Origin of the sequence: Streptomyces sp. NBC_01260 (assembly GCF_036226405.1) — a bacterium.
Taxonomy (GTDB): domain Bacteria; phylum Actinomycetota; class Actinomycetes; order Streptomycetales; family Streptomycetaceae; genus Streptomyces; species Streptomyces laculatispora.
In genome coordinates, this window is record NZ_CP108464.1 from 1,892,380 (window position 1) to 2,123,065 (window position 230,686).

The 230,686-nt window shown below is 70.6% G+C and carries 187 protein-coding genes, 5 tRNA genes, 2 rRNA genes and 12 pseudogenes (2 of these 206 running past the window's edge); 70 read left to right on the forward strand and 136 right to left on the reverse strand.

What is annotated here, in order from left to right; genetic code table 11:
- The 5 genes from OG322_RS08215 to thyX form a co-directional block, all read right to left on the reverse strand.
- Positions 1 to 645: ribosomal RNA gene (locus OG322_RS08215) — 23S ribosomal RNA — on the reverse strand; it reaches 2,480 nt to the left of the window's first position.
- A gap of 301 nt (positions 646 to 946) precedes the next feature.
- Positions 947 to 2,472: ribosomal RNA gene (locus tag OG322_RS08220) — 16S ribosomal RNA — on the reverse strand.
- Together the 16S and 23S rRNA genes form the textbook arrangement of a ribosomal RNA operon.
- Before the next feature lie 644 nt (positions 2,473 to 3,116).
- Complete coding sequence (locus tag OG322_RS08225; RefSeq protein ID WP_123462684.1) at positions 3,117 to 4,802, reverse strand: ribonuclease J; 1,686 nt, start codon at positions 4,800 to 4,802, stop codon at positions 3,117 to 3,119.
- A gap of 132 nt (positions 4,803 to 4,934) precedes the next feature.
- Positions 4,935 to 5,834, reverse strand: a complete 900-nt coding sequence (dapA, locus tag OG322_RS08230; RefSeq protein WP_123462682.1) for a 4-hydroxy-tetrahydrodipicolinate synthase — start codon at positions 5,832 to 5,834, stop codon at positions 4,935 to 4,937.
- Positions 5,835 to 5,986: 152 nt separating this feature from the next.
- On the reverse strand, positions 5,987 to 6,724 hold the full coding sequence (thyX, locus tag OG322_RS08235; protein WP_123462680.1) for an FAD-dependent thymidylate synthase: 738 nt from the start codon (positions 6,722 to 6,724) through the stop codon (positions 5,987 to 5,989).
- 186 nt (positions 6,725 to 6,910) lie between these two features.
- Between thyX and OG322_RS08240 the strand changes: the two genes are divergently transcribed.
- Together OG322_RS08240 and OG322_RS08245 are read left to right on the forward strand one after the other, a co-directional pair.
- Positions 6,911 to 7,150, forward strand: a complete 240-nt coding sequence (locus OG322_RS08240) for a hypothetical protein (protein ID WP_123462678.1) — start codon at positions 6,911 to 6,913, stop codon at positions 7,148 to 7,150.
- 93 nt (positions 7,151 to 7,243) lie between these two features.
- Complete coding sequence (locus OG322_RS08245) at positions 7,244 to 7,795, forward strand: hypothetical protein (RefSeq protein ID WP_123462676.1); 552 nt, start codon at positions 7,244 to 7,246, stop codon at positions 7,793 to 7,795.
- A gap of 57 nt (positions 7,796 to 7,852) precedes the next feature.
- Here the strand turns inward: OG322_RS08245 and OG322_RS08250 are convergent, their stop codons facing one another.
- From OG322_RS08250 to eccD, 6 genes are all read right to left on the reverse strand, one after another.
- Entirely contained in the window at positions 7,853 to 8,338 is a 486-nt protein-coding gene (locus OG322_RS08250; protein ID WP_123462674.1) for a tetratricopeptide repeat protein, read from the reverse strand.
- A 14-nt stretch (positions 8,339 to 8,352) separates the two neighbouring features.
- Positions 8,353 to 9,105: a 4-hydroxy-tetrahydrodipicolinate reductase gene (gene dapB / locus OG322_RS08255; RefSeq protein ID WP_329306259.1), complete on the reverse strand. Its 753-nt coding sequence runs from the start codon at positions 9,103 to 9,105 to the stop codon at positions 8,353 to 8,355.
- Positions 9,106 to 9,168: 63 nt separating this feature from the next.
- The gene (locus tag OG322_RS08260) at positions 9,169 to 10,548 is read right to left on the reverse strand and encodes a M16 family metallopeptidase (protein WP_329306260.1); all 1,380 of its coding nucleotides are present in this window, start codon (positions 10,546 to 10,548) and stop codon (positions 9,169 to 9,171) included.
- Positions 10,545 to 12,758: a polyribonucleotide nucleotidyltransferase gene (locus OG322_RS08265; protein ID WP_123462669.1), complete on the reverse strand. Its 2,214-nt coding sequence runs from the start codon at positions 12,756 to 12,758 to the stop codon at positions 10,545 to 10,547. Before OG322_RS08265 ends, OG322_RS08260 begins: the two co-directional genes overlap by 4 nt.
- 272 nt (positions 12,759 to 13,030) lie before the next feature.
- Positions 13,031 to 13,321 carry a 30S ribosomal protein S15 gene (gene rpsO, locus OG322_RS08270; RefSeq protein WP_018551846.1) on the reverse strand — a complete coding sequence of 97 codons (291 nt, stop codon included), beginning with the start codon at positions 13,319 to 13,321 and terminating at the stop codon, positions 13,031 to 13,033.
- A gap of 176 nt (positions 13,322 to 13,497) precedes the next feature.
- A complete protein-coding gene (gene eccD, locus OG322_RS08275) occupies positions 13,498 to 14,979 on the reverse strand; it encodes a type VII secretion integral membrane protein EccD (RefSeq protein WP_123462666.1) in 1,482 nt (493 codons plus the stop codon).
- A gap of 188 nt (positions 14,980 to 15,167) precedes the next feature.
- On the opposite strand from eccD, the gene eccCa reads away from it, so the two are divergent.
- Positions 15,168 to 19,118, forward strand: a complete 3,951-nt coding sequence (gene eccCa, locus OG322_RS08280; RefSeq protein WP_329306261.1) for a type VII secretion protein EccCa — start codon at positions 15,168 to 15,170, stop codon at positions 19,116 to 19,118.
- 125 nt (positions 19,119 to 19,243) lie between these two features.
- A complete protein-coding gene (locus tag OG322_RS08285) occupies positions 19,244 to 19,477 on the forward strand; it encodes a DUF397 domain-containing protein (protein WP_123462661.1) in 234 nt (77 codons plus the stop codon).
- Between the two features lie 127 nt (positions 19,478 to 19,604).
- Here the strand turns inward: OG322_RS08285 and OG322_RS08290 are convergent, their stop codons facing one another.
- The 4 genes from OG322_RS08290 to eccB form a co-directional block, all read right to left on the reverse strand.
- Complete coding sequence (locus OG322_RS08290) at positions 19,605 to 19,910, reverse strand: WXG100 family type VII secretion target (protein ID WP_123462658.1); 306 nt, start codon at positions 19,908 to 19,910, stop codon at positions 19,605 to 19,607.
- A 63-nt stretch (positions 19,911 to 19,973) separates the two neighbouring features.
- Positions 19,974 to 20,324: a hypothetical protein gene (locus tag OG322_RS08295; protein ID WP_123462656.1), complete on the reverse strand. Its 351-nt coding sequence runs from the start codon at positions 20,322 to 20,324 to the stop codon at positions 19,974 to 19,976.
- Between the two features lie 160 nt (positions 20,325 to 20,484).
- Complete coding sequence (gene mycP, locus OG322_RS08300) at positions 20,485 to 21,711, reverse strand: type VII secretion-associated serine protease mycosin (RefSeq protein WP_123462654.1); 1,227 nt, start codon at positions 21,709 to 21,711, stop codon at positions 20,485 to 20,487.
- Positions 21,712 to 21,751: 40 nt separating this feature from the next.
- The gene (eccB, locus tag OG322_RS08305) at positions 21,752 to 23,302 is read right to left on the reverse strand and encodes a type VII secretion protein EccB (protein ID WP_123462651.1); all 1,551 of its coding nucleotides are present in this window, start codon (positions 23,300 to 23,302) and stop codon (positions 21,752 to 21,754) included.
- Positions 23,303 to 23,522: 220 nt separating this feature from the next.
- Between eccB and eccE the strand changes: the two genes are divergently transcribed.
- The 8 genes from eccE to OG322_RS08345 all read left to right on the forward strand — a co-directional run bounded on the left by eccE (position 23,523) and on the right by OG322_RS08345 (position 34,938).
- Positions 23,523 to 24,839: a type VII secretion protein EccE gene (eccE, locus tag OG322_RS08310; RefSeq protein ID WP_398911791.1), complete on the forward strand. Its 1,317-nt coding sequence runs from the start codon at positions 23,523 to 23,525 to the stop codon at positions 24,837 to 24,839.
- The gene (locus OG322_RS08315) at positions 24,839 to 25,561 is read left to right on the forward strand and encodes a hypothetical protein (protein WP_123462647.1); all 723 of its coding nucleotides are present in this window, start codon (positions 24,839 to 24,841) and stop codon (positions 25,559 to 25,561) included. The genes eccE and OG322_RS08315 overlap by 1 nt, the downstream gene beginning before the upstream one ends.
- Before the next feature lie 310 nt (positions 25,562 to 25,871).
- On the forward strand, positions 25,872 to 28,676 hold the full coding sequence (locus OG322_RS08320; protein WP_123462645.1) for an SCO5717 family growth-regulating ATPase: 2,805 nt from the start codon (positions 25,872 to 25,874) through the stop codon (positions 28,674 to 28,676).
- Positions 28,677 to 28,873: 197 nt separating this feature from the next.
- Positions 28,874 to 30,754, forward strand: a complete 1,881-nt coding sequence (locus OG322_RS08325) for an ABC transporter substrate-binding protein (RefSeq protein ID WP_329306262.1) — start codon at positions 28,874 to 28,876, stop codon at positions 30,752 to 30,754.
- 119 nt (positions 30,755 to 30,873) lie between these two features.
- Positions 30,874 to 31,956, forward strand: a complete 1,083-nt coding sequence (locus OG322_RS08330) for an ABC transporter permease (RefSeq protein WP_123462641.1) — start codon at positions 30,874 to 30,876, stop codon at positions 31,954 to 31,956.
- A gap of 11 nt (positions 31,957 to 31,967) precedes the next feature.
- A complete protein-coding gene (locus tag OG322_RS08335; RefSeq protein ID WP_123462639.1) occupies positions 31,968 to 32,921 on the forward strand; it encodes an ABC transporter permease in 954 nt (317 codons plus the stop codon).
- Positions 32,918 to 33,946: an ABC transporter ATP-binding protein gene (locus OG322_RS08340; protein WP_123462637.1), complete on the forward strand. Its 1,029-nt coding sequence runs from the start codon at positions 32,918 to 32,920 to the stop codon at positions 33,944 to 33,946. Before OG322_RS08335 ends, OG322_RS08340 begins: the two co-directional genes overlap by 4 nt.
- On the forward strand, positions 33,943 to 34,938 hold the full coding sequence (locus OG322_RS08345; protein ID WP_329306263.1) for an ABC transporter ATP-binding protein: 996 nt from the start codon (positions 33,943 to 33,945) through the stop codon (positions 34,936 to 34,938). The genes OG322_RS08340 and OG322_RS08345 overlap by 4 nt, the downstream gene beginning before the upstream one ends.
- Positions 34,939 to 34,990: 52 nt before the next feature.
- Here the strand turns inward: OG322_RS08345 and OG322_RS08350 are convergent, their stop codons facing one another.
- From OG322_RS08350 to rimP, 10 genes are all read right to left on the reverse strand, one after another.
- Positions 34,991 to 36,094, reverse strand: coding sequence for an XdhC family protein (locus OG322_RS08350; RefSeq protein ID WP_123462632.1), 1,104 nt, complete (start codon positions 36,092 to 36,094; stop codon positions 34,991 to 34,993).
- A 146-nt stretch (positions 36,095 to 36,240) separates the two neighbouring features.
- Entirely contained in the window at positions 36,241 to 37,194 is a 954-nt protein-coding gene (locus OG322_RS08355; RefSeq protein ID WP_123462630.1) for a bifunctional riboflavin kinase/FAD synthetase, read from the reverse strand.
- 43 nt (positions 37,195 to 37,237) lie between these two features.
- Positions 37,238 to 41,050 (reverse strand): serine protease, encoded by a 3,813-nt coding sequence (locus OG322_RS08360; protein WP_329306264.1) that lies wholly within the window; start codon positions 41,048 to 41,050, stop codon positions 37,238 to 37,240.
- A 192-nt stretch (positions 41,051 to 41,242) separates the two neighbouring features.
- Complete coding sequence (gene truB / locus OG322_RS08365) at positions 41,243 to 42,199, reverse strand: tRNA pseudouridine(55) synthase TruB (protein ID WP_123462625.1); 957 nt, start codon at positions 42,197 to 42,199, stop codon at positions 41,243 to 41,245.
- Positions 42,196 to 42,648 (reverse strand): 30S ribosome-binding factor RbfA, encoded by a 453-nt coding sequence (gene rbfA, locus OG322_RS08370; RefSeq protein WP_123462623.1) that lies wholly within the window; start codon positions 42,646 to 42,648, stop codon positions 42,196 to 42,198. The genes truB and rbfA overlap by 4 nt, the downstream gene beginning before the upstream one ends.
- Positions 42,649 to 42,672: 24 nt before the next feature.
- On the reverse strand, positions 42,673 to 42,969 hold the full coding sequence (locus tag OG322_RS08375) for a DUF503 domain-containing protein (RefSeq protein ID WP_073739168.1): 297 nt from the start codon (positions 42,967 to 42,969) through the stop codon (positions 42,673 to 42,675).
- Between the two features lie 137 nt (positions 42,970 to 43,106).
- The gene (gene infB / locus OG322_RS08380; RefSeq protein ID WP_123462621.1) at positions 43,107 to 46,244 is read right to left on the reverse strand and encodes a translation initiation factor IF-2; all 3,138 of its coding nucleotides are present in this window, start codon (positions 46,242 to 46,244) and stop codon (positions 43,107 to 43,109) included.
- A 148-nt stretch (positions 46,245 to 46,392) separates the two neighbouring features.
- Positions 46,393 to 46,671: a YlxR family protein gene (locus OG322_RS08385; RefSeq protein WP_072489326.1), complete on the reverse strand. Its 279-nt coding sequence runs from the start codon at positions 46,669 to 46,671 to the stop codon at positions 46,393 to 46,395.
- Positions 46,672 to 46,831: 160 nt separating this feature from the next.
- Entirely contained in the window at positions 46,832 to 47,872 is a 1,041-nt protein-coding gene (gene nusA, locus OG322_RS08390) for a transcription termination factor NusA (RefSeq protein ID WP_123462619.1), read from the reverse strand.
- Between the two features lie 2 nt (positions 47,873 to 47,874).
- The gene (gene rimP / locus OG322_RS08395; RefSeq protein WP_123462617.1) at positions 47,875 to 48,372 is read right to left on the reverse strand and encodes a ribosome maturation factor RimP; all 498 of its coding nucleotides are present in this window, start codon (positions 48,370 to 48,372) and stop codon (positions 47,875 to 47,877) included.
- Positions 48,373 to 48,550: 178 nt separating this feature from the next.
- Between rimP and OG322_RS08400 the strand changes: the two genes are divergently transcribed.
- Genes OG322_RS08400 through OG322_RS08410 form a run of 3 tightly spaced genes read left to right on the forward strand, consistent with a single transcriptional unit; the run spans position 48,551 to position 50,570 of the window.
- Positions 48,551 to 49,087 carry a hypothetical protein gene (locus tag OG322_RS08400; RefSeq protein WP_329306265.1) on the forward strand — a complete coding sequence of 179 codons (537 nt, stop codon included), beginning with the start codon at positions 48,551 to 48,553 and terminating at the stop codon, positions 49,085 to 49,087.
- On the forward strand, positions 49,084 to 49,608 hold the full coding sequence (locus OG322_RS08405; protein ID WP_241200243.1) for a ferritin-like domain-containing protein: 525 nt from the start codon (positions 49,084 to 49,086) through the stop codon (positions 49,606 to 49,608). Before OG322_RS08400 ends, OG322_RS08405 begins: the two co-directional genes overlap by 4 nt.
- Before the next feature lie 29 nt (positions 49,609 to 49,637).
- Positions 49,638 to 50,570 (forward strand): aminoglycoside phosphotransferase family protein, encoded by a 933-nt coding sequence (locus tag OG322_RS08410; protein ID WP_123462613.1) that lies wholly within the window; start codon positions 49,638 to 49,640, stop codon positions 50,568 to 50,570.
- 75 nt (positions 50,571 to 50,645) lie between these two features.
- Here OG322_RS08410 and OG322_RS08415 read toward each other — a convergent pair whose 3' ends face one another.
- From OG322_RS08415 to OG322_RS08460, 10 genes are all read right to left on the reverse strand, one after another.
- Positions 50,646 to 52,346, reverse strand: a complete 1,701-nt coding sequence (locus OG322_RS08415) for a proline--tRNA ligase (protein WP_123462611.1) — start codon at positions 52,344 to 52,346, stop codon at positions 50,646 to 50,648.
- Positions 52,347 to 52,419: 73 nt separating this feature from the next.
- Positions 52,420 to 52,995 (reverse strand): GNAT family N-acetyltransferase, encoded by a 576-nt coding sequence (locus OG322_RS08420; RefSeq protein WP_123462609.1) that lies wholly within the window; start codon positions 52,993 to 52,995, stop codon positions 52,420 to 52,422.
- Between the two features lie 74 nt (positions 52,996 to 53,069).
- Complete coding sequence (locus OG322_RS08425) at positions 53,070 to 53,912, reverse strand: GNAT family N-acetyltransferase (protein ID WP_123462607.1); 843 nt, start codon at positions 53,910 to 53,912, stop codon at positions 53,070 to 53,072.
- A gap of 171 nt (positions 53,913 to 54,083) precedes the next feature.
- Complete coding sequence (gene ispG / locus OG322_RS08430) at positions 54,084 to 55,238, reverse strand: flavodoxin-dependent (E)-4-hydroxy-3-methylbut-2-enyl-diphosphate synthase (protein WP_123462606.1); 1,155 nt, start codon at positions 55,236 to 55,238, stop codon at positions 54,084 to 54,086.
- A gap of 185 nt (positions 55,239 to 55,423) precedes the next feature.
- Entirely contained in the window at positions 55,424 to 56,734 is a 1,311-nt protein-coding gene (locus OG322_RS08435) for a M50 family metallopeptidase (RefSeq protein WP_123462604.1), read from the reverse strand.
- Positions 56,731 to 57,984, reverse strand: coding sequence for a 1-deoxy-D-xylulose-5-phosphate reductoisomerase (gene dxr, locus OG322_RS08440; RefSeq protein ID WP_123462602.1), 1,254 nt, complete (start codon positions 57,982 to 57,984; stop codon positions 56,731 to 56,733). Before dxr ends, OG322_RS08435 begins: the two co-directional genes overlap by 4 nt.
- Before the next feature lie 119 nt (positions 57,985 to 58,103).
- Entirely contained in the window at positions 58,104 to 58,883 is a 780-nt protein-coding gene (locus OG322_RS08445; protein WP_124285356.1) for a hypothetical protein, read from the reverse strand.
- Between the two features lie 98 nt (positions 58,884 to 58,981).
- Positions 58,982 to 60,277 (reverse strand): 3-phosphoshikimate 1-carboxyvinyltransferase, encoded by a 1,296-nt coding sequence (gene aroA / locus OG322_RS08450; RefSeq protein WP_123462597.1) that lies wholly within the window; start codon positions 60,275 to 60,277, stop codon positions 58,982 to 58,984.
- An 85-nt stretch (positions 60,278 to 60,362) separates the two neighbouring features.
- A complete protein-coding gene (locus OG322_RS08455; RefSeq protein ID WP_123462595.1) occupies positions 60,363 to 62,324 on the reverse strand; it encodes an acyl-CoA dehydrogenase family protein in 1,962 nt (653 codons plus the stop codon).
- A gap of 440 nt (positions 62,325 to 62,764) precedes the next feature.
- Positions 62,765 to 63,886: a PP2C family protein-serine/threonine phosphatase gene (locus tag OG322_RS08460; protein ID WP_241200242.1), complete on the reverse strand. Its 1,122-nt coding sequence runs from the start codon at positions 63,884 to 63,886 to the stop codon at positions 62,765 to 62,767.
- A 307-nt stretch (positions 63,887 to 64,193) separates the two neighbouring features.
- Between OG322_RS08460 and OG322_RS08465 the strand changes: the two genes are divergently transcribed.
- Positions 64,194 to 65,222 carry a helix-turn-helix domain-containing protein gene (locus tag OG322_RS08465; protein WP_123462593.1) on the forward strand — a complete coding sequence of 343 codons (1,029 nt, stop codon included), beginning with the start codon at positions 64,194 to 64,196 and terminating at the stop codon, positions 65,220 to 65,222.
- Between the two features lie 270 nt (positions 65,223 to 65,492).
- Positions 65,493 to 68,879, forward strand: a complete 3,387-nt coding sequence (locus OG322_RS08470; RefSeq protein ID WP_329306266.1) for a S8 family peptidase — start codon at positions 65,493 to 65,495, stop codon at positions 68,877 to 68,879.
- A 208-nt stretch (positions 68,880 to 69,087) separates the two neighbouring features.
- Here OG322_RS08470 and OG322_RS08475 read toward each other — a convergent pair whose 3' ends face one another.
- The 3 genes from OG322_RS08475 to OG322_RS08485 form a co-directional block, all read right to left on the reverse strand.
- Positions 69,088 to 70,533 (reverse strand): aldehyde dehydrogenase family protein, encoded by a 1,446-nt coding sequence (locus OG322_RS08475; RefSeq protein WP_123462589.1) that lies wholly within the window; start codon positions 70,531 to 70,533, stop codon positions 69,088 to 69,090.
- A 172-nt stretch (positions 70,534 to 70,705) separates the two neighbouring features.
- Positions 70,706 to 72,271: a PucR family transcriptional regulator gene (locus tag OG322_RS08480; RefSeq protein ID WP_123462587.1), complete on the reverse strand. Its 1,566-nt coding sequence runs from the start codon at positions 72,269 to 72,271 to the stop codon at positions 70,706 to 70,708.
- Between the two features lie 132 nt (positions 72,272 to 72,403).
- Positions 72,404 to 74,905 (reverse strand): ATP/GTP-binding protein, encoded by a 2,502-nt coding sequence (locus tag OG322_RS08485; RefSeq protein ID WP_124285350.1) that lies wholly within the window; start codon positions 74,903 to 74,905, stop codon positions 72,404 to 72,406.
- A gap of 245 nt (positions 74,906 to 75,150) precedes the next feature.
- Between OG322_RS08485 and gabT the strand changes: the two genes are divergently transcribed.
- A complete protein-coding gene (gene gabT, locus OG322_RS08490) occupies positions 75,151 to 76,491 on the forward strand; it encodes a 4-aminobutyrate--2-oxoglutarate transaminase (protein WP_123462583.1) in 1,341 nt (446 codons plus the stop codon).
- A gap of 159 nt (positions 76,492 to 76,650) precedes the next feature.
- Positions 76,651 to 77,466 (forward strand): phosphatase PAP2 family protein, encoded by an 816-nt coding sequence (locus OG322_RS08495; protein WP_241200241.1) that lies wholly within the window; start codon positions 76,651 to 76,653, stop codon positions 77,464 to 77,466.
- Here the strand turns inward: OG322_RS08495 and OG322_RS08500 are convergent.
- The 8 genes and pseudogenes from OG322_RS08500 to OG322_RS08535 form a co-directional block, all read right to left on the reverse strand.
- Positions 77,417 to 79,246, reverse strand: coding sequence for a chitinase (locus OG322_RS08500; protein ID WP_123462581.1), 1,830 nt, complete (start codon positions 79,244 to 79,246; stop codon positions 77,417 to 77,419). The two genes, OG322_RS08495 and OG322_RS08500, sit on opposite strands and share 50 nt — an antisense overlap.
- A gap of 65 nt (positions 79,247 to 79,311) precedes the next feature.
- Positions 79,312 to 79,633: pseudogene (locus OG322_RS08505) on the reverse strand (hypothetical protein).
- Between the two features lie 156 nt (positions 79,634 to 79,789).
- Complete coding sequence (locus OG322_RS08510) at positions 79,790 to 81,205, reverse strand: NAD(P)/FAD-dependent oxidoreductase (RefSeq protein ID WP_124285349.1); 1,416 nt, start codon at positions 81,203 to 81,205, stop codon at positions 79,790 to 79,792.
- 23 nt (positions 81,206 to 81,228) lie between these two features.
- The gene (locus OG322_RS08515; RefSeq protein ID WP_123462577.1) at positions 81,229 to 82,032 is read right to left on the reverse strand and encodes an ABC transporter permease; all 804 of its coding nucleotides are present in this window, start codon (positions 82,030 to 82,032) and stop codon (positions 81,229 to 81,231) included.
- On the reverse strand, positions 82,032 to 82,958 hold the full coding sequence (locus OG322_RS08520; RefSeq protein WP_123462575.1) for an ABC transporter permease: 927 nt from the start codon (positions 82,956 to 82,958) through the stop codon (positions 82,032 to 82,034). The genes OG322_RS08515 and OG322_RS08520 overlap by 1 nt, the downstream gene beginning before the upstream one ends.
- Positions 82,955 to 84,103 (reverse strand): ABC transporter ATP-binding protein, encoded by a 1,149-nt coding sequence (locus tag OG322_RS08525; RefSeq protein WP_123462573.1) that lies wholly within the window; start codon positions 84,101 to 84,103, stop codon positions 82,955 to 82,957. Before OG322_RS08525 ends, OG322_RS08520 begins: the two co-directional genes overlap by 4 nt.
- Positions 84,104 to 84,151: 48 nt before the next feature.
- Positions 84,152 to 85,402: a polyamine ABC transporter substrate-binding protein gene (locus OG322_RS08530; protein ID WP_123462571.1), complete on the reverse strand. Its 1,251-nt coding sequence runs from the start codon at positions 85,400 to 85,402 to the stop codon at positions 84,152 to 84,154.
- Between the two features lie 43 nt (positions 85,403 to 85,445).
- Entirely contained in the window at positions 85,446 to 86,960 is a 1,515-nt protein-coding gene (locus OG322_RS08535; protein ID WP_124285348.1) for a gamma-aminobutyraldehyde dehydrogenase, read from the reverse strand.
- Positions 86,961 to 87,167: 207 nt separating this feature from the next.
- Here OG322_RS08535 and OG322_RS08540 point away from each other — a divergent pair, with 207 nt between their 5' ends.
- Positions 87,168 to 87,740, forward strand: a complete 573-nt coding sequence (locus OG322_RS08540; RefSeq protein WP_185095451.1) for an NADAR family protein — start codon at positions 87,168 to 87,170, stop codon at positions 87,738 to 87,740.
- Positions 87,741 to 87,795: 55 nt separating this feature from the next.
- Here OG322_RS08540 and OG322_RS08545 read toward each other — a convergent pair whose 3' ends face one another.
- Positions 87,796 to 88,611 carry a DUF4190 domain-containing protein gene (locus OG322_RS08545; protein ID WP_123462564.1) on the reverse strand — a complete coding sequence of 272 codons (816 nt, stop codon included), beginning with the start codon at positions 88,609 to 88,611 and terminating at the stop codon, positions 87,796 to 87,798.
- Between the two features lie 124 nt (positions 88,612 to 88,735).
- Between OG322_RS08545 and OG322_RS08550 the strand changes: the two genes are divergently transcribed.
- The 3 genes from OG322_RS08550 to OG322_RS08560 all read left to right on the forward strand — a co-directional run bounded on the left by OG322_RS08550 (position 88,736) and on the right by OG322_RS08560 (position 91,369).
- Complete coding sequence (locus OG322_RS08550; RefSeq protein ID WP_123462562.1) at positions 88,736 to 89,770, forward strand: adenosine deaminase; 1,035 nt, start codon at positions 88,736 to 88,738, stop codon at positions 89,768 to 89,770.
- A gap of 23 nt (positions 89,771 to 89,793) precedes the next feature.
- Positions 89,794 to 90,498, forward strand: a complete 705-nt coding sequence (locus OG322_RS08555; protein ID WP_329306267.1) for a glycerophosphodiester phosphodiesterase — start codon at positions 89,794 to 89,796, stop codon at positions 90,496 to 90,498.
- 64 nt (positions 90,499 to 90,562) lie between these two features.
- Positions 90,563 to 91,369, forward strand: a complete 807-nt coding sequence (locus OG322_RS08560) for an SAM-dependent methyltransferase (RefSeq protein ID WP_260146854.1) — start codon at positions 90,563 to 90,565, stop codon at positions 91,367 to 91,369.
- A gap of 637 nt (positions 91,370 to 92,006) precedes the next feature.
- Here OG322_RS08560 and OG322_RS08565 read toward each other — a convergent pair.
- Positions 92,007 to 93,170 (reverse strand): ABC transporter substrate-binding protein, encoded by a 1,164-nt coding sequence (locus OG322_RS08565; RefSeq protein WP_123462556.1) that lies wholly within the window; start codon positions 93,168 to 93,170, stop codon positions 92,007 to 92,009.
- Between the two features lie 184 nt (positions 93,171 to 93,354).
- Entirely contained in the window at positions 93,355 to 94,794 is a 1,440-nt protein-coding gene (locus tag OG322_RS08570) for a gamma-aminobutyraldehyde dehydrogenase (protein WP_123462554.1), read from the reverse strand.
- A gap of 163 nt (positions 94,795 to 94,957) precedes the next feature.
- Between OG322_RS08570 and OG322_RS08575 the strand changes: the two genes are divergently transcribed.
- From OG322_RS08575 to OG322_RS08595, 5 genes are all read left to right on the forward strand, one after another.
- Positions 94,958 to 95,464 (forward strand): Lrp/AsnC family transcriptional regulator, encoded by a 507-nt coding sequence (locus OG322_RS08575; RefSeq protein ID WP_123462552.1) that lies wholly within the window; start codon positions 94,958 to 94,960, stop codon positions 95,462 to 95,464.
- A complete protein-coding gene (locus tag OG322_RS08580) occupies positions 95,449 to 96,828 on the forward strand; it encodes an aspartate aminotransferase family protein (RefSeq protein ID WP_123462550.1) in 1,380 nt (459 codons plus the stop codon). Before OG322_RS08575 ends, OG322_RS08580 begins: the two co-directional genes overlap by 16 nt.
- A 267-nt stretch (positions 96,829 to 97,095) precedes the next feature.
- A complete protein-coding gene (locus OG322_RS08585; protein WP_123466108.1) occupies positions 97,096 to 97,833 on the forward strand; it encodes an ABC transporter ATP-binding protein in 738 nt (245 codons plus the stop codon).
- Positions 97,815 to 98,999: a hypothetical protein gene (locus tag OG322_RS08590; RefSeq protein ID WP_206432405.1), complete on the forward strand. Its 1,185-nt coding sequence runs from the start codon at positions 97,815 to 97,817 to the stop codon at positions 98,997 to 98,999. Before OG322_RS08585 ends, OG322_RS08590 begins: the two co-directional genes overlap by 19 nt.
- Positions 99,000 to 99,066: 67 nt before the next feature.
- Complete coding sequence (locus OG322_RS08595; RefSeq protein WP_329306268.1) at positions 99,067 to 100,188, forward strand: LOG family protein; 1,122 nt, start codon at positions 99,067 to 99,069, stop codon at positions 100,186 to 100,188.
- A 42-nt stretch (positions 100,189 to 100,230) separates the two neighbouring features.
- On the opposite strand, the pseudogene OG322_RS08600 reads toward OG322_RS08595, so the two are convergent.
- Positions 100,231 to 100,758 (reverse strand): annotated as a pseudogene (locus tag OG322_RS08600) (glycosyltransferase family 4 protein); the annotation flags it as partial.
- On the opposite strand from OG322_RS08600, the pseudogene OG322_RS08605 reads away from it, so the two are divergent.
- Positions 100,758 to 101,168: pseudogene (locus OG322_RS08605) on the forward strand (LuxR C-terminal-related transcriptional regulator); the annotation flags it as partial. The pseudogenes OG322_RS08600 and OG322_RS08605 sit on opposite strands and share 1 nt — an antisense overlap.
- Positions 101,169 to 101,194: 26 nt before the next feature.
- On the opposite strand, the gene OG322_RS08610 reads toward OG322_RS08605, so the two are convergent.
- From OG322_RS08610 to rlmN, 5 genes and pseudogenes are all read right to left on the reverse strand, one after another.
- A complete protein-coding gene (locus tag OG322_RS08610; RefSeq protein WP_266410857.1) occupies positions 101,195 to 102,220 on the reverse strand; it encodes an ABC transporter ATP-binding protein in 1,026 nt (341 codons plus the stop codon).
- A 2-nt stretch (positions 102,221 to 102,222) separates the two neighbouring features.
- Positions 102,223 to 103,836: an ABC transporter permease gene (locus OG322_RS08615; protein ID WP_123466106.1), complete on the reverse strand. Its 1,614-nt coding sequence runs from the start codon at positions 103,834 to 103,836 to the stop codon at positions 102,223 to 102,225.
- A gap of 86 nt (positions 103,837 to 103,922) precedes the next feature.
- On the reverse strand, positions 103,923 to 105,026 hold the full coding sequence (locus OG322_RS08620; RefSeq protein WP_123461973.1) for a thiamine ABC transporter substrate-binding protein: 1,104 nt from the start codon (positions 105,024 to 105,026) through the stop codon (positions 103,923 to 103,925).
- 324 nt (positions 105,027 to 105,350) lie between these two features.
- Positions 105,351 to 106,342 (reverse strand): annotated as a pseudogene (locus OG322_RS08625) (IS5 family transposase).
- Between the two features lie 73 nt (positions 106,343 to 106,415).
- Positions 106,416 to 107,522 (reverse strand): 23S rRNA (adenine(2503)-C(2))-methyltransferase RlmN, encoded by a 1,107-nt coding sequence (gene rlmN / locus OG322_RS08630; RefSeq protein ID WP_123461972.1) that lies wholly within the window; start codon positions 107,520 to 107,522, stop codon positions 106,416 to 106,418.
- Between the two features lie 332 nt (positions 107,523 to 107,854).
- Here rlmN and OG322_RS08635 point away from each other — a divergent pair, with 332 nt between their 5' ends.
- Entirely contained in the window at positions 107,855 to 108,382 is a 528-nt protein-coding gene (locus OG322_RS08635; protein ID WP_124285340.1) for a hypothetical protein, read from the forward strand.
- Positions 108,383 to 108,509: 127 nt separating this feature from the next.
- Here the strand turns inward: OG322_RS08635 and OG322_RS08640 are convergent, their stop codons facing one another.
- The 5 genes from OG322_RS08640 to rpsB all read right to left on the reverse strand — a co-directional run bounded on the left by OG322_RS08640 (position 108,510) and on the right by rpsB (position 113,147).
- Positions 108,510 to 109,595: a phosphatidate cytidylyltransferase gene (locus OG322_RS08640; RefSeq protein WP_266410860.1), complete on the reverse strand. Its 1,086-nt coding sequence runs from the start codon at positions 109,593 to 109,595 to the stop codon at positions 108,510 to 108,512.
- A complete protein-coding gene (frr, locus tag OG322_RS08645; protein ID WP_024488459.1) occupies positions 109,595 to 110,152 on the reverse strand; it encodes a ribosome recycling factor in 558 nt (185 codons plus the stop codon). Before frr ends, OG322_RS08640 begins: the two co-directional genes overlap by 1 nt.
- A gap of 167 nt (positions 110,153 to 110,319) precedes the next feature.
- A complete protein-coding gene (pyrH, locus tag OG322_RS08650) occupies positions 110,320 to 111,096 on the reverse strand; it encodes a UMP kinase (protein WP_123461966.1) in 777 nt (258 codons plus the stop codon).
- Positions 111,097 to 111,254: 158 nt separating this feature from the next.
- Positions 111,255 to 112,109 carry a translation elongation factor Ts gene (tsf, locus tag OG322_RS08655; protein ID WP_123461964.1) on the reverse strand — a complete coding sequence of 285 codons (855 nt, stop codon included), beginning with the start codon at positions 112,107 to 112,109 and terminating at the stop codon, positions 111,255 to 111,257.
- 99 nt (positions 112,110 to 112,208) lie between these two features.
- Positions 112,209 to 113,147 (reverse strand): 30S ribosomal protein S2, encoded by a 939-nt coding sequence (rpsB, locus tag OG322_RS08660; protein WP_123461962.1) that lies wholly within the window; start codon positions 113,145 to 113,147, stop codon positions 112,209 to 112,211.
- A gap of 318 nt (positions 113,148 to 113,465) precedes the next feature.
- On the opposite strand from rpsB, the pseudogene OG322_RS08665 reads away from it, so the two are divergent.
- Positions 113,466 to 114,080 (forward strand): annotated as a pseudogene (locus OG322_RS08665) (murein hydrolase activator EnvC family protein); the annotation flags it as partial.
- A 92-nt stretch (positions 114,081 to 114,172) separates the two neighbouring features.
- On the opposite strand, the gene OG322_RS08670 reads toward OG322_RS08665, so the two are convergent.
- The 18 genes from OG322_RS08670 to OG322_RS08755 all read right to left on the reverse strand — a co-directional run bounded on the left by OG322_RS08670 (position 114,173) and on the right by OG322_RS08755 (position 128,210).
- Complete coding sequence (locus OG322_RS08670) at positions 114,173 to 114,748, reverse strand: TetR/AcrR family transcriptional regulator (RefSeq protein ID WP_124286075.1); 576 nt, start codon at positions 114,746 to 114,748, stop codon at positions 114,173 to 114,175.
- 129 nt (positions 114,749 to 114,877) lie between these two features.
- Positions 114,878 to 115,714 carry an RNA polymerase sigma factor WhiG gene (gene whiG, locus OG322_RS08675; RefSeq protein ID WP_123461958.1) on the reverse strand — a complete coding sequence of 279 codons (837 nt, stop codon included), beginning with the start codon at positions 115,712 to 115,714 and terminating at the stop codon, positions 114,878 to 114,880.
- Positions 115,715 to 116,004: 290 nt separating this feature from the next.
- Positions 116,005 to 117,207, reverse strand: coding sequence for a DNA-processing protein DprA (gene dprA, locus OG322_RS08680; protein WP_123462536.1), 1,203 nt, complete (start codon positions 117,205 to 117,207; stop codon positions 116,005 to 116,007).
- Positions 117,208 to 117,281: 74 nt separating this feature from the next.
- Positions 117,282 to 118,907, reverse strand: a complete 1,626-nt coding sequence (locus tag OG322_RS08685) for a YifB family Mg chelatase-like AAA ATPase (RefSeq protein ID WP_266410861.1) — start codon at positions 118,905 to 118,907, stop codon at positions 117,282 to 117,284.
- Positions 118,907 to 119,266 carry a YraN family protein gene (locus tag OG322_RS08690; RefSeq protein ID WP_123461953.1) on the reverse strand — a complete coding sequence of 120 codons (360 nt, stop codon included), beginning with the start codon at positions 119,264 to 119,266 and terminating at the stop codon, positions 118,907 to 118,909. Before OG322_RS08690 ends, OG322_RS08685 begins: the two co-directional genes overlap by 1 nt.
- A gap of 84 nt (positions 119,267 to 119,350) precedes the next feature.
- Positions 119,351 to 119,659, reverse strand: a complete 309-nt coding sequence (locus OG322_RS08695; RefSeq protein WP_003965949.1) for a DUF2469 domain-containing protein — start codon at positions 119,657 to 119,659, stop codon at positions 119,351 to 119,353.
- A gap of 63 nt (positions 119,660 to 119,722) precedes the next feature.
- Positions 119,723 to 120,211 carry an NUDIX hydrolase gene (locus OG322_RS08700; protein WP_266410862.1) on the reverse strand — a complete coding sequence of 163 codons (489 nt, stop codon included), beginning with the start codon at positions 120,209 to 120,211 and terminating at the stop codon, positions 119,723 to 119,725.
- Positions 120,201 to 120,941, reverse strand: a complete 741-nt coding sequence (gene lepB / locus OG322_RS08705; protein ID WP_123461949.1) for a signal peptidase I — start codon at positions 120,939 to 120,941, stop codon at positions 120,201 to 120,203. Before lepB (OG322_RS08705) ends, OG322_RS08700 begins: the two co-directional genes overlap by 11 nt.
- Before the next feature lie 49 nt (positions 120,942 to 120,990).
- Positions 120,991 to 121,896: a signal peptidase I gene (lepB, locus tag OG322_RS08710; protein WP_398911763.1), complete on the reverse strand. Its 906-nt coding sequence runs from the start codon at positions 121,894 to 121,896 to the stop codon at positions 120,991 to 120,993.
- A gap of 212 nt (positions 121,897 to 122,108) precedes the next feature.
- Positions 122,109 to 123,008: a signal peptidase I gene (gene lepB, locus OG322_RS08715; RefSeq protein ID WP_123461945.1), complete on the reverse strand. Its 900-nt coding sequence runs from the start codon at positions 123,006 to 123,008 to the stop codon at positions 122,109 to 122,111.
- On the reverse strand, positions 122,905 to 123,981 hold the full coding sequence (gene lepB, locus OG322_RS08720; protein ID WP_123461944.1) for a signal peptidase I: 1,077 nt from the start codon (positions 123,979 to 123,981) through the stop codon (positions 122,905 to 122,907). Before lepB (OG322_RS08720) ends, lepB (OG322_RS08715) begins: the two co-directional genes overlap by 104 nt.
- Positions 123,974 to 124,744 (reverse strand): signal peptidase I, encoded by a 771-nt coding sequence (lepB, locus tag OG322_RS08725; protein WP_329306269.1) that lies wholly within the window; start codon positions 124,742 to 124,744, stop codon positions 123,974 to 123,976. Before lepB (OG322_RS08725) ends, lepB (OG322_RS08720) begins: the two co-directional genes overlap by 8 nt.
- 45 nt (positions 124,745 to 124,789) lie before the next feature.
- Positions 124,790 to 125,140, reverse strand: a complete 351-nt coding sequence (rplS, locus tag OG322_RS08730; RefSeq protein ID WP_329306270.1) for a 50S ribosomal protein L19 — start codon at positions 125,138 to 125,140, stop codon at positions 124,790 to 124,792.
- Positions 125,141 to 125,267: 127 nt separating this feature from the next.
- Positions 125,268 to 126,089, reverse strand: a complete 822-nt coding sequence (gene trmD, locus OG322_RS08735; RefSeq protein WP_266410863.1) for a tRNA (guanosine(37)-N1)-methyltransferase TrmD — start codon at positions 126,087 to 126,089, stop codon at positions 125,268 to 125,270.
- Complete coding sequence (gene rimM, locus OG322_RS08740; protein WP_123461936.1) at positions 126,089 to 126,694, reverse strand: ribosome maturation factor RimM; 606 nt, start codon at positions 126,692 to 126,694, stop codon at positions 126,089 to 126,091. Before rimM ends, trmD begins: the two co-directional genes overlap by 1 nt.
- Before the next feature lie 79 nt (positions 126,695 to 126,773).
- Positions 126,774 to 127,013 (reverse strand): RNA-binding protein, encoded by a 240-nt coding sequence (locus OG322_RS08745; protein WP_017947632.1) that lies wholly within the window; start codon positions 127,011 to 127,013, stop codon positions 126,774 to 126,776.
- Positions 127,014 to 127,015: 2 nt separating this feature from the next.
- Positions 127,016 to 127,459 carry a 30S ribosomal protein S16 gene (rpsP, locus tag OG322_RS08750; RefSeq protein ID WP_073739096.1) on the reverse strand — a complete coding sequence of 148 codons (444 nt, stop codon included), beginning with the start codon at positions 127,457 to 127,459 and terminating at the stop codon, positions 127,016 to 127,018.
- 157 nt (positions 127,460 to 127,616) lie between these two features.
- Complete coding sequence (locus OG322_RS08755) at positions 127,617 to 128,210, reverse strand: hypothetical protein (protein ID WP_073739095.1); 594 nt, start codon at positions 128,208 to 128,210, stop codon at positions 127,617 to 127,619.
- A gap of 527 nt (positions 128,211 to 128,737) precedes the next feature.
- Between OG322_RS08755 and OG322_RS08760 the strand changes: the two genes are divergently transcribed.
- Positions 128,738 to 129,592 (forward strand): class I SAM-dependent methyltransferase, encoded by an 855-nt coding sequence (locus tag OG322_RS08760; RefSeq protein ID WP_123461934.1) that lies wholly within the window; start codon positions 128,738 to 128,740, stop codon positions 129,590 to 129,592.
- Positions 129,593 to 129,666: 74 nt separating this feature from the next.
- Here OG322_RS08760 and ftsH read toward each other — a convergent pair whose 3' ends face one another.
- The 6 genes from ftsH to nsdA all read right to left on the reverse strand — a co-directional run bounded on the left by ftsH (position 129,667) and on the right by nsdA (position 139,493).
- Positions 129,667 to 131,586 (reverse strand): ATP-dependent zinc metalloprotease FtsH, encoded by a 1,920-nt coding sequence (gene ftsH / locus OG322_RS08765; RefSeq protein ID WP_329306271.1) that lies wholly within the window; start codon positions 131,584 to 131,586, stop codon positions 129,667 to 129,669.
- A 173-nt stretch (positions 131,587 to 131,759) separates the two neighbouring features.
- Positions 131,760 to 133,310, reverse strand: a complete 1,551-nt coding sequence (gene ffh / locus OG322_RS08770; RefSeq protein ID WP_123461930.1) for a signal recognition particle protein — start codon at positions 133,308 to 133,310, stop codon at positions 131,760 to 131,762.
- Between the two features lie 132 nt (positions 133,311 to 133,442).
- Positions 133,443 to 135,896, reverse strand: coding sequence for a [protein-PII] uridylyltransferase (locus tag OG322_RS08775; RefSeq protein ID WP_123461927.1), 2,454 nt, complete (start codon positions 135,894 to 135,896; stop codon positions 133,443 to 133,445).
- A gap of 31 nt (positions 135,897 to 135,927) precedes the next feature.
- Positions 135,928 to 136,266: a P-II family nitrogen regulator gene (locus OG322_RS08780; RefSeq protein WP_069170469.1), complete on the reverse strand. Its 339-nt coding sequence runs from the start codon at positions 136,264 to 136,266 to the stop codon at positions 135,928 to 135,930.
- Positions 136,263 to 137,615: an ammonium transporter gene (locus OG322_RS08785; protein ID WP_123461925.1), complete on the reverse strand. Its 1,353-nt coding sequence runs from the start codon at positions 137,613 to 137,615 to the stop codon at positions 136,263 to 136,265. The genes OG322_RS08780 and OG322_RS08785 overlap by 4 nt, the downstream gene beginning before the upstream one ends.
- A 402-nt stretch (positions 137,616 to 138,017) precedes the next feature.
- Positions 138,018 to 139,493: a transcriptional repressor NsdA gene (gene nsdA / locus OG322_RS08790; RefSeq protein WP_123461923.1), complete on the reverse strand. Its 1,476-nt coding sequence runs from the start codon at positions 139,491 to 139,493 to the stop codon at positions 138,018 to 138,020.
- 427 nt (positions 139,494 to 139,920) lie between these two features.
- Between nsdA and OG322_RS08795 the strand changes: the two genes are divergently transcribed.
- On the forward strand, positions 139,921 to 140,580 hold the full coding sequence (locus tag OG322_RS08795) for a bifunctional DNA primase/polymerase (RefSeq protein WP_123461921.1): 660 nt from the start codon (positions 139,921 to 139,923) through the stop codon (positions 140,578 to 140,580).
- Positions 140,581 to 140,702: 122 nt separating this feature from the next.
- Here OG322_RS08795 and ftsY read toward each other — a convergent pair whose 3' ends face one another.
- On the reverse strand, positions 140,703 to 141,899 hold the full coding sequence (gene ftsY / locus OG322_RS08800) for a signal recognition particle-docking protein FtsY (protein WP_123461919.1): 1,197 nt from the start codon (positions 141,897 to 141,899) through the stop codon (positions 140,703 to 140,705).
- 204 nt (positions 141,900 to 142,103) lie between these two features.
- Between ftsY and OG322_RS08805 the strand changes: the two genes are divergently transcribed.
- Positions 142,104 to 143,495: a purine-cytosine permease family protein gene (locus OG322_RS08805; protein ID WP_123461917.1), complete on the forward strand. Its 1,392-nt coding sequence runs from the start codon at positions 142,104 to 142,106 to the stop codon at positions 143,493 to 143,495.
- Positions 143,496 to 143,552: 57 nt separating this feature from the next.
- Complete coding sequence (locus OG322_RS08810; RefSeq protein WP_123461914.1) at positions 143,553 to 144,518, forward strand: LLM class flavin-dependent oxidoreductase; 966 nt, start codon at positions 143,553 to 143,555, stop codon at positions 144,516 to 144,518.
- A 67-nt stretch (positions 144,519 to 144,585) separates the two neighbouring features.
- On the opposite strand, the gene OG322_RS08815 is transcribed toward OG322_RS08810, so the two are convergent.
- The 4 genes from OG322_RS08815 to OG322_RS08830 all read right to left on the reverse strand — a co-directional run bounded on the left by OG322_RS08815 (position 144,586) and on the right by OG322_RS08830 (position 151,410).
- A complete protein-coding gene (locus OG322_RS08815) occupies positions 144,586 to 146,004 on the reverse strand; it encodes a sugar porter family MFS transporter (protein ID WP_266410866.1) in 1,419 nt (472 codons plus the stop codon).
- Positions 146,005 to 146,223: 219 nt separating this feature from the next.
- Positions 146,224 to 150,132 (reverse strand): AAA family ATPase, encoded by a 3,909-nt coding sequence (locus tag OG322_RS08820; RefSeq protein ID WP_329306272.1) that lies wholly within the window; start codon positions 150,130 to 150,132, stop codon positions 146,224 to 146,226.
- Between the two features lie 345 nt (positions 150,133 to 150,477).
- The gene (locus tag OG322_RS08825) at positions 150,478 to 150,690 is read right to left on the reverse strand and encodes a hypothetical protein (RefSeq protein ID WP_024494492.1); all 213 of its coding nucleotides are present in this window, start codon (positions 150,688 to 150,690) and stop codon (positions 150,478 to 150,480) included.
- A gap of 438 nt (positions 150,691 to 151,128) precedes the next feature.
- Positions 151,129 to 151,410: an acylphosphatase gene (locus OG322_RS08830; RefSeq protein ID WP_123461908.1), complete on the reverse strand. Its 282-nt coding sequence runs from the start codon at positions 151,408 to 151,410 to the stop codon at positions 151,129 to 151,131.
- A gap of 145 nt (positions 151,411 to 151,555) precedes the next feature.
- Between OG322_RS08830 and OG322_RS08835 the strand changes: the two genes are divergently transcribed.
- Together OG322_RS08835 and OG322_RS08840 are read left to right on the forward strand one after the other, a co-directional pair.
- Positions 151,556 to 152,503 carry a CAP domain-containing protein gene (locus OG322_RS08835; protein ID WP_329306273.1) on the forward strand — a complete coding sequence of 316 codons (948 nt, stop codon included), beginning with the start codon at positions 151,556 to 151,558 and terminating at the stop codon, positions 152,501 to 152,503.
- A 109-nt stretch (positions 152,504 to 152,612) separates the two neighbouring features.
- Positions 152,613 to 153,032, forward strand: coding sequence for a winged helix-turn-helix transcriptional regulator (locus OG322_RS08840; RefSeq protein WP_123461904.1), 420 nt, complete (start codon positions 152,613 to 152,615; stop codon positions 153,030 to 153,032).
- A 15-nt stretch (positions 153,033 to 153,047) separates the two neighbouring features.
- Here the strand turns inward: OG322_RS08840 and mutM are convergent, their stop codons facing one another.
- The 8 genes from mutM to recG form a co-directional block, all read right to left on the reverse strand.
- Positions 153,048 to 153,908, reverse strand: coding sequence for a bifunctional DNA-formamidopyrimidine glycosylase/DNA-(apurinic or apyrimidinic site) lyase (gene mutM, locus OG322_RS08845; protein WP_123461902.1), 861 nt, complete (start codon positions 153,906 to 153,908; stop codon positions 153,048 to 153,050).
- Between the two features lie 107 nt (positions 153,909 to 154,015).
- Positions 154,016 to 154,843 (reverse strand): ribonuclease III, encoded by an 828-nt coding sequence (rnc, locus tag OG322_RS08850; RefSeq protein WP_123461900.1) that lies wholly within the window; start codon positions 154,841 to 154,843, stop codon positions 154,016 to 154,018.
- 19 nt (positions 154,844 to 154,862) lie between these two features.
- Entirely contained in the window at positions 154,863 to 155,036 is a 174-nt protein-coding gene (gene rpmF, locus OG322_RS08855) for a 50S ribosomal protein L32 (protein WP_003965982.1), read from the reverse strand.
- A 2-nt stretch (positions 155,037 to 155,038) separates the two neighbouring features.
- Positions 155,039 to 155,704, reverse strand: a complete 666-nt coding sequence (locus OG322_RS08860) for a YceD family protein (RefSeq protein WP_123462534.1) — start codon at positions 155,702 to 155,704, stop codon at positions 155,039 to 155,041.
- A 166-nt stretch (positions 155,705 to 155,870) separates the two neighbouring features.
- The gene (locus tag OG322_RS08865) at positions 155,871 to 156,968 is read right to left on the reverse strand and encodes a cell division initiation protein (protein WP_329306274.1); all 1,098 of its coding nucleotides are present in this window, start codon (positions 156,966 to 156,968) and stop codon (positions 155,871 to 155,873) included.
- A gap of 98 nt (positions 156,969 to 157,066) precedes the next feature.
- Positions 157,067 to 157,546 carry a pantetheine-phosphate adenylyltransferase gene (gene coaD / locus OG322_RS08870; RefSeq protein ID WP_185095448.1) on the reverse strand — a complete coding sequence of 160 codons (480 nt, stop codon included), beginning with the start codon at positions 157,544 to 157,546 and terminating at the stop codon, positions 157,067 to 157,069.
- Between the two features lie 26 nt (positions 157,547 to 157,572).
- Positions 157,573 to 158,157, reverse strand: a complete 585-nt coding sequence (rsmD, locus tag OG322_RS08875; protein ID WP_123461894.1) for a 16S rRNA (guanine(966)-N(2))-methyltransferase RsmD — start codon at positions 158,155 to 158,157, stop codon at positions 157,573 to 157,575.
- A 111-nt stretch (positions 158,158 to 158,268) separates the two neighbouring features.
- Positions 158,269 to 160,479 (reverse strand): ATP-dependent DNA helicase RecG, encoded by a 2,211-nt coding sequence (gene recG / locus OG322_RS08880; RefSeq protein WP_329306275.1) that lies wholly within the window; start codon positions 160,477 to 160,479, stop codon positions 158,269 to 158,271.
- A gap of 231 nt (positions 160,480 to 160,710) precedes the next feature.
- On the opposite strand from recG, the gene OG322_RS08885 reads away from it, so the two are divergent.
- Both OG322_RS08885 and OG322_RS08890 read left to right on the forward strand, forming a co-directional pair.
- Entirely contained in the window at positions 160,711 to 162,588 is a 1,878-nt protein-coding gene (locus OG322_RS08885) for an HSP90 family protein (protein ID WP_124285335.1), read from the forward strand.
- Positions 162,585 to 165,515, forward strand: coding sequence for a tetratricopeptide repeat protein (locus OG322_RS08890; RefSeq protein ID WP_266410869.1), 2,931 nt, complete (start codon positions 162,585 to 162,587; stop codon positions 165,513 to 165,515). Before OG322_RS08885 ends, OG322_RS08890 begins: the two co-directional genes overlap by 4 nt.
- An 85-nt stretch (positions 165,516 to 165,600) precedes the next feature.
- On the opposite strand, the gene OG322_RS08895 is transcribed toward OG322_RS08890, so the two are convergent.
- Complete coding sequence (locus tag OG322_RS08895; protein WP_123461890.1) at positions 165,601 to 167,241, reverse strand: DAK2 domain-containing protein; 1,641 nt, start codon at positions 167,239 to 167,241, stop codon at positions 165,601 to 165,603.
- 258 nt (positions 167,242 to 167,499) lie between these two features.
- Here OG322_RS08895 and rpmB point away from each other — a divergent pair, with 258 nt between their 5' ends.
- The gene (gene rpmB / locus OG322_RS08900; RefSeq protein WP_003965989.1) at positions 167,500 to 167,685 is read left to right on the forward strand and encodes a 50S ribosomal protein L28; all 186 of its coding nucleotides are present in this window, start codon (positions 167,500 to 167,502) and stop codon (positions 167,683 to 167,685) included.
- Between the two features lie 92 nt (positions 167,686 to 167,777).
- On the opposite strand, the gene thiD is transcribed toward rpmB, so the two are convergent.
- A complete protein-coding gene (gene thiD / locus OG322_RS08905) occupies positions 167,778 to 168,587 on the reverse strand; it encodes a bifunctional hydroxymethylpyrimidine kinase/phosphomethylpyrimidine kinase (protein WP_329306276.1) in 810 nt (269 codons plus the stop codon).
- A gap of 10 nt (positions 168,588 to 168,597) precedes the next feature.
- Positions 168,598 to 169,569, reverse strand: a complete 972-nt coding sequence (locus OG322_RS08910) for a thiamine-phosphate kinase (protein WP_329306277.1) — start codon at positions 169,567 to 169,569, stop codon at positions 168,598 to 168,600.
- 320 nt (positions 169,570 to 169,889) lie between these two features.
- Here OG322_RS08910 and OG322_RS08915 point away from each other — a divergent pair, with 320 nt between their 5' ends.
- Positions 169,890 to 170,123: an Lrp/AsnC family transcriptional regulator gene (locus tag OG322_RS08915; RefSeq protein WP_123461887.1), complete on the forward strand. Its 234-nt coding sequence runs from the start codon at positions 169,890 to 169,892 to the stop codon at positions 170,121 to 170,123.
- 20 nt (positions 170,124 to 170,143) lie between these two features.
- Complete coding sequence (locus OG322_RS08920; RefSeq protein WP_123462532.1) at positions 170,144 to 170,632, forward strand: DUF3515 domain-containing protein; 489 nt, start codon at positions 170,144 to 170,146, stop codon at positions 170,630 to 170,632.
- A gap of 59 nt (positions 170,633 to 170,691) precedes the next feature.
- Here the strand turns inward: OG322_RS08920 and OG322_RS08925 are convergent, their stop codons facing one another.
- From OG322_RS08925 to OG322_RS08935, 3 genes are all read right to left on the reverse strand, one after another.
- Positions 170,692 to 171,849, reverse strand: a complete 1,158-nt coding sequence (locus tag OG322_RS08925) for a D-alanine--D-alanine ligase family protein (protein ID WP_123461886.1) — start codon at positions 171,847 to 171,849, stop codon at positions 170,692 to 170,694.
- Between the two features lie 94 nt (positions 171,850 to 171,943).
- Positions 171,944 to 172,954: an NAD(P)H-dependent glycerol-3-phosphate dehydrogenase gene (locus OG322_RS08930; RefSeq protein WP_123461885.1), complete on the reverse strand. Its 1,011-nt coding sequence runs from the start codon at positions 172,952 to 172,954 to the stop codon at positions 171,944 to 171,946.
- Complete coding sequence (locus OG322_RS08935; protein ID WP_123461884.1) at positions 172,951 to 173,703, reverse strand: lysophospholipid acyltransferase family protein; 753 nt, start codon at positions 173,701 to 173,703, stop codon at positions 172,951 to 172,953. The genes OG322_RS08930 and OG322_RS08935 overlap by 4 nt, the downstream gene beginning before the upstream one ends.
- A 159-nt stretch (positions 173,704 to 173,862) precedes the next feature.
- Here OG322_RS08935 and cofC point away from each other — a divergent pair, with 159 nt between their 5' ends.
- A complete protein-coding gene (gene cofC, locus OG322_RS08940) occupies positions 173,863 to 174,546 on the forward strand; it encodes a 2-phospho-L-lactate guanylyltransferase (protein ID WP_266410870.1) in 684 nt (227 codons plus the stop codon).
- Between the two features lie 10 nt (positions 174,547 to 174,556).
- Positions 174,557 to 174,760, forward strand: coding sequence for a hypothetical protein (locus tag OG322_RS08945; RefSeq protein WP_123461882.1), 204 nt, complete (start codon positions 174,557 to 174,559; stop codon positions 174,758 to 174,760).
- A gap of 91 nt (positions 174,761 to 174,851) precedes the next feature.
- Here OG322_RS08945 and OG322_RS08950 read toward each other — a convergent pair whose 3' ends face one another.
- From OG322_RS08950 to leuC, 4 genes are all read right to left on the reverse strand, one after another.
- Positions 174,852 to 175,526, reverse strand: coding sequence for an HU family DNA-binding protein (locus OG322_RS08950; RefSeq protein ID WP_123461881.1), 675 nt, complete (start codon positions 175,524 to 175,526; stop codon positions 174,852 to 174,854).
- A gap of 143 nt (positions 175,527 to 175,669) precedes the next feature.
- A complete protein-coding gene (locus OG322_RS08955) occupies positions 175,670 to 175,897 on the reverse strand; it encodes a hypothetical protein (protein WP_123461880.1) in 228 nt (75 codons plus the stop codon).
- 104 nt (positions 175,898 to 176,001) lie between these two features.
- A complete protein-coding gene (gene leuD / locus OG322_RS08960) occupies positions 176,002 to 176,595 on the reverse strand; it encodes a 3-isopropylmalate dehydratase small subunit (protein ID WP_123461879.1) in 594 nt (197 codons plus the stop codon).
- Between the two features lie 5 nt (positions 176,596 to 176,600).
- Positions 176,601 to 178,025, reverse strand: coding sequence for a 3-isopropylmalate dehydratase large subunit (gene leuC, locus OG322_RS08965; RefSeq protein ID WP_123461878.1), 1,425 nt, complete (start codon positions 178,023 to 178,025; stop codon positions 176,601 to 176,603).
- A gap of 174 nt (positions 178,026 to 178,199) precedes the next feature.
- On the opposite strand from leuC, the gene ndgR reads away from it, so the two are divergent.
- Positions 178,200 to 178,916: an IclR family transcriptional regulator NdgR gene (ndgR, locus tag OG322_RS08970; RefSeq protein ID WP_024490257.1), complete on the forward strand. Its 717-nt coding sequence runs from the start codon at positions 178,200 to 178,202 to the stop codon at positions 178,914 to 178,916.
- Between the two features lie 201 nt (positions 178,917 to 179,117).
- Here ndgR and OG322_RS08975 read toward each other — a convergent pair.
- From OG322_RS08975 to OG322_RS09015, 9 genes are all read right to left on the reverse strand, one after another.
- Positions 179,118 to 179,190, reverse strand: a tRNA-Glu gene (locus OG322_RS08975).
- Between the two features lie 27 nt (positions 179,191 to 179,217).
- Positions 179,218 to 179,289 (reverse strand) — tRNA-Gln (locus OG322_RS08980).
- 12 nt (positions 179,290 to 179,301) lie between these two features.
- Positions 179,302 to 179,374, reverse strand: a tRNA-Glu gene (locus tag OG322_RS08985).
- Between the two features lie 60 nt (positions 179,375 to 179,434).
- A tRNA-Glu gene (locus OG322_RS08990) sits at positions 179,435 to 179,507 on the reverse strand.
- A 26-nt stretch (positions 179,508 to 179,533) separates the two neighbouring features.
- Positions 179,534 to 179,605, reverse strand: a tRNA-Gln gene (locus OG322_RS08995).
- Between the two features lie 87 nt (positions 179,606 to 179,692).
- Positions 179,693 to 180,412 carry an HAD family hydrolase gene (locus OG322_RS09000; protein ID WP_123461877.1) on the reverse strand — a complete coding sequence of 240 codons (720 nt, stop codon included), beginning with the start codon at positions 180,410 to 180,412 and terminating at the stop codon, positions 179,693 to 179,695.
- 86 nt (positions 180,413 to 180,498) lie between these two features.
- Complete coding sequence (gltX, locus tag OG322_RS09005; RefSeq protein ID WP_123461876.1) at positions 180,499 to 181,971, reverse strand: glutamate--tRNA ligase; 1,473 nt, start codon at positions 181,969 to 181,971, stop codon at positions 180,499 to 180,501.
- Positions 181,964 to 182,740 (reverse strand): fumarylacetoacetate hydrolase family protein, encoded by a 777-nt coding sequence (locus OG322_RS09010; RefSeq protein ID WP_123461875.1) that lies wholly within the window; start codon positions 182,738 to 182,740, stop codon positions 181,964 to 181,966. Before OG322_RS09010 ends, gltX begins: the two co-directional genes overlap by 8 nt.
- An 83-nt stretch (positions 182,741 to 182,823) precedes the next feature.
- Positions 182,824 to 183,015 carry a hypothetical protein gene (locus tag OG322_RS09015; RefSeq protein ID WP_123461874.1) on the reverse strand — a complete coding sequence of 64 codons (192 nt, stop codon included), beginning with the start codon at positions 183,013 to 183,015 and terminating at the stop codon, positions 182,824 to 182,826.
- Positions 183,016 to 183,600: 585 nt separating this feature from the next.
- On the opposite strand from OG322_RS09015, the gene OG322_RS09020 reads away from it, so the two are divergent.
- The 8 genes from OG322_RS09020 to OG322_RS09055 all read left to right on the forward strand — a co-directional run bounded on the left by OG322_RS09020 (position 183,601) and on the right by OG322_RS09055 (position 194,221).
- On the forward strand, positions 183,601 to 187,395 hold the full coding sequence (locus OG322_RS09020; protein ID WP_329306278.1) for a sensor histidine kinase: 3,795 nt from the start codon (positions 183,601 to 183,603) through the stop codon (positions 187,393 to 187,395).
- A gap of 9 nt (positions 187,396 to 187,404) precedes the next feature.
- Positions 187,405 to 187,818, forward strand: coding sequence for a roadblock/LC7 domain-containing protein (locus OG322_RS09025; RefSeq protein WP_024495006.1), 414 nt, complete (start codon positions 187,405 to 187,407; stop codon positions 187,816 to 187,818).
- 133 nt (positions 187,819 to 187,951) lie between these two features.
- Positions 187,952 to 188,359 (forward strand): DUF742 domain-containing protein, encoded by a 408-nt coding sequence (locus OG322_RS09030; RefSeq protein ID WP_073738726.1) that lies wholly within the window; start codon positions 187,952 to 187,954, stop codon positions 188,357 to 188,359.
- Positions 188,340 to 188,921: a GTP-binding protein gene (locus tag OG322_RS09035; RefSeq protein WP_073738725.1), complete on the forward strand. Its 582-nt coding sequence runs from the start codon at positions 188,340 to 188,342 to the stop codon at positions 188,919 to 188,921. Before OG322_RS09030 ends, OG322_RS09035 begins: the two co-directional genes overlap by 20 nt.
- Before the next feature lie 346 nt (positions 188,922 to 189,267).
- The gene (locus OG322_RS09040; protein ID WP_329306279.1) at positions 189,268 to 192,456 is read left to right on the forward strand and encodes a sensor histidine kinase; all 3,189 of its coding nucleotides are present in this window, start codon (positions 189,268 to 189,270) and stop codon (positions 192,454 to 192,456) included.
- A 10-nt stretch (positions 192,457 to 192,466) separates the two neighbouring features.
- Positions 192,467 to 192,880 carry a roadblock/LC7 domain-containing protein gene (locus OG322_RS09045; RefSeq protein ID WP_037779127.1) on the forward strand — a complete coding sequence of 138 codons (414 nt, stop codon included), beginning with the start codon at positions 192,467 to 192,469 and terminating at the stop codon, positions 192,878 to 192,880.
- An 89-nt stretch (positions 192,881 to 192,969) separates the two neighbouring features.
- On the forward strand, positions 192,970 to 193,659 hold the full coding sequence (locus tag OG322_RS09050; protein ID WP_123461871.1) for a DUF742 domain-containing protein: 690 nt from the start codon (positions 192,970 to 192,972) through the stop codon (positions 193,657 to 193,659).
- Complete coding sequence (locus tag OG322_RS09055; protein ID WP_123461870.1) at positions 193,640 to 194,221, forward strand: GTP-binding protein; 582 nt, start codon at positions 193,640 to 193,642, stop codon at positions 194,219 to 194,221. The genes OG322_RS09050 and OG322_RS09055 overlap by 20 nt, the downstream gene beginning before the upstream one ends.
- 166 nt (positions 194,222 to 194,387) lie before the next feature.
- Here the strand turns inward: OG322_RS09055 and OG322_RS09060 are convergent, their stop codons facing one another.
- From OG322_RS09060 to OG322_RS09075, 4 genes are all read right to left on the reverse strand, one after another.
- Positions 194,388 to 194,594, reverse strand: a complete 207-nt coding sequence (locus OG322_RS09060) for an acyl-CoA carboxylase subunit epsilon (RefSeq protein ID WP_123461869.1) — start codon at positions 194,592 to 194,594, stop codon at positions 194,388 to 194,390.
- 65 nt (positions 194,595 to 194,659) lie between these two features.
- Positions 194,660 to 196,243 carry an acyl-CoA carboxylase subunit beta gene (locus OG322_RS09065; protein WP_123461868.1) on the reverse strand — a complete coding sequence of 528 codons (1,584 nt, stop codon included), beginning with the start codon at positions 196,241 to 196,243 and terminating at the stop codon, positions 194,660 to 194,662.
- A 315-nt stretch (positions 196,244 to 196,558) separates the two neighbouring features.
- Positions 196,559 to 198,895, reverse strand: coding sequence for a polysaccharide lyase 8 family protein (locus OG322_RS09070; protein ID WP_405699440.1), 2,337 nt, complete (start codon positions 198,893 to 198,895; stop codon positions 196,559 to 196,561).
- A 120-nt stretch (positions 198,896 to 199,015) separates the two neighbouring features.
- Positions 199,016 to 202,885 (reverse strand): endo-alpha-N-acetylgalactosaminidase family protein, encoded by a 3,870-nt coding sequence (locus OG322_RS09075; RefSeq protein WP_266410872.1) that lies wholly within the window; start codon positions 202,883 to 202,885, stop codon positions 199,016 to 199,018.
- Positions 202,886 to 203,280: 395 nt separating this feature from the next.
- Between OG322_RS09075 and OG322_RS09080 the strand changes: the two genes are divergently transcribed.
- A complete protein-coding gene (locus OG322_RS09080) occupies positions 203,281 to 204,510 on the forward strand; it encodes a glycoside hydrolase family 64 protein (protein ID WP_329306280.1) in 1,230 nt (409 codons plus the stop codon).
- A gap of 86 nt (positions 204,511 to 204,596) precedes the next feature.
- Here OG322_RS09080 and OG322_RS09085 read toward each other — a convergent pair.
- Positions 204,597 to 204,818, reverse strand: a pseudogene (locus OG322_RS09085) (IS701 family transposase); the annotation flags it as partial.
- Positions 204,819 to 204,946: 128 nt separating this feature from the next.
- On the opposite strand from OG322_RS09085, the pseudogene OG322_RS09090 reads away from it, so the two are divergent.
- The 3 genes and pseudogenes from OG322_RS09090 to OG322_RS09100 all read left to right on the forward strand — a co-directional run.
- Positions 204,947 to 205,552, forward strand: a pseudogene (locus tag OG322_RS09090) (ISAs1 family transposase); the annotation flags it as partial.
- Positions 205,553 to 205,931: 379 nt separating this feature from the next.
- Positions 205,932 to 206,489: an EF-hand domain-containing protein gene (locus OG322_RS09095; RefSeq protein ID WP_164494448.1), complete on the forward strand. Its 558-nt coding sequence runs from the start codon at positions 205,932 to 205,934 to the stop codon at positions 206,487 to 206,489.
- A 140-nt stretch (positions 206,490 to 206,629) separates the two neighbouring features.
- Positions 206,630 to 207,340 (forward strand): TenA family transcriptional regulator, encoded by a 711-nt coding sequence (locus OG322_RS09100; protein ID WP_123461863.1) that lies wholly within the window; start codon positions 206,630 to 206,632, stop codon positions 207,338 to 207,340.
- Between the two features lie 144 nt (positions 207,341 to 207,484).
- Here the strand turns inward: OG322_RS09100 and OG322_RS09105 are convergent.
- A pseudogene (locus OG322_RS09105) lies at positions 207,485 to 207,709 on the reverse strand (transposase family protein); the annotation flags it as partial.
- 186 nt (positions 207,710 to 207,895) lie between these two features.
- Here OG322_RS09105 and OG322_RS09110 point away from each other — a divergent pair.
- A pseudogene (locus tag OG322_RS09110) lies at positions 207,896 to 208,246 on the forward strand (transposase); the annotation flags it as partial.
- 75 nt (positions 208,247 to 208,321) lie between these two features.
- Here OG322_RS09110 and OG322_RS09115 read toward each other — a convergent pair.
- From OG322_RS09115 to OG322_RS09125, 3 genes and pseudogenes are all read right to left on the reverse strand, one after another.
- Positions 208,322 to 208,633, reverse strand: a pseudogene (locus tag OG322_RS09115) (ISAs1 family transposase); the annotation flags it as partial.
- Between the two features lie 734 nt (positions 208,634 to 209,367).
- Positions 209,368 to 209,856: a transglycosylase SLT domain-containing protein gene (locus OG322_RS09120; protein WP_398911671.1), complete on the reverse strand. Its 489-nt coding sequence runs from the start codon at positions 209,854 to 209,856 to the stop codon at positions 209,368 to 209,370.
- Positions 209,857 to 210,339: 483 nt separating this feature from the next.
- Positions 210,340 to 210,861: a hypothetical protein gene (locus OG322_RS09125; protein WP_124285110.1), complete on the reverse strand. Its 522-nt coding sequence runs from the start codon at positions 210,859 to 210,861 to the stop codon at positions 210,340 to 210,342.
- 225 nt (positions 210,862 to 211,086) lie between these two features.
- Here OG322_RS09125 and OG322_RS09130 point away from each other — a divergent pair, with 225 nt between their 5' ends.
- From OG322_RS09130 to OG322_RS09150, 5 genes are all read left to right on the forward strand, one after another.
- On the forward strand, positions 211,087 to 211,704 hold the full coding sequence (locus OG322_RS09130; protein WP_123461861.1) for a YceI family protein: 618 nt from the start codon (positions 211,087 to 211,089) through the stop codon (positions 211,702 to 211,704).
- 249 nt (positions 211,705 to 211,953) lie between these two features.
- Positions 211,954 to 212,199 (forward strand): helix-turn-helix transcriptional regulator, encoded by a 246-nt coding sequence (locus OG322_RS09135; protein ID WP_123461860.1) that lies wholly within the window; start codon positions 211,954 to 211,956, stop codon positions 212,197 to 212,199.
- Positions 212,196 to 212,738, forward strand: coding sequence for a hypothetical protein (locus OG322_RS09140; protein WP_123461859.1), 543 nt, complete (start codon positions 212,196 to 212,198; stop codon positions 212,736 to 212,738). Before OG322_RS09135 ends, OG322_RS09140 begins: the two co-directional genes overlap by 4 nt.
- 264 nt (positions 212,739 to 213,002) lie before the next feature.
- On the forward strand, positions 213,003 to 213,404 hold the full coding sequence (locus OG322_RS09145) for an effector-associated constant component EACC1 (RefSeq protein WP_123461858.1): 402 nt from the start codon (positions 213,003 to 213,005) through the stop codon (positions 213,402 to 213,404).
- Entirely contained in the window at positions 213,391 to 215,340 is a 1,950-nt protein-coding gene (locus tag OG322_RS09150; protein ID WP_329306282.1) for a caspase, EACC1-associated type, read from the forward strand. The genes OG322_RS09145 and OG322_RS09150 overlap by 14 nt, the downstream gene beginning before the upstream one ends.
- 121 nt (positions 215,341 to 215,461) lie before the next feature.
- Here OG322_RS09150 and OG322_RS09155 read toward each other — a convergent pair whose 3' ends face one another.
- The 4 genes from OG322_RS09155 to OG322_RS09170 all read right to left on the reverse strand — a co-directional run bounded on the left by OG322_RS09155 (position 215,462) and on the right by OG322_RS09170 (position 218,324).
- On the reverse strand, positions 215,462 to 215,806 hold the full coding sequence (locus OG322_RS09155; protein ID WP_241200162.1) for a hypothetical protein: 345 nt from the start codon (positions 215,804 to 215,806) through the stop codon (positions 215,462 to 215,464).
- 114 nt (positions 215,807 to 215,920) lie between these two features.
- Positions 215,921 to 216,496: a DinB family protein gene (locus OG322_RS09160; RefSeq protein WP_123461855.1), complete on the reverse strand. Its 576-nt coding sequence runs from the start codon at positions 216,494 to 216,496 to the stop codon at positions 215,921 to 215,923.
- Between the two features lie 155 nt (positions 216,497 to 216,651).
- Positions 216,652 to 217,281, reverse strand: a complete 630-nt coding sequence (locus OG322_RS09165; RefSeq protein WP_123461854.1) for an SAM-dependent methyltransferase — start codon at positions 217,279 to 217,281, stop codon at positions 216,652 to 216,654.
- Entirely contained in the window at positions 217,278 to 218,324 is a 1,047-nt protein-coding gene (locus OG322_RS09170) for an NAD(P)/FAD-dependent oxidoreductase (protein ID WP_123461853.1), read from the reverse strand. Before OG322_RS09170 ends, OG322_RS09165 begins: the two co-directional genes overlap by 4 nt.
- 129 nt (positions 218,325 to 218,453) lie before the next feature.
- Here OG322_RS09170 and OG322_RS09175 point away from each other — a divergent pair, with 129 nt between their 5' ends.
- The 3 genes and pseudogenes from OG322_RS09175 to OG322_RS09185 form a co-directional block, all read left to right on the forward strand.
- Positions 218,454 to 218,774 (forward strand): Scr1 family TA system antitoxin-like transcriptional regulator, encoded by a 321-nt coding sequence (locus tag OG322_RS09175; protein ID WP_241200161.1) that lies wholly within the window; start codon positions 218,454 to 218,456, stop codon positions 218,772 to 218,774.
- Entirely contained in the window at positions 218,771 to 218,962 is a 192-nt protein-coding gene (locus OG322_RS09180) for a DUF397 domain-containing protein (protein WP_123461852.1), read from the forward strand. Before OG322_RS09175 ends, OG322_RS09180 begins: the two co-directional genes overlap by 4 nt.
- A 98-nt stretch (positions 218,963 to 219,060) precedes the next feature.
- A pseudogene (locus tag OG322_RS09185) lies at positions 219,061 to 219,573 on the forward strand (FAD-dependent oxidoreductase); the annotation flags it as partial.
- A gap of 26 nt (positions 219,574 to 219,599) precedes the next feature.
- On the opposite strand, the gene OG322_RS09190 reads toward OG322_RS09185, so the two are convergent.
- The 4 genes from OG322_RS09190 to OG322_RS09205 all read right to left on the reverse strand — a co-directional run bounded on the left by OG322_RS09190 (position 219,600) and on the right by OG322_RS09205 (position 223,378).
- Complete coding sequence (locus OG322_RS09190) at positions 219,600 to 220,853, reverse strand: MFS transporter (protein ID WP_329306283.1); 1,254 nt, start codon at positions 220,851 to 220,853, stop codon at positions 219,600 to 219,602.
- Positions 220,854 to 221,023: 170 nt separating this feature from the next.
- Positions 221,024 to 222,259, reverse strand: a complete 1,236-nt coding sequence (locus tag OG322_RS09195) for an RNA polymerase sigma factor (protein WP_123461850.1) — start codon at positions 222,257 to 222,259, stop codon at positions 221,024 to 221,026.
- Complete coding sequence (locus OG322_RS09200) at positions 222,256 to 222,627, reverse strand: YciI family protein (protein WP_123461849.1); 372 nt, start codon at positions 222,625 to 222,627, stop codon at positions 222,256 to 222,258. The genes OG322_RS09195 and OG322_RS09200 overlap by 4 nt, the downstream gene beginning before the upstream one ends.
- A 151-nt stretch (positions 222,628 to 222,778) precedes the next feature.
- A complete protein-coding gene (locus tag OG322_RS09205) occupies positions 222,779 to 223,378 on the reverse strand; it encodes a dihydrofolate reductase family protein (RefSeq protein ID WP_123461848.1) in 600 nt (199 codons plus the stop codon).
- Between the two features lie 166 nt (positions 223,379 to 223,544).
- Between OG322_RS09205 and OG322_RS09210 the strand changes: the two are divergent.
- Positions 223,545 to 223,757 (forward strand): annotated as a pseudogene (locus OG322_RS09210) (MarR family transcriptional regulator); the annotation flags it as partial.
- A gap of 90 nt (positions 223,758 to 223,847) precedes the next feature.
- Here the strand turns inward: OG322_RS09210 and OG322_RS09215 are convergent.
- Both OG322_RS09215 and OG322_RS09220 read right to left on the reverse strand, forming a co-directional pair.
- Positions 223,848 to 225,239: a hypothetical protein gene (locus tag OG322_RS09215; protein WP_123461847.1), complete on the reverse strand. Its 1,392-nt coding sequence runs from the start codon at positions 225,237 to 225,239 to the stop codon at positions 223,848 to 223,850.
- Between the two features lie 61 nt (positions 225,240 to 225,300).
- A complete protein-coding gene (locus OG322_RS09220) occupies positions 225,301 to 225,756 on the reverse strand; it encodes a hypothetical protein (protein ID WP_329306284.1) in 456 nt (151 codons plus the stop codon).
- A 108-nt stretch (positions 225,757 to 225,864) separates the two neighbouring features.
- Between OG322_RS09220 and OG322_RS09225 the strand changes: the two genes are divergently transcribed.
- From OG322_RS09225 to OG322_RS09235, 3 genes are all read left to right on the forward strand, one after another.
- Positions 225,865 to 227,250, forward strand: coding sequence for an outer membrane protein assembly factor BamB family protein (locus tag OG322_RS09225; RefSeq protein ID WP_329306285.1), 1,386 nt, complete (start codon positions 225,865 to 225,867; stop codon positions 227,248 to 227,250).
- A 185-nt stretch (positions 227,251 to 227,435) separates the two neighbouring features.
- Positions 227,436 to 228,020: a hypothetical protein gene (locus tag OG322_RS09230; protein ID WP_148085532.1), complete on the forward strand. Its 585-nt coding sequence runs from the start codon at positions 227,436 to 227,438 to the stop codon at positions 228,018 to 228,020.
- Between the two features lie 208 nt (positions 228,021 to 228,228).
- A complete protein-coding gene (locus OG322_RS09235) occupies positions 228,229 to 229,857 on the forward strand; it encodes a hypothetical protein (protein WP_124285104.1) in 1,629 nt (542 codons plus the stop codon).
- A gap of 73 nt (positions 229,858 to 229,930) precedes the next feature.
- Here the strand turns inward: OG322_RS09235 and OG322_RS09240 are convergent, their stop codons facing one another.
- Positions 229,931 to 230,686: the final stretch of a glycoside hydrolase family 3 protein gene (locus OG322_RS09240; protein WP_123461842.1), read on the reverse strand. The gene runs 2,325 nt beyond the window's last position; the window shows 756 of its 3,081 coding nt (coding positions 2,326-3,081); the start codon falls outside the window, past its right edge; the stop codon is at positions 229,931 to 229,933.

A 230,686-nucleotide genomic window follows, 5' to 3' on the forward strand; every position in this document is an offset into this window, starting at 1 on the left:
TGCAAGCACACACAGCGACGCTCCCACGGCTTGTAGGCACACGGTTTCAGGTACTATTTCACTCCGCTCCCGCGGTACTTTTCACCATTCCCTCACGGTACTATCCGCTATCGGTCACCAGGGAATATTTAGGCTTAACGGGTGGTCCCGCCAGATTCACACGGGATTTCTCGGGCCCCGTGCTACTTGGGTGTCTCTTAAACGAGCCGTTAATGTTTCAGCTACGGGGGTCTTACCCTCTACGCCGGACCTTTCGCATGTCCTTCGCCTACATCAACGGTTTCTGACTCGTCTCACAGCCGGCAGACCGTGAAAAAGAGATCCCACAACCCCGCATGCGCAACCCCTGCCGGGTATCACACGCATACGGTTTGGCCTGATCCAGTTTCGCTCGCCACTACTCCCGGAATCACGGTTGTTTTCTCTTCCTGAGGGTACTGAGATGTTTCACTTCCCCTCGTTCCCTCCACACTGCCTATGTGTTCAGCAGCGGGTGACAGCCTATGACGACTGCCGGGTTTCCCCATTCGGACACCCCCGGATCAAAGCTTGGTTGACAGCTCCCCGGGGCCTATCGTGGCCTCCCACGTCCTTCATCGGTTCCTGGTGCCAAGGCATCCACCGTGCGCCCTTAAAAACTTGGCCACAGATGCTCGCGTCCACTGTGCAGTTCTCAAACAACGACCAGCCACCCACCACCCCACCCTTACCGGGCGAGTTCACTGGGGCCGGCAACCGAAGGACGACCACGACGGCCGTACCTTCAGATACCCAACAGCGTGCCCGACCCGACCGATCACTCCCCACATTCCACGCCGAAGCAGTACTAGTGAAAAACAACCTGTCGTGCCGAATAGTCAACGTTCCACCCATGAGCAACCAGCACCGAACATTCGCCGGTGTACTGGCCTCTGACCCGGAAAACCGGGTAAGAAATGCTCCTTAGAAAGGAGGTGATCCAGCCGCACCTTCCGGTACGGCTACCTTGTTACGACTTCGTCCCAATCGCCAGTCCCACCTTCGACAGCTCCCTCCCACAAGGGGTTGGGCCACCGGCTTCGGGTGTTACCGACTTTCGTGACGTGACGGGCGGTGTGTACAAGGCCCGGGAACGTATTCACCGCAGCAATGCTGATCTGCGATTACTAGCAACTCCGACTTCATGGGGTCGAGTTGCAGACCCCAATCCGAACTGAGACCGGCTTTTTGAGATTCGCTCCGCCTCGCGGCATCGCAGCTCATTGTACCGGCCATTGTAGCACGTGTGCAGCCCAAGACATAAGGGGCATGATGACTTGACGTCGTCCCCACCTTCCTCCGAGTTGACCCCGGCAGTCTCCTGTGAGTCCCCATCACCCCGAAGGGCATGCTGGCAACACAGAACAAGGGTTGCGCTCGTTGCGGGACTTAACCCAACATCTCACGACACGAGCTGACGACAGCCATGCACCACCTGTACACCGACCACAAGGGGGGCACCATCTCTGATGCTTTCCGGTGTATGTCAAGCCTTGGTAAGGTTCTTCGCGTTGCGTCGAATTAAGCCACATGCTCCGCTGCTTGTGCGGGCCCCCGTCAATTCCTTTGAGTTTTAGCCTTGCGGCCGTACTCCCCAGGCGGGGAACTTAATGCGTTAGCTGCGGCACCGACGACGTGGAATGTCGCCAACACCTAGTTCCCAACGTTTACGGCGTGGACTACCAGGGTATCTAATCCTGTTCGCTCCCCACGCTTTCGCTCCTCAGCGTCAGTAATGGCCCAGAGATCCGCCTTCGCCACCGGTGTTCCTCCTGATATCTGCGCATTTCACCGCTACACCAGGAATTCCGATCTCCCCTACCACACTCTAGCCTGCCCGTATCGACTGCAGACCCGGGGTTAAGCCCCGGGCTTTCACAACCGACGCAACAAGCCGCCTACGAGCTCTTTACGCCCAATAATTCCGGACAACGCTTGCGCCCTACGTATTACCGCGGCTGCTGGCACGTAGTTAGCCGGCGCTTCTTCTGCAGGTACCGTCACTTTCGCTTCTTCCCTGCTGAAAGAGGTTTACAACCCGAAGGCCGTCATCCCTCACGCGGCGTCGCTGCATCAGGCTTTCGCCCATTGTGCAATATTCCCCACTGCTGCCTCCCGTAGGAGTCTGGGCCGTGTCTCAGTCCCAGTGTGGCCGGTCGCCCTCTCAGGCCGGCTACCCGTCGTCGCCTTGGTAGGCCATTACCCCACCAACTAGCTGATAGGCCGCGGGCTCATCCTTCACCGCCGGAGCTTTTAACCTTCCCCCATGAGAGGGAAAGTATTATCCGGTATTAGACCCCGTTTCCAGGGCTTGTCCCAGAGTGAAGGGCAGATTGCCCACGTGTTACTCACCCGTTCGCCACTAATCCACCCCGAAGGGCTTCATCGTTCGACTTGCATGTGTTAAGCACGCCGCCAGCGTTCGTCCTGAGCCAGGATCAAACTCTCCGTGAATGTTTTCCCGTAATCGGGATCACACACACGAGAGCGGAACAATCGAGTCGGAATAAGACCGATCGTTCACTATGTCCTCGCTATGTGCATTGCCTGGTAGAACCACTAGTGTGGTCTGCCAGGACTTTCAAAGGAACCTCGAACCTGCCGAAGCAGGTCGGGGTATCAACGTATCTGGCGTTGACTTTTGGCACGCTGTTGAGTTCTCAAGGAACGGACGCTTCCTTTGTACTCACCACCAGAACATTTTCTGGGGCTTTCCTCCGGGCGCTTCCCTTCGGTCTTGCGTTTCCGACTCTATCAGACTCTTTCGTGTCCGATTCCCGGTCGAAGCGGGCCTCGCATTTTCGCTTTCCAGTTCTTCGCTTTCACGCTTTCCCTTTCCAGCGGTTCCAACCTTACCAGACTCAATTTCGTTCCGTTTCCGGTTCGAATTCGATTTCCAGTGGCCGTTGAAGTGGCCTTGCCTTTCGGCTGAACCGACTTTATCAGAACTTCTGAGTCGGAATTTCCATCCTCTGCGGGAGGCTCACGGCGCACGAGTGCGCGCTGTGCTTCCCGGTGAGGCGGAGCCGTAAACCTACTGGAGCGGGGCTCCCCGATGCAAATCGGGGGCCCCGCTCCGGAGTTCGCGCCTGTCGGGGTCAGACCTCGACGACGACGGGAAGGATCATCGGACGCCGGCGGTAGGTGTCGGAGACCCACTTGCCCACCGTGCGGCGGACCAGCTGCTGGAGCTGGTGCGGCTCCATCACGCCGTCCTGGGCCGACTTGTTGAGTGCGTCCTGGACCTTCGGTACGACCGCGCTGAAGGCCGAGTCGTCGATGCCGGAGCCCCGGGCCTGGATGTGGGGGCCGCCCACGATCTTGCCGGAGGAGCTGTCGACCACGATGAACACGGAGATGATGCCCTCGTCACCGAGGATGCGGCGGTCCTTGAGAGAGGTCTCGGTGACGTCGCCGACCGAGAGGCCGTCCACGTACACATAGCCCGCCTGGACCTTGCCGACGATCTTGGCCTTGCCGTCGATCAGGTCGACGACCACGCCGTCCTCGGCGATGACGATGTGGTCCTTCGGTACGCCGGTGAGGGCGCCCAGTTCGGCATTGGCCCTGAGGTGGCGCCATTCGCCGTGGACCGGCATCAGGTTCTTCGGCTTGCAGATGTTGTAGAAGTACAGCAGCTCGCCGGCCGAGGCGTGGCCGGAGACGTGGACCTTGGCGTTGCCCTTGTGGATGACGTTGGCGCCCCAGCGGGTCAGACCGTTGATCACGCGGTAGACCGCGTTCTCGTTGCCGGGGATCAGCGACGACGCCAGGATGACCGTGTCACCCTGGACGATCCGGATCTGATGGTCGCGGTTGGCCATCCGGGACAGGGCTGCCATGGGCTCGCCCTGCGAACCCGTGCAGACCAGCACGACCTCGTCGTCCGGCAGGTCGTCGAGGGTCTTGACGTCGACGACCAGGCCCGCGGGAACCTTCAGATAGCCCAGATCACGGGCGATGCCCATGTTCCGGACCATCGACCGTCCGACGAAGGCGACCCTGCGGCCGTATTCGTGGGCCGCGTCGAGGATCTGCTGGATGCGGTGCACGTGGCTGGCGAAGCTCGCCACGATGATCCGCTTCTGGGCATTGGCGAAGACCGTGCGCAGGACGTTCGAGATGTCCCGCTCGGGCGGTACGAAGCCGGGGACCTCCGCGTTGGTCGAGTCGGAGAGCAGCAGGTCGATGCCCTCCTCACTCAGCCGCGCGAAGGCGTGCAGGTCGGTGAGGCGGCCGTCCAGCGGCAGCTGGTCCATCTTGAAGTCACCGGTGGCGACGGCCATGCCCGCAGGAGTGCGGATGGCGACCGCGAGAGCGTCCGGGATGGAGTGGTTGACCGCGATGAACTCGCAGTCGAAGACGCCGATGCGCTCGCGCTGGCCCTCCGTGACCTCAAGGGTGTACGGACGGATGCGGTGCTCCTGGAGCTTCGCCTCGATGAGTGCGAGGGTCAGCTTGGAGCCGATCAGCGGGATGTCCGCCTTCAGACGCAGCAGATACGGGACACCACCGATGTGGTCCTCGTGGCCGTGCGTGAGGACGATGCCCTCGATGTCGTCGAGACGGTCCCGGATCGTCGTGAAGTCCGGAAGGATCAGGTCGATTCCGGGCTGCTCCTCCTCCGGGAAGAGCACGCCGCAGTCGACGATGAGCAGGCGGCCGCCGTACTCGAAGACCGTCATGTTGCGGCCGATTTCGCCGAGGCCGCCCAGCGGGGTGACCCGAAGGGCGCCCTTCGGGAGCTTCGGCGGGGTGCCGAGTTCAGGATGCGGATGACTCAAAAGACTCTCCTTACCACACGCGCCACGTACCGCTTGGGCACGTGGCGCGCATGTCATTCGTGCACTTGCTGTTGTCTTGGGGTGTTGCCCTCTTGCGAGTGTTCTTCGCGTATTCAGTTGTGAAGTCTGTGGTTACAGCTGTACCCCACCGGCGGCGAGATCGATCTTGAGCTGCGCCGTTTCGTGTGCGGAGAGTTCCACCAGGGGGAGCCGCAGCGGGCCCGCGGGGAGACCCTGGAGGGTCAGTGCGGCCTTGGTGGTGATCACACCCTGGGTACGGAACATGCCGGTGAAGACGGGCAGCAGCTTCTGGTGGATCTCCGTGGCCTTCTGGACGTCACCGCCCAGGAACGCCTCGACGAGAGCCCGCAGGTCCGGGGTGACGACATGGCCGACGACGGAGACGAGGCCGACCGCGCCGACCGAGAGGAGCGGGAGGTTCAGCATGTCGTCGCCGGAGTACCAGGCGAGGCCCGACTGGGCGATGGCCCAGCTGGCGCGGCCGAGGTCGCCCTTGGCGTCCTTGTTGGCCACGATGCGCGGGTGCTCCGCGAGCCGCACGAGCGTCTCCGTGTCGATCGGCACACCACTGCGGCCGGGGATGTCGTAGAGCATCACCGGCAGGCCGGTGGTGTCCGCGATCGCCGTGAAGTGCCGCAGCAGGCCCTCCTGCGGAGGCTTGTTGTAGTACGGCGTCACCGCGAGGAGGCCGTGAGCGCCGGTTCGCTCGGCCGTGCGGGCGAGCTCGACGCTGTGGCGGGTGTCGTTGGTCCCGATGCCGGCGACCACGTGCGCCCGGTCTCCCACTGCATCCAGCACAGCCCTTACGAGCTGGTCTTTCTCCGCGTCGCTGGTGGTCGGGGACTCGCCGGTGGTGCCGTTGACGATCAGGCCGTCGTTGCCTGCGTCCACCAGATGGGTGGCGAGCCGCTGTGCGCCGTCGAGGTCGAGTGCGCCGTCCGCCGTGAAGGGCGTGACCATAGCGGTGAGGACCCGCCCGAAGGGGGTCTGCGGAGTGGAGATCGGAGCCATGGGTAACACGCTACTCGTTGCTCGGCGCGCGGTGTCCCCTCGGGGGGACAAGCGATAGGAGCCCGGCACTGCCTGCTCGGGGGTTCAAGCAGTGCCGGGTCCGTTTGATCAGCCTAGATGAACTTCACGAAACGCCGCAATACGGACACCGCCTATGGAGCGACGCGTCCATTCTTGTTGAACGCTGCATGGGTCAGCGGCATGAGCCCCGCCCAGTGCGCCTCCATCTGCTCGCCGACCATTTCGATCTCGCGCTGCGGGAAGGACGGGACCTTCGCCAGCTCGTGCTGGGTGCGCAGGCCGAGGAAATGCATCAGCGAGCGGGCGTTGCACGTGGCGTACATCGAGGAGAACAGGCCGACCGGGAGAACCGCGCGGGCCACCTCGCGGGCCACGCCTGCGGCGAGCATCTCCTGGTAGGCCTCGTACGCCTGGAGGTACGAGTCCTCCATGACGCGGCCGGTGAGCTCCTGCTGGGCCTCGGTGCCCTCGACGAACTCGTACTTGCCGGGACGCCCCTGCTGGACGAGCTTGCGGGACTCCCCCGGAACGTAGAAGACCGGCTCCAGCTCCCTGTAGCGGCCCGATTCCTCGTTGTACGACCAGCCGACGCGGTGCCGCATGAACTCGCGGAAGACGAAGATCGGGGCGCTGATGAAGAAGGTCATCGAGTTGTGCTCGAACGGGCTTCCGTGCCGGTCCCGCATCAGGTAATTGATGAGCCCCTTGGAGCGCTCAGGATCCTTGGTGACCTCCTCCAGTGACTGCTCACCGGCCGTGGAGACACGGGCGGCGAAGAGCACATCGGAGTCGCCTGCGGCATGTTTCACCAGGTCAACGGTGACATCGCTGCGGAAGCTGGGCTTTGCGGGCTCGGGGGTCTCGGTCACCGGCGGGGTCCTTCCAATGGCGTCGCTCGGGCGGCGCCCACTCTACGGGCCGCCACTGACAACGCCGTCGGCACCGCCCGTTCGAGGATTCTTTCGACCAATTCGGCGATTCGGGGCACCGATCGGGCTCGCCATACGTCTGACTCATTAGCACCACTCGAACCAGAGTTCAAGGAGAGTTTCCTCATGTTCCGCCGGCGTGAAGCCGTCCCGTTCTCTTTCGTGGCCGAGGCCGACCGATTCCGCAGCAACGTCACACCACCGCCCCGGGAACGCACCACCGTCTCCGAGCTTGCGGCCCGCAGCCTCGTCGGGTTCGCCGTGATCGCCGGACTGGCCGGATCACTGCTGCTCGGCCTTCCCGCCCTGGCACCCGATCAGTCCCCGTCGCACAGCCAGCAGACCGAGGCAGCACCGGGGCACTGACTCGTACGGGCCCCCTGGGTGGTACGGGCGGTCACCCCCTCGGTAGCCTCACCGGGCACAGCAATCGAGCGTGCTTGCGAGTGAGGATCAGTCGTGCCCCTGCCCTTCCTGACGGCCGACCGGGCGTTCGACGCGAGCGCTGAGGATGTCGCGCTGCCGTTCGACGACCACGACAGCTGGCGGCGTCCCTACCGCCCCGGACCGTGGCGGGTCGCTGCTGCGGCCGCCCTGCTGCTGCTCGCCTCGTTCATCCTGTTCGCAGGGATGATCATCGCGTTCGCCGGGGGCCTGCCCGGGGCGGGGGCATGTCTCGCGCTCGCCCTCGCGCTGATCATCTGTGCCCTGCGGATGCTGCGGATCGGCGCGTGGGTGAGCCGGCACGGCGTGCGCCGCGTCGGTTTCTTCCGGACGACGACCGTGCCGTGGAGCCGTGCCACGGCAGTCCGTACGGTGCAGCAGCCGGTGAAGTGGCTCGGGTTCCCCCGGACGGTTCAGGGTCAGGCCCTGATCGTCGTACGCAGGGGTGGCGACGCGGTGCCGCCGCTGCTCACGGACTCCAACGCGGACTTCCTGACGCGGGGCGAGGCGTTCGACCGGGCTGCCGACACGATTGAGGCGTGGGGGGACGAGTACCGGCAGCAGTAGGCATCGCCGTCCGGTGGCTGAGGGTGTCCTCAGCCACCGGACGGCTTTTTTCTGTCCTCAAACGCCGGACGGGCTTGAGGTGCCTGCCTGGCTTGAGCCGCCGGCGGCGCGGCTGCGCAGGGCGATGGCCCGTTGCATGGCCTTGCGGGCCCGCGGAGTGTCCCGGGCGTCCTGATAGGCGACAGCCAGGCGGAACCAGCAGCGCCAGTCGTCCGGCGTGTCCTCCGTCTCCGCCTGCCGGCGGACGAACGCCGCGTCGGCGGAGTCGCGGTCGATGCGGCCGCTCGGGGTGCGGGCCAGGTCGTCGACCGGCAGCCCGCCCTCCGCGTCGAGTTCGGCGGCCAGGGCGTTGGCCCGCCGGACGAACTGGGTGTTCTTCCAGAGGAACCAGATGCCGATCAGCGGCAGGATCAGCACCGCGACCCCGAAGGTCACCGTGAGCAGCGTGCCGTGCCGGATGAGCAGGACGCCACGGCTGCCGGCCAGGAGGAAGTAGAAAACCAGGACGGCAGCGGTGACGGTGTACGTGATCTTTGCGCGCATGGCGGTGGGCTCAGTCAGTTGAGGTCGAGGAAGTTTTCCAGGCCGAACGTGAGGCCCGGCGCGGTCGGCACGCGGCGTGCACCGAGCAGGATGCCCGGCATGAAGCTGCTGTGGTGCAGCGAGTCGTGCCTGATGGTGAGGGTCTCGCCCTCGCTCCCGAGCAGCACCTCCTGGTGGGCGAGCAGACCGCGGAGCCGGACCGAGTGGACCGGGATTCCGTCGACGTCCGCCCCGCGCGCCCCGTCCAGTGCCGTCGTGGTGGCGTCGGGCTGGGGTGCGCTGCCCGCCTCGCGGCGCGCCGCGGCGATGAGCTGGGCGGTGCGGGCCGCGGTGCCGGAGGGGGCGTCGGCCTTGTTCGGGTGGTGGAGCTCGATGACCTCGACCGACTCGAAGTAGCGTGCGGCCTGCTGGGCGAACTTCATCGTGAGGACCGCGCCGATGGAGAAGTTCGGCGCGATGAGCACACCGGTCTCCGGTGAGCCGGAGAGCCAGGTGTTCAGCTGCGCGAGCCGTTCGTCGGTCCAGCCGGTGGTGCCGACCACCGCGTGGATGCCGTGCCGGATACAGAAGTCGAGATTCTCCATCACCGACGCCGGGGTGGTGAGCTCGACGACGACCTGGGCACCGGTGTCCAGGAGGGTCTGCGGCTTGTCGCCGCGGCCGAGTGCGGCCACCAGCTCCAGGTCGTCGGCGGCCTCGACGGCTCGTACCGCCTCGGAGCCGATACGGCCCCTGGCACCGAGAACGGCTACGCGCAGCTTGCTCATGCTTACTTCTTTCGGGTGACGAGGTGGCTAAGGGCTGTCCCGCAATTCCCGGCGGGACAGCCCTTAGGCGACTGACTCGTGCAGACGGTCCGCCTGCTTGTCCTTGAGCGGGCCGATGACCGACAGCGAGGGACGGTGTCCGAGGACCTCGCCCGCCACCGACCGGACGTCGTCCGGCGTGACCTGTGCGATTCGGGCCAGCATGTCGTCAACCGACATCTGCTCGCCCCAGCACAGTTCGCTCTTGCCTATGCGGTTCATCAGCGCGCCGGTGTCCTCCAGGCCGAGGACCGTGGACCCGGAGAGCTGGCCGATGGCGCGGCTGATCTCCTCGTCGTCCAGTCCGTCCGCCGCGACGCGGTCGAGCTCGTCGCGGCAGATCTTGAGGACGTCGTGCACCTGGCTCGGGCGGCAGCCCGCGTACACGCCGAAGAGGCCGCAGTCGGCGAAGCCCGAGGTGTACGAGTACACGCTGTAGGCGAGGCCGCGCTTCTCCCGTACCTCCTGGAAGAGGCGGGAGCTCATTCCGCCGCCGAGGGCGGTGTTGAGTACGCCGAGCGCCCAGCGGCGCTCGTCGGTGCGGGCCAGTCCCGGCATACCGAGGACGACGTGGGCCTGCTCGGTCTTGCGGCCCAGCAGTTCGACCCGGCCCGCGGTGCGCAGCGTGCGGGAGCCCTCGCGCGGTGGCGTGGGGACGGCGTCCGTGCGGGACAGCGCGCCGGCCCGCTCGAAGGCCCTGCGGACCTGGCGGACGACCGTGGCGTGGTCGACGTTGCCCGCTGCCGCGACGACGAGGTGCGTGGGGTCGTAGTGCTTCTTGTAGAAGCGGGCGATCTGGCCGCGGTTCAGCGCGTTGATCGTGTCGACCGTGCCGAGGACCGGGCGTCCCAGCGGGGTGTCGCCGAGCATGGTGTGCGCGAACAGGTCGTGCACGCAGTCGCCCGGGTCGTCCTCCGTCATCGCGATCTCCTCAAGGATGACGCCGCGTTCGGCGTCGACGTCCTCAGGGGCGATCAGCGAGCCGGTCAGCATGTCGCAGACGACATCGATGGCCAGCGGCAGGTCCGTGTCGAGGACCCGCGCGTAGTAGCAGGTGTACTCCTTCGCCGTGAAGGCGTTCATCTCGCCGCCGACCGCGTCGATGGCGGAGGAGATGTCCAGGGCGCTGCGCTTGCCGGTGCCCTTGAAGAGGAGGTGTTCGAGGTAGTGCGTCGCGCCGTTCAGGGTCGGGGTCTCGTCGCGTGATCCGACGTTGGCCCAGATCCCGAAGGTGGCGGAGCGTACGGAGGGCAGGGTCTCGGTGACGATCCGCAGGCCGCCGGGAAGTACCGTGCGGCGGACCGTGCCGATGCCGTTGGTGCCCTTGAGAAGCGTTTGGGTACGGGCGACGGCCCGCGCCTCCGAGGAGGTGCGGGCCGTCGTCACGGAACTACGGGACGTCACTTGGCGGCGTCGTCCTTCTTCTCGTCCTCTTCACCCTCGACGACCGGGATCAGCGAGAGCTTGCCGCGGGAGTCGATCTCGGCGATCTCGACCTGGACCTTGGCACCGACGCCGAGCACGTCCTCGACGTTCTCCACGCGCTTGCCACCGGCGAGCTTGCGGATCTGCGAGATGTGCAGCAGGCCGTCCTTGCCGGGCATCAGGGAGACGAACGCACCAAAGGTGGTGGTCTTGACGACCGTACCCAGGTAGCGCTCGCCGACCTCCGGCATGGTCGGGTTGGCGATCGCGTTGATCGTGGCGCGCGCGGCCTCGGCCTGCGAGCCCTGCTGGGCACCGATGTAGATGGTGCCGTCGTCCTCGATCGTGATGTCGGCGCCGGTGTCCTCCTGGATCTGGTTGATCATCTTGCCCTTGGGGCCGATGACCTCACCGATCTTGTCCACCGGGATCTTGACGGTGATGATCCGCGGGGCGTTCGGGGACATCTCGTCCGGGACGTCGATGGCCTCGTTCATCACATCGAGGATGTGGAGGCGGGCGTCACGGGCCTGCTTCAGCGCGGCGGCCAGGACCGAGGCGGGGATGCCGTCGAGCTTGGTGTCGAGCTGGAGCGCGGTCACGAACTGCTTCGTGCCGGCGACCTTGAAGTCCATGTCACCGAACGCGTCCTCCGCACCGAGGATGTCGGTGAGGGCGACGTAGTGGGTCTTGCCGTCGATCTCCTGCGAGATCAGGCCCATGGCGATACCGGCGACGGCGGCCTTGAGGGGCACACCGGCGTTCAGCAGCGACATGGTGGAGGCGCAGACCGAGCCCATGGACGTCGAGCCGTTGGAGCCCAGCGCCTCGGAGACCTGGCGGATCGCGTAGGGGAACTCCTCGCGCGACGGCAGCACCGGCACGATGGCGCGCTCGGCGAGCGCGCCGTGGCCGATCTCGCGGCGCTTGGGCGAGCCCACGCGGCCGGTCTCACCGACGGAGTACGGCGGGAAGTTGTAGTTGTGCATGTAGCGCTTGCGGGTCACCGGGGAGAGGGTGTCCAGCTGCTGCTCCATACGGAGCATGTTGAGGGTGGTGACGCCCAGGATCTGGGTCTCGCCACGCTCGAAGAGCGCCGAGCCGTGCACGCGCGGGATGGCCTCGACCTCGGCGGCGAGCGTACGGATGTCCGTGACGCCGCGGCCGTCGATGCGGACCTTGTCCTTGATGACGCGCTCGCGGACCAGCTTCTTGGTCAGCGCGCGGTAGGCACCGGAGATCTCCTTCTCGCGGCCCTCGAAGGCCGGGAGGAGCTTCTCGCCCGCGATCTCCTTGATGCGGTCGAGCTCCGCCTCGCGCTCCTGCTTGCCGGCGATGGTGAGCGCCTTGGCGAGCTCGGTGCTGACGGCCTTGCTGAGCGCCTCCAGGACGTCGTCCTGGTAGTCGAGGAAGACCGGGAACTCACCGGTGGGCTTGGCAGCCTTGGCGGCGAGGTCGGACTGGGCCTTGCAGAGCGCCTTGATGAAGGGCTTCGCGGCTTCCAGACCGGCGGCGACGACCTCTTCGGTCGGGGCCTCGGCGCCGTCCTGGACGAGCTGGATGGTCTTCTCGGTGGCCTCGGCCTCGACCATCATGATCGCGACGTCGCCGTCTTCCAGGACGCGACCGGCGACGACCATGTCGAAGACGGCGTCCTCGAGCTCGGTGTGCGTCGGGAAGGCGACCCACTGGCCCTTGATCAGGGCGACGCGGGTGGCGCCGATGGGGCCGGAGAAGGGCAGGCCCGCCAGGATCGTGGAGGCGGAGGCGGCGTTGATCGCGACCACGTCGTACAGGTGGTCGGGGTTGAGCGCCATGATCGTCTCGACGATCTGGATCTCGTTGCGCAGGCCCTTCCTGAAGGAGGGGCGCAGCGGCCGGTCGATCAGGCGGCAGGTGAGGATCGCGTCCTCGGAGGGGCGGCCCTCCCGGCGGAAGAAGGAGCCGGGGATCTTGCCGGCGGCGTACTGCCGCTCCTCGACGTCCACCGTGAGGGGGAAGAAGTCGAGCTGGTCCTTGGGCCGCTTGGAAGCGGTGGTGGCCGACAGCACCATGGTGTCGTCGTCCAGGTACGCGACGGCGGAGCCGGCGGCCTGCTTGGCCAGGCGGCCCGTCTCGAAGCGGATGGTGCGGGTGCCGAAGGTTCCGTTGTCGATAACGGCCTCGGCGTAGTGGGTCTCGTTCTCCACTAGTGATTTCTCCATACTCGTCGTCTTTCGTCCTGTCGCCCGTGTGGCGCAGGACGGTGCGGAGAGGCGCACCGGGTGTGCGGGGCCGGTCTTCGATCGAAGCTCCCGGGCGTTGTCCCGGGGGCCACTACCGAGGACCGGCGGCGGCCGTGGGGCGCGCCTCTCCTCGTCTGGTGTTGTACGTCCAGGTTACTGAGCTTGACCCCAGTCCCGCACGTACGGCAAAGGGAGCGGCCCCCTGGATGTGGGCACCGCTCCCTTTCACAGCGTCTTTACTTGGCGCCGCCGGCCGCGCCACGGCGGATGCCGAGGCGGTCGACGAGCGCACGGAAGCGCTGGATGTCCTTCTTGGCCAGGTACTGCAGAAGGCGGCGACGCTGGCCGACCAGGATCAGCAGACCACGACGGGAGTGGTGGTCGTGCTTGTGCGTCTTGAGGTGCTCCGTCAGGTCCGAGATGCGGCGGGAGAGCATGGCCACCTGAACCTCGGGGGAACCGGTGTCGCCCTCCTTCTGCGCGAACTCGGTCATGATCTGCTTCTTCGTAGCGGCGTCGAGCGGCACGCGGTACTCCTCTAGGTGTTCGATGCGCCCACGAGTGCCCCTGGTCTTGATCTCAGGGGAGCTTGAGTGACTCGGGAGCGAAGGTCCGATGAGCGCAGCTCCCAGAGCGAACCGGGAACGCGTACACAAACGGCCACAGCCAGACTACCAGCCGTTCGGAGCGGCCCCGACGGGCCTCAGCTCGTGAGGGCCCTGGCCCTGGCGAAGACGTCGAGGACGGCCAGGCAGAGCGGGACCAGGGAGAGCAGGAGCGCGCTCTCGGCCAGGTCCAGGAGCCGGCCCCAGAACGGGGAGAGGCCCTTGCGCGGCACGATCAGGGCGACCGCGACGAGCAGGGCGGCGCCGGCGGCGACGGCTGCGCAGAGCCACATCGTACGGAGGTCGAGGGAGCCGCGGTCGCCGTACCGGGTCAGCTCGTCCAGCAGGTCGGCGGGCGGGTTCAGCGCGAGGCCGAGGATGAGCAGGGCGATCGCGCCGACGCCCCCCGCCAGCAGGCAGACGATCTGCGAGGTGTAGCGGAAGAGCCGGGCGCGCAGCAGCAGCGCGAGTCCTGCCGCCAGGGCGAGCAGCCGGCCCCAGGGACTGTCGGAGAAGCCGAGTACGGCGGCGGCCGCGACGACGACGGCCGCGCACCCGCCGGCCAGGCCGAGCAGCAGCTCGTGGCCGCGGCGGGCCCGGTCCGCGATGCCGTCGGCGTCGACGGGCGGGCCCGGGGTGCCGGGCGCGGCGTCCGGGGAGCCGAGATGGTCCCCGTAGCCGCCCGGGGCGGAGCGCGGTGCGTCGTATCCGATGGGCAGCCGGGCGAAGCGGGCGGAGAGGCCGGGGAGAAAGGCGACGAGTCCGAGGCCGACCGGGGCGCAGACGGCGGCGGCCCTGGTGGCGGAGGTCTCGGTGAGTATCGCGGCGAAGGCCGCCAGGGTGCCGGCGGTGGCGAGGAAGGCCGTCGCGACGAACGGGGCGTCGCCGCTGGGGGTCAGGGCGACCAGCACGACGGAGGCGATCAGTACGGCGACGCAGCCGAGCAGGAACTGCAGCCTGCCGGGTCCCTGGCCGGCGTCCGGCCCGATGACGCCGGAGCCGGCGACGAGGACGAGGGGCAGGGCTCCGAGGCCGGCCGCGACGGCGGCGGCGCGGTCCGTGTAGACCCGGGCGCGTACCCCCGCGAAGGCGGTGAGCAGCACTCCCGCGGCGCCGGCGACGATGCCGGGCAGGCCGTGCGTGTCGTGGCGGACCGGGTCGGCGGACCAGAGGACGAAGCCGAGCAGGACGAGGAGCAGGACGGCCCCCGCCAGGCCCGCGCCGCGCAGCAGGTCGTCGCTCCAGAGGTGGCGGTCGCGGCTGACGGCCGAGGCGACGGCGTCGGAGACGTCGTCGAAGACGGCGGGCGGCAGGGAGTGGGCGAAGGGGCGCAGCAGCAGGAGTTCGCCGTCGAGAACCTGCTGGGCGGCAAGGGTCCGGGCGCCGTCGAGGACCGTGCCGTCACGGCGTACGAGGTGGTGTCCGGTGGGGGTGCCGGCCGCCTGGGTCCGGCCCGTGAGGCGGAGGATCTCGGGGTAGACGTCGGCGACGGCGATGTCCTCGGGCAGCGCGACGTCGATCCGGCTGTCGGGCGCCACGACAGTGACACGGCAGAAGCCGGTCGCCGCAGTCGTACTCACGTGTCTGGTCCCCCTGATTCGCGGTTGCGCACCGTGCGCGCGCAACCCTACCGGGAGGGGGAAAGAGGCCTCGGCACGTAGGATCACCGTCGCGCGGAGGACAAGTCCGCGAGCAGAGGCAGCCATTGGGGCGCCGGTGCGGATCCACCCGGCCCTTCGCCCGTCCGCACTGAGGGATTGATGTTCCGGTGAGCCAGATCGTCGTGAAACGACCGCCGCGGTCCCTGCCGCCGGAAGTCCCCGCGGACGAGTTGACGTTGATGGCCCCTCCCGAACTGCCGCGCGGGCAGCGGGAGGGCCTGCTGATGCAGCTTCTGCCGGTGCTGGGCATGGGCTCGTCGGTGGTCTTCTTCTTCTCGCCGCAGGCTCCCCCGTTCATGCGGATCATGGGTGTGCTGATGCTGGTGTCGACCGCCGGCATGGCCATCGCGCAGCTGGTGCGTCACCGGCGGGGTTCGCAGGGGCAGTTGGCGGATGTCCGGCGTGACTACCTCAAGTACCTGGCGAGGACGCGGATGGTGGTGCGCGGGACCGCGCGTGCCCAGCGGGACGCACAGTTGTATCTGCACCCGGCTCCCGAGCAGCTGTGGTCGGTGGTCGCCGAGGGCGGCCGGGTGTGGGAACGGCGGATCGGCGACGAGGACTTCGGCGAAGTGCGGCTCGGGCTCGGGAGGCAGCGGCTGGCGACGCCGCTGTCGGCGCCGGACACCGCTCCGCCGGATGAGCTGGAGCCGCTGTGCGCGGGCGCGATGCGGCGTTTCCTGGCGGTGCACGGCTCGCTGGACGGGCTGCCGGTGGCCGTCTCGATGCGGGCGTCCTACCGTGTGACGGTCTGCGGCCCGGCGGAGTCGGCGCAGTCCGCGGCGCGGGCGATGGTGGCCCAGCTGGTGACGCTGCACTCCCCCGAGGACCTGGTGGTCGCGGTCGTGGCGGGACCCGGTGCGGTGGCGCGCTGGGAGTGGACCAAGTGGCTGCCGCACGTGCAGGTGCCCGGTCAGGTCGACGGGGCCGGCTCGAAGCGGCTGTTCGGGAACGGCCTGGGTGAGCTGGAGCCGTTGCTGGCGAACCGGCTGGAGGGGCGGCCGCGGTTCGGCCGCGAGGCCCGGCCGCTGCTGGACCGGCCGCACGTCGTGGTGGTCCTGGACGGCGCCGCGGTGCCGCCGGACTCGCGGTTCGCCGCGGCCGAGGGGCTGCAGGGCGTGACGATCGTCGAGGTGGCGCCGGACGGGCCCGACAGACCGCGCGACGGTCTGTCCGTGGTGGCGCGGCCCGGCCTGCTGCGGCTGGAGTCCGGTACGGGGCCCGCGCACGAAGGGGTGCCGGACGGCATCTCGCTGCCGGCGGCCGAGGCGCTGGCCCGGCAGCTGGCGCCGCTCAGGACGGGCGGGGGCGAGGACGACGAACCGCTGCTGGCCGATCTGGACTTCACCGATCTGCTGGATCTGGGTGACGCGGGCTCGGTCGATGTGGCGCGCGGCCGGCGGCCGCGGTCGGACTCCGAGCGGCTGCGGGTGCCGATCGGGGTCGGCGAGGACGGTCTGCCGGTGATGCTGGACCTCAAGGAGTCGGCGCGGGACGGCATGGGGCCGCACGGGCTCTGTGTCGGTGCGACGGGTTCCGGGAAGTCGGAGCTGCTGCGGACGCTGGTGCTGGGGCTCGCGGTCACGCACCCCTCCGAGACGCTGAACTTCGTGCTCGCGGACTTCAAGGGCGGTGCGACGTTCGCCGGTATGTCGCACCTGCCGCATGTGGGCGCGGTCATCACCAACCTGGCCGATGACCTGGCGCTGGTCGACCGGATGGGCGACGCGATCCGCGGTGAGCTCCGGCGCCGCCAGGAGCTGCTGCGCTCGGCGGGCAACTACGCGGGCATCCACGACTACGAGAGGGCGCGGGCGGCGGGTGCGGCGCTGGAGCCACTGGCCTCGCTGATCCTGGTCATCGACGAGTTCTCCGAACTGCTCACCGCCAAGCCCGACTTCATCGACATGTTCATCCAGATCGGCCGGATCGGCCGTTCGCTGGGGGTGCACCTGCTGCTGGCCTCGCAGCGGCTGGAGGAGGGAAAGCTGCGGGGTCTGGAGACGTATCTCTCGTACCGGATCGGGCTGCGGACGTTCTCGGCCGCGGAGTCGCGCACGGCGCTGGGGGTGCCGGACGCCTACCACCTGCCGTCCGTGCCCGGCTCCGGCTACCTCAAGACCGGTACGGACGAGATGACGCGGTTCAAGGCGGCGTACGTGTCGGGGGCGTACCGCACCGGCGGTTCCGCTCTGCCCGCGGGACGGCTTCTGGCCGAGCGGCGGGCCGCGGTCTTCAGCGCGCTGCCGGTGCCTGTGGACCACGCGGCGCCGGACCCGGGGCCCGCGCCGGCGGCCGCCGAGGACGACGCGCTCGCCGACACCGTCCTCGATGTGATCGTGCGGCGGCTGGAGGGGCAGGGGCTCCCCGCCCACCAGGTGTGGCTGCCGCCGCTGGACCGGGCGCCGACGCTGGATCAGCTGCTGCCGGGGCTCGCCGCGTCCGACGGCCGCGGGTTCACCGCCACGGGGTACGGCCGGCCCGGCGGGCTGACCGTCCCCCTCGGTCTGGTCGACAAGCCGTTCGAGCAGCGGCGCGAGGTGCTGCACCTGGACTTCTCCGGCGCGGCGGGGCACCTGATGGTGGTCGGCGGTCCGCGGTCCGGCAAGTCGACGCTGCTGCGTACGCTGATCGCGTCGTTCGCGCTCACCCACACCCCGCGCGAAGTGCAGTTCTACGGAGTCGACTTCGGGGGCGGGGGACTCGCCTCGCTGGCGGACCTGCCGCATGTCGGGGCGATGGCCTCGCGGCTGGACCCGGAGCGGGTGCGGCGTACGGTCGCCGAGGTGGCGGGGGCGCTGGCCGGGCGCGAGGAGTTCTTCCGGGCCCACTCCATCGACTCCATCGCGGCCTACCGGCGCAGGCGCGCACTCGGTGAGCTGCCCGGCGAGGCGTGGGGCGACGTCTTCCTGGTCATCGACGGCTGGAGCGGGCTGCGGACCGAGTACGAGGGGCTGGAGCAGGTCGTCACCGACATCGCCGCGCGCGGCCTCGGCTACGGCGTCCATGTCGTGCTGTCGGCCGCCCGCTACCTGGAGGTGCGCGCCGCGCTGAAGGACCAGATCCTCGGGCGGCTCGAACTGCGGCTCGGCGATGTCATGGACTCCGAGTTCGACCGTGGGGTCGCCGCCCGGGTTCCGGCCGGGGTGCCCGGCCGTGGCCAGGTGGCGGAGAAGCTGCACTTCATGGGTGCGCTGCCGCGTATCGACTCGGTGGCGGGCGCGGCGGATCCGGCCGACGGCACGGCCGCGCTGACCGCGGCGGTGCGGGCGGGCTGGACGGGTGCGCCGGCCCCGGCCGTACGGCTGCTGCCGCGCAGGCTGCCCGCGGATCAGCTGCCGAAGGGGTTCGAGTTCCCGGACCGGGGCATCGCGATCGGTATCGACGAGACGGAACTGGAGCCGGTGTTCGTCGACTTCGACACCGATCCCTTCTTCCTGGTCTTCGGCGAGAGCGAGTCGGGGAAGACCAATCTGCTGCGTCTGATCGCGAAGCAGATCGCGGAGCGCTACTCCCCCGACGAGGCCAGGTTCGTCGTCGGCGACTACCGGCGGTCGCTGCTGGGCGCGCTGCCGGAGAGCCATCTGCTGGAGTACGCGCCGACGGCGAGTGCGATGCGGATGCACATGGAGGCACTGGCGGGTGTGTTCGCGCGCAGGCAGCCCCCGGCGGATGTCAGTCCGCAGCAGCTGCGCGACCGCAGCTGGTGGACCGGTCCGCGGATCTTCGTCGTCGTCGACGACTACGACCTGGTGGCGACGGGCGCGGGCAGTGCGCTGGCCCCGCTGACGGAGTACCTGCCCTTCGCCCGGGACACCGGGGTGCGTTTCGTCATCGCGCGCAGTTCGGCGGGGGCCTCGCGCTCCATGTACGAGGCGTTCATGCAGCGGATCAAGGAGCTGGGCGCGCAGGGGGTGGTGCTGTCCGGCGATCCGGCCGAGGGCGATCTGATCGGGTCGGTGCGCGGACGGCCCATGCCGCCGGGACGCGGGTACTTCGCCACCCGGCGCCGGGGGAACCCGCTGGTGCAGACCGGGCGGCTGCCCGGGCGAGGCTGACGCGGCGCGGCGCATGAGAGCACACAACCATGCCGCGCGCTGCGAAATGGCTGACCGGATCCCTCGTCGGCACGGGCCCTGTACGGTGCCGTGCAGAGCCACCGTACGGAGAGGAACCCTTGACGATGGGCACGCAGGCGGAGAAGGACGAGCTGTACGCACTCGACATCTCGGGGGTGGAATGGCTGAGTGCGCCCGGCACCGAAGAGGCGGAGGAGCGGGTCGAGATCGCGCATCTGCCGGGCGGGGCGGTGGCGATGAGGTCCTCGCTGGATCCGGAGACCGTGCTGCGGTACACCGAGGCCGAGTGGCGCGCCTTCGTACTGGGCGCCCGGGACGGCGAGTTCGACCTCACGTAGCGAAGCGGCGGGGCAGCGGGGCAGCGGCGGGCCACGGTCGCGCTCGCACTCGCGGTACGCACAATGGGCACGTTCGGGTGAACGTGCCCATTGCCGTGTGTGTCCGCCGGGTCTGCGCGACCGGTGGTCAGTACGCCTCGGTGAACAGGCGGGAGGACTTGAGGTCCGTGAAGCGGTAGTGGTCCTTGCCGGACTCGACGATCCTCGCCACCTGCTCCAGGCGGCGCTTCATGTCGTCGGCCCTGCCCCGGTACTTGTTCTGGAGCGTCACGTACTCGCTGTGCGCCTCACCGTCCCAGGTGTCGGTGACGACCTTGAGCGCGGTGTCCATCTCTTCGAGGTCGCGGCAGATGTTCTGGGACACCGCACGGATGCGGTTGGCCATCTCCTGGACGCTCTCGTACCTGACCTTGGTGTGCGGGTCGTGGCCCATCCGACTTCTCCTCTGGTCTCGGCTGCCGGCTCGGCTGTGGTTGAAGATGTGCGGCTGTGGGGTTCAGACGCCGTTCAGCCCGGAGGTGTTGGCCGGAGCGGCCGGTTCCTTCACCGAATTGAAGGCCGCGCGGACCTCCTCGTCGTTGGCGTTGCTGAGGTTCTTCGTGGTGCCCACGGCGTGGTGCAGCACATTGAGGAGGCGGCGGATCCCGTCGTGGTCCTCGTTGATCACGAGCTGCGCGGAGGTGAATCCCGAGGCGCCCGCGCCGGTCCATCCCGCACCGGCCGTCGCGAGGATGTCGGCCAGCTCCCTGGACTGTCTGGACACCGCCTCGGCAGTGTTGATGATCTTGTTCTTGGCCTGGACGATCGGATCGTCGGCAAGTCCGAAACCGCCTGCGGGGCTGGTCATCCGGAGGTCCTGTCTCTCGGTTCGCAGACCTGTCCGCCGAGCGCGGCCAGGTGGCCGGTAGTGAAGTCCCGTACCGGCCCGGCCATTTCACCATCTCTCCCCGGCTGCGGCTTTTGCCCGGGGAGCCGCGTTGACGTGCCTTGACGCGTACTGGCGCGCCTCAGCGGGCGCGCGGGCCCCGGCGTCGCCGGATGTCGCGCGCGACCGTCGCGGTGCCGGCTACCACGCCGACGAGTACGGCCGCGGCCGCCAGCGCGTAGGCCGCGTACCGCTTGCTTCGCTCCTGCGGGGTCCGCGACATCGACAGGTGCGCGGGTTCGGGGGCCTGGGCCCTGGCGGGCGGCGGGTCCGGGCGGGGTGCGTCCTGCGGGGCGTCGTCGCCGGACAGGGCGCCCACCGGGTCGACGACGCCCCAGCCGACGAAGTCGTCGTGGCCGTTGACGGAGCGCTCGGCGGTCTGCTCGATCCGGGCGACGATCTGCGCCGCCGTCCAGGCCGGGTACTTGGCGCGCATCAACGCGGCGACGCCGGTGACGTAGGGCGCGGAGAAGCTGGTGCCGTTGTCGGTGCACTGGCCGTTGCCGGGGACGGTGGAGACGATGTCGACGCCGGGTGCGGCGACCCCGACGAACCCCCCGGCCTGGGAGAAGGGGGCGCGTTCGTTGTTGCGGTCGGACGCGGCGACGGCGAGGACGCCGTCGAAGGCGGCGGGATAGGTGCGCTTCGGCCGGCCGTCCATGCCGTCGTTGCCCGCGGAGGCGACCACCACGATGTCCCTGCCGATCGCCCGGGCCACCGCCCGGCCCAGCACGGAGTCCTCGGTCAGCGGCCGGGTGGTGTCCTGGGAGATGTTGATGACCTCGGCACCCTTCGCGATCGCGTGGTCGATCGCGGCGGCCATCGTGGTGTCCTTGCCGCTGTTCTTCTCGTCGTTCTGGCGGATCGGGATGATGGTGGCCTCGGGGGCCAGGCCGACGAATCCGGTGCCGCCGCGGGGGCGGGCGGCGATGATGCCGGCCACCTTGGTGCCGTGGCCGACCTGGTCGACGGTGCCGTCGGTGCCGCCGCCCGGCAGGAGATCGGCGCCCGCGGAGGCGTCCACGGCCGAGGTGAGCTGTGGGTTGGTGTCGTCCACCCCGGTGTCGATGACGGCGACGCGGACACCCTTGCCCCTGGTGTCCTGCCACAGCTCGTCCAGGAGCACGCGCTGGAGCGGCCAGGGGCGGCCCTCGAACTGCTTCTTCATCGGAAAGGTGCACACGCCGCCGCCGTCTATGCGCAGGTCCCCGGCGCCCGGATCGGCGTACGCGGCCCGCGGACCCGCGAGTGCGGCCGCGGCGGCCACCGCGGCGGCCGTCAGCAGGACCGTCTTCCGGTACGGCGTCATCTTCTCCCCCTGCTCTTCGGTTGCCGCCCGCCCGGGACTGTCACGAACCCTGGGGCCGGCGGGCGCTGTTGGTGTCGAGCCGGGGGCCCTTGGACAGGAAGTCCGACCACTCGATCGGGACGAGGGCGGGTGTCACCTTCTCGTATCCGAGCCGGATCTGCGCCTCGCCGGGTTCGGGGCGCCCGTCCGGCCCGTTCGCCGCCCCGGCGGTGCCGATGCCGGAGCGCTCGGCGTCGCTGTCGCCGTTCGCCTGAACCGCGTACCGCAGTCCGGTGTCGGTCACCAGGAAGAGTGATCCGTCCGGGCTGGTCTGCCGGCCCCGGACCTGGGTGTAGAGGAGGCCGCTGCCCGGAGTGACGTACGTGCTGGTGCCGGCCGCCCCGACGGAGGCGGGGTACGAGGTGCCCGCCCAGGTGCTCAGGGTCGTCGCGCCGCCGCCGTCCGCCCTGCGCAGCACATTGCAGACGGTGTCGCGGCCGGAGCTTCCGGCGCCGGTGGCATTGACCCGCTCGGCCCGGTGCGCCGGCCAGTGCGCGGCCTGGCCGGTGAAGGGGACGGGGTCGGGCACGAAGTCCTGGAGGCCGACGGTGCGCGCCTCGCCGTCCAGGTCGAGTGCGGCGGTCTGCGGGGAGTTGATCAGCAGCCAGGCGGTGAACTCGGAGACCGGCCGGACCTTCCCGCCGAGGACGACGTAGTACGCGGTGCCCTCTCCGTTGCGGGTCCGCAGCACCGTGCCGATCCGGTTCTCCTGCGCGGAGAGCCGTCCTTCGACGTGCGCCGGGGCGCCGGCGTTGCCGGGGATCCGGGGGAAGACGATCGGGCTGCCGTCGTGCAGGGTGGCCAGCCAGTCGTCGGTGACGGGCTGCGGCTGTGCGCTGCCGACGAGGGCGCCGGTCAGATGGCCGAGGTCGGCCGCGGTCTCGTCGATGCGGTACTTGGTGCCGCGGGCGTCGACGAGGTAACGGGTCCGGTCCTGGCCCCTGACGTAGAGCGTCTGGCCGCCGGTGAGCCTGTTCGCGCCCTCCGTCAGCCCGTTGTCCCGTTCGGCGAGGACGAAGGCGGCCTTCTGCACGCTGTTGCCTTTGCCGCCCGGCTGCACGCACACGGCCCAGCGCTTCGCCGTACCCGCGTCCTTGGCCTCGGGCAGCCGGTCGGGGGCGTACGGAATGCCGAGGACCGGTCCGCGCGGGGGCTTTCCCGCGTCCAGGATGTCGTCGGCGACCTGCACGACGTCGTAACTCTGCGGGGTGAGCAGCAGCCTGGCCGACGCGAGGTTCAGCACGGGGTGCAGCAGGGTCTTGCTGTTCTTGCCCCGGCCGGTGGTGAGCACCACGTAACGGGTGGTCGACTTCTTGCCGACGATCACGTTGGTGCCGGGCCGGTCCCAGTCCGTGGGGGCGGTCGGCCTGAACATGCCGACGGCGCCGAAGCCCGCGAGGATCAGGGCCCCGGCGACCACGCCCGGCAGGACAGCGCGCAGCGGGCGCGGGGCGCCCTCGTCGGAGCCGGTCGGTGAGGGCCGGAGGAAGGCCGCCACCATGCGTCTCTTCGCGAATGTGTACGCGTTGAGCTCGTCCCGCCGCGATGCCATGAGTCCGTCCGTCCCCCGTGCTCTCCCCGCGCGGCTCCATGAGCGGCCGCGTCCGACGCCCCGCACCGGGCCTCCGCCCCGCCCGACCGGCCCCCTACTATGCCTGTCGCCGGTGGGGGTCCGCGGGCCGGGTAGGGTGATCCAGCCGCCGGAGCCGTCGGCGGAAGAGGCGTGGCACGGGTCGAGTTGGGCCCGGACGAACGGGGGGAATGCCGCGATGATGGCTTCCGTGACGCGGACACCGCCGGCCGGGAACGTACCGCCTCCCCAGACCCCCCGGCCCAGCGGCTCCCCGGGGGATCCGGGCCGTCGGGGGCCGGGCGGCGCACGGCTGAGCGGACGAGCCGGACCGTTCGGATCGTTCCGACTGCAACAGCTCGTGCTGCTCGAGATCGCCGCCGCGCTGCTGTTGTGCGCCTGGGTCGTCGGTCCTCTGCTGCTGGCACCGGCGGTGGTGGCGGCCGCGGCGCTGGTGCTGCTGGCCGTCGTGCGCAGGCGCCGCCGTTCGCTTCCCGCGTGGCTCTGTACGGTTCTCGCGCTGCGCGCCCGTACCCGCAGGGCGGCGTCGACGGCGTTGCCCGCGGGCACCGGGCCGGGGATCGCGCCGGCGGTGGAGTGCGAACCGGGCCTGCGCACCTGCTCGTTCAGCGACCGTGACGGGCGGCAGGTCGGCATGATCGGCGACGGTACGTATCTGACGGCCGTACTCCGGATCGACTCGGACGCCACCGCGCTGCGGCCGGACCGGTCCGCACGGCCGCTGCCGCTGATGCTCGTCAAGGACGCGCTCGACGTCGACGGCATCCGGCTGGAGTCGGCGCAGGTCGTGCAGCACACCCAGCCCGCTCCCGCACCGCATCTGCCGGAGCAGTCGGTCGCGGCACGCAACTACGCGCCCCTCCAGGCGCAGACGGGTTCCCCGGCGGTCCGCATCACCTGGATCGCGCTGAAGCTGGACCCGGAGCTCTGCCCGGAGGCCGTACGGGCGCGGGGCGGCGGGCTCACCGGTGCGCAGAAATGCCTGGTCCGCACGGTCGACCAGTTGTCCAGCAGGCTGATGGGGGCCGGGTTCGGCGCGACGGTGCTGACGGAGCGGGAGCTCCACTCGGCGATCGCCACCTCCGCCTGCGCCGGTCCGTCGGCCGGGGCGCGGGCCGGCCGGTCCGGAGCGCCTGTCCGCCGCACCCTGGAGACCTCGCGGACCTGGCGTTGCGACGACCGGCAGCACACCACGTACTGGGTGCGCCGCTGGCCGCGGTTCGGCGCGGGCGGTGCGCCGATGCCGCAGCTCGTCGCGCTGCTCACCTCGGTCCCGGCGCTGGCCACGACCTTCAGCCTCACGCTGGGACGCGGCGACCGGCAGGAGATCCCGATCGCCGGACACATCCGGATCACCGGCCGCAGCGAGGAGGAACTACGCCGCGCCCGACGTGAGTTGGAGCGCACCGCACGCGGGGTGAAGACCTCTCTCGTGCGGCTCGACCGCGAACAGCTGCCCGGCGTCCTCGCCACGCTTCCGCTCGGGGGTACCCGCTGATGTCCGTGATCGCACGCCGCCGCGGACGGCTCGGCTTCGGACCGGCCGGTCCGCGCCGGACCCGGCACACCGTCCGCCTCGACCAACTGGCCTCACTGGCCCTGCCGGTCGGCGACGACGGCGTGGTGATCGGCGTGGACGGTGAGGGGCGTCCCGCCGTGATCGGCATCAACCGGCCCACCCCGTACGACATCACGCTGATCGGCGGGCTGTGGACGGCGCAGGTGCTCGCGCTGCGGGCGGCGGCGACGGGAGCCCGGATCGTGGTCGAGACGGGGCGGACCCGGGCCTGGACGAAACTGGCGCAGGCCGCGGGCGGCGGTCAGCCGTGCGTCTCGCTGCACGAGGTGGGGCGGGTGCCCGTGCAGGGCGCCTCGGCCGGCTCGCCGGTCGTCGTGGTGCGGGACTGCGGCATGAGACCACCGCGCGGGCGGGTGGTGTCCGGTCCGTGGCAGTCGGCGGTGACGCTGCTGCCGTATCTGAGCCCGGTGGCCGCCGGGTTGATGGAGAAGTCGTCACTGGTCGGCATTCAGCGGGTGTCCCCGGATGAAGCCGCGCAGATCGGGCGACTCATGCGGCTGCCTCCCGACGAGACCCGGACGCTGTCGACCCTCACGGACGGGGTCACCCTCTGGTGCACGCGCCGGGACCGGCGGTTCGTGATGACCGAGGCGACCGATGCCGAATCGGGACTGCTGGGCAGCGCACGCCGGGTGGACTGAGGGCGCGGCGAGACGTGTGCGAAATGTTCAGGTTTCCCTGCGCAGATGTGCACCTTTGACCGCTTTCCTCTTCATTCCCCGCCGCACTCAGTCCACTTGGGGGCAGTACGTGACGTACGGGACAGTGGCCGCAGTGCCGTACGGCCTGCCGTACCCGGCCCGATGACGATTAGGGTGGGTCCGGACGCGGCAGAAGAACCTGCGGGCAGGTAATGCGCGTCCCAGGGGGAGAGCCGGGCGGTTCGCACTACGGGAACGGTCGCCCCCACCCACCACGGCACAAGGGTGCTCGACCACACCAGGAGGCAAAGTGAACGGCGATCGGGACGAGATGCGCGGGAGCTGGGACAAGCCCGTCGACGAGTCGACCGACGCGGAGCCCGCCGAGATGACGGGTGAGTTCACCATCGACTACACCCCGCCCGCCTGGTACACGCAGAATACGCCGGGCGACTCCTCGGGCGGCGCCGGAACACACCTGGCTCCGCCCCCGCCGCCCAACGGCGCACCGCTGTCCGCACCCGGGCTGCCGGCCGCCGGCGGCTTCGAGCCCAACTGGACCCCGGCCCCGCCCGCCCCGGCGCCCGGCCCCCAGGTGCCGCCGGTCCCGCCGGCAGCGGCGGACGCCGGCGGTGCGGCCGATCCGTTCGGGAGCGGCGATGTGGAGAGCGGCGCGACCATGCGGTTCTCGTCCGCCGCGCTGAAGCGGGAGATCGCCGATGAGCGGGAGACGGCCGCCGAGACGGGGAGCGGCAACGGGCGCGCTGATGCGGCAGACGCCGCATCGGCCGCCGGTTCCGCCGGTGCCGGCAGGTCCGACGCCGACGCGGACCCGGCCGACGCCGGTACGGACGCGGACGCGGGTCGGGACCTGACCTCCGGGGAGAGCAACGGGTCCGACTCGGCTCCGGCCGATTCGGTGCCCACCGATTCGGTACCGTCGTCCGACGCCGCATCGGCGGAGTCCGGCGACGTCGCCGACGACGCCTTCCCCGGCAGCTCCTCGGATGGCGAGGCCGCGGCAGACGCGACGAGCGGCGCCGACTCCGGCAGCACCCCGCAGGCCGACGAGCCCGCCGACTCCGTGCCCTCGGACGCCGTCGCGGACGCGGCACCCCACGACGCACCGTCCGCGGGCGCACCCCAGGACGCCGCGCCCGCACCCTGGACACCGGCACCGCCGCAGGGCGGACTGCCGCCGCTGCCGCCCGACTTCCAGCCCGCCGCGCCGCAGCCCACCGCACCTCAGCCGGCGTCGCAGTGGCCGGGACCGCCCCCGGCGAACGGGGCACCGGCCGGCTACGGGTTCCCGCAGGCCCCGGCAGCCCCGGCGCCCCAGAGCCCGCAGCCTCCGGCGTTCCCGCAGCAGCCCCAGCCGGCGGCACCCGCGCCGCAGGCGGGCTACGGCTTCCCCCAGCAACCCGCCCCTCAGGCGCCGCAGCTGCCTCAGGCAGCACAACCATCCCGGGCACCGCAGGCAGCACAACCGCCTCAGGCGCCGCAGGCACCCCAGGCAGCACAGTGGCCCGCGCAGCAGCAGGGCGCCGCGATGCCGCCGCCCGGACCTCAGCCGCAGCAGCAGGGCGGATACGGCTTCCCCCAGGGCGGCCTGCCGCCGGCCCAGGGCACCCCCAATCTGCCCGCGCAGATCGCCCCGCACCAGCCCCAGCAGCCGGGACAGCCGCTGTTGCCGCAAGGACCGCCCGTCGACCCGCGCGCCGGAGCCGCCTGGCCCACTCCCGTCACCCACGACCAGCGCGAGCGATCGGTGCAGGGCGCCCCGCTGGGTTACACGGCTGCCGTGGAGCTCTCGTCCGACCGGCTGGTCCGGGGCAAGCAGAAGGCGAAGAGCAGCCGCGGGCCGTCCGCCGCCTCCCGCTTCAAGCTGGGCGGCAAGAAGGACGAGATCGAGCGTCAGCGCAAGCTCGAACTGATCCGCACCCCGGTCCTCTCCTGCTACCGGATCGCGGTGATCAGTCTGAAGGGCGGCGTGGGCAAGACCACGACGACCACCGCGCTCGGCTCCACCCTGGCCACCGAACGGCAGGACAAGATCCTCGCCATCGACGCCAACCCGGACGCCGGCACGCTGGGCCGCCGGGTCCGGCGGGAGACCGGGGCGACCATCCGCGACCTGGTCCACGCGATCCCGCACCTCAACTCGTACATGGACATCCGGCGGTTCACCTCGCAGGCGCCCTCCGGTCTGGAGATCATCGCCAACGACGTGGACCCGGCCGTCTCGACCACGTTCAACGACGAGGACTACCGGCGCGCGATCGAGGTGCTGGGCAAGCAGTACCCGATCATCCTCACCGACTCCGGAACCGGTCTCCTCTACAGCGCGATGCGCGGTGTGCTGGACCTGGCCGACCAGCTGATCATCATCTCCACCCCGTCGGTCGACGGTGCGTCAAGCGCCTCCACCACGCTGGACTGGCTGTCGGCGCACGGCTACGCCGATCTGGTGCAGCGGTCCCTCACGGTGATCTCCGGGGTCCGCGAGACCGGAAAGATGATCAAGGTCGACGACATCGTGCAGCACTTCGAGACGCGCTGCCGCGGCGTGGTCGTCGTACCGTTCGACGAGCACCTGTCGGCCGGCGCCGAGGTCGACCTCGACATGATGCGTCCGAAGACGCGGGACGCGTACTTCCACCTCTCCGCTCTCGTCGCCGAGGACTTCGCACGGGCCCAGCAGCAACAGGGGCTGTGGACGTCGGACGGCAGCAACCAGCCGCCCCGGTACGCCCCGCCGATGCCCGGTCAGCAGCAGGCGCCTGGGCAGCAGGCGCCCGGCCAACAGGTCCCGGGACAACAGCCCTACCCGCCCCAGCAGCCGGGCCAGATGTACCCGCCCCAGCAGCCGTACGGTGGTCAGCAGTCGCAGCAGCCCTATCCCCCGCAGCCGGGCCCCGGCGCCGGGCAGGGCTGGCAGCAGTCGCCGCCCTCGCAGGCCCAGTCGGCCGCCGACCCGGCCGGCCCGCCGCAGCAGCAGTACGGCGGACAGCCTGGTCAGCCGGGGCAGCCCGCCCCTCCCGAACTGCACGGTCCCGTCCCGCCCGCGGGGTGGCAGCAACAGCCTCCGCAGCCGCCGCCAGCGCCTCAGCAGTAAGGCGTCAGAGGTCTAAACCAATGAGGGTCCGCACCGTGTCCACGGTGCGGACCCTCATTGCATTCCCGCAGCCCACACGCCGTTTCGATGACCGTTGACGCGGCTCGACCCCCGCTGATAAACCTTCGCTTCACCAGCTGGCGATCCACAGATCAACCCGCCTTCTCCGTGCGAGTCATGACGCGAGGTCCCTGACCATGGTCGAAAGAGTTCCACCACACTCCGCCCAGCCACGCTCACGTCTGCGTGTCCTCCTGGCCGCCGGTGCCGCCGCCCTCGGGCTGGCAGCCGCGTCCGTCGTACCGGGCATACCCCTCGGAGCTGCCGCGCCCCAGCAGGCGCAGGCCGCCGACAGCGGCAAGACGACACTGACCGTCGCGGTCGCGCAGAGCGTCGACTCCCTGAGCCCGTTCCTCGCCCAGAAGCTGCTCAGCACCAGCGTCTCCCGGCTCATGTACGACTTCCTGACGAACTATGACGCCAAGGACAACCACGCGATCCCGGGACTCGCCACCAAGTGGGAGCCGTCCGCGGACAAGCTGACGTGGACGTACACCATTCGGTCCGACTCCAAGTGGTCCGACGGTCAGCAGGCCACCGCCGAGGACGCGGCCTGGACGTTCAACAAGATCATGACCGATGAGGCCGCCGCCCAGGCCAACGGCAGCTTCGTCACCAACTTCAGGAAGGTGACGGCTCCGAGCCCCACGAAGCTGGTCATCGAGCTGAAGGAACCGCAGGCCACCATGGCCGCGCTGGACGTTCCGATCGTCCCCGAACACGTCTGGGAGAAGGTCGGGGACTTCTCGAAGTTCAACAACGACACGAAGTTCCCGATCGTGGGCAACGGTCCCTTCATCCTGTCCGACTACAAGGTCGACCAGTATGTGAAGCTCAAGGCCAACAAGGACTTCTGGCGTGGTTCGCCGAAGTTCGACGAGGTGGTCTTCAAGACCTACAAGGACCAGGACGCAGCGGTCGCCGCGCTCCGCAAGGGTGAGGTCTCCTTCGTCGCCGGCTCGCCCGCGCTGACCCCCGCCCAGGCCGCCTCGCTCAAGGGCGAGAAGAACGTCAAGGTCAACGAGGGGCCGGGCCGCCGCTTCTTCTCCCTCGCCACCAACCCGGGTGCGCAGACCAAGGACGGCAAGAAGTTCGGCAACGGCAACAAGGCCCTGCTCGACCAGAAGGTCCGTCAGGCGCTGTTCCTGTCCATCGACCGCAAGACGATCATCGACAAGGTCTTCCAGGGCCACGCCGTCGAGGGCCAGGGCTACATCCCGCCGCGCTTCTCCGCGTACTACTGGCAGCCGTCGGCGAGCCAGAGCCTGGGCTACGACCCCGCCAGGGCGGCCGGACTCCTGGACCAGGCGGGCTACAAGCTCAAGGGCGACCAGCGCGTCGGCAAGGACGGCAAGCCGCTCGACCTGCGCATCCTCTGCCACGCCACGGACCCCAACGACAAGGCGATCGGCAAGTACCTGAAGGAGTGGTGGGGCAAGCTCGGCATCGGCCTCAAGGTGAACTGCCTCGACGACGTCTCCGTGCCCTGGTACGCCGGTGAGTACGACCTCGCCTTCGACGGCTGGTCCGTCAACCCGGACCCGGACTTCGTCCTCGGCATCCACACCTGCGCGGCCCTGCCGGCCAAGGCCAAGGCGAGCGCGGCCACGGACAACTTCATCTGCGACAAGACGTACGACGACCTGTACAAGAAGCAGCTCGCCGAGTACGACCCGGCCAAGCGGGCGGACATCGTCAAGCAGATGCAGTCCTGGATGTACGACTCCGGATACATGAACGTCATCGCGTACCCGAACGCGGTCGAGGCCTACCGCACCGACCAGATCAAGTCCATCACGACCATGCCCGAGGCCGCCGGGAACATCTACGGCCAGGACGGTTACTGGAGCTGGTGGTCGGCCGTACCGGCGGGCAGCGGAACGGACACGGACAGCGGCGGCGGCGGCTCCAGCTCGACCGGCGTCGTCATCGGCATCGTGGCCGTCGTCGTGGTCCTGGCGGGTGGCGGGTTCCTCCTCATGCGGCGCCGCCGCACCACCGCGGACGACCGCGAGTAGTTCCATGGACCGCGGGTACTTCCCGCGGACGGGATGAGAGAGAGCGGCGGCGGGGCCCGGAGCAGTCCGGCCCCGCCGGCCGGTCCCTCTAAGTGCAGCACGAGTAACGAGAGTTCCCCATGACAGCTGACAGCACTCCGGCGCTCGTGAAACAGGCGGATGCGGACACGGACGGTCCGGCTCCGGCCGGTCCGCCGGCCGCCCGCGGCCCACGGGCGCGCAACACCAAGGCCTACCTCACGTACGTGGCCGCCAAGATCGCCGGCGCGGCCGTCTCGCTGTTCGCCGTTCTGGTCACCAGCTTCTTCCTCTTCCGGCTCATCCCCAGCGACCCGGTGAAGCAGATGACGGGCGGCCGCCGCGTCTCCACCGAGCAGCTGGAGTCGCTGCGCCACCAGTTCGGCCTCGACCAGCCGATGTGGCAGCAGTTCACCACCTATGTGGGGGACGCGCTCACCGGCGACTTCGGCACCTCCTTCCAGTTCCACGCCCCGGTCATGGACAAGATCGTCGAGGCGCTGCCGGCGACGCTGCTGCTCACCGGCACGGCGTACGTCCTCTACAGCGCGCTCGGCATCTGGCTGGGTACCCGTACCGCCTGGCGCAACGGCTCCACGAGCGACCGGTTCAACACCGCGCTCGCGCTCACGCTCTACTCGGTGCCCTCGTTCTGGCTCGGCCTGCTCCTGATCATCGTCTTCTCGGTGGGCATCGGCCCGATTCCGGGCATGTTCCCGACCGGCGGTCTGGAGTCGGGCAACGAGACCGGCTTCGCGTACGTCCTCGACGTCGCGCACCACATGGTGCTCCCCGTGATCACCCTGGTCGCGGTCGGCTACGCGCAGACGCTCCTGGTGATGCGCTCCTCGCTGCTCGACGAGATGGGCAGCGACTATCTGACGACGGCCCGCGCGAAGGGGCTGCGCGACGACGCGGTACGCCGCAAGCACGCCGTGCCCAACGCGATGCTGCCGACCTTCACGCTGATGTTCGTCAACCTGGGGCATGTGGTCGCCGGACAGATCCTGGTCGAGACCGTGTTCTCCTGGCCGGGCCTGGGCGGCCTCTTCTACCAGGGGCTCAGCGTCCCTGACCTGCCACTCGTCCAAGGGCTGTTCTTCGTCTTCGCCACCGCGGTGATCCTGGCGAACACCCTCGCCGACGTGCTGTATCCGCTGCTCGATCCCCGGGTGGGCCGATGACTGCCGAATCCATGCCCGCCTCCACCCCCGAGGCCGAGAAGCCCGCGCCCGACGGGCCCGGGGCCGGGGCGGCCAAGAGCCCGCGCGCGCTGGCACGGGCCCGCAAGCGCCGCTCCATGGCCCGCTTCTGGCGCGAGTACCGCAGGCACCCGGGCGGCCTGTGGGGGCTGGCCGGGCTCATCCTGATCGGGCTGACCGCCCTGTTCGCGCCGGCACTGGCCGGCGCCGACTCGCAGAGCGTCACCTCCGCGCCGGGCGGTGCGCTGGAGGCTCCGAGCGGCGAATTCCCGCTCGGCACCGACCAGTTCGGACGCAGTGTGCTCGCCCTGCTGGTCTGGGGAGCACGCGTCTCGCTGACGGTGGGGCTGCTCGCGGCCTTCCTGTGCGTCGCCATCGGTACGGTCGTCGGCATCCTCGCGGGGCACTTCCGCGGCTGGTACTCGACGGTCCTGATGCGGGTCACCGACTGGTTCCTGGTGATGCCGACCCTGGTCCTGGCCATCGCGCTCGCCACCGTGATGGACCGCTCGCTGTGGACGGTCATCATCGCGATCGGCGTCACCACCTGGCCGACGACGGCCCGTCTGGTGCGGGCGCAGACGCTCGCCGTGGAGTCCCGCCCCTACATCGAGCGGGCCCGTGCGCTGGGCGGCGGACACGGCCACATCATGACCCGGCACGTCCTGCCGAACGTGATGCCGCTGGTACTCGCCCAGACCACGCTGGTGATCTCCAGCGCGATCCTGACCGAAGCCACCCTGGCCTTCCTCGGCCTCGGCGACCCGACCATCACCTCCTGGGGCGGCATGCTCCAGGACGCGCGCGAGGCCGGCGCCGTGAGCTCGGGCGACTGGTGGTACCTGGCGCCGCCCGGTATCGCCATCGCCCTGGTGGCACTGGCGTTCACGCTGTGCGGCCGCGCCATCGAGTCCGTCCTCAATCCCAAGCTGGGGGTGGCCCGTTGAGCACGACGAGCATCCACAAGACGCCGCTGCTCCAAGTACGCGATCTCACGGTGACGTACGCCGGCGGGGCCCAGGCGGTCCGCGGGGTGAATCTGGAGGTCGACGCGGGCCAGAAGCTCGGCATCGCCGGGGAGTCGGGCTGCGGGAAGTCGACGCTGGCGCTCGCGCTGCTGCGTCTGCTGCCGACGGGCACGAAGGTCTCCGGCGAGATCCTGCTGAACGGCGAGGACGTCCTCGCCATGAAGTGGGGCCGGGTCCGGGCGGTGCGCTGGGCCGGTGCCTCGATCGTCTTCCAGGGCGCGATGCACTCGCTCAACGCGGTGCACCGCATCGGGGACCAGATCGCCGAGCCGATCGTGCTGCACCGCAGGACGACGCAGGCCGCCGCGCGGAAGCGGGCCGGCGAGCTGCTGGAGCAGGTGGGGCTGCCGGCCGCCCGAGCGGACGCCTATCCGCACGAGCTCTCCGGCGGACAGCGCCAGCGCGTGATGATCGCGATGGCGCTCGCCTGCGATCCGGGGCTGATCATCGCCGACGAGCCGACGACGGCCCTCGACGTGATGATCCAGGCCCAGATCCTGCGCCTGATCGAGCAGTTGGTCTCCGAGCAGGACCTCGGACTGATCATGATCAGCCATGACCTGGCCGTGCTCTCGGACACCTGCGACCGGCTCGCGGTGATGTACGCGGGACGCGTCGTCGAGCAGGGCCCCGCCTCCGAGGTCTACGAGAGCGCGGCCCACCCGTACAGCAAGGCCCTGTCGAGCGCCTTCCCGCGCATCGGGGACCCGGCCTCCCGGTTCGCTCCCCGCGGGCTGCCGGGCGATCCGCCCGACCCGTCGGCGCTGCCGGCCGGCTGCACGTTCCACCCGCGCTGTCCGGTGGCCCTGGACTCCTGCACCACGCAGGACCAGGAACTGCGGGACTCCGGACCCGCACGGCAGGCCGCCTGTGTGCTGGTGGGTCCGCAAGGGGCGGCCGCCCCGGCCCTGCCGGGCGCCGAGGAAGCAAGGAGCACCACATGAGCACCACCACGGACCTGCTCAGCGCGCAGGCGCTGCAGGTCACCTTCCCCGGCCGGCACGGTGCCGGTCCGGCGCGGGCCGTCGACGGGGTCGACCTGGACATCAGGCCGGGCGAGATCGTCGCCCTGGTCGGCGAGTCCGGGAGCGGCAAGACGACGCTGGCCCGTTCGCTGCTGGGCCTGGTCCCGCCGACCTCCGGGCGGATCGCCTTCGGCGGCAGGCCGCTCGACTACGGGAACCGGGCGCTGAAGGCGTACCGCAAGCGGGTCCAGCTGGTGCTCCAGGATCCCAGCGGCTCGCTGAACCCGCGCCACACGGTGTACGACGCGGTGGCCGAGGGGCTGCGGATCCACCGGTACGGCGGCGACGAGCGGGAGGCGGTGACCAACGCCCTGTCCCGGGCGGGGCTGCGGCCCCCGGAGCGGTTCTTCCTGCGCTACCCGCACGAGCTGTCGGGCGGCCAGCGCCAGCGCGTCGTGATCGCGGGCGCCCTGGTCCTGGAACCGGAACTCATCGTGGCCGACGAGCCGGTGGCCTCGCTGGACGCCTCGGTGCGCGGCGAGATCCTGGCGCTGCTGCTGCGGCTGAGGGACGAACTGGGCCTGTCCGCGCTGGTGGTCACGCACGATCTCGGTCTGGCGTGGAACATCGCGGACCGGGTGGCGGTGATGTATCTCGGCCGGATCGTGGAGACCGGTGACGTCGAGCAGATCCTCACGGCTCCGCAGCATCCGTACACCCAGGCGCTGTTGTCGGTGCTGCCGGAGGCGGAGGGCGATCCGGTGGTGCTGACCGGTGAGCCGCCGGACCCGTCGAAGGTGCCGTCCGGCTGCCGTTTCCATGTGCGCTGCCAGGTCCTGGCCTCCGGCGAGGCGGAGCGAGCGGGCGTCGCGGACGCGTGCCGTACGAAGGATCTGCCGGTGCTGGCGGGAGGCGGCGAGACACAGGTGGCGTGCCACTGGGCGAACGCGGCGGTGGCAGCGCGGTCCTAGGGAGTGCGGTGTACGGGCGGGTCCGGGTCTCCGGTCCTGCCCGTACCCGCTGCTACGGGTGGTGGTGGATGGCCCCCGTGAGTTCGCCGAGCGGCCGCCCGGTGCCGCCCCAGCGGTGCTGGATGATCTCCGCGGCGATCGAGACGGCCGTCTCCTCCGGGGTGCGGGCGCCGAGGTCGAGCCCGACCGGCGAGGCGAGCCGGGCGAGGTCCGCCTCGCCGACCCCTTCGGCCCGCAGCCGTGCGATCCGGTCCAGATGGGTGCGCCGGCTCCCCATCACACCGATGTACGCGGCCGGTGTGCGCAACGCGGCGACCAGCAGCGGGACGTCGAACTTCGGATCGTGGGTCAGGACGCAGACGACCGTGTGCCCGTCGATCTCCGTGTCCGACAGATAGGTGTGCGGCCAGGCGCAGACGACCTCGTCGGCGGTGGGAAACCGCTCGCGGGTCGCGAAGGCCGGACGGGCGTCGCACACCGTGACCCGGTACCCGAGGAACGACCCGATGCGCGCGGTCGCGGCGGCGTGGTCGATGGCGCCGAAGACGAGCATGCGGGGCGGTGGCGCGTACGTCTGGACGAAGACGGACACGTCCTGCATCCGGCGCTCCCCGCGCACCCCGTACCACTGCCGGCCGGTCGCCCCTTGCGCGAGCAGGCCCCGGGCGTCATCGGTGACGGCCGCGTCGAGCCCCTCGTCGCCGAGTGAGCCCTGTGTGCCGCCGGCCCGGACCACCAGCCGGGCACCGGCCGCCGCGGCGCCCGGCAGGACGGTGGCCACCGCGACGGGTTCACCGACCGCGATCGAGTCCGTGACTCCCCGGAGCCATGCGCGGTCGGCCGCCGCGGCGAACGGCGCGACCAGGACGTCGATCGTGCCACCGCAGGTCAGCCCGACACCGAACGCCTCGTCGTCGCTGATCCCGTACGACGTCAGCTGCGGGGTGCCCGAGGCGAGCACCTCGCCGGCCACCTCGTACACGGCGCCCTCGACACAGCCGCCGGACACGCTTCCCGCCACCGCTCCGTCGGCGGTCACCGCCATCACCGCGCCGGGGGCACGCGGCGCGCTGCCCCGGACGGAGACGACGGTGGCCAGGGCGAACGGGGTGCCGGCGTCGTCCCAGGCACGCAGTTCAGAGAGCAGTTCACGCACGGTACGGACCTCCTGAGGCCCGGCTCACCCGGCCAGGACGCGCCCCACCATAAGTGAGCCGCGGCGCTGAAATGCCGAGGTCCACCGCTGATGCGCAGGGTCCCGCCGCATGGAGCAGGGCGCTCCCGGCGCCCCGGACCGGTGGATCAGTCCTGGTCGTACGCGGAGATGAGCTCGCTGCACCGCTTCACATCGGCGGCCATCGCCACCAGCAGCTCGTCGATCGAGTCGAACTTCAGCATTCCCCGTACGTAGGCGAGGAAGTCCACGGCGACGTGCAGTCCGTACAGATCGAGGCCGACCCGGTCGATCGCGTACGCCTCCACCGTCCGCTCGGTGCCGTCGAACTGCGGGTTCGTGCCGACCGAGATCGCGGCGGGCATCGCCTCGCCGTTCACGTTCAGCCAGCCCGCGTACACCCCGTCGGCGGGGATCGCGGTGTGCGGCAGGGTCTCCACGTTCGCGGTGGGGAAGCCGAGCTCGCGGCCGCGCTGCGCACCGCGGACGACGACGCCCTCGACACGGTGCGGGCGGCCCAGGATCTCGGCGGCGCCGGTCATATCGCCCTCGGCGACCAGGCGCCGGGTGAGGGTGGAGGAGAACGGCTCACCGCCGCCCGCCTCACCGCGCACCCGCAGATCGATGACCTCGACCCGGTAGTCGTACGTAGCGCCGAACTCGGTGAGCAGCTGCACGTTCCCCGCGGCCTTGTGGCCGAAGCGGAAGTTGGGGCCCTCGATGACCAGCCGCGCGTGGAGCTTGTCGACGAGCACCTTCACGATGAAGTCGGCCGGGGCGAGCTTCGAGAACTCGGTGGTGAACGGCAGGATCAGCAGCGCGTCCACACCGAGCTCGGCCATCAGCTCGGCGCGGCGGTGGTGCGGGGCCAGCAGCGGCGGATGGCTGCCGGGCCGGACGACCTCGCTGGGGTGCGGGTCGAAGGTCACGACGACCGACGGCACCCCCAGCTCGCGGGCCCGCTCGACGGCCCGGCCGATGATCAGCTGGTGTCCGCGGTGCACCCCGTCGTAGGAGCCGATGGTGACGACGCTGCGTCCCCAGTCCTGGGGGATGTCCTCCAAGCCACGCCAGCGCTGCACTCTGACCGCTCCTCGCCCGAACCTGTGTACGTGGGTTTGTCTCTTACGCAGGTCTAAGACTGCCATGCTCACGCCCTGCGGCCTGCATCGGCATCGGCATCGGGGTCCCGAGGGCCTCCACCGTCCGCCGCGCACCGGGGCCGACGACCGCCGCCCACTCCTGGGGGGCGTCCGCCAGCCACCCGGTGACCAGGGCGGCGAATCCGGGCACGTCCCGGGCCAGTTCGACCAGCCGGCGGTCGAACCGTGCGGCGCCTTCGGGGGTCCGGACGAGCAGCATCCCGGTGCGGTGGACCAGGGCCCTGGTGCGGGCCCGGCCGCGCCCGGCACTGCCGGCCGCGGCAGCCCGCAGCAGCGCGTCGAGCACGATCGGGTCCCGGTGCGCGCCGCCCTGCTCGAAGTCCAGCAGCACTTCCAGCAACTCGTCCCGCAGCGGCTGCGAGGCCGGACTTCCGGGCGAGGCCAGCACCCCGGCGAGCGCGCCGCGGACCGGCGCGGTCGCGGGACGGTCCCGGAGCAGTCCGGTCAGCAGGGGAAGCAGCAGGGCGCGGGCGGCGGGCCCGTGCTCCAGCCTGCGGTCGAGGTAGGCCGCGGCGTGCACGGTGTCCTCGGGGTGGCTGTCGACGTAGGCCCGTACGAGCCCGGCGGCGTGCAGGGCGAGCGCGGGGGCGTCGATCGCGGCGAGGGCGCGCAGCACCTCGCCCGCGCCGTCCCCGGACCGCACGAGACGGTCGCGGTACGCGGTCAGCACCGGCTCGGGATGCGTGGGCAGGGCGACGGCGAGCGCGGCCGGGGACAGCCGGGGGCCGCCCGTGGCGAAGGCACGGAGCGCCTGCGGCAGATAGCGGTCCCTGGTCTGCGGATCGGCCACGAGCCGGGTCAGCGCCGGCCCGTGCAGATCGGTGTCCCCGGGGCGGGCCAGCAGGGCGAGGGCGGAGCGGCGCAGCAGCTCCCGGTCGGCGTCGCGGGTGAGCTTCGGTGCGACGACCGCTCCGTACGAGGCGGCCGCGATCCGCCGGGCGCTGCGGTCGTCGTCGCGGGACCACCGCTCGACGGCCCGGCACAGCGCCGAGGGTTCGTCCTCGGCCAGCGCGGCGAGCAGTTCCCCGGCGCGGGGGTGGTCGGTCGAGACGAGCGCGTCGGCCAGATCGTCCACGGCGAGATCGCGGCGGGCGTACAGGAGAGCCTGCGCGGCCGCCGCGACGGTCGGGCGCACCGCCGCTCCCTCCTCGCCCGCCTCGGCGGCGAGCGGCTGCTCGTCGGTGAACCAGGTGCACAGGAGCGGCTGGAGGGTACGCGGATGGGCGGCGAGCCGTCGTGCCACGGCGTCCAGGAAGCGCCCGCCGTCGGCTTCGCCCTCGCCGCGCGGCGGTCCGTCGGCGGGGACGAGCCGCCGGAACAGATCCATCCGGTCCGCCTCGGGCAGCCGCAGCCGCCGCCAGAACCAGGGCCCGAACTCGGCGTACACCCCCTGCGCACCGGCCCCGCCCGCCTCGGCCGAACTGCGGACGACGCGCCCGGTGAGCAGCCGGAGCACCCCGAGGTGCGGTCGGGCGTCTGGCACCCGCAGGAGGGTCTCGGAGAGCAGGTGCGCGGCCCACCAACGGGCGTCCGGGGGCGGACAGCCGCCGTCGGCGGAGGGCAGCGCGGCGCGGGAGCAACCGGGGGGCGGCTCGGTGGCGGCGGCGCGCAAGGCCGCGCGGGGTGCGGCGGGGCCGGTCCCGCCCTCCCCCGTCGCCGGGCCGTCCTGCGGCGGGCCCTCTCCGCCGGACCTCACCGCCGCCTCGTCCCGTCCCGCGGGCAGCCGGTCCAGCGCCTCGATCAGGTCGGCCAGCCGGTGGGCCAACGCGGCGGGGCCCCGGCGGCGGCCCAGGAGCAGCAGCGCCTGGATCACGGGGCCGATCCGATGGCGCGGCACCGGGAGACTGCGCGGCTCCGCTTCCTCGGCTCCCACGACGGGAGCGGGTACGGGCTCGGTGTCGGGCCCTTCCGCCGCACCCGGGCGGCGGGGGTGCGGAACCCGCGCGCCGCTCTCCCCCGCGGCGGCACCGGGGACATGCCAGCGGTGCACCAGCGCCCGCAGCGCGGCGTCCAGGTCCAGATGCGCACCCTGGACCCAGTCCCCCAGCTCCTCGTGTGCGAAGCGGTAGCCCGCTCCCGCCGGGACCAGCAGCCCCTCGGTGAGCACGGCCGGCGCCCAGCCCGTGCGCCACGGGAAGACGTGCTCGAACGAGGCCCGGTCCAGCTCCCCCTGCCCCTGCCCCAGACAGCGCCGGGCCGCCTCGTGGACCTGCCCCGCCACCTGCGCCGCCAGCCGCCGTACCGCCGCGCCCCCCGGCGCCGGACGGCACTCGGCGGCGATCCGGACCGCGATGCGCAGGCACATCAGGTCCAGGTGCGCGCCGAAGACCTCCTCCGTGCCGGGCCGCCCCGGCGTGTCCGGCGGGAGGGCCGCGCGTACCTCCGCCAGCAGCCGCAGGGTGAGCGGGTGCCGGTCGTGGCCGGCGGCGAGCGCGTCGGGCGGGAGGGCGTACCGCTGCCGGGCCGCCTCGGCCTGGCCCACGGTGAGGTCGTCGATGCGCAGGGCGGACGGCAGCCGCCGGGCGGGCCTGGCCGGGCGGTGCAGCGCGCCGGGCGGACAGAGTGCACCGGCGGTCTCCCAGTGCTCGGGGCGGCAGGCGACGACGAGCCGCGCGCCGTTCTCCCGCAGCCAGTCGACCGATCCGGCGCTCCACCGGGCCAGCCGGTGCGCCAGGACGGGCGGCATCTCCTCCGGGCCGTCCAGCAGGACGAGCAGCGGGCTGCCCGAGTCCGCTGCCAGCCGGGCCACCCGCTCCGGGGTGGCGGCCGTCATGTCGCCGAGGGCTCCGGCGGCGGTGACGATGCGTCCCGCCTGCCGGAGCGTGCGGGCGACCGCGTCTGCGAGGGAGGTGTCGTCGGCCAGCAGATCGGCGCCGCGCAGCCACAGGGTGAGTGTGGGCACCGGGCCGCGGGCCCGCCGGGCGGCGAGCGCGGCGAGTTCGGTGGTGCGGCCCGTACCCGGCTCCCCGACGAGGCCCAGAACCACCGCGGGGTCCCCGGTGGCCGTCGCCGGTCCGGCAGCGGTGAACGCGCTGAACTCCGCGGTGGCTTCGGGCCGTTCCACCGGATCGGGCCAGGCGCTCGGTCCGCCCGCCGAGCCGACCGACATGGCGGTCAGCTGGAGGGCTCCGGCCAGGTTCAGATCGCGGCCGTAGCAGGGGACGCTCATGGCGTTGCGCAGCAGCAGGGCACCCAGCGGTCCCCCGTCGCCCGCCCCGGCCAGCGGAACCGCGCATCCGGCGGCGGCGTGTCCGGCCCGCAGGGCGGTGCCGAGTACCGCGATGACCGCGCCGGTGTCCGGGTCGAGGACCGGCCCGCCCACGGCGGCGCCGCCGAGCAGGAGCGCATCGCGGCCGTCCGTACCGAGGGCCAGTTCCAGCGCCCGGCCGATCCGGTGGGTGACGCCGCCGGCGGTGTACGTCACCGGGGCCGGGCCCAGCACGCGTGCCTCGCGCCAGCCGTGCGCGGCGATCGTCACATACGTACCGGCTTCGAACCGCTCCCGCTCCACGATCGGCAGCGGCTGCGCGCCCAGCGCGTCGGGCCCGCCGGTGGGCAGGAGCGCGAGGTCCCGCTCGGGCAGGGCGGTGATGTCACCGGCGTCGACGCGGCAACTGCGCCCGTCCGTGCCGTGCAGGACGAGGTGGGTGATCCCGTCGACCGCCTCGTGACTGGTCACGACCGTGCCCCGGTCGTCCGCGACGAACCCGGTCCCCCTCGGCCGGCCGGCCGGATCGCACAGTCGTACCAGCGTCGCCCGGTTCCCGCATCCCATGATCCGACGTTAGGTCCGCCGTGATCGGTGAGAAGCGATCGGAGTAAAAGCGCCCCCGTTTGCACCCCTGATTCACTCCGAGCGCCTGCCCATTGGGGTGAATCAGGAGCGTTCGGTGGACAGGAAGCGGTGGGGGACCGTGGAGCGGGCACAGGGGTGCTGCCCGCTCCACGGTGCGGACGCCGGAGGCGTTCAGCCGAAGACGGCGAGGCTCTTGGCCTTGCCCTTCTGCTCCTCGACCAGGACCAGGAACCGCCCGTCGGGCCCGAAGACCGCGACCGGCCCCGGCGGGTAGGCGGGCATGTCCAGCCGCATCCCGTTGAGCAGGAGCTTGGCGCGCTTCTCGTCGACGTCCCAGCGCGGGAACGCCGAGGCGGCGGCCTCGGCCACCGGCATCACGACCAGCTCCTCCTGGTGCTGGTCCAGGGTCCTCGCCCCGTCGAGGCCGTACGGGCCGACGCGGGTGCGCCGCAGCGCGGTGAGATGCCCGCCCACGCCGAGTCCGGCGCCGAGGTCGCGGGCGATGGCCCGGATGTACGTACCGGAGGAGCAGACCACCGAGACGACCAGGTCGACCACCGGGGTGCCGTCCTCGGCGACGGCCTCACGGACGTCGTAGACCTTGAAGGACGAGATGGTCACCGGCCGGGCCGGGATCTCGAACTCCTCGCCGCCGCGCACCCGCGCGTAGGACCGCTTGCCGTCGATCTTGATGGCGCTGACCTTGGACGGCACCTGCATGATGGCGCCGGTCAGTTCGGCGACACCCGCGTCGATGCCCTCGCGTGTCACACCGGAGGCGTCGGTCGACGAGGTGATCTCGCCCTCCGCGTCGTCCGTGACGGTGTCCTGGCCGAGCCGGATCGTACCGAGGTACTCCTTCTCGGTCAGCGCGAGATGGCCCAGGAGCTTGGTGGCCCGCTCCACGCCGAGCACGAGCACGCCCGTCGCCATCGGGTCCAGCGTGCCGGCGTGGCCGACGCGGCGGGTCCTGGCGATACCGCGCATCTTGGCGACGACATCGTGCGAAGTGAAGCCGGACGGCTTGTCGACGATGACGAGGCCGCTCTCCCGTCGCCCGCCGCCACCCTTGCCGGAGGCCGCTACGCTCCCGCTCCCTTCCTGGGGCGTCCTGTTCTGCGCTGTCATTCGGAGGCGGTGTCCTCGTCGGTCTCGTCCTCCGGCTTGCGGTACGGGTCGGCGTCGCCCGCGTACGTGGCGCCCGAGGACGCCTCACGCACCTTGGCGTCCGAGGCCCGTGCCCGGTCGAGGAGGTCCTCGATCGCCTTGGCGTTCTCGGGGAGCGCGTCCGCCATGAAGGCGAGCGTGGGGGTGAACTTCGTCCCCGCCGCCGCACCGACCGCCGAGCGCAGGATGCCCTTGGCGCTCTCCAGGCCGGCTGCCGCGCTCGCCCGGTCCTCGTCGTCGCCGTAGACCGTGTAGAAGACCGTGGCCTCCCGCAGGTCGCCGGTGACACGGGTGTCCGTGATGGTCACGTGCGTACCCAGGCGCGGGTCCTTGATTCCGCGCTGCAGTTTCTCGGCGACCACCTCCTGGATGAGGTCCGCCAGCTTCTTAGCCCGCGCGTTGTCGGCCACTGGTCCGTCTCCTTCTCGCCTTGCTCAATCGTCTTCGTCGCTGTGCAGCCGCCGCCGTACGGACAGCAGTTCCACTTCCGGCCGACCGGCGATCAACCGCTCGCACCGGTCCAGCACGTCGGTGAGGTGCCCGGTGTCCCCGGAGACCACGGCGAGGCCGATCTCGGCCCTGCGATGGAGGTCCTGGCCGCCCGTCTCCGCCACGCTCACCGCGTACTTGCGCTGGAGCTCGGCGACGATCGGACGGACCACGGAGCGCTTCTCCTTCAGCGACCGTACGTCGCCGAGAAGCAGATCGAAGGACAGTGTCCCCACATACATGTGTGTCCGGATGTCCCGCCGGTTCGGGTTCGTGCCCTGCCGATGATTGGCAGGGACACAAGAACCGTACACGGAACGGCCGGGGCCGATCGACGGAAATACGACCCGTCGACCGGCCCCGACTGTTGAGGTACGGGTCAGCCTCGCGGCTTCTCGCGCATCTCGTACGTCGCGATGACGTCGTCGATCTTGATGTCGTTGAAGTTTCCGAGGTTGATACCGCCCTCGAAGCCTTCGCGGATCTCGGTGACGTCGTCCTTGAAGCGGCGCAGACCGGAGATGTTGAGGCTCTCCGCGATGACCTTGCCGTCGCGAAGCAGGCGCGCCTTGGTGTTGCGCTTGACCTCGCCGGACCGGACCAGCACACCGGCGATGTTGCCCAGCTTGGACGAGCGGAAGATCTCGCGGATCTCCGCCGTACCGAGCTCGACCTCTTCGTACTCCGGCTTGAGCATGCCCTTGAGGGCCGCTTCGATCTCTTCGATCGCCTGGTAGATGACCGAGTAGTACCGGACGTCCACACCTTCGCGGTCGGCCATCTGCGCGGCACGCCCTGCGGCGCGCACGTTGAAGCCGATCACGATGGCGTCGGAGCCGGTCGCCAGGTTGATGTCCGACTCGGTGACCGCACCCACACCGCGGTGCAGGACCCGGATGTCGACCTCTTCACCGACGTCGAGCTGGAGCAGCGAGGACTCGAGAGCCTCCACCGAACCGGACGCGTCGCCCTTGATGATGAGGTTGAGCTCCTGGACCAGACCGGCCTTGAGCGCCTCGTCCAGGTTCTCCAGGGAGAACCGGACACCCTTGCGGGCGAAGTTGGCGTTGCGCTCACGAGCGGCACGCTTCTCGGCGATCTGACGGGCCGTACGGTCCTCGTCGACCACCAGGAAGTTGTCGCCGGCACCCGGGACGTTGGTGAGACCCAGCACGAGGACGGGGGTCGAGGGACCCGCTTCCTCGACGTTCTCGCCCTTGTCGTCGAGCATCGCGCGGACTCGGCCGTACGCGTCGCCGACCACCACCGTGTCGCCGATACGCAGCGTGCCGCGCTGGACCAGGACGGTCGAGACGGCACCGCGGCCACGGTCGAGGTGGGACTCGATCGCAATACCCTGAGCGTCCTGCTCCGGGTTGGCCCGCAGGTCGAGCGAGGCGTCGGCGGTGAGGACGACGGCCTCCAGAAGAGCCTCGATGTTGAGGCCCTGCTTGGCGGAGATGTCGACGAACATCGTGTCGCCGCCGTACTCCTCGGCCACCAGACCGAACTCGGTGAGCTGACCGCGCACCTTGACCGGGTCGGCACCCTCGACGTCGATCTTGTTGACCGCGACCACGATCGGCACGTCGGCCGCCTTGGCGTGGTTCAGCGCCTCGATCGTCTGGGGCATCACACCGTCGTTCGCCGCCACCACGAGGATCGCGATGTCGGTGGACTTCGCACCACGTGCACGCATGGCGGTGAACGCCTCGTGACCCGGGGTGTCGATGAAGGTGATCCTGCGGTCCTCGCCGTTGACCTCGGCGCCGACCTGGTACGCACCGATGTGCTGCGTGATACCGCCGGCCTCGCCCGCGACGACGTTCGTCTTGCGGATCGCGTCCAGCAGTCGGGTCTTACCGTGGTCGACGTGACCCATGACGGTCACGACCGGCGGACGGGAGACCAGGGCCTCTTCGCCGCCCTCGTCCTCGCCGAACTCGATGTCGAAGGACTCGAGCAGCTCGCGGTCCTCCTCCTCGGGGCTGACGATCTCCAGGACGAAGTTCATCTCGTCCGCGAGCATCTTCAGCGTCTCGTCGGGGACGGACTGCGTGGCAGTGACCATCTCGCCGAGGTTCATCATCACGCCGACGAGCGACGCCGGGTTCGCGTTGATCTTCTCCGCGAAGTCCGTGAGCGAAGCACCGCGAGACAGCCGGACAGCCTGCCCGTTGCCGCGGGGCAGCATGACGCCGCCCACCGACGGGGCCTGCATCGACTCGTACTCCTGGCGCCTCTGCCGCTTCGACTTGCGGCCACGACGCGCGGGACCGCCGGGACGGCCGAAGGCACCCTGCGTGCCACCACGGGCACCGGGGCCACCGGGACGTCCACCGAAGCCGGGACGGCCGCCGAAGCCGCCGCCACCACCCGGACGACCGGGAGCGCCACCGCCGCCACCGGGACGACCGGCGAAACCGCCGCCACCGCCACCGGGACCGGCCGGACGGCCTGCGAAGCCGCCGCCACCGGGACGGCCTGCGCCGCCACCGCCGCCGGGACGACCGCCGCCGCCACCGGGACCGCGGCCACCGCCGGGGCCACCACCGGGACGCGGGCCGGCAGCGGGACGCTGCGGCATCATGCCCGGGTTGGGACGGTTACCGCCGGCGCCGGGGGCGCCGCCGGGACGAGGAGCCTGCGGGCGCGGCATGCCGCCCGGAGACGGACGTGCGCCGCCCTGGCCCTGGGGCCGCGGGGCGCCGCCGGGGCCGCCCTGCGGACGCGGGGCGCCGGGGCGCTCCGAGCCGCCACCGGGACGCGGGGCGCCGCCGGGACGGGGCGACTGCGGACGGGCCATGCCCGTCGAGCCGCCGGAGGTGAACGGGTTGTTGCCCGGACGGGGACCCGCCGGACGTGCACCGGGACGCGGGGCGCCCTGGCCTGCGGGACGTGCCGGACGGTCGCCGCCACGGGCGCCGTCGCGCTCGCCGCCGCGGCCGCCGTCACGCTGACCGCCCTCGCGGCCACCGTCACGCTGACCGCCGGCCGGAGCCGGACGGGCGGGGCGGGGACCCGGGGTGGCACCCGCGGGACGCGGGGCCTGCTGCTGCGGTGCGGCCGGCTGTGCCGGGGCCGGAGCCGAGAACTCGGCTGCGGGCACCGGGGTCACCGGGGCGGGCTTCACGGGTGCGGGCTTGGGGCCCGGACGCGGGCCCGCGGACGGCGCGGAGGCCGCAGCGGGGGCGCTGCTCTCCGGAGCCTCGGCAGCGGCCGGCTTGGCAGCCGGTACGCCGGGCTTCGGGGCAGCGGGACGTGCCGCAGCGGCCGGGGAGGGCGCTGCGGGCTTCACGGGGGCGGCCTTGCGGGGCGCGCCAGGCTTTGCAGCGGACTTGCCGGCGGCGTTGCCACCGGGACCCTGCAGTGCGTCAGTCAACTTGCGTACAACCGGCGCCTCGATCGTCGAGGACGCCGAACGTACGAATTCACCGAGTTCTTGGAGCTTGGCCATGACGACCTTGCTCTCAACCCCGAACTCCTTGGCGAGTTCGTATACCCGGACCTTAGCCACTTCGCTCCTTTTAGGTCCGGGTTACCGCCGGACCGTCGCTACTTCATGGGCGTACTCATCGCGTACTCATCGAGTGCTCATCGCAATCTCGACCTACTTCCAACTCGCGAGGTACCTGACCGCACGGGGACCCGTGCCGTTCAATTTCCTACGGTGTCACCCGTTCGACGAACCGCTGTACCGCGGCGGGGTCGAACGGCCCCTTGGCCTTGAAGGCCCGAGGGAATGCCCGGCGGCGAACCGCCAGGTCGAGACAGACAGATGCGGGGTGTACGTAAGCACCCCGGCCGGGCAGCGTACCGCGAGGGTCGGGGACGCATGCGTCCCCGTCCGCCACGATGCGCAGCAGCTCGCTCTTGGCCGCTCGCTCCCGGCATCCCACACAGGTTCGCTCAGGGCAAGCGCGGGCGTGCGTCCGGCCAGACACGTTTAAGTCTACCTCCCCGCATCGACCTCACCCGTTTGGGGCAACGATCGAACGGATGTTGTCGTGATCTCAGCGGCATGCCGACGAGATCTATTCCTTGTTTCCCGGTCCGGGCGGGGCCGCGACGCGCTCCGAATCCGCGTCCCGGCCCGTCGCCGGATCAGCTCCGCTCGGCGCGCTCCCGGGCCCGCTCGGCCCGCTCGCGGTCGGCCACGTCGCGCTCGGCGTCGGTCTCGGTGTCCGGGCGGATATCGATACGCCAGCCGGTGAGACGGGCGGCGAGACGGGCGTTCTGCCCCTCCTTGCCGATCGCCAGCGACAGCTGGTAGTCCGGCACGGTGACCCGGGCGGAGCGGGCGCCGAGGTCCACGACCTCCACCTCGCTGACCCGGGCGGGCGACAGCGCGTTGGCGACCATCTCGGCCGGGTCGTCCGACCAGTCCACGATGTCGATCTTCTCACCGAGCAGCTCGGCCATGACATTGCGCACACGGCCGCCCATCGGGCCGATGCAGGCGCCCTTGGCGTTGAGACCGGAGCGGGTGGAGCGGACCGCGATCTTGGTACGGTGGCCGGCCTCGCGGGCGATCGCGCAGATCTCGACGGAACCGTCGGCGATCTCCGGGACCTCCAGCGCGAAGAGCTTCTTCACCAGGTTGGGGTGGGTCCGCGACAGCGTCACCGACGGACCGCGCACGCCCTTGGCCACCCGTACGACGTAGGTGCGCAGCCGCAGGCCGTGGGTGTACTCCTCGCCGGGCACCTGTTCCTGCACCGGCAGGATGGCCTCCAGCTTCCCGATGTCGACCAGGACGTTCTTCGGGTCCTTGCCCTGCTGGACGACGCCGGTGACGACATCGCCCTCGTGGCCCGCGTACTCGCCGAACGTCCGGTCGTCCTCGGCGTCGCGCAGCCGCTGGAGGATGACCTGCTTGGCGGTGGTCGCGGCGATCCGGCCGAAGCCCGACGGGGTGTCGTCGAACTCCTTGGGCTCCTGGCCCTCCTCCAGATCGGCCGGGTCCTCCTTCGCCCACACCGTCACATGGCCACGCTCGTCCAGCTCCACGCGCGCCCGGCGGTGGCTGCCGTCCGTGCGGTGGTACGCGATGAGGAGGGCCGACTCGATCGCCTCGACGAGCACGTCGAACGGGATCTCCTTGTCCTGCGCCAAGCCCTTCAGAAGCTTCACATCGATGTCCACGGCTACGCCTCCTCTTCCTTCTTGTCCTTGCGGTTGAATTCCAGCTCCACGCGCGCCTTGGCGATCTCGTCGAAGGCGATCCGGCGGGACGTGGGCTTGCGGCCCTTGACGCCCGGCACCTCGAGATCGAGGCCCTCGTCGTCGACCGCGAGGATGCGGGCCACCAGCTCGCCGCCCTCGCGCAGCTGGAGCCTGGCCAGCCGGCCGGTGGCACGTACGTAGTGGCGGTGTTCCGTCAGCGGGCGGTCCGCACCGGGAGAGCTGACCTCCAGGACGTACTCTTCCTCGCCCATCACATCGGTCTCGTCGAGCTTCGCGGAGATCGCACGGCTCAGTTCCGCGCAGGTGTCGAGCTCCACGCCCTCTTCGGAGTCCACGATGATCCGCAGCACCCGGCGGCGGCCGGCCCGGGACACTTCGATCTCTTCCAGATCCAGCTGCTCGGCGCTGACGAGCGGTTCTACCAGCCCGCGCAGCCTCTCGCTCTGGGTGGTGCTCATCCGGGTGACTCCTCGGCCGCGTGTGCTGTTGTGGGGATCGTCGCGTGTCTGGTCAAAGGGTATCCGGTCCCGAGGGGTGTTGCCGTCCGCCTGCCCCGCGAGCGCGGGTACGCTCGCCTGCGGTGATCACTTCCGGACACATCCGGTCAAGACAGGTCCAGGCCCGAAGGAGAACAAAGTGCGGCGCACGGGGACGACGCGCAGGGGCGCGCTCACCGCGACGGGAGCGATCGCCATGGGGGCGGTACTGGCCGGCTGCGGAAGCGATGACGAGGGCGGCGGCCGGACCGGTTCCGCACGCGCCGACGCGCGGACCGCGGCCGACAGCTCGTCAACGCGGCAGGCGGAGGCATCGCTGCGGAAGAAGGCCGTCGGCGTGACCGCGTCCCTGCTGGGTCAGTACGAGAACGTGCTCGCCGCCCACCCGGCGACCGCGGCCGGGCTCACCCCGCTGCGCGATGCCGTCCGCGCCCACGTCAAGGCCCTCTCCCCGGCCAAGGGGGCCTCGCTCGAATTCGTCCGGACGCGGCCCGCCGGCGGCCCCCGGGAGGCCGTCAGGGCACTGGCCGCCGCCGAGCGCCGCGCCGCGGCCTCGCACACGGCGGCCCTGCTGGAGGCGCCCCCGGAGCTGGCGCGGCTGCTCGCCTCGGTCGCGGCGGCCGCTTCGGCACACTCCTACCTGCTGACCGAACTGGCCAAGGAGACGAAGGCGTGAGCGACGGGACACTGAAGGCCGCACAGGCGGCGCTGGCCGCCGAACACGCCGCGGTGTACGGGTACGGGGTGGCGGGCGGCCGGGTCGCCGCGGGCCGCCGGGCCGAGGCCACCGCCGCCCACCACGCCCACCGGGCCCGCCGCGACGCGCTGGTGCGGACGGTGCGCGGCCTGGGCGGTGAACCGGTGGCGGCGGACCCCGCGTACGCTCTGCCGTTCGCGGTGCCCGGCCCGGCCGCGGCGGTGCGGCTCGCCGCCGTGCTGGAGGACCGGGTCGCGGACGTCTATTCCGACCTCGTACGGGCCGCCGAGGGGCCGCTGCGGCGGGAGGCCGCGGACGCGTTGCGGGAGGCCGCGGTGCGGGCGGTGCGCTGGCGGGGCAGCGGCGTACCCTTTCCCGGGCTCGCCGAGCGGGCCGCCGACGGGTCCCTCAAGGACGGTGCCGGTGAGAAGGACGGGACGACGGGTGCCGACGCCAAGATCGGCTCCGATGCGGACGCCCGGACCGGCACGACGCACTGAAGCAGGCTCTGAAAGGGAACACAGCACGTATGGGTTTTGAACCGCCGCAGCGTCTGGTGCGAGCGCTCGGCGAGTCGTACGGGGATACGGCCGCCGGGAAATGGCTCGCGGGGCTTCCCGCACTGACCGGTCAGGCGCTGGCCGGGGCCGGAGAGGAACTGTCCGTGGACCGGGTCGCCGCCCCGGGCGGGCGCAGCAGCCTGGTCCTCCTGGTGCGAGGCGGTGACGGCGCCCCGGCGGCGCTGAAGATCGCTCCGTCCGGTGCGGCGCCCGAGCTCGAAAGGGCGGCGCTGGCGCACTGGAACGGCTGGGGCGCGGTACAGCTGATCGCGCCGGGTGAGGACCTGCTCCCCGGGCACACGGCCGCCGGCGCCCTGCTGCTGGAGCGGCTGCACCCCGAGATGTCGCTGCGTTCGCTGCCGGAGGCGAAGGCCCTGCTGGAGGCGGCGGGCACGGTACGGCGGCTGTGGGTCGAGCCGCCCGCCGGGCACGCCTTCGAGACGGTCGCCGAACGGACCGCGCCGCGGACCGGGCCCATGCGGGCCGCCGCCGAGGCCGATCCGGACCTTGAGCCGCTGGTCTCGGCGGCCCTGGCAGCGCGCGAGGAACTGGTCGCCCACTCCCCCGAAACCCTGCTGCTGCACGGCAACTTCCGGCAGAGCAAGGTGCTCTCGGGCGAGCGGGCGCCCTGGCTGACGGTCGGGCCCGAGCCGCTGGTCGGCGAGCGGGCCTACGATCTGGCGCGGCTGGTGCGGGACCGGGTCGAGGATCTGATCGCCTCGTCCGGTGGCGCGATGACGGCCCGGCGCAGGATCAAGAGGCTCGCGGACGCGCTGGACGTGGACCGTGAGCGGCTGCACGGCTGGACGCTGTTCCGCGCGGTGGAGTCCGGTACCCGGGCGCTGGCCGCCGGCCGCGGCCAGGAGGGCGAAGTGACGATGGAGTTCGCGAGCTGGCTGTAGAACCGCCTCCGGCAACGCCGAAGGGCCCCGCACCGAAGCAACGGTGCGGGGCCCTTCGCCGTGCTCCGGGGCGGGTCAGCCCTGCTCGGTGAGGCGGGCGATCGCCTCGTCGACGGTGAGCTCCTCGCGCTCGCCCGTGCGGCGGTCCTTCAGCTCCAGGACACCCTCGGCCGAACGGCGGCCTGCGACCAGGATCTTCGGGACGCCGATGAGTTCGGAGTCGGTGAACTTGACACCGGGCGAGACGCCCGGGCGGTCGTCGACCAGGACGCGCAGGCCGGCCGCGCCCAGCTTCTCGGAGACCTCAAGGGCCAGCTCGGTCTGGAGCGCCTTGCCCGCGGCGACCACGTGCACATCGGCCGGGGCGATCTCACGGGGCCAGCACAGGCCCTTGTCGTCGGCGGTCTGCTCGGCGAGGGCGGCCACCGCGCGGGAGACGCCGATGCCGTACGAGCCCATCGTGACGCGGACGGGCTTGCCCTGCTGGCCGAGGACGTCGAGGGAGAAGATGTCGGCGTACTTGCGGCCGAGCTGGAAGATGTGGCCGATCTCGATGGCACGGTCCACCTGGAGGCCGGTGCCGCAGTTGGGGCAGGGGTCGCCCGCCTCGACGACGACGACGTCGAGGTAGTCGTCGACCTCGAAGTCACGGCCCGCGACGACGTTCTTCGCGTGCGTGCCCTCCTTGTTGGCGCCCGTGATCCAGGCGGTGCCGGACGCGATGCGCGGGTCGGCGATGTAGCGGACCTTCTCCAGACCCTGCGGGCCGACGTAGCCGCGCACCAGGTCGGGGCGGCCCACGAAGTCCTCGGCGGTGACGAGCTCGACGACGGCGGGGGCGAGGTGCTCCCCGAGCTTGCCGAGGTCGACCTCGCGGTCGCCGGGCACACCGACGGCCACGATCTCGCCGTCGACCTTGACCAGGAGGTTCTTCAGGGTGGCGGAGGCCTGGACGCCCAGGTGCGCGGCGAGGGTCTCGATGGTCGGGGTGTCGGGGGTGTCCAGCTCCTCGACGGGGCCGGTGCCCGAGGCGTCGGCCGGGGTGGCCTTGAAGGTCACGGCCTCGGTGTTGGCCGCGTAGTCACAGCCGGGGCAGTCGACGAAGGTGTCCTCGCCGGCCGGGGCGGGCGCGAGGAACTCCTCGGACGCCGAGCCGCCCATGGCGCCGGAGACGGCGGAGACGATGCGGTGGTCGAGGCCGAGCCGCTCGAAGATCCGGATGTAGGCGGCGCGGTGGAGCTGGTACGCCTCGGCGAGACCCTCGTCGGTGGTGTCGAAGGAGTACGAGTCCTTCATCTGGAACTCACGGCCGCGCAGCACTCCGGCGCGGGGGCGGGCCTCGTCACGGTACTTGGTCTGGATCTGGTAGAGGATCACGGGCAGGTCCTTGTAGGACGAGCACATGTCCTTCACCACCTGGGTGAAGACCTCCTCGTGGGTGGGTCCGAGGAGGTAGTCGGCGCCCTTGCGGTCCTTGAGCCGGAACAGCAGGTCGCCGTACTCCTCGTACCGGCCGCTCGCCTCGTACGCCTCCTTGGGCAGCAGCGCGGGGAGCAGGACCTCCTGGCCGCCGATGGCGTCCATCTCCTCGCGGACGACGCGGCTGACGTTGTCCAGGACCTTCTTGCCGAGCGGCAGCCAGGACCAGATGCCGGCGGCGGTGCGGCGCACGTATCCGGCCCGGACGAGCAGCTTGTGGTTGAGCGTCTCGGCGTCCGCCGGGTCGTCGCGCAGTGTCTTGATCATCAATCGGGACATGCGCTGGACCTGGGCCATGGTGAACTCCTGCTCGGAAGGGTGATGTGCAGGAGGTTAACCGGGCGGCACGGGCGGGCGGAAATCGATTGGGTCAGTCACGCGCCCGGCGGAGCAGCGGAAGCGGTGCTCCCATGACCGCGTACGGCTTGGGAGCGCTGGGGAAGAGCACCTGCCGGGCCAGGTCCTGATAGCCGAGGGAGCGGTACAGACCGCGTGCCGGGCTCTCCGTGTCGATCGCGGAGAGGATGGAGCGGGGCTGGTCGACGGCGTCGGTGACGGTGGTGATCAGGGTCCGGCCGATCCCGCGGTTCTGGAACTCCGGGTGGACGTGCAGTTCGGTGATCACGAAGGAGTCGTCGAGCCAGTGCGCGGAACCGGTGGCGCGCAGATAGGGCTCGACGACGGTGGACCACCAGTGAGCGCGTTCGTTCGGCATGCCGTAGACGAAGCCGACGAGCCGGTCGGCCGGGGTCATGGCGCCCAGCGCGCGGGCTCGGGGGTGGTCGAGGTGTCTGAGGACGATGTGGCGGCGTACTTCGATCTCGTCGGGGCCGAGGCCGAAGGCGACGGCCTGCACGGCGAGCGCCTCGTCCACGCGTGCGGCGAGATCGATCGGTGCGATCCGGACGCTGGGAGTGTGGGGGCCGCCCCCGGAAGCTGCTGCCATGGACAGACCCTACTGTCCGTGGCGGGGTGCGGGGTACGGGCCTGCGCGGGGCGGGGACGGCGCGGGCGGCCGGGTCAGAACAGCACGCTCATGAACGCGCCGACCTCGCGGAAGCCGATCCGGCTGTACGACTTGCGCGCGGGGGTGTTGTAGTCGTTGACGTACAGGCTGACGATCGGCGCGACATCGGTCAGTGCGTGGCGCAGGACGGCCGCCATACCGGTCTCGGAGTACCCCCGGCCGCGGAATTCCGGGGCGACCCAGACCCCCTGGATCTGGCAGGCCTGTGAGGTGGTGGCGCCGATCTCGGCCTTGAAGACGACCTTGCCGTCCTGGATGCGGGCGAAGGAGCGGCCGGCGGCGATGAGCTCGGCGACGCGGGCCTGGTAGAGGAGTCCGCCGTCGCCCGCGAGCGGGGAGATGCCGACCTCCTCGGTGAACATGGCCACGCAGGCCGGCATCAGGATGTCCATCTCGTCCTTGCGGACGCGTCGGACCTGCGGATCGGGCGCCACATCGGCGGCGGGGCTCTCGGCGACCATGAGCGGCTGGTTGGCCCGGACCTCGCGGGCGGGGCCCCAGCCCGGTTCGAGCAGCTGCCACAGCTGTGCGGTCGGCTCGGCGGGGCCGACGATCGAGGAGCAGCGGCGGCCGGCCCTGCGGGCCCGGTCGGAGAAGGCCCTGACGGCTTCGGGGGTGGCGCAGATGGGGACGAGATTGGCCCCGGAGTAGCAGAGGGAGCGCAGCTGCCCGTCGGCGTACCAGCCCCACATCTCGCCGCCGAGGCGCCATGGGTCGAGGCCTGCGATCTGGACCCGGGAGGTCACGAAGGCGTTGGCTACGGGTTCGCTCTCCAGCACCGCGAGCGCGGCGCCGAGGTCGCTGGGTTCGAGGACCCGGGTGGTGGTCTGCGTCAACACGAGGGGGCCTCACCATACGGTCTGCTGGTTTCCGCACTGTACCCAAAGAGGCTGGGAGGCGCCGCTCGTGGCCGTGAACAGCTTGTGCGGAACGCGGTGAGCTCGCTCACGGACAGCGCCCCGCGGAGCTGGTTGCTCCGGCGGGGCGCTGTCGCGGGTGTCATGGGTTCAGCTGATGGAGACCTCGGGCTCGCCGGAGGCGATGCCGTCCTTCTCCATCTGTTCGGCGATCTTCAGGGCTTCCTCGATGAGGGTCTCGACGATCTTCGACTCGGGCACCGTCTTGATGATCTCGCCCTTGACGAAGATCTGGCCCTTGCCGTTGCCGGAGGCGACGCCGAGGTCGGCCTCGCGGGCCTCGCCGGGACCGTTGACGACACAGCCCATCACGGCGACCCGCAGCGGCACCTCCATGCCCTCCAGACCGGCGCTGACCTGGTCCGCCAGCTTGTAGACGTCCACCTGGGCGCGACCGCACGAGGGGCAGGACACGATCTCCAGCCGGCGCTGCTTCAGGTTCAGCGACTCCAGGATCTGGAGCCCGACCTTGACCTCCTCGGCCGGCGGCGCGGACAGCGAGACCCGGATCGTGTCGCCGATGCCCTCGCTGAGCAGCGCGCCGAAGGCCACGGCCGACTTGATCGTGCCCTGGAACGCCGGTCCCGCCTCGGTGACGCCGAGGTGCAGCGGGTAGTCGCACCGCGCGGCGAGCTGCCGGTAGGCGTTGACCATCACGACCGGGTCGTTGTGCTTGACCGAGATCTTGATGTCCCGGAAGCCGTGCTCCTCGAAGAGCGACGCCTCCCACAGCGCCGACTCCACCAGTGCCTCGGGCGTCGCCTTGCCGTACTTCTTCAGCAGCCGCGCGTCCAGCGAACCGGCGTTGACCCCGATCCGGATCGGGGTGCCCGCGTCATTGGCGGCCCGCGCGATCTCCTTCACCTTGTCGTCGAACTGCTTGATGTTCCCCGGGTTCACCCGCACCGCCGCACAACCCGCGTCGATCGCCGCGAACACGTACTTCGGCTGGAAGTGAATATCCGCGATCACCGGGATCTGCGACTTCCGCGCAATCGTCGCGAGCGCGTCCGCATCGTCCTGCGTCGGACACGCCACCCGCACGATCTGACAGCCCGACGCCGTCAGCTCCGCGATCTGCTGCAGAGTCGCACCGATGTCGGACGTACGCGTCGTCGTCATCGACTGCACCGAAACCGGCGCATCCCCGCCGACCGCCACCGACCCGACCTGAATCTTGCGGCTGACCCGCCGTACGGCGAGCTGGGTCGGAACGGTAGGCATTCCGAGAGAAATCGCAGTCATGCGCTGAGCATCCCCAAGGTGTGGATCAAGGTCCCGAGATCGGCGGGCTCCGACCTTCGAGGTTACGGCACCGAGGACAGCCTGAGGCACACGGCGTCCGGCGTCCGCACGAAATGTGGGCCACCGGACGCATCAGGTGCATCCGCCGTCACTCGGGGTACATCAGGTGTCGTCCGTCGCAGCGCTCAGGAGATCTTGACCGGATTGACGACGTCGGCCACCAGTACGAGCAGGGTGAAGCAGATGAACGCCCCGGCGACCACGTAGGCGACGGGCATCAGCTTGGCGACGTCGAAGGGGCCGGGGTCGGGGCGCTTGAAGACGCGCGCCGCGTTCCGGCGGATCGCCTCCCACAGCGCTCCCGCGATGTGACCGCCGTCGAGCGGCAGCAGCGGCAGCATGTTGAAGAGGAACAGCGAGAGGTTGAAGCCGGCCAGCAGGAACAGCATCATCGCGATCTGGTTCTGCGCGGGAACGTCCAGCGTCATCACCTCACCGCCGATCCTCGCCGCACCGACGACGCCCACCGGGGAGTCCGCCGCGCGCTCGCCGTCCCCGAACGCCGCGTCCCAGAGTGCGGGGATCTTGGACGGCAGGGCGATGATCGAGTCGACGCCGCTCTCGATCATGTCGCCCATGCGGACGACCGAGTCACCGAAGGAGAGCGGGATGATCTCCGTCTGCGCCGCGAATCCGAGGTAGCCGGCGGAGACGAACTTCCCCGGCACCACCTCGCCGTGGGAGTCCTTCTTCGCGACCGCGTTCTTCTTGAGCACGGCGTGCAGGGTCTTCTCCTGGCCGTCGCGCTGCACCGTGATGGTGGCGGGGCCGATCGTGTCGCGGATCCGGTCGGAGAGCGCGGACCACTCGTCGATCTTCTGGCCGTTGAAGGCGACGATCTTGTCGCCCTCCCGGAGACCGGCCGCCTGGGCGGGCGAGACCGGGTCGGACTTCTTGCAGGTCTCCCGCTTCTCGCTCTGGGAGATCACGCACTTCTGAACGCCGGCGACCTCGGTCGTCTGGGTCTGGAACCCGAAGGTCATGGCCACGCCGAGGAAGATCGCGACGGCCAGGATCAGGTTCATGAACGGTCCGGCGAACATGACGATCATGCGCTTCCACGGCTTGCGCGTGTAGAAGAGACGCTTCTCGTCGCCCGGCTCCAGCTCCTCGAAGGCGGCCGACCTGGCGTCCTCGATCATGCCGCGCCACGGCGATGTGGAGCGCGCCTCCAGCCGCCCGTCCGGTCCGGGCGGGAACATCCCGATCATGCGGATGTAGCCGCCGGCCGGGATCGCCTTGATCCCGTACTCCGTGTCGCCCTTCTTGCGCGACCAGACCGTCGGGCCGAAGCCGACCATGTACTGGGGGACGCGGATGCCGAAGAGCTTCGCCGTCGAGAGGTGTCCCAGCTCGTGCCAGGCGATGGAGAACAGCAGGCCGATGACGAAGACGGCGATACCCAGAACGGTCAACAGGACCGACGTCATACTCATGCGCGCGCCTCCGCTGCGGCCTTGGCCGAGAGTTCCCGGGCCCGGGTCCGTGCCCAGGCCTCCGCTTCAAGGACGTCCGCGACGGTCAGTGAAGTTCCCGTCGGGGGCGTTCCGTGTTCGGCCACCACCGCCGTGACGGTGTCCATGATGCCGTTGAACGCCAGCCGTCCGGCCAGGAAGGCGTCCACGCACTCCTCGTTCGCGGCGTTGAACACCGCCGGTGCGGTGCCGCCCAGCGTGCCCACGTGCCTGGCGAGTCCGACGGACGGGAACGCCTCGGTGTCCAGCGGGAAGAACTCCCAGGCCGAGGCCTTCGTCCAGTCGAAGGCGGGCGCGGCGTCGGGGACCCGCTGCGGCCAGCCGAGGCCGATGGCGATCGGTCCGCGCATGTCGGGCGGGGTGGCCTGGGCGAGCGTGGAGCCGTCGGTGAACTCCACCATGGAGTGCACGTACGACTGGGGGTGGACCACGACCTCGATGCGCTCGAAGGGGATGTCGTAGAGGAGGTGCGCCTCGATGACCTCAAGCCCCTTGTTGACCAGGGTCGCCGAGTTGATCGTGATGACCGGGCCCATGGCCCAGGTCGGGTGCGCGAGTGCCTGTTCCCTCGTGACGTCGGCGAGCTCGCTCCTGGTGCGTCCGCGGAACGGGCCGCCGGACGCGGTGACGACGAGCTTGCGCACGTCGCTGCGCTTGCCGGCCGCCAGCGCCTGGAAGAGGGCCGCGTGCTCGGAGTCGACCGGGATGATCTGACCCGGCGCGGCGAGCGCCTTGACCAGCGGACCGCCGACGATCAGCGACTCCTTGTTGGCGAGCGCCAGGGTGCGGCCCGCCTTGAGCGCGGCCAGCGTGGGCGCGAGGCCGATCGAGCCCGTGATCCCGTTGAGCACGGTGTGGCAGTCGCCCGCGGCCAGCTCCGTGGCCGCGTTCGGCCCGGCCAGGATCTCGGGGAGCTGTTCCCCGGTTCCGTACTCCTGCCGCAGCGCCTCGCGCAGGGCGGGCACCGCTTCGGGAGCGGCGACCGCCACCGTGCGCACCCGCAGTCGGCGTGCCTGTTCGGCGAGGAGGGCGAGACGGCCGCCCGCCGCGGAGAGCGCGGTGACACGGAAACGGTCGGGGTTGCGCAGCACCAGGTCGATGGCCTGGGTGCCGATGGACCCGGTGGAGCCGAGGATGACGAGATCCCGGCGGCCTTCCACGGCGTCGAAGACGAGGTGCGGGTCTGCTAGGGGGGCAGGGCTGTCGCTCATGGCCCCCATTGTTGCCGCATCCGCTGTGTGCGTGGACAGGGTGCCCCTCGCGCGGGGTGGTGGCTGCTCGCTCATCGCGGCCTCAGCGGCTTTCCGGTCACGGTTCACCCGTCAGCCCCTCAGCCCTCGGCCGCGCGGAACTTCGACCACTGGGCGGCCATGATCTGCGGCGGGACCCCGCCGATGTCCTTGGTGGAGCTGATCTCCGCGCGGAAGGCGAGGGTGGTGGAGCCGGAGCGGACGACGGTGAGGTACTCGTACAGCTTCTCCTTCCCCTTCACGTCGAGGACGGTGAAGCGGTACGCCTTCGACTCGTCGGCCTCGGACGCGAAGGCCGGGGCCTTGGCGGGCTCGACCTTCAGGTACTTCGCGCGGGCGACGGTGCGCTGCTCGGTGAAGCCTCCGGCGCAGTCCTTGCCGGCCTTGCCGAGTGCCTTCATGACGGTCTGCGCCCCGCCGTTGCCGTAACCGCGCAGCGTGACGTCGACGGTGACGCCGAGCATCTCGTCCGGGACGTCGGCCTTGCGCTGCACCTGGGCGGTGGGGTCGGGGTCGCTGACCTCCGCGGCGAGGCTGACGAGCGGCTGGCATCCGGCCGGTTTTGCGGTGTAGGCGTCGCTGAGGGGGCCGCCGAGCGCGTACTCGGACGCGGTGTACGTGCCGACGCTCTCGCCGTCGGTGAAGGAGGCGGCCTTGAGCCGGGCCTCGTCGCGGGCCTGGGTTCCGGAGGGCTCGGCCGAGGCCCTGCCGTTCTTCTCAGCACCGGCGGAGCCGCCCTTGCCGTCGTCGTCACTGCCGCAGGCGGACACGCCCAGTGCCATCGCGACCGCGATGGCGGCGACGGCCACCCGGTGCCGCCGTCCCCGCAGGTTCCTCGCCCCGTACATGCCTGTCCCCATTCGCTGGATTCCCTTTGCGCGTCGCGCTCTTGACCGACGCTCGATTGTGCTGCATGCCGGCGGGCCGGTCGCCCCCGTCCCGCCCACGGTGCCGGAGCCTATCCCTCGGCCGCCGGCGCCGGCCCGGGGCTTCCGGGCCCGGACTCCTGCCGGGCCAGGAGCTCCGCGAACCCGGCGAAGGCCTCGTGGAACCGGGGGAAGGTCTTGCGTACGCAGCCGGGGTCGTCGTAGGTGAGGCCGGGGGTCAGCAGACCGGCGACGGCGAACGACATGACGATGCGGTGATCGCCGTGGGTGGCGATCTCCGCGGCCCGCGGGATGCCCGGCCGGATCTCGATCCAGTCCGGGCCCGTCGCGACGGTGATGCCCATCCGCCGCAGGTTCCCGGCGCACACCTCCAGCCGGTCGCACTCCTTCACCCGGGTGTTGCCGACGTCCTCGATGCGTACCGGCCCCGAGGCGTGCGGGGCGATCGCCGCCAGCGTCGGCATGGTGTCGGAGATGTCGCGCATGTTGACGGTGAGGCCGCGGAGCGTCCCGGTGGAGCGGACCGTGGTGGATTCGGCGCTCGTGCGCACCTCGGCGCCCATTCTGCGCAGTACGTCGACGAACCGCAGATCCCCCTGGAGGGCGTCCCGGCCGAGTCCGGGGACGGTGACCTCCCGGCCGGTGAGGGCCGCCGCGGCGAAGAAGTAGCTCGCGGTGGAGGCGTCCGGCTCGACGGCGTACGTGGTGGCCCGGTAGCCGCCGGGCGGCACCGTGAAGACGTTGTCGCCGGGGCCGCCGCGGGTGACCTCGGCGCCGAAGCTGCGCATCATCGCCAGGGTGATCCCGATGTAGGGCGCCGACACCAGGTCCGTGACGGTGATCCGGAGCCCCTCGGCGGTCAGTGGTCCAAGCATCAGCAGTGCGGTGAGGTACTGGCTGGACTGCCCGGCGTCCAGGGTCAGTTCGCCGCCCTTGATACCTGCGGCCGTGATCCGCAGCGGGTGGTGGCCCTCGGCCGACTCGTGGTGGAGGTCGACGCCGAGTGTCCGCAGCGCCTCGGTGAGCGGGGCGAGGGGGCGGCGGCGCATCTGTGCGGAGGCGTCGAAGCGGTAGGTGCCGCGGGCACCGGCAGCGGCGAGGGTGGGCAGGAAGCGGGCCGTGGTCGCTCCGTCGCGGCAGTGGATGTCGGCGTCGGTGGCGGCGGGCCCGGAGGGGCGGCCCGCGATCCGCCAGCGGTCCGCCTCCCGCACCACCTCGTAGCCGAGGCCGGTGAGCCCTTCGGCGAAGCCTTCGGTGTCGTCGGAGCACAGCGGACGTACGAGCGTGCTGGTGCCGTTCGCGGCGGCGGCCAGGAAGAGGGCGCGCGCGGTGACGGACTTGGAACCGGGGACGTGGATGACGGTCACGGGTGCCCATCCTGCCGTGCGGCACGCACGGCGGCGGGGCGCGTCCAGCGAGTGGACGCGCCCCGCCGGGTCCGGGGTCAGGGGCTCAGCGGATGGGCCGGTGCATGTTGTCCCGGGTGGAGGGGCCGGGGGTGGCGTCGGCGATCCACGGGCCTTCGCCGCTCGGGTCGATGATGCCCTCCTCCAGCCACGTGTACGTGCCCGACAGGACGCCGTCGACCACGCGCCGGTCCAGGTCGTCGGTGTTGGACCAGAGCCGGGTGAAGAGTTCCTCGACCCGGACGCGGGACTGGTGGCAGAAGGCGTCGGCGAGCTGGTACGCCTCGCGGCCGTGGTCGTCGTCGGTGCGCAGGAGTTCGGCCCGGACGCAGGACGCGCTCATCGCGAAGAGTTCCGCGCCGATGTCGACGATCCGGCCGAGGAAGCCCTGCTTGGTCTCCATCCGGCCCTGCCAGCGCGACATGGCGTAGAAGGTGGAGCGCGCCAGCTTGCGCGAGGAGCGTTCGACGTAGCGCAGATGGCCGGACAGATCGGCGTGACCCGCGGGGTGGAACTCCCCGTAGGTCCCCGGGAGCTGTCCGGGTCCGGCGACGAGCCTGGGCAGCCACCGGGCGTAGAAGCCGGCCGCGTTGGCACCCGCCTTAGCCTTGGCGGAGAGCGGCTTGTCGGGGTCGATGATGTCCCCGGCGACCTTCAGATGGGCATCGACCGCCTCGCGGGCGATCAGCAGGTGCATGATCTCCGTCGAACCCTCGAAGATCCGGTTGATGCGCATGTCCCGGAGCATCTGTTCGGCGGGGACGGCCCGTTCACCGCGGGCGGCGAGGGACTCCGCCGTCTCGAAGCCGCGGCCGCCGCGGATCTGGACGAGTTCGTCGGCCATCAGGCAGCCCATTTCGGAGCCCAGCAGCTTGGCGAGCGCGGCTTCGATCCGGATGTCGTTGCGGTTCTCGTCGGCCATCTGGGAGGCGAGATCGACGACCGCTTCGAGGGCGAAGGTGGTCGCGGCGATGAAGGAGATCTTCGAGCCGACCGCCTCGTGCCGGGCGACCGGCCTGCCCCACTGCTCGCGGACCGCCGACCATTCGCGGGCGATCTTCAGGCACCATTTGCCGGATCCGACGCACATGGCGGGCAGCGAGAGCCGCCCGGTGTTGAGGGTGGTGAGCGCGATCTTGAGCCCGGCGCCTTCCGGTCCGATGCGGTTCGCGGCGGGGACGCGGACCTGGTGGAACCGGGTGACACCGTTCTCCAGGCCGCGCAGCCCCATGAAGGCGTTGCGGTTCTCCACCGTGATGCCCGGGGCGTCGGCCTCGACCACGAAGGCCGTGATGCCGCCCTTGTGGCCCTCCGACTCCGGGACCCGGGCCATGACGACGAGCAGGTCGGCGACGACCCCGTTGGTCGTCCACAGCTTCACTCCGTCGAGCACGTAGTCGGAGCCGTCCGGGACGGCTGAGGTGGCGAGGCGTGCCGGGTCGGAGCCGACGTCCGGTTCGGTGAGGAGGAACGCCGAGATGTCGGTACGGGCCAGCCGGGGCAGGAAGGTGTCCTTCTGCTCCTGGCTGCCGAAGATCTTCAGCGGCTGGGGCACGCCGATGGACTGGTGGGCGGAGAGCAGGGCGCCGATCGCCGGGCTGGCGGAACCGACCAGGGCGAGGGCCTTGTTGTAGTACACCTGGGTCAGGCCCAGGCCGCCGTACTTCACGTCGATCTTCATACCCAGCGCGCCGAGTTCCTTGAGGCCGTTGACCACCTCGTCGGGAATCCTGGCCTCGCGCTCGATCAGGGCGCCGTCGATCCTGCTCACGCAGAACTCGCGCAGCCGGGCGAGGAACTCCTCGCCGCGCCGGACGTCCTCGCCGGCCGGCATCGGGTGCGGATGGATCAGGTCCAGGCGGAAGCGGCCCAGGAAGAGTTCCTTGGCGAAACTCGGTTTGTGCCAGTCCCGTTCACGCGCGTCCTCGGCCACCTGGCGCGCTTCGCGCTCGGAGACCTTGGGCGTGGGCTGTGGTGCGGAGGGCCGTTGTGCGGATGGTGCGGACATGAGGAGCTCACCTCGCCGCTTCGTCGGGAGGGTGGTTCCGGGAGATTCACGGACGGCCCGGGCAGGGCCCGCCGACGCGCATCCACCGGTTCCACTCGTCGTTCTACTCGTCCGTATGTACCCGATTCCTGCCGGTGCCACCATCCTCGGGAGGCCGATCGGGTCGCCCGCCACTCCAGTGACCGTCACCGCTCGCGGAATACGCGAACGCCCGGAACTCCCACGCGATGTCCGGCGCGCTCGCCGCGGCGCCGCTCAGCGCACTGGCACAGGTGAGACGTGGCGCTTTGGTGCCAGCGCAGCCCTGTTCTCTCCCCCAACACGGTGGACGGCGGCATCAGCGAGGTGCGTCCCGACGGCCTGGACGAGATGGACGCCCGGGTGCCGGCCCTGGTCCTGGCCGGTCTCACCGACCAGGCCGCCGCCGGCCGGCTCGGCGTTCAGCGGTACGGTGACCGCCGGACGGACAGGATCGCGACGTCGTCGTGCCGGCTGCCCTCGCCGGCGAAGGCGCGCGCGTCGTCGTAGAGGGCCTGCGGCAGTTTGCTGGCGGAGAGCGAGGCGCGCTGGGTGAGGCGTTCGGTGACCGGGTAGAACGTGCCGTCGGCGTCGCGGGTCTCGGTGAGCCCGTCGGTGGTCAGCATGAGCGTCGAGCCGGGCGGGAAGGCGAACCAGTCGACCGTCGTGGGTTCGGCGGCGAGTTCGGCGAGGCCGAGGGGGACGCCGGAACTGAGTTCCGGCGTGATGACGGTGGCGTCCTGCAGCAACTGCGGTGCGATGTGGCCGCAGTTGATGACCTGTACCTCGTTATGCGAGTCGACGTTCACGATGAGCGCCGTGACGAACCGTTCGTCGTCGCCGGTCTGCGCGGCGTAGGAGTTGTGCCGCATGACCGAGGCGTCGAGGGCATCGACGAGCGCGGTCAGGGTGGGTTCGCGGTGGGCCGCTTCACGGAAGGCGCCGATGACGGCGAACGCGGCGCCGACCGCGGGCAGGCCCTTGCCCTGGACATCGCCGATCAGCACGCGGGTTCCCCACGGGGAGACGACGACGTCGTAGATGTCGCCGCCGATGAGCCGGTCCTCCTGCACCGGCTCGTACACGCCGTCGACCAGGACGTCGTCGGTGAGCAGGGGCAGCGGACGCAGGATGTGGCGCTGCATCGCCGCGGCGGTGGAGCGCAGCCGGAGCATCTCGGTTTCGCGCCGGATACGACGCCCGCAGGCGTAGACGGAGGCGATGCCCAGGGCGAGGGTGAGCAGCATCATGAGGAGCCGGTCGAGCCACGACCGCCCGTCACCGTGCCGGATCAGCACGGTGGCGGCGACCACGATCGTGGTCCATGCGGAGACGTACATCGTCTGGCGTACGGTGCACAGCGCGGACGCCGCACCCGGCAGGAACACCAGGAGCCCGAGAAGCCAGACCGAGGACTCGGACAGCCCGCCGAGGAGCATCACCAGGAAGGTCACCGACACGACGCCGATCATCACTTCGGCATTGCGTGGCGGCTCGACGGTCTCGAAGGGGCGTGCGAATCTGTTCAGATGCTTCTGGGGCACGGGACCTCCCGGGCAGACGGTGTGCTCTGAGTACGTTAGGCAGGCCCGGCCATGGGTGAGCCACGCCCCGCCGGACGAGGTGCCCCGCGCGACGGCCGGCACCGCGGGCAGGGTGCGCGGCCCGGGTCGCCGGCGGGGCGGCCAGGACCGCGCCGGTTCCGCTCACGGACTCCCGGCCGGTTCGGCGGCGTCCGCCGCTCAGGGTTGGACGACACGTCGGCGGGATAGGGTTCGGCCGAGAAGAATCCGATCGGTCCACCCGGGCTGCGCCAAGGCCACCTACGGTGGCCGCCCGAGGGAGAGCCGGATGCTGCAGGCATTGGGATTGGGCCCGGCCGAAGAGGCCATCTACACCACGCTGCTGGCCCGACCGACGGCATCGGCGCAGGATCTCGTCCGGCAGACCGGACTCGAGGAGGCCGAGACCACCCGCATCCTGCTCGACCTGGCGGCACGCGGCCTGGTGGCGATCGCCACCGAGACCGGGAGCGGGGCGCCCGACCCGGCCGGCAGCGAGGCCGGTCCTCAACCCGCCCGCTACCGGCTCACACCCCCCTCGGTGGCCCTGGCTCCGTTCCTCGTCGAGCAGCGCAACGCACTGCACCGGGCCGAGACCGCGTTCTCGATGCTGACCGAGCAGTACCGCACCACCGCCGCACACCCCGCGGGCAGCGTCATGGAGGTGGTCGTCGGCGTGGAGCAGGTCGCACACCGTTTCCACCAACTGCAGCGCGGCGCTCAGCGGGAGCTACTCGTCTTCCTCGTCGGCGAGACCATCGCGGTGCCGCGTGAGGATGCCGACGCCTCGGAGAGCTTCGCGCTGGACCGCGGAGTCGACTTCCGGGTCGTGGCTGCCAAGAACTACCTCGACGTGCCCGATGTGGCAGGGGACGTGAGGTCGGCCATCACGGCCGGCCTCAAGCTCCGTCTGGTCGAGTCGTTGCCGCTGAAGATGGTCGTGTCGGACCGGGAACGCGCCATGGTGCCTTTGGACATGACGGACTCCGGCGGTGAGCCGAGCGCCATCGTGGTGCACCGCAGCGGACTGCTGACGGCCCTGGTCCATCTCTTCGAGAAGGAATGGGCCCAGGCCCGGCCGCTGTACGCCACCACCACGGGTGTGCGCGCGGAGGCGAAGGCCGATCAGCGGCCGACCGAGGGCGAGTTGGAGGTCCTCACCCTGCTGTTGGCCGGGATCTCCGACCGGCGGGCGGCCTCTCAGCTCGGGCTCTCCATACGCACGGTGGAGCGACGGACCCGTCGTCTGATGGACCTTGCCGGAGCGGACTCGCGCCTGCAGCTGGGGTGGCACGCCGCACGCGCGGACTGGCTCTGACCTCCGCCTCGGCCTGAGGGGCAACTGCTCTTCGCCTGTTGGCAGTTGCGCTGTGAGGGCGGCTACCGCCCGGATCCCGGGCAGCGGCGTGCCGGGAGGCACGTGAGTGGCGGAGCCCGCTGCCTGCCAGGAGCGCGGCGGCGGGACGGGCCGCGTGACGGAATTCCGACATGCGGGAAATCCGTCACTCACGGCATCCCTATGCCATCCGCATGTCTGCCAGGCTGCAGCGGCAGCACAGCATGTTCATGCTATCAAGTGGAGAGATTCATGCGTTCCATAACGCGTCTAGCCTTGGGCGCGGCGACCACCGTCGCCCTGGCCGTCACCGCGGTCACACCTTCCGGGGCGGCTGATCCGCCGCCGGGCGGTGCCCCGGGGAAGCGACCCATCGTCGGCGGCGCCGCGGCAAAGGGCGGCAAGCAGGCGACGGTCACCCTCGTCACCGGCGACAGGGTGCAGGTGACGACGGACCCGTCGGGTCGCAGCTCCGCGGCGGTGCTGCCCCGCGAGGACGGCACGCAGCCGATGATCCAGACCCGTCAGATGGGCAAGGACCTCTACGTCTACCCCGAGGCCGCCTCCCGGGCGATCGCCGAGGGCAAGGTCGACGAGCAGCTGTTCAACGTCACGGGGCTCATCCGTCAGGGCTACGACGACGCACACGCCGACTCGCTGCCGCTCATCGCCACCTACGGCGAGAGCGTGGACGTCGCCAAGAGCGCGCCGCCGGCCCCTCGCGGTTCCGAGCGGGTCCTGAGCCTTCCCGCGGTGGACGGCGTCGCGCTGAAGGCAGACAAGGGCACCGCAGACGCCTTCTGGCAGGACATCACCAACGCCCACTCGCGTTCCGCCTCCGCGCTGAAGAAGCTGTGGCTGGACGGCAAGGCCGAGGCCACGCTGGACCGGTCCACCGCGCAGGTGCACGCGCCGGAGGCCTGGGCGGCCGGGTACGACGGCAAGGGCACCAAGGTCGCCGTGCTGGACACGGGCGTGGACGCCGAGCACCCGGACCTGGTGAACCGGGTCGCCGCGTCCGAGAACTTCACGGACTCCAAGAACACCGACGACCGGGTGGGCCACGGCACCCACACCGCCTCCACCGTCGGCGGCTCCGGAGCGGCCAGTGACGGCCGCAAGAAGGGCGTCGCCCCCGGCACCTCGCTGCTCATCGGCAAGGTCCTCAACGACCAGGGCTACGGCCTGGACTCCTGGATCATCGCGGGCATGCAGTGGGCCGTCGACCAGAAGGCCGACGTCGTCTCCATGAGCCTCGGCAACCCCGCGATCGGCGACTGCAACGACCCGATGGCCCAGGCCACGGCGGAGCTTTCGAAGAACACGCACACGCTGTTCGTCATCGCCGCCGGCAACGCCGGCCCGAGCACCGAGACCGTCTCCTCGCCCGGCTGCGTGCCCGGCGTGCTGACCGTCGGAGCCGTCGACCGCGACGACACCACCGCGCAGTTCTCCAGCCGCGGTCCCGTGGCCGTCACCCACACCCTCAAGCCCGAGATCGCCGCCCCCGGCGTCGACATCTCGGCGGCCAGCGCGGGCGGACGCGGTGTGTACGCGTACCGGACGATGTCCGGCACGTCGATGGCCACCCCGCATGTCGCGGGCGCCGCGGCCGTCGTCCGCCAGGCCCACCCGGACTGGACCGCGCAGCAGATCAAGGCCTCGCTGGTCTCCTCCGCCCGCACCGGTGGCAAGGTCGGCGGCGCCGACCAGACCGGCGGCGGTGTGCTCGACGTGTTCGGAGCGGTGAACCAGAAGGTCGTCTCCGCTCCCGCCGTCCAGGCCGGCAGCTACAACTGGCCGCAGGACACCTCGGACCGCACCACCGTCCAGGTGCCCTTCACCAACACCGGCGACAGCGCCGTCACCCTGAACCTGAAGGTCAGCGGTGTGCACGGCAACGACGGCAGCGATGTCCCCTCCGGCGTCGTCAAGCTGAAGCAGGGCAAGGTGCGAGTCCCCGCGGACTCCACCGTTCAGGTGCCGCTGCAGATCGACCCCACCGCCCGGCTGAAGGACGGCCAGTACGGTGCCGTCACCGGCCGCATCATGGCCACCGGCGGTCACGTGCACATCTCCGTTCCCGTCACGCTCTACGTCCAGCCGAAGACGGTCACGCTCCGGGTCAAGGCCATCGACCGCAACGGCGAGCCCGCGACCGGCCCCTCCTCCCTGGACCTCGTCAGCCTCGACATCAACAAGGGCGAGCGCCGCACCAACTCGGGTGCGACCGACCAGACGTTCCGGGTACGCCCGGGCGACTACTCCCTGAGCAGCTTCGTGGCGACGTACGACGCGAACAACGCGCCCGAGTCGGTCAGCTACCTGGCCAAGCCGCAGCTTCACATCACCGGTGACACCACCGTCGTCCTCGACGCCCGCAAGGCCCACCAGCAGAGCGTGCACACCGACCGCCCCTCGAAGCTGGACAACACCGTACTCAGCTACTCCCGCACCTGGGACGACACCTGGCTGATCTCCGGATCGCTGCTGTCCGGCAGCGCCGTCCAGAAGTTCTACGCGGATGTCGACGGACGTGCCAAGGACGGCACCTTCGAGTTCCGGCCCACCTGGCGTGCGACCGGCTCCGAGGACGGCTCGCCCTACGTCTACAACCTGTCCTTCCCGACCCGGGGCCCGCTGCGCTCCGACCAGGTCCACAGGCCGAAGGACTCGCGGCTGGCCAAGGTCGACGAGACGTGGAAGGCCATGGGCAAGGAAGGCGATTACATCGACGCCATGTTCATCCGCCCCTCCGGGAGCACCGGCTCCTACATCTCCGTCAGCCCGTTCGGCCAGGTGCATGTGCCCACCACCCGCACCGCGTACTACACGACCGGCGAGGACGCCTGGTACCACGGCGCGATGACCAGCTTCCCGTTCGCCGCGTTCATGGGTGATCAAGAGCGCACCTACCGGGCGGGGCAGCGGAGCACCGAGGAGTGGTACGGCGGGCCTCTGAGCCCGGCCGCCCCCCGGGACGCCGAGGGCAAGCCGGTGCTGGCCGCCGAACGGCAGGGCGACCTGATCGGCTTCCAGAACGCGCTCTGGGTCGACGGCTCCGGCGACCACTGGTCCTACGGCGGGTCGTTCGGCGACCTCGGCAACCTGGCACTGAAGCGCAACGGTGAGCAGATCGCCACCAGCGCCTATCCCGACGACGTGTTCCAGGTGCCGGACGAGGACTCCGCGTACGAACTCACCCAGAACCTGCAGAAGATCGACACGTCGGACCGCAACTGGCTGCGCTCCACCGCCGTCACCACCGTGTGGAGCTTCCGCTCCCACCGGGAGCCGGACGTCTACTCGCGCGGCCTGCCGATCCTCTTCCCGAGGTACGACGTGCCGGTCGACGGCATGAACACGCTGCCGGCGAAGAGCGGCATCAAGGTCGGCCTGTCGGTCGAGGGGCATGCCGGGTACACCCCGGGCGCGGTCACGGCCGCCTCGCTGTCCTACTCCTACGACGGCGGCACCACCTGGACCCAGGCGCCGACCGAGCAGAAGAACGGCAAGTGGACGGCCGTCCTCGACCACACCGGCGCCGCCGGCAAGCAGGTCATGACGAAGGCCACCCTCACCGACGCCAAGGGCAACGCGGTCACCCAGACCGTCACCCGCGCCTACGACGTCCGGTAGCCACGCGGTAAGGCCGGGCGGCCACCCGCAGCGGTTGGTCCGCCCGGCCACGTGCTGTCCCCGCCGTGATCACCGGGGCACGGCGGGGTCCGGCGGGGCCCGGTGCAGACAGCAGCCCCGGCAAGCGGTTCGCTTGCCGGGGCTGCTGCGTGGTCGTCCCGCGCCGGTCGAACGGTGCTGTCCGGGCGGGCAGAGGACGGAGGCGGGGCTACAGGGCGAGGCCGGTGAGGACCAGGACCCGCTCGTAGGTGTAGTCGTCCATCGCGTACCGGACGCCCTCCCGGCCGACGCCGGACTGCTTGGTGCCGCCGTACGGCATCTGGTCCGCGCGGTACGAGGGGACGTCGCCGATGATCACGCCGCCGACCTCCAGCGCGCGGTGGGCGCGGAACGCGGTCTGCAGGTCGTGGGTGAACACACCTGCCTGGAGGCCGTACTTGGAGGAGTTGACGGAGGCGAACGCCTCGGCCTCGCCGTCCACCTTCTGCACCGAGAGCACCGGTCCGAAGACCTCCTCGCAGGAGAGGCTGACGCCGTCGGGGAGGTCGGTGAGGACGGTCGGTGCGTAGGTCGCCCCGTCGCGCTTGCCGCCGGTGAGCAGTGTGCCGCCGGCCTGTACGGCCTCGTCGACCCAGGACTCGACGCGCTTGGCCGCGTCCTCGTTGACCAGCGGGCCGACGTCGGTGGCGGCGTCGGACGGGTCACCGGTGACCTGTGCCTCCACGGCCGCGACGATCTTCGGGAGCAGCCGGTCGTAGACCGCGGCGTCCGCGATGACGCGCTGCACCGAGATGCAGGACTGGCCGCCCTGGTAGTTGGAGAAGGTCGCGATACGGGTCGCGGCCCAGTCCAGGTCCGCCTCGGAGGCGTAGTCGCCGAGGACGACCGCCGCGCCGTTGCCGCCGAGCTCCAGGGTGCAGTGCTTGCGCGGCACCGAGTCCATGATCGAGTAGCCGACCGGGGCGGATCCGGTGAACGAGATCACGGGCAGCCGCTCGTCCTGGACGAGGGCGGGCATCCGGTCGTTGGGGACCGTCAGCACGGACCAGGAACCGGCGGGCAGGTCGGTCTCGGCCAGCAGCTCGCCCAGGATCAGTGACGAGATCGGGGTGGCCGGGGCGGGCTTCAGGATGATCGGGGCACCGACGGCGATGGCCGGGGCGACCTTGTGGGCGCTCAGGTTCAGCGGGAAGTTGAAGGGTGCGATGCCCAGGACCGTGCCGCGCGGGAAGCGCCGGGTCAGGCCGAGACGGCCGGTGCCGCCGGGGTCGGTGTCGAGGCGCTGGGCATCGCCACCGTTGAAGCGGCGGGCCTCCTCGGAGGCGAACCGGAACACCGAGACGGCGCGGCCGACCTCGCCGCGCGCCCACTTGACGGGCTTGCCGTTCTCGGCGGAGATCAGCTGGGCGATCTCCTCGGTGCGCTCCGTCAGGCGCCGGGCGACGTGGTCGAGCGCGGCGGCACGGACGTGGGCCGGGGTCGCGGCGAACTCGTCACGCACGGCGTGGGCGGCGGCGACCGCCTCCTCGACCTGGGCCTCGGTGGGCACGCCGACGGTACCGACGAGCCGGCCGTCCCAGGGGTTGGTGACGTCGAAGCTTTCCTCGCCGGTGGCCTCGCGGCCGGCCAGCCAGAAGGCGTGGGTGGAGGTCATGGAGGTTCCGGCCCTTCGATGTCGTGGGGTGTTCCGTCCCCACCGTAGGGCCGTGCGGTCCGCCTGGCGTTTGTCCGGCGTGGAGCAGAGGCGCTCCGGGGCGCGCCGGTTTGTCGGAACGATCAGACGGGTCCGGAAGGAGGGAAGCGGAACGGCTGCCGGGCCTTGTGCCCTACGACACCGTCGCGGGGTTGGTGACCTTGAGGGCCAGCCAGAGTTCCATCCGGGTGTCCGGATCGTCCAGCGACCGGCCGAGGATCTCCTCCACCCTTCGCATCCGGTAGCGCAGGGTGTGCCGGTGCACTCCGAGGTCCGCCGCGGCGGCGTCCCACTGGCCGTGGTGGGAGAGCCAGGCCCGCAGGGACGCGACCAGGTCGCCGCGGCCCTTGGTGTCGTGTTCGTACAGGGCGCGGAGCATGGCGTCCGCGAAGGCGCGCACCGCGTCGTCGGCGAGCAGCGGGAGCACCGAACCGGTCGCCAGCTCCTCGTGCTCGACCAGCGCCCTGCCCCGTCGGCGGGCCACCGAAAGGGCCTGCTCGGCCTGCTTGTACGCGGCCGAGACGGCGATCGGCCCCGCGGGGGCGGAGAGGCCCACGACCACTTCGGTGTCCTGTGCCGGTTCGTGCGCGGGCCGTTCCTCCTGGGCCTGCGCGTAGGCCGCGCAGGCGGCGACCGCGGCGCCGCCGTCGGCGGCCAGGACGACGAGGCGTTCGCCCTCGGGCACCATCAGCACGGTCTCGCCGGACCGGGAGGCCGCGGTCTCCATCACCTCGGCCAGCTGCGCCGTGGTCGACGGTTCGCAGGCTTCGGCGATGAGCAACCGGAACGGCGCGTCGAGCAGTCCGCCGTAGAGGTCTCCGGCGACGGCTCGGGCGTGGTCGGGCTGGCCCGCGAGCAGCATGCGCAGCACCGCGGCGCCGAGCCGCTGTTCGGCGCCCTGGAGCGAGCGGGAACGGGCGGTGGTGAGGGTGAGCAGGGCGACCGCCGAGTGCACCGCGTACCGTTCCGCGGTGCCGAGCGCCGACCCGGTGCCGACGGCGAGTGCGCCGCGGGCCCGGCGGCCGGTGCCCAGGGACTGGAGCTCGACCCGGTCGTCGGTGCCGCCGACGACCACGCTGGCGGGGGCCGGGCGGTCCCGCAGGCGTTCCACGTCGGGGGTGAGCCGGGCCGCGCGGCGGGCGGCCCAGTCGGGGGCGGCGGCCACGACGGCCCCGGAGGCGTCGTACAGCGCGGCCCAGCCGTCGACGTGCGCGGCGAGCCGGGTGAGCAGTTCGGCGGGACCGTCCCCGGCGAGCGCCGCCCTGGTCAGTTCGCGCTGCGCCTCGAAGCCGGCGGTGACGGCCCGGTACTGGTCGGCGGCGATCTCCGAGGAGACCGCCTTGGCGATGGCGATGAACGGGGTGCGACGGGGCACTTCGAGGAGCGGCAGCCCCGCTTCCTCGGCGGCGTCGACCAGCGCCTTCGGTACGTCGTCGTAGTTGACGCCGACGGCGAAGCCCACCCCGACGACTCCGGATCCGGCCAGCCGCCGTACGTACCGCCGCATGCCTTCCGGGCTCTCGGCGTCGAGGTTGGTCGCGGTGACCAGCAGCAGCTCGCCGCCCTCCATGTAGCGGACGGGGTCGGCCAGCTCGCTGGCATGCGCCCAGCGCACGGGCGTGTCGAGCCGGTCCGCCCCCGCACGGACCGTGAGTTTGAGCGCCGAGTGCTGGACCAGCGAGGCGAGCGTAGGGGGCATGGGACGGGCGACCTTTGGGAGGGGGCATCGATTGTGCCGTCACGTATGAACGGCTTCCATCGATTCTGCCAGGGCGGCAGGGTTCCCGTAACCGCTCTCAGCCCTCCCGTACCGCTGCTCCCACGTAACCCGTCAGCCTCCCAGTTCCACCAGGAGCGGGGGTGCGTGCTCGCCGTCGACCGTGGTCAGGGAGAGCACCGCGTGACCGGCCGCCAATTCGTAGGCCAGCCCCGAGGCGGACCAGCGCTCCCGCTCGACCTGGCGCACGGTCACGGCGTCCGTGGTCACGGCCTTGCCGGTGGCCAGCTTCCGCAGGGCGTGCAGGGCCCGGGTGAGCGGCTGGTCGGCGAAGACGCCGTGCTGGGCGACCTCCCGGACCTCCACCCATTCCTTGCCCCATGCCTCGGCGAAGCGTTTGCCGTCCCAGGTGGAGACGCCGGAGAAGGCCATGTTGCAGCCGACCGAGCCGAGCAGGGCGGTGTGCAGTGCCTCGGGCACGTCGTCCAGGGTCCGGAGCGCGAGGACCGCCCCCGCGTTGACGGAGCGCAGCCGCCGGATGCCACGGACGGTTTCGGCGGTGACGGTGTGGGTGGCGTCGTCCAGGACCAGGCAGACGAACAGCGAACGGTCGGAGCGGGCCGCGGTGATCGCGTTGAACTGGGCGAGGACGAGGCGGGCCAGTACGTGGGAGGCCTCGGCGTGAGCCCGCTCCGGCAGCTCGATGCGGACCCGCAGCGGGTGCTGTTCCAGGGACCGCAGCGAGAACGGCCGGGCGTCGTCACCGGTGGAGAAGAATCCGGCGAAGGCCGGCCGGTCGAGCACGGCGATCCGGTCGGCGAGCACGGCCGCCGGGTCTCCCGCACCGCCCGTCTGCCGGGTCCGGGCGTCCAGCTCGCGCAGCATCGCGCGATGGCCGCCCGCCTCCAGGGCCTGGCGCAGGGCGGTCAGCGCGGTGACGGAGCCCTCCAGGAGTTCACGGAGTTCGGGTACGCCGGGGAATCTGCCGTGGACGGTGCGGTAGGGGCCGAGAAGCTGGCCGAGAACGGTGCCCGCACGCCTGCTGTCCAGGCCCGGGATGTCGCCGACCAGCCCCTCCGCGAGGGCGGTCGCGGCCTCGTCGGGGTCGGTGGTGCCGCCGTAGAGGTCGAAGTCGTGCACGGATGCGGGGTCACCGATCCTGACGACGACGTCGTAGGCGTCGTCCGGCCCCAGCTGGGCACCCGCCCCGCCGACGGCGAGCACCGCCGCCTGGCCGGTGAGCGCCCTGATGGCGAGGGATTCGATGACCGGGCGGACCACCCCGGCGGTCTTCCCCGAGCCGGGTGGCCCCACCGCCAGGAGCGAGGTTCCCAGCGACGCGGGCTCCAGGGCCAGGCCCGAACCGCGGCGCGGATAGGGGTTGCGCGGGTCGTCCGCGCAGCCGCCGATCCGGACCTGGCCCGTGAGCGGGTCGTGCGGGGCGGTACGCAGCGGCAGATCGCGGTGGCCCGAGGGGTGCAGGTAGGCGCCCGCACCCTTGCGGAGCACGGTTTCGGTGAAGGATTCGAGGCGATCGGGGCGGGTCCGGGCGACGGCCCAGGCGTGGCGCAGCCGTACGCAGTCCACATCGTTCATCCGGCCGGTGTGCACGGCCGCCGTGAGCGCCTCCGCGGCGTCCACCCGGCCTGCGGCCCGCAGCTCGGGCCAGTCCGCCAGGGCCGGACCGGGCTGCGCGGGAGCCCGGTCCGGCAGGCCGGGAGCGGTCCGGGGCTGCTGCGGCGGCTGCTTCCGAAGGCGCCCCAGGAGGGGGCCGAGCTCCACCGACCACTGGCCGATTCTGGCGAAGGGCCACACGATCGCGGTGCCGATCAGCGCGTAGAGCACGATCGAGACGAACAGCGCCGCGTACTGGTTGCCGCCCCCCTGCATCAAGCCGGTGGGCACCGCGGGCAGGAGTACGTCCGCGAGCGGCACCCGCCGGGTCCATACGAGCCATACGGTGAGCAGCGCGCCGGTTGCCGAGGTCACGAACCTGGCCCGGTCCAGGTGTGGGCCCGCGAAGTAGCGGAAGAGGCGTGCCCAGCCGCCGATCCGGGCTGCCCAGAAGCCCAGGGCGAGCACGAGGACCTGGTAGTAGAGCGTGGTGGAGTTGACCACCAGCGCGGGCGCGTCGTCCCGGAGGCCGCCGAACGACCACCACTGGGGCCCGGTGATGATCTCGATCGGCTTGAACACATAGGGAACGGCGCGCTCGGTGAGCAGCAGCCACAGCAGGAGCCACAGGGCCAGCGTCGCGGCGGGCCCCACCAGCGAGGGGCGCGGCGGCCGCTCGGCGGGCCGTGGCACGTAGGCGTACCGCCACACGCCCGGATCGCTGTCGGGGCGCGGCGCGTTCAGCCAGTCGGCCGTCGGCGGTCCCGTACCGGCGGCCCGGTACCGGCCGGGCGGAGTCACGGGCCGGCCGGGCGGAATCGCGGTCGGAGCCATGGCGGAGGGCTCCACCGCGGGCGGCGGCACCGTCGGAGGGAACGTCGGCGGGGCCGTGGGCGGCGGGCCGGCCGGGTGCGGCACGGCGCTTCCCGGCCCGCCGGGGCGGCCGTCGGGCGGCTGCGCACCCCGCGTGCCCCGGGCGCCGTACGTGCCTTCGTTGTCCATGAACCGTTGCCCCCTGACCAGCCAGGTCCGACCGCTGCACGGCCAATCTAGTGCGCGGGCACGGTGAGTTCAGCAAGGCGCCCGGATAGTGACGGGGAAGGGGCCGCCCCGTCACTGTCACGCCTTCTGTCCGCCGCGGACAAGGACACGCCTCTCATCACTCCCGATCGGAGCATGCCCGCGCCCCGCCCCCACCCCTAGCCTGCAGAAAGATAAGCGTCCGAAACACCCCCCAGGAGCCCCGCATGACCGCTATTCCGCAGGAGCGCCGCGTCGTCACCGCCATTCCCGGCCCGAAGTCGGCGGAGCTGCAGGCCCGCCGCCTCGCGACGGTCGCCGCCGGTGTGGGCTCCACGCTGCCGGTGTTCACCGCCCGTGCCGGTGGCGGGATCATCGAGGACGTGGACGGCAACCGGCTGATCGACTTCGGCTCCGGTATCGCCGTGACGTCGGTGGGCGCCTCCGCCGAGGCCGTGGTGCGGCGCGCGTCCGCGCAGCTCGCCGACTTCACCCACACCTGTTTCATGGTCACTCCGTACGAGGGCTACGTCGAGGTCTGTGAGCAGCTCGCCGAGCTGACGCCGGGCGACCACGCGAAGAAGTCGGCGCTGTTCAACTCGGGCGCCGAGGCCGTCGAGAACGCGGTGAAGATCGCCCGTGCGTACACCAAGCGCACCGCCGTCGTCGTCTTCGACCACGGCTACCACGGCCGGACCAACCTCACGATGGCGCTGACGGCGAAGAACATGCCGTACAAGCAGGGCTTCGGCCCGTTCGCGCCCGAGGTCTACCGGGTGCCGGTGGCGTACGGCTACCGCTGGCCGACCGGTGCCGAGAACGCCGGTGCGGAGGCCTCCGCCCAGGCCATCGACCAGATCACCAAGCAGATCGGCGCGGACAACGTCGCCGCGATCATCATCGAGCCGGTGCTCGGCGAGGGCGGGTTCATCGAGCCGGCCAAGGGCTTCCTCCCGGCGATCGCGCAGTTCGCCAAGGACAACGGCATCGTCTTCGTCGCCGACGAGATCCAGTCCGGCTTCTGCCGCACCGGCCAGTGGTTCGCCTGCGAGGACGAGGGCATCGTCCCCGACCTGATCACCACCGCCAAGGGCATCGCGGGCGGCCTCCCGCTCTCCGCGGTCACCGGCCGCGCCGAGATCATGGACGCCGCGCACTCCGGCGGCCTCGGCGGCACCTACGGCGGGAACCCGGTCGCCTGCGCCGGGGCCCTCGGCGCCATCGAGACGATGCGCGAGCTGGACCTGAACGGGAAGGCGAAGCGCATCGAGGAGGTCATGAAGGTCCGGCTCGCGCAGATGCAGGCGAAGCTGCCGAACGGTGACCTCATCGGTGACATCCGGGGCCGCGGCGCGATGATCGCGATCGAGCTGGTGAAGTCCGGCACCAAGGACCCCAACCCGGAGGTGGCCGGGCAGCTCGCCAAGGCCTGCCACGCCGAGGGTGTGCTGGTGCTCACCTGCGGCACGTACGGCAACGTCCTGCGCTTCCTGCCGCCGCTGGTGATCGGCGAGGACCTGCTGAACGAGGGCCTCGACGTGATCGAGCAGGCCTTCGCCACCGTCTGAGGCCCACTGGGTCCCGGAGCGGCCCAAAGCGGCGCGCGGCGTTTTCTCCGGGGATGACCGGCGCCCGCGTGAGGGCCTGTGAAGAAGGTGTGCGGGGGCGATGGCGGGATACCGTTCCCGCTGTCGGTCCCCCCATCGCCTGACGTACGGTTTCCGCAGATGAGAGAAACACCCCGCCCGCAGGGGACTGCGGGCGATACCGGGTCGGAGCTCCCCCAGCGCCGTCCTGGTCGTGCCTTCGCGCACACCACTGGAGCCCCGGGCTCCGGAACTCCTCACCGATCGGATGGCCGCCCGCCCCACACCCCCCGGGGCGCGCGGCACGCCGGTCCGACCGTCCGTCCCGGAACAACCCCCCCTGTTCCGGGACGGACGGCTCTTCTCATTTCCGTGGTGTCGGGCCTGCTGGCCCTGTTCGCGCTCACCACCTGGCAGATCGCGGCCGACGGCCCGCTGCGCGGCCTCGACGAGCGCACCGGCCGGGCCCTCGTCGGTCACGGCCCGGCCCGGCTCACCGAATTCCTTGCCGACCTCGGCAGTACGCAGGCCGCGCTTCCGGTGCTGGGCTGCGCGATCGTCTGGTCACTGGTGCGCGGCGCACGCCGGGAACCGTTCACCGCCGCGCTCACCATGGCCGCGGTGCCGCTGCTCGTCGTCCCGCTCAAGGACTGGATCGCCCGCCCCGGGCCGCTGACCGACGCCACCGGCTACTACCCGTCGGGCCATGCGGCGACCGCCGCGGTGGCGTACGGGGCCGCGGCGCTGCTGCTCGCCCCGTATGTGAGGCGCCCATGGATGATGCCCGTCGCCGCCGTCCTGCTGACGGCGGCGACGGGCATCGGTCTGGTGCTGCGCGGCTATCACTGGCCGCTGGACGTGCTGGGCAGCTGGTTCCTGTGCGGGCTGCTGCTCCTCCCGCCGGTGCTCAGCCGCCGAAGTAGGCGTCGAAGTTCTTCGAGAACGCCCACTGGTTGAAGCGGTCCCAGTTGATCGACCAGGTCATCAGTCCGCGGAGTCCCGACCAGGTGCCGTGAGTGGCGTACGAGCCGCAGTCGGTCTTCTTCGTCAGGCAGTTCAACGCCTTGGTGACCTCGGCGGGCGAGGTGTGGCCGTTGCCCGCCTGCGTGGAGGCCGGCAGGCCGATCGAGACCTGGTCGGGGCGCAGGCCGGGGAAGACCTTGGTCTGGTCGCCCGCCACCGGGAAGCCGGTCAGCAGCATGTCGGTCATCGCGATATGGAAGTCGGCGCCGCCCATCGAGTGGTACTGGTTGTCCAGACCCATGATGGAGCCCGAGTTGTAGTCCTGGACGTGCAGCAGGGTGAGGTCGTCGCGCAGGGCGTGGATCACCGGGAGGTAGGCCCCGGCGCGCGGGTCCTGGCCGCCCCACGGGCCCGAGCCGTAGTACTGGTAGCCGAGCTGCACGAAGAAGGTCTCGGGGGCCATGGTGAGGACGAACTTGTCGCCGTACTTGGCCTTGAGGGTCTTCACCGCGGAGATCAGGTTGACGATGACCGGCGTGGTGGGGCTGCGGAAGTCGGTGTCGCCGGTGTTCAGCGAGAGCGAGTGGCCCTCGAAGTCGATGTCCAGTCCGTCCAGACCGTACTCGTCGATGATCTTGCTGACCGAGGAAACGAAGGTGTCACGGGCGGCGGTGGTGGCGAGCTGCACCTGTCCGTTCTGGCCGCCGATGGAGATCAGCACCTTCTTGCCCGCGGCCTGCTTGGCCTTGATGGCCGCCTTGAACTCGGCCGCCGACTCGACGTTCGGGCACTCGGCGACCGGGCAGAGCGAGAAGCGGATGTCGCCCGAGGTGACGGAGGTCGGCTCACCGAAGGCCAGGTCGATGACGTCCCAGGAGTCGGGCACGTCCGCCATCCGGGTGTAGCCGGAGCCGTTGGCGAAGCTGGAGTGCAGATAGCCGACGAGGGCGTGGGCCGGCAGGTCCGTGCCGCCGCCTCCCCCGCTGCTGCCGGTCTTGGTGGTGGCGGGCACCGCGGCGGACTTGGCGGACTCTCCCGCCGAGTTGGTGGCGGTGACCTGGAAGCTGTACGCGGTCGAGGCCGCGAGGCCCGTCACGGTCGCCGAGGTACCGGTGGCGGAGAGGACCTTCGTACCGCCCTGGTAGACGTTGTAGCCGGTGGCGCCCGCGACAGCCGTCCAGGACAGCGGGACCGAGGACGCGGTGGCCGTGCCGGCCTTGAGGCCCGCGGGTACCGCCGGGAGTGCGACCGGATCACCGCCGGGGCCGATGAGGGTGAGGTCGTCGGCGTAGTAGGCGGGGATGCCGTACCAGCCGTGCGTGTAGACGCTCACCGAGGTGGTGGAAGCGCCGGTCCTGAACGTGGTGGTGAGCTGCTTCCAGGCCCCGGCGGACTGCGTCCAGGTGGACACGTCGGTCGTGCCGGTGCCCTCCGCACCCAGGTAGACGTAGCTGCCCTGCACCCAGGTGCTCAGCGTGTACGTGGAGCCGGGCTTGACCGTCACGGTCTGGGAGCACTTGGCGTAGTCGCTGCCGGCCGGGGTCGCCTTCAGCGCCGAGGTGCCGCCGTGCACGGGGGTGCTGACGGCGGCTCCACTGCCGCCCGAACAGCTCCAGCCGTCCAGGCCGGCCTCGAAGGTTCCGTTGCGCGCCAGATCGGCGTCGGCCGCCGCGGCGCTCGGCGCCGAGGCCGCCAGGCCGCCGGCGGCCAGCAGGGCCGCCGTGAATGCGGCCAGAAGTCCGGTAATGCGGGCGGGGGGTCCCGTGCGTTCCACAACGGCCTCCGTGCAGGGGGGAATTGAGTGTGGCGCGCACAACATGGTCCAGACCAATCCGGTTGTCAAGACCTCTGGCACCCGTCCGCCTCATCAATGTCCCCCGCAGCGACCCCTCCCGCGGCCTCGTGCATCGCGAGTTCCAGCAGCGTGGGGTCGGTGAGTGTGCCCGATCCGTCGGGCGGGATCAGCCAGCGCATCCCACCGGCGGCCCGCCCCGGGTAGGGCACCACGATCTCCCCGGAAGAATCAGCACGTCCCAGCGCCGGCCGGCGGGAAGGAGCGCGATCCCCGCGGATTGCGCTCCCACTCCCACCGACAGGCGCCGGGGTCCGGTGCCACCGACACAAGCCACTCGACCGCTGCCCTGACCCCCGAGCCAGCCATGACCCGCCTCCGTTCCGTATCGCACCGGCAGGGAGTTGCCGGTGCGATACGGGAGAGAGCGGGTCAGGGCCGATCCATGACGCGGGTTCGGCTACCAACCGGTAGTGAACTGGGTCACGGTGGGCCGGCCGGGGGGCGCCGCAGGTCGCGGGCGGCTCAGCTGTCGAAGCCGAGCCCCATCCGGTCCATCGTCCGCAGCCACAGATTGCGGTGGCCGCCGTTGTCGTCGGCCCTGGCCAGGGAGCGCTTCGTCAGCTCGATGCCGGCCCAGGCGAGCGGCTCCGGCGGAAACGGCATCGGCTTGGTGCGCACCATCTCCAGCGTGGTCCGCTCCGTCCGCTCGCCGGCGAGGAGGTCGAGCATCACATCGGCGCCGAACCGGGTGGCTCCGACGCCGAGTCCGGTGTATCCGGCGGCATAGGCGACCCGGCCCTGATGGGCCGTACCGAAGAATGCGGAGAATCGGGAGCAGGTGTCGATCGCACCGCCCCAGGCATGACTGAAACGCACTCCCGCCAATTGCGGGAAGCATTCGAAGAACTGCCCGGCGAGCTTCAGGAACGTTTCCGGCCGCTGGTCGAGATCGGCGCTGAGCCGGCCCCCGTACGGATAGATCGCGTCGTATCCGCCCCACAGGATCCGGTTGTCGGCGGAGAGCCGGAAGTAATGGAACTGGTTGGCGCTGTCCCCCAGCCCCTGCCGGTTCTTCCAGCCGATGGCGGCGAGCTGGTCGGCGGTCAGCGGCTCCGTCATCAGTGCGTAGTCGTAGACCGGGACGGTGTAAGGGCGCACCCGCTTCACGAGCGACGGGAAGATGTTCGTGCCGAGGGCGACGCGGCGGGCGAGCACCTTTCCGTACGGGGTGCGGACCGCCATTCCGGTTCCGGTTCTGACCAGCTCCAGGCCGCGGGTGTGCTCGTAGATCCGTACACCCAGGTCGAGACAGGCCTGCTTGAGGCCCCAGGCCAGCTTGGCGGGGTGCAGCATCGCGACGCCGCGGCGGTCCCAGAGGCCGCCCAGGAATGTCGGTGAGTCGACATGGGCGCGCAGCGCGTCGCCGTCGAGGAACTCGACCCCGTCGAAGCCGCGCCGCTCCAGCTCCTGGTGCCATTCCCGCAGCTCTTCGAGCTGGTGGGGCTGGGTGGCGACATCGATTTCACCGGTGCGCTCGAACTCGCAGTCGATGCCGTAGCGGGCGACCGCCTCCTCGATGGCGTCGAGGTTGCGCTCCCCCAGCTCCTCCAGCTTCTTGATCTCGTCGGGCCAGCGCTCCAGCCCGTTGGGCAGGCCGTGGGTGAGGGAGGCGGCACAGAATCCGCCGTTGCGGCCCGAGGCGGCCCAGCCCGTCTCGTGCCCCTCGATCAGTACGACATCGCGTTCCGGTTCGCGCTCCTTGGCGAGCAGCGCGGTCCACAGTCCGCTGTAGCCGGCGCCGATGACGAGGAGATCGCAGTGCTCGTCGCCGGTGAGCGCGGGAAGCGCCTCGGGCCTGCCGGGGTCGTCCAGCCAGAACGAGAGCGGCTTCGCGTCGGCGAGTGACTGGGCGGCGGTGCTCATGGCAACTGGGGCCATGGTTTCCAACTCCTTCGGGACTTTCAGGGTCGTGCGCTGTTCTTACGCCGGTTCGCGATCAGCTGGCCGGCGAGAACCACCAGTACCGCAATGATGAACATTGCCGTACCGATGACGTTGATCTGCACGGGCGTGCCGCGCTGTGCCGAGCCCCAGACGAACATGGGGAAGGTCACGGTCGAGCCCGCGTTGAAATTGGTGATGATGAAATCGTCGAAGGAGAGCGCGAATGCGAGCAGCGCTCCCGCGGCGATTCCGGGGGCGGCGATCGGCAGGGTCACCCGTACGAAGGTCTGTACCGGCCCGGCGTACAGATCGCGCGCCGCCTCCTCCAGCCTGGGGTCCATCGACATGACCCGCGCCTTGACCGCCGTCACGACGAAGCTGAGGCAGAACATGATGTGCGCGATGAGGATCGTCCAGAAGCCCAGCTGCGCGCCCATGTTGAGGAACAGCGTGAGCAGCGACGCGGCCATGACGACCTCGGGCATCGCCATCGGCAGGAAGATCAGCGAGTTGATCGCGCCGCGCGCCCGGAAGCGGTAGCGGACCAGGGCGAACGCGATCATCGTGCCGAGCACGGTCGCGCCGACCGTGGCCCAGAAGGCGATCTGGAGGGAGAGCGAGAGCGAGCCGCACATGTCGGCCACGCCGCAGGGGTCCTTCCAGGCATCCACCGAGAAGCGCTGCCAGGAGTAGTTGAACCGCCCGTTGGGCTTGTTGAAGGAGAACACCATCACGACGATGTTCGGAAGGATCATGTAGGCGAGGGTCAGCAGACCCGCGATGACGATGATATGGCGTCGCAGCCAGCGCAGTACGGGCATCAGACCAGGTCCTCCGTCCCGGAGCGGCGGATGTAGAGGGAGACCGCGATCAGGACGACCGCCATGAGGATGAAGGAGAGCGCGGCCGCCGTCGGATAGTCGAGGACGCGCAGGAACTGGGTCTGGATCACGCTGCCGACCATCTTGGTGTCGGTGGAGCCGAGCAGTTCCGCGTTCACGTAGTCACCGCTGGCCGGGATGAAGGTCAGCAGGGTGCCGGAGACCACGCCCGGCATGGAGAGCGGGAACGTCACCTTGCGGAAGGTGGTGGCGGGGGTGGCGTACAGGTCCCCGGCCGCCTCGTGCAGCCGGCCGTCGATCCGCTCGAGCGAGGTGTAGAGCGGCAGGATCATGAACGGCAGGAAGTTGTACGTGAGACCGCAGACCACCGCCATCGGCGTGGCCAGCACCCGGTTGGACTCGGTCCAGCCGAGCCAGCTGGTGACGTCCAGGACGTGCAGGGTGTTCAGTACGTCGACGACCGCGCCGCCGTCCGCGAGGATCGTCTTCCAGGCGAGCGTACGGATCAGGAAGCTGGTGAAGAACGGTGCGATGACCAGCACCAGCACCAGGTTGCGCCAGCGGCCGGCCTTGAACGCGATGAGGTAGGCGAGCGGGTAGCCGAGCAGCAGGCACAGGATCGTCGCGGTGCCCGCGTACAGCAGGGACCGGATGAACTGCGGGTAGTAGTCGGTCAGCGCGTCCCAGTACGTCTGGAAGTGCCAGGTGACCTCGAACCCCTTCTCCAGGGATCCGGTCTGTACGGAGGTCGACCCCTGGTAGATCAGTGGCAGCGCGAAGAAGACGACGAGCCACAGGATGCCGGGGAGCAGCAGCCAGTAGGGGACGAGGCGCTTGCGGGTGGAGGGCTTGCGCGTCTTCGGCTCCTCGACGGGAGCGGGCGGCGCCTCCTGGGTGACGCTCACGCCGCGTCCTCCACCGTCTCCACGCCGGCGTCGATGTCCTGGGTGGCGTCCAGGCCGAAGGTGTGCGCCGGGTTCCAGTGCAGGACGACCTCGGCACCGGCGGTGAGCCCCGCGCGCCGATCGACGTTCTGCTCGTACACATGGAGCGCCTTGCCGGCCGGGCTCTCCACCACGTACTGCGTGGAGACGCCGATGAAGCTGGAGTCGACGATCCGTCCGGTGACCCGGTTGCGGCCCTCCGCTATCGCGTCCGCGTCGTCGCGGTGCGCGAGGGAGATCTTCTCGGGGCGGATGCCGAGCAGCAGCTTGCCGCCGTTCGCGGTCGGCGCCGGACAGCGGCCGGTGGGCAGCCGCAGCTTCCCGCCGCCGGCCGATACGACGATGTCGGTGCCGGTGGAGACGACTTCGCCCTCGATGAGGTTCGAGGTGCCGAGGAAGTTGGCGACGAACGTCGTCCTCGGGTTCTCGTAGAGATCGGCGGGGTCGCCCAGCTGCTCGACCCGGCCGCCGTTCATCACCGCGACGGTGTCGGCCATGGTCATGGCCTCCTCCTGGTCGTGGGTGACATGGACGAACGTGATGCCGACCTCGGTCTGGATGCGCTTGAGTTCCAGCTGCATCTGGCGGCGCAGCTTGAGGTCGAGGGCGCCGAGCGGCTCGTCGAGGAGCAGCACCTGCGGGTGGTTGATCAGGGCGCGGGCGACGGCGACGCGCTGTTGCTGGCCGCCGGAGAGCTGGTGCGGTTTGCGCCGGGCGAAGTCGCCGAGCTGGACGAGCTCCAGCATGTCGTCGACCTGCTTCTTGACCGACTTGATGCCGCGCCGGCGCAGTCCGAAGGCGACGTTCTCCGTGATGTCGAGGTGCGGGAAGAGCGCGTAGCTCTGGAAGACCGTGTTGACGGGCCGCTTGTACGGGGGGAGGTCGGTGATGTCCCGGCCGCCGAGCGAAACGGTGCCGGTGGTGGCCTCCTCCAGACCCGCGATCATCCGCAGGGTGGTGGTCTTGCCGCAGCCGGACGCGCCGAGCAGCGCGAAGAAGGAGCCCTGCGGGACGGTCAGATCGAGCGGTTGGACGGCGGCGAAGGAGCCGTACGTCTTGCTGATCCCGGTGAGGCGGACATCGCCGCCTGTCTGCTGCTGTGTCATGGATCGCAGTCCCAGTGGTGTCAGAGATCAGGGGGGGAGGGCGTGGCGTCAGGCGCCGATGAGCTTGGCGAACTTCTCCTCGTACGCCGTCTCTTCCTCGGCGGTGAGGGACCGGAAGGCGTGCGAGGCGGACGCCATCTTCTTGTCCGGGAGAATCAGCGGGTTGTCGGCCATCGACCGGTCGATCTTGGCCAGTTCCTCGCGGACGCCGTCGACCGGGCAGACGAAGTTGATGTAGGCGGCGAGCTCGGCGGCGACCGGTGGCCGGTAGTAGTGGTCGATGAGCTTCTCGGCGTTGGTCTTGTGCCGTGCCTTCACCGGGACCAGCATGTTGTCGCTGGATATGACGTAGCCCGCGGCGGGTATCGCGTACTTGATGTCCGGGTTCCCGGCCTGGAGCTGGATGATGTCGCCGGCCCAGGCGACGCAGGCGGCGATGTCGCCCTTGTCGAGGTCCGCGGTGTAGTCGTTGCCGGTGAAACGGCGGATCTGGTTTCTGTCGACGCCCTTCTGGAGCCGCCCGATCGCGGCGTCGTAGTCGGCGTCGGTGAAGGTGCCGGGGTCCTTGCCCATGTCGAGCAGGGTCATGCCGATGGAGTCGCGCATCTCCGAGAGGAAGCTGACCCGGCCCTTGAGCTGGGGGTCGTCGAGCAGCTGGCTGACGGAGTCGATCCTGCGGCCGCCGGTCGCCTTGGAGTTGTAGGCGATGACGGTGGGAATCCCGGCCCAGGGGTAGGAGTAGGCGCGGCCGGGGTCCCAGTCGGGGGAGCGGAACTGGGCCGAGAGGTTGGCGTAGGCGTGCGGCAGATTCGACGGGTCGAGCTTCTGCGCCCAGCCGAGGCGGACGATGCGGGCGGCCAGCCAGTCCGTGACGCAGATGATGTCGCGGCCGGTGTCCTGGCCGGCCGCGAGCTGCGGCTTGATCTTGCCGAAGAACTCGACGTTGTCGTTGATGTCCTCGGTGTACTTGACCTTGATCCCGGTCCGCTGGGTGAACTGCTCCAGGGTGGGCCGGTGCTTGCCGTCGTCGGTGACGTCCATGTACTCGGTCCAGTTGGAGAAGTTGACCTGCTTCTCCTTGGCCGAGTGGTCGTCGGAGGCCGCCGCGGCGTCGCCCTCCCGCTTCGCGGGAGGGATTCCGCACGCGCTGAGCGCGCCCAGTCCGCCGAGCGTGAGCGCGCCGGTACCGGAGGCGCGCAGCAGCGATCGGCGGGTGAGTGCTCCCCTGCCGCTGGTCAGAGTGCGACGCATCGCGGCCAGCTGGGCCGCCGAGAGACGCTCGGGCTCGTACTGCTCCATGCGCGTTGCCCTTTCGGGTGGGTGTGCGGCCGGAACGGCCGGGTTATCGGTCCCCGAAGATCGTGCGGTGCCAGTCCTTGCGGGCGACCGCGGTGTTGTCGTACATGACGTGCTTGACCTGCGTGTACTCCTCGAAGGAGTACGACGACATGTCCTTGCCGAAGCCGCTGGCCTTGTACCCGCCGTGCGGCATCTCACTGATGATCGGAATGTGGTCGTTCACCCAGACACAGCCCGCCTTGATCTCGCGGGTGGCGCGGTTGGCCCGGTACAGGTCGCGGCTCCAGGCGGAGGCGGCGAGCCCGTAGGGGGTGTCGTTGGCCAGCGCGATGCCTTCGTCGTCGGTGTCGAAGGGCAGCACGACCAGGACCGGGCCGAAGATCTCGGACTGGACGATCTCGCTGTCCTGGGCCGCTCCGGCGACCAGGGTCGGCCGGTAGTAGGCGCCGTCGGACAGTTCGCCGCCGGGGGCCTCGCCGCCGGTGACGACGGTGGCGTAGGCGCGGGCGCGCTCGACGAATCCGGCGACCCGGTCGCGCTGGGCGTGGCTGATCAGCGGGCCGAGGTCGGTGTCCGGGGCGAACGGGTCGCCGACCCGGACGGTCTCCATCAGCTCGGCGACCCCCTGCACGAAGGCGTCGTACAGCGGGCGCTGGACGTAGGCGCGGGTGGCCGCCGTGCAGTCCTGGCCGGTGTTGATGAGGGAGCCGGCGACCGCTCCGTTGACCGCGGCCTCCAGGTCGGCGTCGTCGAAGACCAGGAAGGGGGCCTTGCCGCCGAGTTCGAGGTGGAGCCGCTTGACGGTGGAGGTGGCGATCTCGGCGACCCGCTTGCCGACGGCGGTGGATCCGGTGAAGGAGGTCATCACGACGTCGGGGTGGCCGACGAGGTGTTCTCCGGCGTCCTTGCCGGCGCCGGTGACGATGTTGATCACGCCGTCCGGGATGCCCGCCTCGGTGGCCGCCTGCGCGAACATCAGCGAGGTCAGCGGGGTGATCTCGGCGGGCTTGAGCACGATGGTGTTGCCCGCGGCGATGGCCGGGAGGACCTTCCAGGCCGCCATCTGGAGCGGGTAGTTCCAGGGGGCGATGGAGCCGATGACGCCGATCGCCTCACGCCGTACGTACGAGGTGTGGTCGCCGTCGTACTCGGCGGCGGACTTGCCCTCCAGATGGCGGGCGGCGCCCGCGAAGAACGAGGTGTTGTCGACCGTTCCGGGCACATCGAACTCGGTGGAGAGCTTGACCGGCTTGCCGCACTGGAGGGACTCGGCGTACGCGAAGTCGTCCGCCTGCTCGGCGAGGACGGCGGCGAAGCGGTGCATCGCCTCGGACCGCTCGGCCGGGGTGGCCCCCGACCAGCCGGGGAAGGCCGCACGTGCGGCGGCGACGGCCGCGTCGACATCGGCGGTGCCCGCCAGCTCGTACGTGTAGACGGTCTTGCCCGTGGCCGGGTTGACCACGTCGTGGCTGCGTCCCGATGTGCCGGGTCGCAGTCTTCCGCCGATGTACTGCGCGCCGTCCGCGAAGCGGTCCTGTACCTGGAAGCTGTTGCCCATCACGCTCTCCTCCGCCGCTGTCCCCGGAGTGCGGGTGCGGCGTAGCTTCTGCTCGATTTGAGTGCCGATCCTGACAGAGGGGACCCAGCCCAACAAGGGATTCCGTTGTTGCCTTTTGGTTACGCAACGGAATCTGTCGACCATGTGTCGCGTCAGTGCGGAATTCCCCGTACGTAGTGTCAGTGGCGGATGCCAGACTCGCGTGTCATGGAGCACATCAGCGACCTCGTCGCGCGGGCCGGCCGGGGCGAGAAAGTGAAGTATCTGAGGTTCTGGGGGCACCGGCCGCGGGCCGACGGCACGATCGGCGCGAGCTGCCTCAGTCAGTGGTGGCCGTCGCCGTTCACGGTGGACGGGGTGACGTACGCGTCGGCCGAGCACTGGATGATGGCCGGCAAGGCGCGGCTGTTCGGTGACGCCGCGGCGGCGCAAACGGCGGTGGCGGCGAAGAGTCCGGCCGAGGCGAAGAAGGCGGGGCGGCTGGTCCGCGGTTTCGACGAGGCCGTCTGGGAGCGCGAGCGGTACGCGCTCGTGGTGGCGGGCAGCCTCCACAAATTCGGCCAGGATCCGGCGCTGCGGGAGTTCCTGCTGGCCACCGGCGACCGGGTACTGGTCGAGGCGAGCCCGATGGACCGGATCTGGGGCATCGGGCTGGCCGCGGACGATCCGCGTGCGCAGGACCCGGCGGCCTGGCGGGGGCTGAATCTGCTCGGGTTCGCGCTGATGGACGCGCGGACCGGGCTGCGTGCCGGGCTGCCTGCCGCGACGGGGACCATATGAAACGGCCCGTGGGGCGGCGGGATGAATTCCCGCCGCCCCACGGATGACCGGCGACCTAGCGCACCACTCCGACCGGGGAATCCACGACCAGGGAAGCCGACATCGGCTCGTACCCGGAGTCGCTCTCCTCCTCGAAGTGTTCGCTGGTGGCGGCCCAGATGACCATCCCGAGGAACGCGGCACTGACGACGATGCCGATCGAGCCGAGGATGATGCCGGCGAGGGCCACTCCGCCGTTGTCGGCCTCGCCCCGGTTGACCCGGCCCCGGCCTATCAGACCGAAGATCAGCGCGAGGATGCCGAGGATGACGCCGAGCCCGTACATGCAGAAGACCGCCACCGCGATGATGCCGAGCACCATGGAGGCGATCCCCAGCCCGTTCGCGGGCTGGGGCCCGCCCCAGGCGTTCTGGCCGTAGCCGGGGTATCCCGGGTAGCCGCCGTACTGCGGGGCCTGCGGGGCCGGGTAGCCGTACTGGCCGGCGGGCTGCTGGGGCGGTGCCGCGGCCGGGTAGCCGTACTGGCCGGCGTGCGGCGGGGCCGGCTGACCTGGACCGTTCGGGCCGACCGGCGGTGGCGGCACGGCCCCCGGGCCGTACCAGCCGCCGGGGCCGGACGGCTGCCCCGCTTCAGGCGGGGCACCGAAGCCGGCCATGGGCGCGGGGCCGTTCCCGGTGCCCGGCTGCCCGCTCGCGTCCGGCGCGGGGCCCGTTCCGGTGGGCGGCATCGGTGTGACGGCCTGCTGGTCGTGGACGGCCGGCGGGCGGGTGTCAGCGGTGTCCTTCTTGTCCAGCGGCACCCTGTTGTCCGGCGGAGCCCACGGATCGCGCGGCACGGCCCCGTCCGCGGGCTGCTCTGTGTTGTCTGACATGGGCCTCCCCCATCGTGATGCCCGTCATGCTACGGCCAGCCCCCGTCCTACGATGACTTCCGTCCCCTGCCCGGTTCCCACGCGTATCCGGGCCCCGCACCACCCCCTGCCCCCGGAGGATCCGATGACCGATCTGCACCCCTTCATCGCGGGGCTGCCCAAGGCCGAACTCCACGTCCACCACGTCGGGTCGGCCTCGCCCCGCATCGTCGCCGAACTCGCCGCGCACCACCCCGACTCCAAGGTCCCCACCGCCCCCGAGGCGCTGGCCGACTACTTCTCCTTCACGGACTTCGGCCACTTCATCGAGGTCTACCTCTCGGTCGTGGACCTGGTCCGTACCCCGGAGGACGTCCGGCTGCTGACCTTCGAGATCGCCCGCGACATGGCGCGGCAGAACATCCGTTACGCGGAACTGACCGTCACCCCCTTCTCCTCGACCCGCCGCGGCATTCCGGAACAGGGCTTCATGGAGGCCATAGAGGACGCCCGCAAGGCGGCCGAGGCCGAGCTCGGGGTGATACTGCGCTGGTGCTTCGACATCCCCGGCGAGGCCGGACTCGAAGCCGCCGAGGAGACCACCCGGCTCGCCGTGGACCTGCGGCCGGAGGGGCTCGTCTCGTTCGGCCTCGGCGGCCCGGAGATCGGGGTGGACCGCCCGCAGTTCAAGCCGTACTTCGACCGTGCCATCGCCGAGGGCCTGCACTCCGTACCGCACGCCGGCGAGACCACCGGACCGCAGACCGTCTGGGACGCGCTGACCGCGCTGCGTGCCGAGCGCATCGGCCACGGCACCAGCTCCGTCCGTGACCCGAAGCTGCTGGAGCACCTCGCCGAGCACCGCGTCGCCCTGGAGGTCTGCCCCACGTCGAACATCGCGACCCGCGCGGTGGCGGACATCGAGCAGCACCCGGTCCGCGAGATGGTGGAGGCCGGTGTGCTGGTCACGATCAACAGCGACGACCCGCCCATGTTCGGCACCGACCTCAACAACGAGTACGGGGTGGCGGCCCGGCTCCTCGGCCTCGACGAGCGGGGGCTCGCCGCGCTCGCGAAGAACGCCGTCGAGGCGTCCTTCCTCGACCCGGCCGGCAAGCGCACGCTGTCCGACGAGATCGACACGTACACGACGAACTGGCTGGGGCGAACCGGCCGGTAACCACGGGTGGTGACAATGGCCCCATGCCCACCCCTGTCACCGCCGTCGCCCATCGCGGCGATCCGTACCGCGTCCGCGAGAACACCCTCCCCTCGATCCGCTCCGCCCTCGAACGGGGGGCGGACGCGGTCGAGGTCGACGTCCGGGTCACCCGCGACGGCGTGCCGGTCCTGCTGCACGACGCCACTCTGAAGCGGCTGTGGGGCCATGACCTGCGGCTGGACCGGCTCACCCGGCAGGAGCTGACCGAGCTGACGGCGGGCGGCGTGCCGACGCTGCGCGAGGCGCTGCTCGCCCTCGGGGCGCACCGTGTCATGGTCGATCTGCCCGGCTCCACCGAGGCCTCGGTGCGGAACATCGTCAAAACGGTCCGGGAGTGCGGGGCCGGGGAGCGGGCCTACTACTGCGCGGGCCCGGAGGCGATGCTGCGGGTACGGGCCGCCGATCCGTCCGCCGAGATCGCGATGACCTGGACGACCCTCGTACCGCCGCGAGCGGCGCTGCTGGAGGCGGTACGGCCGCGCTGGCTGAACTACCGGTTCGGGCTGGTGAGCCAGGAGCTGACGGACCGCAACCACCGGGACGGGCTGCTGGTCTCGGCCTGGACTGCGGACACCGGGCGCACCATGCGCCGGCTGCTCCGCCAGGGCGTGGACTCCATCACCACCAACCGGATCGATGTGCTGCACACCGTGATCGGCAACTCCGCGGGCGACGCCGCCCCTTGATCGGTCCGGCATCATGGACGCACCTCATCGTCCCGATGCCAGGCCCGGCGCCAGAGGAGCAGACGTGTCCGTCCCCCGAAGCAACTCCCGTCCTGCCCGCGTCCGTTCCGACGTCGCCCACAACGCCCGGGTCTGGAACTACTGGCTCGGCGGCACGGACCACTTCCCGGTGGACCGGGCCGTCGGCGACCGGGTCACCGGCATGTATCCCAGCATCGGCGAAGTGGCGCGGGCCGACCGGGCGTTCCTGGGCCGGGCGGTGCGGTATCTGGCCGGTGACGCGGGCATCGGCCAGTTCCTGGACATCGGCACCGGTCTGCCGACCGCGGAGAACACCCATGAGGTCGCCCAGCACACCGCGCCCGACGCCCGGGTCGTGTACGTCGACAACGACCCGATCGTCCTGGCGCACGCCCGCTCGCTGCTCACCAGTTCGCCGGAGGGCGCGACCGAGTACATCGAGGCGGACGCCCGCCACCCCGGGCAGATCCTGCGGGCGGCCCGGCCGACGCTCGACCTGGAGCGGCCGGTCGCGGTCATGCTCCTCGGCATCCTCAGCTTCGTCCTCGACACGGACGAGGCGCTGCGCATCGTCCGGCAGCTGATGGACGCGGTGCCGTCCGGCAGCTATCTGGTCCTCACCCATCCCACGCTGGAGCTGGGCGGCGAGGGCAACGAGGCGGCGATGCGGTTCTGGAACGAGAACGCCACGCCCCCGATCACCGCCCGCACCCGCTTCGAGTTCGCCGCGTTCCTGAGCGGTCTGGACCTCGTCGAGCCGGGCATCGTCTCGTGCGCGCGCTGGCGCCCCGCACCGGGCTCCGGCGGGCCCGAGGTCGCCCAGTTCGGCGCCGTGGCGCGGAAGCGGTAGTGGACGCGGGGCGGTGGTGGCGCCGGGCACGGGTGCTCGCGAGACCGGGTCCGTGGGCGACCGACGTCGGGGTCGCCCTGCTGGTGCAGGCCGCGGTGCCGGTGCCCCGGACACCGAGGCGCTGAGCTCCGGGGTCCACGAGCGCGGGGCTGACCTCATGGAAGCTGGGCGGCCACCAGGTCTGGGGCAAGACCGGTGGCCGCTGGGGCTGCAACGCGGGGATAGGGGCCTCGCGCGATCTCTCCCGCACGCTCGCCCCCAGCGTCAACTCGACCGATGCGAAGGGGCAGGACACCAAGGACGTGGTCATGGAACTCATCGTCGCGGCCTTCGGCGCACCGTCGGCCGGGTGACTCGCACCGCGGGGGCAATCGCCTGCGCGGGCACCGGCTCCACCGTCCGCTCCATGCCGCGGACCGGATCGCGGTACGGACGACGCGCGAGGCCGAGGAGTTCAGCAGATCCTCGGCCCGGCGCGGTGCGTGGACGAGCGGAAAGGCGGTCAGCCCGTTCAGTACCGGACAGACGATGAAGACGACCAACCACACGCGCATACGCCGCCGCAGGGTACGTCGCCCGCTCATGTCTCCGGCGTGCGCCCGTGTTCACCGGCCCGTTGCGTCACCTCTGGCAGGGCTCACAGGCCGACGATGGCGTTCCACTTCTTGGCGTACTCGGTGCGCTCCTCGGAGGTGATGTCGCGGGCGATGGCGAGCCGCTTGCGCATGGCGTCGTCGGGGAAGATCAGCGGGTCCTCGGCGAGCGCGGCGGTCTCCTCGTCCTTGGAGGAGGCCAGTACCTCGCGGGCGGCCGGGACCGGGCAGACGTAGTTGACCCAAGTCGCCAGTTCGGCGGCGACCTCGGGCTCGTAGTAGTAGTCGACGAGCTTCTCAGCGTTGCGCTTGTGGTGGGCGAGGTTGGGGATCATGAGTGATTCCGCCCAGAGCTCGGCCCCTTCCTCGGGCACCACGAACTCGATCTCGGGGTTGTCCGCCTGGAGCTGGATGACATCGCCGGAGTAGGCCTGGCAGGCGAGCACATCGCCGGTGGAGAGGTCCTTGATGTAGTCGTTGCCTGTGAAGCGGCGGATGTGCTTGGTCTTCACCAGCTTCTCCACCTGCTCGCAGATGTCGTAGAAGTCGTCGCGCTTCCAGCGGGTGATGTCGATGCCGTTGCCCTGCATCAGCAGGGCGAAGGACTCGTCGAGTCCGGAGAGCAGCGTCACCTTGCCGCGCAGGTCGTGCGCCCACAGGTCGCTCAGGTGCTGGATCTCGCGGCCGAGCTTCTTGCGGTTGTAGGCAATGCCGGTGATCCCGGACTGCCAGGGCACGCTGTGGGTGCGGCCCCTGTCGAAGGCGGGCGAGCGCAGCTGCGGATCGAGGTACTTCGCCACATTGGGCTGCTTGGCCCGGTCCATCTCCTGGACCCAGCCGAGCCGGACGAACCGGGCGGCCATCCAGTCGCTCATGACGATGAGGTCACGCCCGGTCTGCTGGTGGTTCATCAGCGCGGGGCTGATCTTCCCGAAGAACTCGTCGTTGTCGTTGATCTCCTCGGTGTACGTGACGGAGATCCCGGTGCGCTTGCTGAAGGCGTCCAGGGTGGGCCGCTTCGACTGGTTCTCGTCGTCGGTGTCGATGTAGAGCGGCCAGTTGGCGAAGTGCAGGGTGTGGTCCCTGGCGGAGGAGTCGCGTCCGGCACGGTCACCGGGCTCCACATAGGCGGCGGGCACTCCGCAGCCGGCCAGCGTGACACCGGCCGCCCCCGCCCCGAGGGCGCGGAGCAGGGACCGGCGGGACATGGGGTTCTTCGGGATTGCTCGCACCTGCGCAGGATGCCGGGCGGCGGGTACCGCAGGCAATGGACCAACCGTCCAGCGGTGGCCGCCCACCGCGCACACCCTGTCGATGCCGGGCGGGGCCGGGAGCACGGATGCGGCCCCGGGCAGGAGCCCGGGGCCGCATCCGTACGGGTCGCCGCGGCGGTCAGCCGTCGAGCGAGGTCATGACGTGCTTGATCCGGGTGTAGTCCTCGAAGCCGTAGGCGGAGAGGTCCTTGCCGTAGCCGGACTTCTTGAACCCGCCGTGCGGCATCTCGGCGACGAGCGGGATGTGGGTGTTGATCCACACACAGCCGAAGTCGAGGTTCTTGGACATCCGCATGGCGCGGGAGTGGTCCTTGGTCCACACCGAGGAGGCGAGGGCGTACTCGACGCCGTTCGCCCACTCCAGCGCCTGCGCCTCGTCCCTGAAGGACTGGACGGTGATGACCGGGCCGAAGACCTCGTTCTGGATGATCTCGTCGTCCTGCTTGAGGCCGGAGACGACGGTCGGGGCGTAGAAGTAGCCCTTCTCGCCGACCCGGTGGCCGCCCGCCTCGACCTTGGCGTGGGCGGGGAGCCGCTCGATGAAGCCGCTGACCTGGGCGAGCTGGTTGGCGTTGTTGAGCGGGCCGTAGAGCACGTCCTCGTCGTCCGGCTGCCCGGTCTTCGTGTCGGCGGCGGCCTTGGCCAGCGCGGTGACGAACTCGTCGTGGATGGACTCGTGGACCAGGACGCGGGTCGCGGCGGTGCAGTCCTGCCCTGCGTTGAAGTAGCCGGCGACCGAGATGTCCTCGACGGCCTTGGCGATGTCGGTGTCCTCGAACACGACGACCGGCGCCTTGCCGCCGAGCTCCAGGTGGACGCGCTTGACGTCCTTCGCGGCGGACTCGGCGACCTGCATACCGGCCCGTACCGAACCGGTGATGGAGGCCATCGCCGGGGTCCGGTGCTCCACCATCGCGCGGCCGGTGTCGCGGTCGCCGCAGATGACGTTGAAGACGCCCTTGGGCAGGATCTGCCCGATGATCTCGGCGATCAGCACGGTGGACGCCGGGGTGGTGTCGGACGGCTTGATGACGACGGTGTTGCCCGCGGCGAGCGCCGGGGCGAACTTCCAGACGGCCATCATCATCGGGTAGTTCCACGGCGCGACCTGGGCGCAGACACCGACCGGCTCGCGGCGGACGATGGAGGTGAGCCCCTCCATGTACTCGCCGGCCGAACGGCCCTCCAGCAGCCGGGCGGCACCCGCGAAGAAGCGGATCTGGTCGACCATCGGCGGGAGTTCCTCGGTGCGGGTGAGCCCGACCGGTTTGCCGGTGTTCTCGGACTCGGCCGCGATGAGGTCCTCGGCGCGCTCCTCGAAGGCGTCCGCGATCTTCAGCAGGGCGCGCTGGCGCTCGGCGGGGGTGGCGTCGCGCCAGGCCGGGAAGGCCGCGGCGGCGGCGTCCATGGCGGCATCGACATCGGCGCCGCCGGAGAGCGGTGAGGTCGCGTAGACCTCTTCCGTCACCGGGTTGACCACGTCGATGGTCCGCCCGTCGGCGGCGTCACGGAACTCTCCGTTGATGTAGTTGCGCAGACGGCGCACCTCGGTGGTCACAGCCGGCCCTCCTGCTCTGAAGTCCAATGGGTGAGACGCCCAGCGTAGTCGCTCGGGTAACGCTTTCGACATACCCAACCGCCGTGAACTTCGGATTCAGTGAGATTCAGACCCCTCAACAACGAATTTCATCGAATGAGGGTTGCCAGACAGACGAGTCCCGGTGCACAGTGACTCCGTGGCCAGTCGCAGCGCAGACTCCAGGACCGGGAACGGATCGTCCTCAACGGTCGATGCCGTGTCCCTCGCAATCATCGAGCAGCTCCAGGAGGACGGGCGTCGTCCGTACGCCGCGATCGGCAAGGCCGTCGGCCTCTCCGAGGCGGCCGTGCGACAGCGCGTCCAGAAGCTGCTCGACCAGGGCGTGATGCAGATCGTCGCCGTCACCGACCCGCTCACCGTGGGGTTCAGACGGCAGGCGATGGTCGGGATCAATGTCGAGGGCGACCTCGATCCCGTCGCGGAGGCCCTGTCGGCCATGGCCGAGTGCGAGTACGTGGTGATGACCGCGGGCTCCTTCGACCTGATGGTGGAGATCGTCTGCGAGGACGACGACCACCTGCTGGAGACGATCAACAAACGCATCCGGGCCATTCCCGGAGTGCGCTCCACCGAGAGCTTCGTCTACCTCAAGCTCAAGAAGCAGACCTATATGTGGGGAACCCGATAGCCGTGAGCAAGGACCTCAGCCGGACCGCGTACGACCACCTGTGGATGCACTTCACCCGCATGTCGGACTACGAGAACGCGCCCGTTCCCACCATCGTGCGTGGCGAGGGCACCTACATTTTCGACGACCAGGGCAAGCGCTACCTCGACGGCCTGTCCGGCCTGTTCGTGGTCAACGCCGGCCACGGCCGTCACGAGCTCGCCGAGGCCGCGTACAAGCAGGCGCAGGAGCTGGCCTTCTTCCCGGTGTGGTCCTACGCCCACCCGAAGGCCGTCGAGCTGGCCGAGCGCCTCGCCGACTACGCCCCGGGCGACCTCAACAAGGTCTTCTTCACCACCGGTGGCGGCGAGGCCGTCGAGACCGCGTGGAAGCTGGCCAAGCAGTACTTCAAGCTCAAGGGCAAGCCGACCAAGTACAAGGTCATCTCGCGTGCGGTCGCCTACCACGGCACCCCGCAGGGCGCCCTGTCCATCACCGGTCTGCCGGCCCTCAAGGCCCCCTTCGAGCCGCTGGTCCCCGGCGCGCACAAGGTGCCGAACACCAACATCTACCGTGCCCCGCTCTTCGGTGACGACCCGGAGGCCTTCGGCCGCTGGGCCGCCGACCAGATCGAGCAGGAGATCCTCTTCGAGGGCGCGGACACCGTCGCGGCCGTCTTCCTGGAGCCCGTGCAGAACGCGGGCGGCTGTTTCCCGCCCCCGCCCGGCTACTTCCAGCGCGTCCGCGAGATCTGCGACAAGTACGACGTGCTGCTCGTCTCCGACGAGGTCATCTGCGCCTTCGGCCGGCTCGGCACGATGTTCGCCTGCGACAAGTTCGGCTACGTGCCGGACATGATCACCTGCGCCAAGGGCATGACCTCGGGCTACTCGCCGATCGGTGCCTGCATCATCTCGGACAAGCTCGCCGAGCCGTTCTACGAGGGTGACAACACCTTCCTGCACGGCTACACCTTCGGCGGCCACCCGGTCTCCGCCGCGGTCGGCCTCGCCAACCTCGACATCTTCGAGCGCGAGGGCCTCAACCAGCACGTCCTCGACAACGAGAACGCCTTCTTCACCACGCTGCAGAAGCTGCACGACCTGCCGATCGTCGGCGACGTCCGCGGCAACGGCTTCTTCTACGGCATAGAACTGGTGAAGGACAAGGTCACCAAGGAGACGTTCACCGACGAGGAGACCGAGCGCGTCCTGTACGGCTTCCTCTCCAAGGCGCTGTACGAGAACGGCCTGTACTGCCGGGCCGACGACCGCGGCGACCCGGTCGTCCAGCTCGCCCCGCCGCTGATCTCCGACCAGTCCACGTTCGACGAGATCGAGTCCATCCTGCGGTCCGTCCTGACGGAGGCCTGGACGAAGCTCTGACGAGGCTCTGACCAAGGGCTCGATCGGCTGATCGACCGAGCTCTCGCTTGACCACCGCTTGACCGTCCCCCGACGGCCCTGAAGCGGTCATTTCATACGGTCCACGCGGCCCGGATGCGCCCAATCGAGTGGGAAGAGGCGCACCCGGGCCGCGTGCTGTGCGCACACCGCGGTCCGAATCCTTACGGTGCCGAGTGACCGATCGGCCCCCTCTTCGTTCCCCCGTACGGGGGAACGGGATATCTGATCTGAACCGAGGTGTACGCCATGGTGGCCCCGCCGGACAACGACGTGATCTGGGCGCGTTCCCTGCACCACTCCCACAACGGCTCACCCGCGCTCGGCGGGGTGTCCCTGGGGATCCGCGACGGCGAGATCCTCGCCGTGACCGGCCCGCGCGGCAGCGGGAAGACCACGCTGCTGCACTGCCTGTCCGGTCAACTGGTCCCCGACCAGGGGGAGGTGTGGTTCAACAGCGTCCCCGTACACACCATGGGCCCCCGGCTGCGCGAACGGCTGCGCCGCGACAAGTTCGGCTGGATCGCCCCCGAGCCCCAGCTCGTCCCGGAGCTGACCACCTGGGAGAACACCGCCCTTCCGCTCCTGCTGCGCGGCGCCTCGCACCGGGAGGCCAAGAAGGCCGCCATGGAGTGGCTGGAGCGCCTCGACATCGGCATGTGCGCCAGGAAGCGGCCGCACACCCTCCAGCAGAGCCAGCGGCAGCGGATCTCGGTGGCCCGCGCGCTGGCCGCCGCCCCCGCGGTGATCTTCGCCGACGAGCCGACCGCGACCCTGCACCACACCGACCGCACCCATGTGCTGCGCACCCTGACGAGCGCGGCCCGCTCGCACGGCATCACGGTGGTCCTCGCCACGCACGACGCGGAGATCGCCGCCCTCGCCGACCGTGCGGTGCCGCTGCTCGACGGGCGCAGGGTCGCCACGGTCGCCCTGCCGGCCGCAACCGACACGGAAGGCCGCGCGGCGTGCTCGCTCTCCGTCTAGCCCGCGGTTCCCATCCGCTGGTCCTCATGCGGCGGCTGCTGGTCGCGGCCGCCTCCGCCGGGGTCGGCTTCCTCCTGCTGTGCACCCTGGGATACGCCTCCGGGCACCCGGCGCACTCCGCCGGTTCCGTGCTGCGGCTGCTGTGGTGCTTCGTACCGCTGGCCGCCACCGTGCAGTTCGCGGTCGCGGTCGCCCGGACCGACCCGAGCACCCGCCCACGCGCCGGACTGTCCGCCGTCGGCCTCGGGCCGGTCCGGCTCAGCGTGCTGGCCGCCGTCTCCACCGCCGTCTCGTGCACCCTCGGCTCCATGGTGGCGCTGCTCCTCTTCCTCCATCTGCGCGGTGATCTGTCGGGACTGCCGTTCGACGGTGCCGCGGCCGGGCTGCTGGGCGCCCAGGCGCCGCTGCCGCTGGCCGCCGTCCTGGTCCTGCTGACCCTGCTGCCCGCGGCGGCGGCGACGGCGAGCGCGCTGGCGCTGCGCGCCAAACCGGTGCGGGCGGCGGGCGTTCAGGACGGTTCGCCGGACCTGGTACCCGAGGAGCAGGTCCCGGCTCCGGCCGCGCCGCCGACCGGCCTGCCGTGGGGCGTGGCCCTGACGGCCGCCGGACTCGCGGTCGAGGCGTACGCGGGCCGCGGTTCGGCGGGCAGCCCGTTCCCGCTCCCCGGAAAGCTCGACTCCACTCCGGCCTGGGTCCTGATGGGGTGGACGCTGACGGCGATCGGCCTCGCCACGGCCGGCCCCGGGCTGACCCGTCTCGCCGGGCGGCTGCTCCAGGCGCTGCGCCCCGGAGCCGTACGCCTGCTGGCGGGGCGGGTGCTGATGGACGAGGCAGGCCGGATCGGCCGGCCGCTGGGCGTCGTCTGCGCGGTGCTCTCGGCCGTCATCGCCGCGTTCGCGCTGTACGGGACGGGCCCCCGGCCCTTCGGACCGCTCACCGCACTCGGCGCCGTGCTCGTCATCGGCTGCACGACGGCGACGCTGCTGACGTCGGCGCTGGAGGCGAAGCAGGCCCGCGCCGAAACGGCGCAGGCACTGCTGCGGCTCGGCGCCCCGGCCTCGGCGCTGCGGGCCGCGACGATGCTGCGCGCGGCCGCACTGCTCCTCGTCTTCGCCCCGCTGACCTGGGCGATCGCCGAGCTGGCCGCTCTCCCGCTGACCGCCTGAGCGGCTGAGCGGGAGAGCGGCCCGGCGCCACCGGGGCCGGGGCCCCGCCGGTCCGTAGCATGAGGGCGTGGAGAACCCGGACGAGAGCATTCCCGCACCCGGCGGCGAGATCGAGTCGCTCGCCGAATTCGACGAGGCGGTCGCCGCCGGCTCGCTGACCGGGCGCCGCGTCCAGTCCGTCGATCTGACGGACCGCGGTGCCGCCCTGCTGGCCGCCGACGCATCGGGCGCCGTCTTCCTCGGCTGCCCGATGGAGTCCGGCGCGGCGGCGAAGGCAAGGGCCGACGGTGCGTTCGTCTTCCCGCCGGTACCGGGTCTGCCCTTCGACCCCTACCGCGGTCTGCTCTACTCCCCCGACGCGCTCTACGACGGGCTGACGAAGGGCGGTTACGAGGCGACACCCGACGCCCGTGCCTACCGCTGGTTCCAGGAGACGCGGACGAACGGTGACGCGTTCGCTTCGATGCTCCGCGCGCTCCACGACGACGCGGTCTCCGACGCGCTGGACGAACTCCTCGTCGGGGCAGGGGTGGTCGGCGTGATGGGCGGCCACGCGACGGCCCGCGGCAGCGCCGCCTACACGTCCGCGGCCCGCCTCGGCCGGACCCTGGCCCGCAGCGGGCTGACGGTGGCCACCGGCGGCGGCCCGGGTGCGATGGAGGCGGCGAACCTCGGCGCCTACGCGGCGCCGTACTCCGACCCGATGCTGGACAAGGCCTGCGAACTCCTGGCCTCGGTACCCTCGTTCGCCCCCTCGGTCTCCGACTGGGCGCTGGCGGCGTTCAGCGTGCGGGAGCGGTGGCCGGACGGCGGCGGCTCGGCGTCGATCCCCACCTGGTTCTACGGCCACGAGCCGCCGAACCCGTTCGCCGACCACATCGCCAAGTACTTCGCCAACGCCCTGCGCGAGGACGGGTTGCTGGCCCGCTCGACCGCGGGCGTCATCTTCCTCCCGGGCGCGGCCGGCACCGTCCAGGAGATCTTCGACAGCACGACCCCGAACTACTACGGTTCACGCGGCGGGCCGGTCCCGATGGTACTGGTCGGCCGTGACCACTGGACCCGGGAACTGCCCGCGTGGCCCCTGCTCCGGGCACTCGCCGCGGACCGGCCGATGGAATCCCGTATCGCGCTCGTGGACACGGTGGAGGAAGCACCCGCGGAGCTCGCCCGGCTGTCGGCGAAGTAGCCGCCCCGGCCGCCGCCCACCGCGCACCGCCGCCCCGTCGGCTCACCGCACGCCGCCGCCTCGTCCCGGCCCGTCGGCCAGAAGTCCCGCCAGGCGCTCGTACGTCACGTCCCAGCCCCACTCCGCCCGCACCCGGTCACGCCCCCTCTCCCCCATCGCGGCGGCGGTCCCACGATCCCGCAGGAGGCCGATGAGCCGGGCGGCGATGGCCGGCACGTCCCGCCCGTCGACCACGTGCCCGGTCACCCCGTCGCACACCGTTTCCGCCGCACCGCCCGAGTCCCCCGCCAGCACCGGCAGTCCCGCCGCGGCGGCCTCCAGGAACACGATCCCGAGGCCCTCCACCTCCAGGCCCCGGCGCCGGGTGCGGCACGGCATCGCGAAGACGTCGGCCGCCGTGAAGAACCCGGGCATCGCCGCATGTGGATGCCCACCCGCCAGAACGACCGCGTCCGCGAGCCCGGCGGCCGCGGCCGCACGGCCCAGGGAGGACGCGCCGGGGCCGTCACCGACCAGCAGGAGGGTCGTTCCCGGTACCGCCCGCCGGACCGGCGGCAGCGCTCGTGCCAGCGGGGGCCGGCGGCTTCCTGCTGAAGGACGCGACGTTTCCCGAACTGCTCCATGCGGTACGGGTGGTGGCGGACGGCCAGGCGCTGCTCTCACCGGACATCACCGGGCGGCTGATCGCGGAGTTCACCAGGCAGCGGGTCGCCGCTCCGCCCGCGCGCTCCGTCGAGGGCCTGACCACCCGGGAGGTGGAGGTGCTCGTGCTGATCGCCCGGGGTCTGTCGAACGGGGACATCGCGGACCGCCTCACCATCACCGCGCACACCGTCAAGACCCGTATCAACCGGCTGTTCGCGAAGATGGAGCTGCGGGACCGGGCGCAGGCGGTGATCCTCGCGTACGAACCGGGGCTGGTCGTGGCCGGGTCCGGTGCGGGCGGGACACGACCGGCGGGGCCGGGCGCGGGCCGGTGATCCCGGCCGGTGACCCGCGCGGCCGGTCACAGCACGGCGGGCAGTACGACGCTCTCCGACGCGTCGAAGGTGACGCCGACCCGCGCGCCCTCCTCCGGTGTGCTGCGCAGGGCGCACTCGGCGTCCAGGGCCGGGCCGTGGTCGGGGTTCAGTGTCACGGCGACGTGATTGCCGCGGAAGGTGCGGGCACCCACGGTGCAGGGCAGGCCGTCCTCCGGGGCGCCGATCAGGACTCCGGCCGGACGCACCAGCAGATCGCAGGCGCCCTGCGGTGATCCTGCGGGTACCGGCACCTTGCCCCAGTCCGTGTCGGCCGCCTCGCCGGTGACCGTCGCCTCCACCACGTTGTCGAAGCCGAGGAAGCGGGCGACGAAGGCCGAGGCGGGATGCTGCCACACCTCCAGCGGGGTGCCCACCTGGGCGATGCGTCCGTCGCGCATCACGACGACCCGGTCGGCCAGCGCGAAGGCCTCGCCCTGGTCGTGGGTGACCGCCAGCACGGTCGTGCCCAAGCGGCCGAACAGCGTGCGCAGTTCAACGACGAGGCGTTCGCGCAGGCTGCGGTCCAGCTGGCCGAGCGGTTCGTCCAGCATCAGCAGCTTGGGCCGGGGGGCGAGCGCCCGTGCGAGGGCGACGCGCTGCTGCTCGCCGCCCGAGAGCGCGGCGACGGCCCGCCGCTCGGCGCCGGGCAGCCCCACCAGATCGAGGAGTCCGGAGACCTTGCGGTCCTGCTCGCTCCGGCTCACGCCGCGCATCCGCAGCCCGAAGGCGACGTTGGCACCGACGTCCCGGTGCGGGAACAGCTGGTGGTCCTGGAACATCAGGCCGAGACCGCGCCGGTGCACCGGCACCCCGTCCTGGTCCGCGCCGTCGAGGAGCACCCGCCCGCCGTCCGGACGCTGGAGTCCGGCGACCACCCGCAGCAGTGTCGACTTCCCGCTGCCGCTCGGCCCCAGCACACAGACGATCTCGTGCTCGGCGACCGCCAGGTCCACCGCGTCCAGCACCGCCCGGTCGCCGAAGCGCACGGTGGCCGATTCGAGTGTCAGCATCCCTAGAACTCCCCGGATCGATCGGTTCGGATACGTTCGAGCAGCAGCAGCGACACCGCGCACACGAGCATCAGAATGGTGCTGAGGGCCATCGCCTGGCCGTAGTTGAGATCTCCGGACCGCCCCAGCAGCCGGGCCACGGCGACGGGAAGCGTCGGGCTGTCCGGCCGTGCGATGAACACCGTGGCGCCGAACTCCCCGAGCGACACGGCGAACGCGAAGCCCGCCGCGACCAGCAGCGCCCGGCGCACCAGCGGCAGATCCACCTCGCGCCAGGCCCGCAGCGGCGAGGCGCCGAGGACCGCGGCCGCCTCGCGCAGCCGCCCGTCCACCGCGCGCAGGACCGGCAGCATGGTCCGCACCACGAACGGCACCCCGACCAGCGCCTGGGCGAGCGGCACCAGGATCCAGGAGGTCCGCAGATCGAGCGGCGGCTTGTCCAGGGTGATCAGGAAGCCGAAGCCGACGGTGACGGCGGAGACCCCGAGGGGCAGCATCAAAAGGGCGTCGAACCCCCTGACCAGCCGGCCGGCCCGCCTGGTCAGAGCCGCCGCGGCCAGGCCGCCGACAACCAGCGCGATGACGGTCGCGACCAGGGCGTAGCGCAGCGAGTTCCCGATCGCTTCGAGAGGTGCGACCAGGAACGTACCGCTGTTCGCCTCCGCCGATCCCAGCGCCCGGTAGTAGTCGAGGCCGTGGCCGCCGGACAGGTCGAGCGAGCGATCCACCAGTACGGCGAGCGGCAGCAGGATCAGTACCAGCACGGTCAGCAGGACGCCTCCGAGCAGCACCCACTGGCCCGCGCCGCGCGGCCTGCGGGCGGTCTGCGCCGGGTCGACCAGCTTCAGCGCGGTCTCCCTGCGCCGTACGGTCCAGGCGTGCACGGCGAGAATGGCGCCGACCGCGGCGAACTGAACGAGTGTCAGCACGGCGGCCGTGGGCAGGGCGAGCAGCTGCGCGGTCTGGCGGTAGATCTCCACCTCCAGCGTGGAGAACCCGGGACCGCCGAGGATCTGGACGACGCCGAAGGAGGTGAAGGTGAAGAGGAAGACCATCAGCGCCGCGGCGGCCACGGCGGGGGCGAGCGCCGGAAGGGTGACCCGCCGCCAGGCGGCGAACCGTCCGGCGCCGAGGACGCGCGCGGCCTCCTCCTGGCGCGGGTCGAGCTGCGACCACAGTCCGCCGACGGTCCGCACGACGACCGCGTAGTTGAAGAAGACATGGGCCAGCAGGATCGCCCACACCGTGGTGTCGAGCCGTACGCCCCACAGCTCGTCGAGGAAACCGCCGCGCCCCAGCAACGCGAGGAACGCGGTCCCCACGACAACGGTGGGCAGGACGAACGGCACCGTGACGATCGCCCGCAGCAGCTGCTTGCCCGGGAAGTCGAACCGGGCGAACACATAGGCGCCCGGCAGTGCGATCAGCAGGGTCAGCGCGGTCGAGGCGAGCGCCTGCCAGAGCGTGAACCAGAGGACGTCCAGGATGTCCGGCCGGGTCAGCACCTCGCCGAACCGGCCGAACTGCCAGACGCCGTCGGCCTTGAGCCCGCGGCCGACGATCGCCACGACGGGGTAGGCGAAGAACACCGCGAAGAAAGCGACGGGCACGGCCATCAGGCCGAGCCGCACCGCGCTCCCGCGCCGTGACCGGGTACGTGCGGCCTTCCCGCGCGCGCCCGGTCCGCGTACGGGAGTCTTCGCTACTTCACTACGAGCGAGGACCATGACTGGACCCACTGCTCACGGTTCTTGGCGATCGTGTCCGGGGCGACGGTCGCCGGCTTGTCCGCGGTGGCCCCGAACTTCGTGAAGAGTTCCGGCACCTTCGCGCCCTTGGTGACCGGGCTGACGAACATGTTGAGCGGCATGTCCTCCTGGAACTTCTTTCCGATCAGGAAGTCCAGCAGGGCCTTGCCGCCCGCCTCGTTCTTCGCGCCGTCGAGCAGGCCCGCGAACTCGATCTGCCGGAAGCACGTCCCGGTGGCGACCCCGGTCGGGGCCGTCTTGGGCTGCGGGTCCGCGTACAGCACCTCGACGGGCGGGCTGGAGGCGTAACTCACGACGAGCGGCCGGTCGGCCTTGGTCTTCTTGCCGCCCGCGGAGCCGGAGAACTCCTCGTTGTACGCCTGCTCCCAGCCGTCGACGACCTTGACGCCGTTGCTCTTCAGCTTGTTCCAGTAGTCCTGGTAGCCGTCCTCGCCGTAGGTGGCGACGGTGCCGAGGAGGAAGCCGAGACCGGGCGAGGAGGTCGCGGCGTTCTCGGTGACGAGGAGGTTCTTGTACGCGGGCTTCGCCAGGTCGTCGAAGGACTTCGGCGGCGCGAGCTTCTTGTCGGCGAAGTACTTCTTGTCGTAGTTGACGCAGATGTCGCCGGTGTCGACCGGAGTGACCCGGTGCTTGCCGGCATCCAACTGGACGTCGGGCGCGACCTGGCCGAGGCCCTTGGCCGCGTACGGCGTGAAGAGGCCGTTGTCGAGGGCGCGCGACAGCAGGGTGTTGTCGACGCCGAAGAACACGTCACCGCGCGGCGAACCCTTGGTGAGGATCTCCTGGTTGAGGGCGGCGCCCGCGTCCCCGCTCTTCAGCACCTTGACCGTGTATCCGGTCTCCCGGGTGAACTCCTTCAGCACGCCCTTGGAGGCGTTGAAGGAGTCGTGGCTGACCAGGGTGACGGTCTTGGAGCCGGCGCCCTTGGTACCGGCGGAGCCGGACGCCGGGTCGTCGGAGCTACCGCAGCCGGCGAGCGCGGTCGCGCCGATCGCGGCGGCGAGGGCCGACACCGCGATCTTCTTGGTGGTGCTCATGTGATTCCTCCTGGGGGTGACCAGGAAGAGACGCGGCCCTGCCCGCGCCGGTGAAACCGGAAGCGGGCAGGGCGCAACAGCTTGAGTAAGGTCCGAACTTCCTACCCGGAATGACCCGGGCGAGGTTCAGAGGGTCTGCGGCCAACCTGTCCTTGGTGCCGCACTCTCAGCGCTGTGGCGCTCCCCTGTCGGAATATGAAGTTGAATTCACGCCCAGGCTACACGGCCGATTTCGGCCGGAGAGCCTGCCCGGAGTCTGCCCGGCGGATCGTGGCCGGGCAGAAATCAGGTGGGAGGCCGCCTAGGGCGTGTATCGAGTCGGGATCAATCGACGGTCCGGGTGAGGTCTTTGATCCAGATCATCGAGGCACGCAGTTGCAGGCCGGCAAGGTAGCTCTCGGGGGTCTTGTCGTAGCGGGTGGCGATGCCGCGCCACGCCTTGAGCTTGTTGATCAGGCGCTCGACAGTGTTGCGTTCCTTGTACAGGTCGGTGTCGTGGGTGAGGGGTCGGCCGCCCTGGCGGCCCTTGTTCTTCCGGTGGGTGGTCTGGTCCTTCTTCTCAGGGATGACAGCCTTGATGTTTCGTCTGCGCAGGTAGGCGCGGTTGCCGCGGGAGGAGTACGCCTTGTCGCCGGCGACGGCGCCGGGCCGGGTGCGGGGTCGGCCGGCCGGGCCGCGGACCCGCAGCTTGTCCAGGACCGGGATGAACTGCGGGCTGTCGGCGGCCTGGCCCACGGTCAGGGTCAGTACGAGCGGTCGGCACTTGCGGTCGCAGGCGATGTGTACCTTGCTGGTCTGGCCGCCCCGCGAGCGTCCGAGCAGGGCGGCTTTCAACCGGAGCTTGCGGCGGTGCCGGAGGCGTCTTCGCGCGGCGACGCCATCGGCGCCCGGTCCGGTTTGTTCTTCTTCGGTGCCCCCTTTGACCGGACCTTCTCTTCCTCCGCGGCCTTCTCCAGGGCGTCGAGCACGCCGGGGGCCAGACGCATACCGGCCGCGTCCTGGTGGGCCCGGGCGGTGGTGGAGTCCACGCTGACCAGGGAGAGGTCCACCTCACCCCGCGCGGCCGCCTGCGCGATCAGCCCTTCCAGCAGGGTCTCGAAGACTCCGGCGTCCCGCCACTGCCGGAAGCGGTTGTGCACGGTGGACCACGGGCCGAACTCGGCCGGCATCTCCCGCCACTGCGCTCCCGAGCGGAACTTCCAGATCACGCCCTCGAACTGCTGCCGAAGTCGTGCGGGATACGGACCGTACTCGCCGATCGGCAGGTACGGCTCGACGTACTCCCACTCCTGGTCCGTCAGTTGCCGCCGTGTCATACACACCGGACTACCCGATCCACCCGCTCCACGAGAACAAAACCCACAGATTGATCACGACCCGATACACGCCCTAGCGCTCGGAGGCCGCCAGCTGCCCGCAGGCGCCGTCGATCTCCTGGCCCCGGGTGTCCCGCACGGTCACCGGCACCCCGTGGGCGGCGATGGCCTCGACGAACGCCTTCTCGTCCTCGGGCCGCGAGGCGGTCCACTTCGAGCCGGGCGTCGGGTTCAGCGGGATCAGGTTGACGTGCACCCGCTTGCCCTTGAGGAGCCGGCCCAGCCGGTCGCCCCGCCAGGCCTGGTCGTTGATGTCGCGGATCAGCGCGTACTCGATGGAGATACGGCGGCCCGACTTCTCCGCGTACTCCCAAGCGGCGTCCAGTACCTCGCGCACCTTCCACCGGGTGTTCACCGGTACGAGGGTGTCGCGCAGCTCGTCGTCCGGGGCGTGCAGCGAGACGGCGAGACGGCATTTGAAGCCCTCGTCGGCGAACCGCAGCATCGCCGGCACCAGGCCTACGGTCGAGACGGTGATCCCGCGCTGCGACAGGCCCAGCCCGTCGGGCTCGGGGTCGGTCAGCCGGCGGATGGACCCGACCACCCGCTTGTAGTTGGCGAGCGGCTCGCCCATGCCCATGAAGACGATGTTGGAGAGCCGCGCCGGGCCCCCGGGGACCTCACCGTCGCGCAGGGCCCGCATACCGTCCACGATCTGGTGGACGATCTCCGCGGTGGAGAGGTTGCGGTCGAGGCCGGCCTGTCCGGTGGCGCAGAACGGGCAGTTCATCCCGCATCCCGCCTGGGAGGAGATGCACATCGTGACGCGGTCCGGGTAGCGCATCAGAACGGACTCGACCAGCGTCCCGTCGTGCAGCTTCCACAGCGTCTTGCGGGTGGTGTCGTCGTCGCAGCTGATGTGCCGGACCACGGACATCAGCTCGGGGAACAACGCCTCGGCGAGCTTGTCCCGCGACGCGGCGGGGATGTTGGTCCACTCCGACGGGTCGTGTGCGTACCGCGCGAAGTAGTGCTGCGAGAGCTGCTGGGCGCGGAAGGGCTTCTCGCCCGTCTCGGCGACGGCTTCCTTGCGCTCGGCGGGCGTGAGGTCGGCGAGGTGCCGCGGCGGCCTCTTGGCTCCGCGGGGCGCGACGAAAGTGAGTTCTCCGGGCTTAGGCATGGTTCGTCCAGTGTCGCAGACACGCCGGGATGCTGGCGGTCGTCGCCGGTGGCACGGGCGGACCGCGGGTCGGCCCGGCCGACGCGGGTCGTCATCGGCCGACGTGGGCGGCCCTGAGACGGCCCGGCCGCGTGCACGGCAGTGACCGATCACACCCCGGCTGTCCGGCGCCACCGGACCGTGAGCGCGGGCCGGTTGCCCCATGGGCGCCCCGGGCGACGGCCGGCGCGCAGGCTACGCCGCAAAGGGGGCGCGGCGCCGATGGACCGGGCCGGGCGGGGTATCCGGAAGACGACAGGGACATCCGGGCGAATTCGCAGGAGGTACGTGCCGTGCACAGCTTGAAGCAGTGGTTCAATCACAGCCTGATCGCGCAGGCGCTGGTGCTCTTCGTACTGGGCATGGGCTTCGGCGCCCTGTTCCGCCGGGATGATCACCCGGGCTTATGGGTGGCCCACAGCCTGATCTACACCGCCGTGGTCATCGGGTTCGTGGCTTTTCAGCGCCGCCGGACCAGCCGCGCGACCGGCGCCGGCCCCCGCACGGTCGTCAGCCTCAATCGCAAGATCCGGCGCCGTGAGGTGCCGCGGGATCCCGAGGAGCGGGTGATCATGGGGCGGCTGATCGACGATCAGCTGGGAAAGATGGAGCGGGGAAAGCGCCGGCTGCCGTACTGGCTGGGTTTTACGGGCCTGATAGCCGTCGGCATGCTCGTCCTCGGAGCGACCACCGGCTCGCTGGCCTTCCCCCTGGTCTTCGCGGTCGGTGTGATCGCGTTCTGCTTCTGGATCCTGTGGATGCACCGTCGGGCCGTGGAGCTCCACCACCACATGCGCTCGGCCCTGCAGAACCGCGGCTGACGGGTGCCGTCGCCTTGCGCACTGCGGGCACGGTCCCGGGTGGTGGTCGTCTCACTTCGCCCGGCACATGAGTGAGGGTCCGGCGTCCCGTGGACGTCGGACCCTCACTCACAACAACTGCGGGTACTCAGCCGGAGCCGACGAAAATCACCATCAGCAGCCAGACCACCGGCGCGGTCGGCAGCAGGGAGTCCAGCCGGTCCATGATGCCGCCGTGCCCGGGGAGCAGCGTGCCCATGTCCTTGATCCCGAGGTCCCGCTTGATCATGGACTCGCCCAGGTCACCGAGGGTGGCGCTGGCGGCGACCGCGAAGCCGAGCAGGAGGCCCTGCCACCAGGAGCCGCCGTCGATCAGGAACTGCATGCACAGCGCACCGGCCACCATCGCGAAGGCCACGGCTCCGAAGAGGCCCTCGCGGGTTTTCCCGGGGCTGATCCGCGGTGCGAGCTTGTGCTTGCCGAACCGCCAGCCGACCGCGTACGCGCCGGTGTCGCTGACCACGGTCAGCAGCAGGAAGGTCAGCACCCGCTGCGGCCCGTCGGCCGCGGTCAGGAGCATGGCGACGAAGGTGGCCAGGAACGGTACGTAGAACGCGGCGAAGACGCCGGCCGTGACGTCCTTGAGGTAGCCCTCCGGCGGTTCGGTCATCCGCCAGACGAGCACCGCGAGAGCGGTCAGCGCCATGGCGGCCCAGGCGCCTTCGGCACCTCGCGCGTAACCGGCCACGACCATGGCGGCGCCACCGACCGCGAGGGGCACGAGCGGCGCCTTGATGCCCTTGCGCTCCTCCAGCCGGGAGGTGAGCTCCCAGAGGCCTACGACGACGGCGACCACGATCACACCGACGAAGACGGCCTTGACGATGAAGAGCGAGGCGACGACGACGGCACCCAGCCCCACGCCGACCCCTATGGCGGCTCCCAGATCACGGCCCGCACGTTTCTTCTGCGGGGGTGGCGGCGCGGTGGACATGGGCTCCTGCGGCTTCTCGTCGCGGAACAAGGGGCCGCCGCTCAGGCGTGCGGCCCCCTGGTCCCGGTCATCACGATCGTCAGCGTCTCTACCTGCGTCGGGAACGTCCGGCACGATGGGCATGGGCCGAGTCTGCTGGGCATTATGCACATCGTATGCAGGACCCGCCGGAGCGGCCCGCATCTCGGGAGCGGCCCGATGAGCGGCGCCCTGCGGGGCACCCCAGGAAGAGTCGTTCATCAGACTTCGAGCAGCTCGGCTTCCTTGTGCTTCAGCAGCTCGTCCACCTGCGCGACGTACTTCGCGGTGGTGTCGTCGAGCTCCTTCTCGGCGCGACGTACCTCGTCCTCGCCGGACTCCTTGTCCTTGACCAGCTTGTCGAGGGTCTCCTTGGCCTTGCGACGGACCGCACGGATGGAGATCTTGGAGTCCTCGGCCTTGGTCTTCGCGACCTTGATGTAGTCGCGACGGCGCTCTTCGGTGAGGTCGGGGAAGTTGACCCGGATGATATTGCCGTCGTTGCTCGGGTTGACGCCGAGGTCGGAGTCGCGGATGGCCTGCTCGATGTTGCGCAGCGCGGTCTTGTCGAACGGCGTCACGACGGCCATACGGGGCTCGGGCACCGAGAACGAGGCCAGCTGGTTGATCGGGGTCAGCGCGCCGTAGTAGTCGGCGACGATCTTGTTGAACATCGCCGGGTGCGCACGGCCGGTGCGGATCGCGGCGAAGTCCTCTTTCGCGACCACGACGGCCTTCTCCATCTTCTCCTCGGCCTCGAGGAGGGTTTCTTCGATCACCACGTGCTCCTGCGTGTCTTGAGTGGGCCCGGCGTGCTCGGGCCCGGCGGGTCCTGCGTCGCGTCCTCACCTGCACGGTGTCCGACCGGCAGGCCGTTGTCCATCCTTCGGGCCCCTACCGCGGGCCCCGGGAACCCACCGGGTCCCCCCGGTTCGGTCCCCCGGTTTCAGGCCCGGGTGCCCTGGTCGCTCACGAGCGAACCGATCTTCTCACCCTTGACGGCGCGGGCGATATTGCCCGCCGTCGTCAGCTCGAAGACGAGGATCGGCAGCTGGTTGTCACGGCAGAGCGTGATGGCGGTGGCGTCGGCGACCTTGAGATCGCGGGCGAGCACCTCGCTGTACTCCAGCGCGTCGAACTTCACCGCTCCGGGGTTGGTCTTCGGGTCGGAGTCGTAGACCCCGTCCACACCGTTCTTGCCCATCAGCAGAGCCTCGGCGTCGATCTCCAGGGCGCGCTGGGCGGCGGTGGTGTCGGTGGAGAAGTACGGCATACCCATGCCTGCGCCGAAGATGACGACGCGGCCCTTCTCCAGGTGCCGTACGGCGCGCAGCGGGATGTACGGCTCCGCGACCTGGCCCATGGTGATGGCGGTCTGGACGCGGGAGTCGATGCCCTCCTTCTCCAGGAAGTCCTGGAGCGCGAGGCAGTTCATGACAGTGCCGAGCATGCCCATGTAATCGGACCGGGCCCGGTCCATACCGCGCTGCTGGAGCTCGGCGCCGCGGAAGAAGTTGCCGCCGCCGATGACGATCGCGATTTCCGCGCCGTCCCGGACGACCGCAGCGATCTCGCGTGCGATGGCGTGCACGACGTCGGGGTCGACACCGAGACCCCCGCCACCGGCGAACGCCTCTCCGGACAGCTTCAGCATGAAGCGTCCGGCCACCTTGCCGTCGTCGCGCCTGTGGTCACCTGTTGCGGCGTCCGCGCCCTTGTTCATGGAGATTCTCCTCGTGCACATACGAAGAAGGCCATTGCCGGTGGGTCCGATGTCCCTCAGCGGCAATGGCCTCCTCGTCAGATCTGCGGTCGTACGGCGGTGTGCGGCCGTCGACTGCACCAGACCCTATCGGGGTCCACCGTTTTTCGCGGACGGACTCAGATGCCGACCTTGATGCGCGAGAAGCGCTTCAGGGTGACACCGGCCTCGTCCAGAACCTTCTGGACGGACTTCTTGTTGTCCTTGGCGAACGCCTGCTCCAGGACGACGACCTCCTTGAAGAAGCCGTTGACGCGACCCTCGACGATCTTCGGGAGGGCGGCCTCGGGCTTGCCCTCCTCGCGAGAGGTGGCCTCGGCGACACGGCGCTCGTTCTCGACCGTCTCGGCCGGGACCTCGTCGCGGTTGAGGTACTTCGGGGCGAAGGCGGCGATGTGCTGCGCGACGTCCTTGGCGACCGTGGCCGCGACCTCGTCCGTGGCGGATCCCTTGTCGAGCTCGACCAAGACGCCGACCTGCGGCGGGAGGTCGGGCATCGTGCGGTGCATGTACGCAGCCACGTAACCGCCGCTGAACTGCGCGAAGCGGTCCAGGACGATCTTCTCGCCGAGGTTGGCGTTGGCCTCGTCGACGTACGCCTGAACCGTCTTGCCGGCCTCGATCTCAGAGGCGAGCAGCGTGGCCAGGTCGGCCGGGGAGGTGGCGGCGACGTGCGCGGCCAGCGCGTTGGCGACGGCCTGGAACTTCTCGCCCTTGGCGACGAAGTCCGTCTCGCACTTCAGCTCGAGCAGGACGCCGGAGGTCTTGTCCTCGGAGATGAGGGAGATGACGGCGCCGTTCTCGGCAGAACGGCCCTCGCGCTTGGCGACGCCCTTCTGACCCTTGATACGAAGGGCCTCGACGGCACCATCGACGCTGCCATCGGCCTCGTCGAGGGCCTTCTTGCAGTCCATCATGCCGGCGCCGGTGAGCTCACGGAGCTTCTTGACGTCAGCGGCGGTGTAGTTCGCCATGAGTCTGTATTTCTCTCTCGAAGTCTGAAAGATCTACGGGTGAACGGCGGGGGCGGTGCCTGTGGCACCGGCCCCCGCCGTCGTCAGCCGTGACGGGTGTCAGGCCTGCTCGCCGTCCGTGGCCGGAGCCTCGGCGGCGGGGGCCTCGACGGCCGGCGTCTCGGTGGCGGGAGCCTCGGCGGCGGCCTCGGCCGGCGTCTCGGCGGCGTCCGCGACCTTCTCGGTCTCGGCGGAGGTCTGGACCTCGGCGTCGGCCTTCTTGTCGCCCTCGAGCAGGTCACGCTCCCACTCGGCGAGGGGCTCGCCGGCGGCCTTCTCGCCCGGCTTCGAGTCGCCGGTCGCAGCGCCGGAGCGGGCGATGAGGCCCTCGGCGACGGCGTCGGCGATCACGCGGGTGAGCAGGGTGACGGAGCGGATCGCGTCGTCGTTGCCCGGAATCTTGTAGTCGACCTCGTCGGGGTCGCAGTTGGTGTCCAGGATCGCGACGACCGGGATGTGGAGCTTGCGCGCCTCACCGACGGCGATGTGCTCCTTCTTGGTGTCGACGATCCAGACGGCGCTCGGCACCTTCTGCATCTCGCGGATACCACCGAGGGTCTTCTCCAGCTTGGCCTTCTCGCGGGAGAGAACCAGGAGCTCCTTCTTGGTGAGGCCGGAGGCGGCCACGTCCTCGAAGTCGATGAGCTCAAGCTCCTTCAGACGCTGAAGGCGCTTGTAGACGGTGGAGAAGTTGGTGAGCATGCCGCCGAGCCAACGCTGGTTGACGTACGGCATGCCGACGCGCGTCGCCTGCTCGGCGATGGCCTCCTGGGCCTGCTTCTTCGTACCCACGAACATGATGGAGCCGCCGTGGGCGACGGTCTCCTTGACGAACTCGTAGGCGCGGTCGATGTACGACAGCGACTGGAGCAGGTCGATGATGTAGATGCCGTTGCGCTCGGTGAAGATGAAGCGCTTCATCTTCGGGTTCCAGCGACGGGTCTGGTGACCGAAGTGGACGCCGCTTTCCAGCAGCTCCCGCATCGTGACGACGGCCATGGCCGTACTCCTTGAGGTGCTCGGTTATCGCGACCGCAGGTTTGCTGTCGCGCCTGACGCCCCGACGCGCCGTGCCACAAGGGACCGAGGGGCGCGGCCACCTCCGTTGAGAAGGAGATGGCGGGGCGTGCGAAGTCGACCCGGTGACCCGGATCGCCACAAGAAGTGTACGGGACCCGTCGAGTGCCGGGTGACGGCACTGTCCACAACCGGCCGGTACTCCACAGATCCGGGCCGTGATCCCCGCGAACCGGTCTGCCGGGGGACGGTTGTGCCATGCGAAACACATCTGCCCGGGACGGATCCCGGCTCCGGGCCATGATCCGCGGCGCACCGGGCGGCGGGCCGCGGCGCCTGGTGCGGGCGGCCCCGGCGGCAGCCGCCGCTGCGCTTCTCGCGATGGGGTGCTGCGGGGCGGCCGCCCCGGCCCCGGCAGAGCCGCCGCCCGCACCCGTGACGGCGCCGGTCCCGGTGGATCCGCCGGACCGCGAAGGGGTCTGGCCGCTGGCGGGGCGGCCCGTGGTCGTACGGGGGTGGGAGCCGCCCGCCACGGAGTACGGGCGGGGGCACCGCGGGGTGGACCTCGCCGCCGGACCGGGGACGGCGGTGCTCGCGGCCGCTTCCGGCCGGGTCTCGTTCGCGGGCGGCGTCGCGGGACGAGGGGTGCTGGCGATCGAGCTCGCGGGTACGGGCGATCCACCGCTGCGGACCACGTACGAGCCGGTGCGCCCACTGGTCGCCAAGGGCGACGAGGTCACTGCGGGGCAGGTGGTGGCGGTCATGGCCACGGGGCCGTTCCACTGCGCGTCCGGCTGTCTGCACTGGGGGCTGCGGCGCGCGGCGGCGTATCTGGACCCGCTGTCGCTGCTGCCGCCCTCGCTGCTGCGGCGCGGACCGTCCCGGCTGCTGCCGGTGAGCGGCGTGCCCGAACCGGCACCGGCACCGGGCGGGGATCCGTCGCTGCGGCCGGACAGCGGACCGGCCGCCCCCGCGCTGCTGACGGGCGCCGCCGTGACGCGCCGGCGTCAGCCCTGCCCGCCGGCGGCGCCCCGGACGCCGCACAGGATCATGGCGACGGCGGTGTCCGCGATCACGTCCGGCTGCTCCGCCACGCTGAGTTCGATACGTCGCACCGCCGCGTCCACGGAGCCCTGCAGCAGCATGGCCGCCAGCCGGGGCTGCTCGTGGCCGAGGTCGCCGAGCGCCTCCACGATCATGGCGATCAGCCCGCCGTGGGCGGCGCGGATCTTCTCCCGGGCGCCCGCGTCCAGCTCGCTCGCGGAGATCGCGACGACGGCTCGGTGGCGCCGGTCCCCCACGAGATCGAGCTGCCGTCGTACGTACGCCTCGATCTTCTCCTCCGGCGTCTGCGCCCGCTCCATCGCGTTCTCCACCTCGGCCGCCCAGACGGGGAAGTCGACGGCGCAGAGCTCTTCCACGACGGCTGCGCGGGACCGGAAGTACTCGTAGACGGAGGACCGGGCGAGGCCCGTGCGCTCGGCGAGGGCGGGGAAGGTCAATGCCTCCGTGCCTCCCTCGGACAGCAGGGAACGCGCTGCGTCCAGGAGGGCGCCGCGCTGCATGGTCCGGTGCTCGGCCACAGAGGCCGCTCGAATCCTGGGCACGCGTCCACTCTACGGCGACCGGTGCCCGGGAGGGGGCGGGCGGCCCCGATCAGTGCCGGAGCAGACCCGGCAGGGCGTCCCCTGAGGTGTTCTCCAGTGCTGCTCTCAGCGCCCGGCGTCGGCCAGTTTCGCGCGCAGCTGCAGCACTGACTTGGTATGGATCTGACTGACTCTGCTCTCGGTGACCCCGAGGACGTTACCGATCTCGGCGAGGGTGAGGCCCTCGTAGTAGTAGAGCGTGACGACCGTCTTCTCGCGGTCCGGGAGAGTGTTGATCGCCCGGGCGAGCAGCCTCCTGAGCTCACGGCCCTCGGCCACTTCCACCGGGTTGTCGGCGGCGGTGTCCTCCAGCGTGTCCATCAGGCTCAGCCGGTCGCCGCCCTCGCCGCCCACATGGAGCAGCTCCTCCAGCGCGACCACATTGGCCAGCGACAACTGGCTGAAAACCGCGTGCAGTTCCTCCAGCGCGATCTCCATCTCCGCGGCGACCTCCGCCTCCGAGGGGGTACGCCGCAGCCGCGCCTCCAGCGTCGCGTAGGCGCGTTCGACCGCCCGCGCCTTCTGGCGCACGGAGCGGGGGATCCAGTCCAGCGCCCGGAGTTCGTCGATCATCGCGCCCCGGATGCGGGTGATCGCGTACGTCTCGAACTTGATCGCACGCTCGATGTCGAACTTCTCGATCGCGTCGATCAGCCCGAAGACCCCCGAGGAGACGAAGTCCGCCTGCTCGACGTTGGACGGCAGGCCCACGCTCACCCGGCCGGCGACGTACTTCACCAGGGGCGAGTAGTGCAGGATCAGCTGCTCCCGCAGCCGCTCGTCGCCCGTGGTCTTGTACGAACGCCACAACTCGTCGAGCGAGGAGGGGGCGGGAGGGCGCACAGTGCCACGCGCAGCCGGTGGTACTGCCGCGCGGTCAGACCCGGAGGTGTGCTGGGGCATGTGGTGCCTTGAGCCGTTCTGCTGTGAAGTGCTGGGAGATGTGCGTCTGGGGCGGGATCCTTGTGAGCGTAGCGTGACTGAAGTGTCGCGGTGCGCGCAGGATATGGGATCGCCGCTGTGCGCTACCGGGGGAACGGACGCGACACCGGTCGCGGCGCCGGACACGACCGCGTATGCGGACGAGGACATGACTGGCGTCCGGGACCGACGCGTCGCGCGTCGGCCCCGGAGGCGTTGCCGAACGATCCGCCGAGGTCATCGGCATCACCTTTTCACCCGAATGCTCCAGGTCAAGTACCGCCTCGCCGCGCGTCGTCATTGCAAGTCGGCCGTCGCGTCAACTGCCATCCATCGCCATGACGTTCGACGAACCCCAGTGAGTGCAGTTCGTACAGTCTGGCGAGCGCCTCGTCGGCGCCCGTTCCCGCGGTTCGGGCCACCTCGCGTCCGTCGGCGGCGCCACGGGCCGGCAGCGCGTCGAGAACCCGGGTGCAGCCGGCGTCCAGAAGGTCTCGTGGAAGCACCGGACCGCGTCGGGGCGGGGCGAGTTCCCCCATGTCACCCACCAGTTCGACGACTTCCGCCGCATCCGTCACCAGTACGCCCTCTCCCCGCAGGAATTCATGGACGCCTGCCGACAGACCACTGGTGACGGGCCCCGGAACGCCCATGGTGAAGCGGCCGAGCCGCTGGGCGCAACGCGCCGTCACCAGTGAACCGCTGCGGTATTCGGCCTCGACCACGACGGTTCCTCTCGTCAACGCGGCGATCACCCTGTTCCGGAGGATGAACCGGCTGCGGGTGGGATGTTCGCCCGGCGGCAGTTCACTGATGACGAGCCCCTGTTCGACCATGCGTCCGATCAGTTCGGCATGTCCGCGGGGGTACACGACGTCCACCCCGCAGGCCAGCACCGCCGCCGTCGCCCCACCGGCGGCGAGAGCGCCCCGGTGAGCGGCCCCGTCGACCCCGAACGCCGCACCCGAAACAACCACCCACCCCCGCTCCGCGAGGCCGGCGCCGAGCGTCGTCGCCATGTGCGCCCCGTACGGAGTGCAGGCGCGGGCGCCGACCACCGCGACCGAACGCAGTACCCAGAGCCGCAGATCGGGCCTCCCCCGCACCCAGAGCCCGGTGGGCCGGGTGTCGCCCAGGTCGTCCAGCTGGCTCGGCCACTCGCGGTCACCCGGGCAGAGGAAGCGCCCGCCGGCCTCGGCCACTGCCGCCAGGTCCCGGCCGGGTTCGGCCGCCTCCGCCCGCAGCCGGTAGCCGGCCAGACGCTTCGCCGTCATGCCGCTCAGCTGCTCGGCCGATCCGTCCCGGGCCGTGATCCGCCGCAGCAGTTCCCCGGCGCCGCACTCCCGCAGCCAGCGCCCGCCCCGTTCGTCCCCCGGCTCCAGGACCCGGGTCAGCGCGGCCCGCGCCAGCCGCTCCCCGACGCTCACCCCACCGGGAGCCCGCACCGGCCGCTCCCGGTCCCCCGTCCCCGGCATCCGCGGCCGCCCCTCGGCCGGCGGGCCGTACCCCGCGCCCGCCACCCGGCCGCTCCCCCCGGCTCCCCGCCCCGTCATGCCGCCCCCTCCGTCATCGGGGCTCCTCGCGGGATCCCGGTCCGCAGCTCCAGCGCCACCGCGATGTCCGAGGCGTCCGGACGGCCGGCGCCCCGCAGATCCGCGACGGTCCACGCCACCCGCAGGACCCGGTCCAGGCCTCGCGCGGTGAGCAGGCCGCGCTCCATGTCCCGCTCGGCGGCCAGCAGCGCGCCCGGCGCCGCGACCAGCCGGGTCCTCAGCTCATGTCCGGGCACCTCGCTGTTGGTGGTCCAGGGGGTACCGGCCAGCCGCTCCGCCGCCCGCACCCGCGCCTCCCGCACCCGGGCCGCCACCGTCGCGGTCGACTCGCCCCGGCCGCCATGCCCCATCAGATCAGCGCGCTTGACCGGGTCGACGGCAACCCGCAGGTCCACCCGGTCGAGCAACGGACCGGAGAGCCGGGCCTGGTAGCGCCGGATCGCCGCGGGAGGGCACTCACAGCCGGCCCCGCTCAGCGTGTGCCGCCCGCACGGGCAGGGGTTGGCGGCCAGCATCATCAGGAAGCGGGCGGGCAGCCGCACCACCCCGGCGCTGCGCGCCACCACCACGTGCCCCGACTCCAGCGGCTGACGCAGCGCGTCCAGCGCCCGTACGGAGAATTCCGGCGCCTCGTCCAGAAAGAGGATGCCGCGATGGGCCAGCGACACCGCGCCGGGCCGCGGCAGCCCGTTGCCCCCGCCGACCAGCGACTGCATGGTCGCCGAGTGGTGCGGTGCGCAGTACGGCGCCCGGGAGACCAGGGGTTCGCCCGGCGGCAGGATGCCCGCCACCGAGTGCACCGCGGTCACCTCAAGGGATTCCTGCCTGGTCAGCGGCGGCAGGATCGCGGGCAGCCGTTCGGCGAGCATGGTCTTGCCCGCGCCCGGCGGTCCGGACAGCAGGAGGTGGTGGCCGCCCGCCGCCGCGACTTCCAGGGCCTTGCGGGGCCGCTCCTGACCCGCGACGTCCGCGAGGTCCGGCCGGTGTCCCTCGCCCTGCGCCGAGCCCCGGGTGATGCCGGTGCCGATAGCGGCGCCGGGCACCATGAGACCGGCCAGCATGGTGTCGGGGCGCCCCTGGTCGTGGGGCTCCTGTTCCTCGGGCACCGGTTCGTCGCAGAGCACGGCGATCAGCTGCCGCAGGCTCCGCACCCCGAGCACGGAGACCCCGGGTACCAGCGCCGCCTCGCCCGCCGTCTGTTCGGGGACGACCACCTGCCGGTATCCGGCCTCCGCCGCGGCCAGGACGGCGGGCAGTACCCCGCGCACCGGCCGCACCCGGCCGTCGAGCCCCAGCTCCCCGATCATCACGACATCGGCGATCGAAGCGGGGTCGATCCGCTCGGCCGCGCCGAGCACCGCACACGCCACGGCGAGATCGAAACCCGAACCGCCCTTGGGGACCGAGGCCGGGGAAAGGCCCACCGTGAGCTTCTTCTGCGGCCACTCGGCGCCTGAATTGACCACGGCAGCCCTGACCCGGTCGCGGCTCTCCACCAGGCTCTTGTCCGGCAGCCCCACCAGGGTGAACGCCGCCACTCCCGCCTCCAGGTCCGCCTGGACCTCCACCACCACGCCCTCGACGCCGACCAGAGCCACCGAGCAGGCACGCGCGAACCCCATCAGGCCACCCCCCGCGCGTGCTCGGCCAGCGGCGCACCGCGCCTGGGCAGCACCACGCCGACCAGGTCGATGCGCACCCCGCCGGGCGGCGGACCGCCGTGCCGGTCCAGCCAGAGTTCGGCCAGCCGACGCAGACGGTCCGCCTTGGCCGGTGTGACGGCGGCCATCGGGTGCTCGAATCCACCCGCCCTGCGCGTCTTCACCTCACAGATGACGAGCGCGTCGCCGTCCAGCGCGACGATGTCGATCTCGCCGGTGCGACAGCGCCAGTTCCGCTCCAGTACGGACATTCCGGCATCGGTCAGCAGCCGCGCCGCCAGATCCTCGCCGTACCGCCCGAGTGCCCCCCGTGCGTTCATATCGGCACCACCTCCGGCACCGACTCTGACGCGTCCGCCCGCCGCTAGTGGATCTTGGTGGACAAGCCGGCGGATGTGGACAACTCAGCCACCCGGAAGCTCGAGATCGCTCTTGTTGAGCTCCTCGATGTTGACGTCCTTGAACGTCAGCACCCGGACCTGCTTCACGAACCGTGCGGGCCGGTACATGTCCCAGACCCAGGCATCCGCCATGGACACCTCGAAAAACACCTCACCCTGGACCGAGTGCACCTGCATCTCGTAGTCGTTGGTGAGGTAGAAGCGCCGTTCGGTCTCGATCACATATTTGAACAGACCGACGACATCGCGGTACTCCCGGTAGAGCTTCAGCTCCATCTCGGTCTCGTACTTCTCGAGGTCCTCGGCGCTCATTGACATGTTCCCCTTCAGCCGTGCGTTCCCCCATTGTGCGCCAGGCCCCGGCGCCCCGGACGCTCAGGCGATTTCGGGAGCCAGAACCAACGGCGTACGCGGAGGACCCTCGTCGAGCAGCGTGCGCAGCAGCCCGGCGAGTCTGGTCGGGTACACCGTCTCACGCGTCGCCGACAGTTCGGCGGAGGTCCACCACCTCAGACCCGCGACACTGCGCCGTTCAAGCCCGGTCTGCCCGCTGGTGTCCGTCAGGGTCCGCGTCGTACGGGCGAGGAAGTACCACTCGTCCTGATCCCAGCGCCGGCCGTCGAACGGGAAGGAGCACCACCGCTTCCAGAGAAGCGGGCCCAGTTCGGCATCCCTGATCCCGGTCTCCTCGGCCAGTTCGCGCAGCGCGGCCTGCTCCCGGGTCTCGTCACCCTCCAGTCCCCCGCCAGGGGTGAACCACCAGGTATTCGCCGGATCCTCCGGTTCGAACCCGTGCATCAGCAGAATGCGGTCGTCCGGATCGAGGAGTACCAGGCGGGAGACCTTGCGCGTCTCAGTGGACACCGGCAGCCGCCTTCCCCTGCTTGTTCCGCTTCGACCGGGCGGCGACCGGCCCGTACACGGCACCGGCCAGAATCAGCACCACGCCACCGACCACGGCCCCGAGCTGAAGCTTGAGCGGACCCGCCGACGACACCCCGCCCGGCAGCGCGGCGAAGGCATGCGGCCGTTCGATCATGCTGCCCAGCGGCCAGGCGACGGCGTCCACCCGGGCCGTCACGGCACTGCGGGGTACCGAGCCCTGCCCGCGGTCCTCCAGATGGACCCGGGAGTCCAGCGAAACCCGGCGGTCGTCGCCCAGGAGGAAGAGCTGCCCCTTGGGCACCTCGGCCGTGAAGTCGTTCGCCGAGGCGGGGTCCGGTGTCTGCAGATACGGTTCCTCAACGGGTATGCCGTTGACCGTGAGCCGGCCGTCCTTCTCGCAGCAGGCGACCTTGTCGCCGCCGATCCCGACGACCCGCTTCACCATCGGCATATCGCCCCACGCCGGATCGGTGAACACCACCACATCGCCCCGGCGCACCTCGCTGCCGTCCACCCGCTGCGCGAGAACCCGGTCGCCCGCGTTCACCGTCGGGGTCATCGACTCGGTCGGCACCGTGTAAGGCCGGTACACCACGGCCGCCCAGGCGAACCCGCCGAGGAAGAGCACACAGCCGACGGCCACCGCCAGCCCCGACAGCATGCTGCCGAGCCGGCCGCGGCCGTCATCCGTACGTCCTGTTCCACTCATCCCAGCGTCCCCCATCGGAGATCGACAATCGCTGATCCGAGTCGGCACCCTACCCGGCGGTACGCCCGCTGGTCAGCCTCCGCCTGCGCCGGATCACGATCGGCAGCGCACCGGCGATGCCGAGCGCGCCGGGCGCCATCGCCGCCGCGGCACTCATGCCCGGCCGGTCGAAGGTGTCCGGGACGGGCAGGGTCGTCCAGCGATTGAGCGGCCAGGCCACCACGACGGCCCGGCCCACGACCTCGTCCACCGGCACGAAGCCCTTGTTCGCGTCGCTGGTGTGATAGCGCGAGTCCGAGGAGTCCTGCCGGTGGTCGCCCATCACCCAGATCTTGCCGTCGGGCACCTTGAACGGCCCGAAGGGCATGTCGTCGCACGGCGTGCCACCGGGGAAGATGTACGGCTCGTCGAGCGCCTTGCCGTTCACCTCGACCGGGCCGCCCTTCTTGCACGACACGGTGTCACCGCCGACCGCGATCGTCCGCTTGATCAGGTCCTTCTCCTGCGACGACGGCATCAGCCCGATGAAGCTCAGGAACGTCTGCACCGCGTTCGGCTCAGGGGTCGGCTCCCCGTCCAGCCAGCCACTCGGATCGTGGAAGACGACGACCTCGCCGCGCTCCGGCTCGGAGCCGAACCACGGGGTCAGCTTGTCGACCAGCACCCGGTCACCCCGCTGAAGGGTGTTCTGCATCGAATCCGACGGAATGGAGAACGCCTGCACCAGAAACGTCTTGATCAGCAGCGCGAGAACCAGCGCGATACCGATGAGGAGGGGCAGCTCCTTCCAGAGGGGGCGGGGCTTCTTGACCCGCTTCCCACTCCGGTCCGAGTCGGGCGCGCCCTGCGGCCCGTCCGGCCCCCCCGTCTCTCCAACAGGGTCGAAGGCGGAGTCAGCAGGCTGCTCGAACCTCTCCGTGGACTGTCCGTGTCCAGCTCGTGCTTCGCCTGCCACGTCGCTCACATTCATTCCTCACTCTGCGCCAACGCCTGCCCACCGGGCCTGCCGATCACAAACCCGCCCCCGTACAACGAGCGGGGGTTCCCCGGAGCTACTGCCCTCTCCGGGCCGGTGAAGTCGGAGAGCCGGGCACGGCCCACAACGGATGCGCACCCGACGAGCCCCCGTGGAGGGGACGAGGCAGCCCGGCGGGCGACTCCGTACCCCTACTCCTGCCGTGCCGGCACGGCCCTGCTCCGCCTGCGCCAGAGCACCAGGGGCACAGCACCGGCGAAGCCGAGCGCACCCGGCGCCATCGCAACCGCGGCGTTCAGACCCGGCTGGTCGAAGGTCTTCGGGATCGGCAGGGTCGCCCAGCGGTTGACCGGCCACGCGACCACGATGGCCCGGCCCACCACCTCGTCCGTGGAGACGGTGCCGCCACCCGGCAGCTCCTGGTGGTAGCGGGAGTCGAGGGAGTTCTGACGGTGGTCGCCCATCACCCAGATACGGCCCTTGGGGACCTTGATCGGGCCGAACGGCTCGTCGTTGCAGGCGGTGTTCCCCTTGAAGATGAAGGACTTGTCGTCCAGCGCCTTGCCGTTGACCGTGACCGGGCCGTTCGTCTGGCACTCCACCGTGTCACCGCCGACCGCGATGACCCGCTTGATCAGGTCCTTCTCCTCGGCCGACGGCATCAGCCCGATGAAGCTCAGGAACTTCTGCACCGCGTTCGGGTTGGCCGCCGGGGTGTTCTCCAGCCAGCCGCCCGGGTCGTGGAAGACGACGACCTCGCCGCGCTCCGGCTCGGAGCCGAACCACGGGGTCAGCTTGTCGACCAGCACCCGGTCACCCCGCTGAAGGGTGTTCTGCATCGAATCCGACGGAATGGAGAACGCCTGCACCAGAAACGTCTTGATCAGCAGCGCGAGAACCAGCGCGATACCGATGAGGAGGGGCAGCTCCTTCCAGAAGGAGCGGGGCTTCTTCCGGGCCGTACTGCCGCTGCTCGGGGAGTCGCCGTCACTCTCCGTCCGGCCCGCCGTCGTCCCGGTCGGCTCGACGCTCTCCGGAGTGTCCGGCCGGTCCTCGGGTTCGTCGTGTCCGGATCGTGCGCCCACCGCCAAATCCCCCACATCTGCTCCTTATTCCGTACCACCGCCTGCGCCCTAGCCGGTGCAGGCCAACCACTCCCATAACGAGCGGGAGTTCCGCAGGGGTCGGGAGCCGGATCATTCCGTTGGGATCCTCGGACACACTATTCGACGGTCCGGGGGCAGCAGCCGTCCCGGCGCGCGCGTCCGGGACCGAGGAGAACACCGAACGTTCCTCCAGCTTCCCCCAGTGCCCGAAGGGCCAGGCGATCACCACGGCCCGTCCCACTACGGCATCCTCGGAAACCGTGCCGTCGGCCGTCTTGTCCAGGTGGAAACGTGAATCGGCGGAATTGGAGCGATGGTCGCCCATCACGAAGATTCGTCCGACAGGAACCTTTACCTCGAATTTGATCGTGGAGGGGGGATTGCCGGGAAAGACATAGGGCTCGTCGACCGCCTGGCCGTTGACCATGAGCCGGCCGTCCTTGTCGCAGCACTTCACCGTGTCGCCGCCGACGGCGACCACCCGCTTGATCAGGTCCTGTTCGTCGTCGGACGGCAGCAGCCCGATGAAGGTCAGCACCTCCTTCACCTGCTTGATGACGACAGGCGGCTCCTTCGCCGTCACCGGATTCGGCGGCGGCCAGTCGGAGGGGTTCTTGAACACGACCACATCGCCACGCTGCGGACGGGACCCGAACCACGGCGTCAGTTTGTCCACGAGGACCCGGTCGCCGATCCGGATGGTCTGTTCCATGGATCCCGACGGGATCACGAAGGCCTGCACCAGGAACGTCTTCAGGACCAGCGCGATCACCAGTGCGACGGTGATCAGGAGAGGTATCTCCTTCACGGCCGATCGGCGCCGCTTCCGCTTCACCTTGCGGGCCAGTTTGCGCCGCTCCGCCCGGGTGGGCAGCGAGCGGGCGGCCGTCGGCCTGCTGCCGGTGGGCAGCGGCACCCCGGGATCGGCAGCGTCGTGCGGCCGCCCGCGGTTACCCATGCGTCGCCCCCGGCGCAGGTACGCCGTCGAAGGCCGCGGTGCCCGGGAGGGAGTCCAGCCGCCCCAGCGGCCAGCCGATCCAGTCGACCCTGCCGATCACCCTGTCGACGGGCACCATGCCGCCCCCCGGTTCGCCCAGGTGGTCACGGGAGTCCCGTGAGCGGCTGCGGTGATCGCCCATCATCCAGAGCGTGCCGTCCGGCACGACGATGTCGAACGGGGCCCGGGACGGCGCGTCACCCGCGAACAGGTAGTCCTCGTCCAACGGCCGGCCGTTCACCTCGACCCGCCCCCGCTCGTCGCAGCAGACCACCCGATCGCCCCCCACACCCACCACCCGCTTCACGAAGTCGGTCTCGGCGGGCTCCGCGAGCCCCAGGGATGCCGCCGCGCCGTGCAGCAGCCCGGTCACGGGGTTCTCCTGCGGCGCCTCCCGTACAAAGGAGCCGGTGCCGTCGAAGACCGCCACGTCGCCGCGCCGGGGTTCGGCGCCGAAACGGTACGCCAGTTTGTTGACCAGCACCCGGTCCCCGACCTGCAGCGTCGACTCCATCGAGCTGCTGGGAATCAGGAAGGGCTGCACCACGAAAGCGCTGAAGAGCAGCACGAAGACCGAACAGACAGCACCGAGCGCGACGGTGCGCCGCCATGACATCGCGGCGGCGAAACGGTGCGGGATACGCGAAAAGCGCGACCGCTCCTCCGGCCCCGTAGGGGCTGCGGAGGAGCGGTCGCGCTCCGTGGTTCTTGCTTCCGTGTCCATCGGGGCCAGAGCTTATCCGGCCGTGCTGTGGACCTGGGAGCCAGCTCAGCGGTCGCGCTTCTCCTTGATCTTCGCGGCCTTGCCGCGCAGCTCACGGAGGAAGTACAGCTTGGCGCGACGGACGTCACCGCGGGTGACGAGCTCGATCTTCTCGAAGATCGGGCTGTGCACCGGGAAGGTGCGCTCGACGCCGACGCTGAAGGAGACCTTGCGGACCGTGAAGGTCTCGCTGATGCCCGCGCCCTGGCGGCGGATGACGATGCCCTTGAACTGCTGGATACGGGAGCGGTTGCCCTCGATCACGCGGACGTGAACGTTGACGGTGTCACCGGCGCGGAACGCCGGGAGGTCGGTGCGCAGCGAGGTGGCATTGACGCCATCGAGCAGGGAAGCCATGTTGTCTGCTTTCTTCGCCGATGCCACAGGTCATCGGCGGGAGAGTGATGAGTTCGGGGTGCTGATCGCGTCGGACGGGCGTCTTTCCCCCTGTGGCAGGGGCGCGCGCCGGACGTACAGCAGCGGCCTATTCTTCCACGGCGTCGGGCCTGCGCCAAAATCGGCCGCCGGGCTCGGGGGACCACCCGAGGATCGAGAGCATCTCGCGGTCCTTCTTGTCGAAGCCCGCCGCCTCACAACGCTCGATCAGATCGGGCCTGTTGAGCGCGGTACGACGGAAGGCCTCGTCCCGGCGCCAGCGGGCGATCCGGCCGTGGTGGCCGCTGAGCAGCACGTCCGGAATGCCCCGGCCGCGCCACTCGGGCGGCTTGGTGTAGACGGGCCCCTCCAGCAGATCGGCCATCGCGCCGGGGGCGAAGGAGTCGTCCCGGTGCGATTCGGCGTTGCCGAGCACGCCGGGCAGCAGCCGGGCCACCGCCTCCGTGATCACCAGCACCGCGGCTTCGCCGCCGGCCAGCACGTAGTCGCCGATGGACACCTCGACGACCGGCATCCGGGTGGCGTACTCCTCGGTCACCCGCCGGTCGATGCCCTCGTAACGGGCCGGGGCGAAGATCAGCCAGGACCGCTCGGACAGCTCGACGGCGAGTTCCTGGGTGAACGGCCGGCCGCTCGGTGTCGGCACCACGAGCACCGGGGAGTGCGCACCGGCCTCGTAGCCGCCGGCCAGGGTCTCGTCCAGGGCGTCGCCCCACGGCTCGGTCTTCATGACCATGCCGGGGCCGCCGCCGTAGGGGGTGTCGTCGACCGTGTTGTGGCGGTCGTACGTCCACTCCCGCAGATCGTGCACGTGCACGTCGAGGCGTCCGCGGGCGCGGGCCTTGCCGACGAGCGAGACGTTCAGCGGTTCGAGGTACTCGGGGAAGATCGTGACGACGTCGAGGCGCATCAGTCGTCTTCCCCGCGCTCGACGGGAGCGGACCCGTCGGTACCGGGCCCGGCGGCTGCGGACTCCTCGTCGCGCGAGGAGACGACGACCGCCTCGCTCTCGTCGATCAGGCCCGGCGGCGGAGTGATCACCGCGCGCTGCTCCTCCAGGTCGATCTCGGAGACGATCTCCTCGACGAACGGGATCATCACCTCGGTGCCGTCGGGACGCTCCACGATGAAGAGGTCCTGGGACGGCAGATGCGTGATCTCGGTGATCCGGCCGATCTCGGTGCCGTCGGCGAGAACCACGTCCAGGTCCATCAGCTGATGGTCGTAGAACTCCTCGGGGTCCTCCGGGAGCTCCTCCGGGTCCACGTCGGCGATCAGCAGCGTGTTGCGCAGCGCCTCGGCGGCCGTACGGTCCCGTACGCCCTCGAAACGCAGCAGCAGCCGGCCGCTGTGCACCCGGCCGGTCTCGATCGTCAGCGGTCCCGTCGAGGCCGGCTCGGTGGCCAGTACCGCGCCGGGTCCGAGCCGGATCTCCGGCTCGTCCGTGCGCACCTCGACGGTGACCTCGCCCTTGATGCCGTGGGCGCGACCGATCCGCGCGACTACCAACTGCACCTTGTGTCTCTCCTGTCGTACGACGACGGGCCGGGGCGGGCTCATGGCCCTCCCCGGCCCGTGCCGGTGTTCAACTCTGTCAGCGAACCTGATCCACATCGACGAGGTCGACGCGGATACCACGGCCGCCGATGGCGCCGACGACGGTACGCAACGCACGTGCGGTGCGACCGTTGCGGCCGATCACCTTGCCGAGGTCATCGGGGTGGACCCGAACCTCGAGCACACGGCCGCGACGCAGGTTGCGCGAGGCGACCTGCACGTCCTCGGGGTTGTCGACGATGCCTTTCACGAGGTGCTCGAGAGCCTCCTCGAGCATGCTCAGGCCTCGGTCGACTCGGCGGGCGCAGCTGCGTCAGCAGCCTCGTCCGCCTTCTTGTCGGCCTTCTTCGCCTTCTGCGTGATGGCCTCGCCCTTGGACTCCTCAGCGGTGTCCTTGGTCAGGGCCTCGAACAGGGCGCGCTTGTCAGCCTTGGGCTCCGGCTGCAGAAGCGGCGCGGGGGCCGGGAGACCCTTGTGGGCCTGCCAGTCACCGGTGAGCTTCAGGATCGCGAGAACCGGCTCGGTCGGCTGGGCGCCGACGGACAGCCAGTACTGCGCGCGCTCTGCGTTGACCTCGATGCGCGAGGGGTTCTGCACCGGGTGGTACAGGCCGATCTCCTCGATGGCCCGGCCATCACGGCGGGTACGGGAGTCGGCGACGACGATGCGGTAGTGAGGCGAACGGATCTTGCCCAGACGCTTCAGCTTGATCTTGACTGCCACGGAAGTGGTGTCTCCTGGTCTATGACGTGGTTGGGCACAACGAAGATGCCACGTGGGGTTGCGGTACTCGGGTGCCCGATGGACGCGTCAGCCGGAGGAGAGAGGGGTCCTATGCGACTGTCGAGTACAGCTAGCCATTGTGCCACACCACATCGGTTCACCCCACCGCGACCACTGCTTCCGGGATCCGGAACGGCTTTCCGCAGCCGCCGCAGACGATCGGGGCCTGCGCGAGGACCGAGGGGACGACGCGCACATTGCGACCGCAGTCGCAGACGGCCTTGACCCGCACGCCTCCTCCGGAGGAGCCGTGCCGGGCGGCCGGGCCGCGGAAGGAGCGCTTGGTGTCGGCGGCGGTGGCCACGGTGTGCGCCTTGAGGGCGCGCTGCAGCCGTTCCATCGTCGGCCGGTACCGGCGCTTGGCCTCGGGGTTGAGCGTGACCAGTGAGAAGCCACTGCTGGGGTGGGGCTCCTCGGCGTGATCGAGGCCCAGCTCCTCGGCGATCGCGAGGAATCGACGGTTGTGGTAACGGCCGGCGCGCGAGGTGTCACGGACACCTCGGGCGGCGGCGATGCCATGGACTGCCTCGTGGAGCAGCCGTTCGAAGGAGAGCTCGGCGCCACAGGCGGACGAGGACTCTCCGATCAGGGACTCGGGCGCGGCAAGATCGGGCAGCTCGGGGTGGTACCGCTGAATATCGGCCCACGCCTGTGCCAGCTCTGCGGCAAGTACAGGTGGTGTCGTGCTCACGTCGTGACAACGAGCGCGAGTGCCCCGGTGTTCCGATTCCGGGCCATCCCAAATAATTTGCACGTACCAGTCAGTTGCCGTTCATGCGTCCTGACGCGGGCGGGTGCGCTGATCTGCGGAGAAGTCTCACAGCTCGCACCAAGTTGGTACGTAGCGACGTGTACGCCCGAGCGCGTGGACCGCGCGTACGCCCCCTGGAACTCGCACCACCCGGGCGCCCGGAACACCGACGTGCGCGCACCCCGGGAACCCGACAGTACCGGGGGCACCACCCGCCCCGCCCGCCCCCTCCCCGCGCGCCGCCGGCCCCGGCCCCGGGCCCTCGACGTGCCCGGCCCCGCGTGTCGGGTGAGACTGGACCGGCGAGCGGCACCGGAGGCAACCACTGCCCGTAGACCCCTGGACGCGGCGGCGGATGCGCAGTTCTCTGGCATACGGGGGAAGCGGGGCCGCAGGCACGGGGAAATCGTCCACCCGGACACGACCGATCGGCATCACCGGCATCTCGGCGGATTGGGGCGCATTCCATGACACCAACGCTCGTCCGGCACCATGCGAAGACCGAGGCGTCCGCCTCGGTGGACACCGGTTCCCGGGCCCGTGACTGGGCCGAGATCCAGGAGCGGATGCTCGCGCCGCTGTACGAGGCGGTGTACCGGCGGCTGGAAGTGGGGGCCGCCACCCGAATGCTCTCGCTCGGCTGCGGCTCCGGGCTCGCGCTGCTGATCGCGGCCGGCCGCGGAGCACGCGTCACCGGCATCGACACCGACCCCGAACGCCTCGCGCTCGCCCGGACCCGGCTGCTGCCGGACCCCGGGGGCGACGCCGGGCCCCCGGCCGCCGGACCGCGGCTCCTGGACGGCGTTCCGGCCACGGCGACCGGCCACGAGCCGTACGACCTGATCACCGCGTTCACGCCGATCGGCTGCTCCGCCGACGACGCGGAGGAACTGGTGGGCGCGCTCGGTTCGGCGGTGTCGCTGGCAGACCGGGGCAGCACGGTCGTACTGACCGGCTGGGGCCCGCCCGAGCGGTGCGCCACGGCTGCGGTGCTGGGGGTGGCGGCCCGGCTCGCGGAGGGGACGCGTTCCCCCGGGGCGGGCGGCTGGCTGGGCGCTCGGCGGGACGATCTGGAGGACGTGGCGTTCCGGGCCGGGCTGAAGCCCGACGGCTCGGGGCGGGTGGCGTGCCCGTTCGGCTACGCGGACATGGACAGCGCGGTCCGGGGTCTGCTGTCGACACGGCTCTTCGACGCGGCGGTACGGGCGACGGACCGGTCCCAGGTGGAGAAGGAGGTGGCGCAGGCCCTGCATCCGCACCGGCGCCGGGACGGCACCGTCTGGATGCCCAATGTGTTCCGCTATCTCGTCTGCACGACGTAGGGGCTGACGGGCCCGGCCGGGCCTCGTGCGCACGACGCGCGGGCGGTCCGGGCCCCGGCCGGCGGGCGGGGACCCTACGGCTTGGCCAGCCGGGTGATCCCGGCGGCCCGGTAGGCGGCCACCTCGTCCAGCGTCTCGTTCTCCAGCAGCGCCCCGGCCAGCGAGTCCAGCCGGTCCCGGTTGTTCCCCAGCAGCCGGCACGCCTCCTCGTAGCACTCGTCGACGATGCGCCGCATCTCACCGTCCACCGCGTCCAGCGTCGCGGGCGCGGCGACGAGCCCGTACGCCTGCTGGGCGTCGGCCGGGATCGCCGTCAGCCGGCCGACCCTGTGGCTCATGCCCCAGCGGCCCACCATGCCGCGGGCCAGACCGGTGACCTGCTCCAGATCACTCTCCGCCCCCGTGGTGACGACGCCGAACACCACCTGCTCGGCCGCCATCCCGCCGAGCGCGCCGATGATCCGGCCGCGCAGATACTCCTCCGTGTACGCGTACTTGTCGGCGTCCGGCGTGGAGAGCGTGACGCCGAGCGCGCGGCCGCGCGGCACGATGGTGACCTTGCGGACCGGGTCGGCACCGGGCTGGAGCATCCCCAGCAGCGCGTGTCCGCTCTCGTGGTACGCGGTCCTGCGGCGATCCTCGTCCGACATGACGAGCGAGCGTTCCGCACCGAGCTGGACCTTCTCCAGGGCGTCCGAGAGATCGGCCCCGCTGACCTCCGACTGCCTCCGCTTGACGGCGAGCAGCGCGGCCTCGTTGGCGAGGTTGGCCAGATCGGCGCCGGTCATCCCGGGCGTCGTACGGGCCACCTGGCCCAGATCCACATCGTCGGACATCGGGATCTGCCGGGTGTGGATCTCCAGGATCGCCTCCCGGCCGCTCCTGTCCGGCGGGCTGACCTGGACGATCCGGTCGAAGCGGCCGGGCCGGGTGAGCGCCGGGTCGAGGACGTCGGCGCGGTTGGTGGCGGCGATCACGACCACGCCCTCCGAACCGGAGAAGCCGTCCATCTCGGTGAGGATCTGGTTGAGCGTCTGCTCGCGCTCGTCGTGCCCGCCCATGCCCGAACCGCCGCCGCGGACCCGTCCGATGGTGTCGATCTCGTCGATGAAGACGATGGCGGGGGCGACCTTGCGCGCCTCGGCGAAGAGCTCCCGGACCCGGCCGGCCCCGACGCCGACGATCATCTCGATGAACTCGGAGGCCGAGGCCGAGAAGAACGGCACCCCCGCCTCCCCCGCGACGGCCCGCGCCAGCAGCGTCTTGCCGGTGCCGGGAGGACCGGCGAGGAGGACTCCCCCGGGCATCCTGGCGCCCATCTTCCGGTAGGCGTCCGGGTTCTTCAGGAAGTCCACGATGTCGTTGAGCTCGCCCGCGACCTCGTCGATGCCCGCCACGTCCGCGAAGGTGGTGCGCCGGCCCCCCTCCAGCTCGACCGGCTTGGGCGGGGCCTTGCGGCCGAAGCCGCCCATCCCGCCGCCCATGCCGCCCCGCGAGATCCGCCGGGCGATGAACACCCAGAGCAGGACGAGCAGCAGCATCGGCGCCAGCGAGATCAGCAGGTTGGCCAGGAAGCTGCGCTCCTTGACGACCGGTTCGGCCGTGACCGTGACATCGTCCTTGACCAGCTCGCCCCAGAGGTTGTCGTCGGCGAAGGCCGGCCGCTGGGTGACGAACTTGGTGTACTTGTCGTCCTTGCCCGGGACCTTCGCCTCCTTCTTGAGCTGTCCCTGGATGGCATCGCCCTTGGAGTAGATCTTGGAGACGTTGCCCGAGGTGACCTGCTTGCTGAACTCCGTGTAGGCGATCGTCGGCTCTTTCTCGCCGTTGAAGAAGGAGAGCACCAGATTGGCGATCAGATAGACGGCCAGCGCGGTCAGCAGCAGTCCGCCCCAGCCCCCCGGCATCTTCCGGCCGGGCGGCTGGGGCGGGGGTGCGCCCTCGGAGCGCCAGGGCTGGTCGGTGCGGTCGCGGGGAGGTACCGGACTGGTCACGCGCGCTCCTCTGCCGACAGCCGTTGAGCCGACATTAAGGGAGAAACGCGGACGAAGCCCTCGGAGCGGCAGCCCGCTGGGCCCATATGGAGGGATCCCGGCTCCCCCGTACACGCCCGAGGGGGCGCCCGCCGTGAAGCGGGCGCCCCCTCGGGGACGTGACACGGGCCTGCTCAGCCCATGAACTTCTTGAACTCGTCCGGCAGCTCGAAGTTCTTGTCCTCCTGGCCGGCCGGCAGACCGAACGCGCCGCCCTGTGCCGCCTGCTCACGACGGGCGGCCTCGGCCTGCTCCTCGGCCTTGCGCTTCATCGGGTTGCCGCTCTTGCGCTTGCCCTTGGCCTGCTTGACCTGCTTCTTCTGCCGACCGGGGCCGCCGCCCATGCCCGGCATCCCGGGCATCCCCGGCATGCCGCCGCCCTGAGCCATCTTCGACATCATCTTGCGGGCGTCGAAGAACCGCTCGACCAGGTTCTTCACGGCGCTGACCTCGACACCGGAGCCCTTGGCGATACGGGCACGGCGCGAGCCGTTGATGATCGTCGGCTCGGCGCGCTCCTTCGGGGTCATCGACTTGATGATCGCGGCGGTGCGGTCGACGTCGCGCTCGTCGATGTTGTTGATCTGGTCCTTGATCTGCCCCATGCCGGGCAGCATCCCGAGCAGCTTGGAGATGGAGCCCATCTTGCGGACCTGCTCCATCTGGGCGAGGAAGTCGTCGAGCGTGAAGTCCTTGCCCTTGCTGGACGCCAGCTTGGAGGCCATTTTGGCGGCCTCTTCCTGGCTGAAGGTCTTCTCCGCCTGCTCGATCAGGGTGAGCAGGTCACCCATGTCGAGGATGCGCGAGGCCATCCGGTCCGGGTGGAAGGCGTCGAAGTCCTCGAGCTTCTCACCGTTCGACGCGAAGATGATCTGCTTGCCCGTGACGTGGGCGATCGACAGGGCCGCACCACCGCGGGCGTCGCCGTCGAGCTTGGACAGCACCACACCGTCGAAGCCGACGCCGTCGCGGAACGCCTCGGCGGTGTTGACCGCGTCCTGGCCGATCATCGCGTCGACGACGAAGAGGATCTCGTCGGGGCTGACGGCGTCGCGGATGTCCGCGGCCTGCTGCATCAGCTCCTGGTCGATACCGAGGCGGCCGGCGGTGTCGACGACCACCACGTCGTACTGCTTGGCCCGGGCGTGCTCGATCGAGTCCTTGGCGACCTGGACCGGGTCGCCGACGCCGTTGCCCGGCTGGGGCGCGTACACCGCGACACCGGCCCGGTCGGCGACGACGCTCAGCTGGTTCACGGCGTTGGGACGCTGGAGGTCACAGGCGACGAGCAGCGGGGAGTGGCCCTGGCTCTTGAGCCAGAGACCGAGCTTTCCGGCGAGGGTCGTCTTACCGGCACCCTGGAGACCCGCGAGCATGATCACGGTGGGCGCGGTCTTGGCGAACCGCAGCCGCCTGGTCTCGCCACCGAGGATGGAGACGAGCTCCTCGTTGACGATCTTGATCATCTGCTGGGCGGGGTTCAGCGCCTGGGAGACCTCGACGCCGCGGGCCCGCTCCTTGACGTTGGCGATGAAGGACCGGACGACGGGCAGCGCGACATCGGCCTCGAGCAGGGCGATACGGATCTCGCGAGCCGTGGCGTCGATGTCCGCCTCGGACAAGCGGCCCTTGCCCCTGAGGTTCTTGAAAGTCGCGGCAAGGCGGTCGGAGAGAGTATCGAACACGGCGCTCGTCGGTCCTCAGGGTCGGGGGCGGGGTCGGGTCAGTCGTTCCCCAGGGTATCCGGACGCCGGAGAACGCAAAGCCCTCGCCCGGTTCTCGTGACGCCCGGGGGCGGTTTCCCGTGGTTGCGGGGCTCAGCCGAGCGCCTTCTCGACCTCCTGGGCCAGTTCCGCGGCGCGGGCGGCGGACAGCGGCCGGCCTTCGGCGTCCGTGACGTAGAAGGCGTCCACCGCGTTGGCCCCCAGCGTCGACACATGCGCGCTGCGGACCCGTACCGCGCTCTGTTCCAGCGCCCGGCCGATCCGGTGCAGCAGTCCCGGGGCGTCCTGGGCCCGCACCTCGATCACAGTGGCCAGCTGCGAGCCGGCCGCCGCGACCGTCACCCTCGGCGGCGGGGCCTTCACCCCGCGGCGGCGCGGGTAGGCCGCCTCGCGCTCGGCCAGCCGGGACCTGATGTCCAGCGATCCGTCCAGGGCGCGTACGAGATCGGCGCGCAGCCGGGCGGACTGGGGCAGCGCCCCGTACTCGGCCGCGACCCGCCAGCTGAGCAGCAGTACGTCGGCGGTCTCGCCCAGCTCGGTGGGGAGCTCGACGGCCCGCAGGTCCGCGGCGCGGACGGTGAGGCGGTGCAGGGCGAGGACTCCGGCGGCGGCGGGCAGGACCCCGGGCCGGTCCGGGAGCGCGATGAGGAGTTCGACGCCGACGGGTTCGGGTGCACCGTCCTCCTGCGGGGTCTCGGTCTGGGCATGCAGGGCGAGGACGGGTTCGCCGGTGCGCAGGGCCTCGACGGCCAGGCGTTCCTGTTCGACGCCGGGGGCGGCGGGCTCGGGCTCCTGCGGTGTCTCGCCGGCCAGGACCGCCGCGACGCGTTTGACCAGATCGGTGACGAGGGAGGCGCGCCAGGTGGACCAGGCGGCGGGCCCGGTCGCGAGCGCGTCGGCCTCGGTGAGCGCGTGCAGGAGCTCCAGCGTGGAGGCGGTGCCGACGGCGGTGGCGACGGAGCGGACGGTCGCCGGGTCGTCGAGGTCGCGGCGGGTGGCGGTCTCGATGAGCAGCAGATGGTGGCGTACGAGGGTGGCGATGACGCCCACGTCGCGCGGGTCGAAGCCGATCCGGGCGGCCATGTCCCGGGCGATGACCTCACCGGCGACGGAGTGGTCGCCGGGCCAGCCCTTGCCGATGTCGTGCAGCAGCGCGGCGACGAGCAGCAGGTCGGGGCGGCCGACGCGGCGGGTGAGGGAGGAGGCGCGGACAGCCGCCTCGACGAGGTGGCGGTCGACGGTCCAGGTGTGGACGGGGTTGCGCTGGGGCCGGCAGTGGACCCGTTCCCAGTCGGGCAGGAGCCGGGTGATCAGCCCCTCCGCTTCGAGTGCCTCCCAGACGGGGACGGTGGCCTCGCCCGCGCCGAGCAGGGTGACGAGCTCCTCCCGGGCCTCGGCCGGCCACGGCACCGGCAGCGGCTTGGCGGCGGTGGCGAGGTGGCGTACGACGTGGCGGGAGAGCGGGAGTTCGGACTGGGCGGCCGCGGCGGCGGCGCGCAGGACGAGCACCGGGTCGCGCTCGGGGCGGGCGGTGCGGGCGAGTACGACCTCGCCGTCGGCCTCGACGACGCCGTCGGCGAGCGGGCTGCGGTCGACGGCCGGGGCCCGGTGCCCGCCCAGCATGGCGCGCAGCCTGGGGCGGACCGAGCGGGCGCGCAGCACCCGGTTGACCTCGCGCCAGGTGACGTCGGTGGCGTACGAGACGGTGCGGGCGGCCTCGTACACCTGGCGCAGCAGCACGTCGGCGTCGAGGAGACCGAGGGCGGCGGCGACCTGGTCCTGTTCCTGGAGGGCGAGGCGGTCGGTGGCGCGGCCGGTCGTGAGGTGCAGGGCGTCGCGGGTGTCCAGCAGGACGCGGCGGGCCTCGGCGAGGCCTTCGCGGGGTGCGTCGGCGACCCATGAGGCGGCGACGGCGCGCAGGGCGGTGGCGTCGCGCAGTCCGCCGCGGGCCTCCTTGAGGTCGGGTTCCAGGAGGAACTGGAGCTCGCCCTGGCGTTCGGCCCGTTCGCGGCAGAGCTCGTCGAGCGCGGGCAGCCGCTTGGGGGCCTGGTTGCGCCAGTCGGCGAGGATCGCGGTGCGCAGGGAGGCGACGAGGCCGAGGTCCCCGGCGACGGGCCGGGCGTCGAGGAGGCCGAGCTGGACCTTGAGGTCCTCGCCCGCCGTCCTGCGGGCTTCGGCTGGGGTGCGTACGGAGTGGTCGAGGGCGAGCCCGAGGTCCCAGACCGGGTACCAGATGCGGTCGGCGAGGGCGGCGACGGCTCCGGCGTCGGCGCTGCCGTCGTGCAGGAGCAGCAGGTCGAGATCGCTGCGCGGGGAGAGTTCGCCGCGGCCGTAGCCGCCGACGGCGACGAGGGCGGCGCCGCGGACACCGGTGTGTTCGGCCGCGGAGGCGAAGAGGGCGGTCAGCCAGTCGTCGGTGAGCGAGGCGAGGGCCGCACGGCGCGGCGGCCCGGACCGCGCCTTCTCCTGAAGGAGACGCAGCCGGGCCGCCGCATAGCCGCTGGGTCCCGAGTCCTCGGATTCGGTGGTCATTTCGGTACTCGTCACCCAGCTGCCCTTCCGTTTACGGAACCGTCGGTCAGAGTGCGTCCGGGCCGCGTTCTCCGGTTCGGACCCGGACCGCGGTCTCGACCGGCACGCTCCAGACCTTGCCGTCACCGATCTTGCCGGTCCGGGCGGCCTTGACGACGACATCGATGAGCTGTTCGGCGTCCTCGTCCTCGACGAGGACCTCGATGCGGATCTTCGGGACGAGGTCGACGGTGTACTCGGCGCCGCGGTAGACCTCGGTGTGGCCGCGCTGACGCCCGTAGCCGCTGGCTTCCGTGACCGTGAGGCCCTGGACGCCGAAGGCCTGGAGGGCCTCCTTGATCTCGTCGAGCCGGTGGGGCTTCACGACTGCGGTGATGAGCTTCATGCGTCCACCTTCTTGTTCGTCGGGGCCGGCGAGGTGCCGGGCCCGGGAGGCGTGGAGCGCGTGGACAAGCCGCCGCCGGCTCCGCTGAAGTCGTACGCGGTCTCGGCGTGCTCGACCTGGTCGATGCCGGAGACCTCGTCGTCCTCCTCGACCCGCATCCCGATCGTCTTGTCGAGGATGAGGGCGAGGACCGCGGAGACGACCAGAGAGTACGCGAGGACGGCGAAGACACCGACGGCCTGCTTGCCGAGCTGTTCGAGCCCGCCGCCGTAGAAGAGGCCCTTGGCGTCGGACTGGACTCCGCCGGTGGCGAAGAGGCCGACGAGCAGTGAGCCCGCGACACCGCCGACGAGGTGGACACCGACGACGTCCAGGGAGTCGTCGTAGCCGAAGCGGTACTTCAGGCCGACCGCCATGGCGCACAGGACACCGGCGATGGCACCGACCGCGATGGCGCCGAGCGGGCTGACGGCACCACCGGACGGGGTGATGGCGACGAGTCCGGCGACGGCGCCGGAGGCGGCGCCGAGGGTGGTGAAGGAGCCGTGGCGGAGCTTCTCGTAGCCGAGCCAGGCGAGCATCGCGGCGGCGGTGGCGACCTGCGTGTTGACGAACATGACCGCGCCGACGCCGTCGTCGTTGCCGAGCCACGAGCCGGCGTTGAAGCCGAACCAGCCGAACCAGAGCAGTCCGGCGCCGAGCATGACGAGCGGCAGGCTGTGCGGCCGCATCGGGTCCTTCTTGAAGCCGACCCGCTTGCCGATGACGAGGATCACGCCGAGGGCCGCGGCACCGGCGTTGATGTGGACGGCCGTACCGCCGGCGAAGTCGATGACGCCGAGCTCGTACAGCCAGCCGCCCGCGCCCCAGACCCAGTGCGCGACCGGGAAGTAGACGACGGTGACCCAGAGGGTGATGAAGAGCGCCCAGGAGGTGAACTTGACCCGGTCGGCGAGAGCACCGCTGATCAGGGCCGGGGTGAGGACGGCGAACATCAGCTGGAAGACGGCGAAGACGTACACCGGGATGGTGTAGCCGTCCCAGAGCTGGGTGACGCCGATCCCGCTGAGGCCGGCGAAGTCCGAGTTCCAGCCGATGAAGGACCCGATGTCGGTGCCGAAGGCAAGGCTGAATCCGTACAGCACCCAGAGGATCGTGACGATCCCGAGGCTGATGAAGCTCATCATCAGCATGTTGAGGGTGCTCTTGACGCGGACCATGCCTCCGTAGAAGAAGGCCAGGGCCGGAGTCATGACCATCACGAGGGCCGAGCAGATGAGCATGAATCCGGTATTGGCGGCAGACAGCGTCGGGGCGTCTGCTGCAAACGTCGTGATGCCTGGGGGCATCGGCGTCTCCTCGTCGTCGGTGCGGCCGCGTGCGGGCGATGGGGGCACAACCACGTGCGGGACCACTAGGGAAAAGGTGCGGGCCGGTTATGCGCCATGAGATTCGCCCAGTGCCGTTTCCGCCGATGCCGCACGATGTTTCGCCGCAGTGACGAAGGGGAGCGACGTGTTACGTCCCCATGAACCGCCCGTGCGGCATCCGCGCTCGGGCCTACTCTGCGGCCATGGCCGCATACGGTGCGGTTACGACGCTCCGGTACGGGAACGACCACACGAACCGGCCACGGCGACCACCCTCTGACCTGGCAATCGGGGGAGCCGAAGTCGGTCTGTGCGGGGTGGCCGTCGTGGCCGGGGCAGGGGTGCCGTTCGACTGCTTCGGCAGTCTCGGGCAGGGCGCCGTCAGACCGCTTCCGCGCTCTCGGGCAGTTGTTCGGTGAGGAGATCGGTGAGCTGGGCGACCTCGGGAATGTCCCCGAAGTCCCTGGCCGCGGTGTCGACCGTCTTGCGCAGCCGGGTGTTGACGCGCTCGGAGCGGACCTTCTTGGCGACGCGCAGCGCCTTCTCGGCCAGCACGGTGGACTCCTCGGGCTCGCGCTTGAGGAGGTGGACCGTGGCGAGACCGATCAGGTTGAGGGCGTACGACCGCTGGTGCTCGTCGTCCTCGCCGAAGAGCTGGACCGCCTTCTGCATGACGGGTTCGGCGAGCGAGGCGTACGTGGGGCTGCGGCCGGCCACATAGGCCAGGTCACGGTAGGAGTGGGAGTTCTCGCCGTTGAGCTCGGCGTCGGAGAAGAACCGGATCCAGTCGGGCTCGGGCTCGCCGTCGATGCCCGCGTCGAGGAAGGTGTCCTCGGCCATCCGGACGGCTCGTTTGCACTTGCTGGGCTGGCCCATGTTGGCGTAGGCGCGGGCCTCCATCGCATACAGCATGGCCTGGGTCCGCGCGGTGGCGCAGTCGCGGCTGCCGTACTGCGCGAGGTGGATCAGTTCGAGTGCGTCGTCGGGCCGGCCGAGGTGGATCATCTGGCGGCTCATGCTGGAGAGCACGTACGAGCCGAGCGGCTTGTCACCGGCCTCCTTGGAGGCGTGCAGAGCGAGGACGAAGTACTTCTGGGCGGTGGGCTGGAGGCCCACGTCGTAGCTCATCCAGCCCGCGAGCTCGGCCAGTTCGGCGGCGCAGCGGAACAGCCGTTTGGCGGTGGCGGACGGCTGCGGCTCCTGGAGCAGGTCGGTGACCTCGTGGAGCTGGCCGACGACGGCCTTGCGGCGCAGTCCGCCGCCGCACTGCGCGTCCCACTGGCGGAACATCGCGGTAGTGGATTCCAGCAGGTCGAGCTCGGGGCCGGAGAGCCGGGAGGGGCGGCGGGCGGCGGCGGCCGGGTCCGGCTCCACGGCCGCCGGGGCGGCGACGGGCACCAGCCAGCGCTGCATGGGTTCGATGAGGGCGGGGCCGGCGGCGAGGCTGAGGGAGCTGCCGAGGAATCCGCGGCGGGCGAGCATCAGGTCGCTGCGGGAGAACTCGCTGAGCAGGGCGACGGTCTGCGGTCCGGCCCAGGGCAGATCGACGCCGGCCACCGACGGGGCCTGGTGCGCGGCGCGTAACCCCAGGTCCTCGACGGCGACGACGGTACCGAAGCGTTCCGAGAACAGCTCGGACAGGATGCGCGGGATCGGTTCGCGCGGCTGCTCGCCGTCGAGCCAGCGCCGCACCCGGGAGGTGTCGGTGCTGATGTGGTGGGCGCCCATCTGGCGTGCCCTGCGGTTCACCTGCCGGGCCAGCTCGCCCTTCGACCAGCCGCTGCGCACGAACCATGATCCCAATTGCACGTTGGGGCGCTTACCGGCATTCGAATCGCCTGCGCCGCTGCCACTCACTGGAACGCCCCCATCCCGCCGAATCCTGTCCGCCGCGAACCACTGTAAGAATGCCGTGAACCGATGCTGTCCGTGCGGAGGTTGCACACCATCGAACAGAAAGTCGGGTTGCCTCCGGCATACCCATGGGAGCACATACTTCCATGGTTCGTGTACCGACGGTAATCCTACGATCACCCCCTCGGGGAGAGTGATTGCGGAAACGCCACCATTCGCCACCCCTTCGGATGAACGCCACTACGGCCGGGCGCGATTCACTTGACAGAGAGCGATCAGCGGCGGGCGCAAAGGCGCATTCACGGGCGCGCGAACGGGGTCAGGCACCCCCGTGCGCGCCCCGCGCCCAGCCGGATCGGCCAGGGACGGCGGAGTGTCACGATTGAACTCCGGTCCGTAACCACGGCGCGTTGGACCCGTTGGAGGGGGCATGGGCTTCACGATCGGCGGCATCCGCGAATTGCGATCCGGCTCACGGCGCCGCGGCCGTGCGACCGAGGGCACCGCGGTGGCCGAGTACACGGGGCTGTGGGGCTGGGCCGTCACGCCGGGCGCGCGGGCCGCGGACGGCAACTGCTCGTGTGGGAAGGCCGATTGCCCCTCCCCCGGCGCGCATCCGCTGGACTTCGCGCGGGAGGTCCCCGCCGGGGCGACACTCGACACGGCGGCGCGCGCGTGGGCCGAGGTGCCGGGCGCCTCGATGCTGCTGCCGGTGGGCCGCAGCTTCGATGTCCTCGACGTCGCCGAACAGTCCGGGCGCCGGGCGCTGGTACGGATGGAGCGCATGGGGCTGCCGCTCGGCCCGGTGGCGGTGACGCCGGCCGGCCGGGCGCAGTTCTTCGTGGCACCGGGCGCCGCCGACGGACTCCCCCAACTGCTGTACCGGATGGGCTGGGACGACGCGGGGCTGGATCTGCGGGCGCTCGGCCTCGGCTCCCACATCACCGCACCGCCCTCGGACCAGGGCGGCCTCGGCCCGGTCCGCTGGCTCCGGCCGCCGGCCCTGGACACCGCGGCGGCGCCACCCGAGGCGCGGCTGCTGCTGGGCACGCTGGCGTACACCTGCCACCGGTGGGCGCCCTGCGGCTGAGCCGCCCGGGGCTGCCCAGCGGTGCGCGACGCAGATCCTCACGGGGCGCGCCACGCGGCTCGTCACAGCGAAGAGCCCGGCCGCACGGATCATGCGGCCGGGCTTCTTCCTGTCCGTGGGGCTCAGTCCCCGATCAGGGCGTCCACGAACGCCTCCGGGTCGAACGGGGCCAGATCGTCCGGCCCCTCGCCGAGCCCGATCAGCTTCACCGGTACGCCCAGCTCGCGCTGGACGGCGATGACGATGCCGCCCTTGGCGGTGCCGTCGAGCTTGGTGAGGACGATGCCGGTGATGTCGACGACCTCGGCGAAGACCCGGGCCTGCACCAGGCCGTTCTGCCCGGTGGTGGCGTCCAGGACGAGCAGGATCTCGTCGAGCGGTCCGTGCTTCTCGACCACCCGCTTGACCTTGCCGAGCTCGTCCATCAGACCGGTCTTGGTGTGCAGCCGGCCCGCCGTGTCGATCAGTACGACGTCGGCGCCCTCGGCGATGCCTTCCTTCACCGCGTCGAAGGCGATCGACGCGGGGTCGCCGCCCTCGGGTCCGCGCACGGTGCGGGCGCCGACGCGCTCGCCCCAGGTCTGGAGCTGATCGGCGGCGGCGGCCCGGAAGGTGTCGGCCGCGCCGAGCACGACGCTGCGGCCGTCGGCCACGAGCACCCGGGCGAGCTTTCCGGTGGTGGTGGTCTTGCCGGTGCCGTTGACACCGACGACCATCACGACACCCGGGGTGTCGACGCCGCTCTCCGTCTTGACCGCGCGGTCGAAGTCGGTGCCGAGCAGGGTGAGGAGCTCCTCGCGCAGGAGCGAGCGCAGGCCCTCGGGGGTACGTGTGCCGAGGACCCGGACGCGCTCCCGGAGCCGTTCCACCAGCTCCTGGGTGGGGGCGACGCCGACATCGGCGGTGAGGAGCGTGTCCTCGATCTCCTCCCAGGTGTCCTCGTCGAGGTTGTCCCGGGACAGGAGCGTGAGCAGCCCCTTGCCGAGGGAGTTCTGCGAGCGGGCGAGGCGGGCCCGCAGCCGTACGAGGCGGCCGGCCGTGGGCTCGGGAACGTCGAGCGCGGGGGCCTCGACGGCCTCCGGAGCCTGCTCGTCGGCGGCCTCGGCGGGCGGGAGCCCTACTTCCTCGATGGTGCGGCGCGATTCGTCGCGCGGCGTCTCGGCCTCCTCGCCGACATGGGGCTCGGCGGGAGGAGTGATGGTCGGCGTGCTCGACGGTGCCGGGGGCAGCTGCTTCTTCTTGCGGCTGCTGACCACGAGCCCGCTGATCACGCCGACCGCGACCAGGGCGATGACTACAGCAAGGATGACGAATTCCATAACCCACCCAGTATCGGTCACGTGCGGGGACAATCGGGGAATGGCCGTCCCGCGGTCACAGCCCGAGGGGCCGCGGCTCCCCCGCCGCGCCGCGCGCCCTGCCGCTTCGAGAGCTCCGCACCGGTGCCGGTCGGCGGACGGACGGCACCTCTGAATCGACCTGGTCGATATGCACTGTATGCCGGTGAAGGTACGATTCTGCGCGTGGAGACCCGTGGCCTGGAACCCGTGCCCGACGGCGAGCGCACCGGCCGGGCCCGGAGCCTCTTCCCCACCTGGGTCGCGGCCAACATGACCGTGCTGCTGCTCACCATGGGTGCGGGCCTCATCGTCTTCAACGCGCTGGGCTTCTGGCAGGTGCTGATCGTCGCGGCAGCCGCTCCCGTCCTCTCGTACGGGATGGTCGGACTGGTCTCCATCGCGGGGAAGCACGGCGGTTCACCCGGCATGGCGCTCTCCCGGGCCGTCTTCGGGCAGCGGGGCAACCTGGCGCCCGGAGCGCTGGTCTGGGTCGCCCGCTGGGGCTGGGAGACGGTGAACGCGGTCACCGGCGCGTACGCCGTACTGACCGTGCTCGATCTGCTCTTCGGGGTCCGGAGCACCCCTGCCCTGATCGTCGCGACCCTGACGGCCTTCGTGACGGCCGGATTCCTGCTGTCGGGGCTGGGGGTACGGGCGCTGCGGGTCTGCTCCACCTGGTCCGCGTGCCTCTTCGGCGGGTTCAGCGTCCTCGCGCTGGTCCACCTGGCCGGTGCGACGTCCTGGCGGGCCGTCCTGGACCAGCCGGCCGGACCGACGTCGATGATGGTCGCGGGCATCGGCACCCTGGCGGCCGGCGGCATCAGCTGGGCCCCCACCGGCCCGGACTTCACCCGCTACCTGCCACGCGCCGCCTCCGGCCGGGCGATGGTCGCGGCGACCGTGGGCGGCGCGGGAATCGTGTTCCTGCCGATGGTGCTGATGGGAGCGGTGATGGCGGTCGGCACGCCGGGACTGGCCGTCACCCGGGACCCGGTCTCCTTCATCGGCTCATTACTGCCGGGCTGGATCTCGGTGCCGTATCTGCTCGTCGCCGTGCTCGGCATGGTGCTGATCAATGCCATGTCGATGTATTCGGCGGGATTCACCGCGCAGACGCTGGGATTCCGCGTCCCGCGCGCCTGGGCGGTCGCGGTGAATGCCGCGATCAGCCTGTTCCTGGGAGCGCTGCTGATGATGGTGGCGAACAGTTTCATCGATTCGTTCGTCTCCTTTCTGAACCTGCTCGCGGTGACGTTCTCGGCCTGGATCGGCGTCTTCGGCGTGGACCAGCTGCGGGGGCGCGCATACGATCCGGTGGCGCTCATGGACACCACTCCCAGCAGCGCCTACTGGTACACGGGCGGCTTCGCGTGGCCGGCCGTGGCCGCCTGGGCCACGGGTCTGGCGGTCGGGCTGCTGTTCACCGGCGTGGAGTGGTTCAGCGGTCCGCTCGCCACCACCTGGGCCGGGCGCAATGGACTGGGCTGGGCCGCCACCATCGTCGTGTCGGGCGGTCTGTACGCGGCACTGCCGCGCCCCGGAGTGCGGCGGCGAGGCACACCCCTACACTTCTGACGCAACGTCAGCTAATGTCCGGCCTCGCCCAGCCCGCCCGGCGAAGGGGACAGTGTCATGGCCTTCACAGTCGTCCGGTTCAACCTCGTCGATCCAGACGCCACACCCGCCTCGCTCTCGGCACGCTACCGCGCGGCCCTGGACATGGCCGCGTACGCCGACGAGCACGGCGTCGACACCGTGCAGACCGAGGAGCACCACGGGGCCGCCAACTCCTGGCTGCCCTCCCCCTTCGTCCTCGCCGGTGCCGTCTTCGGCGCCACCGGCCGGATCGCGGTCACGGTGTCCGCGGTGATCGGGCCGCTGCACGACCCGCTGCGGCTGGCGGAGGACATCGCGGTGCTCGACCTGCTGAGCGCGGGCCGGCTGGTCACGGTCGCGGGGATCGGCTACCGGCCCGAGGAGTACGAGCGGGCGGGCGTCGAATGGGGCAGGCGCGGCCGGATCCAGGACGAGCTGCTGGAGACACTGCTGCTGGCGTGGACCGGGGAGCCGTTCGAGTTCCGCGGCCGTACGGTCACGGTCACCCCCCGGCCGTTCACCCGGCCGCACCCGCTGCTGCTGGTGGGCGGCAGCTCCCGGGCGGCGGCGCGGCGGGCGGCGCGGCTGGGGCTGCCGCTGTTCCCGAGCGCGCATCTGCCGGAGCTGGAGGCGTACTACCACGAGCAGCGCGCGGAGCACGGTACGGAGGGCTTCTGCATGATGCCCGCGGCCGAGACGCCGTTGCTGCATGTGTCCGAGGACCCGGACCGGACATGGGCCGAGTACGGGGAGCACTTCCTGCACGAGGCACGTACGTATGCCTCCTGGCAGTCCAAGGACATCCGCTCGGCCGTCCGTTCGGCGGCGACGACGGTGGCGGAGCTGCGCGAAGAGGGTGTCTACCGGATCGTCACGCCTCAGGCGTGCGCGGATCTGGGCCGGGAGCTGGACAGCCTGGTGCTGCATCCGCTGTGCGGCGGGATGCCGGTCGAGGAGGGGTGGCGCAGTCTGCGGCTGTTCTGCGAGGCGACCGGCGGGTGAATCCGTACGGCTCCGGCCCGCACCAGCGGGCCGGAGCCGTACGGATTCACGGGGCGGGGAGCGGGGATCAGCCCATCTCCTCCAGCGCCTTGCCCTTGGTCTCCTTGACGAACAAGACGACGAAGGGGATCGAGAGCGTGGCGAAGCAGGCGTAGATGATGTACGTGCCCGACAGGTTCCAGTCGGCGAGGCTCGGGAAGCTCGCGGTGATCGCCCAGTTGGCGATCCACTGGGCGGACGCGGCGACGCCGAGCGCCGCGGCGCGGATCCGGTTGGGGAACATCTCGCCGAGGAAGACCCAGACCACGACACCCCACGACAGGGCGAAGAAGAGCACGAAGACGTGCGCGGCGACGAGCGCGACCACGCCCTGGGTGTTGGGGAGCTTGCCGTCGACCAGGTCGGCGGAGAAGGCCCACGCCTCGAAGGCGAGGGCGACGGCCATGCCGCAGGAGCCGACGAGGGCCAGCGGGCGGCGGCCCACGCGGTCCACCAGAACCATCGCGATCACCGTACCGATGATGTTGATGATCGAGGTGGTGAACGAATAGAAGAACGAGTCGGTCGGGTCGATGCCGACGGACTGCCACAGTGTCGCCGAGTAGTAGAACGCCACATTGATGCCGACGAGCTGCTGGAAGACCGACAGGCCGATACCGATCCAGACGATGGGCAGGAAGCCGAAGCGGCTGCCCAGCAGATCCTTGAAGGTCGACTTGTGCTCGCGGTGCATCGCGGTCTCGATCTCGGCCACCCGGGCGTCCAGGTCGACATTGTTGCCCTCGACCTCCGACAGGATCTGTCGAGCCCGCTCCTTCTTGCCGACCGAGATCAGGAACCGCGGCGACTCGGGGATCGCGAGGGACAGCAGCCCGTACAGGAGGGCGGGCACGACCATCACGCCGAGCATCCACTGCCAGGCTTCGAGGCCGCCGATCCTGCCGCGCTGGTCACCGTCGGCGATCTGCAGGATGCCGTAGTTGACCAGCTGGGAGATGGCGATGCCGATGACGATCGCGGCCTGCTGGAAGGAGCCGAGACGGCCTCGGTAGGCGGGCGGCGAGACCTCGGCGATGTACGCCGGGCCGATCACCGAGGCCATGCCGATGGCGAAGCCACCGATGATGCGCCACATCGCCAGGTCCCAGAGCGCGAACGGGAGCGCGGAACCGACGGCGCTGATGGTGAAGAGGACCGAGGCGATCTGCATGCAGCGGATGCGGCCGATACGGTCGGCGATGCGGCCCGCGGTGGCCGCGCCGATCGCACAGCCGATCAGGGCGATGGCGATGACCTGGGCGAGGGTGCCGGAGCCGATGTCGTACCGGCTGCGGATCGCCTCGACCGCCCCGTTGATCACGGAGCTGTCGTAACCGAAGAGGAAGCCGCCCATCGCAGCGGCTGCCGTGATGAAGATGACATGGCCGAGGTGGTCCGGATGGGCCGCTCTTGCTCCGGACTCCGGTCCCTGCGATGTGCTGGTCACATGAACTCCTGGTGCCTGGCCGCTGACGCAGGCGTGGGGGGCGAGCTGTTTCCAGTGGCGCATACGTTCACCCCTGCCACCACTTGAAGAAGAAAGCAGCATCACAGGGGCTTCATGTTCAATTTTCGAAGGCAACATCGCCTTCCTTGCGGGTATTCACCCCAGGAGCAGGGAGCAGGAACATTGAAGTCTTGAAGTTCGAATCAAGCCGAGAAAGGCTCAGCGCAGCCGCTGACTGATGACCTTGGAGACCCCGTCGCCCTGCATCGAGACACCGTAGAGCGCGTCCGCGACCTCCATCGTCCGCTTCTGGTGCGTGATCACGATGAGCTGCGAGCTCTCCTGGAGTTCCACCATGATCCGGATCAGCCGCTGCAGGTTGGTGTCGTCGAGGGCTGCCTCGACCTCGTCCATCACATAGAACGGGCTCGGCCTGGCCTTGAAGATCGAGACGAGCAACGCCACTGCTGTCAGCGACCGTTCACCGCCGGACAGCAGGGACAGCCGCTTCACCTTCTTGCCCGGCGGGCGGGCCTCGACGTCCACGCCGGTCGTGAGCATATGGTCCGGGTCGGTCAGGATGAGCCGCCCCTCACCGCCCGGGAAGAGGCGCGAGAAGACGCCCTCGAACTCGCGGGCGGTGTCCCGGTACGCCTCGGTGAAGACCTGCTCGACGCGCTCGTCGACCTCCTTGATGACCTGCATCAGATCGGCCCGGGTCTTCTTCAGGTCCTCAAGCTGCTCGGAGAGGAACTTGTGCCGCTCCTCCAGCGCGGAGAACTCTTCGAGAGCGAGCGGATTCACCTTCCCGAGTTGCTGGTACGCCCGTTCGGCCGACTTCAGCCGCTTCTCCTGCTCGGCCCTGACGAACGCCTTCGGCTGGTTGCGCGGATGCTCCGGGTCCTCCGGCAGCTCCTCGCCCTCCGCGGCCGGGGACGGCGGCACGAGCTGGTCGGGCCCGTACTCGGCGGCCAGACCGGCCGGCTCCACACCCAGCTCCTCCAGGGCCTTCGCCTCCAGCTGCTCTATCCGCAGCCGCTTCTCGGCGCCGAGCACCTCTCCCCGGTGGACCGAGTCCGTCAGCTTGTCGAGCTCGCCCTTGAGGTCGCGGCCCTGCCGGCGCTCGTCCGCCAGCTCCCGTTCCCGCTCGGCCTTCGAGGCCTCGGCGGCGACCCGTTCCTGTTCCGCCCGTACGACGGACACCTCGACGTGGGCAAGCAGCTGACGGGCGCCGGACGCCACGGCGGAGGCCACCGCGGCCTCGTGACGCAGCCGGGTCCTGCGCTGCTCGACGCGGGCCCGCGCCTCCCGTTCGGCGCGGGCGCCGCGGTCGAGGGAGTCGGCGCGGCCGGCCAGCGCCTTGACGCGTTCCTCGTGGGTACGGACCTGGAGGCGGGCCTCCATCTCGGTCTGGCGGGCATTGGCACCGTCGGCGGCGAGCCGGTCGCGCACGCCGGTGTCCGGTTCCTCGTCCGCGCCGTCCTGCGTGGCCTCCTCGGCGACGAGCAGCCGCTCGGCGAGCTCCTCCGCGTCCTGGGTCGCGCGCTCCAGCGCCTCCTGGGCGCGGGCGGCGGAGGCGGCCATCCGGTCCGCCTCACCGGCCGCACCCCGCGCCTGGCCGGCCAGTCGCCCGAGCTGCTGGGCCACCCCGGACTTCTCCCGGTCGGCGGCCCGGCGCCGCTCCCCCAGCTCCTCGACGAGCGCCGCGACGGTGCCGCGCCGCTGCGCCGCGAGCCGCTGCGCCTCGGCCAGCTCCGTGCACCGCACCGCCAGTTCGGCCAGCTCGGCGGCCGCCTCGTCCACGGACGCCCGGACTTCGAGGAGACTGGGCGCCCCCGCGGAACCGCCGTGCGCGAAGTGCGCCGAGAGCACGTCGCCCTCGCCGGTCACGGCCGTCAGCTCCGGACGGGCGGCCACCAGGTCCTCGGCGTCCTCCAGCGTTCCGACGACCACCATGTCCCGCACCAGCCTGCGCACCGCGGCCATCAGTTCGACGGGACCGCTGACGAGATCGGCGACGGCGGGGTTCCCCCGGCCGCCGGGAGCCAGGGCCACCGGCCGTCCGTCCGCCGCCGCCTCGGTCCCGGCCGGCCCCTGAGCCGCCTCCGTACCGGGCCCCCGGGGGACCGACGGGGCCGCGCCCTCGTGCGCGGGCTGCGCCCCCTGCCCGGGGACGTGGGCGACGCCGCCCCGGGACGCCGTGTCCACCTCCGCACCCTGACCGGGCACCTGCCCCACCGCATCGGGCTTCCCGGGGACGGCGACACCACCGCCCGCACCGCCTGCGCCTCCCGCACCGCCGGGCACATCGACACCGTCCGCGCCGCCGGCACCACCCGGCACACCTGCACCACCCGCGCCCCCGGCTCCGCCAACTCCTCCGCCAACTCCTCCGCCGACGCCCTCGCCGACGCCTCCGAGCAGCAGCGCGGCCCGGCCCGCATCCAGTTTCCGCAGCAGCCGGATCGCCTCGGCCGCGGTGGCCGGGTCCGTCACCGCCACCGCGTCCGCCGCCGCGCCCAGTGCGGCGGCCACCGCGACCTCGTGTCCCGGGGCCACCGTGAGCAGTTCCGCGGCCGGCCCGAGCAAGCCGGTCAGCCGGTCCCGGGCGCCGAGCAGCACTCCGGTGCCGTCCTTGCGGCGCAGCCCGAGGGCCAGTGCGTCATGCCGGGCCGCGACCGCGGCGCGCTTGCGTTCGGCGGCGGTGGCGGCCTCCCGGGCGGCGGAGAGCGAGGCCTCCGCCTCCTTCAGCTCGCTCCTGGCGGCCTCGTGCCGCTCGCCGAGCTCGGCGTCACCGGCGTCCAGGCCGTCGACCTCGGCCTTGAGCTGCTCGTACTCCTCCTGGGCGGCGACCGCCCGCTCCCGCGCCTCGTCGCGCGATGCGGCCAGCCGGTCGATCTCCGACTGCGCCGATCCGACGCGGCTGCGGGCCGCGTTGACCTGACCGGTCAGCCGGGCGAGCCCTTCGCGTCGGTCCGCGAGGGCGCGGGCCGCATCCTTCAGCCTGCGTTCCTCGGCCGCCAACTCCTTTTCCAGCTCGGACCGGTGGGAGGCGGTGTCCTCCAGGGCGTGTTCCGCCGCTTCCAGCGCCGCGGCCAGCTCCGCCTCCTGCTCGCGGATCCGGGCGGCCTCGCGTTCCATGTCCTCCGGGTCGCGGCCGCGCCGCTCCTCCTCCGGTGGGGCGGTGGCACTCTTCACCCGGGCGTCGGCCAGCGAGATCGTGCCGCGCACCCGTTCGGCCAGCTGCGACAGCTCGTACCAGGTCTGCTGGGCGCGCTGGAGCCGCGGCGTCAGCCGCCGTACCTCGTCCTCAAGTTCCGCCTCGCGCCCGAGCGCCGCCTTGAGCTCCGTCTCAGCCGTCTCCCGGCGCTGCTTCAGCGCCGCCTCGTCGGCGATCTCACCGCGCAGCGCGGTGTGCAGCCGCACCAGGTCGTCGGCGAGCAGCCGCAGCCGGGCGTCGCGCAGATCGGCCTGGATGACGGCGGCCCGGCGCGCGACGGCCGCCTGCCGGCCGAGCGGCTTCAGCTGTCGCCGCAGTTCGTCGGTGAGGTCCTGGACCCGGGCCAGGTTCGCCCCCATCGCGTCCAGTTTCCGCAGCGCCTTCTCCTTGCGCTTGCGGTGCTTCAGTACACCGGCGGCCTCCTCGATGAACGCGCGGCGCCCCATCGGGTCGGCGTGCAGCACGGAGTCCAGCTGGCCCTGGCCGACGATGACATGCATCTCCCGGCCGATACCGGAGTCCGAGAGGAGTTCCTGGATGTCCAGCAGCCGGCAGGTGTCGCCATTGATCTGGTATTCGCTGCCGCCATTGCGGAACATGATCCGAGTGATCGTCACTTCGGCGTACTCGATGGGCAGTGCGCCGTCGGAATTGTCGATGGTCAGTGACACCTCCGCCCTCCCGAGCGGAGGCCGCCCGGTGGTACCGGCGAAGATCACGTCCTCCATCTTGCCGCCGCGCAGGGATTTGGCACCCTGCTCCCCCATGACCCAGGAGAGCGCGTCCACCACATTGGACTTGCCCGACCCATTGGGACCGACCACACAGGTGATCCCGGGTTCGAACCGCAGGGTCGTGGCGGAGGCGAACGATTTGAAACCACGCAGGGTCAGGGACTTGAGGTGCACGCCGCCGGACTCTACCTTTCGCTCTCGGTTTCGCTGATGAAGGTGCAGGGCACATCAGACGGTAAGGGAAGGGGTGTACGTCCGGGGCGGGGCGGGCGCGGTTCGGAGGGGAAAAGAAAGAAGGGACGCCGAAGCGTCCCCTACAAATCTTGTGCATTGCCGTGCCGACGGATCCGGCGCCTCCGGGGAGACGCGCGTGCCGGATCAATGGCAGGCAGATGAAGACGCAGATCAACCGCAATCGATGACCAAGCGCATTCGATCTTCAATGATCCGGTGGCGATCCGGCGATGATGATTCCGTGCGGCTGACGCGTGCAGCCCGACCGGCCCTGGGGGCCATCGGTCAGGTCAGCGCCGGCTCCGCCTGAGGTACGTCGATGTCGATGCTGTCGAGCAGCGACTCTTGGTGCTGAGCGGCGGCATTGAGCGCGTCGTTCTCGTCCTGAATCCTTACGATCTCGGATTCAAGATCCTGGACGCGCTGCTGGAGCCGTCGCATCTCGGCGAGGAGTCGCGGGTCGGAACCGCCGACGTAACCGAGAAGCGCCTTTGCCATGAGGATGGTCCTCCACACTGAGTGACCGACCGATGCGGTGTGGGTCGTGAGGGAATCGCACCCGCGGTGCTCGGCAGTGCTCTGTGCTCACTGCTGTTCTGCTGCCAAACAGCTCTGCCGAACAGCTAAGGTGCGCGGGGTTTTCAGCGTCTCACCAAAAAGTTTGACGGTCAACACGATCACAGCCTGTAGAGACGGGCGTCCCGGGGGCGCGCGGCTTGACGATCATGCGGCGCGACTCTCCTGCGGGGCCCTCAGAGGCAGGGAGATCATCCTTCTCGCCGCAGCCTCGCACGGCAACCGAATCTTGGCAACCACCGGATCATTCCGCAGGTCATTTCATGTGTGCGCACAGCTGCGCCCCTCGCCGTCACCCCACGCCGCAACTCGAACACAGTCCGAACACGAGACTTTTCCCGAGCCCTTCCGGGTACCGGATCAGCGGATCGCAAAACCCTCGTATCCGCCCCGCGGGGTGTCCCAGATCTCAGTGACTCCGTCAACGCGGCCGGGTGTGTCGTCCGAGCGCAGCCAATCCAGCAGACGGTGGCAATCCGCACGCCGCCCCTCGGCGACCACCTGCACCCTGCCGTCGTCGAGATTGAGGGCGAATCCGGTGAGGCCGCCGATCTCCAGGGCGTTTGCCCTGGTGAACCAGCGAAACCCTACTTGCTGTACTCGGCCGCGTACCCAGGCGGTGAGTCGTACATCTTCGTTCATACCCGAACGCTAACCGGCCAATTGCTCTCGGAGCACTTCTCGCCGAAAGGCCATGGCGTACAGTCCCCTCGCAAAAGCTTCACTCGATCGGGTGAGTCATGGTGGCGTCGACAATGGCGTCCAGGTCGTCAGAAGGGCACAGCAGATGGGACGCCATCGACGCTCCGCCGCAGCTCCCGCCGCTGAAGAGACCGCGGAGTGGGACACGGGCCGGGGCCGGGGAGCCCGCCGCAGGAAGCGGTCCGGGATGCCGGTACGTACAGGACTGCTCGGCGTCTCCGCGGCCATGGCCGTCGGGGCCGTGGCCGTGGCCTCAGGTCTGCTGCCCGGCGGCGACAACCACCTGGGTGGCGGTTCCGCCGCCGACCAGGTGCGCTCCCAGGGCGCACCGGACCTGCTGACGCAGGGCGGCTCCACGACCGCGCCGGCCGACCGCGCGACCGCGTCCGACACCGCCAGTCGCGGCACCGGCCGCAGCGACGGGCCCACGAAGCCGGGCTCCTCCGCCGACGGCAAGCCGTCCTCCTCCCCCTCCAAGACGTCCGGGGCGACGACGGAGGCGGAGCAGAAGGAGCCCTCCCGGCGGGCTTCCGCTTCGCAGGCTCCCGCGGCCGCGGCCACGAAGAATGCCCCCGCGGCCGCGAGCTCGGCGGCAGCGGCGCCGGCGCCCTCGACCTCCGCTCCGGCCCCCCGCCGGACCACGGCGCCGCCCGCCGACACCTCGGCCCAGGCCGCCGTGCTCTCCCTGGTCAACCAGGAGCGCTCCAAGGCCGGCTGCAGCCCGGTGACCGCAAGCAGTTCGCTGGCCTCGCTCGCCCAGAACTTCAGCGACGACATGGCCGCCCGCGGTTTCTTCGACCACACCGACCCTGACGGCAGGACCCCCTGGGACCGTGCCGCCAAGGCCGGCGTGGACGGACTCGGCGGCGAGAACATCGCCCGCGGCCAGGCCGGCGCACAGGCCGTGATGGACGCCTGGATGAACAGCGACGGCCACCGCGCGAACATTCTCAACTGCGACTACAAGACGCTCGGCGTGGGTGTCCACTTCGGCTCCGGCGGTCCCTGGTGGACCCAGGACTTCGGCTTCTGAACCCTGCCCGCCCCGCACCACCACCCGCTCCGACCTCGTACGCCCCACCCGCTCCCCCACGGATTGCGCAACCCCGTAGAGAGCGCTGTGCGGGCGTACGCTGGTTTCCATGGACGAGAACGGCGGCAGCGGGACGGACGACCGCCCGGGCGACGAGTGGCTCTTCGACGTGTTCTCCAAGCGGTGCCCCTCGCGCGGCACCCTGGAACATGTCACCGGTCGCTGGGGAAGCCTGACGCTCGGCGCCCTGTACGAGGGCAGCCTCCGCTTCAACGCACTGCGCCGCCGGGTCGACGGGGTGAGCGAGAAGATGCTCTCCCAGACACTGCACGCCCTGGAGCGTGACGGGCTGGTGCACCGCGAGGCACAGCCCACCAACCCACCCCGCGTCGACTACGAGCTCACACCGCTGGGACAACAGGTCGCCGAGCAGTTGCTCGGGCTGATCCAGCTCGTCGAGGGCCGGATGGCCGAGGTCATGGTGGCCCGTGACCGCTACGACGAGGCCCACGCGGCCCGGGAGGGCTAGCGCGCCGCCGCTTACTCAGCCGGCGTCGCGCGGCGGACGCTGACAGCGCGGGCAGAAGTAGCTGGACCGGTTCATCCAGGCGCGGCGCCTCATCGGCGTACCGCAGCGGTGGCAGGGCTCGTCCTCGCGCCCGTAGGCGTCCAGCGACCGGTCGAAGTAGCCGGACTCACCGTTCACATTGACGTAGAGGCTGTCGAAACTCGTGCCGCCCTGTTCCAGCGCCGCGTTCATCACCTCGCGGACATGGCCGAGCAGCTCGGCCGACTTGGGACGGGTCAGGGTCGCGGTCGGCCGGTCGTAGTGCAGCTTGGCGCGCCACAGCGCCTCGTCCGCGTAGATGTTGCCGACACCGCTGATCAGCGACTGATCGAGCAGGGCGCGCTTGACCGTGGTGCGGCGCAGTCGCAGCGCGGTGTGGAAGGCGGCGTCGTCGAATTCCGGGTCCAGCGGATCGCGGGCGATGTGCGCGATGGTGTCCGGCACTCCGTCGGGGGTGTTGTCGTGGAGCGAGAGGCCGCCGAAGGTGCGCTGGTCGACGAAGCGCAGTTCGGTGCCGAGGGAGTCGTCGAACCGGATCCGGACGCGCAGATGCTTCTCGTCGGCGGCGTCCTGCGGCTGGACGAGCAGCTGACCGCTCATGCCGAGGTGCCCGAGGAGTGAGCTGGACGTGTCGTCCAGCGGCACCCAGAGGTATTTGCCGCGGCGCATCGCCGGTCCGAAACGGATGCCGGCGAGCCGGGCCGCGAAGTCCACGCCCCCCGCGAGATGACGGCGGACCGCCCGCGGGTGCAGGACCTCGACGTCGTCGACCGTGCGCCCGGTCACCCAGCGCTGGAGACCGCGTCGTACGACTTCGACCTCGGGCAGCTCGGGCACGGTGTCGCTCCTGGGGATTCGGCGGGGAACGGGCGGATTCGGGGCAGGCGAAACGGTTCGGGGCAGGGAAAACCCCCCGGTGCACAGGGCACCGAGGGGTTCTCGGGTCAGGCAGGAGCGACGTCCGTGGACGGCGGCGGGTCGGCAGGGGTGTCGGCGGCCCCTCCGTCGGCGGCGGCCTCCTTGGCCACAGCCTCCCGCGCCTCCGCGGCGGCGCTGATCTCGCGCCAGGCGGATTCTGCCGCCTGTTGCTCCGCTTCCTTCTTGCTACGGCCGGTGCCGGTGCCGTACGAGACACCACCGACGCGAGCAGCAGCAGTAAAGGTCTTCTCGTGATCCGGGCCGGTCTCCGTGACGAGGTACTCGGGAACCCCGAGGCTCTCGCTCGCGGTCAGCTCCTGGAGACTGGTCTTCCAGTCCAGGCCGGCGCCGAGGTTGGAGGACCTGTCGATCAGCGGGTCGAAGAGCCGGTGGACCAGCTCCGAGGCCGCGCCGAGGCCCTGATCGAGATAGACCGCGCCGAGCACCGCTTCCAGGGTGTCGGCGAGGATGGACGCCTTGTCCCGGCCACCCGTGCCCTCTTCACCGCGGCCGAGCCGGATGAAGGAGCCGAGTTCGAGGCCGCGGCCCACTTCCGCAAGCGCACGCGAGTTGACCACCGCGGCCCGCAATTTGGCCAGCTGGCCTTCAGGCAGGTCGGGGTGAGTGCGGTACAGCGTGTCCGTGACCACCAGTCCGAGCACCGAATCCCCGAGGAATTCGAGCCGCTCGTTGGTGGGCAGACCGCCGTTCTCGTACGCGTACGAACGATGGGTCAGCGCACGCACCAGAAGGGCGGACTCGAGGTGGTACCCGAGCCGCCCTTCCAGAAGCGTGTGGGACGAGGCTGTGTTGACGTTGTCTGCCTGCTTCTTGGCGTGGGACAACTCAGACATCGGGCCTCTCACCAGCCGCTCAGACCTCGAGGACCTGGCGCTTGTTGTACGTGCCGCAGCTGGGGCACGCAATGTGCTGCAGCTTCGGCTCCTGGCAACGCTCGCACGAAACCAGGGTGGGGACCGCAGCCTTCCACTGCGACCGGCGGTGGCGCGTGTTGCTGCGCGACATCTTCCGCTTCGGAACAGCCACGGCTACTTCTCCTGCTTCTCGTCGACGCCAGGTTCGGCGCCGCCCATGTTGTCCTTCTCGCCGTCCTGAACGGTCTCGGCGAGTCCCTGCAATGCCGCCCAACGAATGTCGAGGGCTTCGTGGTGGTGACCGGGGTTCTCGTCCAGCCTGACTCCGCATTCGGAGCACAGACCGGCGCAGGTCTCCCGGCACACCGGCTGCATCGGCAGTGCGAGCACCACCGCATCACGCAGCACTGACTCGAGGTCGAACAAGCCGTCCTCAAGGAAGAACCTGTCCTCGTCGTCCTCGGCGTCGTCGACCGGGTCCGCCGTCTTGCTGCGGTTCCGGTCATCGGCGTCAGGGTACGAGAACATCTCCTGGAAGTCCGCCTCGACCTCAAGACTCAGCGGCTCCAGACACCTTACGCACTCCCCCTCGGCCGATGCACGGGCGGTGCCTGTGACAAGCACACCTTCCATGACCGATTCGAGGCGGACATCCAGCTCCACGGGTGCGCCTTCCGGCACACCGACGACTCCGTCGATACCGAAGTCCTTGGGGGCGTCCACCGAGCGGGTCAGCCGCTTCAGGGCACCTGGACGCCGACCCAGCTCGTGCGTATCGAACACGAGAGGGTTTCGGTGGTCGAGGTGGCCGTTCAGGGCTTTTCCTGCTTTCGAAATCATGCGCATCACGCGTGGTGGGGAGGGCCGACCGGCTCCGGAGTCGAAGCGGGCAGCCTGCATCGCGGAATACGCGCGACCGAAGAACCAGGATACTTGACGCGCCGCCCAGCTCCCAATCCGGTCCTGATCCGCCCCCTGAGCGGCTCCCCGACCGGCCCCCGGCCGGTCAGCGCTCCTGTTCGTACCGGCGGAGCTGCTCCAGGTCGATCATGCTGGTGTCGAACAGGCTGGTCTCGTCCAGGGCGCCCTCACCGTGCTGCTGGAGGGGCTGCTGGGCCTGGACGGGCTGCTGCTGCCAGGCGTCGTAGCCCTGGGCGGGCAGCTGGACCTGATTCTGGTCGTAGCCCTGCTGCTGGTACCCGGCGTAGGGGTCCGGCTGCTGCTGGTAGCCGTACACGTCCTGCTGCGGCTGGTCCTGGTACGGGTACGTCTGCGCGTACTGCGGCTCCGCCTGTGCGGGGAACTGCGGATCAACCTGCGGCGGCAGCTGCTGGGGCACCTGCTGGGGCACCTGCTGCGGTTGCGGGGCGGCCGTCTCGGCCAGTCCCGCCCAGTGGTCCTCGTCGCTGGTGTGGCCCTGGCTGCCCGCGGCGTCCTGGGCGGCCATGTGCGCGCCGAGGTCGTCGGTGGCGACCCGGCCGTGCAGTTTCTGCCGGCCCCGGCCCACCGCCTCCAGGGTCTTGGCGAGCACCGCCTCGAAGGCACCGAGCTTGGTGTCCACGTACTCGTCGGCCCGGCGCTGGAGCGTGGCCGGGTCGGCGCTGCGCTCGGGGGCCTCGGCGAAGTCCGGGTCCTCGTAGCCCTGCTCGTCGAAGCCCTCGCCCCGGCCGAGGAGCTTCTCGCGGCCCCGGTCGACGGAACCGATGGTCTTGGTGAGGACGACCTCGAAGTTGGCGAGCTTGCTGTCGACGTACTCGTCGGCCTCGCCGCGGATCTCCTCGGCGTCCTTGCGGGCCTCACCGAGGATCCGGTCGGCCTCGGCCTGGGACCGGCGGGCGATCTCGGTGTCGGAGATCAGCGAGCCGCGCTCGGCGTGGGCGGTCTCGATGATCCGCCCGGCCTCCTGTCGGGCCTGCTCGACGAGCTGCTCCCGGCCGCCGATGAGCTCCTGCGCGTGCGCCAGGGAGCCTGGCAGGGCCTGGCGCACCTCTTCGAGCATCGCGAGCAGTTCGGCGCGGTTGACCACGCAGGACGCCGACATGGGCATCGACCGGGCGCTCCCGACCGCTTCGACGATCTCGTCGAGCTTCTTCTGCACGTCCACCGTGTGCTCGCCACTCTCTACTGCCGATTGGAGACGGACGGGACGACTGTACGGCCAGTCGGCCCCCGCCCGACACCTGGTGACGGGCTGTCAGTGCCTCACCGCTGGGCGAGGCGCTCCGTCAGGGCCTCCTGGACCAGTGGCGGCAGCAGGTGCGAGACGTCGCCGCCCCAGGTCGCCACCTCCTTGACCAGGGAGGACGACAGGAAACTGTAGGTCGGATTGGTCGGCACGAAGAGCGTTTCGACACCTGAGAGCCCGTTGTTCATCTGGGCCATCTGAAGTTCGTAGTCGAAGTCGCTGACGGCCCGCAGGCCCTTCACGATCGCCGGGATGTCGCGCTGCTTGCAGAAGTCGACCAGCAGCCCGTGGAAGGCCTCGACCTGGACGTTGCCGAAGTCCGCGGTGACCTGGCGGATCATCTCGATCCGCTCGTCGACCGTGAACAGACCCTTCTTGGACTGGTTGATCATCACCGCGACATGTACGACGTCGTACAGCTTCGAGGCGCGGCCGATGATGTCGAGATGTCCATTGGTGATGGGGTCGAACGACCCCGGGCAGACGGCGCGGCGCAACTTGATTCCCTCGCTCTCCGGTCCGGTCATCGTGCGTCTTCGCACGTAGCGGCGGCGCGACCGTACCAAAGCGTTCCCTCGCCGTAGCGACGGGCCCGCAACGGCTCGAAACCCTTGGGCCAGCTGAATTCTCCGCCTCTGGTGCTGCGCTCCACGGTGACGAGCGCATCGGCCGAGAGCCACCCCTGGGCACGGAGTGTGAGCAGAATCTCGCCAAGATCGTCGTCGGTGACGGCGTACGGCGGGTCCAGGAACACCACGTCGTACGGCTCCGCCGGCGCCGGTCCCGTCACGATCTGTTCGGCTTTGCCTGCCCGGACCTCGGCGCCGGGCAGGCCCAGGGTGCGGACGTTGTCCCGGACGGTGCGGACGGCCTTGGCATCGGCCTCGACGAGCAGGGCGTGGACCGCGCCCCGGGAGAGCGCTTCGAGGCCGACGGCTCCCGAGCCCGCGTACAGATCGGCGATCCGGATGCCGTCGAGGGTGCCGAGGAGCGCCTGCCAGGTGGAGAACAGGCCCTCGCGCGCGCGGTCGGAGGTGGGGCGGGTGCCGGTACCGGGCGGGACGGCCAGGCGGCGTCCGCCGGCCGAGCCGGCGATCACGCGGGTCATGGGTGTCTGATCCTCGGGTCGGGGCGGCGCGCAGGGTGCTGCGGGCGCCGTGCCACCCACGATATGACGTCGGGGGGGACCGGGGCTCCCGCAGTGCCCGCACCTCGTGCCTCACCCCTTGTCGAGGTACTCCTCACGCTCCTTGTCGAGCAGCGCGTCCAGCACGAGGCGCAGCTCCGGCAGGTGCTCCAGGTCCGGGTCCGCGGCGACGACCGTGACGGCCTCCTCGCGGGCGGCCGCGATGACCTCCTCGTCGTCGATGACGCTGAGCACCCGCAGCGAGGAGCGGACCCCGGACTGGGCCTGGCCGAGGACGTCGCCCTCGCGGCGCTCCTCCAGGTCGATCCGGGACAGTTCGAAACCGTCGAGGGTGGAGGCGACGGCGGAGAGCCGGGCGCGGGCGGGGCTCGCCTCGTGGGCCTCGCTGACCAGCAGGCAGAGTCCGGGGGCGGAGCCGCGGCCGACCCGGCCGCGCAGCTGGTGCAGCTGGGAGACGCCGAACCGGTCGGCGTCCATGATCACCATCGCGGTGGCGTTGGGGACGTTGACCCCGACCTCGATGACCGTGGTGGCCACCAGGACGTCGACCTGGCCGGCGGCGAAGCGGCGCATCACGTCGTCCTTGTCGTCGGGGTGCATCCTGCCGTGCAGCACCTCGATGCGCAGACCGGTCAGCGGCCCCTTGGCCAGCTGTTCGGCGATGTCCAGGACGGCGAGCGGCGGGCGCTTGTCCGCCTCGTCCTCGGCGGCCTTCTTCCCCTTCTTCCTGGCCGCCTCGTCCTCGTCGTCACCGATCCGGGGGCAGACCACGTACGCCTGGTGTCCGTTCTCCGCCTCCTCGCGGACCCGTTCCCAGGCGCGGCTGAGGAAGTGCGGCTTGTCCTTGGCGGGGACGACATGGCTGGCGATCGGCGAACGGCCGGCCGGCAGCTGGTCCAGGACGGAGGTCTCCAGGTCACCGAAGACGGTCATGGCGACCGTGCGGGGAATGGGGGTGGCGGTCATGACGAGCAGATGCGGCGGCTGCTTCCCCTTGGAGCGCAGGGCGTCGCGCTGCTCGACCCCGAAGCGGTGCTGCTCGTCGACGACGACCAGCCCCAGCTCGTGGAACTTCACCTTGTCCTCGATCAGCGCATGGGTGCCGATCACGATCCCGGCCTCGCCGGTGACCAGGTCCAGGAGCGCCTGGCGGCGGGCGGCCATGCCCATGGAACCGGTGAGCAGGACGACCTTGGTCCCCCGCTCGGACCCGCCGAGCATTCCGCCCTGGGCCAGCTCCCCCATCATCTCGGTGATCGACCGGTGGTGCTGCTGGGCGAGCACCTCGGTGGGCGCGAGCATGGCGGCCTGCCCGCCGGCGTCGACGGTGGTGAGCATGGCGCGCAGCGCGACCATGGTCTTCCCGCTGCCGACCTCGCCCTGGAGCAGCCGGTGCATCGGGTGCTCGGTCGCCAGATCGTCGAAGATCTCCTTGGAGACCTTGAGCTGGCCGTCGGTGAGGGTGAAGGGCAGTGTGGCGTCGAAGGCGTCGAGCAGCCCGCCGGGGACGGGCCGGCGGGCGACGGCGGGCAGCTGGGTGTCCGCGTACCTGCGGCGGGCCAGCGCGACCTGGAGGACGAAGGCCTCGTCCCACTTGAGCCGGTCCCTGGCCGCCGCGACATCGGCCTTGGTCTGCGGCCGGTGGATCTTCAGCAGCGCCTCGGGCAGCGCGGTGAACCCGCGGCCCTCGCGCAGCGCGGGGGGCAGCGGGTCGACGGCCTCCTGGGCGCTCGGCAGCACCGCGTCGACCGCCTTGGCGATCCGCCAGGAGTCGAGCTGCTTGCAGGCCGGGTAGATCGGCAGCAGCCGGCCGGCGAAGGCGTCCACGGCCTCGGTCGCCCCGGCCTCGTCGGTGGACTCCGCGTCGAGCAGCTGGTAGGTGGGGTGGGCCAGCTGCATCTTGCGGTTGAAGACGGAGACCTTGCCGGCGAACATGGCGCGCCGGCCCGGCAGCAGATCCTTGTGCGGCTTGTGGACGCCGTGGCCGAAGAAGACCAGCTGGAGCCGGCCGTGGCCGTCGGTGAGGGTCACTTCGAGGCGCTTGCCCCGGCCGTTGTTGAACGCCATGACGCGGGCGTCGGCGACCTGGGCGACGACCGTCACATGCTCGTCCAGCGGGAGGTCGGTCAGCGCCGTGAGGCGGCCGCGCTCCTCGTACCGCCGCGGGTAGTGATGCAGCAGATCGCCGACTGTGTGCAGGCCGAGGTGCTCGGCCATCACCTTCGCGGTGGCGCCACCGAGCAGCTTCTTGAGGGGTTCGTCGAACGCAGACACGCGATCCATTGCACACCACGCCACCGACAGTTGTCCGCCGGGCACCACCGGGCCGGGTCAAGTCCTGGTCGCGATCGCGGCACGGGCCGTGATAACTCCTGGTCAGAATCGCGTCCGCAACCCTAGGATCGGCTCCCACGCTTCTCGCTCGCGATCACCTGCCAAGGGATCGCCCGACCCCCGCGCTGTCGCAAGTGCCTCGTCCGGTGAGGCATGGGTCCCCCCACCTGCGCTGCGACGATGACATCTGAGACCTCAGCGAATTCCGCGTCCCCCGAGTCCGCCGCCCAGTCGCCGCACACCTTCCAGGTGGATCTGCGCGGGCTGGTCGACCTCCTCTCCCATCACCTCTACTCCTCTCCCCGCGTCTACCTGCGTGAGCTGCTGCAGAACGCGGTGGACGCCATCACCGCCCGGCGCGCCGAGCAGCCGGACGCGCCCGCCCGGGTACGGCTGTACGCCGAGGACGGCCGGCTGCGGGTCGAGGACAGCGGCATCGGTCTGACCGAGACCGATGTGCACAGCCTGCTCGCCACGATCGGCCGCAGTTCCAAACGGGACGGTGCGCAGGGGCTCGCCTCGGCACGTGCGGAGTTCCTGGGCCAGTTCGGCATCGGGCTGCTGGCCTGCTTCGTCGTCGCGGCCGAGATCCGGGTGGTGAGCCGCTCCGCGCGCACGCCCGGCGCTCCGCCGGTGGAGTGGTGTGCCCGTGACGACGGTTCGTACACCGTGCGCACGCTTCCCGACAGTGCCCGGCCGGAGCCCGGCACCACCGTGCTGCTGACCGCCCGCCCCGGCAGCACGGAGTGGCTGGCCGAGGAGCGGGTGCTCGCGCTCGCCCGTGATTTCGGCTCGCTGCTGCCGTACGACGTACGGGTCGGGGACGCGGCCGTCACCGGTCTGCCGGCGCCGTGGGACCGCGCGTATCCGAGCCCCGCGGGGCGGCGGGTGGCGCTCGCCCGCCACTGCCACGAGCAGTTCGGCTTCTCGCCGCTCGACACGATCGATCTCGATCTGCCGCTCGCCGGGATCCGCGGGGTCGCCCATGTGCTGCCCTCGGCGGTCAGTCCGGCGCAGCGCGCGGGCCACCGGGTGCATCTGAAGGGCATGCTGCTGACGGACCGGGCCGATGAGCTGCTGCCCGACTGGGCGTTCTTCGTACGGTGCGTCATCGACACGGACAGCCTGCGGCCCACCGCCTCGCGCGAGGCGCTGTACGCGGACGAGACCCTGGCCGCGGTACGGGACGCGCTCGGCGAGCGGATCAGGGACTGGCTCACCGGTCTGGCCGCGGGTGATCCGGAGCGGCTCGCCCAGTTCCTGTCCGTGCACCACCTGGGGGTGAAGTCGCTCGCCCGGCACGACAGCACCATGCTGCGCACGATGCTGCCGTGGCTGCCGTTCGAGACGACGGACGGCCGGCTCTCGCTGGAGGAGTTCGCCAGGCGCCATCCGGTGGTGCACTTCACCCGGACCGTGGAGGAGTTCCGGCAGGTCGCGCCGATCGCCTCCGCGCAGGGGATCGGAGTGATCAACGGCGGTTACACCTACGACACCGAGCTGGTCGAGCGGCTGCCCGTGGCAAGGCCCGGGACGGTGGTCGCGGAGCTGGACGCCGATACGGTCACCGCGCATCTGGACTCCGTGGACCCGCGGGAGGAGCTGGCGCTCGGCCCCTTCCTCGCGGCGGCCCGCGCCGGGCTGGATCCGCTGGGGTGCGATGTGGTGCTGCGCGCCTTCCACCCGCTGACCGTGCCCGCCCTGCATCTGGACGACCGTTCGGCCCGCCACGAACAGGCCCGTGCCGAGGCCGAGGAGCAGGCGGACGACCTGTGGACGGGGATTCTCGGTTCCCTGCGCGGGAGTGCGCCTCGGGCCCGGCTCGTACTGAACCATCTCAATCCGCTGATCCGCCGGATCAGTTCGCTGGACGCCCCGGAGCTGGCGGTGACCGCGACGGAGGCCTTGTACGGACAGGCGCTGCTGATGGCGCAGCGGCCGCTGCGACCGGCCGACTCGGCTCTGCTGAACCGGGCGTTCCTCGGTCTGCTGGAGTGGGCCACGCATCCCGCCGCCCCGGGGCACTCCCCCGCCAACCCCCAGGAGGACGGCCGATGAGCGCCGATGCCGCGACGGTCCGGCAGGCCCTGCGGGACAACCAGGGGGAGCCGGAGGGGCCCGCGCGCAACGCCCGTGCGGAGCGGTTGCTGGCCGAGGCGGAGCAGAGCGGGGACGCGGCGCTGCTGGTCGAGGCGCTCGTCCACCAGCTGCAGGTCTACAACTACAGCTCCGAGAAGGACAAGATGTTCGTCCCCTTCGCGCGGCTGCTGCGGGTGTGGGACGAACGGCCGGGTGATTTCGACCAGGTCATGACCCACCATCTGTTCTGGATGTTCAAGTGGGTCTCCAGCTCGATGATCGACCAGCCGCACATCCCGCTCGCCTCCATCGAGAAGTGGCAGGGCGAGATGGCGCACCGCTACCGGCTGGCCGGTCATTCCGAACGGGCGGTGCGTCAGGGCGAGCTGGAGATCGCCCGGCATCTGGGCGACCTGGAGCGGGCCGGGCGGGCGTACACCGCCTGGCAGGCCGCCGACCGGGACCGGATGGCCAACTGCCACGCCTGCGAACTCCACGAACAGGGCGGCTGGCAGGTGCTGCGCGGCCTGGACGAGGAGGCGCTGAAGAGCTGGGCGCCGGTGCTGGACGGCGAGCACGTCTGCGCGCACGAACCGCATGCGGTGCTGGCCGCCTCGCTCCTCCCGCTGCTGCGGACGGGGCGGCCGGAGCAGGCCCGCGCGCATCATCTGCGCGGGTACCGGATGGTCCGGCCGATGGAGAGCATGCGGTACTCCGTCGCGCTGCACATCGAGTTCTGTGCCCTGACGGGCAACGAGGCCCGGGGGCTGGAGATCCTCGCGGAGCGGCCGGCGTACTTCACCGACAGCGGGAACCCCGGCAGCCTGCTGGACTTCATGGCCACCGCCGCCGTGCTGATGGACCGGCTGACCGCGCTGGGGCACGGCGGACAGTCCGTGCCGGGCCCGGCGGGAACGGACTGGACCGCCGCATCGCTGGCCGTCCACGCCCGTACCCGGGCCCTGGCCCTGGCGGCCCGTTTCGACGAGCGCAACGGCAACACGTATGTGAGTGAGCAGGTACGGGAGCGGCTGGCGCGCCGGCCGCTGCTGGACCGGCTGCCGCTCGGGGTGCGCGCCGTGCGGCTCGCGGCGCCGACGGGGGCGCCGGCCGCCTCCGCTCCGGAGCCCCTTCGGGACCTGGCAGGTCTGCTGGCCGAGGCGCACCGGCTCTCCGACGCCCAGCATCCGGACGCCGGGGACGCCTGGCGGGCCGTCGCCGAGCGGGCCGGGGACGCGGACGCTGAGGTACTGACGGCGCACGACCGGGCGAACGTGGCGGACCACCGCGCGATGGATCCTTCGCTGCCGCCCGCCGAGGCGGCGGAGGCGTTCCGGACGGCCGCCCGGCTGTACGAGGAGGCCGGCGACCGGGGCGAGGCCGTCGCGGCGAGCGCCAGGCGCGTCTTTCTCCGCTCGGTGCAGGACGACGGCGCCGGCACCGCGCCGGCGGAGATCGCTCCGCTCGTGGATCTGGCCCTGGCCCTGCACGCGGAGGGCGCGGCCACGGGCCGGCAGGTGAGCGGTGTGCTGGTCTGCCGGGCCCGGGTCCTCCAGCAGCGGATGTTCCGGGCGGCGGACGAGGAGTCCACGGAGGCGGCGGTCGCCGCCCTCGGGCAGGCGGCGCACGAGGTGCTCGCGTTCGCCGAACCCCTGCGTGCGCGGGAGAAGGTGGCCACCCGGATCTCCGAGGCGCTGGGCTTCCTCGCGGACGTAGCCGCGTACGGCGGCGACGGTCCGGCGGCGGCGGAGCTGTACGCGCGAGCGGCCGCCGAGGCCAACGAGGCGGAACTGCCCTGGTACGCCGCCGAGTACGAGGCCAGGACGGCACGGATCGCCGCACAGCTCGACGACCACGGGACGGCTGAGCGGGCCGCCCGCGCGGCGCTGGAGCACGGCGGCACCTCGCTGTCCGGTCCGGGGCGGGCCCGGCTGCATCTGCTGCTCGCCGAAGTGCTCGGCGCCACGGGACGGCTCGCCGAGGCGACGGAGCACACGCTCGACGCGGCCCACTGGGCGGACGAGTCGGACGAGAGCGCCACGCTGGGCGTCCACGCCCGGCACCAGCTCGGCGGCCTGCTGCTCCGGCTGGGGCGGGCGGCCGAGGCGGCGGCCGTGCTGGAGGCGGTACTGCCCGACATCACGTCCGAGGACCACGGGGAGGGCATGGTCGTCCAGACGCTGTGGTGGCTCGGCGACGGGCTGTCCACGCTCGGCGAACCGCGGGCCGCGGCGGAGCACTGGCTGCGGGCGGCGGACATCGCGCGCGGCTGGCCCGAGCAGCACGACCACGCGATGCTCGCCAACCTCGCGGCGCAGGCGCTGTACCGGGCCGAGCTGAACCCCGAGGCGGAACGGGCGTACGAGCGGGCCGGGGAGCTGTGGCGGGCCCTGGACGACATTCCCTCGCTGGTACGGACGCTGCGGGTGCGGGCCTGGATCGCGCTCCGGGAGGGGCAGCCCGGACCCGAAGCGGCGCGGGCGCTCATGGCGGCGGCGGAGCGGGAGTGCGAGGCGGCGGGGCCGCAGTTGCTGCCGGAACTCGCGGACACCTTCCGCCAGACCGCCGAGTTGATCGCCAACGCGTGCGAGGGCGAGCCGGGCGAGGCGGCGGACGATCCGGCGCGCAGGGCGTACGAGGAGGCGCTGGGGTACGTCGAGCGGGCGTCGGCGGCCTTCGCCGAGGCCGGCCCCGACCACCTCGACCCGCGCACGGCCGCCTGGCTGATGGCCGCCTGGCTGGAAGCGGACCTGGGCCGCGCGGACGCGGCACGGGCCCGGGCGGCCGAGGTCGTCGCGGCCTACGAGGCGGTGCCGGCGGGCACGGACGAAACGGCGGACGCGCGCCGGTCGGAGGCGGCGTCGGTGCGGGCGTACGTGGATCAGGGGGCCGGGACGAAGGCGTAGTCCGGGGCCGCCCGGCAGAACCAGGCTCGTCCTCAGTCACCGGACGGGCCTGGTTCTGCCGCCCCGGTCCGCGGGGCAACGGCCCCTACTCCACCCCGATCAGCAGCGGGGCGCACTGGTGGCCGCCGCGGTACACGACCGTGTCCACCGCGAGGTAGCCCTCCCGGACGTGTTCCTCCAGTGCGTCCGCCAGCGCGTCGGGGACGTCCTCGCCCAGGACCAGGGTGACCAGTTCGCCGCCGGCCGCGAGCATCCGGTCGAGTACGTTGCGGGCCGTCCGCGGGACGTCCTCGCCGATGACGGCCACGTCTCCGTCGATCAGTCCCAGGATGTCGCCGGCCTGGCAGATCCCCGCCATGGTCCAGGACTGCCGCTCGGCGACGGCCAGTTCGGCGTACCGGGTGGCGCCCGCCGCCGCGGTCATCGCGACCACGTCCTCGTCGAAGCTGCGGTCCGGTTCGTGGACGGCGAGGGCCGCGATGCCCTGGACCGCGGCCCTGGTCGGGATCAGGGCGACCCGGATGCCCTCGGTGCGGGCCTGCTCGGCGGCGGCCGCGGCCGTGTGGCGCAGGTCCCCGTCGTTGGGCAGGAGCACCACCTCGCGGGCGTGGGCGCGGCGGATCGCGTCGACCAGTTCGCCGCTGGCGGGCGGTTCCCCGGGGCGGGCGAGCACCGTCGTCGCCCCTGCCTCCGCGCACAGGCCGCCGAGCCCGTCGCCCGGGACGACCACGACGACCGCGCGCTGGGCGGGTTCGGGGCGGGCGTGCACCCGGTCCGCGGCGAAGTGGGTGATCCGGATGCGGTACGGCCGTCCGGCCTCGACCCCGGCCTCCACCGCCGCACCGGCGTCGTCGACGTGCACATGGACGTTCCAGAGCCCGTCGCCCCCCACCACCACGAGGGAGTCGCCCAGCGCGTCGAGCCGGGTGCGCAGGCGCTCCACGGCCCCGTCCCCGGCCTCCAGCAGATAGATGACCTCGAAGGCCGGTCCGCCCTCCGGATCGTCCGCCGCGGGGCAGTCCCCGGCAGCGGGGGCGACCGGAACGGGAGCGGCCGAGGACTCGTACACGCGCTCCGGCGCCCGTCCCGAGACCGCCTCCACCAGCGCCCCCAGGACCGCCACCAGCCCTCGCCCCCCGGCGTCCACGACACCTGCCCGGCCGAGCACGGCGAGCTGTCCGGGCGTCGCCTCCAGGGCGGTACGCGCTCCCTCGTACGCCGCCCGCGCCACCGCGCCCGTACCGCCCGGCGCACGCCCCGCGGCTTCGGCGGCCGCGGTGGCCACCGTCAGGACCGTGCCCTCGACGGGGTGGGCGACGGCCTCGCGCGCCGAGACCGCGGCCCGGGTCAGCGCGAGGCGCAGCCGGTCCGTACCGGCTTCCGGCCCGGCCTCCTCGGCCAGCACCCCGGCCATGCCGCGCAGCAACTGGGCCAGGATCGTGCCGGAGTTGCCGCGCGCGCCGATCAGCGCCCCGTGCGCCATGGCACGTACCGCGTCGGCGGTGGAGGGCACCGAGGTACCGGTCTCATGGGCGGCGAACACCGCCTCGACGGCCGCCGCCGCGGATTCCACGGTCAGGTAGAGGTTGGTGCCGGTGTCCCCGTCGGCGACGGGATACACATTGATCGCATCGATCGCCTCGCGCTCCCGGCCGAGTGCGTCCAGCGCCAGTGAGCACCAGGTACGCACCGCGACGGCGTCCAGGTCGTCGGCGGTCTGCGGCACCTGATGGTCCTCCTCGGAACGGGGCCTGGGGGCGGCGGGCTGCACCGCAGGGTAGCCCTGCCCGGCGGGCCCGACGGGGTCAGGGGCGGGGCGGGCAGCTGTGGAACCCATGGTAGTTTCGTATCTCCGACGCAGCCGTTGTATGCTGCTTCGGTTGCCCGACGAGAGTCGGGACATTCCCCCGGTACCGCCACTTCAGTCATTGAATCCGGCGTGCCGGAATTCACTGTAAGTGCATCTGAAGTTTTGGAGTGACCCGTGGCTGCCAACTGCGACGTTTGCGGCAAGGGGCCGAGCTTCGGCAACAGCATTTCGCACTCGCACCGCCGTACGTCCCGTCGCTGGAATCCCAACATCCAGCGCGTGCGTGCCGTGGTCGGGCGGACGCCGAAGCGGCTCAACGTCTGCACCTCGTGCATCAAGGCCGGCAAGGTCGCGCGCTGACGTTCCCGTCGTAGCGCAGCCTTACCGGTTGCCCAAAAAGCCGGTCCACCTCGGTGGACCGGCTTTTTGCTGTGCTCGGGCGGGGCGGGTCCTCAGCGGGCGTTCCGCAGCTGCCAACCGTGGTCGACCGGGCCGATCCCCGCGCCCAGTGCGAAGCCCGCCGCGATCGCCCCGGTGACATAGGCCTTCGCGGCCCGTACCGCCGTGGGCACGTCCTGGCCCCGGGCCAGTCCGCAGGCGATCGCGGAGGCGAGGGTGCAGCCCGTGCCGTGCGTGTGGCGGTTGTCGTGGCGCGGGGCGCGCAGCCAGTGCTCCTGGGAGCCGTCCGTCAGCAGGTCGACGGGGTCGCCGGGCAGGTGTCCGCCCTTGATGACCACCCAGCGGGGCCCGTGGCCGAGCATCCGGTCCGCGGCCCGCCGCATCCCGGCCTCGTCGGTGACCGTCACGCCCGTGATCTGCGCCACTTCGTCGAGATTCGGGGTCGCCACGGTCGCGACGGGCAGCAGCCTCGTGCGTACCGAGTCCAGCGCCTCGGCGGCGAGCAGTGGATCGCCGTGCTTGGAGACGCCCACCGGGTCCACGACGACCGGCGCGTCCGTCGCGGCGAGGAGTGCGGCGACGGTCTCGACGAGGGCGGCGGAGGACAGCATGCCGGTCTTGACGGCGCTCACGCCCATGTCGTCCACCACGCTGCGGTACTGGGCGCGTACGGCCTCCGCGGGCAGTTCCCAGGCGCCCTGCACGCCCAGCGAGTTCTGGGCGGTGACGGCGGTCAGCACGCTCATGCCGTGCACGCCGAGCGCCAGCATCGTCTTCAGGTCTGCCTGGATGCCGGCACCGCCGCCGGAGTCGGATCCGGCGACGGTGAGCACACGGGGAGGTACGGCGGGGGATATGGGCATACGCCGCAATCTACTGGCCGTCCTCGATGTCCCCGAAGTGGTCCCAGCCGCTCTTGCTGGTCCAGGGCGCCCCGTCGACCGTCACCTGGGGCAGCGCCGAGGGGTTGAGGACCTCGCCGATCACCTTCCAGCGGGCCGGCAGCTTCACGTCCGGCGGGAACGTGGCGACGATCGCGTGGTCCTCTCCCCCGGTGAGCACCCACTGGAGGGGGTCCACGCCGACGGCCTGCCCGATGTCGGACATCTGGGACGGGATGTCGATGCGTCCTGAGCGCAGGTCGATCCGGACCTTGCTCGCCTCGGCGATGTGCCCGAGGTCGGCGACGAGTCCGTCGCTGACGTCGGTCATCGCGGTGGCGCCGAGTCCGGCGGCCGCGGGACCGGCGTGGTACGGCGGTTCGGGCCTCCGGTGGGCCTCGACGAAGGCGCGGGGCGAGCGGAAGCCGCGGGAGAGCACGGCGTAGCCGGCGGCGGACCAGCCGAGCCAGCCGGTGACGGCGACGACGTCGCCGGGCTGGGCGCCCGCCCTGGTGACGGGTTCGTGGTTGCGCAGATCACCGAGCGCGGTGATCGCGACGGTGATGGTGTCGCCGCGCACCACGTCGCCGCCGACCACGGCCGCTCCGGCGACCTGGCACTCGTCGCGGATGCCGTCCATGAGTTCCCCGGCCCAGGTCACCGGGAGTTCGGCGGGGACGACCAGCCCGAGGAGCAGCGCGGTGGGCACGGCTCCCATCGCGGCGATGTCGGCGAGGTTCTGCGCCGCGGCCTTGCGGCCGACGTCGTACGCCGTCGACCAGTCACGCCGGAAGTGCCGTCCCTCCAGCAGGATGTCGGTACTGGCCACGACCCTGCGGTCGGGAGCGGTCACGACCGCGGCGTCGTCGCCGGGGCCCAGCCGTACCGCCGGAGTGGTGGTGAGCCGGGACGTCAGCTCTCTGATGAGCCCGAACTCCCCCAACTCGCCCACGGTTCCCTTCACCGAGTCTCACCCCTCATCTGTCGCGCCGGACGGGCGTCCGGCCTGTGTCAGCGGCCTGCCGGCGTCCGGACCGCGGACCGGCCCCCCGGGGCGGTCCGTCCTGCTGGTCACTGGCATGCGCGTCCCCCGTCCGCACCGCTGAGCTTGCGGTCGCGGGCCGTCACTGCTGTCGGTACTGTCAAGAGATACGTCAACTTGTGTGTTCTGTACGCCACGCTGTGGGCGTCATCCGGCCCGCAGGTCTCCCCGCGGCACGCGGCAACGCGATACCGTGGCGTCCCTTTCCCCCACATGATCCTCGTGGCCGCCCTGGAGGTTCCGTGGTACAGGCGTACATCCTTATTCAGACCGAGGTGGGCAAGGCGACGACCGTCGCCGAGACCATCACCAGAATCCCGGGAGTGATCCAGGCAGAGGACGTCACCGGACCCTACGACGTGATCGTGCGCGCCAAGGCCGACACGGTCGATGAACTCGGACGCATGGTGGTGGCCAAGGTGCAGCAAGTGGACGGCATCACCAGAACGCTGACCTGCCCGGTCGTGCACCTGTAACCCCCGTCTAGGCTGTGCCGGTGACGACTTCCCGCCGCCGGCTTCCCCGTCCCGCGTTCCTCGGTCCGTCCGCTGCCCTGGTGCTCGTGGCCGCGGCGGGCTGCTCGTCCGGCGGCGCCTCGGCACCGGTCACGGTTCCCACCCCGTCGTCGGAAGCCGCAGCCTACTGCCGTGCGCTGCACAAGGAGCTGCCGAGTACCGTCGCCGGTCAGGAGCGCAGTGATCCCGGGCCCGGCTCGGACCTGACCGCTGGCTGGGGGGACGGGGAGATCGTACTGCGCTGCGGTGTCCCGCGCCCCGCGAAGATGGACGACGCCCAGTCGAAGGCGGTCGACGCCAGCGGCGTCAACTGGATGCTGGAGCAGCAGGAGGACGGCAGGCCGCGTTTCACGACCACCTTCCGCAAGGCGTACGTCGAGGTGACGTTGCCGGTGGCGTACGCGCATGACGCGACCCCGCTGGCGGCCTTCGCCCCGGCGGTCAGGAAGACGGTCCCCAACAGCCTGTAGGGCGTGTGCTCCGGTGCGGAGCACACGCCCTGCGGCTGTGTCCCCGGCCGTTGGCCGGGTCAGCGCAGTCCGGTCGGCCGGTGCAGCGCCGCCTGGATGAGCCGGTCCACCAGCTGCGGGTAGTCGACGCCGCTCTCCTGCCACATCCGCGGGTACATGGAGATCGGGGTGAAGCCCGGCAGGGTGTTGATCTCGTTGATGACGAAGCCGCCGTCCTCGGTGAGGAAGAAGTCGGCACGCACCAGGCCCTCGCAGGACGCCGCCTCGAAGGCCTCCACGGCGAGCCGCTGGACCTCGGCGGTCTGCTCCTCGGTGAGCGGGGCCGGCACGACGCCGGACGCCGCGTCGATGTACTTGGCCTCGAAGTCGTAGAAGTCGTGCGAGGTGACCGGCGGGATCTCGGCCGGCACGCTGGCTCGCGGCCCGTCCTCGAACTCCAGCACCCCGCACTCGATCTCGCGGCCCCGCAGCAGCGACTCGACGAGGAACTTGGGGTCGTGGCGGCGGGCCTCCTCGATCGCCTCGTCGAGGCCGGAGAGGTCGTCGACCTTGGTGATGCCGATCGACGAGCCGGCCCGCGCGGGCTTCACGAAGAGCGGCCAGCCGTGGTCGCCGGCGAACTCCACGATGCGCTTGCGAGCGGCCTGGGGGTCCTGGTCCCACTCGCGGGGGCGCACGACGACGTACGGCCCGACGGGCAGCCCGAAGGAGGAGAAGACGCGCTTCATGTATTCCTTGTCCTGGCCGACCGCCGAGGCGAGGACTCCGGCGCCGACGTACGGCACTCCGGAGAGCTCCAGGAGGCCCTGGAGCGTGCCGTCCTCACCGTAGGGACCGTGCAGAACGGGAAAGACGACGTCGACCTCGCCGAGCGCCTTGGGGACCGAGCCGGGTTCGCTGTAGACCACTTCGCGGCTGCCGGGATCGACGGAGAGCACCACGCCGCCCTCGTCGGACTCGGCCAGCTGGGCCACGTCCGGCATCTTCCGGTCCGTGATGGCCATGCGTTCGGGTTCGTCGGCGGTGAGCGCCCAGCGGCCGTCCGTCGTGATGCCGATCGGCAGGACGTCGTACTTCGTCCGGTCGATGGCGTTCAGGACGGCGCCGGCCGTGACCACCGAAATGCCGTGTTCGGAGCTGCGGCCGCCGAACACGACGGCCACACGCGGCTTGCGGAGCTGCTGCTCCGTGCTCTGGGGGAGGTTCTCGCTGCTCATATCGCGATGAGCGTACCTGCTGGTACGGGTCGCGTCAGCGCCGCCGGTGCCGTCCGCCGGGGTGAACCCGGCCGCGAGTGGCCCGCCGGCCCGCTCAGTGCCGCTCGGCCTTGGCGCTGCGCGACATCAGCTCCTTGAGCGCGACCATCGGGGGCTTGCCCTCGTGGACGATGCCGACGACCGTTTCGGTCAGGGGCATCTCCACACCGTGCCGGCGTGCCAGATCGAGCACCGATTCGCAGGACTTGACGCCCTCCGCGGTCTGCTTGGTGACGGCGATGGTCTCCTGGAGGGTCATGCCGCGACCGAGGTTGGTGCCGAAGGTGTGGTTGCGCGAGAGCGGCGACGAGCAGGTCGCCACCAGGTCCCCGAGTCCGGCGAGTCCGGAGAAGGTCAGCGGATCGGCCCCCATGGCCAGACCGAGCCGGGTGGTCTCGGCGAGGCCGCGGGTGATGAGCGAGCCCTTGGCGTTGTCGCCGAGCCCCATGCCGTCGGCGATGCCGACGGCCAGCCCGATGACGTTCTTGACGGCGCCGCCGAGTTCGCAGCCGACCACGTCGGTGTTGGTGTACGGACGGAAGTACGGGGTGTGGCAGGCGGCCTGGAGGCGGCGCGCCACGGACTCGTCCTGGCAGGCGACGACGGCCGCGGCGGGGCGGCGTTCGGCGATCTCCTTGGCGAGGTTGGGTCCGGTGACGACGGCGATGCGGTCGGCGGAGACCTTGGTGACGTCCGCGATGACCTCGCTCATCCGCTTCGCGGTGCCGAGTTCGACGCCCTTCATCATGGAGACCAGTACCGTCTTGGACTCCAGGTACGGGGCCCAGTCGGCGAGGTTGGCGCGCAGCGTCTGGGAGGGCACGACGAGCACGGCGAAGTCGGCGCCGCGCAGCGCCTCGGCGGCGTCCGTGGTGGCCCGGACCGACGCGGGCAGTTCGATGCCCGGCAGGTAGTCCGGGTTGGTACGGGTCGTGTTGATGACCTCGGCGACCTCGGAGCGGCGTCCCCAGAGGGTGACCTCACAGCCCGCGTCCGCGAGGACCATGCCGAAGGCCGTACCCCATGAGCCGGTTCCGAAGACGGCTGCTTTTACGGGGTGCGTCACTTGGGTCCCTCTCCTTCGGACTTGCGCCGCTGTTCCGCGCGGGCCTTGCGGTGGTCGTAGAGCTCGGTGGGGGCCTGCTGACCCCGGACTTCCGCCAGCTGCTCGGTGATCGCGAGCATGATGACCTCGGTCGCCTCGCGCAGGACCTCGGGCGTCGGCTCCTTGTCGTAGAACCGGGAGAGGTCGACGGGCGGACCGGCCTGGACCCGGAGGGTCTTGCGGGGGAACAGGCGCAGCTTCTTGTCCGTGGCGTAGGGCGGCATCGCCAGGTTGGCGCCCCACTGGGCGACGGGGATCACCGGAGCCCTGGTCATCAACGCGACGCGGGCGGCGCCCGTCTTGCCGCCCATCGGCCACATCTCGGGGTCGCGGGTGAGGGTGCCCTCCGGGTAGAAGGCGACGCATTCACCGCGCTCGATGGCGTCAACGGCGGCCCGGAAGGCGTCCAGCGCGTTGGTGGTCTCGCGGTACACGGGAATCTGGCCGGTGCCACGCAGCATCATTCCGACAAAGGGGGTCTTGAAGAGCCCCGCCTTGGCGAGGAGCCGCGGCACCCGGCCGGTGTTGTACTGGAAGTGACCGTACGAAAGCGGGTCCAGATACGAGTTGTGATTGACCGCAGTTATAAATCCGCCGTCGGCCGGAATGTGTTCCATCCCCCGCCAGTCACGCTTGAACAGAACCACCAACGGCGGTTTCGCGATGACCGCTGCCAAGCGGTACCAGAAGCCGATTCTGCGGCGGGACACCCGGACACCTTTCTCTATGGACCTGGCTGCGGAGCTGTGCTGCCTGACTACCGACGGTCAAGTCTCGCCCCAGGCCCCTGCTCTGTCGAGAACACCGTACGCCCCACCTTCGGGACCGACCCTCCAGGTTGTGGCACCGGCAGGCGAGAATGGGCGGCCATGCGCATCGAGGGGGAGACTGCCACGAACACCGACCTGACCGGCCGCTGGTCCCTGGTCGTCCCGTTGAAGCCCCTGGCGCGGGCCAAGAGCAGGCTGGTACCCGCGTCCGGCGCCCTGTTGCGGCCCCGGCTGGCCCTGGCCTTCGCCCAGGACACCGTGTACGCCGCGCTGGCCTGCCGGGCCGTCGCCGATGTGGTGGTAGTCACGGACGACGCGACGGCCGGCGCCGCGCTGGCGGCCCTCGGCGCCCGTGTCGTGGCCGACTCCCCCGCCGCCGGGCTCAACGCGGCCCTCGCGCACGGTGAGCGTGCGGTGCGCGCGGCCCGGCCCGAAGCGGCCGTCGCCGTGCTCAACGCCGATCTGCCCGCACTGCGCCACATGGAATTGGCCCGGGTGCTCGATTTCTCAGCCGCTTTTTCCCGGGCATTTGTGACGGATGCGGCGGGAATCGGGACGACATTTCTGTCCGCTGGGCCAGGAGTGGAATTGCGCCCGGCTTTCGGCGGCCCGTCCCGGGCCCGGCATCTCGCGTCCGGTGCCGCGGAAATCACGCTTTCCGGCATCGATTCGGTCCGCCAGGACGTGGACACCGGCGACGATCTGCGGGCGGCGCTCGCCCTGGGCGTGGGCCCCTACACGGCGGGGCGCTGGGCCGCGGGGGTCCCCGCGATGGACCGATAGGCTGCCGTTCATGCAGGCGACCTCGTACACGTACGACCCCGAGACGCGCACCGGCAGCGTGCTGCTCGACGACGGCACCCCGGTGGAGTTCGACGCCCCGGCCTTCGACGCCGGCGGCCTGCGGCTGCTGCGTCCGGGCCAGCGGGTACGGATCGAGGGCCGCGGCGAGGGCGCCGGGCTGCGGATCACCCTGGTGACGCTGCAGACCTTCTGAGCCCTGCGGCCCTGCCCTGAACAGCCCGCGGGCCGGGCTCCCCGAGGGGAGCCCGGCCCGGCGCGTGTGAGGAGCCCTGTGCTGCTCGGTCTCACTTCTTCCGTGCGGTGGCCTTCTTGGCCGTGGTCTTGCGCGCCGTGGTCTTCTTCGCGGGCGCCTTCTTCGCCGTGGTCTTCTTGGCGGGCGCGGTCTTGCTGGCGACGGCCTTCTTCGCGGTCGTCGTCTTCTTCGCCGCTGCGGGGGTCGCCTTCTTTGCGGCCGCCGTGGTCTTCTTCGCCGCCGCGGACGTCTTCTTCGCGGTGGTCTTCTTGGCGGTGGCCGTGGTCTTCTTCGCCGCTGCCACGGCCTTCTTGGCGGTGGCCTTCTTCGCCACGGCCTTCTTCGCGGTGGCCTTCTTGGCGGCGGCCTTGGCCGTCGTACGGGTGGAAGAACCGCCCGAGAGGCTGCCCTTGGGCGCCTTCTTCACGGCCACATCGTTCTTGGGGAGCTTCTTCGAGCCGCTCACCAGGTCCTTGAAGCCCTGTCCCGCACGGAAACGGGGCACGGACGTCTTCTTGACCCGTACGCGCTCACCCGTCTGCGGGTTGCGGGCATAGCGGGCGGGGCGGTCGACCTTCTCGAACGAGCCGAAGCCGGTGACCGAAACCCGGTCACCTGCGACAACTGCACGAACGATCGCGTCGAGCACCGCATCGACGGCGTCTGCGGCCTGCTGACGGCCGCCGACCTTGTCGGCAATCGCTTCTACGAGCTGCGCCTTGTTCACGTCTTCCCCTTCGGAGACATAGCCAGAACGAAAGTGTTCAAGCTTTTTCGCACGTTAGGCAGATATATACCGCAAATCAAACACGAAACGGGCTAATCACCCTAGTGCCGCAACGAAGTCGACCGCTGCGCAGTTCCGCAGAGTCAGTCACCTTCGGGGAATCGGCCCTCATCGAGGTCCTTCATCAACCGGTCCAGACGCCTTGCCGCATCTGGGAGATCGTGCTTCGCCGCGGCCGTGACGACCAGCAGCTTCCGGGACAGCGCCATCCGTACGCCCTCCGGGACTTGCAGTGCACGCACTCGCGAGTGCGCTTCCTTCAATTGGTCGGCGACTTGGCCGTAAAGCTTGAGTTGGCTGTCGCGTTCCATGCACCGATTGTGCCATCTGGGGCGAGTTGTCGCCCGACGGGGTCTCAACAAGCGACTGCGCCCCCTACCAGAAGGCAGGGGGCGCAGTACTGGAAAAGCGCTGCTCAGGCGTTAATTGTACGTGGCTTGTGGGTGGGCCTGGCCGCCTCGTAGGCCGCAATGTCCGGTTCGTTCTGCAGGGTGAGGCTGATGTCGTCCAGCCCGTTCAGCAGCCGCCAGCGGGCGTTCTCGTCGAGCTCGAAGTCGGCGGTGATGCCCTCGGCACGGACCTGCCGCGCCTCCAGGTCGACCGTGATCTCGGCCTTCGGGTCGGCCTCCGTCAGCTCCCAGAGGGCGTCGATGACCTGCTGGTCCAGGACCACGGTCAACAGCCCGTTCTTCAGCGAGTTACCGCGGAAGATATCGGCGAACCGGGAGGAGATGACCGTCTTGAAGCCGAAGTTCTGCAGGGCCCAGACGGCGTGCTCGCGGGACGAGCCGGTGCCGAAGTCGGGACCGGCCACCAGCACCGAGGCGCCCTTGCGCTCCGGGCGGTTGAGGACGAAGTTCTCGTCCTTGCGCCAGGCCTCGAAGAGCCCGTCCTCGAAGCCGTCCCGGGTGACCTTCTTCAGCCAGTGGGCGGGGATGATCTGGTCGGTGTCGACATTGCTGCGGCGCAGCGGGACGGCCCGGCCGGTGTGTGCGATGAAAGCTTCCATGATTCTCAGACTCCGGCGGGCGTGCGGTCGTCGGACAGGTCGGCCGGCGAGGCCAGGTGGCCCAGCACGGCGGTGGCGGCGGCGACCTGCGGGGAGACCAGGTGCGTACGGCCTCCCTTGCCCTGCCGGCCCTCGAAGTTACGGTTCGAGGTGGAGGCGGAGCGCTCGCCGGGGGCCAGCTGGTCGGGGTTCATACCGAGGCACATCGAGCAACCCGCGTGCCGCCATTCGGCTCCGGCGGCCTTGAAGACCTTGTCCAGGCCCTCCTCGACGGCCTGCAGGGCGACCCGCACGGAGCCCGGGACGACCAGCATCCGTACGCCCTCGGCGACTTTGCGGCCGTCCATGATCGCGGCGGCGTTGCGCAGGTCCTCGATCCGGCCGTTGGTGCAGGAACCTACGAAGACGGTGTCCACGTTGATCTCGCGCAGCGGCTGCCCGGCGGTCAACCCCATGTACTCCAGGGCCTTTTCGGCGGCGTTGCGCTCCGAGGCGTCCTCGTACGAAGCAGGGTCGGGGACGTTGGCCGACAGCGGCGCGCCCTGGCCGGGGTTGGTGCCCCAGGTGACGAACGGCGCCAGTTCGGCGGCCTCGATGACCACCTCGGCGTCGAAGACCGCGTCGTCGTCGGTGCGCAGCGTCTTCCAGTACGCCACGGCGGCGTCCCAGTCCTCGCCCTGCGGGGCGTGGTCGCGGCCCTGCAGGTAGTCGAAGGTGGTCCGGTCGGGGGCGATCATGCCTGCCCGCGCTCCGGCCTCGATCGACATGTTGCAGATGGTCATCCGGGCTTCCATCGAGAGCTTCTCGATGGCGGAGCCGCGGTATTCGAGGATGTAGCCCTGGCCGCCGCCGGTGCCGATCCGCGCGATGATCGCGAGGATCAGGTCCTTGGCGGTGACGCTCTCGGGCAGTTCGCCCTCGACGGTGATCGCCATGGTCTTCGGACGGGCCAGCGGCAGCGTCTGGGTCGCCAGCACGTGCTCGACCTGGCTGGTGCCGATGCCGAACGCCAGCGCACCGAAGGCGCCGTGCGTGGAAGTGTGGGAATCGCCACAGACGACCGTGGTGCCGGGCTGGGTCAGCCCCAGCTGCGGGCCGACCACGTGCACGACGCCCTGCTCGACGTCACCCAGCGGGTGCAGCCGGACGCCGAACTCCGCGCAGTTCTTGCGCAGGGTCTCCAGCTGCGCGCGGGAGACCGGGTCGGCGATCGGCTTGTCGATGTCGAGGGTCGGGGTGTTGTGGTCCTCGGTGGCGATGGTGAGGTCGAGGCGCCGCACCGGGCGTCCGGCCTGCCGCAGACCGTCGAAGGCCTGCGGGCTGGTCACCTCGTGCAGCAGGTGCAGATCGATGAAGAGGAGGTCGGGCTCACCTTCGGCGCGCCGGACGACATGGTCGTCCCAAACCTTCTCCGCGAGTGTCCTACCCATCGCTTTCCCTCCGGCCGGCGTCGTCGCCGGCCCAACTAGAGATTCGGTGCGCCCCCGTCCGGATCCCCGTGCGGGGCGGTGGCTACGGGCCGTTGTGGGGCCGCCCGTACAGGTTCGCAACTTCCCTGGAAATTTGAACTTGCGTTTCACAGAGTGAGACGCGAGTATCGTCGTATGGACAACTCTAGCGGCGTCGGCGTTCTCGACAAGGCAGCTCTGGTATTGAGCGCCCTGGAGTCCGGTCCGGCCACCCTCGCCGGGCTGGTCGCGGCGACCGGGCTCGCACGACCCACGGCCCACCGGCTGGCCGTGGCACTGGAACACCACCGCATGGTGGCGAGGGACATGCAGGGCCGCTTCATTCTCGGCCCCCGGCTGTCGGAACTCGCGGCGGCGGCGGGCGAGGACCGGCTGCTCGCCACGGCGGGACCGGTGCTCACCCACCTTCGCGACATCACCGGCGAGAGCGCTCAGCTCTACCGCCGGCAGGGCGACATGCGGATCTGCGTGGCGGCGGCGGAGCGGCTGTCCGGCCTGCGGGACACCGTGCCGGTCGGCTCCACGCTCACCATGAAGGCGGGATCGTCCGCCCAGATCCTGATGGCCTGGGAGGAGCCCGAGCGCCTGCACCGCGGCCTCCAGGGCGCCCGCTTCACCGCGACGGCGCTCTCCGGCGTACGGCGCCGGGGCTGGGCCCAGTCCATCGGCGAGCGCGAACCGGGCGTCGCCTCGGTCTCCGCACCGGTGCGCGGTCCCTCGAACCGGGTGGTCGCGGCGGTCTCTGTCTCCGGGCCGATCGAGCGGCTGACCCGTCACCCGGGCCGGATGCACGCCCAGGCCATCATCGACTCGGCCGCCCGGCTGAGCGAGGCTCTGCGCCGCACCGGCTGACCCGACGGCCCCACTCTTCCGGAACCGGCCGCCCCAGCGCCGTGGCGGCCCCCTCAACTCCCTTTGCGCACACCGAGGCCGACCGGCCCCCACCGGTCGGAGCGGGACCGCCGCAGCAGGCGGGCCAAGCCCCAACAGGTCTGCGGACACAAGCAGAAGGCCCTCCACCGAAGTGAAGGGCCGTTGCGTGGTGCTCTGTTGTACCCCCGACCGGATTCGAACCGGCGCTACTGCCGTGAGAGGGCAGCGTGCTAGGCCGCTACACAACGGGGGCTTGATTACTGCGACTTGCTGTCTTGCGCTGGGCTACCAGGACTCGAACCTAGAATGACGGTACCAGAAACCGTAGTGTTGCCAATTACACCATAGCCCATGGTGTTACAAGTACCCCCGACCGGATTCGAACCGGCGCTACTGCCGTGAGAGGGCAGCGTGCTAGGCCGCTACACAACGGGGGCCCTAGCGATCCTGCATCGAGAGCGTGGGTGCGACCCAGATGTTCTCGCGGGAAGGATCTGTACCCCCGACCGGATTCGAACCGGCGCTACTGCCGTGAGAGGGCAGCGTGCTAGGCCGCTACACAACGGGGGCTTGTTCTTACAACGTGCTGTCTTGCGCTGGGCTACCAGGACTCGAACCTAGAATGACGGTACCAGAAACCGTAGTGTTGCCAATTACACCATAGCCCACTGAAAAGCAACCCCGATAAGGGTTTCAATTCTGTCTGCGTTTCCCGGCCGGTTCTTTCGGCCCGTTCGGGCGACGCAGGAAGAACATTACCTGAAGGTGTCCGGCGCTCCAAAACGGGTATCGCCTGCCAGCAGGCCGGGAAGCTGGTCCAGGGCCGTGATCCGGACGAGTTCGGGGCGTCCGCCCCGGCCACCACGGTCCAGCCAGATCCCGGTCAGCCCGGCGGCCGTCGCGCCGGCCGCGTCGATGTCGGGTTCGTCCCCCACGTAGACGACGTCCTCCGGCGGCAGCGACAGCGCCTCGCAGGAGGCGAGGAACGCCCTGCCGTCGGGCTTGGAGAAGCCCAGCTCCGCCGCGCAGAGCAGGGACTCGAACCGGTCGCGCACCCCGAGCACGGTCAGTTTGCGGTGCTGTTGCGCCAGGGCGGAGTTCGAGAGCACCGCGTGCCGGTACGTCCCGGCCAGGGCGTCGAGTACGGGAACGGTGTCCGGGAAGAGCCCCCAGGCGGCTTCGTAGTGGGTGATGTGGCGCTCGAACCAGTCATCGGCCTCGGCGTCGCCCAGCGGGCGGCCCAGGAACTCCCTGGCCCGGTCGCGGCGCTGGCCCTGCCAGTCGGTCTCCCCCGCGGAGAACCGCTCCCAGTGGCGCCGGGTGATCCGCTGCCAGGCGTCGACGGCCTCGTCGGCCGTGCCGTATCCGCCGGGCAGGCCCTCGGCCGCGAGGTGCCCGCTCATTCCGCGGACGGAGGCCGTCGTGTGAGCGAAGAGGGTGTCGTCCACGTCCCAGAGGACGGCTCTGATCGGCATGGGCCCGAGCCTACCCGCGGCCCGGCACACGCACGGGGGCCCGGCGACGCTTGTGCGGTCGCCGGGCCCCCGTGTACGTACCTGCGTTACGCGGTCAGCTTCGCCAGCGCCGCGTCCACCCGGGCCAGGGTCTTCTCGCGGCCCAGGATCTCCAGGGACTCGAAGAGCGGCAGACCGATCGTGCGGCCGGTGACGGCGACACGGACCGGGGCCTGGGCCTTGCCGAGCTTCAGACCGTGCTCCTCGCCCGCGGTGAGGATGGCGTTCTTCAGGGCGTCCGCGTTCCACTCGGCGTCGGCCAGCTTGGCGCGGGCCGTCACGAGCAGGGCGTCGGAGCCCTCCTTCATCGCCTTGGCCCAGGACGCCTCGTCGGTCGCCGGCTCGTCGAGGAAGAGGAAGTCGACGTTGGCCGTGATCTCCGAGAGGACCGTGACGCGGGTCTGGGCGTGCGGGGCGATCGCCGCGAACAGGTCCGCGTCGAAGGCCTCCGGGGCCCAGGGGGCGAACGGGGCGCGCAGCCAGGGGCCGCAGGCCTCGGTGAAGGTCTTCACATCGAGCCGGCGCACGTGCTCGGCGTTGACGTGCTCGCACTTCTTGAGGTCGAAGCGGGCCGGGTTGGCGTTGACGTCCTCGATGTCGAACGCGGCGACCATCTCGTCGATGTCGAAGATGTCGCGGTCCTCGGCGATCGACCAGCCGAGCAGCGAGAGGTAGTTGAGCAGCCCCTCGGGCAGGAAGCCGCGCTCGCGGTAGAGGTTGAGCGAGGCCTGCGGGTCGCGCTTGGAGAGCTTCTTGTTGCCCTCGCCCATGACGTACGGCAGGTGGCCGAACTCAGGGGTCTGCTTGGCGACGCCCAGCTCGATGAGCGCCCGGTACAGCGCGATCTGGCGCGGGGTGGAGGAGAGCAGGTCCTCGCCGCGCAGGACGTGGGTGATGTCCATCAGCGCGTCGTCGACCGGGTTGACCAGCGTGTAGAGCGGGGCGCCGTTGGCCCGGACGATGCCGTAGTCCGGCACGTTCTCCGGCTGGACGGTGATGTCGCCGCGGACCAGGTCGGTGAAGGTGATCGCCTCGTCGGGCATCCGGAAGCGGACGATCGAGGTACGGCCCTCGGCCTCGTACGCCGTCTTCTGCTCGGCGCTCAGGTCGCGGCAGTGGCCGTCGTAGCCGGACGGCTTGCCTGCGGCGCGGGCGGCGTCGCGGCGGGCGTCGAGCTCCTCGGTCGTGCAGTAGCAGTGGTACGCGTGGCCGGCGGCGAGGAGCTTCCCGGCGACGTCCTGGTAGATGTCCATGCGCTGCGACTGGCGGTACGGGGCGTGCGGGCCGCCGACCTCGGGGCCCTCGTCCCAGTCGAGACCGAGCCAGCGCATCGAGTCGAGGAGCTGCTCGTACGACTCCTCGGAGTCGCGCGCCGCGTCGGTGTCCTCGATGCGGAAGACCAGGGTGCCCTGGTGGTGCCGGGCGAAGGCCCAGTTGAAGAGAGCCGTCCTGACCAGGCCCACATGGGGGTTGCCCGTCGGGGAGGGACAGAAACGTACACGGACCGGTCCGTTAACCACGCTTGATCACCTTGTTGGTGAGAGTGCCGATGCCTTCGATGGTGACGGCGACCTCGTCGCCGACGTGCAGGGGTCCGACCCCCGCGGGGGTGCCGGTGAGGATCACATCGCCCGGGAGCAGCGTCATGGCTTCCGTGATGTGGACGACCAGGTCCTCGATGGAGCGGATCATCTCGCTCGTCCGGCCCAGCTGGCGTTGCTCGCCGTTGACCGTGGCCTGGATGGTGAGGTCGCCGGGGTCGAGGTCGGTCTCCACCCAGGGGCCGAGCGGGCAGGAGGTGTCGAAACCCTTGGCCCTGGCCCACTGCTTCTCGCGCTTCTGGGCGTCGCGCGCGGTGACGTCATTGGCGCAGGTGTAGCCGAAGATGACGTCCTTGACCCGCTCGCGCGGCACTTCGCGGCACATCCGGCCGATGACCACGGCCAGCTCGGCCTCGTGGTGCAGATCGTCGGAGAACGAGGGGTACTCGATGGCATCGCCGGAACCGATCACCGAGGTGGTGGGCTTGAAGAAGGCGACGGGGACGTCGGGGACCTCGTTGCCGAGTTCCGCGGCGTGCTCCGCGTAGTTGCGGCCGATGGCCACGACCTTGTTGGGGAGCACGGGCGGCAGCAGCCGGACCTTGTTCAGCGGGACCTTGGTCCCGGAGAGCTCGAACTCGGCGTACGGGATGCCCTTGATGATGTCGAGGACGAGACCATCGGGCCCGTCGCCCTCGACGGCGCCGAAGGCGACATTGCCGTCGATGGAGAACCTGGCGATGCGCACGGGAAGCTGTGGCCCCTCACTTGCTGGCTGACTGAAGACTGACGCTCCAGGCTAGCGCGGGTGAGGAGGGGACGCCGCGCGGATTACTCCGCGGCGGCCGTGACGGCCGCGGGGGCGACCATGAGGATCGTGCGGCGGGGGTTGGCCGTCTGCGTCGGCAGGTCGAGCGCGTGCTCCGGCCGCTCCGGCGTCTGCAGCGCTTCGGCGTCCTCGAGGTGCGCCAGCGTCGTGCGCCGGGGGTTGGCAATGTTGCGGAACATCATCGTCGTCTTCATCTGCCGTTCGGACCCTGTCGGTAGGGGCGCCGCCCGGAGGGGCGCCGGTTGTCGGTTCTGCCATCCCTGTAAAGCGTCAGGCTAAACATCCGATTCCCTCCGGGAGCCCGGAAGAGACGACGATCATCATGTGAGTTTGCTCACCAAGGGCCCGACAATTACCCCAATCCGGGCGGTCGATTCGACCGAGAGAAACGGACATTGCATCACTGAATGAACCATTCCGCTCCTGATCATGTCGTCTGGGACACCGGTCACCCTCACCTGGTTCACCCGCAATAGTCCGTTATGGCAGTGAACCGGCTCCACGGCTTGTTACGCCGCCATCACAACGTGTCACCCAGGTCACAGCCCGGTACCTGGCCCTTGTTGGAGATCCTGCACTGTGCTGGAATTCCACGCACCGCCGCAGGTTTCAGGCCGGCGCGCAGGGGGCGCAAGGCAGCGCCGAGCCGAGTGGCGGCGGGAAGGGGAAGAACGCCGGTCACTCAAGACCACCATGGGGCGGTACAACGTCCCACGACGCCGACACCGTTCCATCCGTCCATGACGGGGGGAACGCCTGGTCCAGAGGTTGCGACGCTAGTGCAGGGACGTTTCAAGAGGGATGGCAGCGCAGCGGCTGAACAGGAGCCGCGCGGCGGGACCGACCGCGGCTCCTCGCCCCAGCACGCCCAGAACCCCGGACCGGCCGCGGCCGGCGACACCACCGACCGCGCCAAGCATTCCGGCGCGGCGGCGAGCGGCGGCTCCGATCCGATCACGTCGCTCAAGCCGCAGGGCCCGGTCAACACGGGGTCGCGGGTAGCTCTGCGCAACTGGCGCATCAGCACGCGTCTGGTCTCCCTGCTCGCCCTCCCCGTGGTCGCGGCGACCACCCTGGGTGGCCTGCGCATCAACGAATCCATGAACGACATCCAGCAGCTGGAGCACATGCAGCTGCTGACCCGGATGACCAAGCAGGCGACCTCGCTGGCCCAGGCGCTCCAGGAGGAGCGCGACCGGTCGGCGGGCCCGCTGTCCAACGGAGTGCCTGCCACCGACTTCAAGGTCACCGAGCCGCGGAAGAAGACCGACCGCGCGAAGAAGGCGTTCCTCACCGCGACGAACGACATCGGTGACACCGAGGGCGACGAGGCCCTGGAGAGCATCCACTCCAGCGTCACGCAGATCGCCTCGCAGCTGGGCGGCATCCGCGACATCCGCAAGCAGGCGTTCGCCAAGGGCACCCCGAGCCTGCAGACCGTCGATGCGTACAGCCAGCTGGTCACCTCGCTGCTGAGCCTCTCGCAGGACATGGCGCAGGCGACCAGCAGCCCCGAGATGATCAAGCGGACCCGTGCCCTGGCGGCCTTCTCCTCCGCCAAGGAGTACGCCTCGGTCCAGCGCGCGATCATCGCCGCGGCGCTGCCGGGCGGCAACGACAAGCAGCCGAGCCTCAATTCGAACGACCGGCAGTTCGGCCTGGCGGCGCTGCGCAAGGAAGACCTGGCGCGTCGCTCGTTCGGGTCGATCTACACGACCACCGGCAACAACGCGGACGAGCTGACCGCCACGCTGGACGAGGGCAACCCGGAGATCAAGGCCGCCGACACCTACGCCAAGAAGGTGCTCGACAGCCCGACCAGCATGGCTGGGACGGCCCGGCGTTCGTACCTCGACTGGTACGACCAGGACTCCAACAAGATCCAGGCCATGAAGCAGATCGAGGAGACGCTCCTCAGCGACATGGAGGGCAAGGCGCGCGAACTGCGCGACCAGTCCCAGCGCGAGGCGATCATCAGCGGTGCGCTCATCCTGCTGGTGCTCGGCGTCTCGCTGGTCGGCGCCTTCGTCGTCGCCCGCTCCATGATCCGCTCGCTGCGCCGCCTCCAGGACACCGCGACGCGCGTCGCCCAGGACCGGCTGCCGGAGCTCGTCAAGCAGCTCTCCGAGGCCGACCCGCAGGACGTCGACACCTCGGTCGAGTCGGTCGGCGTGCACTCCCGTGACGAGATCGGCAAGGTCGCCGCGGCCTTCGACGACGTGCACCGCGAGGCCGTCCGCCTCGCCGCCGAGCAGGCCCTCCTCCGGGGCAACGTCAACGCGATGTTCACCAACCTCTCGCGTCGTTCGCAGGGCCTCATCCAGCGTCAGCTCTCGCTCATCTCCGAGCTGGAGTCGCGCGAGGCCGACCCGGACCAGCTGTCCTCGCTCTTCAAGCTCGACCACCTCGCGACGCGTATGCGCCGTAACGGTGAGAACCTCCTCGTCCTCGCGGGTGAGGAGCCGGGCCGCCGGTGGACCCGTCCGGTGCCGCTGGTCGACGTGCTCCGTGCCGCCGCCTCCGAGGTGGAGCAGTACGAGCGCATCGAACTGGCCGCGGTGCCCGCCACCGAGGTCGCCGGCCGGGTCGTCAACGACCTCGTGCACCTCCTCGCCGAGCTGCTGGAGAACGCCACGTCGTTCTCCTCGCCGCAGACGAAGGTCCGGGTCACCGGTCACGCGCTGCCCGACGGCCGGGTGCTCGTCGAGATCCACGACACGGGTATCGGCCTCTCCCCCGAGGACCTCGCGGCGATCAACGAGCGGCTCGCCTCGCCGCCCACCGTGGACGTCTCGGTCTCCCGCCGCATGGGTCTGTTCGTGGTCGGCCGGCTGTCCCTGCGCCACGGCATCCGTATCCAGCTGCGGCCCTCCGACTCCGGTGGTACGACCGCGCTGGTCATGCTCCCGGTCGATGTCGCGCACGGCGGCAAGATGCCGGTTCCGAAGCAGGCTCAGGGCCAGCAGTCCGCTCCCGGCGGCCTGCTCGCCGGCGGCGCGCCCGCCGGTGGACTGCTCGCCGGCGGCAACGCTCCCCGACCCGGTCTCGACGGTGCTCCGTCGGCCCCGGGCGGCCGGCTCCCGGCCGGTCCGGGTGCCGCCCGAGGTCAGGTCGGCGCGGGCTCCGGTCCGCGGGCGGCGCTGCCCGCCCGGGACACCACCGGCCGGTCCCAGAACCAGCCGGGCCAGCCCGGCCAGCCCGGTCAGCCCGGCCAGCCCGGTCAGAACAGCCAGCCCGGCCAGCAGAACTCCGGGTTCCAGAGCGCTGGGATGTCCGGCACCGGTCCGCAGGGCCGGCAGCCGCAGGACGGCTCGCGTCAGGGGCCGCCGCGTCAGGGCGGCGGGCTCTCCGGCGCCTTCGGCGGCGGTGCCCGGCTGGGCGCCCGTGGCCAGGGCGACGGCGCCGGACGAACGGACACGGGCCAGCCCGGTGGGCTGTTCGCCCAGCGGCGACCGGAGCAGAACGGCCAGGGTGCGGGCAACGGCCCCGGCCGGCAGAACCCGGCGGGCCAGGGCGGCTTCCAGCAGCCCGGCGGTCCGGGCGAGAACAGCCGTCAGCTGCCGCCGGTCGGCGGTCCGCGCGCGGAACTCCCCGGTGGCAGCCCTTCCCCGAGCTCTCCGGGCCAGGGATACTCCGCTCCGCAGCGCCCGCAGAGCACCAGTTGGGGCTCCGAGGAGCAGTCCGCGCCCCAGCAGCGCTTCCCGCTCGACGCCCCCCGCGGTCACGAGGAGCCCGAGTCCACCAGCCAGTTCCAGCGGCCGTTGAACGCGCCGCCGCTCAGCCCGCGTCCGCCGATGGACGACCGGCAGGGCCCCGGCTCCACCTCGGAGTTCGCCCGTCCGGACTTCTCGGCGCCCGCTCCGGGTGCGCAGCACGGGGCAGTCGGGCCGCAGGCGCCGGACCCGGCGAGCACCGCGCAGTTCGCCCGCCCCGACTTCGGCCGTCCGCAGGACCGGGGACAGGGCCAGGGGCAGCCCGCGCCCGTCCGGCGCGACCGCGGCAACGAGGACTTCGGTGCTCCGCGTCCGCCCGTCGCCCCGCAGCCCGATCAGCAGTACCGGCAGCCCGAGGCGCTTCCGCCGGCCTCCGGGCCCGGCGACGGCCGTACGCCGCTGTACGACACGCTGGAGACCAACTGGTTCCACGGTCCGCAGCAGAACAGCCAGCAGCCGCCCGCCGCGCCGCAGGTACCGGGCTTCCCCCAGCAGTCCGCCGACGAGCGTCCCGTTCCGCCCGCGCCTCAGCGCGGTACGGGCGACGCCAACGGCGTCACCAGCTCCTGGCGCGCCTCGCCGAACGACGAACTCGTCCGGCAGGCGGAGCGGGTGAAGAAGCCCGCAGCAGGCGGAATCACCACTTCCGGTCTGCCCCGCCGGGTACCGCGTGCCAATCTGGTGCCGGGCACAGCCCAGCAGCAGAACCATCAGTCCGGTCCCCAGGTGTCGCGTGCGCCCGATGATGTGCGCGGGCGGCTTACCAATCTCCGCCGGGGTATCCAGCAGGGGCGTCAGGCCAACAACGGCCAGTCGACCGGCAGTTTCCCACTCGGCCCCACTCACCAGCAGGAGCGTTAGTTGAGCCCGATGAGTCAGGCCGCGCAGAATCTGAACTGGTTGATCACCAACTTCGTGGACAACACCCCCGGGGTGTCGCACACGGTGGTGGTCTCCGCAGACGGCCTGCTGCTGGCTATGTCCGAAGGTTTCCCGCGCGACCGCGCCGACCAGCTGGCGGCTGTCGCCTCCGGTCTGACCTCGCTGACCGCAGGAGCCTCCCGGATCTTCGAAGGCGGCGCAGTCAGCCAGACCGTGGTGGAGATGGAACGCGGGTTCCTCTTCCTGATGTCCGTCTCGGACGGTTCCTCACTTGCCGTACTGGCCCATCCGGACGCCGACATCGGTCTGGTCGGGTACGAAATGGCTCTGCTGGTGGACCGGGCGGGCACTGTCCTCACCCCGGACCTCCGTGCCGAGCTCCAGGGCAGCCTGCTCCACTAGGCGGCCATGAATCGGTGACACAGACGATTACCCCAGGTACCGCAATCAACCCTCGCCCGTCCGGCCGCTTACAGCCCCCCACCGGCCCCTTCAGACGGCACGCCGACACCCTGCTGTCACGCCCGGAGGATTCATGACCCCGCCACCCGCCTCACCCGATCCGTACGGCGCGCTGAACCACGCGTCGTACGAAGGTGAAGGCGACCAGCCGCTGGTTCGTCCGTACGCCATGACCGGCGGCCGGACCCGACCGCGCTACCAACTAGCGATAGAGGCGCTGGTCAGCACCACGGCCGACCCCGCGCACCTGGGGACGCTGCTCCCCGAGCACCAGCGGATCTGCCACCTGTGCCGTGAGGTCAAGTCGGTGGCCGAGGTGTCGGCCCTGCTGTCGATGCCGCTCGGCGTGGCCCGGATCCTCGTCGCGGACCTGGCGGAAGCCGGCATGGTGGCCATCCACCAGCCGGGCAACGGAGAGGCCGGCGGCGCGCCGGATGTGACACTGCTCGAAAGGGTACTCAGTGGACTTCGCAAGCTCTAGTGGCGGTGCGGCCCGTGCCACCACCTCGGCGAAGATCGTGGTGGCAGGCGGCTTCGGCGTGGGTAAGACCACGTTTGTCGGTGCCGTTTCGGAGATCAATCCGCTGCGCACCGAAGCCGTGATGACGTCCGCATCCGCGGGCATCGACGACCTGACACACACCGGAGGCAAGACCACCACGACGGTGGCCATGGACTTCGGACGCATCACCCTGGACCAGGACCTGATCCTGTACCTCTTCGGTACCCCCGGACAGGACCGCTTCTGGTTCATGTGGGACGACCTCGTACGCGGCGCCATCGGCGCCGTCGTCCTGGTCGACACCCGCCGCCTCGCCGACTGCTTCCCCGCCGTCGACTACTTCGAGAACAGCGGACTCCCCTTCGTCATCGCCCTCAACGGCTTCGACGGACACCAGCCCTACACCCCCGACGAGGTGCGCGAAGCGCTCCAGATCGGACCGGACACGCCGATCATCACGACCGACGCCCGGCACCGCGGTGACGCCAAGAGCGGTCTGATCACGCTGGTGGAGCACGCGTTGATGGCGCGGCTCAAGTAGGCACAAGTCCGTATTGCCGTACGGCAGTTAAAGTAGTCACACGGGGGTGGACTGTGTCCTTTGACACGATCCACCCCCGCGTTCATAACGTTTCGAAAGAGAATTACCTCACGGCCAATACCCGATGCGCACGAGCGGTACCGCTGTGCTCACATGAGCCCCGTCTTTTGGCGGGGCTCGTTCTTTATGCCCGTTTTATCTGAGGCCTGTACCACTCGGAATGGCTTATTCCGAGTGTTTGGAACGCGACCGTTCCCCGTGCTGCAATTCGACGAACTCCCGAGTAGTACGGCCCTGAACAAACACGGCACAGCGTAGGTGCCGACGCCGAGAGGTTGTTGGTCGAGTGAGGCGTAACAACGAGGGCTCCACGGCGCAGCCGGAGCGGGGCAACTTCACCCCGCCGCGCGCCGCGGCGTCGTCCGCCGTGTCCGAAGGGACGCCGGCCGGTGGCAGCACCAGCCGGCTGTCCCCGCGCAACTGGCGGGTGCCCACCCGACTGAACGCAATCCTCCTGATCCCCGTACTGGTCGGCCTGGTCATGGGCGGCTTCCAGGTGAAGGGGTCGATCGACACCTGGCAGGAGGCCCAGGACGCCGAGAAGACCGCACTGATCGTGCGCGCGGCCTCCGAGTACGGGCAGGCGCTGCTGAACGAGCGCGACATCTCCGCCCAGCCCCTGCTGTCCAACAAACGCGACGCGGCGGTCATCACCCAGGTACGGGACACCACCGACTCGGCCGCGGACAAGTTCGACACGGCTGTGAAGGGCATGCCCGCGAAGCAGGGCCTGGAGCGCCGCCTCAAGCTGTTCAGACTGGAGGAGCCCAAGCTCCCCGATCTGCGCAAGGCCGCCTACGCCGAGGCCCTGGACCCGGTGAAGACCGAAGAGGGCTACGTCCAGGTCCAGCACTCCCTCATGGAGTTCTGCAACGAGCTCGGTCTCGGCACCGGCAACATCACCAGTTACGGCCGTACCGTCTACGCAATCGAGCTGGCCAAGGCTGCAGAATCGCTTCAGCGCTCCATCGGCATGCACCTGCTGGTGCGGCCCAGCCAGGAGAGCGCCAAGTTCAACGACCAGGTCAAGGCCTTCGGCTCGTACAACTACCTGGAGCAGATCGCCCTCGGCGAATTCGTCTCCGGCGGTACGGAGGCGGACGCGGCCCGGCTGAAGAAGGTCATGGCGGCCAAGGCCACCGAGGGCGCGGCCAAGGTCAAGACCGCCAAGGAGCAGGCCGACGCGGCGGGTGTGCCGTTCGTGACGCCGCCCACCGTCGACGGCTCGGTCTACGACGGCATGGCCCAGCAGATCGCGCTGGGCAGGAGCCCCGCCCAGCTCAAGGCGAAGGGGATCACCCCCGAGACCTGGATGGCCGCGGCCACCGCGAAGTTCGACGGGTACACCACGGTCGAGGAAGAGCTCGTCGACAAGGCAGTGACCGAGGCCGCGGACATCTCGTCCAGCGCCAGGACCGACGCCGTCGTCAACGCCGCGATCGTGCTCGTCGCCCTGCTGGCCGCCTTCGTCCTGGCCGGCCTCATGGCCCGCCAGATGAGCCGCTCGATGCTCCGGCTGCGCAACGCCGCCTTCGGCATCGCCGAGCAGCGGCTGCCCTCGCTGGTCGACCAGCTGTCCCGGACCGACCCGGGCCGGGTGGACACCCGCGTCCAGCCGATCCCGATCAACAGCCAGGACGAGATCGGCGAGGTCGCCCGCGCCTTCGACCAGGTGCACCGCGAGGCGGTGCGGCTGGCGGCCGAGCAGGCCATGCTGCGGGGCAACGTCAACGCGATCTTCACCAACCTGTCGCGCCGCAACCAGTCGCTCATCGAGGGCCAGCTGACCCTCATCACCGGCCTGGAGAACAACGAGGCCGACCCGGACCAGCTGGAGAGCCTCTTCCGGCTGGACCACCTCGCGACCCGGATGCGCCGCAACGGCGAGAACCTCCTGGTGCTCGCCGGTGAGGAGCCCGGCCGCCGCTGGAACCAGCCGGTGCCGCTGGTGGACGTGCTCAGGGCCGCCTCCTCCGAGGTGGAGTCCTACGAGCGCATCGAGCTGTCGGGCGTGCCGGAGACCGAGATCCACGGCCAGTCCGTCACCGACCTGGTGCACCTGCTGGCCGAGCTGCTGGAGAACGCCACGACGTTCTCCTCGCCGCAGACCAAGGTGCGGGTCACCGCGACCCGGCTGCCCGACAGCCGCGTGATGATCGAGATCCACGACAAGGGCATCGGCCTCACCGCCGAGGACTTCGCCGACATCAACCACAAGCTGGCCAACCCGCCGACGGTGGACGCCGCGGTCTCCCAGCGCATGGGCCTGTTCGTGGTCGGCCGGCTCGCCGACCGGCACGGCATCCGGGTCCAGCTGCGCCCCTCGGGCGAGCAGGCCGGAACCACCTCGCTGGTCATGCTGCCGGACGCGATCACCCACGGTGGCGGCGGCGAAGGCGCCCCCGCGCAGGACGACTTCACGGTCTCCTCGATCATTCCGCAGCAGCAGTCCTTCGACGCGCTGCCCCCGCAGCAGCCCCCGATGCGTACGGCGGCGGAGCTCGGCTTCGACGACTCGCGCTACGGGGAGCCGTCGGAGGAATCCGCGCAGCTCGACCCGGTGGGCCGCTCGCTGATGCGGGAGGAGCGCCGCGTGGCGCTGGAGACGCAGACCGGCGACGAGCGCCCGCCGTTCCCGCGGCAGGAGTCGCAGGAGCAGTACGCCCAGGCCCCGTACGCCGAGTCCCCCTACGCCGGAAACCAGTACGCCCAGGAACCGCAGCAGGAGCCGCAGTACGGACAGCCCGCGTACGAGGGCGGCCATGACCCGTTCCGCGGTGACACCGGCTACGTGCAACAGCCCGACCACCACGGGCAGAACGGCTATCCGGAGTCGGCATACCCGGCCATCGAGTCGCCTCAGCAGGCCTATGACCGGCAGTACACCGCCCAGCCCCAGCAGGAAGTGTGGCCAGACCAGGGTGCATACCAGGGTGCGTACGAACCCTCGACGCAGGCCGAACCGGAATCTGTTGGGAGCGCCCCCGCCGAATCGCGGGAGAGCGTAGGCTTCGACCGGTCGGGCCCCGTCCCGAACTCCGGCCACGAGATGACCGAGGCCGGTCTGCCGCGCCGTGGCGGCCAGCAGCACTGGCAGCCCACCGGACGCGGGAACGACCGGCCCGCCGCCGCGCAGGAGCCGCCGGAGCAGCAGGAACCGCCGCAGCAGCCGTCGCCCGCGCAGCAGGACACGGACGGAACGGACGACTGGCGCTCGGCGAACGACGAGCGCTGGGAGCGGGCCGAGAAGCTCCGGGACCCGAAGGCGGGCGGGGTCACCCCGTCCGGTCTTCCCCGGCGCGTGCCCAAGGCCAATCTGATCGAGGGCACGGCCGAGCAGACCCAGCAGGGCGGCCCCCAGGTCTCCCGCGCCCCGGAGGACGTGCGTGGCAGGTTGAGCAACCTGCGACGGGGCGTCCTGCGGGGACGCAACGCGGGTTCGGACAGCAGTAATACCTACAACCAGGAGCGTTAGTGTGAGCCCGATGAGCCAGGCGGCGCAGAATCTGAACTGGTTGATCACCAACTTCGTGGACAACACCCCCGGGGTGTCGCACACGGTGGTGGTCTCCGCAGACGGACTCCTGCTGGCGATGTCCGAGGGATTTCCGCGTGACCGCGCCGACCAGCTGGCGGCTGTCGCCTCCGGTCTGACCTCGCTGACCGCGGGGGCCTCGCGGATCTTCGAAGGCGGCGCCGTGAACCAGACAGTTGTGGAGATGGAGCGAGGATTCCTCTTCATCATGTCCGTCTCCGACGGATCTTCCTTGGCCGTTCTTGCACACCCGGATGCCGATATCGGCCTGGTTGGGTACGAAATGGCACTTCTGGTCGACCGCGCCGGCGGTGTCCTCACTCCGGACCTCCGCGCCGAACTACAGGGAAGTCTTCTTAACTAGTAGACAGACAGTGCGTTTCACGTCACAGCGCCATAAGGTGCGGTGGCGCGGACCCACTGGGACCGGGACCGGCAGGCGGAGGAGGAATCGTGGGTACACCCCCAGGCGGACACCAGTTCAACGGTGGTCAGCAGGTACCGGGTGAGCACAGGGGCGATGGCTTCGACTTCCCCTCCCCGCCCGGCAGACAGGGCGGGCAGCAGCCTTTTCAGCCGTCCAGGCAGCCTCGGCGCGCTCGGGGCTCGGACGACTGGCCGCAGCAGGACACGCGGGGCTCGGACGACTGGCCGCAGAACACGCAGGGTTCGCAGTGGCCGCAGCAGCCGCAGCAGCCCGAGCGGCCGCAGCGCCCGCACCGGTACGACTCCCCGCAGCCGCCGCCCCGCATTCAGCCGGTGCAGCCGCGGTGGACCCCCGAGCCGGCCGCTCCCGCCGCGCACAATCCGCTGGTCCGTCCGTACGCCATGACAGGCGGACGGACGCGGCCGCGCTACCAACTCGCCATTGAGGCGTTGGTCAGTACTACGGCTGATCCGTCCCGGCTGCAAGGGCAGTTGCCCGAGCACCAGCGGATCTGCCGGCTGTGCATCGAGATCAAGTCGGTGGCCGAGATCTCGGCCCTGCTCTCGATCCCTCTCGGCGTTGCCCGGATCCTCGTAGCCGACCTGGCAGAGGCCGGACTCGTCGCTATCCACCAGCCCGGCGGCGAAGAGTCCGCCGGCGGCCAGCCAGATGTGACACTGCTCGAAAGGGTGCTCAGTGGACTTCGCAAGCTCTAGCGGCGGAGCGGCCCGCTCCACTACCTCGGCGAAGATCGTGGTGGCAGGGGGCTTCGGCGTGGGTAAGACCACGTTTGTCGGTGCCGTTTCGGAGATCAATCCGCTGCGCACCGAAGCCGTGATGACGTCCGCATCCGCGGGCATCGACGACCTGACACACACCGGGGACAAGACCACCACGACGGTGGCCATGGACTTCGGACGCATCACCCTGGACCAGGACCTGATCCTGTACCTCTTCGGTACCCCCGGACAGGACCGCTTCTGGTTCATGTGGGACGACCTCGTACGCGGCGCCATCGGCGCCGTCGTCCTGGTCGACACCCGCCGCCTCGCCGACTGCTTCCCCGCCGTCGACTACTTCGAGAACAGCGGACTCCCCTTCGTCATCGCCCTCAACGGCTTCGACGGACACCAGCCCTACACCCCCGACGAGGTGCGCGAAGCGCTCCAGATCGGACCGGACACGCCGATTCTCGTCACGGATGCGCGGCATCGGGCGGATGCGAAGAGTGCGTTGATCACTTTGGTGGAGCATGCGTTGATGGCGCGCCTGCGGTAGGGGTGCCCCACGGTTCGGACGGCCGAAGGGCCCCGCGCTCCCTTGGGAGTGCGGGGCCCTTCGGTGTGTGCCCGGCCTTCGGCCGTGCTGTGTCCTCAATAGCCGGACGGGCCTGATCGGGCCGATGCCGGTCCACATGAGCGACGCGGGCTTGAGGGGGCCGGTGTCAGCCCTGCCAGCTGTGGGGGGCACGGAAGCCGGGGGTGCGTTCCAGGCGGCGCCAGCCGGCCGTGTTGCGGCGTCGGTGAGTGGTGGGGGCGGCTGCGGGCTGGGCGGCGGCGCGGGCCAGCAGGACCGCAGTTATGGCGGCCAGCTCCTCGGGGTCGGCAAGACCCTTCTCGACGCGCAGCACGGACTCGGCGGCAGTGCTCATGTATGTCTCTCTGTCTTCTCGGCAGGTCTTCGCGGGGCCTTGCAGCGGTGCTGCGGGGCCGCGGACTACTGCGGCGGGTTGCCGTGCTTGCGGGACGGCAGGTCGGCGTGCTTGGACCGGAGCATGGCGAGCGAGGCGATCAGCACCTCGCGAGTCTCGGCAGGGTCGATGACGTCGTCGACCAGGCCGCGCTCGGCGGCGTAGTACGGATGCATCAGTTCGGCCTTGTACTCCTTGACCATGCGGGTCCGCATGGCCTCCGGGTCCTCGGCTTCGGCGATCTGCCGACGGAAGATGACGTTGGCAGCGCCCTCGGCGCCCATCACCGCGATCTCGTTGGTGGGCCAGGCGTAAGTCAGGTCGGCGCCGATGGACTGGCTGTCCATGACGATGTAAGCACCGCCGTAGGCCTTGCGCAGGATCAACGAGATCCTCGGCACCGTGGCGTTGCAGTAGGCGTAGAGCAGCTTCGCCCCGTGCCGGATGATTCCACCGTGCTCCTGATCCACACCGGGCAGGAAGCCGGGTACGTCCAAAAGAGTGATGATGGGGATGTTGAACGCATCACACATCTGGACGAACCTGGCGGCCTTCTCGCTCGCCTCGATGTCCAGGACACCGGCCAGGGCCTGCGGCTGGTTGGCGACGATGCCGACGACCTGGCCGTCGAGGCGGGCCAGCGCGCAGATGATGTTACGGGCCCAGCGCTCGTGGATCTCCAGGTAGTCGCCGTCGTCGACGAGCTCCTCGATGACCTTGTGCATGTCGTACGGGCGGTTGCCGTCGGCGGGCACCAGGTCCAGCAGGACGTCGCCGCGCCGGTCGGCCGGGTCGTCGCTCGCGACCGTGGGCGGGTTCTCGCGGTTGTTCGAGGGCAGCATCCCGATCAGGTAGCGGACCTCGGCGATGCAGGTCTCCTCGTCGTCGTACGCGAAGTGCGCGACGCCCGAGGTCTCGGCGTGCACATCGGCGCCGCCGAGGCCGTTCTGGGTGATCTCCTCGCCGGTGACCGCCTTCACGACGTCCGGTCCGGTGATGAACATCTGCGAGGTCTCGCGGACCATGAAGACGAAGTCGGTGAGGGCCGGGCTGTAGGCCGCGCCGCCCGCGCACGGTCCCAGCATCACGCTGATCTGCGGGATGACACCGGAGGCGCGGGTGTTGCGCTGGAAGATGCCGCCGTATCCGGCGAGTGCCGAGACGCCCTCCTGGATACGGGCGCCGGCGCCGTCGTTCAGGGAGACCAGCGGGGCACCGGCCGAGATGGCCATGTCCATGATCTTGTGGATCTTCGTGGCGTGGGCCTCGCCCAGCGCCCCGCCGAAGATCCGGAAGTCGTGCGCGTAGACGAAGACGGTCCGGCCCTCGACCGTGCCCCAGCCGGTGATGACACCGTCGGTGTACGGCTTCTTCGCCTCCAGGCCGAAGCCGGTCGCCCGGTGCCGGCGCAGCTGCTCGACCTCCCTGAACGAGTCCGGGTCCACGAGCAGCTCGATGCGCTCACGAGCCGTCAGCTTTCCCTTGGCGTGCTGCGCCTCGGTCGCCCGGTCACTCGGTCCGCGCCGGGCCTGCTCGCGCAGTGCCAGCAGTTCGGCCACACGGCCACGGGTGTCGCTCGGCTCGCCCGGGGTTTCGTCCACAACGGTCATGTATCGACCCTACGAAGCCCAGCAAGAAAATCCTGCCGTCGACTCCGCACAGTCTCCCGACCGGTTTCCTGGTGGAGCCGGACAGAAGCCTTGCGTCATGCAGGCGAAGTGCTAGCCCGCACCCCTCGCCGTTTGTAGGAGTTGCACAAGGCTTCACTGTGGCCTGCCGCACACGCCGGTCAGCCGGGGAGTGTCGGACGACCGGGTGTCCTGGACCGGGAGGCGAGCCGCCTGATCATGTCACGGGCCCGGCCGCTCCGGCCGGACGGCCGGCGACCGCGACCGGAGCCGCCAGTCCGCTCTCGGTTCAGGGGGCTACCGGAGGTCGCACCTCAGCGTGGCCCCCGCCGTGCCCGGGTCCACGCCCAGCACCAGCCGCCTGCCGGTGGCGCGGACCTCGATGCCCGGGTCCGCCGGGACGGCCTCGCGCACCGGCCGGTTCCAGACCACCTCGAAGGGGCTGCCGCTGCGGTCGGGGCCGCTGATCCGGATCGTGGTGGTACCCCGGCCCTCGCGCAGGAGCACGCTCGCCGCACCGGTCGACGAGAGCCGTCCCGCCGCGCCGGGCTGCCAGAAGTTGGCGGCGGTCAGCCCGAGCGAGCGCACGGCCACCGCCTGCACGGCCGCGGTGTTGGCGAGCACCGTCAGCCAGTGCCGGTCGGCGGCGCGGGCGGCGACGGTGCGCCGCGAGGCGCCGGGCATCAGCAGATAGAGGTAGCCGGCGTCGGCCGGGTCGGTGCCGTGGTCGAGCCAGAGGGTCTGCCAGTGCCGGGTGCGCCGCTCGGCGGAGCTGGTGGTGTTGATGTCGGACCAGGCGCCGGTCCTGGCCTCGCGCAGGGTGTGCAGCGCCGCGCCGCCGGGCAGCACCCAGCCGCCGTGCCCCGCCAGATGGGCCCAGCGCGGGCGGGAGCGGTCCTCGACGGTGAGGGTCTGCCCGGCCTCGTCCGGCCCCAGGTTGCGGTTGTCGAGGACCGTCTCGGCGGGGACCCCGTCGGTGGCGGTGATGCCCGCGCCGAGGCAGATGACCGCGTCGGCGGCGCAGAACCAGGACTTACGGGCCTCCAGGGTGGAGCCGAGGCCCTTGACGTGCTGCCCGACGGCAGCGAACTCGCCGTCGTGCGCGCCCCCGACCCATCGCACGTCCGGCCGGGGTTCGCCCCACTCGCCGCCCTCCCGGTCGGCGAGCCGCTTGGTGGAGACGGTGGTGCCGGGCAGCCGGTACCAGTCGACGGTGGGCCAGAACCAGTCGGTGTACTGGTCCGCGCCGTCCCGGCCCTGCCACCAGTAGAGCATTCCGGCTCCGGTGTGCCAGCCGCGCGGATTCTCGCCGTTGCCGCACTCGTAGGAGCTGATCCGCTCGGACGACATGGAGAGGCCGGCGACCCACCCGGGGCGCCGGTGCACGGCCCGGTCCATGGCGGCGAACAGGGTGTGGCCGACGGGTTCGGGCGCGGCGGGGACCGGGGCGGCGGCGGCCGCGTGCAGCCGGGAGAGGTCGGCGACACCGAACTGCGGGGCGGTGAGGACCGGACTGGTCGTATCGCGTTCGATCCAGCCCTTGATCATGCCGTGCCACCGGTCCCGCTCGGCGTCGGAGGCACCGCCGGCGAGGAGGGCGACGGCCGCGATCAGTGCCTGGCCGTGGAAGTGGTCGCTGCGCATGACCTGGAGTTCGTCGCTCTTGAGGAGTCCGCGGCTGATGGCCCGGCCGTTGACGCTGTCCATCATCAGGCCGTCATGGATGAGCGGCGCGTAGGCGTGTTCGACGCTGTCCAGGATGATCTGCCGGCCGGGGTCGGTGACCTCCCAGGTCGATCCGGCCAGCAGGGCGAAGAGCCGGCCGAGGCCGTCGAGCATGACCTGGCCGTACGTGCCCGAGTAGGCGATCCAGGTGTGCTGGACGAACGAGCCGTCGGCGTAGAGGCCGTCGCCCCCGGTCACGTACGGGAAGACGGGCGAGAGGGCGTCGCGGGCGAGCGCCGTCCTGGCTGCGTCGCGGCCGAGGATGCCGCGCAGCGCGACGGAGCGGCACAGGTCGACCCGGTTGGCGCCGGTCGAGGTGCCGCTGTAGTCGGTGAGCATGGTGTCGGGGATGAAGTGGTCGACGGCGGCGCAGGCGGCCAGGACGCGCTCCTCGCCGAGGTGCGGGCGCAGCACCGAGACGATGTCCATGAGCAGGCGCGGGCTGCCGATCTGCCATTCCCACCAGTTCCCGTACCGGGCCGTGGAGGGGTTGTAGACCGTCGCGGAGAGGTGGTCGAGTCCGCGGACGATGTCGGCGAGCAGCCCCGCGTCCCCGGTGTGGCCGGTGCCCTGCTGGGCGTACGCCTGGGTCATCGTCCACAGCCGGGAGTAGCTCCAGGTGATGCCGGACGGCGGGTCGAAGGTGTGCCCGGGCCAGAGCGAGCCGGCGGCGGGGGCCATGGCCGAGCGGAATCCGGCGGCGAGTTCACCGGTCCCGGCGAGCCGGGAGGTGTAGGGCTCGGTGGCGGGGTCGTAGCCGGTGCCGAGCGAGAGGTCGTTCCAGCGCAGCCGGAGCGTCTCGAACTCGTCCTCGGCCGCGCGGGCCGCGGGGGCGAGTGCCAGACCCAGTGCGGTGGCGCTGCCGGTGGCGAGAAAGGCTCGGCGCGACCAGGCGGGCAGAAGTGACACGGGAGTACCTCCGGGATCCAAGTGGTTCAGACCGGGCGGTGGTTGGTCTAGCACGCGCCGGCGACGACGTGAAGGGGGCGGGGCCGTCATCGGCCCCGCCCCCTTCACGTGTGCCGACGGTCAGCCGCCGCAGTGGAAGCGGGCGTTCCCCCAGTCGGCGTGGTCGTTGCCGTTGCCGTCGCCGCCGTCACCGACGACCAGCTCGACGTACTTCGCGCCGGTGACGTCAGCCGTCAGCGACCAGGCGGTGTCGGCGGCCTTGACGACCGGCGACTTCACCTTCTCCGTGCCGTCCGCCGTCACGGAGAACTGCACGCTGCCCGCGCTCTTCTGCACGTCGTCCACGCCGACCTCGGCGGTGAACGAGGTGCACTTCCCGCCCAGGTAGTAGCGGACCTTCGCGGGTGCGTGGCTGCCGAGGCCCTTGGTGTAGACGGTGCCGCCGATGGTCAGCGGGGTGCCGTCGCCGGTTCCGGTCTCGCCGTTGGAGAGGTCGCGCTCGACCGGTCCCCAGCCGTTCTCGGAGGCCGTCCAGTCCAGGTCACTGGCCCAGCTGTCCGTGGTGGGCGGCGGCGGCAGGGTCCGCACCGAGGTCTGCGCTCCGAGGGTGCGCCGGGCGCCGCCCACGGTGTAGCCGGCCTCGGAACTCAGCTGGTACGCCTGGTACTCGGCGTCCACCGGCGGGGTGACCTGCCAGCTTCCGGTGACTTTCGCACCGGCCGCGACCGAGTCGAAGGTGATGGCGCCCGCGGGCTCGGCCTTCCAGCCCTCGGGGACGGTCAGGCCCACCGAGACCCCGGTGACCTCGGTGGCCTCGTAGTTGGTGAAGCTCGCCTTCACGACGTTGGCCGTGCCCGGCTCCAGGGTCTCCGCGGCCGGTTCGACGGTGAGTGTGCCGCAGGCGGCCTGCTCACCGGCGGGAGCCTTGCCGAGGTCGGTCACAGTGAAGCCGTCGAGGACGAAGTCGGCGCCCTCGGGGGCGTCGCCGCGCTTGCGCAGCCCGGTCCAGGTGTCGCCGCAGCCCGCCGTGACGGTCTCGGTGAAGTGGCCGGTGGTGTGCTGGGCGCCGATCGCCGTGGTCCGGGTGGTCACCGAGCCGGGCTTGCCGTCCGCGGTGATCCGGTCGTAGCCGTCGACCCACTCGTAGGCGCCGGCGTGGCTGGACTGGTAGTCGTACTCGACCTTGTAGCGGTGGCCGTCGGCCATCGGTACGGTCCAGGGGGCGGTCCGGTAGACGAGGCCGGTGTTCTCCTCGTGGGCCTTGAGGGACTCCTTGCCGCCGAGCACGTCGTCGACGAGCTTTCCGTTCCAGCCGGCCTGGGTGTACGGGGCGTGCAGCTGGGAGATGCTGGTGCGGGGGTCGGTGGAGCCGCCCGCGTCGCCCTTGAGGAAGGGGCCCCAGCCCTGGTCGACGTCCTCGAAGTCCTCGTACACGACGGTGTTCTTCCTGGTCGCCGGGGCGTTGGCGACGACGCGGACGTCATCGGCGCGGACGGTCGCCGCGCTGCCCTTGGCGGCTTCGACGCGCAGCGTGGTGTGCCCGCCCGCGGGAGCGGTGAAGTTCACCTTGGCCCGCTGGAAGTACGTGCCGTGCCAGTCGGACGCGGCCACCTGGTCCTTGGCGGTGGAGCGGTCCACGGTCACGGACTTCCCGCCGGCCGACAGGGTGGTGCGGCGGGTCTTGCCGGGCTGGACCTCGATGAGCGCGGAGGCGGTGTAGCGGGTGCCGGGCTTCAGTCCGCCGATGCGCTGGGAGAGCGCGGCGGTGCCGGTGCCGGACAGCGCGGCGCTGTTGCGGCCCTGGTCGTCGGTGTCGCGGACGGCGGTGCCGGTCCTCGACCAGGCGGTCAGCCCGTTGTCGTTGAAGCCGGGGTCCTGGACCGGGGTGCCCTGGCCCCACTCGGCGTCGGCGGCCTTCGGCGCCTTGTCCGGGTAGAGGACGTACGGCTGCCCGGCCTCGGCCTTCAGCGTGATCCTCCCGTCCACGGGACGGACCGTGCCGGTCTTCACCCGGCCGTTGTCGGTGAGCTTGTAGACGGTGTACGTGCCCTTGGAGGGCACCGCCCAGCTGCTCGTGCCGCCGGACTTGCTGTAGTGGTACAGCTTCTTGCCGCCGTCCCACGGCAGCAGGTAGTCGGTGCCGCTGAGGACCTTGCGGCCGTGGTCGTAGAAGGTCCGCTTCCCGTCCTCGACCGTGCCGCTCACCCCGCCGGTGAAGGCGATGTCGTTGCCGTCCCAGCGGGTGATCTTCTGCTGCTGGAGGTACTTGGCGGGCAGGTTGCGCTGCCAGATGTTGTCGTAGAAGGCGTTCCAGTCGGTCTCGCCGGTCCAGCCCTCGAACTCGTCGATGGCGCTCTGGCCGAGGACCGGGTCGTTGTTCCAGACGTCCTTCTCGTCGTTGCGGATGAACCGGATGATCTGCGAGTTGAGGCCCTTGTTGGTGGCGCCGCCGTAGTCGAGGTCATTGGCCCAGTGCGACCAGAGCGAGCCGCGCTCGAACTTGTCGGCCCACTCGCTGGAGACGTTCCAGCCCTGCTTCTGGAGGGACTGGAGGGTCTTGTCGGCGATCCAGCCGTGCGAGTAGTAGACGTCGATGTACAGCATGCTGAGGTTGCTGTTGGTCTCGTCCCGCAGCTGCTGGAAGCGCTTGGCCAGGTCGCCGCTGTTGATGTCGCGGCGCTGGTCGATGTAGTAGCTCTGGTTCAGCCAGTTCCAGCCGGGCCTGGACTTGTCGACGAGCTTCTCGTCGAAGGCCTTCGCCTCCGGGTAGGCCTCGGTGGCGTTGACGTGGACGCCGAAGGTCGCGCCCCACTTCTTGCCGTCCTTCAGCAGCTCGTTGAGGTCCTTCAGCCCGCCGGCGCGCTTGTTGTAGTTGCCGCCGTAGTCGGGGTGGGCGGAGTCGTGGCCCTCGGAGGCGTACCCCTTGAGCAGCGCCAGCTGCCCGAGGCCGTCCGTGGAGAGGGAGATCCGCTTGACGTCGTCGAGGGTGCGCAGGAAGGGGTGGGTGGCCTGGCTGGCGAAGTTGAACGGGATGTGGGTGATGACCCGGTCCGCGGTGTCCTTGCTGCCCGGTGCGACCACGCCGATGGAGCGGAAGGCGACGGCGCCGTCCTGCCAGTCGACGGTCTTGTCGCCGTTGGCGTCGGGCGTGACGACGACCTTCGCCCAGGGCAGGTTGTCGCCGCTCTCGGGCTTGGGCGCGCCGTCGCCGCGGTAGGTCCACTGGCCGGACCAGACGCCGACCCGGGTGGAGCCGTCGTCGGCCTTGCGGGCCTGATGCCAGAAGCGTGCGTCGTCGCCGCCGGTGGCGCCGGCGGGCTTGTCGTACGAGGAGTTGGACTCGACGGCGGCCGCCAGCGATCCGGTGTTGAGGATCGCGTAGGTGGCGCCGAGCGGTGCGGCGTCGGCCTTGGTGGAGTCGGTGACCTTCGCGAAGACGTCCGCGGTCTTCGTCGAGTCGGGGTCCAGCCGGGTGAAGGCGGTCGCGGCACCGGTGTCCGTGCTGGCGACGGAGACCAGGTCGTGCCCGGGGATGTCGATCGTGCCGACCCGGAACGCCGCGGTGTCGCGGACGGCGGTCACCTTGAAGGTGGTGGCCCGTCCGGAGACCGACAGCGAGGCGTCGATCTCGACTCCGGGCAGATCGGCGAAGACCAGCGTGTAGCGGGCGGCCGATTTGGTGATCCGGGGCGCACCCTTGAGCTGCACCGGGTGTGTAGTGCCGTTGAGGGTGACGGCGGTGACCGGCCGGGTGCTGCCGGACAGCTGGTTCCCGGAGGCCCGGTCGGTGTACGTCAGCACTCGCGGGAAGTCGTCCGCGACGGCGACGGCGAGCTGTGCGGACCCGATGACGGCGCCTGCCGGGACGGCCGATTCGGCCGCGGCGGGCGCGGGGGCGGTGGCTGAGGCGGGGAGGGCGGTCCCCACCAGAGCCAGGACGGCGGCTGAGGCGGCGGCAGCAGCGCCCGCCGTAGTGAATCTTGGCGACATGTGCTCTGAGTAGTCGCCGTGTCCGGACACCGTCAACGACGTACGGCTCCCAGGGCCTCTCCAGTCCAACAACCGCTCTGCGTAAGTCCAAGTAGGTCCACGTGGCAGGCGCGGAAGCCAGCAGCCGTTCCGTGTTCAGATGTTGATCACGGTGGCCGGATACGGCGTGGGCGGATACGCCAAGTAGCGACTCTGAGCGTCGAGTTGTGAAGACCTTCGATTTTTGAGAGCGCTCTCAGCCATAAGTCTTGACGGTCGCCGCGGCCCTCGCGAGAGTGGTGCGCACCGTGGACGCGCTCGTTCCACCTCCCCGCACCGTCCCGCCGTCCGCGCCCCTCCTGTCCCCCACCGTTCACCACCCCACACCCCACCCCCCACGCCTCAGGAGTCCCCTCGTGATTTCGCGCAGACTGTTCCTGACGGGCGGCGTCGCCGCCTCCGCGACCGCACTCACCTACCCCGTCTGGGGAAGCGCGCTGAGCCCGCGCGCGTCGGCGGCCGCGGCGACCTGCGAACTGGCCCTGGAGAACAAGTCCCTGCCCGGCCGGGTCAACGCGTACGTCACCGGCCATGAGCAGGGCACCGACCGCTGGGTGCTGTTGCGGGCCGACGGCAGCGTCTACCGCCCCGACTCCCCCGCGGCCCCGCAGACCCCGCTGCCGGTCGACTGCGCCATCCCGCTGAACGCGGCGGGCGGCGCACCCGTCGTGGTGACGCTTCCCCAGATGTACGGGGCCCGGGTCTACTTCGTGCGCGACGACACCCTGGACTTCTACCTCAACCCGGGCCCCTCCCTGGTCGAGCCGGCCTTCGCCACGTCCACGGACTCGAACTACGGGCGCACCTGGTCGTTCTGCGAGTTCACCTTCAACCCGTCGCAGCTGTACGCGAACATCAGCTACGTCGACCTGGTGACCGCGCTGCCGATCGGCCTGACCCTGGAGGGCGACACCACGCACGCCGTGGCCCCGCTCCCGGACGGCGCCGTCCAGAAGATCGCCGACGGCCTCATCGCCCAGGCCGCCGCCGACGGGCAGCCCTGGGACAAGCTGGTGACGCACGGCTCGGACGGCGGCGTGCTGCGGGTCATCTCGCCGCAGAACCTGATGGCGCCGTTCTTCGACCGCCCGGACGAGATGCCGTTCCGGGATCTGTTCACCGCGCAGATCGACGAGGTCTGGGAGAAGTACCGCTCGACGGACCTGCGGATCGACCTCCAGGGCGGGCGCGGCGTCTTCACCGGGCGGGTCAGTGGCGACACCCTGACCTTCAACGGCGGGCACACCTTCGTCAAGCCCGTCTCCAAGGACATCTTCACCTGCAACCACGGGCCGTTCACCAACAACCCGGCGGACTCCGACGACAAGAAGGGCCTGCTGGCCCGGCTCGCGGCCGGGTTCAACCGCTCGATCATGCTCAGCCACCCCGACCAGCCGAACGGCACCTCGGTGGCGGACTACTACCAGGGCGCGGTGACCAACCACTGGTCGCGGATCGTCCACGCCAACAGCCCGATCGGCTACGCCTTCCCGTACGACGACGTACGCCCCGACGGCGAGCCGGACGTCTCGGGCGCCGCGAACGACGGCAACCCGCGGCGCTTCACCGTGAGCGTCGGCTCCTGACCTCCCCCCGCGGAATCCGGAGGTGCCCCCAGCGGGACGGGGGCACCTTCATGTGCGGGCCCCTGCCGCCTGGTCGTCGTACGCGGATGCTCGACCACGTAGCGGCGCAGGTCGTCGCGGACCGCTGTCGGCGTCCCGCTCGGCGCGGTTCAGCAGGTGCCGCATACCGTCCGGGGTGCTTCCCCGGACCGCTCGGCGATGATCCAGCGGTTCTTGCGCGGCAGGCCCACGAGCAGGCCGCGCACCCACCGCCTCACCCGTCGGCGAGGTTCGACCCGTGTGAACCCCCCGGCAATCCGGCCCGTCATGGCCTCGAACGCCTGCTGCCGGCGGGCAGGGTCTACGCGGTGACGGCGTCCAGCCATCTCCGTTGCCTCCGCCCCTCGCGGACCGCAGACCGAAAGCGACCGGGACCGCCGGGCTCCGCGGCTTGGCCGTGGACGGCAAGAGCCTGCGTGGCGCGGCCAAGGCGAAGGGCCGGAAGATTCACCTGCTCGCCGCTCTGGAACACACCACCGGCCTGGTCCTCGCCCAGCTGGACGTCGGCGAGAAGACGAACGAGATCACCTGCTTCCAGCCGCTGCTGAACACTGTGGCCGAACTGGCCGGCGTCGTGGTCACCAGCGACGCGATGCACACCCAGCGCGAGCACGCCGACTACCTCCTGGGCCGCGGTGCCCACTACATCGTGATCGTCAAGGGCAACCAGAAGAAGCTGCGCAGGCAGCTCAAGTCCTTTCCGTGGAAGGACATCCCGCTTCAGGGCCGCACCAAAAGCGTCGGCCACGGCCGCTCGGAGATCCGCCGGATCAAGGTCGCCACCGTGAACAACCTGCTCTTCCCCGGAGCCCGCCAGGCCGTCCAGATCAAGCGCCGCCGCACCGACCGAAAGACCGGCAAAACCACGATCACGACCGTCTACGCAGTCACCAGCCTGACCGCCGGGCAGGCCGCCCCGGCCCAACTCGCCCGACTCGTCCGCGACCACTGGACGATCGAGGCCCTGCACCACGTCCACGACACCACCTTCGCCGAGGACGCCTCACAGCTGCGGACCGGCAATGCGCCCCGCGCGATGGCCACCTGGCGCAACCTCGCCATCGGAGCCCTCCGGACAGCCGGGGTGAAGAACATCGCGGCCGGCCTCCGTCACAACGCCCGCGACCCCCGTCGCCCCCCTCGCGCTCCTCGGCCTCGGATGAGCACAAATCCGGCGTCACGCAACTACGCCGAAGCCCTGCGCCCTTGAACCGGGCTGAAACTGCCAAGTCGAATTACTCACTCGAATGAGTGGTGAAGCTTTCGTACCGGCGCCCTGGAAGGGAAATGCTGCCAGCCTGAGCTCACGAGTCATTGCTCGTGGACCGGGTCGCGGCGGGCATTTGATTCGCCCACCGCACAGGAAAATTCGAGGTCTTCGCGTGCCGGAAAAATCCATTATTCACAGCAAGGCCCAGCATTACTACAACGTGTTCCATCACGAGCGCGACGGGTGGGTCAGCGAAACCGACGTGTACGCCTGGGTGGGCCGCACGACGCGGGAATTCAAGCTCACGCCAGGAACCGCCCCCGCCGACGCGCTGCAGAGATCCCTTCTGGAGTACTGGAAGAGATTGTTTGCCCCCATGGACACAGACGGGGACGGCGTCGTATCACGCGACGAATTCCTGACCGGGTTTGTCAGCCTTGGGGACAAGCCGGATGATTACGCGCGGATTGTCACGCCGTCCGCCAAGGTCTTCGTGGCCACCGCCGACGTCGACGGAGACGGCGAACTCGACAAGTCCGAGTTCAAGCGCCTGTTTCAGTCCTCTTTCGCGCTGAGCGACGAAGACATCGACGTGTCGTTCGCCGACATCGACGCCGACAGCTCCGGCTCCATCTCAACTGACGAGTTGAGAGCGGCCATTCGCGTGTTCCACAGCAGTACTGATCCGAACGACCGAGGTCACCGCCTCCTGGGAGCCTTGCGTTCCTGAGCCGACAGAACCGGACAGTGTCCTCACGTCCAGAGCCCCTCGCCGTCGGACGCTGATTCCACTCGGCACCGGCGATCAGAGGGGCTCCGCCGGTCCCGCATCGAGCCGCGCTCAGAAACGACACGCCAGGAGAAACGACCGTGACCACCCAACTGCGGACAACCAAGGCCCCACTGGTGACGGCGCACGCCAAGCACATGGTGGCCGAGACCGGCGTCCTGACCAATCCGTACTTCCGAACGCTGGTAGACGGAAGCATGTCGTTGGAGAGCTTCCGCACAAGCCAGGAGCAACTCGGTTTCGCCGTCACCTACTTCGCCCGCCCGATGGCCGCACTGGTGTCGCGGATCGAGCACCCCGCGGACCGCATCGGAATCCTGGGCAATGTCGTGGAAGAACACGGCGGATTCCGCCCTCAGGAATTCCATCACGAGACCTTCCGCCGATTTCTGGCCAGCATCGGCAGCGACACCGCACAGCTGAACGGCCTGAAGATGATGCCGGCCGTCCACGCGTACAACAGCGTTCTCAGTGCGGTGTGTACGTGGGAGGACCCGCAGGTAGGAATTGGCTGCATGGGCGCGATCGAGTACGCATTCGCCTCGGTATCGGCCATCACGGGCAACGCGACTGTGAACCGCGGTTGGGTCGCTCAAGCCGACCTGATGCACTACGGACTCCACTCCGAGATCGACGAACAACACGCAGAGGACTTCTTCCTGCTGCTGGAACCCCACTACCGAAACCCAGCCGCACGACGCCGAATCGACCAGGGCCTCGGCCTGGGCGCGTACGCGCTGAACCGCCTCTACAGCGATCTGTCCGAACTGGGTCGTTCACAGCAAAACTGATCACGGCTGGGCGAGCAGGAAGGCTGCGGGCGCGGGGAATACAGACAGGATCGCGTTTTCCGCCGCCCCGGTCGACCGCCCCAGAAGCGGTGAACGTGCGCGATCGCATGCCCCTCCACCCTACGTTTCCGCAGGTCAGAGGGGCACCCCGAACAACAACGCCAGTTGGCGCATGATCAGGTTCGTGCGCCAGTACGCTGCGACCAGCAGCGCCCGGTCCTCCAGCGGCAGACCCCACGGCCGACCCCTGCGGACCGCATCCGCACCCTCGCCCCGCAGAACCGACACCAGCTGGTCGAACTGCCGCGGGCTCAGCCCGGTGAACGGGGCTGTCCAGGACGGCTCCGATGCCGTGAGAACACCAGCCACAACAAGATCATCTCACCCGTGACCAGAGGGTTGCCTCAGATGCGGACGCTCAGCCGCAGGTTAGCCTCGCGCTTTCACGAAGCGGGCTGTCCGACGGGTGGTCAGGTAAGCGAAAAGCGCCTCTGACCAGCAAGAATGAGGATTGTCGAGGTCCTTGTTCCTGCCACAGCCGGAGGCACTTCCCAAGTGAAGAAGAGTATCGGGTCGTACCCGCGTGTCCGCATCGAGGGCGGTGGCCGCGGGGTGGTGTCCCAGGCCGGCGCCGTGCTGCTGGTCGAGACGGTCCGTAAAGCCGGGCTGGACCAGGTGATATCGGCGGCGCCGGCACCGTGGCAACGCCCTCGGGCGGTGCACGATCCGGGGAAGATCCTGCTGGATGTGGCCCTGGCGGTCGCACTCGGCGGGGACTGCCTCGCGGATGCCGGGATGCTGCGGGCCGAGCCGGCCGCGTTCGGACCGGTAGCCTCCGACCCGACCGTTTCCCGCCTCATCGACACCCTCGCCACGGCCGGGCCGAAGGCCCCTACCGCGATACGGCCCGTGGTGCTGGGCCTCGATCGTCCAGTGCCCGCAGGCCAGTTGGGCAAGCTGGGCGGGTGGGGCCTGCTGCGCGGCGAGGCTGGTGACCGCGTAGACGGTCTTGAGGCTGACCTTCTCCGTCGTGCGATGGACACGGCGCCGGACGATCTGGGCGGCCTGACGGATGCCGGGGAAGAGCAGGTTGTTGACCGTGCAGACCTTCAGCCTGCGGATCTCGGAGCGTCCGTGACCAGTCGTGCGTGTCCGGTCCTGGAGCGGTAACTGCTTCCAGGGAAGGGACTTCAACTGCTTGCGGAGCCTCTTCGTGTTGCGCTTCACGATCACGATGTAGTGGGCGTCCCGCCCGCGCAGATAGGTGGCGTGCGTACTGGGTGTGCATGGCATCGCTGGTCACGACGGTGCTGGACAGGTCGGGCAGCGTGTCCAGGAGGGGCTGGAAACGCGTGGTCTCGTTGGTCTTCTCACCGACGTCCATCTGCGCGAGGACCAGCCCGTCGGCGTGGTGGCAGGCGGCCAGGAGGTGGATCCTCCGTCCGTTGGCTCGGGCCGCACCCCGCAGCGACTTCCCGTCGACGGACAGCGCCTGCAGCCCGTCGCTTCGGCGTACGGAACCAAAGCCAGCAGTACATCGAACTGTGCGTCGTCATGGACATCAACATCGATCCCCATCCCGGGATCGCTCGTCGCTGAACGGAGGCCGTCGGCCAAAGCGCTCTCCGCCATCAGCAAGGCCCGCTCGCAGGCAGGCACGACCTCTTGCGGCCAGACTTCATCGCTGTAGGCGTCAACGTGAGCGGTCTCGATGCTGTCCCGCAGGACAAGAAGTGCCTCACGATGCACGTGCACCACGTCTGCGGCACCCAGGCCACTCCGAAGAAACAGCTCGCGACGTGCACCATCGCCGTTACTGATCATGCGGCCGAGCTTCTCACCCGAGGTAGCCCCCCCCCGGCATCACGGGGCTACAGCTTTCGGGGTCCCACTGGATGCGGGCCTGGGGGACGGTCGGCAAGCGCGTCGCCAAAGGGCCGGGGCGCGGGGGGAGCCATTGCGGCTCCCCTCTTCGACGTCGACTTCAGCCTCGGGCCGTCCGGACGGAATCTGACCGGAACGCCCGGTCAGTAGGCCGAGTTGACGTTGTCGATCGAGCCGTAGCGCTGAGCGGCGTAGTTGGCGGAGGCGGCGATGTTGGCGACCGGGTCGTAGACGTCATGCGCCGTGCCACTCACGTGGTAGGCGTTGAAGGTGGGGTCGATGACCTGGAGCAGACCCTTGGACGGGATGCCCTTGGCGGCGTTGGAGTCCCAGTTGTTGATGGCGTTGGGGTTGCCGCCGGACTCACGCATCAGGTTGCGGTGGATGCCTTCGTAGGTGCCGGGGATGCCCTTCTCGTGCATGACCTTCAGTGCCTGGTTGATCCAGGCGTCGACGTTGCCACCGGAGGCCTGAACAGGGGCGGCGGGGGCAGCGGGGGTGGCGGCCGTGGCGGCCGGGGCTCCGGCGACGGCGCCGGCCACGATCGCGGCTCCTGCGGTGACCATACCCAGCGAGAGCTTCTTGGTCCGGTTCATGCGGGCGAACTTCTCGGACATCGCGGTGAACTGCATCTGGTAATTCCTCTTTCGTTGCGGGGTGATGCCATGAATTGTTAATCGAGAGAGGAATTGGGGTCAATACCCTCCTACCACTACTGACATTCGTAGCTGGTATGGGAAATGACCTGCAAGACGCCACGAAGGCGGGAAAGCAGGCCCCGACGGGTCTACTATTACGCTTAATGGTGATGGCGATCACGTGCCCCACCTCACACGGCAAATGCCGCATACCCGCATGATAGTGACGCAGCTCATGTGGCCTGCGTCATATCGATGACACTTTATTCGCTCACCGTAATGGTTGATAAGCGTTCCGTATTGGCGGAGTGAGAGTGCGGAATCCGGCCGTGGACCGCACAGCTCGGCGGGGTCCTTCAGGAGGGCCCGCCGTCGACTCGATCCACCGAGAAACACCCCATCGCCGTCGCCCCCCGCGCACGAAGGCGCCCCCGGCCGAAAAGGGCGGAGGCGCCGTCGTGCGCGGGGACCGGAGCGTCAGCAGCCGCCGCAGTTGTAGTAGGTCACGTCCCAGTGACTGCCCTCGTCCGCGTAGACGTTGCCGGAGCCGGACTGGTACTGGGGCGCGCCGTCACCGCGCAGGCCGATGTAGCTGAACACGCCGTGGATGTAGTTGGTGAGACAGGTGGTCTTGCCGAAGTCGAGCTTGTAGCCGTTCCAGTGCGAGTACGTGCCACTCGCGTGCCCGGTCTCGGTGCCGCCGGTGATGTTGAGCGCGCAGCCCGTGGCGCTCTTGAGGGTCTGGGCACCCTGGGCGGTCGGCAGGTTGAGCTGGTCGAAGGAGGTGCAGGTGGCGACGTTGCGGTTGGAGCAGCCGCCGGAGGACGACCAGGTGACCCCGGACGAACTGAATCTGGCGGTCGCCTGGCTGTGGGTGAGCTTGCTGACGGCGAAGGCGTCCGTCGCGCCGGAGACGACCCCGATTCCGGGGGCGAAGAGGACTCCGAGGACGAGGGCGAGAGCGGTCAGAACGGGGCGCAGCGTCATACGGGACACCATGAGAGATTCCTCCTGTGCATGACAACGGGGGGCAGGGAGATAGTGCCCGAGTTCTACGCGCGTCCGCCAGAGGGCGTGGAGTGACGGTCGCGTGAATGCATGGCGCCGCACGTAACGGTCCGGACCCTGATGTTGAACTTTGAACAAGATGGGTCTAGAGTGAATCTCGTTGAAGGTTAAACAACTACGTCGAGCCCCGCTCGATCACGTCCCCGAGGAGGAGCCATGGCTCTGTTCAACCGCAAGAACAACGACACCCAGACCGCCACCACCGCCACCGTCGACCCGGCCCTGGCCGCCCTCACCGGCGACTACACGATCGACCCGTCCCACAGCAGCATCGGCTTCACCGTGCGCCACGCGATGGTCACCAATGTGCGCGGCTCCTTCGGTGAGCACGAGGGCAGCCTGAAGCTGGACGGCAGCAGCCCGGCCGACTCCACCGTCTCGATCGACGTCAAGATCGCCAGCGTGGACACCGGCATCGCGGACCGCGACGGCCACCTGGTCAGCGGCGACTTCTTCGACGCCGAGAAGTTCCCCCTCATGACGTTCCGCTCGACCTCCGCCGAGCAGCTCGGCGGCGACAAGTACCGCGTCACCGGTGACCTCACCATCAAGGACGTCACCCGCCCGCTCGCCATCGACCTGGAGTTCAACGGCTCCGCGACCGATGTGTACGGCAACGAGCGCGTCGGCTTCGAGGGCGGCGCGGACATCCTGCGCTCCGACTGGGGCCTGACCTGGAACGCGGCGCTGGAGACCGGCGGCGTGATGGTCAGCGACAAGGTGAAGCTGAACTTCGACATCTCCGCGATCAAGGCCGCCGCACCGCAGGCCTGACACCGAGGGGAACACCCCGACCGAGCGCCCGCCGTCCGCCCCTCACCCGGGGTGGACGGCGGGCGCTCGGCGTTCGGCTGCCGCGCCCGCGGGCGGGGCGTCAGCGCGAGCGGTCGAGTACACCGCCGGCCGCCGAGCGGAGGGGCCCTTCGCGGCATGGGCAGGCACGGAGAACCCCGGGATGGGCTCGGACACCCGGGCCCACCCGCCCTGTTGTCAACCCGCTCCCTAATGTAGTACTTCTTATACATGAGTGAGCAGGTGCACAACAGGTTGGCGATGGTGCGCGCGGAACGCAAGGTGTCGCGGCAGGCGCTGGCCGAGGCGGTCGGCGCCCATTACCAGACCATCGGCTACATCGAGCGCGGGCAGTACAACCCGAGCCTCGATCTCGCGCTGCGCGTAGCCGAGTTCTTCGAACTGCCGGTGGAGGCCCTGTTCTCCCTCCGGCCGTTCCGCCCGCTCACGGACGAGGTCTACGGGAGGAAGCGATGACCACCACGGGCGCGACCCGGCACACCCGCTACGACCGGCGCATGTTCGCCGTCATGAACAACCCCCGGACGAACGCGCTGCACGCGACAGCCGCGCGCCGCCGCACCGCCGTCGGCGCCCATGTGGTGCTCACGGCGGCCGGTGTGGCCGCGGGCATCGGCGCGTACACGGCCGACCGGCCCTGGCTCGCCGTGGCCGTGCTCGTCCTGCTCCTCCCCTGGTGCCTGGCGACCGGCGTGATCAACGGCGCCACCCGCGGGCTGCTCGAACTGCGCACGCACGTCCTGGACGAACGCCAGCTGGCGGAGCGGGACAGAGTACGGGCGCGGGCGCACCGTCTGACGACGTATCTGCTGGCGTGCGCGGTCGCCGGTGTCGCCGCGGCCGACTGGGGCGGTCAGGTACGGGCCGGGGCCCTGCTCGTACCCGTCCTGGCCGCGGTCTTCGTCACACACTGGCTGATGCCGCTGTGGGTGGCCGGACTCGCCGCGCAGGACGAGCCGCTGGGAGAAGCGGAGCAGGGACCCGAATCGCTGTAGGACGTGTCACGGAGGGCCGTGGGGCGTGTTCCGGAAGTCCCGTCCGGCCGGGCAGCTCTTCCTGAAGGCCGATCGGCGACCGCACACGTGTGCCGGCTCCGACATCCTCCTCGCCGGCTGGCAGCTGGCTGATACGGGCGTCGGGCCTTGTCCGGAAATCCCGTTGACGGTCCAGTACCGTGGCGAATGATGTGAACGGGAGGCGTGTGAGCACATGGCCGTTCACCATCGCCCCCGTACACCACCGCTTCGGGGGAGTGCTCCATGGAGATTCGGCTGCGCGTGGAGTCGGCTGTGCGCGACGAGGCGGAAGAGCTGACGTCGGCCCTTCACGACTGGCTGAGGGAGGATCGCGACGTGGGCCGGCACGCCCGCATCGGCCGCCTGGCCGACTCGGGCGGGACCCCGAGCGGTGCGATGAGCGCGGACTGGTTCGGCTGGGTGCAGCTCATCGCGGGTTCGGGCTTCTCGACCGCCGGCCTGGTCTACGCGCACAACGCCTTCCGCGCGTCCCTGCCTCGTCGTCAGCAGACCGTCTCGGTGGTCATCGAGCACAACGGCACCCGGATCGTCCTGGAGGACGCCTCGCCCGAATCGGCCGCGCGTATCGCCGAGATCCTGAGCGGCTCCGGCGACGACGAGGAAGCGCCCGGTGGCTCTTCCTGACCCCGGTGCCAGCCGGGCGGTTCTCGTCGGCGTCGACAAGTACCGGCATCTGCCCTCACTGCGCCCGGTGGGCCGGGGCCGCGACCGGCTGGCCGAGCTGCTGAGGGACCCGACCGTGTGGGGGCTGGATCAGCGCCATGTCACGGTGCTGGGAGCGCAGGCCTCCCGCGATGACATCCTCACGGCCGTCAAGCGGGCGGCGCGGGAGACGACGGACACGTTCCTGCTCTACTTCGCGGGGCATGGTCTGCGCAGCAGGGGCGGGAGCGCCCAGCAGCTGCACCTGGCGCTGACCGGTGCCGACGACGAGCATCCGCAGATCGGCAGCATCGCGTACCACGACATCCGGGAGATCCTCACCGCCGGACACCAGGCGCGACGCAGGATCGTTCTGCTCGACTGCTGCTACAGCGGGCTGGCGGGCGGCATGGGGCAGCAGGCAGCTCCCCGTGAGGAGCTGCAGCAGGCGGCCATCGAGGGGAGTTATCTCCTCACCTCCGCCTCCAGCACCCAGCGGGCCTTCGCCCACGACGGCCGGCCCTACCCGGAGTTCACCGGCGCGCTGATCGGGGTGCTGGAACAGGGCATCCCCTCGGCGGGTCCCGAGCTCACCCTGGACCAGACCTGGCGAGCCGCCCGTGCCACCCTCCTGCGGCGCGGAGATCCGGAGCCCCAGCAGTTCGGCCAGAACGCCGCGGGCCAGCTTCCCTGGGTGCGGAACCGGGCGCACGACGCGCCGGCCGCAGGCGGATTCCGGGCTCGTGGCCCGCAGGTGTCAACCGCGCGCCGGCGTAAGGCCGCACGGGTCCTGAGGGTGCTCGGCGTGCCCCTCGTGACGCTGGCCCTCGCCACTCCGGTCATCCCGGAGAACCCGCCCGCTCAGGGTACGGACGACCGGGCATCCGGAGGCCGCTCGGCGGCGCCTCGGGTGCGGCCGTCATCGGTGGTCGTGCCGAGCACCTCCCCCACACCGAGTGCGTCCCCCACCCCGTCCAGCGGCAAGACCCCCAAGCAGCCCGGCCCGGACCCGACACCCCGGACGCACTCCGCGGACAAGGGGGTTCGGGTCTCACTCGCGCGCTCGTACGTCGGGCAGAGCGGGTTCCTCTCGGCTGTCGCCTACGCACCCGACGGCCGTCTCATCGCCGGCGGGAGCGAGGACGGGAGCATCTACCTGTGGAACGCCGATACCGCCAAGAGGGTGCGAATCCTGTCCGGGCACAGCGACAGGATCACGAGCCTGGCCTTCGATCCGGGCAGTTCCACTCTGGCCAGTGCCAGCGGCGACAGGACCGTCCGCCTGTGGGACGTGTCCAGCGGCACGTCGCGCCACACCCTGAGCCACCCCGGCGAGGTCTACTCCGTGGCCTTCAGCCCGGACGGGGGAACGCTCGTGAGCGGCGGCCAGGGCGACGCCGTCCGCCTGTGGAGCGTCAGCGACGGCAGTGCGCTCGAGACGTTCGACGACCAGAAGGAGGACGTGCTCGCCGTGGCCTTCAGCCCCGACGGGGAGAGCGTCCTCAGCGGCAGCTACGACAGATCGGCCGCGGAGTACGACGTGGGCGGCAGCTGGACCTGGCGCGACGAGAAGCTGTCGTCCGACGCCATCACCGCGGTGGCATACGGCCCCAAGGACTACGTCAGGGCTGCCGGAGGGTACGACAAGGTGATCCGGACCTGGACCGGCCCTGACTCCGGCACGAAGACGTTCAAGGGACACACCGAATCGATCACCGCGTTGGCCTTCAGTCCCGACGGGAAGATCCTCGCGAGCGCCGGCCTGGACGCCATCCGGCTGTGGGACGCGCAGAAGGCCACGCCCCTCAGAACGATCCCGGGCGCCGGCAGCACCATGGACATCGCCTTCAGCCCCGACGGCACGCACCTCGCCGGCGTCAGCGGCAGAGCGGTACAGCTCTGGAGCATCACCCGGTAGACCGCCGCTCGGAACACCGGCGTGGCCGGACCCGGCGACACACCGGGGTTCGAGTCCTGTCGGGTGACGTCGCCCGGTCCGGTGCCCCGGTCCTGCCAAGGCCGGGGCTGCCGCTAGGGTTTCAGCACTCGCGAAGGCCGGGCGCCGGGTCCTGGCCGGTCTTCAGGGAGACGGCGGGGACGTTGCCCCACTGGCCGTTGTCGAGCTGGGTCCAGTACCAGATGTCGTTCTGGCCCTCGTGGGGGTCCCCGTGGCCCCAGCAGGCGAACCAGTTGAACCCGGTGGTGAGCGTGCCACGGGTCGCCGAGCGGTAGGAGCGGTCCGCGTACCCCTTCGCACCGACGGTGTTGCCGCAGTACAGCCGGCCGTCGGAGCGGACCCCGCACTCGGCGGCGTGGGCGGTCGTGGCCGGCACGGAGAGTGCGAGCAGGGCGGTGACGGCGAAGGCGCCCACCGCGGTGGTCAAGCGTCGAGTATTCATGATCGACTCAACGGCTGACCGGGAGCGGGGTCACGGTCACCACTCCGGCCTCACCGCACCGGCCCTGCCGCCCCCTTGACCGCTCCGTGCCGGGCCGGGTCAGCCCATGCTCTTGGCGCCGTCCAGCGATTCGCGGATGATGTCGGCGTGCCCGGCGTGCTGGGCGGTCTCCGCGATGACGTGCATCAGCACCCGGCGGGCCGACCACCGCGCGTCGCCCTCGTACCAGGGAGCCTTCGGCAGTGCGTGAGTGGCGCCCAGGTCCGGCAGGCCGGCGAGCAGTTCGTCGGTCCGGCGGGCCGCTTCGGCGTAGTCGGCCAGCACACCCTCCAGCGTCTCACCGGGCAACAGCCGGAATCCGTCGGTCCGCCGGGCCCAGTCGGCCTCGGTCATGGCGGTGAAGTCCGGCATCGCCGAAGCCCCGTGCACGATGAAGTCCGCCCAGCTCCGTTCGACCTGGGCGACGTGTTTGATGAGACCGCCCAGGCACAGCTCGCTCGCGGTGGGCCGCAGCCCGGCCTGCTCGTCGGTGAGGTCACGGGTGGTGAAGCGCAGGAAGTGCCGCTGCTTGGTCAGCGCCTCCAGCAGGTCGGCACGCTCGCCGGTGAGGGCCGGGGCGGCGGCCACGTCGCGGGTGTCCAGCTCATTGGCGTCGGCGTTGCCGTTGGCATTCATGGTCTCTACCTTCGATCGTTCGTGTTCCGCCGGTCAAGGACCACGTTAGGAGCCGTATAGGTCAGTTACTGACCTGAATGACGGACGGATGTCGGCGTGCCGGCCACCATGGCGGCCGGCACGCACACCCGGGCCCCCGCGCCCGCGGACCGCCGTCAGCGGCGGCGGACCTTCAGCGCGTTGTCGGTACGGGTGGTGGGGTTCCCGTCCGGGTCGTTCTGCACGCGCTCGTGCTCCTCGCTGACCAGCACGTCCCATTCGCCCGGGGGGAGTTCGAGGGAGGCGAGCACCTCCTCGGTCGTGGGGAGCTCCATGTCCGCGTGGGCGTGCTCCCACGCCGGGAAGCCCGCGTGACCGACGATCAGGAGCACTCCGCCGGGTGCGACGGCCGAGGCCGCCCGCCGCAGGATCTCCTCGCGCGGCAGATCGCCCATCGAGTGCAGGAACGAGGCGGAGACGAGGTCGTACTCCCCCTCGGGGAAGGAGACCCCGAGGTCGTGGAACTGCCAGTCGATCCGCTCGGCGACCCCTGCCTCGGCGGCGTGCTCGGCGGCCCGGTCGAGAGCGACGCGCGAGATGTCCGTGGCGGTGACCTGCCAGCCCCACCGCGCGAGCCAGACCGCGTCGGCCCCCTCGCCGCACCCGAGGTCGAGGGCGCGTCCCGGTGTCAGCCCCTCCACTTCACGGACGAGCGCGGTGTTGGGATTCCCGCTCCAGATCCGGTGGCTCTCGCGGTAGCGCTCGTCCCAGAGTTCCGCGTCGGACGGCGTGCTGTCGGTTGTCATGGTGTCTCCTGCAGTCCGTGACGGCGGCTTCCGAGCGTCTGCTCGCAGACCTGGCGCTCGGCCTCCGCCGAGAAGGGTGCGCGGCGGGCCTCGACCGCGCGGCGGGTGTCGTCGCCCACCAGGTCGGCGTTGATGGCGGAGGCCGCCTTCAGCCCCGCCCCGGCGGCGCCGATGACCTGCTCCATCAGGTTGGTGACGTTACCGGCGGCCCAGACACCGGGTACCTCGGTCGCACCGGACGGATCGGCCGCGATGTACGTACCGATGGTGTGGCCGCCCGCCTCCAGTTCGGTGGCGTGCAGCCCGAGGCCGTCCAGGACCCCGGACCGGGCGGTGAAGCGCGGCTGGACCACCACGGCCTCGCGCGGCACGACCCGGCCGCCGGCCAGCCGCACCCCGGTGAGGCGGTCCCCGCTCACCTCAAGTCCGGTCACCTCCCCGTCCACCACGGCGATGCCTCGCGCGGCGAGCTGCTCGTACTCCTCGTCGCCCGGCTCGGGCGCGTTGTGCAGGAAGAGGGTGACGTCGTCGCTCCACTGCCGCCAGAGCAGCGCCTGGTGCACGGCCATCGGACTCAGGGCCAGGATGCCGATCGGTGCGTCCCGCACCTCCCAGCCGTGGCAGTACGGGCAGTGCAGCACGTCCTGCCCCCATCGCTCGGCCAGGCCGGGGATCGGCGGCAGTTCGTCGACGAGCCCGGTGGTGACGAGGAGACGGCGCGCGGTGACGGCGGTGCCGTCCGCCCGTACGACCCGGAACCCTGCGCCGCCCGGCAGCTTCTCGGCCGTCACGGCCTCACCCTCGACGATCTCGGCCCCGTACCCGGACGCCTCTTCCCGGCCGGTGGCCAGCAGCTCGGTGGGCGGGACGCCCTCGCGGCCCAGGTAGTTGTGCGCGTGGGACGCGGGTGCGTTGCGCGGGCTGCCCGCGTCGATCACCAGCACCGAACGCCGCGCCCTGGACAGCGCCAGGGCCCCGCTCAGACCGGCGGCCCCGCCACCGATCACCACTACGTCGTACATCTGCGTCGTCATCTCGCTCATGCGAAACACCTCCATCTACGGGAGATGGTGCGCCCCCTCGTCCCACACGGCAAACATCCTTGCCGAAGCGGCAAACTCGCACCAGACGACCTTCCCCGGGTTCCGCTCCCCCACCCCCCACAGAGCATCTTGCGCAGCGAGATCGGGGACCCTGTTGTCCTGCGCGAGCAGATCCGGCACCTGCGACAGTGCGTAGAACTGCCGTTCCTGGATCTCCAGATCATGCCGATGAGACTCCCCAAGCACGCCGGGCTCGCAGGGCCGATGGTTCTGCTGGAGACGGCCGACCACGACCATCTCGCCTACGTCGAGGGGCAGCTCACCAGCTTCCTGCACGATGACCCCGATGACGTCAGCGTGCTCCAATTGAAGTGTGGGATGCTGCGTTCGCAGGCGCTTTCCATTGAGAAGAGCACGCGCCTACTGGACGAACTGCTTGGAGAGAGATGATCCGCGCAGCACACCGCACAGGCCTCAACTGGTTCAAGTCCAGCCACAGCAGCGACCAGGGCGGCAACTGCGTAGAGGTCTCGGCCCACCCCGCCGCCGTGCACGTCCGCGACTCCAAGGTCACCGACGGTCCCGTCCTCACCGTCCCCCCGCACGCCTGGTCCGCGTTCCTCGGCGCCACCGTCTGACTCGCTGCCCGCTGTCCCTGACCGAGCGGCCCGGAAAGACCTGCCGACGCGGCGCGCTGTAGGTCGCCTGTCGGTGCGGTCGGTGAGCTGTCGGTGGCATGTCGGCCCACCTGTTCGACACCGACACCCGGCACGCCGCCGCCGCGAAGGCGGTCGGTGGCGGGTCGATGTTCGCACTTGAGCCGGGCAAGAAGCAGATCGCGGCTCACCGGGAGAGCGGCGGGACCCTCCATACGTACGTGATGCTGACCAAGCCGCAGGACTGGTTCGCCCGCATCGACTTCACCGACCCCGCCGCGACCATCACCCGGATCGCGCAGGAGTTCGACGGCTGGGCCCCGGAACTCACCGCCCTGATCACCGACAGCGACACCGCACCGATCGTGCGCCCCCACTACACGCTGCCGGTCGGACACCGGTGGGACCGGGTGGCGGGAGTGACCCTGGTCGGCGACGCCGCCCACCTCATCCCCCCGAACGGCGAGGGCGCCAACCTGGCCATGCTGGACGGCGCCGAACTCGGTGAGGCCCTCGCCACGCACCCCGGCGACATCGAGGCCGCCCTCGCCGCGTACCAGCAGGTGATGTTCCCCCGCAGTACCGCGGTGGCTCCTGCGCGGGTGCCGCGCCCCCGGCCTCAGACGCGGTCTACGGCTCCCTCGGCGCCGACGGGCTCCGGCCCGGGGGCGCTCTCACCGCGCGGCAGCAGCAGCGGGGTGGCCAGGAGGAGGACTCCTGCCGCGGCGATCGCGGTGCGGGGGCTGGTGACGGCGGCCAGCAGACCCCACAGGGCCGTCATGGCCGCGATGGCGGCGCTGCTGCTGATCGACCAGGCGGACAGGGCGCGGGCGACCCGGTCGGGCTCGGTGTGGTCGAGCCGGTAGGTGGCCAGCAGCGGGTTGAACAGGCCGCAGCAGGTCACCAGGCCGAGCTGGACGACGATGATGAGCGCCATCCCCGGGACACCGGGCCCGACGAACGCCAGCCCGATGGGCCAGACCGCACGCAGCACCCCGGTCAGGAGCATCATCCGGTGCTGCCCGAACCGCGCCGCGAGCGGGTGCGCGAGGCGTGAGCCGACGAGGCCGCCGACGCAGGGGGCCGCGAACACGAGACCGTACTGCCAGGGTGTGAACCCGAGAGGGCCCAGCAGGAGTACGGCGAGCAGTGGCCCGGAGGCCATGATCAGGCCGTTGACGACGATCGAGTTGAGGAGCAGTGGGCGCAGCGTCCGGTGTCCGAGGATGTAGCGCCAGCCGTCGAGCAGATCGCCCGCTCGGAGCCGCGGTGCACCCGTTCGCGAGGGGCCGGGTTCCGTGCCGCCGATGGCGCGGATGCCCAGCGCCGAGAGCAGGTAGCTGACCGCGTCGGCGATCACGGTCGTCACCGGGCCGAACAGCCCGATCGCGGCCCCGCCGAGCGGTGGTCCGACCATGGTCGAGGTCCACGTGGTGGATTCGAACCGGCCGTTCGCGACGAGCAGGTCCTGCGACGGTACGAGCGCCTTCAGATACGCCCCGCTCGCCGCCTTGAACGCGATGTCGGCCGCGGCGACGACGACGGAGACGAGGAGGAGCTGGGCGAAGGTGAGCCGGCCGAGCGCGAACATCGCGGGGATGCTCGTCAGCGCCGCGAACCGGATCAGGTCCATCGACACCATGACCGGTCGCTTGTGCCGGAACTCGATCCAGGGACCGAGCGGCACGGCGAGCAGGGCCCCCACCGCCCGCCCGGCGGCGGCCAGTGCCGCCACCTGGGTCGGCCCGCTGTGCAGTACGAGGACCGCGATCAGGGGCAACGCGCCGAATCCGAGCCCTGTGCCGTACGAGCTGACCGCGAACGCGGCCCACAGCCAACCGAATTCCCGCCCCAACGACCGTCTGCCCGCCATGCCCCGCACCCCGTATGCCTCTCGCCGATCCGGACGGCCGCACGCCGGCCACCGGCATCAAAGCGAGGAGGAGAGGGCAAGAGCAAACAACCCGTCGACCGGCTGACACAACCACCGGTGGTGCCGGTACCGTGCACGGCGTGGACCCGCCGTGGAGTGCGGGACATTCCTCAGTCGCGGGAGTGCGGTGGCATCCGTGTTCTCACCTGCCCGGCCCTGGATTCCAGGTACCGCTGCTCGGCGATGCTCGCGGTCGACTTCGCGGCGAGCCGGTAGTGCTCGTACGCCCCGGCCGTGTCGCCGTTCTGCTCCAGCAGATGCGCCCGTACGGACAACAGCCGGTGGTGCCCGGCCATCCGCTCGTCGCTGTCCAGGGTGGACAGCAGGGCGAGCCCGGCCGCCGGGCCCACGGTCTCGGCGAGCGCGATCGCCCGGTTGAGGGTGACCATCGGGTTGGGCGCGATCCGTTCCAGGATCAGGTAGAGGGCGTGCACCTGCGGCCAGTCGGTCTCCTCGGCCGTGTCCGCTGCGGCGTGCGTGGCGGCGATGGCCGCCTGCAGCCGGTAGGGCCCGAGGGTCGGGGGCGCCAGCGAGGCCTTCACCAACTGCATGCCCTCGTCGATCAGCCGGCGGTCCCAGGTCGTACGGTCCTGCTCGTCCAGCGGCACCAGGTCACCGGCCGGCGTCGTGCGCGCCTCCCGGCGGGCGTGGGTCAGCAGCATCAGCGCGAGCAGCCCGGCCACCTCGCCGTCCTGGGGCAGCTGCGCGTGCACCATCCTGACCAGCCGGATCGCCTCGCGCGCGAGGTCGGCGCGGTACAGCTCGCTGCCCGAGGAGGCGCTGTAGCCCTCGTTGAAGATCAGGTAGAGCACGTGCAGGACGACCCGTAGCCGCTCCTCGCGCTCCGCGCCGTCCGGCAGGTCGAACGAGCTCCCGGCGGCTTTGATCCGCTGTTTGGCCCGGCTGATCCTGGCCGCCATCGTGGCCTCCGGCACCAGGAACGCGCGGGCGATCTCGGCCGTGGTCAGGCCGCCGACCGCCCGCAGCGTCAGGGCGGTCCGGGACGCCGCGGTCAGCGTCGGGTGGCAGCACAGGAACAGCAGGTCGAGTGTGTCGTCGGTGCCGGGTACGTCCTCGGGCAGCACCTCGGCGGCGGTGGCCGCCTCCCGCTCGCGGCGCGCGTGCTCGCTGCGCAGCTGGTCGATGAGCCGCCGGGACGCGACGGTCATCAGCCAGCCGCGCGGGTTGTCCGGTACTCCCCCGTCCGGCCACTGCACGGCGGCGGCGAGGACGGCCTCCTGCACGGCGTCCTCGCACCCTTCGAACCGGCCGTGCCTTCGTACCAACGTGCCGAGGACCTGCGGCGTGAGTTCACGCAGCAGGTCCTCGATGGGGGGCTCTGTCATGCCTCCAAGTGTCCGTCGGCGAACATCACCTGGCGCACCTCGACACCCATGCCCTCGATCGCGGTGTCCGGGATCTGCGCTGCCAGCTCGATCGCCCGGTCCTTGTTCTCGCAGTCGACCAGGTAGAAGCCGCCGAGGAACTCCTTGGACTCCAGGAAGGGCCCGTCGGTCACCACGGGCTGGCCGTTGTGCACGGACACCACGACGGCCTGGGACGGGTCGACCAGCGCCAGGGTGCTGATCAGCTCGCCGGACTTCTTCAGCGACTCGGTGAACGTGCCGTGGCCGGCGCCGATCGCCGCCTTCTCCTCGTCCGTCAGCGCGTCCATGACGGCCGGGTTGATGTGCAGGCCGATCAGGAACTTCATCTGGTACTCCTCGTGGTTCACGGGCCCCCGCGGGGCCCTTGCACCCTTTGGTCGGAGCCGTCGTCGCCGTCTTGACATCCCCGCCGGAAAAATTCGGCCGGGCCCGCAGGAGAGCCTCCCCTCGGGGCCCGACGGCGGCGGCCGGGGGCCGCTACCGCCCCTTCGCCACCGGCCGGTAGGTGCACACCTGCACGCCCGCGCCGCTGGTGACGGCCGAGACCAGTTCGAGCGTGCGCAGTCCGCCGTCCGCGGGGAAGATCGACTTTCCGCCGCCCAGCAGCACCGGCATGATCACGAGCCGGAGCTCGTCGACCAGGCCCTCGCTCAGCAGGCCGCGCACGAGCGTGGGGCTTCCCATGACCAGGAGGTCGCCGCCGTCCTGCTCACGCAGCTCCTGGATGCGGGCGGTGAACTTCTCGCCGGGGATGCGCTCGGTGTTGTTCCACGTCAGGTCGGCGTCGCCCAGGGTGCCGGTCACGACGTACTTCGGGAGGGTGTTCATCCGGTCGGCGAAGGGGTCGCCGGCGCGCTCGGGCCATGCCGCGGCCATCGTCTGCCAGGTGCGGCGGCCGAACAGCAGGGCCCCGGCCCCGTCCACCGATTCGCTGAAGGAGGCGCCCACCACTTCCGCGTCGAAGAACGGGTGCGACCAACCGCCGTGCGCGAAGCCGCCGTCCCTGTCCTCCTCGGCACCGCCCGGCGCCTGCACGACGCCGTCCAGGCTGATGAACTCGCTGATGACAACGCGCATACCACTCACTCCTCGGTACTTCGGATCAGGTGTACGGCAACAGAGACTGCCACGCCGTCCGAAACTCATCGCTGCACCTCCGGTCCGCCGGCGACCGCGCGTCGGCCGCGTTCGATGAGCTGTGCCGCCCGTCCACATTGCGCCACGATTATCAGAATTCGAAAACCGCAGGGCCCACCCCACGGACGGCCGCAAGTCCCTGCTTGAGCTCTCGGCGGCCGGCCGGGCCGCACTGGAAGCGGAGCGCGGCCGCAGGGCCGGGTGGCTGGTGCTGGCAGTCGAGGCCGAACTCACCGAGGAGGAGCGGGAGTTGCTCGCACGCAGCGCGACCCTGATGGAGCGGCCGGCCGCGCGCCATGGCCTGTCCGGGCGATCATGAGCGCCACCGGACGACCTGAACGGGTCCTCCCGGCGCATACCTCGTCCACCACCTGATCGCGAAGGCCCTGCGGGACCACCCGGACGGAGCCTAGAACCCGCCGCCCCCGAAGTCCCCGCCGCCTCCGTCGCCGAAGCCGCCGCCGTCGCCGAACCCGCCGCCTCCGAAGCCCGAGGAGTCGAAGTCGGAGCCGGAGAAGTCGCCACCGCCGAAGTCGCCGCCCGCGCCGAAGTCCCCGCCGCCGTACTCCGCCGCGTACGCCGGGGTGGAGAGCATCGAGCCGAGCATGGTGCCGACCAGCAGCCCGGGGAGCAGGCCGCCCCCGAAGTAGCCGCCCGCCCAGGGGCCGTAGGCCGGGCCCGCCTCCCAGTAGGGGCGGCGGCTGCCGTCGCCCATGTCGACGGTGCGGCTCATCGGGTCCTCGCCGTCGCGCAGCCGGATCTCGTCGGCACCGCAGACCGGGACGTCACGGGCCGTACCGCCCGACGGGGACCAGCGGACGTCGGCCACCGACGGGCCGTGGCGCGGATCGAAGAAGCAGGGCGGGCGGCGGGCGGGCAGTTCGCCGCCGGTGCGCCGGGCCTCCAGGACGGCGAGCGAGAAGCGCCCGTCCTCCAGTGCCTGGGTCACCCCGCGCACGTCGGAGGGGCGCCGGGCGTGCTCCATACGCGATTTCGCGCTCTCGTAGGAGTCGAGGGCGCGTTCGTAGTCCGCGCGCATCGAGTCGTCGGCGCCCGCCTCCGCCGGATGGAAGTCGAGCCGGTCCAGCGTCTCCCCGTACTCCGTGATGTCCTCGTCCACGACGACCCGGAGCTTGTCGAGCGAGGCCTGCTCCTGGGCCTCCTCGCGCCTGCGGTTGCGGTGCACGATCGTGTAGGCCCCCGCACCGCCGACGACGACCACCGCACCGATCGCGATCAGCGCGGCGGTGGACGAGCCCTGGCCGGACGAGGAGCCGCCCCAGGAGTCCGGGGCGTGGCCCCGGGCCTGCTCGACGGCCCGGTCGACGAAGGAGTTCAGCTGGGTCGCGGCGTCGGGGCCCGCGCCCGGCGCCTTCACGGCGGCGGTGAGGTTGCGCACCGCCTGCTCGGACATCACCTGCGGGTCGGCGCCCGCGTTGAAGCCGTCGCCGAGGCGTATCGCGTAGACGCCGGTGATCCCGGTTTCGGTGCGCAGCGTTCTGAGCACGCTCTGCGCGGGGAAGGCCGAATTCTGCGGCAGCACCGCCACGAACACCGGCTTGTCGGCGTCCTTGATCTTCTTCGTCAGGGCGTCGGCCTGGCTCCGCGAGAGTTGTCCGGACGCGGCCGGATCGACGTACACCGGACTCTTGCGCAGCGCCTGCCCGACGTCATTGACGGTGGAGGCGCTCGTCGCCGCAGGCGCGGCAGGCGCCAGGACCAGGGCGGCCGCCGACAGGATCAGCAGCAGCCCGGCCAGCAGCGCCGGGAGCAGGCGGGCCGGGAGCGGTCTGTTCCGCATACCTCGAACGTAACCCACATGGCCGATCGGTGCGTCCCGGGGCCGGGACGCACCGGACGCCTCAGCGCCGGCTCTCCAGCACCCGGTCCAGGGCGAGCGCCGCGGTGCTCCCCAGCAGCACGGCGGCGAACATCATCGAGCCGGCCTCCGCGTCGAGGCCGCCCCAGCCGTGCACCAGCGAGACGGCCAGGGTGAAGACGGGGACCGCCAGCGCCGCCGTCAGATGGCGGGGCGGGGAGTCGCGGTGCGGGGCGCGGTGGACGCGGGCGGCGGCCAGGACGCAGGCGATCATCGTCAGCACGTTGGGGACGTAGATGAGGGCGACCCGCCAGCCGAGGGAGTAGAGGCGGGAGTCGAAGACGCCCTGCACCGCGTAGTTCACCAGAACGCTCATCAGCGTCAGCGCCACGAGACCGACGGCCCAGGAACGGACCAGGGGGAAGAACCAGTTGGGGCGTGCCTGGCTCCCCCATGTCTGTATGTGATGTGCTGACGCCGGGGCCTGGTTGCTGCGCATGCCGTACATCCTGTACCTCTCACTCCTCGGGCTTGTCATGTCACGGGTCGCGAGCCGCACACGCTATCTCAGCCGCCATCTCAGCCGCCGGACGCGAAGGGTCAAGCAGTGAACGCACGGGGTCGGTCCAGGAGCCAGGGACGACACATCGGCCGCCGGACCGTGCTCGGGGCCGGGGTCGTGGGCGCCGGAGCCGTGGTGGCGTGGAAGGTCTTCGGCGACTCGGAGGAGTCCTTTGCGACCCCGCCCGAACGGCAGCGTGCCTGGACGTACGCGATGGACGGGGCCGCCGCCGGGGTGAGCCGGCTGACCGTCTCGGGCGGCTCCCTCTACGTCACGGCCCGCGGCCCGCTCTCCGTGCACGCGGTGAGCACCGAAAGCGGCCGCAAGCGGTGGGTGGCCGAGGTGACCGGCGGCAAGCAGGGGGACGCGACGCTCGGGCCCGTCACGGTGGCCGGCACAACCGTCTACGCCGTGGCCGAGGGCGGACACGTCAACGCCTTCGCGGACGCGGACGGCAGCCGTCGCTGGGCGAGTGAGCCGCTGGGCGGCGGCCCGCCGGCGGCCCCGGTGGTCATCGGCTCGACGGTCTGCGTACTGATGCGGGCGGAGACGACGGCGGACGAGGCCGGCGGCACCCGCACCCTGGTCGAGGGCGTGCTGTGCGGACTGGACGCGGACAGCGGGCGCGTGAAGTGGCGTGCCGGGGGCGACCGGCTGCTGCTGGCGGACCGCTCGCGCGGCCGGCTGATCGCTCAGGCCCGGGACGGCGACGGGCTCTCGGCGCTCGACGCGGACACGGGTGAGCGGCGCTGGTCGCTGCCGAAGCAGGACAGCGTGGCGCTCGGGCCGAAGCTGCTGTACGCGACCGGGACCGGGACGGCGGACGAACTGACCGCTTACGACCTGTCGACCGGGGAGCGGCGCTGGAAGTCCCCCGCGCCGCCGAAGGAGTCCGCGAACGCCCCCGGCGCGTGGCTCACCGTCTCCGCCGACGGGCGCACGGTCCACGCCTGCGACGGCGGGACCGGAGCGGTGTACGCGTATGACGCGACGACGGGCGACAGGCGCTGGCGCATCACGGTCGACTCGCCGGTGACGCCCGAGGCGGCGTCGGGCGGGGCGACGTCGGGCGGGGCGACGCTCTTTCTGGCGTCGAGCGACGGCTTCCGGGCCGCGCACTCGGTCGGCTCGGGCTTCCAGAACCCCTTCTCCGGGGGAGGGAGGAAGCCCGGCGGGTACGTCACCGCGAGGGCCGCGTCCGACGGGAGGCAGTTGTGGCGTACGGAGTCCGACGACTGCACCTCCGCGCCGACCGCGGCGGGGAGCGCGGTACTGGTGGCCCACACCTCGCAGGTGTGGGCCTACGACGCCCGTACCGGAACGGCGCGCTGGCGCGTGACGGGCGAGCCGGGTGCGGGCGACGTCCCGCTGGTCGGCGACGGCAGGCTGTACGTGGTCACGGATGCGGGGATCGGCGCGGTGAGGGTCTGACGCCCCGTGCGGCACGCCGCCGGACGGAGTGTCATGTGACCGAACTGGTGTGGGATTTGGGCCCGTGGGCCCATGCGTGAACAGAATGTTGATCTGTACTGTCCCTGGAGATCAACTCCCCACACTGATCACATCGCACGGAGGGAACCCCAAGCATGGAGCACCGCGGACCGACAGGCGCATCGGTGCGAACGAGGGAACGTGGACTCCGTTGGGGCGCCGCGGTGCTGGGCGGTGCGGCGGCCACGATGCTGCTGCTGGCCGGCTGCGGGGGCCAGTCGGAGGGCGAGGCGCCCGCGCAGGGCTACGAGCGGCTGAAGTCGCCTGGCGTCACGGTGGACTTCCCCGCCGAGTGGAAGGCCCAGTCCGAGGCGGAGCGGCCCGAGGCGGCCGACGCGGCGGCCGTGCTGGAGCGGGACGGACGCCAGCTCGGGAAGATCTCGGTCGTGCTCAAGTACGACGACTCACGTGACGCCGAGAGAGCTGCGGCCTCCGCCCTCGGCGACCACGAACTCCAGTCGAAGATCGAGAAGTTCAAGGACTACTCCGTCAACGGCACCGATGACGGCCAGCGGATCAACTATTCCTTCGAAGGAACCGGCGCCGCCGGAGCTCCGCCCAAGGGCGAATCGGTCAACGGGGTCGACGTGGTGGGCACGGACAAGAGCGGCGAGACCTTCCTGGTCCGGATCAACGCCGCCGAATCCGCCCTGAGCCCGGATGAACTGGAGAAGGTCGTCGAGACGGTCAAGGTCGTCGACACCGAGTGAGGCAGGCACCGCGGCCGGGATTCCGGGCCGTGGTTCAGCAGGGTCCTTGAGCCGGTCCGGTAACGGTCGGCGACTTCTCGTTGCCCGTAACCGCCTTTCTTGAAGCAGGAGTTACGGGCTTTCGCCTCGTTGTGCACGCGAGGCATTCACACATTTCTCGAAAAATTTCATCACCCCGCGGATACCCCGCGGGGAGGGGGCGGGGGACATGAAACCCTTCGAATGGCCGAAGTCGATATCCGGTCGGCTGTCAACCGATGCCGGGCAGGGCGCAATTGACTACGCGGGCGTCGTCGTCGTGGTCGTCGCGGTCGTGGGAGGCATGGCCGCCACGGGTATCGGCGGCGACCTGACACAGCGGATCACCGCCCAGATATGCAGCCTGACCGGCGGATCGAACTGCGACCTCACGACCACCGATGCCAAGGGCCCGAAGTCCGAGGACAAGGACAAGGCCTACCGGCCGGTGCTGTGCAACACGAAGAACGAGCAGACCGACTCCGGGCAGGAGGCCAAGATCGCCTTCGTCAAGCTCGGCAGCAAGTTCACCATGAAGCGGGAAGAGTTCACGGACGAGTCGGAGACCCTCCCGAACGGCGACAAGGGCACCGGGAAGCGGATCGTGATCACCGTCCAGGAGGGCGGTGAGGCCGGCCTCACGACCGGACTCAAGGCGAAGATCGCGGGCAAGAAGGCGAAGGTCCTCGATCTGGGCGCCGGGGTCGAGGTCAAGGACGGGGACTCCTGGGTCTTCTCCGACCCCGAGAAGGCCGCCGAGTTCCAGAAGAAGGTCAAGGACCTTCAGGACTCTCCCCCGAAGGAAGCCGGAAAGGGGTTCCTTCGGGTCTTCGGTGTCGACCTCGACGAGGACGAGCGCAAGAACTTCAACAAGGAATACAAGGACAACCACATCACCACCGACGAGACGAAGGTGAAGGGGAACGCCGAGCTCGGTCTCGAAGGCGAATCGGGGAACAACGTCTACGGGATCTCCGGAGCCGTCGACGCGAGCGGCGTGAAGCGCGTGGCGAGGAACAACTGGCTGCATCCCCCGGTCATCTCCACCACCCGTGACTTCGAGGTCAGCGCCAAGGGGAAGAGGAACTGGGGCAAGAACGACGGTCCCGCCAAGCGCAAGGGTGAGGCCGGCATCGGGTTCAACGGCGCCATCACCGTCACGCGCTACGCCGACGGCCCGGACAAGGGGAAACTCGCCCGGATCGACGTCGTCAAGACCGTCACCAAGGAAGGCTCCAACGCCACCAGCGCCGAGGCGGACAAGCAGGGCAAGGGCAAGAGCAAGCGCGCCGCGGGCAAGGGCAAGCACCGCAAGGGTGCCAAGGGCACCGTCAAGGGCGGGAACAAGGACGCCTACAAGGACGTGGAGACCACCACCACGACCCTCGCCTTCCCCCCTGAGTCGCAGATGACCGACGAGCAGCGCAGGAACCGCGAGATGACGGAAGAGGCCATCGGCCGCGGGAACAACGACATCGTCGGCAAGTCCGAGGGCAAGCCGAACACGGACGGCAGGAGCCTGACGAACATGATGACCGAGTCAATCCCCGAGAATTCGCCCGACGAGGCGGGGACTCCGCCCGAGAAGAGCATTGACCCGTACGCCCGCCTCCTCCACGACAACGCCATCAGCAGCAGGACGACCCACCAGCTGAAGGCCAACAGCAAGGAGTCCGGCTTCGAGCTGAAGGCCGGGGTCTCGCTCGGGTACACGGCGAAGAGCGACACGGAGACCGGCAGGATCAAGAAGGCCGAGTTCCTCGGAGCCCCGGGCGAGAACGGGACCCGGTCCTTCAAGCCCATCGCGGCGTGCAGCTGAGGGCTGACCCGTAATCGCCGGTGGGCGCAAGTCCGGGGGCGGGCGGGCATCGGGTGCCGCCCGCCCCCGGGCCTCAGGCGGCCCGGTACGCCGCCCTCAGCTTCGCCACCGCGCCGGTCAGATCACCGGTCAGCAGCAGATGGTCGGCATCGGCGAACGGCTTGGACACCGCTTCGCCGGGCTTGCCGCCGGCCTTCTGCTGGACCAGCAGCCGGGCCTGGCCGACGATGGCGCGGCCCACGTCCGTACGACCGAGGCCGGTCCGCTCGGCGACCCGGGCGGCCAGGGCGAGCGCGGTGAGCGTCAGCTCGCCGCCCGCCGGGGGCTTGCTCAGCGTGGTCAGGCCCCAGCCGTACGGGAACTGCGGGTCGTACGCCGTGTCACCGACGTTGATCGGCAGCTGCGACTGCGACTTCGGCCAGCTGACCGGCAGTTGGCCGGTGAAGGCGCGCTTTCCGTACAGCACGTCGGCCACGCCGTCGCCCTCGGTGCCCGGCAGCCAGGAGGCCACCAGCGCGTCGATGCCGTCGAGCCGGTCGCCGATGAGCTGCGGGCGGCCCGAGACGATCAGTACGGCGCACTTCATCGCGGCGCAGACCTTGTCGACCGCTGCCTTGTCGGCCGCGGACAGCTCCAGGTCGTGGCCGTTGCCGACATCGCCGACGCCCTCCGCGTACGGCGTCTCGCCGACGACCACGACGCCGACGTCGTAGCCGTCCGTGGCGGCCGAGGCGTCCTTGGAGTACGTGACCGAGGCGGCGTCCTTCTTCATGGCCGACAGGATCGTGGTGCCCGGGGTGATGTCGCCGGACGAGCCCTGCCAGCTGAC

Coding starts and splice junctions, on each gene's coding strand:
- OG322_RS08545 (WP_123462564.1), bottom strand. CDS start 88,611: ATGTCAGACAACACAGAGCAGCCCGCGGACGGGGCCGTGCCGCGCGAT.
- OG322_RS08495 (WP_241200241.1), top strand. CDS start 76,651: ATGAGAGAAACACCCCGCCCGCAGGGGACTGCGGGCGATACCGGGTCG.
- leuD (WP_123461879.1), bottom strand. CDS start 176,595: ATGGAAGCTTTCATCGCACACACCGGCCGGGCCGTCCCGCTGCGCCGC.
- OG322_RS09075 (WP_266410872.1), bottom strand. CDS start 202,885: ATGTCGCCAAGATTCACTACGGCGGGCGCTGCTGCCGCCGCCTCAGCC.
- dxr (WP_123462602.1), bottom strand. CDS start 57,984: ATGAGCGACAGCCCTGCCCCCCTAGCAGACCCGCACCTCGTCTTCGAC.
- OG322_RS09015 (WP_123461874.1), bottom strand. CDS start 183,015: ATGAAGACGACGATGATGTTCCGCAACATTGCCAACCCCCGGCGCACG.
- OG322_RS08830 (WP_123461908.1), bottom strand. CDS start 151,410: ATGAACGAAGATGTACGACTCACCGCCTGGGTACGCGGCCGAGTACAG.
- OG322_RS08315 (WP_123462647.1), top strand. CDS start 24,839: ATGTCCGTGATCGCACGCCGCCGCGGACGGCTCGGCTTCGGACCGGCC.
- mycP (WP_123462654.1), bottom strand. CDS start 21,711: ATGACGCCGTACCGGAAGACGGTCCTGCTGACGGCCGCCGCGGTGGCC.
- OG322_RS08415 (WP_123462611.1), bottom strand. CDS start 52,346: ATGGCCCAGGTCCAGCGCATGTCCCGATTGATGATCAAGACACTGCGC.
- OG322_RS08760 (WP_123461934.1), top strand. CDS start 128,738: ATGACACCAACGCTCGTCCGGCACCATGCGAAGACCGAGGCGTCCGCC.
- OG322_RS08640 (WP_266410860.1), bottom strand. CDS start 109,595: ATGAACGACTCTTCCTGGGGTGCCCCGCAGGGCGCCGCTCATCGGGCC.
- thiD (WP_329306276.1), bottom strand. CDS start 168,587: ATGCCCATATCCCCCGCCGTACCTCCCCGTGTGCTCACCGTCGCCGGA.
- OG322_RS09120 (WP_398911671.1), bottom strand. CDS start 209,856: ATGCAGTTCACCGCGATGTCCGAGAAGTTCGCCCGCATGAACCGGACC.
- OG322_RS08465 (WP_123462593.1), top strand. CDS start 64,194: ATGCTGCAGGCATTGGGATTGGGCCCGGCCGAAGAGGCCATCTACACC.
- OG322_RS08510 (WP_124285349.1), bottom strand. CDS start 81,205: ATGGCCCCAGTTGCCATGAGCACCGCCGCCCAGTCACTCGCCGACGCG.
- OG322_RS09235 (WP_124285104.1), top strand. CDS start 228,229: ATGAAACCCTTCGAATGGCCGAAGTCGATATCCGGTCGGCTGTCAACC.
- OG322_RS08435 (WP_123462604.1), bottom strand. CDS start 56,734: ATGAGTATGACGTCGGTCCTGTTGACCGTTCTGGGTATCGCCGTCTTC.
- OG322_RS08360 (WP_329306264.1), bottom strand. CDS start 41,050: ATGGGATGCGGGAACCGGGCGACGCTGGTACGACTGTGCGATCCGGCC.
- rimP (WP_123462617.1), bottom strand. CDS start 48,372: ATGAGCACCACCCAGAGCGAGAGGCTGCGCGGGCTGGTAGAACCGCTC.
- lepB (WP_123461944.1), bottom strand. CDS start 123,981: ATGGGTAACCGCGGGCGGCCGCACGACGCTGCCGATCCCGGGGTGCCG.
- OG322_RS08620 (WP_123461973.1), bottom strand. CDS start 105,026: ATGAGCACCACCAAGAAGATCGCGGTGTCGGCCCTCGCCGCCGCGATC.
- OG322_RS08610 (WP_266410857.1), bottom strand. CDS start 102,220: ATGCTGACACTCGAATCGGCCACCGTGCGCTTCGGCGACCGGGCGGTG.
- OG322_RS08695 (WP_003965949.1), bottom strand. CDS start 119,659: ATGAGCGCCGAGGACCTCGAGAAGTACGAGACCGAGATGGAGCTGAAG.
- rpsB (WP_123461962.1), bottom strand. CDS start 113,147: ATGGCCGTCGTCACGATGCGGGAGCTGCTGGAAAGCGGCGTCCACTTC.
- OG322_RS08250 (WP_123462674.1), bottom strand. CDS start 8,338: ATGCGCGCAAAGATCACGTACACCGTCACCGCTGCCGTCCTGGTTTTC.
- leuC (WP_123461878.1), bottom strand. CDS start 178,025: ATGGGTAGGACACTCGCGGAGAAGGTTTGGGACGACCATGTCGTCCGG.
- dapB (WP_329306259.1), bottom strand. CDS start 9,105: ATGAGCAAGCTGCGCGTAGCCGTTCTCGGTGCCAGGGGCCGTATCGGC.
- rsmD (WP_123461894.1), bottom strand. CDS start 158,157: ATGACCCGCGTGATCGCCGGCTCGGCCGGCGGACGCCGCCTGGCCGTC.
- OG322_RS08745 (WP_017947632.1), bottom strand. CDS start 127,013: ATGCTCGAGGAGGCTCTCGAGCACCTCGTGAAAGGCATCGTCGACAAC.
- tsf (WP_123461964.1), bottom strand. CDS start 112,109: ATGGCGAACTACACCGCCGCTGACGTCAAGAAGCTCCGTGAGCTCACC.
- OG322_RS08550 (WP_123462562.1), top strand. CDS start 88,736: ATGACCGATCTGCACCCCTTCATCGCGGGGCTGCCCAAGGCCGAACTC.
- OG322_RS09195 (WP_123461850.1), bottom strand. CDS start 222,259: ATGACAGAGCCCCCCATCGAGGACCTGCTGCGTGAACTCACGCCGCAG.
- OG322_RS08955 (WP_123461880.1), bottom strand. CDS start 175,897: ATGGAACGCGACAGCCAACTCAAGCTTTACGGCCAAGTCGCCGACCAA.
- OG322_RS08925 (WP_123461886.1), bottom strand. CDS start 171,849: ATGAGCAGCGAGAACCTCCCCCAGAGCACGGAGCAGCAGCTCCGCAAG.
- OG322_RS08345 (WP_329306263.1), top strand. CDS start 33,943: ATGAGCACCACCACGGACCTGCTCAGCGCGCAGGCGCTGCAGGTCACC.
- lepB (WP_123461949.1), bottom strand. CDS start 120,941: ATGAGTGGAACAGGACGTACGGATGACGGCCGCGGCCGGCTCGGCAGC.
- OG322_RS09205 (WP_123461848.1), bottom strand. CDS start 223,378: ATGCGCGTTGTCATCAGCGAGTTCATCAGCCTGGACGGCGTCGTGCAG.
- ispG (WP_123462606.1), bottom strand. CDS start 55,238: ATGACTGCGATTTCTCTCGGAATGCCTACCGTTCCGACCCAGCTCGCC.
- ndgR (WP_024490257.1), top strand. CDS start 178,200: ATGGACAACTCTAGCGGCGTCGGCGTTCTCGACAAGGCAGCTCTGGTA.
- rnc (WP_123461900.1), bottom strand. CDS start 154,843: ATGTCTGAGTTGTCCCACGCCAAGAAGCAGGCAGACAACGTCAACACA.
- whiG (WP_123461958.1), bottom strand. CDS start 115,714: ATGCCCCAGCACACCTCCGGGTCTGACCGCGCGGCAGTACCACCGGCT.
- OG322_RS08785 (WP_123461925.1), bottom strand. CDS start 137,615: ATGCCCCCAGGCATCACGACGTTTGCAGCAGACGCCCCGACGCTGTCT.
- OG322_RS08330 (WP_123462641.1), top strand. CDS start 30,874: ATGACAGCTGACAGCACTCCGGCGCTCGTGAAACAGGCGGATGCGGAC.
- OG322_RS08585 (WP_123466108.1), top strand. CDS start 97,096: ATGGTGGCCCCGCCGGACAACGACGTGATCTGGGCGCGTTCCCTGCAC.
- OG322_RS09190 (WP_329306283.1), bottom strand. CDS start 220,853: ATGGCGGGCAGACGGTCGTTGGGGCGGGAATTCGGTTGGCTGTGGGCC.
- OG322_RS09165 (WP_123461854.1), bottom strand. CDS start 217,281: ATGACAACCGACAGCACGCCGTCCGACGCGGAACTCTGGGACGAGCGC.
- OG322_RS08615 (WP_123466106.1), bottom strand. CDS start 103,836: ATGGCCGTGCCCGTCGCTTTCTTCGCGGTGTTCTTCGCCTACCCCGTC.
- OG322_RS08410 (WP_123462613.1), top strand. CDS start 49,638: ATGGGTTTTGAACCGCCGCAGCGTCTGGTGCGAGCGCTCGGCGAGTCG.
- OG322_RS09060 (WP_123461869.1), bottom strand. CDS start 194,594: ATGAGCACTGCCGCCGAGTCCGTGCTGCGCGTCGAGAAGGGTCTTGCC.
- OG322_RS08565 (WP_123462556.1), bottom strand. CDS start 93,170: ATGTCCCGCCGGTCCCTGCTCCGCGCCCTCGGGGCGGGGGCGGCCGGT.
- OG322_RS08475 (WP_123462589.1), bottom strand. CDS start 70,533: ATGACCTCCACCCACGCCTTCTGGCTGGCCGGCCGCGAGGCCACCGGC.
- OG322_RS09000 (WP_123461877.1), bottom strand. CDS start 180,412: ATGCCGATCAGAGCCGTCCTCTGGGACGTGGACGACACCCTCTTCGCT.
- OG322_RS09145 (WP_123461858.1), top strand. CDS start 213,003: ATGGAGATTCGGCTGCGCGTGGAGTCGGCTGTGCGCGACGAGGCGGAA.
- OG322_RS08540 (WP_185095451.1), top strand. CDS start 87,168: ATGGAGCACATCAGCGACCTCGTCGCGCGGGCCGGCCGGGGCGAGAAA.
- OG322_RS08530 (WP_123462571.1), bottom strand. CDS start 85,402: ATGGAGCAGTACGAGCCCGAGCGTCTCTCGGCGGCCCAGCTGGCCGCG.
- OG322_RS08470 (WP_329306266.1), top strand. CDS start 65,493: ATGCGTTCCATAACGCGTCTAGCCTTGGGCGCGGCGACCACCGTCGCC.
- OG322_RS08860 (WP_123462534.1), bottom strand. CDS start 155,704: ATGATTTCGAAAGCAGGAAAAGCCCTGAACGGCCACCTCGACCACCGA.
- rplS (WP_329306270.1), bottom strand. CDS start 125,140: ATGGCTTCCCTGCTCGATGGCGTCAATGCCACCTCGCTGCGCACCGAC.
- OG322_RS08840 (WP_123461904.1), top strand. CDS start 152,613: ATGGACGAGAACGGCGGCAGCGGGACGGACGACCGCCCGGGCGACGAG.
- OG322_RS08485 (WP_124285350.1), bottom strand. CDS start 74,905: ATGGACAACGAAGGCACGTACGGCGCCCGGGGCACGCGGGGTGCGCAG.
- OG322_RS08420 (WP_123462609.1), bottom strand. CDS start 52,995: ATGGCAGCAGCTTCCGGGGGCGGCCCCCACACTCCCAGCGTCCGGATC.
- OG322_RS08335 (WP_123462639.1), top strand. CDS start 31,968: ATGCCCGCCTCCACCCCCGAGGCCGAGAAGCCCGCGCCCGACGGGCCC.
- OG322_RS08525 (WP_123462573.1), bottom strand. CDS start 84,103: ATGACACAGCAGCAGACAGGCGGCGATGTCCGCCTCACCGGGATCAGC.
- OG322_RS08375 (WP_073739168.1), bottom strand. CDS start 42,969: ATGTATGTGGGGACACTGTCCTTCGATCTGCTTCTCGGCGACGTACGG.
- OG322_RS08445 (WP_124285356.1), bottom strand. CDS start 58,883: ATGGGGACAGGCATGTACGGGGCGAGGAACCTGCGGGGACGGCGGCAC.
- OG322_RS08295 (WP_123462656.1), bottom strand. CDS start 20,324: ATGACCAGCCCCGCAGGCGGTTTCGGACTTGCCGACGATCCGATCGTC.
- OG322_RS08480 (WP_123462587.1), bottom strand. CDS start 72,271: ATGCCCCCTACGCTCGCCTCGCTGGTCCAGCACTCGGCGCTCAAACTC.
- rlmN (WP_123461972.1), bottom strand. CDS start 107,522: ATGCCTAAGCCCGGAGAACTCACTTTCGTCGCGCCCCGCGGAGCCAAG.
- OG322_RS08780 (WP_069170469.1), bottom strand. CDS start 136,266: ATGAAGCTCATCACCGCAGTCGTGAAGCCCCACCGGCTCGACGAGATC.
- OG322_RS09135 (WP_123461860.1), top strand. CDS start 211,954: ATGAGTGAGCAGGTGCACAACAGGTTGGCGATGGTGCGCGCGGAACGC.
- recG (WP_329306275.1), bottom strand. CDS start 160,479: ATGGATCGCGTGTCTGCGTTCGACGAACCCCTCAAGAAGCTGCTCGGT.
- OG322_RS08945 (WP_123461882.1), top strand. CDS start 174,557: ATGCAGGCGACCTCGTACACGTACGACCCCGAGACGCGCACCGGCAGC.
- dprA (WP_123462536.1), bottom strand. CDS start 117,207: ATGCCGGGGACGGGGGACCGGGAGCGGCCGGTGCGGGCTCCCGGTGGG.
- truB (WP_123462625.1), bottom strand. CDS start 42,199: ATGACAGCGCAGAACAGGACGCCCCAGGAAGGGAGCGGGAGCGTAGCG.
- OG322_RS08890 (WP_266410869.1), top strand. CDS start 162,585: ATGAGCGCCGATGCCGCGACGGTCCGGCAGGCCCTGCGGGACAACCAG.
- OG322_RS08325 (WP_329306262.1), top strand. CDS start 28,874: ATGGTCGAAAGAGTTCCACCACACTCCGCCCAGCCACGCTCACGTCTG.
- ftsY (WP_123461919.1), bottom strand. CDS start 141,899: ATGGAATTCGTCATCCTTGCTGTAGTCATCGCCCTGGTCGCGGTCGGC.
- OG322_RS09025 (WP_024495006.1), top strand. CDS start 187,405: ATGAGTCAGGCCGCGCAGAATCTGAACTGGTTGATCACCAACTTCGTG.
- OG322_RS08455 (WP_123462595.1), bottom strand. CDS start 62,324: ATGTCCGCACCATCCGCACAACGGCCCTCCGCACCACAGCCCACGCCC.
- cofC (WP_266410870.1), top strand. CDS start 173,863: ATGCGCATCGAGGGGGAGACTGCCACGAACACCGACCTGACCGGCCGC.
- OG322_RS09180 (WP_123461852.1), top strand. CDS start 218,771: ATGATCCGCGCAGCACACCGCACAGGCCTCAACTGGTTCAAGTCCAGC.
- OG322_RS08810 (WP_123461914.1), top strand. CDS start 143,553: ATGGCCTTCACAGTCGTCCGGTTCAACCTCGTCGATCCAGACGCCACA.
- OG322_RS08285 (WP_123462661.1), top strand. CDS start 19,244: ATGGGCACGCAGGCGGAGAAGGACGAGCTGTACGCACTCGACATCTCG.
- OG322_RS08885 (WP_124285335.1), top strand. CDS start 160,711: ATGACATCTGAGACCTCAGCGAATTCCGCGTCCCCCGAGTCCGCCGCC.
- OG322_RS08555 (WP_329306267.1), top strand. CDS start 89,794: ATGCCCACCCCTGTCACCGCCGTCGCCCATCGCGGCGATCCGTACCGC.
- OG322_RS08515 (WP_123462577.1), bottom strand. CDS start 82,032: ATGCCCGTACTGCGCTGGCTGCGACGCCATATCATCGTCATCGCGGGT.
- eccE (WP_398911791.1), top strand. CDS start 23,523: ATGGCTTCCGTGACGCGGACACCGCCGGCCGGGAACGTACCGCCTCCC.
- OG322_RS08825 (WP_024494492.1), bottom strand. CDS start 150,690: ATGGCAAAGGCGCTTCTCGGTTACGTCGGCGGTTCCGACCCGCGACTC.
- OG322_RS09125 (WP_124285110.1), bottom strand. CDS start 210,861: ATGGTGTCCCGTATGACGCTGCGCCCCGTTCTGACCGCTCTCGCCCTC.
- gabT (WP_123462583.1), top strand. CDS start 75,151: ATGACCGCTATTCCGCAGGAGCGCCGCGTCGTCACCGCCATTCCCGGC.
- OG322_RS09200 (WP_123461849.1), bottom strand. CDS start 222,627: ATGAAGTTCCTGATCGGCCTGCACATCAACCCGGCCGTCATGGACGCG.
- OG322_RS09130 (WP_123461861.1), top strand. CDS start 211,087: ATGGCTCTGTTCAACCGCAAGAACAACGACACCCAGACCGCCACCACC.
- eccB (WP_123462651.1), bottom strand. CDS start 23,302: ATGGCATCGCGGCGGGACGAGCTCAACGCGTACACATTCGCGAAGAGA.
- OG322_RS09215 (WP_123461847.1), bottom strand. CDS start 225,239: ATGCGGAACAGACCGCTCCCGGCCCGCCTGCTCCCGGCGCTGCTGGCC.
- trmD (WP_266410863.1), bottom strand. CDS start 126,089: ATGCGCCTCGACGTCGTCACGATCTTCCCCGAGTACCTCGAACCGCTG.
- OG322_RS09160 (WP_123461855.1), bottom strand. CDS start 216,496: ATGAATGCCAACGGCAACGCCGACGCCAATGAGCTGGACACCCGCGAC.
- dapA (WP_123462682.1), bottom strand. CDS start 5,834: ATGGCTCCGATCTCCACTCCGCAGACCCCCTTCGGGCGGGTCCTCACC.
- OG322_RS08685 (WP_266410861.1), bottom strand. CDS start 118,907: ATGGGGTTCGCGCGTGCCTGCTCGGTGGCTCTGGTCGGCGTCGAGGGC.
- OG322_RS09030 (WP_073738726.1), top strand. CDS start 187,952: ATGACCCCGCCACCCGCCTCACCCGATCCGTACGGCGCGCTGAACCAC.
- OG322_RS09045 (WP_037779127.1), top strand. CDS start 192,467: ATGAGCCAGGCGGCGCAGAATCTGAACTGGTTGATCACCAACTTCGTG.
- OG322_RS08835 (WP_329306273.1), top strand. CDS start 151,556: ATGGGACGCCATCGACGCTCCGCCGCAGCTCCCGCCGCTGAAGAGACC.
- OG322_RS08690 (WP_123461953.1), bottom strand. CDS start 119,266: ATGAACGCACGGGGGGCACTCGGGCGGTACGGCGAGGATCTGGCGGCG.
- OG322_RS09220 (WP_329306284.1), bottom strand. CDS start 225,756: ATGCGCAGCAACCAGGCCCCGGCGTCAGCACATCACATACAGACATGG.
- OG322_RS09140 (WP_123461859.1), top strand. CDS start 212,196: ATGACCACCACGGGCGCGACCCGGCACACCCGCTACGACCGGCGCATG.
- lepB (WP_329306269.1), bottom strand. CDS start 124,744: ATGGACACGGAAGCAAGAACCACGGAGCGCGACCGCTCCTCCGCAGCC.
- OG322_RS08240 (WP_123462678.1), top strand. CDS start 6,911: ATGTTCCGCCGGCGTGAAGCCGTCCCGTTCTCTTTCGTGGCCGAGGCC.
- OG322_RS08535 (WP_124285348.1), bottom strand. CDS start 86,960: ATGGGCAACAGCTTCCAGGTACAGGACCGCTTCGCGGACGGCGCGCAG.
- OG322_RS08795 (WP_123461921.1), top strand. CDS start 139,921: ATGGGCTTCACGATCGGCGGCATCCGCGAATTGCGATCCGGCTCACGG.
- pyrH (WP_123461966.1), bottom strand. CDS start 111,096: ATGAACAAGGGCGCGGACGCCGCAACAGGTGACCACAGGCGCGACGAC.
- OG322_RS09170 (WP_123461853.1), bottom strand. CDS start 218,324: ATGAGCGAGATGACGACGCAGATGTACGACGTAGTGGTGATCGGTGGC.
- OG322_RS09065 (WP_123461868.1), bottom strand. CDS start 196,243: ATGACCGTTGTGGACGAAACCCCGGGCGAGCCGAGCGACACCCGTGGC.
- OG322_RS08290 (WP_123462658.1), bottom strand. CDS start 19,910: ATGGGCCACGACCCGCACACCAAGGTCAGGTACGAGAGCGTCCAGGAG.